Origin of the sequence: Streptomyces sp. NPDC050546 (assembly GCF_044457425.1) — a bacterium.
Lineage (GTDB): Bacteria > Actinomycetota > Actinomycetes > Streptomycetales > Streptomycetaceae > Streptomyces.
Window position 1 is genome coordinate 1 of the sequence record NZ_JBITGX010000009.1, and the last position, 225,762, is coordinate 225,762.

194 protein-coding genes, 1 tRNA gene and 6 pseudogenes (1 of these 201 only partly in view) are annotated in these 225,762 nt (G+C 71.9%); 89 read left to right on the forward strand and 112 right to left on the reverse strand.

Annotation, left to right across the window (positions count from 1 at the left end):
* Positions 1-103: 103 nt before the first annotated feature.
* The 3 genes from ACIBK5_RS22545 to ACIBK5_RS22555 form a co-directional block, all read right to left on the reverse strand.
* Positions 104-784: a response regulator gene (locus ACIBK5_RS22545; protein WP_399021763.1), complete on the reverse strand. Its 681-nt coding sequence runs from the start codon at positions 782-784 to the stop codon at positions 104-106.
* On the reverse strand, positions 781-2,016 hold the full coding sequence (locus tag ACIBK5_RS22550) for a sensor histidine kinase (protein ID WP_399021765.1): 1,236 nt from the start codon (positions 2,014-2,016) through the stop codon (positions 781-783). Before ACIBK5_RS22550 ends, ACIBK5_RS22545 begins: the two co-directional genes overlap by 4 nt.
* Before the next feature lie 107 nt (positions 2,017-2,123).
* On the reverse strand, positions 2,124-4,334 hold the full coding sequence (locus tag ACIBK5_RS22555) for an MMPL family transporter (RefSeq protein WP_399021767.1): 2,211 nt from the start codon (positions 4,332-4,334) through the stop codon (positions 2,124-2,126).
* Between the two features lie 350 nt (positions 4,335-4,684).
* Here ACIBK5_RS22555 and ACIBK5_RS22560 point away from each other — a divergent pair, with 350 nt between their 5' ends.
* Both ACIBK5_RS22560 and ACIBK5_RS22565 read left to right on the forward strand, forming a co-directional pair.
* Complete coding sequence (locus ACIBK5_RS22560; protein ID WP_003991681.1) at positions 4,685-4,888, forward strand: cold-shock protein; 204 nt, start codon at positions 4,685-4,687, stop codon at positions 4,886-4,888.
* Between the two features lie 162 nt (positions 4,889-5,050).
* Positions 5,051-6,487 (forward strand): DEAD/DEAH box helicase, encoded by a 1,437-nt coding sequence (locus ACIBK5_RS22565; RefSeq protein ID WP_399021769.1) that lies wholly within the window; start codon positions 5,051-5,053, stop codon positions 6,485-6,487.
* A gap of 9 nt (positions 6,488-6,496) precedes the next feature.
* On the opposite strand, the gene ACIBK5_RS22570 is transcribed toward ACIBK5_RS22565, so the two are convergent.
* From ACIBK5_RS22570 to ACIBK5_RS22580, 3 genes are read right to left on the reverse strand one after another with little or no spacing between them, the layout of a single operon-like run.
* Positions 6,497-8,104 carry an SMP-30/gluconolactonase/LRE family protein gene (locus tag ACIBK5_RS22570; protein ID WP_399021771.1) on the reverse strand — a complete coding sequence of 536 codons (1,608 nt, stop codon included), beginning with the start codon at positions 8,102-8,104 and terminating at the stop codon, positions 6,497-6,499.
* Positions 8,101-9,906 carry a flavin-containing monooxygenase gene (locus tag ACIBK5_RS22575; protein ID WP_399021773.1) on the reverse strand — a complete coding sequence of 602 codons (1,806 nt, stop codon included), beginning with the start codon at positions 9,904-9,906 and terminating at the stop codon, positions 8,101-8,103. Before ACIBK5_RS22575 ends, ACIBK5_RS22570 begins: the two co-directional genes overlap by 4 nt.
* Before the next feature lie 45 nt (positions 9,907-9,951).
* Positions 9,952-10,722 (reverse strand): SDR family NAD(P)-dependent oxidoreductase, encoded by a 771-nt coding sequence (locus tag ACIBK5_RS22580; RefSeq protein WP_399021775.1) that lies wholly within the window; start codon positions 10,720-10,722, stop codon positions 9,952-9,954.
* Between the two features lie 152 nt (positions 10,723-10,874).
* Here ACIBK5_RS22580 and ACIBK5_RS22585 point away from each other — a divergent pair, with 152 nt between their 5' ends.
* Positions 10,875-11,495: a TetR/AcrR family transcriptional regulator gene (locus ACIBK5_RS22585; RefSeq protein WP_399021777.1), complete on the forward strand. Its 621-nt coding sequence runs from the start codon at positions 10,875-10,877 to the stop codon at positions 11,493-11,495.
* A gap of 18 nt (positions 11,496-11,513) precedes the next feature.
* On the opposite strand, the gene ACIBK5_RS22590 is transcribed toward ACIBK5_RS22585, so the two are convergent.
* The 5 genes from ACIBK5_RS22590 to ACIBK5_RS22610 are packed head-to-tail and all read right to left on the reverse strand — an operon-like array spanning position 11,514 to position 16,733.
* Complete coding sequence (locus tag ACIBK5_RS22590; RefSeq protein ID WP_399021779.1) at positions 11,514-13,022, reverse strand: FAD-dependent monooxygenase; 1,509 nt, start codon at positions 13,020-13,022, stop codon at positions 11,514-11,516.
* Complete coding sequence (locus ACIBK5_RS22595) at positions 12,965-13,957, reverse strand: DUF6895 family protein (RefSeq protein WP_399021781.1); 993 nt, start codon at positions 13,955-13,957, stop codon at positions 12,965-12,967. Before ACIBK5_RS22595 ends, ACIBK5_RS22590 begins: the two co-directional genes overlap by 58 nt.
* Positions 13,954-14,247 (reverse strand): actinodefensin-associated protein B, encoded by a 294-nt coding sequence (adfB, locus tag ACIBK5_RS22600; protein WP_399021783.1) that lies wholly within the window; start codon positions 14,245-14,247, stop codon positions 13,954-13,956. The genes ACIBK5_RS22595 and adfB overlap by 4 nt, the downstream gene beginning before the upstream one ends.
* The gene (locus ACIBK5_RS22605; RefSeq protein WP_399021785.1) at positions 14,240-16,183 is read right to left on the reverse strand and encodes an asparagine synthase-related protein; all 1,944 of its coding nucleotides are present in this window, start codon (positions 16,181-16,183) and stop codon (positions 14,240-14,242) included. The genes adfB and ACIBK5_RS22605 overlap by 8 nt, the downstream gene beginning before the upstream one ends.
* A 1-nt stretch (position 16,184) precedes the next feature.
* Entirely contained in the window at positions 16,185-16,733 is a 549-nt protein-coding gene (locus ACIBK5_RS22610) for a lasso peptide biosynthesis protein (protein ID WP_399021786.1), read from the reverse strand.
* Positions 16,734-17,247: 514 nt separating this feature from the next.
* Here ACIBK5_RS22610 and ACIBK5_RS22615 point away from each other — a divergent pair.
* Genes ACIBK5_RS22615 through ACIBK5_RS22625 form a run of 3 tightly spaced genes read left to right on the forward strand, consistent with a single transcriptional unit; the run spans position 17,248 to position 19,963 of the window.
* Positions 17,248-18,135, forward strand: a complete 888-nt coding sequence (locus ACIBK5_RS22615) for a phytanoyl-CoA dioxygenase family protein (protein WP_399021788.1) — start codon at positions 17,248-17,250, stop codon at positions 18,133-18,135.
* Positions 18,132-19,100 (forward strand): ATP-binding cassette domain-containing protein, encoded by a 969-nt coding sequence (locus tag ACIBK5_RS22620; RefSeq protein ID WP_399021790.1) that lies wholly within the window; start codon positions 18,132-18,134, stop codon positions 19,098-19,100. Before ACIBK5_RS22615 ends, ACIBK5_RS22620 begins: the two co-directional genes overlap by 4 nt.
* Positions 19,097-19,963 carry an ABC transporter permease gene (locus ACIBK5_RS22625; protein ID WP_399021792.1) on the forward strand — a complete coding sequence of 289 codons (867 nt, stop codon included), beginning with the start codon at positions 19,097-19,099 and terminating at the stop codon, positions 19,961-19,963. Before ACIBK5_RS22620 ends, ACIBK5_RS22625 begins: the two co-directional genes overlap by 4 nt.
* A gap of 51 nt (positions 19,964-20,014) precedes the next feature.
* On the opposite strand, the pseudogene ACIBK5_RS22630 reads toward ACIBK5_RS22625, so the two are convergent.
* Positions 20,015-20,623 (reverse strand): annotated as a pseudogene (locus ACIBK5_RS22630) (LuxR C-terminal-related transcriptional regulator); the annotation flags it as partial.
* Positions 20,599-22,761: an AAA family ATPase gene (locus ACIBK5_RS22635; protein WP_399021794.1), complete on the reverse strand. Its 2,163-nt coding sequence runs from the start codon at positions 22,759-22,761 to the stop codon at positions 20,599-20,601. The pseudogene ACIBK5_RS22630 and the gene ACIBK5_RS22635, both read right to left, overlap by 25 nt.
* Before the next feature lie 285 nt (positions 22,762-23,046).
* Here ACIBK5_RS22635 and ACIBK5_RS22640 point away from each other — a divergent pair, with 285 nt between their 5' ends.
* Positions 23,047-23,235 (forward strand): response regulator transcription factor, encoded by a 189-nt coding sequence (locus ACIBK5_RS22640; protein ID WP_020271300.1) that lies wholly within the window; start codon positions 23,047-23,049, stop codon positions 23,233-23,235.
* A 58-nt stretch (positions 23,236-23,293) separates the two neighbouring features.
* On the opposite strand, the gene ACIBK5_RS22645 is transcribed toward ACIBK5_RS22640, so the two are convergent.
* Positions 23,294-24,430, reverse strand: coding sequence for a glycosyltransferase family 4 protein (locus ACIBK5_RS22645; protein WP_399021797.1), 1,137 nt, complete (start codon positions 24,428-24,430; stop codon positions 23,294-23,296).
* 5 nt (positions 24,431-24,435) lie between these two features.
* Positions 24,436-26,559: an FkbM family methyltransferase gene (locus tag ACIBK5_RS22650; RefSeq protein ID WP_399021799.1), complete on the reverse strand. Its 2,124-nt coding sequence runs from the start codon at positions 26,557-26,559 to the stop codon at positions 24,436-24,438.
* A 360-nt stretch (positions 26,560-26,919) separates the two neighbouring features.
* Between ACIBK5_RS22650 and ACIBK5_RS22655 the strand changes: the two genes are divergently transcribed.
* Both ACIBK5_RS22655 and ACIBK5_RS22660 read left to right on the forward strand, forming a co-directional pair.
* Positions 26,920-28,164, forward strand: coding sequence for a sensor histidine kinase (locus tag ACIBK5_RS22655; protein ID WP_399021801.1), 1,245 nt, complete (start codon positions 26,920-26,922; stop codon positions 28,162-28,164).
* Positions 28,161-28,838 carry a response regulator gene (locus tag ACIBK5_RS22660; RefSeq protein WP_399021803.1) on the forward strand — a complete coding sequence of 226 codons (678 nt, stop codon included), beginning with the start codon at positions 28,161-28,163 and terminating at the stop codon, positions 28,836-28,838. The genes ACIBK5_RS22655 and ACIBK5_RS22660 overlap by 4 nt, the downstream gene beginning before the upstream one ends.
* Before the next feature lie 95 nt (positions 28,839-28,933).
* On the opposite strand, the gene ACIBK5_RS22665 is transcribed toward ACIBK5_RS22660, so the two are convergent.
* The gene (locus ACIBK5_RS22665) at positions 28,934-30,421 is read right to left on the reverse strand and encodes a cytochrome P450 (RefSeq protein ID WP_399021805.1); all 1,488 of its coding nucleotides are present in this window, start codon (positions 30,419-30,421) and stop codon (positions 28,934-28,936) included.
* On the reverse strand, positions 30,418-31,377 hold the full coding sequence (locus tag ACIBK5_RS22670) for an SDR family NAD(P)-dependent oxidoreductase (RefSeq protein WP_399021807.1): 960 nt from the start codon (positions 31,375-31,377) through the stop codon (positions 30,418-30,420). The genes ACIBK5_RS22665 and ACIBK5_RS22670 overlap by 4 nt, the downstream gene beginning before the upstream one ends.
* A gap of 39 nt (positions 31,378-31,416) precedes the next feature.
* Between ACIBK5_RS22670 and ACIBK5_RS22675 the strand changes: the two genes are divergently transcribed.
* The gene (locus ACIBK5_RS22675) at positions 31,417-31,896 is read left to right on the forward strand and encodes a nuclear transport factor 2 family protein (protein ID WP_399021809.1); all 480 of its coding nucleotides are present in this window, start codon (positions 31,417-31,419) and stop codon (positions 31,894-31,896) included.
* 60 nt (positions 31,897-31,956) lie between these two features.
* Here ACIBK5_RS22675 and ACIBK5_RS22680 read toward each other — a convergent pair whose 3' ends face one another.
* The 10 genes from ACIBK5_RS22680 to ACIBK5_RS22725 form a co-directional block, all read right to left on the reverse strand.
* Positions 31,957-32,376, reverse strand: coding sequence for an ester cyclase (locus tag ACIBK5_RS22680; protein WP_382491709.1), 420 nt, complete (start codon positions 32,374-32,376; stop codon positions 31,957-31,959).
* 27 nt (positions 32,377-32,403) lie between these two features.
* Complete coding sequence (locus ACIBK5_RS22685; RefSeq protein WP_399021811.1) at positions 32,404-34,842, reverse strand: KR domain-containing protein; 2,439 nt, start codon at positions 34,840-34,842, stop codon at positions 32,404-32,406.
* Between the two features lie 29 nt (positions 34,843-34,871).
* On the reverse strand, positions 34,872-40,733 hold the full coding sequence (locus ACIBK5_RS22690; RefSeq protein ID WP_399021813.1) for an SDR family oxidoreductase: 5,862 nt from the start codon (positions 40,731-40,733) through the stop codon (positions 34,872-34,874).
* A gap of 62 nt (positions 40,734-40,795) precedes the next feature.
* Positions 40,796-42,307: an acyltransferase domain-containing protein gene (locus tag ACIBK5_RS22695; protein ID WP_399021815.1), complete on the reverse strand. Its 1,512-nt coding sequence runs from the start codon at positions 42,305-42,307 to the stop codon at positions 40,796-40,798.
* A gap of 63 nt (positions 42,308-42,370) precedes the next feature.
* Positions 42,371-43,765, reverse strand: a complete 1,395-nt coding sequence (locus ACIBK5_RS22700; RefSeq protein ID WP_399021817.1) for an NAD(P)/FAD-dependent oxidoreductase — start codon at positions 43,763-43,765, stop codon at positions 42,371-42,373.
* 60 nt (positions 43,766-43,825) lie between these two features.
* A complete protein-coding gene (locus ACIBK5_RS22705) occupies positions 43,826-45,262 on the reverse strand; it encodes an MFS transporter (RefSeq protein ID WP_399022437.1) in 1,437 nt (478 codons plus the stop codon).
* Positions 45,263-45,386: 124 nt separating this feature from the next.
* Positions 45,387-46,670: a wax ester/triacylglycerol synthase domain-containing protein gene (locus ACIBK5_RS22710; protein WP_399021819.1), complete on the reverse strand. Its 1,284-nt coding sequence runs from the start codon at positions 46,668-46,670 to the stop codon at positions 45,387-45,389.
* 50 nt (positions 46,671-46,720) lie between these two features.
* Positions 46,721-48,358 carry an acyl-CoA carboxylase subunit beta gene (locus ACIBK5_RS22715; protein WP_399021821.1) on the reverse strand — a complete coding sequence of 546 codons (1,638 nt, stop codon included), beginning with the start codon at positions 48,356-48,358 and terminating at the stop codon, positions 46,721-46,723.
* 354 nt (positions 48,359-48,712) lie between these two features.
* Positions 48,713-49,540: an IclR family transcriptional regulator gene (locus ACIBK5_RS22720; protein ID WP_382491731.1), complete on the reverse strand. Its 828-nt coding sequence runs from the start codon at positions 49,538-49,540 to the stop codon at positions 48,713-48,715.
* A gap of 342 nt (positions 49,541-49,882) precedes the next feature.
* Positions 49,883-51,940, reverse strand: coding sequence for a glycoside hydrolase (locus tag ACIBK5_RS22725; protein WP_399021823.1), 2,058 nt, complete (start codon positions 51,938-51,940; stop codon positions 49,883-49,885).
* A 289-nt stretch (positions 51,941-52,229) separates the two neighbouring features.
* Here ACIBK5_RS22725 and ACIBK5_RS22730 point away from each other — a divergent pair, with 289 nt between their 5' ends.
* A complete protein-coding gene (locus ACIBK5_RS22730) occupies positions 52,230-53,240 on the forward strand; it encodes a LacI family DNA-binding transcriptional regulator (protein ID WP_399021825.1) in 1,011 nt (336 codons plus the stop codon).
* 15 nt (positions 53,241-53,255) lie between these two features.
* Here ACIBK5_RS22730 and ACIBK5_RS22735 read toward each other — a convergent pair.
* A pseudogene (locus ACIBK5_RS22735) lies at positions 53,256-53,402 on the reverse strand (VOC family protein); the annotation flags it as partial.
* 224 nt (positions 53,403-53,626) lie between these two features.
* On the opposite strand from ACIBK5_RS22735, the gene ACIBK5_RS22740 reads away from it, so the two are divergent.
* Positions 53,627-54,175, forward strand: a complete 549-nt coding sequence (locus ACIBK5_RS22740; RefSeq protein ID WP_399021827.1) for a DUF1062 domain-containing protein — start codon at positions 53,627-53,629, stop codon at positions 54,173-54,175.
* Between the two features lie 76 nt (positions 54,176-54,251).
* On the opposite strand, the gene ACIBK5_RS22745 is transcribed toward ACIBK5_RS22740, so the two are convergent.
* Positions 54,252-54,761, reverse strand: coding sequence for a hypothetical protein (locus ACIBK5_RS22745; protein ID WP_399021829.1), 510 nt, complete (start codon positions 54,759-54,761; stop codon positions 54,252-54,254).
* Positions 54,762-54,899: 138 nt separating this feature from the next.
* On the opposite strand from ACIBK5_RS22745, the gene ACIBK5_RS22750 reads away from it, so the two are divergent.
* On the forward strand, positions 54,900-55,607 hold the full coding sequence (locus tag ACIBK5_RS22750; RefSeq protein ID WP_399021831.1) for an AAA family ATPase: 708 nt from the start codon (positions 54,900-54,902) through the stop codon (positions 55,605-55,607).
* Here ACIBK5_RS22750 and ACIBK5_RS22755 read toward each other — a convergent pair.
* Complete coding sequence (locus tag ACIBK5_RS22755; RefSeq protein WP_399021833.1) at positions 55,597-56,769, reverse strand: epoxide hydrolase family protein; 1,173 nt, start codon at positions 56,767-56,769, stop codon at positions 55,597-55,599. The genes ACIBK5_RS22750 and ACIBK5_RS22755 overlap by 11 nt on opposite strands.
* Positions 56,770-56,852: 83 nt before the next feature.
* Between ACIBK5_RS22755 and ACIBK5_RS22760 the strand changes: the two genes are divergently transcribed.
* Complete coding sequence (locus tag ACIBK5_RS22760) at positions 56,853-57,413, forward strand: CGNR zinc finger domain-containing protein (RefSeq protein ID WP_399021835.1); 561 nt, start codon at positions 56,853-56,855, stop codon at positions 57,411-57,413.
* Between the two features lie 2 nt (positions 57,414-57,415).
* Positions 57,416-58,759 carry a BTAD domain-containing putative transcriptional regulator gene (locus ACIBK5_RS22765; protein WP_399021837.1) on the forward strand — a complete coding sequence of 448 codons (1,344 nt, stop codon included), beginning with the start codon at positions 57,416-57,418 and terminating at the stop codon, positions 58,757-58,759.
* Between the two features lie 12 nt (positions 58,760-58,771).
* On the opposite strand, the gene pip is transcribed toward ACIBK5_RS22765, so the two are convergent.
* The gene (gene pip, locus ACIBK5_RS22770) at positions 58,772-59,752 is read right to left on the reverse strand and encodes a prolyl aminopeptidase (RefSeq protein ID WP_399021838.1); all 981 of its coding nucleotides are present in this window, start codon (positions 59,750-59,752) and stop codon (positions 58,772-58,774) included.
* 135 nt (positions 59,753-59,887) lie between these two features.
* A complete protein-coding gene (locus ACIBK5_RS22775) occupies positions 59,888-61,234 on the reverse strand; it encodes a hypothetical protein (RefSeq protein ID WP_399021840.1) in 1,347 nt (448 codons plus the stop codon).
* Between the two features lie 268 nt (positions 61,235-61,502).
* Here ACIBK5_RS22775 and ACIBK5_RS22780 point away from each other — a divergent pair, with 268 nt between their 5' ends.
* The 4 genes and pseudogenes from ACIBK5_RS22780 to ACIBK5_RS22795 all read left to right on the forward strand — a co-directional run bounded on the left by ACIBK5_RS22780 (position 61,503) and on the right by ACIBK5_RS22795 (position 64,025).
* Positions 61,503-61,892 carry an ATP-binding protein gene (locus ACIBK5_RS22780; RefSeq protein WP_399021842.1) on the forward strand — a complete coding sequence of 130 codons (390 nt, stop codon included), beginning with the start codon at positions 61,503-61,505 and terminating at the stop codon, positions 61,890-61,892.
* Between the two features lie 37 nt (positions 61,893-61,929).
* Positions 61,930-62,224, forward strand: a pseudogene (locus ACIBK5_RS22785) (DUF6879 family protein); the annotation flags it as partial.
* A gap of 38 nt (positions 62,225-62,262) precedes the next feature.
* Entirely contained in the window at positions 62,263-63,477 is a 1,215-nt protein-coding gene (locus ACIBK5_RS22790) for a helix-turn-helix domain-containing protein (protein ID WP_399021843.1), read from the forward strand.
* Positions 63,478-63,602: 125 nt separating this feature from the next.
* On the forward strand, positions 63,603-64,025 hold the full coding sequence (locus ACIBK5_RS22795) for an ATP-binding protein (RefSeq protein WP_399021845.1): 423 nt from the start codon (positions 63,603-63,605) through the stop codon (positions 64,023-64,025).
* Between the two features lie 269 nt (positions 64,026-64,294).
* Here the strand turns inward: ACIBK5_RS22795 and ACIBK5_RS22800 are convergent, their stop codons facing one another.
* Positions 64,295-64,615 carry a hypothetical protein gene (locus ACIBK5_RS22800; RefSeq protein ID WP_399021847.1) on the reverse strand — a complete coding sequence of 107 codons (321 nt, stop codon included), beginning with the start codon at positions 64,613-64,615 and terminating at the stop codon, positions 64,295-64,297.
* Between the two features lie 90 nt (positions 64,616-64,705).
* Here ACIBK5_RS22800 and ACIBK5_RS22805 point away from each other — a divergent pair, with 90 nt between their 5' ends.
* The 7 genes from ACIBK5_RS22805 (at position 64,706) to ACIBK5_RS22835 (ending at position 74,177) form a co-directional block, all read left to right on the forward strand.
* On the forward strand, positions 64,706-64,891 hold the full coding sequence (locus tag ACIBK5_RS22805) for a hypothetical protein (RefSeq protein ID WP_399021849.1): 186 nt from the start codon (positions 64,706-64,708) through the stop codon (positions 64,889-64,891).
* A 96-nt stretch (positions 64,892-64,987) separates the two neighbouring features.
* On the forward strand, positions 64,988-65,884 hold the full coding sequence (locus tag ACIBK5_RS22810) for an amidohydrolase family protein (protein ID WP_399021851.1): 897 nt from the start codon (positions 64,988-64,990) through the stop codon (positions 65,882-65,884).
* Between the two features lie 190 nt (positions 65,885-66,074).
* The gene (locus ACIBK5_RS22815) at positions 66,075-67,772 is read left to right on the forward strand and encodes an alpha/beta hydrolase (RefSeq protein WP_399021853.1); all 1,698 of its coding nucleotides are present in this window, start codon (positions 66,075-66,077) and stop codon (positions 67,770-67,772) included.
* Between the two features lie 194 nt (positions 67,773-67,966).
* Positions 67,967-69,916: a glycoside hydrolase family 97 catalytic domain-containing protein gene (locus tag ACIBK5_RS22820; RefSeq protein ID WP_399021855.1), complete on the forward strand. Its 1,950-nt coding sequence runs from the start codon at positions 67,967-67,969 to the stop codon at positions 69,914-69,916.
* A gap of 111 nt (positions 69,917-70,027) precedes the next feature.
* Positions 70,028-72,334 carry an MMPL family transporter gene (locus ACIBK5_RS22825; protein ID WP_399021857.1) on the forward strand — a complete coding sequence of 769 codons (2,307 nt, stop codon included), beginning with the start codon at positions 70,028-70,030 and terminating at the stop codon, positions 72,332-72,334.
* A 5-nt stretch (positions 72,335-72,339) separates the two neighbouring features.
* Positions 72,340-73,542, forward strand: a complete 1,203-nt coding sequence (locus tag ACIBK5_RS22830) for a sensor histidine kinase (RefSeq protein WP_399021858.1) — start codon at positions 72,340-72,342, stop codon at positions 73,540-73,542.
* Positions 73,539-74,177 carry a response regulator gene (locus ACIBK5_RS22835; protein WP_399021860.1) on the forward strand — a complete coding sequence of 213 codons (639 nt, stop codon included), beginning with the start codon at positions 73,539-73,541 and terminating at the stop codon, positions 74,175-74,177. Before ACIBK5_RS22830 ends, ACIBK5_RS22835 begins: the two co-directional genes overlap by 4 nt.
* 4 nt (positions 74,178-74,181) lie before the next feature.
* Here ACIBK5_RS22835 and ACIBK5_RS22840 read toward each other — a convergent pair whose 3' ends face one another.
* The 4 genes from ACIBK5_RS22840 to ACIBK5_RS22855 form a co-directional block, all read right to left on the reverse strand.
* Complete coding sequence (locus tag ACIBK5_RS22840; protein ID WP_399021861.1) at positions 74,182-75,450, reverse strand: VWA-like domain-containing protein; 1,269 nt, start codon at positions 75,448-75,450, stop codon at positions 74,182-74,184.
* A complete protein-coding gene (locus ACIBK5_RS22845) occupies positions 75,447-76,676 on the reverse strand; it encodes an AAA family ATPase (protein WP_399021863.1) in 1,230 nt (409 codons plus the stop codon). The genes ACIBK5_RS22840 and ACIBK5_RS22845 overlap by 4 nt, the downstream gene beginning before the upstream one ends.
* 95 nt (positions 76,677-76,771) lie before the next feature.
* On the reverse strand, positions 76,772-78,118 hold the full coding sequence (locus ACIBK5_RS22850) for a hypothetical protein (protein ID WP_399021865.1): 1,347 nt from the start codon (positions 78,116-78,118) through the stop codon (positions 76,772-76,774).
* Between the two features lie 109 nt (positions 78,119-78,227).
* Complete coding sequence (locus ACIBK5_RS22855) at positions 78,228-79,403, reverse strand: NAD(P)/FAD-dependent oxidoreductase (protein ID WP_399021867.1); 1,176 nt, start codon at positions 79,401-79,403, stop codon at positions 78,228-78,230.
* A 194-nt stretch (positions 79,404-79,597) separates the two neighbouring features.
* Here ACIBK5_RS22855 and ACIBK5_RS22860 point away from each other — a divergent pair, with 194 nt between their 5' ends.
* From ACIBK5_RS22860 to ACIBK5_RS22875, 4 genes are read left to right on the forward strand one after another with little or no spacing between them, the layout of a single operon-like run.
* The gene (locus tag ACIBK5_RS22860; RefSeq protein WP_399021869.1) at positions 79,598-79,996 is read left to right on the forward strand and encodes a sortase-dependent protein; all 399 of its coding nucleotides are present in this window, start codon (positions 79,598-79,600) and stop codon (positions 79,994-79,996) included.
* The gene (locus ACIBK5_RS22865) at positions 79,993-80,691 is read left to right on the forward strand and encodes a class F sortase (RefSeq protein ID WP_399021871.1); all 699 of its coding nucleotides are present in this window, start codon (positions 79,993-79,995) and stop codon (positions 80,689-80,691) included. Before ACIBK5_RS22860 ends, ACIBK5_RS22865 begins: the two co-directional genes overlap by 4 nt.
* On the forward strand, positions 80,688-81,179 hold the full coding sequence (locus ACIBK5_RS22870) for an RNA polymerase sigma factor (RefSeq protein WP_031113208.1): 492 nt from the start codon (positions 80,688-80,690) through the stop codon (positions 81,177-81,179). Before ACIBK5_RS22865 ends, ACIBK5_RS22870 begins: the two co-directional genes overlap by 4 nt.
* Positions 81,163-81,672 (forward strand): hypothetical protein, encoded by a 510-nt coding sequence (locus ACIBK5_RS22875; RefSeq protein ID WP_399021873.1) that lies wholly within the window; start codon positions 81,163-81,165, stop codon positions 81,670-81,672. The genes ACIBK5_RS22870 and ACIBK5_RS22875 overlap by 17 nt, the downstream gene beginning before the upstream one ends.
* Here the strand turns inward: ACIBK5_RS22875 and ACIBK5_RS22880 are convergent.
* Positions 81,645-81,920 (reverse strand): annotated as a pseudogene (locus ACIBK5_RS22880) (SAM-dependent methyltransferase); the annotation flags it as partial. The gene ACIBK5_RS22875 and the pseudogene ACIBK5_RS22880 overlap by 28 nt on opposite strands.
* A 23-nt stretch (positions 81,921-81,943) precedes the next feature.
* On the opposite strand from ACIBK5_RS22880, the gene ACIBK5_RS22885 reads away from it, so the two are divergent.
* The gene (locus ACIBK5_RS22885) at positions 81,944-82,180 is read left to right on the forward strand and encodes a hypothetical protein (protein ID WP_399021875.1); all 237 of its coding nucleotides are present in this window, start codon (positions 81,944-81,946) and stop codon (positions 82,178-82,180) included.
* Positions 82,181-82,349: 169 nt separating this feature from the next.
* A complete protein-coding gene (locus ACIBK5_RS22890; protein ID WP_399021877.1) occupies positions 82,350-83,780 on the forward strand; it encodes an alpha/beta hydrolase in 1,431 nt (476 codons plus the stop codon).
* On the opposite strand, the gene ACIBK5_RS22895 is transcribed toward ACIBK5_RS22890, so the two are convergent.
* The 4 genes from ACIBK5_RS22895 to ACIBK5_RS22910 form a co-directional block, all read right to left on the reverse strand.
* The gene (locus tag ACIBK5_RS22895) at positions 83,777-84,454 is read right to left on the reverse strand and encodes a DUF4328 domain-containing protein (protein WP_399021879.1); all 678 of its coding nucleotides are present in this window, start codon (positions 84,452-84,454) and stop codon (positions 83,777-83,779) included. The genes ACIBK5_RS22890 and ACIBK5_RS22895 overlap by 4 nt on opposite strands.
* A gap of 65 nt (positions 84,455-84,519) precedes the next feature.
* A complete protein-coding gene (locus ACIBK5_RS22900; RefSeq protein WP_399021881.1) occupies positions 84,520-84,882 on the reverse strand; it encodes a DUF952 domain-containing protein in 363 nt (120 codons plus the stop codon).
* Positions 84,883-84,938: 56 nt separating this feature from the next.
* Positions 84,939-85,904, reverse strand: a complete 966-nt coding sequence (gene bla, locus ACIBK5_RS22905) for a class A beta-lactamase (RefSeq protein WP_399021883.1) — start codon at positions 85,902-85,904, stop codon at positions 84,939-84,941.
* A 14-nt stretch (positions 85,905-85,918) separates the two neighbouring features.
* Positions 85,919-87,556, reverse strand: a complete 1,638-nt coding sequence (locus ACIBK5_RS22910; RefSeq protein ID WP_399021885.1) for a penicillin-binding transpeptidase domain-containing protein — start codon at positions 87,554-87,556, stop codon at positions 85,919-85,921.
* Positions 87,557-87,641: 85 nt separating this feature from the next.
* On the opposite strand from ACIBK5_RS22910, the gene ACIBK5_RS22915 reads away from it, so the two are divergent.
* Both ACIBK5_RS22915 and ACIBK5_RS22920 read left to right on the forward strand, forming a co-directional pair.
* Positions 87,642-88,643, forward strand: coding sequence for a LysR substrate-binding domain-containing protein (locus ACIBK5_RS22915; RefSeq protein WP_399021886.1), 1,002 nt, complete (start codon positions 87,642-87,644; stop codon positions 88,641-88,643).
* Complete coding sequence (locus ACIBK5_RS22920; protein WP_399021888.1) at positions 88,640-89,524, forward strand: serine hydrolase; 885 nt, start codon at positions 88,640-88,642, stop codon at positions 89,522-89,524. Before ACIBK5_RS22915 ends, ACIBK5_RS22920 begins: the two co-directional genes overlap by 4 nt.
* 235 nt (positions 89,525-89,759) lie before the next feature.
* Here the strand turns inward: ACIBK5_RS22920 and ACIBK5_RS22925 are convergent, their stop codons facing one another.
* The 3 genes from ACIBK5_RS22925 to ACIBK5_RS22935 form a co-directional block, all read right to left on the reverse strand.
* On the reverse strand, positions 89,760-90,326 hold the full coding sequence (locus ACIBK5_RS22925) for a tellurite resistance TerB family protein (RefSeq protein ID WP_399021890.1): 567 nt from the start codon (positions 90,324-90,326) through the stop codon (positions 89,760-89,762).
* A gap of 219 nt (positions 90,327-90,545) precedes the next feature.
* Positions 90,546-92,450, reverse strand: coding sequence for a hypothetical protein (locus ACIBK5_RS22930; RefSeq protein ID WP_399021892.1), 1,905 nt, complete (start codon positions 92,448-92,450; stop codon positions 90,546-90,548).
* A gap of 108 nt (positions 92,451-92,558) precedes the next feature.
* A complete protein-coding gene (locus ACIBK5_RS22935) occupies positions 92,559-94,394 on the reverse strand; it encodes an ABC transporter ATP-binding protein (RefSeq protein WP_399021894.1) in 1,836 nt (611 codons plus the stop codon).
* A 74-nt stretch (positions 94,395-94,468) separates the two neighbouring features.
* Here ACIBK5_RS22935 and ACIBK5_RS22940 point away from each other — a divergent pair, with 74 nt between their 5' ends.
* From ACIBK5_RS22940 to ACIBK5_RS22950, 3 genes are all read left to right on the forward strand, one after another.
* Entirely contained in the window at positions 94,469-95,044 is a 576-nt protein-coding gene (locus ACIBK5_RS22940; protein ID WP_399021896.1) for a TetR/AcrR family transcriptional regulator, read from the forward strand.
* Between the two features lie 162 nt (positions 95,045-95,206).
* Complete coding sequence (locus tag ACIBK5_RS22945) at positions 95,207-96,604, forward strand: glycoside hydrolase family 43 protein (RefSeq protein ID WP_399021898.1); 1,398 nt, start codon at positions 95,207-95,209, stop codon at positions 96,602-96,604.
* Between the two features lie 291 nt (positions 96,605-96,895).
* Complete coding sequence (locus ACIBK5_RS22950; RefSeq protein ID WP_399021900.1) at positions 96,896-97,258, forward strand: DUF1304 domain-containing protein; 363 nt, start codon at positions 96,896-96,898, stop codon at positions 97,256-97,258.
* Between the two features lie 31 nt (positions 97,259-97,289).
* Here the strand turns inward: ACIBK5_RS22950 and ACIBK5_RS22955 are convergent, their stop codons facing one another.
* Both ACIBK5_RS22955 and ACIBK5_RS22960 read right to left on the reverse strand, forming a co-directional pair.
* The gene (locus ACIBK5_RS22955) at positions 97,290-97,703 is read right to left on the reverse strand and encodes a DUF5994 family protein (RefSeq protein ID WP_399021902.1); all 414 of its coding nucleotides are present in this window, start codon (positions 97,701-97,703) and stop codon (positions 97,290-97,292) included.
* A 148-nt stretch (positions 97,704-97,851) separates the two neighbouring features.
* Positions 97,852-98,703, reverse strand: coding sequence for a hypothetical protein (locus ACIBK5_RS22960; RefSeq protein ID WP_399021904.1), 852 nt, complete (start codon positions 98,701-98,703; stop codon positions 97,852-97,854).
* Positions 98,704-98,831: 128 nt separating this feature from the next.
* On the opposite strand from ACIBK5_RS22960, the gene ACIBK5_RS22965 reads away from it, so the two are divergent.
* Complete coding sequence (locus ACIBK5_RS22965; RefSeq protein ID WP_399021906.1) at positions 98,832-99,206, forward strand: DUF6479 family protein; 375 nt, start codon at positions 98,832-98,834, stop codon at positions 99,204-99,206.
* A 1-nt stretch (position 99,207) separates the two neighbouring features.
* Complete coding sequence (locus ACIBK5_RS22970) at positions 99,208-99,699, forward strand: hypothetical protein (protein ID WP_399021908.1); 492 nt, start codon at positions 99,208-99,210, stop codon at positions 99,697-99,699.
* On the opposite strand, the gene ACIBK5_RS22975 is transcribed toward ACIBK5_RS22970, so the two are convergent.
* Positions 99,693-100,424: a carboxypeptidase regulatory-like domain-containing protein gene (locus ACIBK5_RS22975; RefSeq protein ID WP_399021910.1), complete on the reverse strand. Its 732-nt coding sequence runs from the start codon at positions 100,422-100,424 to the stop codon at positions 99,693-99,695. The two genes, ACIBK5_RS22970 and ACIBK5_RS22975, sit on opposite strands and share 7 nt — an antisense overlap.
* A 268-nt stretch (positions 100,425-100,692) precedes the next feature.
* Complete coding sequence (locus ACIBK5_RS22980) at positions 100,693-102,357, reverse strand: alpha-amylase family glycosyl hydrolase (RefSeq protein WP_399021912.1); 1,665 nt, start codon at positions 102,355-102,357, stop codon at positions 100,693-100,695.
* Positions 102,358-102,663: 306 nt separating this feature from the next.
* Here ACIBK5_RS22980 and ACIBK5_RS22985 point away from each other — a divergent pair, with 306 nt between their 5' ends.
* Positions 102,664-103,611: an LAETG motif-containing sortase-dependent surface protein gene (locus ACIBK5_RS22985; protein ID WP_399021914.1), complete on the forward strand. Its 948-nt coding sequence runs from the start codon at positions 102,664-102,666 to the stop codon at positions 103,609-103,611.
* Positions 103,612-103,719: 108 nt separating this feature from the next.
* On the opposite strand, the gene ACIBK5_RS22990 is transcribed toward ACIBK5_RS22985, so the two are convergent.
* On the reverse strand, positions 103,720-104,217 hold the full coding sequence (locus ACIBK5_RS22990) for a DUF2975 domain-containing protein (RefSeq protein ID WP_399021916.1): 498 nt from the start codon (positions 104,215-104,217) through the stop codon (positions 103,720-103,722).
* 59 nt (positions 104,218-104,276) lie between these two features.
* Positions 104,277-105,233: a nucleoside hydrolase gene (locus ACIBK5_RS22995; protein WP_399021918.1), complete on the reverse strand. Its 957-nt coding sequence runs from the start codon at positions 105,231-105,233 to the stop codon at positions 104,277-104,279.
* Positions 105,234-105,420: 187 nt separating this feature from the next.
* Between ACIBK5_RS22995 and ACIBK5_RS23000 the strand changes: the two genes are divergently transcribed.
* Entirely contained in the window at positions 105,421-105,978 is a 558-nt protein-coding gene (locus tag ACIBK5_RS23000) for a pyridoxamine 5'-phosphate oxidase family protein (protein ID WP_399021919.1), read from the forward strand.
* Between the two features lie 10 nt (positions 105,979-105,988).
* Here the strand turns inward: ACIBK5_RS23000 and thrS are convergent, their stop codons facing one another.
* The gene (gene thrS / locus ACIBK5_RS23005; protein WP_399021921.1) at positions 105,989-107,209 is read right to left on the reverse strand and encodes a threonine--tRNA ligase; all 1,221 of its coding nucleotides are present in this window, start codon (positions 107,207-107,209) and stop codon (positions 105,989-105,991) included.
* Positions 107,210-107,604: 395 nt separating this feature from the next.
* On the opposite strand from thrS, the gene ACIBK5_RS23010 reads away from it, so the two are divergent.
* The gene (locus ACIBK5_RS23010) at positions 107,605-108,390 is read left to right on the forward strand and encodes a hypothetical protein (RefSeq protein ID WP_399021924.1); all 786 of its coding nucleotides are present in this window, start codon (positions 107,605-107,607) and stop codon (positions 108,388-108,390) included.
* Positions 108,391-108,512: 122 nt separating this feature from the next.
* Here the strand turns inward: ACIBK5_RS23010 and ACIBK5_RS23015 are convergent, their stop codons facing one another.
* The 4 genes from ACIBK5_RS23015 to ACIBK5_RS23030 form a co-directional block, all read right to left on the reverse strand.
* Positions 108,513-109,289, reverse strand: coding sequence for a GAF and ANTAR domain-containing protein (locus ACIBK5_RS23015; RefSeq protein WP_399022439.1), 777 nt, complete (start codon positions 109,287-109,289; stop codon positions 108,513-108,515).
* Positions 109,290-109,414: 125 nt separating this feature from the next.
* Positions 109,415-110,257, reverse strand: coding sequence for a TIGR03943 family putative permease subunit (locus tag ACIBK5_RS23020; RefSeq protein WP_399022441.1), 843 nt, complete (start codon positions 110,255-110,257; stop codon positions 109,415-109,417).
* Positions 110,254-111,264, reverse strand: a complete 1,011-nt coding sequence (locus ACIBK5_RS23025) for a permease (RefSeq protein WP_399021926.1) — start codon at positions 111,262-111,264, stop codon at positions 110,254-110,256. The genes ACIBK5_RS23020 and ACIBK5_RS23025 overlap by 4 nt, the downstream gene beginning before the upstream one ends.
* Positions 111,265-111,398: 134 nt before the next feature.
* Entirely contained in the window at positions 111,399-112,748 is a 1,350-nt protein-coding gene (locus tag ACIBK5_RS23030) for a helix-turn-helix domain-containing protein (protein WP_399021928.1), read from the reverse strand.
* A gap of 128 nt (positions 112,749-112,876) precedes the next feature.
* Between ACIBK5_RS23030 and ACIBK5_RS23035 the strand changes: the two genes are divergently transcribed.
* Both ACIBK5_RS23035 and ACIBK5_RS23040 read left to right on the forward strand, forming a co-directional pair.
* Positions 112,877-113,029: a hypothetical protein gene (locus ACIBK5_RS23035; RefSeq protein WP_391113877.1), complete on the forward strand. Its 153-nt coding sequence runs from the start codon at positions 112,877-112,879 to the stop codon at positions 113,027-113,029.
* Between the two features lie 130 nt (positions 113,030-113,159).
* Positions 113,160-114,191: pseudogene (locus ACIBK5_RS23040) on the forward strand (YncE family protein); the annotation flags it as partial.
* On the opposite strand, the gene ACIBK5_RS23045 reads toward ACIBK5_RS23040, so the two are convergent.
* Entirely contained in the window at positions 114,155-114,358 is a 204-nt protein-coding gene (locus tag ACIBK5_RS23045) for a DUF397 domain-containing protein (protein ID WP_399021930.1), read from the reverse strand. The pseudogene ACIBK5_RS23040 and the gene ACIBK5_RS23045 sit on opposite strands and share 37 nt — an antisense overlap.
* Positions 114,318-115,166 carry a Scr1 family TA system antitoxin-like transcriptional regulator gene (locus tag ACIBK5_RS23050; RefSeq protein WP_399021932.1) on the reverse strand — a complete coding sequence of 283 codons (849 nt, stop codon included), beginning with the start codon at positions 115,164-115,166 and terminating at the stop codon, positions 114,318-114,320. Before ACIBK5_RS23050 ends, ACIBK5_RS23045 begins: the two co-directional genes overlap by 41 nt.
* A gap of 86 nt (positions 115,167-115,252) precedes the next feature.
* Between ACIBK5_RS23050 and ACIBK5_RS23055 the strand changes: the two genes are divergently transcribed.
* Positions 115,253-115,705 (forward strand): ATP-binding protein, encoded by a 453-nt coding sequence (locus ACIBK5_RS23055; protein WP_399021933.1) that lies wholly within the window; start codon positions 115,253-115,255, stop codon positions 115,703-115,705.
* A 199-nt stretch (positions 115,706-115,904) separates the two neighbouring features.
* Here the strand turns inward: ACIBK5_RS23055 and ACIBK5_RS23060 are convergent, their stop codons facing one another.
* The 5 genes from ACIBK5_RS23060 to ACIBK5_RS23080 all read right to left on the reverse strand — a co-directional run bounded on the left by ACIBK5_RS23060 (position 115,905) and on the right by ACIBK5_RS23080 (position 122,045).
* Positions 115,905-116,390, reverse strand: a complete 486-nt coding sequence (locus ACIBK5_RS23060; protein WP_399021935.1) for a hypothetical protein — start codon at positions 116,388-116,390, stop codon at positions 115,905-115,907.
* Between the two features lie 105 nt (positions 116,391-116,495).
* Complete coding sequence (locus ACIBK5_RS23065) at positions 116,496-117,896, reverse strand: extracellular solute-binding protein (protein WP_399021937.1); 1,401 nt, start codon at positions 117,894-117,896, stop codon at positions 116,496-116,498.
* 43 nt (positions 117,897-117,939) lie between these two features.
* The gene (locus ACIBK5_RS23070) at positions 117,940-120,519 is read right to left on the reverse strand and encodes a substrate-binding domain-containing protein (protein WP_399021938.1); all 2,580 of its coding nucleotides are present in this window, start codon (positions 120,517-120,519) and stop codon (positions 117,940-117,942) included.
* A gap of 4 nt (positions 120,520-120,523) precedes the next feature.
* On the reverse strand, positions 120,524-120,877 hold the full coding sequence (locus ACIBK5_RS23075) for a hypothetical protein (RefSeq protein ID WP_399021940.1): 354 nt from the start codon (positions 120,875-120,877) through the stop codon (positions 120,524-120,526).
* 106 nt (positions 120,878-120,983) lie between these two features.
* Positions 120,984-122,045, reverse strand: coding sequence for a hypothetical protein (locus ACIBK5_RS23080; RefSeq protein ID WP_399021941.1), 1,062 nt, complete (start codon positions 122,043-122,045; stop codon positions 120,984-120,986).
* Between the two features lie 174 nt (positions 122,046-122,219).
* Here ACIBK5_RS23080 and ACIBK5_RS23085 point away from each other — a divergent pair, with 174 nt between their 5' ends.
* Both ACIBK5_RS23085 and ACIBK5_RS23090 read left to right on the forward strand, forming a co-directional pair.
* On the forward strand, positions 122,220-122,669 hold the full coding sequence (locus ACIBK5_RS23085) for a hypothetical protein (protein WP_399021943.1): 450 nt from the start codon (positions 122,220-122,222) through the stop codon (positions 122,667-122,669).
* A 103-nt stretch (positions 122,670-122,772) separates the two neighbouring features.
* On the forward strand, positions 122,773-123,732 hold the full coding sequence (locus ACIBK5_RS23090; RefSeq protein WP_399021945.1) for a hypothetical protein: 960 nt from the start codon (positions 122,773-122,775) through the stop codon (positions 123,730-123,732).
* On the opposite strand, the gene ACIBK5_RS23095 is transcribed toward ACIBK5_RS23090, so the two are convergent.
* Positions 123,638-124,993 (reverse strand): PLP-dependent aminotransferase family protein, encoded by a 1,356-nt coding sequence (locus ACIBK5_RS23095; RefSeq protein WP_399021947.1) that lies wholly within the window; start codon positions 124,991-124,993, stop codon positions 123,638-123,640. The genes ACIBK5_RS23090 and ACIBK5_RS23095 overlap by 95 nt on opposite strands.
* A 79-nt stretch (positions 124,994-125,072) precedes the next feature.
* On the opposite strand from ACIBK5_RS23095, the gene ACIBK5_RS23100 reads away from it, so the two are divergent.
* Together ACIBK5_RS23100 and ACIBK5_RS23105 are read left to right on the forward strand one after the other, a co-directional pair.
* Positions 125,073-125,900, forward strand: coding sequence for an alpha/beta fold hydrolase (locus ACIBK5_RS23100; protein WP_399021949.1), 828 nt, complete (start codon positions 125,073-125,075; stop codon positions 125,898-125,900).
* Positions 125,901-125,943: 43 nt separating this feature from the next.
* Positions 125,944-126,969: an endonuclease/exonuclease/phosphatase family protein gene (locus ACIBK5_RS23105; protein ID WP_399021951.1), complete on the forward strand. Its 1,026-nt coding sequence runs from the start codon at positions 125,944-125,946 to the stop codon at positions 126,967-126,969.
* Here the strand turns inward: ACIBK5_RS23105 and snpA are convergent.
* Positions 126,966-127,625, reverse strand: coding sequence for a snapalysin (snpA, locus tag ACIBK5_RS23110; RefSeq protein ID WP_399021953.1), 660 nt, complete (start codon positions 127,623-127,625; stop codon positions 126,966-126,968). The two genes, ACIBK5_RS23105 and snpA, sit on opposite strands and share 4 nt — an antisense overlap.
* A gap of 171 nt (positions 127,626-127,796) precedes the next feature.
* On the opposite strand from snpA, the gene ACIBK5_RS23115 reads away from it, so the two are divergent.
* Positions 127,797-128,771 (forward strand): LysR family transcriptional regulator, encoded by a 975-nt coding sequence (locus ACIBK5_RS23115; RefSeq protein ID WP_399021955.1) that lies wholly within the window; start codon positions 127,797-127,799, stop codon positions 128,769-128,771.
* 21 nt (positions 128,772-128,792) lie between these two features.
* Here ACIBK5_RS23115 and ACIBK5_RS23120 read toward each other — a convergent pair whose 3' ends face one another.
* Entirely contained in the window at positions 128,793-130,883 is a 2,091-nt protein-coding gene (locus tag ACIBK5_RS23120) for a PhoX family protein (protein ID WP_399021957.1), read from the reverse strand.
* Between the two features lie 280 nt (positions 130,884-131,163).
* Here ACIBK5_RS23120 and ACIBK5_RS23125 point away from each other — a divergent pair, with 280 nt between their 5' ends.
* The 5 genes from ACIBK5_RS23125 (at position 131,164) to ACIBK5_RS23145 (ending at position 136,758) form a co-directional block, all read left to right on the forward strand.
* Entirely contained in the window at positions 131,164-133,122 is a 1,959-nt protein-coding gene (locus ACIBK5_RS23125; protein WP_399021959.1) for a VWA domain-containing protein, read from the forward strand.
* A 109-nt stretch (positions 133,123-133,231) separates the two neighbouring features.
* Entirely contained in the window at positions 133,232-134,848 is a 1,617-nt protein-coding gene (gene metG, locus ACIBK5_RS23130; protein WP_399021961.1) for a methionine--tRNA ligase, read from the forward strand.
* A gap of 138 nt (positions 134,849-134,986) precedes the next feature.
* Complete coding sequence (locus ACIBK5_RS23135; protein ID WP_399021963.1) at positions 134,987-135,916, forward strand: hypothetical protein; 930 nt, start codon at positions 134,987-134,989, stop codon at positions 135,914-135,916.
* A 13-nt stretch (positions 135,917-135,929) separates the two neighbouring features.
* Positions 135,930-136,370 carry a hypothetical protein gene (locus ACIBK5_RS23140; RefSeq protein ID WP_399021965.1) on the forward strand — a complete coding sequence of 147 codons (441 nt, stop codon included), beginning with the start codon at positions 135,930-135,932 and terminating at the stop codon, positions 136,368-136,370.
* A gap of 22 nt (positions 136,371-136,392) precedes the next feature.
* Complete coding sequence (locus ACIBK5_RS23145; RefSeq protein ID WP_399021967.1) at positions 136,393-136,758, forward strand: PH domain-containing protein; 366 nt, start codon at positions 136,393-136,395, stop codon at positions 136,756-136,758.
* Here the strand turns inward: ACIBK5_RS23145 and ACIBK5_RS23150 are convergent.
* The gene (locus ACIBK5_RS23150; protein ID WP_399021969.1) at positions 136,755-136,955 is read right to left on the reverse strand and encodes a DUF397 domain-containing protein; all 201 of its coding nucleotides are present in this window, start codon (positions 136,953-136,955) and stop codon (positions 136,755-136,757) included. The genes ACIBK5_RS23145 and ACIBK5_RS23150 overlap by 4 nt on opposite strands.
* Complete coding sequence (locus ACIBK5_RS23155; RefSeq protein WP_399021970.1) at positions 136,952-137,827, reverse strand: helix-turn-helix domain-containing protein; 876 nt, start codon at positions 137,825-137,827, stop codon at positions 136,952-136,954. Before ACIBK5_RS23155 ends, ACIBK5_RS23150 begins: the two co-directional genes overlap by 4 nt.
* A gap of 154 nt (positions 137,828-137,981) precedes the next feature.
* On the opposite strand from ACIBK5_RS23155, the gene ACIBK5_RS23160 reads away from it, so the two are divergent.
* From ACIBK5_RS23160 to ACIBK5_RS23180, 5 genes are all read left to right on the forward strand, one after another.
* Positions 137,982-138,413 carry an ATP-binding protein gene (locus tag ACIBK5_RS23160; RefSeq protein WP_399021972.1) on the forward strand — a complete coding sequence of 144 codons (432 nt, stop codon included), beginning with the start codon at positions 137,982-137,984 and terminating at the stop codon, positions 138,411-138,413.
* A gap of 291 nt (positions 138,414-138,704) precedes the next feature.
* Positions 138,705-139,616: a helix-turn-helix domain-containing protein gene (locus tag ACIBK5_RS23165; protein WP_399021974.1), complete on the forward strand. Its 912-nt coding sequence runs from the start codon at positions 138,705-138,707 to the stop codon at positions 139,614-139,616.
* 79 nt (positions 139,617-139,695) lie between these two features.
* Complete coding sequence (locus ACIBK5_RS23170; protein ID WP_399021976.1) at positions 139,696-140,592, forward strand: hypothetical protein; 897 nt, start codon at positions 139,696-139,698, stop codon at positions 140,590-140,592.
* A 143-nt stretch (positions 140,593-140,735) separates the two neighbouring features.
* Entirely contained in the window at positions 140,736-141,239 is a 504-nt protein-coding gene (locus tag ACIBK5_RS23175) for a hypothetical protein (protein ID WP_399021978.1), read from the forward strand.
* 9 nt (positions 141,240-141,248) lie between these two features.
* The gene (locus tag ACIBK5_RS23180; protein WP_399021979.1) at positions 141,249-143,936 is read left to right on the forward strand and encodes an ATP-binding protein; all 2,688 of its coding nucleotides are present in this window, start codon (positions 141,249-141,251) and stop codon (positions 143,934-143,936) included.
* A gap of 191 nt (positions 143,937-144,127) precedes the next feature.
* Here ACIBK5_RS23180 and ACIBK5_RS23185 read toward each other — a convergent pair whose 3' ends face one another.
* From ACIBK5_RS23185 to aspS, 3 genes are all read right to left on the reverse strand, one after another.
* On the reverse strand, positions 144,128-145,471 hold the full coding sequence (locus ACIBK5_RS23185; protein WP_399021981.1) for an MFS transporter: 1,344 nt from the start codon (positions 145,469-145,471) through the stop codon (positions 144,128-144,130).
* 161 nt (positions 145,472-145,632) lie between these two features.
* Positions 145,633-146,610 carry an intradiol ring-cleavage dioxygenase gene (locus ACIBK5_RS23190; RefSeq protein ID WP_399021983.1) on the reverse strand — a complete coding sequence of 326 codons (978 nt, stop codon included), beginning with the start codon at positions 146,608-146,610 and terminating at the stop codon, positions 145,633-145,635.
* Between the two features lie 122 nt (positions 146,611-146,732).
* On the reverse strand, positions 146,733-148,496 hold the full coding sequence (gene aspS, locus ACIBK5_RS23195) for an aspartate--tRNA ligase (protein ID WP_399021985.1): 1,764 nt from the start codon (positions 148,494-148,496) through the stop codon (positions 146,733-146,735).
* 177 nt (positions 148,497-148,673) lie between these two features.
* On the opposite strand from aspS, the gene ACIBK5_RS23200 reads away from it, so the two are divergent.
* Positions 148,674-150,812 (forward strand): SpoIIE family protein phosphatase, encoded by a 2,139-nt coding sequence (locus tag ACIBK5_RS23200; RefSeq protein ID WP_399021987.1) that lies wholly within the window; start codon positions 148,674-148,676, stop codon positions 150,810-150,812.
* Here ACIBK5_RS23200 and ACIBK5_RS23205 read toward each other — a convergent pair.
* From ACIBK5_RS23205 to ACIBK5_RS23215, 3 genes are all read right to left on the reverse strand, one after another.
* On the reverse strand, positions 150,767-151,861 hold the full coding sequence (locus tag ACIBK5_RS23205) for an AI-2E family transporter (RefSeq protein ID WP_399021989.1): 1,095 nt from the start codon (positions 151,859-151,861) through the stop codon (positions 150,767-150,769). The genes ACIBK5_RS23200 and ACIBK5_RS23205 overlap by 46 nt on opposite strands.
* A 165-nt stretch (positions 151,862-152,026) precedes the next feature.
* Positions 152,027-153,004 (reverse strand): pirin family protein, encoded by a 978-nt coding sequence (locus ACIBK5_RS23210; protein WP_399021991.1) that lies wholly within the window; start codon positions 153,002-153,004, stop codon positions 152,027-152,029.
* Positions 153,005-153,174: 170 nt separating this feature from the next.
* The gene (locus tag ACIBK5_RS23215; RefSeq protein WP_399021993.1) at positions 153,175-154,683 is read right to left on the reverse strand and encodes an MFS transporter; all 1,509 of its coding nucleotides are present in this window, start codon (positions 154,681-154,683) and stop codon (positions 153,175-153,177) included.
* A 144-nt stretch (positions 154,684-154,827) separates the two neighbouring features.
* Here ACIBK5_RS23215 and ACIBK5_RS23220 point away from each other — a divergent pair, with 144 nt between their 5' ends.
* Positions 154,828-155,568, forward strand: a complete 741-nt coding sequence (locus ACIBK5_RS23220; RefSeq protein WP_399021995.1) for a TetR/AcrR family transcriptional regulator C-terminal domain-containing protein — start codon at positions 154,828-154,830, stop codon at positions 155,566-155,568.
* Between the two features lie 5 nt (positions 155,569-155,573).
* On the opposite strand, the gene ACIBK5_RS23225 is transcribed toward ACIBK5_RS23220, so the two are convergent.
* On the reverse strand, positions 155,574-156,041 hold the full coding sequence (locus ACIBK5_RS23225; RefSeq protein WP_189727101.1) for an SseB family protein: 468 nt from the start codon (positions 156,039-156,041) through the stop codon (positions 155,574-155,576).
* Positions 156,042-156,173: 132 nt separating this feature from the next.
* Here ACIBK5_RS23225 and ACIBK5_RS23230 point away from each other — a divergent pair, with 132 nt between their 5' ends.
* The 4 genes from ACIBK5_RS23230 to ACIBK5_RS23245 all read left to right on the forward strand — a co-directional run bounded on the left by ACIBK5_RS23230 (position 156,174) and on the right by ACIBK5_RS23245 (position 160,649).
* Positions 156,174-156,974 (forward strand): intradiol ring-cleavage dioxygenase, encoded by an 801-nt coding sequence (locus tag ACIBK5_RS23230; RefSeq protein WP_399021997.1) that lies wholly within the window; start codon positions 156,174-156,176, stop codon positions 156,972-156,974.
* 135 nt (positions 156,975-157,109) lie between these two features.
* A complete protein-coding gene (locus ACIBK5_RS23235; RefSeq protein WP_399021999.1) occupies positions 157,110-158,936 on the forward strand; it encodes an acyl-CoA dehydrogenase in 1,827 nt (608 codons plus the stop codon).
* A gap of 74 nt (positions 158,937-159,010) precedes the next feature.
* Positions 159,011-160,309 carry a M18 family aminopeptidase gene (locus ACIBK5_RS23240; RefSeq protein WP_399022001.1) on the forward strand — a complete coding sequence of 433 codons (1,299 nt, stop codon included), beginning with the start codon at positions 159,011-159,013 and terminating at the stop codon, positions 160,307-160,309.
* 91 nt (positions 160,310-160,400) lie between these two features.
* Positions 160,401-160,649: a DUF6458 family protein gene (locus ACIBK5_RS23245; protein ID WP_399022003.1), complete on the forward strand. Its 249-nt coding sequence runs from the start codon at positions 160,401-160,403 to the stop codon at positions 160,647-160,649.
* Positions 160,650-160,670: 21 nt separating this feature from the next.
* On the opposite strand, the gene ACIBK5_RS23250 is transcribed toward ACIBK5_RS23245, so the two are convergent.
* From ACIBK5_RS23250 to ACIBK5_RS23260, 3 genes are all read right to left on the reverse strand, one after another.
* Positions 160,671-162,476: an NHL domain-containing thioredoxin family protein gene (locus tag ACIBK5_RS23250; protein ID WP_399022005.1), complete on the reverse strand. Its 1,806-nt coding sequence runs from the start codon at positions 162,474-162,476 to the stop codon at positions 160,671-160,673.
* Positions 162,477-162,559: 83 nt separating this feature from the next.
* A complete protein-coding gene (locus ACIBK5_RS23255) occupies positions 162,560-163,027 on the reverse strand; it encodes a GNAT family N-acetyltransferase (RefSeq protein ID WP_399022007.1) in 468 nt (155 codons plus the stop codon).
* Between the two features lie 111 nt (positions 163,028-163,138).
* Positions 163,139-163,531, reverse strand: coding sequence for a cupin domain-containing protein (locus ACIBK5_RS23260; RefSeq protein ID WP_399022443.1), 393 nt, complete (start codon positions 163,529-163,531; stop codon positions 163,139-163,141).
* 94 nt (positions 163,532-163,625) lie between these two features.
* Here ACIBK5_RS23260 and ACIBK5_RS23265 point away from each other — a divergent pair, with 94 nt between their 5' ends.
* Together ACIBK5_RS23265 and ACIBK5_RS23270 are read left to right on the forward strand one after the other, a co-directional pair.
* Positions 163,626-164,639, forward strand: coding sequence for a GlxA family transcriptional regulator (locus ACIBK5_RS23265; RefSeq protein ID WP_399022009.1), 1,014 nt, complete (start codon positions 163,626-163,628; stop codon positions 164,637-164,639).
* Entirely contained in the window at positions 164,636-165,127 is a 492-nt protein-coding gene (locus ACIBK5_RS23270; protein WP_189727106.1) for an LURP-one-related/scramblase family protein, read from the forward strand. The genes ACIBK5_RS23265 and ACIBK5_RS23270 overlap by 4 nt, the downstream gene beginning before the upstream one ends.
* Before the next feature lie 32 nt (positions 165,128-165,159).
* On the opposite strand, the gene ACIBK5_RS23275 is transcribed toward ACIBK5_RS23270, so the two are convergent.
* Positions 165,160-165,957, reverse strand: a complete 798-nt coding sequence (locus ACIBK5_RS23275) for a carbon-nitrogen family hydrolase (protein WP_399022011.1) — start codon at positions 165,955-165,957, stop codon at positions 165,160-165,162.
* A gap of 193 nt (positions 165,958-166,150) precedes the next feature.
* Here ACIBK5_RS23275 and ACIBK5_RS23280 point away from each other — a divergent pair, with 193 nt between their 5' ends.
* Positions 166,151-166,975 (forward strand): maleylpyruvate isomerase family mycothiol-dependent enzyme, encoded by an 825-nt coding sequence (locus tag ACIBK5_RS23280; protein WP_399022013.1) that lies wholly within the window; start codon positions 166,151-166,153, stop codon positions 166,973-166,975.
* Positions 166,976-167,235: 260 nt separating this feature from the next.
* A pseudogene (locus tag ACIBK5_RS23285) lies at positions 167,236-167,508 on the forward strand (SAM-dependent methyltransferase); the annotation flags it as partial.
* A gap of 28 nt (positions 167,509-167,536) precedes the next feature.
* On the opposite strand, the gene ACIBK5_RS23290 reads toward ACIBK5_RS23285, so the two are convergent.
* Positions 167,537-168,832: a nitrate/nitrite transporter gene (locus tag ACIBK5_RS23290; protein ID WP_399022015.1), complete on the reverse strand. Its 1,296-nt coding sequence runs from the start codon at positions 168,830-168,832 to the stop codon at positions 167,537-167,539.
* Positions 168,829-169,479: a GntR family transcriptional regulator gene (locus ACIBK5_RS23295; RefSeq protein ID WP_399022017.1), complete on the reverse strand. Its 651-nt coding sequence runs from the start codon at positions 169,477-169,479 to the stop codon at positions 168,829-168,831. Before ACIBK5_RS23295 ends, ACIBK5_RS23290 begins: the two co-directional genes overlap by 4 nt.
* A gap of 219 nt (positions 169,480-169,698) precedes the next feature.
* Between ACIBK5_RS23295 and ACIBK5_RS23300 the strand changes: the two genes are divergently transcribed.
* Positions 169,699-170,598 carry a D-alanyl-D-alanine carboxypeptidase family protein gene (locus ACIBK5_RS23300; RefSeq protein WP_399022019.1) on the forward strand — a complete coding sequence of 300 codons (900 nt, stop codon included), beginning with the start codon at positions 169,699-169,701 and terminating at the stop codon, positions 170,596-170,598.
* Between the two features lie 68 nt (positions 170,599-170,666).
* Here the strand turns inward: ACIBK5_RS23300 and ACIBK5_RS23305 are convergent, their stop codons facing one another.
* The 6 genes from ACIBK5_RS23305 to ACIBK5_RS23330 form a co-directional block, all read right to left on the reverse strand.
* Positions 170,667-171,461 carry a hypothetical protein gene (locus tag ACIBK5_RS23305; protein WP_399022445.1) on the reverse strand — a complete coding sequence of 265 codons (795 nt, stop codon included), beginning with the start codon at positions 171,459-171,461 and terminating at the stop codon, positions 170,667-170,669.
* A 50-nt stretch (positions 171,462-171,511) separates the two neighbouring features.
* Positions 171,512-173,746, reverse strand: a complete 2,235-nt coding sequence (locus ACIBK5_RS23310) for a glycoside hydrolase domain-containing protein (RefSeq protein ID WP_399022021.1) — start codon at positions 173,744-173,746, stop codon at positions 171,512-171,514.
* Between the two features lie 151 nt (positions 173,747-173,897).
* Positions 173,898-175,340 carry a dihydrolipoamide acetyltransferase family protein gene (locus tag ACIBK5_RS23315; RefSeq protein WP_399022023.1) on the reverse strand — a complete coding sequence of 481 codons (1,443 nt, stop codon included), beginning with the start codon at positions 175,338-175,340 and terminating at the stop codon, positions 173,898-173,900.
* Positions 175,341-175,350: 10 nt separating this feature from the next.
* The gene (locus ACIBK5_RS23320) at positions 175,351-176,328 is read right to left on the reverse strand and encodes an alpha-ketoacid dehydrogenase subunit beta (RefSeq protein ID WP_399022025.1); all 978 of its coding nucleotides are present in this window, start codon (positions 176,326-176,328) and stop codon (positions 175,351-175,353) included.
* 1 nt (position 176,329) lies between these two features.
* Positions 176,330-177,553: a pyruvate dehydrogenase (acetyl-transferring) E1 component subunit alpha gene (gene pdhA / locus ACIBK5_RS23325; RefSeq protein ID WP_399022027.1), complete on the reverse strand. Its 1,224-nt coding sequence runs from the start codon at positions 177,551-177,553 to the stop codon at positions 176,330-176,332.
* A 422-nt stretch (positions 177,554-177,975) separates the two neighbouring features.
* The gene (locus ACIBK5_RS23330) at positions 177,976-179,559 is read right to left on the reverse strand and encodes a protein kinase (protein WP_399022029.1); all 1,584 of its coding nucleotides are present in this window, start codon (positions 179,557-179,559) and stop codon (positions 177,976-177,978) included.
* A gap of 356 nt (positions 179,560-179,915) precedes the next feature.
* On the opposite strand from ACIBK5_RS23330, the gene ACIBK5_RS23335 reads away from it, so the two are divergent.
* Positions 179,916-181,562, forward strand: coding sequence for a protein kinase (locus ACIBK5_RS23335; protein WP_399022031.1), 1,647 nt, complete (start codon positions 179,916-179,918; stop codon positions 181,560-181,562).
* Positions 181,563-181,695: 133 nt separating this feature from the next.
* Here the strand turns inward: ACIBK5_RS23335 and ACIBK5_RS23340 are convergent, their stop codons facing one another.
* A complete protein-coding gene (locus ACIBK5_RS23340; RefSeq protein ID WP_399022034.1) occupies positions 181,696-182,238 on the reverse strand; it encodes a bacterial proteasome activator family protein in 543 nt (180 codons plus the stop codon).
* Positions 182,239-182,518: 280 nt separating this feature from the next.
* On the opposite strand from ACIBK5_RS23340, the gene ACIBK5_RS23345 reads away from it, so the two are divergent.
* Entirely contained in the window at positions 182,519-183,049 is a 531-nt protein-coding gene (locus tag ACIBK5_RS23345; RefSeq protein ID WP_399022036.1) for a hypothetical protein, read from the forward strand.
* Positions 183,050-183,113: 64 nt separating this feature from the next.
* Here the strand turns inward: ACIBK5_RS23345 and ACIBK5_RS23350 are convergent, their stop codons facing one another.
* Positions 183,114-184,103: an NAD(P)H-quinone oxidoreductase gene (locus ACIBK5_RS23350; protein ID WP_399022038.1), complete on the reverse strand. Its 990-nt coding sequence runs from the start codon at positions 184,101-184,103 to the stop codon at positions 183,114-183,116.
* 204 nt (positions 184,104-184,307) lie between these two features.
* Here ACIBK5_RS23350 and ACIBK5_RS23355 point away from each other — a divergent pair, with 204 nt between their 5' ends.
* Entirely contained in the window at positions 184,308-185,339 is a 1,032-nt protein-coding gene (locus tag ACIBK5_RS23355) for an ATP-binding cassette domain-containing protein (protein WP_399022040.1), read from the forward strand.
* Positions 185,336-186,184, forward strand: a complete 849-nt coding sequence (locus tag ACIBK5_RS23360) for an ABC transporter permease (protein ID WP_399022042.1) — start codon at positions 185,336-185,338, stop codon at positions 186,182-186,184. The genes ACIBK5_RS23355 and ACIBK5_RS23360 overlap by 4 nt, the downstream gene beginning before the upstream one ends.
* Before the next feature lie 18 nt (positions 186,185-186,202).
* Here ACIBK5_RS23360 and ACIBK5_RS23365 read toward each other — a convergent pair whose 3' ends face one another.
* The 6 genes from ACIBK5_RS23365 to pdhA (ACIBK5_RS23390) form a co-directional block, all read right to left on the reverse strand.
* A complete protein-coding gene (locus tag ACIBK5_RS23365) occupies positions 186,203-187,309 on the reverse strand; it encodes a potassium channel family protein (RefSeq protein WP_399022044.1) in 1,107 nt (368 codons plus the stop codon).
* The gene (locus ACIBK5_RS23370; RefSeq protein WP_399022046.1) at positions 187,306-188,676 is read right to left on the reverse strand and encodes a molybdopterin molybdotransferase MoeA; all 1,371 of its coding nucleotides are present in this window, start codon (positions 188,674-188,676) and stop codon (positions 187,306-187,308) included. The genes ACIBK5_RS23365 and ACIBK5_RS23370 overlap by 4 nt, the downstream gene beginning before the upstream one ends.
* Positions 188,673-189,653, reverse strand: a complete 981-nt coding sequence (locus tag ACIBK5_RS23375) for an NTP transferase domain-containing protein (RefSeq protein ID WP_399022048.1) — start codon at positions 189,651-189,653, stop codon at positions 188,673-188,675. Before ACIBK5_RS23375 ends, ACIBK5_RS23370 begins: the two co-directional genes overlap by 4 nt.
* A gap of 85 nt (positions 189,654-189,738) precedes the next feature.
* The gene (locus ACIBK5_RS23380; protein ID WP_399022050.1) at positions 189,739-191,049 is read right to left on the reverse strand and encodes a dihydrolipoamide acetyltransferase family protein; all 1,311 of its coding nucleotides are present in this window, start codon (positions 191,047-191,049) and stop codon (positions 189,739-189,741) included.
* Complete coding sequence (locus ACIBK5_RS23385) at positions 191,049-192,053, reverse strand: alpha-ketoacid dehydrogenase subunit beta (protein WP_399022052.1); 1,005 nt, start codon at positions 192,051-192,053, stop codon at positions 191,049-191,051. Before ACIBK5_RS23385 ends, ACIBK5_RS23380 begins: the two co-directional genes overlap by 1 nt.
* Entirely contained in the window at positions 192,053-193,189 is a 1,137-nt protein-coding gene (pdhA, locus tag ACIBK5_RS23390) for a pyruvate dehydrogenase (acetyl-transferring) E1 component subunit alpha (RefSeq protein ID WP_399022054.1), read from the reverse strand. Before pdhA (ACIBK5_RS23390) ends, ACIBK5_RS23385 begins: the two co-directional genes overlap by 1 nt.
* Positions 193,190-193,379: 190 nt before the next feature.
* On the opposite strand from pdhA (ACIBK5_RS23390), the gene ACIBK5_RS23395 reads away from it, so the two are divergent.
* Positions 193,380-193,865 (forward strand): Lrp/AsnC family transcriptional regulator, encoded by a 486-nt coding sequence (locus tag ACIBK5_RS23395; RefSeq protein WP_399022447.1) that lies wholly within the window; start codon positions 193,380-193,382, stop codon positions 193,863-193,865.
* A 3-nt stretch (positions 193,866-193,868) separates the two neighbouring features.
* Here ACIBK5_RS23395 and ACIBK5_RS23400 read toward each other — a convergent pair whose 3' ends face one another.
* A complete protein-coding gene (locus tag ACIBK5_RS23400) occupies positions 193,869-194,459 on the reverse strand; it encodes a TetR/AcrR family transcriptional regulator (protein WP_399022056.1) in 591 nt (196 codons plus the stop codon).
* Positions 194,456-195,973 carry a 3-hydroxyacyl-CoA dehydrogenase gene (locus ACIBK5_RS23405; protein WP_399022058.1) on the reverse strand — a complete coding sequence of 506 codons (1,518 nt, stop codon included), beginning with the start codon at positions 195,971-195,973 and terminating at the stop codon, positions 194,456-194,458. Before ACIBK5_RS23405 ends, ACIBK5_RS23400 begins: the two co-directional genes overlap by 4 nt.
* Before the next feature lie 160 nt (positions 195,974-196,133).
* Between ACIBK5_RS23405 and paaN the strand changes: the two genes are divergently transcribed.
* On the forward strand, positions 196,134-197,825 hold the full coding sequence (gene paaN / locus ACIBK5_RS23410; RefSeq protein WP_399022060.1) for a phenylacetic acid degradation protein PaaN: 1,692 nt from the start codon (positions 196,134-196,136) through the stop codon (positions 197,823-197,825).
* On the opposite strand, the gene ACIBK5_RS23415 is transcribed toward paaN, so the two are convergent.
* Genes ACIBK5_RS23415 through ACIBK5_RS23425 form a run of 3 tightly spaced genes read right to left on the reverse strand, consistent with a single transcriptional unit; the run spans position 197,822 to position 200,528 of the window.
* Positions 197,822-198,562, reverse strand: coding sequence for a TrmH family RNA methyltransferase (locus ACIBK5_RS23415; protein ID WP_399022062.1), 741 nt, complete (start codon positions 198,560-198,562; stop codon positions 197,822-197,824). The genes paaN and ACIBK5_RS23415 overlap by 4 nt on opposite strands.
* Positions 198,559-199,776, reverse strand: a complete 1,218-nt coding sequence (locus ACIBK5_RS23420; RefSeq protein ID WP_399022064.1) for an HTTM domain-containing protein — start codon at positions 199,774-199,776, stop codon at positions 198,559-198,561. The genes ACIBK5_RS23415 and ACIBK5_RS23420 overlap by 4 nt, the downstream gene beginning before the upstream one ends.
* A complete protein-coding gene (locus tag ACIBK5_RS23425) occupies positions 199,773-200,528 on the reverse strand; it encodes a DUF5819 family protein (protein ID WP_399022450.1) in 756 nt (251 codons plus the stop codon). The genes ACIBK5_RS23420 and ACIBK5_RS23425 overlap by 4 nt, the downstream gene beginning before the upstream one ends.
* A 304-nt stretch (positions 200,529-200,832) precedes the next feature.
* On the opposite strand from ACIBK5_RS23425, the gene ACIBK5_RS23430 reads away from it, so the two are divergent.
* Positions 200,833-201,966, forward strand: coding sequence for an acyl-CoA dehydrogenase family protein (locus ACIBK5_RS23430; protein WP_399022066.1), 1,134 nt, complete (start codon positions 200,833-200,835; stop codon positions 201,964-201,966).
* Positions 201,967-201,985: 19 nt separating this feature from the next.
* On the opposite strand, the gene ACIBK5_RS23435 is transcribed toward ACIBK5_RS23430, so the two are convergent.
* From ACIBK5_RS23435 to ACIBK5_RS23450, 4 genes are all read right to left on the reverse strand, one after another.
* Positions 201,986-202,315, reverse strand: a complete 330-nt coding sequence (locus ACIBK5_RS23435) for a rhodanese-like domain-containing protein (RefSeq protein ID WP_399022452.1) — start codon at positions 202,313-202,315, stop codon at positions 201,986-201,988.
* A 149-nt stretch (positions 202,316-202,464) separates the two neighbouring features.
* Complete coding sequence (locus ACIBK5_RS23440) at positions 202,465-203,334, reverse strand: hypothetical protein (RefSeq protein WP_399022068.1); 870 nt, start codon at positions 203,332-203,334, stop codon at positions 202,465-202,467.
* A 141-nt stretch (positions 203,335-203,475) separates the two neighbouring features.
* Positions 203,476-204,909, reverse strand: a complete 1,434-nt coding sequence (locus ACIBK5_RS23445; RefSeq protein ID WP_399022070.1) for a DUF2252 domain-containing protein — start codon at positions 204,907-204,909, stop codon at positions 203,476-203,478.
* A 125-nt stretch (positions 204,910-205,034) separates the two neighbouring features.
* The gene (locus tag ACIBK5_RS23450; protein ID WP_399022072.1) at positions 205,035-205,700 is read right to left on the reverse strand and encodes a ScbR family autoregulator-binding transcription factor; all 666 of its coding nucleotides are present in this window, start codon (positions 205,698-205,700) and stop codon (positions 205,035-205,037) included.
* Between the two features lie 170 nt (positions 205,701-205,870).
* On the opposite strand from ACIBK5_RS23450, the gene ACIBK5_RS23455 reads away from it, so the two are divergent.
* Positions 205,871-206,977: a ScbA/BarX family gamma-butyrolactone biosynthesis protein gene (locus ACIBK5_RS23455; protein WP_399022073.1), complete on the forward strand. Its 1,107-nt coding sequence runs from the start codon at positions 205,871-205,873 to the stop codon at positions 206,975-206,977.
* On the forward strand, positions 206,974-207,897 hold the full coding sequence (locus tag ACIBK5_RS23460; RefSeq protein ID WP_399022075.1) for an NAD-dependent epimerase/dehydratase family protein: 924 nt from the start codon (positions 206,974-206,976) through the stop codon (positions 207,895-207,897). Before ACIBK5_RS23455 ends, ACIBK5_RS23460 begins: the two co-directional genes overlap by 4 nt.
* Here ACIBK5_RS23460 and ACIBK5_RS23465 read toward each other — a convergent pair.
* From ACIBK5_RS23465 to ACIBK5_RS23485, 5 genes are all read right to left on the reverse strand, one after another.
* A complete protein-coding gene (locus ACIBK5_RS23465) occupies positions 207,875-209,158 on the reverse strand; it encodes a cytochrome P450 (RefSeq protein WP_399022077.1) in 1,284 nt (427 codons plus the stop codon). The two genes, ACIBK5_RS23460 and ACIBK5_RS23465, sit on opposite strands and share 23 nt — an antisense overlap.
* Before the next feature lie 91 nt (positions 209,159-209,249).
* Complete coding sequence (locus tag ACIBK5_RS23470) at positions 209,250-209,663, reverse strand: hypothetical protein (protein WP_399022079.1); 414 nt, start codon at positions 209,661-209,663, stop codon at positions 209,250-209,252.
* Positions 209,664-209,669: 6 nt separating this feature from the next.
* Positions 209,670-209,915, reverse strand: coding sequence for a TetR family transcriptional regulator (locus ACIBK5_RS23475; protein WP_399022081.1), 246 nt, complete (start codon positions 209,913-209,915; stop codon positions 209,670-209,672).
* A gap of 115 nt (positions 209,916-210,030) precedes the next feature.
* The gene (locus tag ACIBK5_RS23480) at positions 210,031-210,690 is read right to left on the reverse strand and encodes a response regulator (protein ID WP_399022454.1); all 660 of its coding nucleotides are present in this window, start codon (positions 210,688-210,690) and stop codon (positions 210,031-210,033) included.
* A gap of 12 nt (positions 210,691-210,702) precedes the next feature.
* Complete coding sequence (locus tag ACIBK5_RS23485) at positions 210,703-211,974, reverse strand: sensor histidine kinase (RefSeq protein WP_399022083.1); 1,272 nt, start codon at positions 211,972-211,974, stop codon at positions 210,703-210,705.
* Between the two features lie 160 nt (positions 211,975-212,134).
* Here ACIBK5_RS23485 and ACIBK5_RS23490 point away from each other — a divergent pair, with 160 nt between their 5' ends.
* The 3 genes from ACIBK5_RS23490 to ACIBK5_RS23500 all read left to right on the forward strand — a co-directional run bounded on the left by ACIBK5_RS23490 (position 212,135) and on the right by ACIBK5_RS23500 (position 216,201).
* Complete coding sequence (locus tag ACIBK5_RS23490) at positions 212,135-212,857, forward strand: ABC transporter ATP-binding protein (RefSeq protein WP_399022084.1); 723 nt, start codon at positions 212,135-212,137, stop codon at positions 212,855-212,857.
* A 277-nt stretch (positions 212,858-213,134) separates the two neighbouring features.
* Positions 213,135-215,609 (forward strand): FtsX-like permease family protein, encoded by a 2,475-nt coding sequence (locus ACIBK5_RS23495; RefSeq protein WP_399022086.1) that lies wholly within the window; start codon positions 213,135-213,137, stop codon positions 215,607-215,609.
* 64 nt (positions 215,610-215,673) lie between these two features.
* On the forward strand, positions 215,674-216,201 hold the full coding sequence (locus tag ACIBK5_RS23500) for a winged helix-turn-helix transcriptional regulator (RefSeq protein ID WP_399022088.1): 528 nt from the start codon (positions 215,674-215,676) through the stop codon (positions 216,199-216,201).
* 192 nt (positions 216,202-216,393) lie between these two features.
* Here the strand turns inward: ACIBK5_RS23500 and ACIBK5_RS23505 are convergent, their stop codons facing one another.
* From ACIBK5_RS23505 to ACIBK5_RS23515, 3 genes are all read right to left on the reverse strand, one after another.
* Entirely contained in the window at positions 216,394-216,624 is a 231-nt protein-coding gene (locus ACIBK5_RS23505) for a hypothetical protein (RefSeq protein ID WP_399022090.1), read from the reverse strand.
* Between the two features lie 7 nt (positions 216,625-216,631).
* Complete coding sequence (locus tag ACIBK5_RS23510) at positions 216,632-217,096, reverse strand: hypothetical protein (RefSeq protein WP_399022092.1); 465 nt, start codon at positions 217,094-217,096, stop codon at positions 216,632-216,634.
* 424 nt (positions 217,097-217,520) lie between these two features.
* Positions 217,521-217,604: transfer RNA gene (locus ACIBK5_RS23515), tRNA-Leu, on the reverse strand.
* A gap of 475 nt (positions 217,605-218,079) precedes the next feature.
* Here ACIBK5_RS23515 and ACIBK5_RS23520 point away from each other — a divergent pair.
* From ACIBK5_RS23520 to pknB, 6 genes are all read left to right on the forward strand, one after another.
* Positions 218,080-218,958: an FhaA domain-containing protein gene (locus ACIBK5_RS23520; RefSeq protein WP_399022093.1), complete on the forward strand. Its 879-nt coding sequence runs from the start codon at positions 218,080-218,082 to the stop codon at positions 218,956-218,958.
* A 10-nt stretch (positions 218,959-218,968) separates the two neighbouring features.
* Positions 218,969-219,481, forward strand: coding sequence for an FHA domain-containing protein (locus ACIBK5_RS23525; protein ID WP_215120271.1), 513 nt, complete (start codon positions 218,969-218,971; stop codon positions 219,479-219,481).
* A gap of 138 nt (positions 219,482-219,619) precedes the next feature.
* Positions 219,620-221,173 carry a Stp1/IreP family PP2C-type Ser/Thr phosphatase gene (locus ACIBK5_RS23530; RefSeq protein ID WP_399022096.1) on the forward strand — a complete coding sequence of 518 codons (1,554 nt, stop codon included), beginning with the start codon at positions 219,620-219,622 and terminating at the stop codon, positions 221,171-221,173.
* A gap of 27 nt (positions 221,174-221,200) precedes the next feature.
* Positions 221,201-222,658, forward strand: a complete 1,458-nt coding sequence (locus ACIBK5_RS23535) for an FtsW/RodA/SpoVE family cell cycle protein (RefSeq protein ID WP_399022098.1) — start codon at positions 221,201-221,203, stop codon at positions 222,656-222,658.
* Positions 222,655-224,133, forward strand: coding sequence for a peptidoglycan D,D-transpeptidase FtsI family protein (locus ACIBK5_RS23540; RefSeq protein ID WP_399022100.1), 1,479 nt, complete (start codon positions 222,655-222,657; stop codon positions 224,131-224,133). The genes ACIBK5_RS23535 and ACIBK5_RS23540 overlap by 4 nt, the downstream gene beginning before the upstream one ends.
* Positions 224,134-224,302: 169 nt before the next feature.
* Positions 224,303-225,762, forward strand: the 5' portion of a protein-coding gene (gene pknB, locus ACIBK5_RS23545; protein ID WP_399022101.1) for a Stk1 family PASTA domain-containing Ser/Thr kinase. Its footprint extends 553 nt past the window's final position; 1,460 of the gene's 2,013 nt are visible here — the first part of the coding sequence; the start codon lies at positions 224,303-224,305; its stop codon lies beyond the right edge, outside the window.

The window sequence follows — 225,762 nt, forward strand, 5'->3', positions numbered from 1 at the left end:
GTGCGGTGCAGTCCTAGACAGCTCCACCACACCGGAGGTCTTCGCCATGATCAAGCCCGGCCAGCGTTAACAACGCTCGTGATCAATACACCTAGCCCCCCCCTCACCCGGCGGGCGGAGTCGCCCGTACCAGGCCCGTCTGGTAGGCGATGACCACCAGTTGGGCGCGGTCGCGGGCGTTCAGCTTGGTCATGGCCCGGTGGATGTGGGTGCGCACGGTCAGCGGGCTGAGGGTCAGGTCCTCGGCGATCTCGGTGTTGGACCGGCCCTCCGCGGCCAGGGCCATCACCTCGCGTTCGCGGACCGTGAGGTCGGCGAGGCGTTCCGGCGGGGCGAGATGGGTGCCGGGGGCGGGGGCCAGCAGGAAGCGGGTGATGAGGGAGCGGGTCGCGGACGGGGAGAGGAGGGACTCGCCGGAGGCCACCGTGCGCAGACCGGTCAGCAGGGTGTCGGCGGTGACGTCCTTGCCGAGGAAGCCGCTGGCACCGGCGCGCAGGGCCTCGGCGACGTAGTCCTCGGTCTCGAAGGTGGTCAGGATGAGGACACGGGTGGCGGACAGCTCCGGGTCGGCGCACAGGGTCGCGGTGGCGGTGAGGCCGTCGGTGCCGGGCATGCGGATGTCCATGAGGACGATGTCGGGGCGGTGGGCGCGGGTCAGCTCCACCGCCTCCGCGCCGTCGGAGGCCTCGGCGACCACCTCCATGTCCGCGCAGGAGTCGATGAGGATCCGGAACGTGGCCCGCAGCAGGGCCTGGTCGTCGGCCAGCAGCACCCTGATGGTCATGGCGTGGTTCCTTCCGCGAGATCGGTGGAGGGCTGCAGCGGCAGCGCGGTGGTGACCTCGAAACCGCCCTGGGGGCGGGGGCCCGCGCACAGCTCGCCGCCGATGGAGTGGGCGCGTTCGCGCATGCCCATGACGCCGAAGCCGCGTCCCTGTGCGGGCTCCGGTTTGCTGGGGCCCTCGTTGAGGACCGTGATCAGCAGGCGGGAGTGGGTGTACTCGAGGCGGACGTGGGCGGCATCGGCGGTGGCGTGCTTGGTGACGTTGGTGAGGGCCTCCTGCACGATCCGGAAGGCCGTCAGATCCACGCCCGGTGAGAGCGGCTTCGGCTCCCCCTCCGTCGCGACGGTGACCTCCAGGCCCGCCGACTCGCACGCCGCGACCAGCTCGGGCAGCCGGGCCAGGCCCGGGGACGGTTCCAGCCCGGGAGAGCCGAGGGTGTCGTCGTTGTGACGCAGCAGGCCCAGCGTGGCCTTCAGCTCCCGCAGCGCGGAGGACGTGGTGCCGGTCAGGTCGGTGAGGATCCTCTGGGTCTGCTCGGGGTTGGTGAGGGCGAGATGCGCCGCCGTGCCGGCCTGGGCGTTGGCCAGGGCCATGTGGTGGGCGACGACGTCGTGCAGCTCCCGGGCGATCCGCATCCGCTCCTCGGTGACCCGCAGCCGGGCCTCCTCCTCCCGGGTCCGCTCGGCGTGCTCGGCCCGGGCCTGCACGGCCTGGAGGTAGGCGCGCCGCAGCCGCGTCATGTTCCCGGCGGCGAGGGGCAGCAGCAGCCAGAAGAACGGGCCGATCGTTCTCAGCAGCAGCGAGATGTGGTTCATGGAGTCGGAGAGCACGGCCGCGACCGTCACCGCCGCCAGGATGGTGAGGCCGTAGACGCGGGTGGTTCTGCGGTCGGTGAGCGAGGCCAGCCAGTAGAGCGCCGCCATGATCGGCGCCAGCAGCAGGGGGGTGAGCAGATAGCCCATGGCCACCGCCGTCACGGTGCAGGCCGAGGTGACGGTGACAGCGGTACGCGGGTGGGTGCGGTGCTTGAGCAGGGGGAGGCAGGCCGCGAGCATCAGGACGCTGCCGGTCTTGTCCTGGTCGGGTGGGTCCGCGCTGGGCAGTGTGAGCGAGCTGCCGAGGGCCGCGCAGCCCATCAGCCCCAGGACCATCGCCAGATCGACGAGGAAGGGGTGCTGCTCGGCGAATTCCTCCAGGCGATCCGCATAGCGTCGTTCCGGGGGGATGCTCATCGGGCTCTCCGGTCGGTGGGGTCGGGACCATCGTGGTCGACTTCGGGCGGAAACGCCCGAGGGGCCGCCCGTGTCCTTCGCCACGGGCGGCCCTGGTCAGCGGTGCGTCAGGTGCGGGCCGGTTCCAGATCCGGCGCGGCGTCCGGGGCCGGTTCCGTCCCGGTCCCGCGGCTGAGCGCCTCGCCCTCCACGTCCACCCGGGGCAGCACCCGGTCCAGCCACTTCGGCAGCCACCACGCCTTGTCGCCGAGCAGGGCGAGCACGGCGGGCACGATCGCCATCCGTACGACGAAGGCGTCGAAGAGGACGGCGGAGGCGAGCCCGAAGCCGATCATCTTGATCATGGAGTCGCTCTCGCCGATGAACCCGGCGAACACCGCGATCATGATCAGGGCCGCCGCCGCGACCACGCGGGCGCTGTGCCGGAAGCCGGACGTGACCGCCTGGGCGGGCGACTCGCCGTGGACGTAGGCCTCCCGCATCCGGGAGACCAGGAACACCTCGTAGTCCATCGCGAGGCCGAAGACGATGCCCACCAGGAAGATCGGCATCAGGCTCATGATCGGGCCGGTCTGCTCCACACCGAGGAGCTCCGCGCCGTGGCCCTGCTGGAAGACCACGACGACCGCGCCGAGCGAGGCCAGCACCGACAGCAGGAAGCCGAGGGCCGCCTTGAGCGGGACGAGCAGCGAACGGAACACCACCAGCAGCAGCACGATCGCCAGACCGACCACCACGATCAGATACGGGATCAGCGCGGCCTGCACCTTCTCGGAGATGTCGATGTTCAGCGCGGTCGTGCCGGTCACCTCGTAGCTCGCGCCGGTGCCGGACACGATGCCGGGCCGCTCGTCCCGGATGGTCGTCACCAGGTTCTTGGTCTTCTCGTCGGTCGGCGCCGTGGAGGGCACGACGGAGAAGACGGCGGTGTCGCCGGCGTCGTTGAAGCGCGCCGGGGAGACCGAGACGACGCCCTTCGTGCCGCCGATCTCCTTGGCGATCGAGTCCGCGGCCCCCTTGGGGTCGGCGGCGCCCTTGCCGTCCACGACGATGGTCAGCGGCCCGTTGAAGCCCGGCCCGAAGCCCTCGGCGAGCGCGTCGTAGGCGCGGCGCTCGGTGGTGGAGGTGGGCTTGGCCTCGTCGCCGGGCATGCCCAGCTGGAGGTCGGCCGCGGGCAGGGCGAGGGCGCCGAGGCCGACGACGCCGAGCAGCAGGACGGGTATGGGACGGCGCAGCACGAACCGGGCCCAGCGGGTTCCGCCGTTGGTCTGGGTGTCCTCCTCGATCCGGCCGCTCTTGCGGGCCTTGCGCGGGAGCACCGCGTTCGGCCAGAAGCCGAGGAACGCCGGGACGAGCGTCAGTGCGATCAGTACGGCCACGACGACCGCGCCCGCGGCGGCCAGGCCCATCTTGGTGAGCATCGGGATACCGACCACGGCGAGCCCGGCCAGCGCGATCACGACGGTGAGCCCCGCGAACACCACCGCCGACCCCGCCGTGCCCACGGCCATGCCGACCGCCTCCTGCGGCGTACTGCCCTTGGCGCGCTCCTCCCGGTAGCGGGACACCACGAACAGGGCGTAGTCGATGCCCACGGCGAGGCCCAGCATCATCGCCAGGGTGCCGGTGGTGGTGGACAGGCCGAGGGCGCTGGACAGGGCGAGGATCGTGGCCATGCTGACGCCGACGCCGATGACGGCGGTCAGCAGGGGCAGCCCGGCGGCGGCCAGGGAGCCGAAGGTGACGAGGAGGACGACGGCGGCGATCGCGACGCCGATCACCTCGGCCATGCCGCCCGGCCCGCCTTCCTCGGCCAGCGCGGTGCCGCCCGCCTCGACCGTCAGCCCGGCGTCCCGGGCCGACTCGATGGTGTGCTCCAGCTGGGTCCGGCTGGCGTCGGTGAGGTCGTTGGCCGCGACCTTGTAGGTGACGGTCGCGAAGGCGGTCGAGCCGTCCTTGCTGATCGTCTTCGCCTGGAACGGGTCGACGGCGCCCGCGACCTGCGTGCCGTCGCCCAGGCCGGAGACGGCCTTCTCGATGGCCTCCTTGTTCTCGGCGGCGGTCACCTTCTCGCCGCCCGGCGCGATGAAGACGACCCTGGCGGTCGCCCCGTCGGCCGTGGCGCCCGGGAAGCGCTGTTCCATGAGGTCGAACGCCTTCTGGGACTCGATGCCGGGCATCGAGAACTCCTCGTCGACGGCCCCCGGCGCCTTGAGTGCGCCGAGCCCGACGGCGGCCAGGACGGCCGCCCAGACCAGGGCGACGTACCAGCGTCGCCGGAAGGCCAGACGGCCCACTCGATACAGGAAAGTTGCCACGGCAGCAGGTCTCCACATCCGGTGTCGATCGTCCGCCAAGCGTGTCCGTGACAAGGCCCCCGCGTCGTCGTGCGGCTGCCGACAATCCGGACTACTGAGAACGCAGTACGACCGGGCCGACGGGTCCGCCTCGGGTACGAGATTCCCGGGCCTCCCGAGTCGACCTGTGCTACCTTGGCTGGCGTTGCAGTTTTGGTTCCCAGAGACTTCGAGTGCTCTATCGACCTTCGTCGACGAGCACTCTTTTTAGTTTCCGAGGGTTCTCGGATCTCTCCGAGGGTGATCATTTCGGCGACCCCGAATCCGTAAAGTGCGGATCTCGGGTACTGCCCCTCACTAGGGAGATTCTTATGGCTACCGGCACCGTGAAGTGGTTCAACTCGGAAAAGGGCTTCGGCTTCATCGAGCAGGAGGGTGGCGGCCCGGACGTCTTCGCCCACTACTCGAACATCGCCACCTCTGGCTTCCGTGAGCTCCAGGAAGGCCAGAAGGTCACCTTCGACGTCACGCAGGGCCAGAAGGGCCCGCAGGCCGAGAACATCGTTCCCGCCTGACGCTGACGCGTCCGACGTGATCGGGGCCCGCACCCATGTGGTGCGGGCCCCCGCACGTTTCATTCCCTACCCGGCTCATTCTTGCGAATCCTGGTGCGGCCCCCAGAGGCTGTCTGACCTCCCGGAATTCCCCGATACGTGCCGCATCGAGGAAGGATCCCCTTGGATCGCACCGCTCGCAAGAACAACGGCTCGTCCCACTCCCGCAGGGCAGGGGGCGGCCGGAACAACTCCTCCCGTACCGGAGGCGCGGGACGCGGCACCCCCCGGCGTCGCACGGCGCCCGGCGGCGAGTTCGCACCGCCCGCCACCATCACCCCGGCACTGCCCGCCGTCGAGGCGTTCGCCGACCTCGACCTGCCCGATCGGCTGCTGACCGCGCTGAAGAGCGAGGGCGTGGTGGAGCCGTTCCCGATCCAGGCGGCGACGCTGCCGAACTCGCTGGCCGGCCGGGACGTCCTGGGCCGCGGGCGCACGGGGTCGGGCAAGACCCTCGCCTTCGGCCTCGCCGTGCTGGCCCGTATCGACGGGCAGCGGGCCGAGCCCAAGCAGCCGGTGGCGCTCGTCCTCACGCCCACCAGGGAACTGGCCCAGCAGGTCACCGACGCGCTCACCCCCTACGCCCGCGCGCTGCGCCTGCGGCTCGCGACGGTGGTCGGCGGGATGTCGATCGGCCGCCAGGCGAGCGCGCTGCGCGCCGGTGCCGAGGTCGTCGTCGCGACGCCCGGCCGGCTCAAGGACCTCATAGACCGCGGCGACTGCCGGCTGGACCGGGTCTCGGTCACCGTCCTGGACGAGGCCGACCAGATGACCGACATGGGCTTCATGCCGCAGGTGACGGCCCTGCTCGACCAGGTGCAGCCCGGCGGCCAGCGGCTGCTGTTCTCGGCCACGCTGGACCGCAACGTCGACCGTCTTGTGCGTACGTACCTCCACGACCCGGTGGTCCACTCGGTCGACCCGTCCGCGGGCGCGGTCACCACGATGGAGCATCACCTGCTGCACGTGGAGGACGACGACAAGCACGCCACCACGACGGAGATCGCCGCCCGCGACGGACGCGTGATCATGTTCCTGGACACCAAGCACGCCGCCGACCGGCTGGCCAAGAAGCTGCTGGCCGTCGGGGTGCGCGCCTCGGCCCTGCACGGCGGGAAGTCCCAGTCCCAGCGGACCCGGACCCTGGCGCGGTTCAAGGACGGCGAGGTCACGGTCCTGGTGGCCACCAACGTCGCCGCCCGCGGCATCCACGTCGACAACCTCGACCTCGTCGTCAACGTGGACCCGCCCGGCGACCACAAGGACTATCTGCACCGGGGCGGCCGTACCGCCCGGGCCGGCGAGTCCGGCACCGTCGTCACGCTGGTCCTGCCGCACCAGCGGCGCGAGACGGCCCGGCTGATGGCCGACGCCGGCATCACACCGCGGATCACCCGGGTCCGCTCGGGCGAGGCGGAGCTGAACCGCATCACCGGCGCCCAGGCGCCCTCGGGCGTGCCCGTCGTCCTCGCCCCGCCGCCCGCCGAGAACCGCCCGGCCCGCACGGGTGCCGCCCCGCGCAACCGGCGCTCCAGGCCCTCCCGGGGCCGCCGCCGCTGAACCACTCCCCTACGCCTGCCCCCCGGCCGGCGACAGCCGCACCACCGTGCCCTCCCCGTTCGCGGAGAGCAGCAGGGAGCCGTCCGGGGCCGCGGTGAGGCCCGCGAACCGTTGGGCCAGGCCGGGGACCTGGTGGGTGAAGAGCGCGGGAGCCGGGCGGGGGCCGGTGCCCGGGGGGACGCCGACCGCAAGGGACTCGGCCTCCACACGGGTGGCGCCCGTCGCCGGGGAGACCGCCCACAGCCGGCGGTGCTCGGTGTCCACGGTGAAGAGTTCGTCGCCGTGGGCGGCGAGGCCCTGCGGGGCGCCGAGGCCCTCCGCGACCGGCACCGTCCCGCCGGCGTCGATGCGCAGGATCGCCCCGCGCCGGTCGTCGCTGACGTAACAGCGCTGCTCGGCGTCGAAGGCCACGTCCACGGGGTGGTCGAGGCCCTCGGCGAGGACGGTCACCGTGTCGGTCCCGTCGATGGCGACGACCCGGCCGGCGCCCGTCTCGGCGACGACCAGGGCGCCGTCGGCCCGGGTCGCGATGCCCAGGGGCTGGTTCAGGCCGTTCGCCCTCAGCCGGGTCGTCCCGGTGGCGGGGTCGTAGGTCTGGACGGTGCCGAACTGTGAGGTGGTGTGCAGGAGTCCGCCGTCGGCGGTGATGCCGTGGAAGAAGGGCTGGAGGATCTCCGTCACGACGTCGCCCGACCCGCCCTCGTCGGGTTGTTCCGGGCGGGCCAGCCGGTAGTGGTCGGCCGCGTACACCGTGCCGCCGAGGTCGATCGTCACGCCGTAGGGGCCGTCCAGGCCTCGGGGCACGATCGCGCGGGTGCGGCCGTCGGGACGCAGTTCGGTGATGCCGCCGCTGGCGAAGCTGGAGACGAACATACGGTTCTCCGCGTCGAACGCGGCGTTGTCCAGGCCCGTGACCCCGCTGGTGACCAGCGTGCGCGCACCCGTGCCGTGCAGGTCGACGCGGGTGACGATGCCCTCGGGGCCGCGTGACAGGACGTGGAGGACGCCGCCCAGGTCGAAGCGGACCGCGACCGGGTCGTGCACGTCCTCGGCGACCACCTCGGGCAGCCCGCCGTCGGGCGGGATGCGCCAGACCTGCCTGCTGATCATGTGCGGGTAGTAGAGGCAGCCGTCCGGTCCCAGCTGCATCGCGTTGCCGAAGGCCAGCCCGTCGGTGAGGACGACCGGGTCGCCGCCCTCGGGGAAGAGCTCCAGCAGCCGCCCGTCCATCTTCATCTCGTTGACGAAGAGCCGGTCGCCGACACAGGTGATGCCGTTGGGGACCTTCACCTCCTCGGAGACCAGGGAGTACTCGCCCTGCGGGCCGCGGCGCCACACCCGGCCGGGGACCAGGTCGGCGATGTACATCGAGCCGTCCGCCCCGAAGGCCAGGTCGTCGGGCGACTCGACGGGGCTGTCCATCGGGACGACCACCTCGACGTCCCCGGTGGCCGGGTCCACGGCGCTGATCTTCCCGGCGAGGAACTGGGCGACGTACAGCCGCCCGTCCGGGCCGAAGGCCACGCCGTTGGAACCCCAAAGGGGGTTGGGGGAGTTCAGGCGCCGGGCCTGCCTGTGGGTGCTGCGCACCTCACCCCCGGTGTACCTGCTCGTCATGATCCCAGCACCTCGTCCATGCCGCCCTCCGCGCGCCAGCGTCTGATCAGCTCGTAGAACGCGACCGGGCCGTCGCCGTAGGACTCGCTGCGGGGGCGGGGCATGCCCTCTGCGTTGTAGTAGCCGGGGGTGCACTCGGACTGGAACGTGTACAGGTCCGCCGACTTCTGGCGGATCGTGTCGCCCCAGGCGGCCTCCGCCCCGGCCGTCGGCTCGACGCACGGGACCTGGCGCCTGACCGCCTCCGCGATCACCTCGGCGACATGGGTGGCCTGTTCGTCCAGGACATGCACGTAGTTCACCGAGCTGGCGCTCTGCACGGAGCCGAGCATGAACAGGTTGGGGAAACCCCGGCTGTAGAAGCCGTGCAGGGTCCTCGGGCCGGTCTTGCGCCAGGAGTCCAGCAGGGCGGTGCCGTCCCTGCCGTACGCGGGGAGCTGCCCGGACAGCAGCCCGGAGACGCCGACCTCGAAGCCGGTGCCGAAGACGACGCAGTCCACCTCGTACTCCACCCCGCCGACCACGACGGCGTGCTCGGTGACGCGCTCGACGCCTCCGTGGTCGGCCGTGTCGACGAGGGTGACGTTCGGCCGGTTGAAGGTCTCCAGGTACAGGTCGCTGAAGGTGGGCCGCTTGCACATGTAGCGGTACCAGGGCTTGAGCTTCTCGGCCGTCTCCGGGTCCTCGACGATCTCCGCCACCCGGGCCCGCAGCTCGTTCATCTTCTGGAAGTCGGCGATCTCCTCCAGGCGTTCGCGCTCCTCGGGGGTGAGGGCGTCGTAGTTGTTGGTCGGGATGAGCTTCTGCTGGAGGCGGGCACTGCTGGTCCAGCCGTCGGCGACCAGGTCCTGCTCGGCCCGGCCGCCCGTGACGACCGCGAGGAAGTTGTCCCTGCGCTCCCGGGCCCAGCCGGGCTTCAGCGAGCCCGCCCACTCGGGGTCCGTGGGGCGCTGTCCGCGCACGTCCACGGAGGACGGGGTGCGCTGGAACACGTACAGGTGCCGGGCGCCTTGGCCGAGGTGCGGGACGACCTGGATGGCCGTGGCGCCCGTGCCGATGAGGGCCACACGCTTGTCGGCGAGTCCCGTGAGGCCGCCGTTCGCGTCACCGCCGGTGTAGTCGTAGTCCCAGCGACTGGTGTGGAACATGTGCCCCTTGAAGGTCTCGATGCCTTCGATCCCGGGCAGTTTCGGCTGGCTGAGCAGACCGGTCGCCACGACAACGTGCCGGGCGGTCATCCGGTCGCCGCGGTCGGTGCCGATGACCCACACGGACTCGGCGTCGTCCCAGCGCAGTTCGCTCACCTGGGTCCGGAGGCAGGCGTCGCGGTAGAGGTCGAAGTGCCGTGCGATCGCCTCGGCGTGCTCCCGGATCTCCTCGCCCGGCGCGTACTTCCACCTGGGGACGTAGCCGAGCTCCTCCAGCAGGGGCAGATACACGTACGACTCGATGTCGCAGTGGATCCCGGGGTACCGGTTCCAGTACCAGGTGCCGCCGAAGTCGGCGCCCTTCTCGATGATCCGGACGTCCCGCAGGCCCGCCTGGCGCAGCCGGGCGGCGGCGAGCAGGCCGCCGAAGCCGCCGCCGACGACCGCCACCTCGACATGGTCGTGCAGGGGCTCCCGGGTGAAGCCGGGCTCGGCGTGCGGGTCCTGGTCGAAGTGGCCGAACTCGCCCGCGGTACGGCGGTACTGGCGGTTGCCGTCCGGGCGGATCCGCCGGTCGCGCTCGGCGCGGTAGCGCTCGCGCAGGGCGTCCGGGTCGAAGCCCAGGTCTGACACGGGGGTGTGGGGGGTGGACATGCGTGTCCTCTCGTTCAACTCGGGAAAGTCGAGGGGGATGGCCGGTCAGACGGCGGCCCAGGCGTTGTCCACCGGCAGGATGACGCCGTTGACACCGCTCGCCGCGTCGGAGGCGAGATACACGATGGCGGCGGCCTGCTCCTCCGGTTCGCAGATGCGGCCCATGTTGACGAAGTGCCTGCCGACGACGGACGGGCCGTGGGCCTCCCGGTCGATGTGGACATCGGCCGTGATGTCGGTGGCCGTGCCGCCCGGGGCTATGGCGTTGGCGCGGATGCCCTGGTCCCGGTACATCACCGCGAGGGAGCGGGTGAGGCCGAGGACCCCGTGCTTGGAGACGGTGTACGCCGTCCCGGCCGCGCTGCCCCGCAGCGACGCCTCGGACGCGGTGTTGACGATGGCTCCGCCGCCCGCGGCGATCATGTGCGGCAGGGCGGCCCGGGTCAGCAGGAACGGCGCGGTGAGATTGATCCGCAGCGTCCGCTCCCACTCGGCGTCGGTGACGTCCGCCGTGGCGGACATGCTGTCCATGACGCCGGCGTTGTTGACCAGGACGTCGATGCCGCCGAAGGTGCCGGTCGCGGCGGTGACGACCGCGTCGGCCACCGCGGGGTCGCTCAGGTCGCCCGTGACGGCGAGGGCCGTTCCGCCCGCGGACTCGATGGCTTCGACGACGCTCTTGGCGCCCTCCCCGTTCAGGTCGGCGACCACGACCTTCGCTCCTTCTTCGGCGAACCGCAGGGCGGTGGCGCGGCCGATGCCGGAGGCAGCTCCGGTGACGATGACGCTCTTGCCTGACAGACCGGTGGCTCCCATGCGGCTCCCTCTGTTCGTGGTGTGGCGTCAGGCACAGTACTGGTTTTTGTCTCAGTGCGACATAAAGACGTGGCGTGCCAGTAGGTCGTCTCACGCCAGTAAGACATGTCACGACGTAAAATAGGGTGAGCACGGCAAGTCGAGGAGGGCGCATGGCCGGACGAGCAGGTGGTGCCACGGGGCGGCCACCGCTGACGGAGCGGCGGCGCGCCGAGACGCGTATGGAGATCGCCGAGGAGGCGGTCCGGCTCTTCGCCGCCAAGGGCGTGGCTGCGGTGACCGCGGAGGACATCGCCTCCGCTTCGGGGGTGTCGACGCGCACGCTGTGGCGGTACTTCCGCTCCAAGGAGGAGTGCGTACGCCCCCTGCTCACCACGGGCCTCGAGCTGCTGACGGAGCATCTGCGGGAGGACCGGGGCGAACCCGGCTCACTCGCCGAGGCGATCCTGAGCGTCCGGTACGACGACGACACCACAACCCGCCTGCGGACCCTGGGCGACCTGCTGCTGCTGTGCCGTGAGGAGCCGGGGCTGCGCGCGGTGTGGCTGGAGGCGCACTACGACGCGGAGGCGACGTTCGCCGCGGTGATCGCCGACCGTACTGGCCGGCCGGTCGGCGATCTCGCGGTGCGGGTGGAGGCGGGCGTGCTGAACACCGCGATGCGCATCGCGGTGGAGGACTGGGCGCTGCGGTCCGACACGACGGCGGGACCTTCCCTGGCGGAGACCGTCAGGCGCGCGTTGCGGATGGTCGAGGCCGTGGAGAAGCGCTGACCGGGCGGCCCGGGCCGCTCAGGCGCCGGCCCGCGGCTCCCCGAACCAGCGGTGCAGCGCGCTGAGGAGGGTGGTCTCCGGCGCCGCCTCGGGGGTCCAGGCGACATAGCCGTCGGGGCGTACGAGCAGCGGAGTGGGTATGTCCGGCTCGACCCGCTCGGCGGCCAGTACGGCGACACGGTCGTCCCATGCCCGGGCCTGCGACGCGAGTGCGGCCTGGCCGGCGGTGTGGATCAGGACCGCCCGGCCCTCCTGCTGGAGCGTGGCCAGGCGGACCGTGCCGCCGCCGTCCCGCCGCGGGCGTTCCAGGAGCAGATCGGGGCAGGCACGGCCGAGGAGACCGGCCGGCCCGGAGCCCTCGGGGCCCATCGGGTGGACCAGGTCCTTCATGGCGTACACGTCGTGCAGACGCCGCTTGACCGCGGGGTCGGTCATCAGCTCCTTGAAGAACAGTTCGTAGGGGGCCGTGTTGTCCGGGCCCGGGTGCAGCAGCCTGGTGGCCGCCTCCGAGTTGCGCAGCACCCGGGCGGCGACCGGCCTGCGCTCGCTCTCGTAGCTGTCGAGCAGGCCCTCGGGGGCGTCGCCGCGTACGGTGGCGGCGAGTTTCCAGCCCAGGTTGACGGCGTCCTGGAGGCCGAGGTTGAGGCCCTGCCCGCCGAACGGGGGGTGGACGTGGGCGGCGTCGCCGGCGAGCAGCACCCGGCCCTGCCGGTAGCGGTCGGCCAGCCGGCAGGTGCCGGTGAACCGGGCGAGGGAGACCGGGTCGCGCAGGGTGACCTCGACACCGCTGGTGCGGCGCAGACTGGCCTCGACCTCGGCCAGGGTCACCTCGCTGCGGCGGTCGACGGGCGGGGTGTCGAACTCGACGCTGACGATCCGGCTGGGGCCGTGCGCGTAGGCCGCGATGCCCCGGGGAGTGCGGCGCCAGGTCCGCTCCAGGGCGCCCTCCGGCTCGACGGTCACCACGGCCTGATATCCCGTCACGCTCGGCCCGCCCCCGGGGAATCCGATGCCGAGCGCCTTGCGGACGGCGCTGCGCCCGCCGTCGCAGCCGACGACGTGGGCGGCGCGGAAGGTGTGGCCGGTGCCCTGGCCGTCGGTGGCGGTGACGGCGACGAGGCCGTCCGTCGCCTCGCTCAGGCCGGTCACGGCCAGACCTCGCCGCACCCTGCCGCCGAGCCCCGAGAGGTGGTCGTACAGCACCTCTTCGAGGATCCCGGCGCGGACCGGGAGCATCTCGGGCGCCCGGCCGTCCTGGTCGCGCTCGGTGCGGTAGGCCGGTTCGGCCTCCGCCGTCGCCTTCATCAGCTGGTCCAGGACACCGCGCCGGTCCAGGGCCTGGATGCTGCGCGCGGTGATGCCCGGGGCGCGCAGCCGCCGGTCGAAGTCCGCCGCCCGCTCCAGGACGAGCACGCCGGTCCCCGCGACGGCCAGCTCGCAGGCCAGCATCAGGCCCACCGGACCGGCTCCTACGACGATGACGTCCGCGTCAGGGGCGGCCGTTGCCGGTGCGGGGGCTTCGGGCATGGCGAGGGGTCTCCTTGCGTCTCGGTCGTCTGGCGGGTTCCCGGCACCGACAGGGACTGGAGCAGCAGGTCGGCCAGGGTCGCGTGGTAGCAGGAACGGAAGAGCGCGGCGTCGTCGGGGCGCGGCCGCGTCCGGGCCAGCCGGCCCGCGGCGGTTTCGTCCAGCGGGGTGCCGCCGTGGCAGTGGACGGCCAGCGTCTCGCGCCGCGCCGCCCACGCCTCCTCGGCGGCCGGGTACGCGGCCCCGAGGCCGCGCAGCGCGATGAGCGTCTCGACCAGCAGGTCCCAGCGTCCGGCGCGCTCGGCGTGTCCGCGCAGCCGGTGCAGCAGCGCGGCGAGCCGGTCCCGCTCGGCGGCGGACAGGGCCGGTGGTGTGCCGCCCATGTCCGTGGCGTAGAAGACCGCGTGGGTGACGCGGTAGGCGTCCCGGATCAGCTCCTGGTCGCTCCGGTCCCGGCCCAGGACCGCCGTACGGCACAGCCCGGCCCAGTCCTGGCCGGCGCGCAGCAGACCGGCGGCCTCCAGGGCGTGCAGGACGCCGGGTGAGCCGGGCCGCACCCCGGCTCGCGCCCGGTCGCGCAGGACCTGCTCGCACTCGTCCACGACGTGCCCGGCGGCCCGGAGCCACAGATACGGCTGTAGCAGATAGAGGGCGTCGGCCTCTCGCGCAGCGGCCGCCCGGGCCGCGAGCCCGGCGCCGCACGCCTCGACGAGGAAGTCCCGCCAGACACGGAGCTCCCTGGTTTCCGCACCGAGCCGGCCTGCCAGCCAGTGGTGGGCCAGGGCGAGTTCACTCAGCGGCTTGAGCCGGTCGCGCGGCGCGGCCGGGTCGGGCGGCGGCAGGAACGCGGGCAGCCGGTCGCCGACCCAGGTCAGGGCGCGGGTCAGGGCTCGGGGCAGCGGCACCCCGGCGGGTTCCGCCGGACGGGAGCTCACCCGTGCTCCCCCGGCACCTTCCCGGCAGGGACCCGGTGCACCATGCCGCTCGCCTCGAGACGGTCGAGCAGCTGCCGTCTGAGCCCCTCCGCCGTCTCCTCGTCGCCGTCGGGGAGCAGCGGAGCGTACGGGCCGGGGGCGCCGGGGTCGAGCGCGGTCCGCAGGACGTGGCCGGCGCGCCGGGACAGCCGGTGCACGGTGAACCGCCGGGTGTCCAGCAGCACTCCGCAGAACGGGAGTTCCTGGAAGACGATGTGGTCGGCGAGCCTGACGGATGTCTCTTCACGCATCGTCCAGTCCTTCCAGCCAGCGCTCGATGACGCAGAGTCGGGCGATCTCCTCGCCGTTGCGGTGCACCCGGGCGGGTGTCAGACCGTCGATGAAGGTCCGGCTCAGCACGCCCGTGCGGCACAGCAGCGAGTCGGGGGTGAGCAGCGAACGGCACACCTCGTAGTTCTGGTTGACGAACATCGCGGAGATCGAGTCGATGCGGGCCTGCTGCATGCGGTGGCCGATCCCGGCGGGCACCGCGCGGTCGGCGTAGGCGAGCCGCAGCGCGAACTTGTCGACGGTGAGGCCGTGTCCGAAGCCGATGCGGTGCCGGGCGGGCAGCGCGAGGGCGTACTCCACGACGTCCCGGTCCGCGAAGGGCGTGCTGATCAGCCGGTGTTTGGGCAGGGCGTAGTTGATCCAGGCCGCCTGGAGGTTGGCGGTGCTCAGGGACTGGCCGAGCATGAACAGCGAGGTGATGCCCTGCGGCAGCCCGCGGCGCGACCAGCCGCCGCGTTCCATCGTCGAGTGGAGGCTGTCACGGGCCCGGTCGGCGGCCTCGCGCAGGGCGAGGGTGACGCGGGCACCGGCGTCCTCGGTGAAGCCGACGGGGTGCACGATGGCGTCGCGGTCCGGCAGCGCGGTGGTGGGGTCGCCGCTGAGCAGACGGTAGAGATAGCGGGCCGTGGCCAGTGCCTTGCCGCCCGGCCGTGCGGTGCCCTGCCCGGCCGTCGCCGGGGCGCCGCCCGAGAACGACGTCTTGGCCGCCGCCGCGAGCGTCTGCCAGACCGGTTCGCCCGCCACCCGGGGGTCGAGGATCGCCGGGCCGGCCACGGAGAACAGGCCGCGTTGCAGGTCGTGGGCGAGGATCTGGTCGGCGAGCAGCCCGGACAGGACGAACCGGGCGCCGGCCGCCTCCGCGAGGTCCACGGCCGCGGCGATGCCCCGCAGCGGCACATGGGTCTGCGGCAGCGCGCCGGTGGCCGGGATGTCGATGTAGTCGCCGCCGGCCCGGGTGTGCTTGGACATGTCGTACGGCATCCAGGACAGCCCGCAGGCGCGGGCCACCGACTCCGCCGCCTCCCGGTCGGAGTCGAAGCCGGGGAAGCCCTCCAGGGTGAAGTGCAGTCCCATGGCCCGGCCGGGTCCGGAGCCGATCTCGTGGGCGACGGCGGCCGAGTCGATGCCGCCGCTGAGCATGAGGACCGCGTCCGGCTCGTGCGCGAGCATCCGGCCGCAGGCCCTGGCCAGGCGCTCGCGCAGCCCTTCGGCGGCCTCGTCGATGGTGCGGGGCGGGTTCTCGTGCGGGCGGAACTCGTCGAAGGTCTCGACCCGGGGCCGCCGGCCGGACTCCAGCACCAGCGCGCTGCCGGGCGGGAGTCTGCGGACGCCGGTGAACCAGGAGCGGTCGTCGGGCATGCCGCGTTCGGCGATGAGCATGGGCAGGACGTCGGTGTCGACGTCGGACAGCCGGGGCGGGCGGTCGCCCAGCAGCCGGGCCGGGTCGGCGGCCCACAGCAGGCTCTCGCCGTCCTGGGTCCAGAACAGCGGGGTGAGGGCGTTCACCGCCCGGTACAGCGTCAGCCGCCCGCCGTCGGGCGCCACATGGGCGAGCACGAAGTCGCCGCGCAGCCGGCGCACCGCCTCGGCACCCCGCAGATCGAGCAGGCGCTGCAACGCGGTGAGGGCGGCGCCGGGCTCGCGGCCGGTGTCGAGAAGCAGGAACTCGGGCACCCCGGACAGGTCGATCCAGCCGGTGAACTGCAGCCGGCCGGCCCGCTCCACCCGGTCGGCGCCCAGCGCGGCGCCGTTCTCGTAGACCGGCCCCTGCGACACCGAGGGACGTCCGGCCCTGGGGGAAGCCGTGCCGGTGGCGTCGTATGCCGTGGCCGTGTCCAGGAGCGCGCCGCCGGGGACATGGGCCCGGCCCGCCATGCCGAAAGCGGTGAGCAGCATCTCAGGCCTCCTGCGGATAGCGGAGCAACTCGACGTAGCCGAGAGGGCGTTCGCCGCCGCGGCCGACCAGGGGGAGGTCGCCGAGGGCGGGCCAGGCGTGCAGCTCCTCGCTGCCGTCCGAGTGCTCGATGACGGGGTAGCCGATGACGACCTCGGCGTCGAAGCCCAGGCCGCGCAGGGCCGCGCAGACGCCGAGGGACTCGTGCAGACACAGATGCGCGCCCGCGACGGTGCGGGCGAGCCCCTGGATCTGCCAGGCGGCCGCGCGGGCGCAGAACGCGGTCGCCTCGTCCCGCAGGGCGCGCCGCGGCCGGCCCGGATCGACCGCGGGCAGCAGCGGCAGGGCGGCGGCCAGGCCGCCGGTGCGGAAGGCGCGGCCGACGCGCAGATAGTCCGCGACCGCCCGGGGCAGCTCACGGCCGCGCACCGGGACCTCCGCGGGCACCCGTACGCCGGCGAGGGCGGAACGGACCAGGCGGCGCCGCAGCTCGCGCGGGGTCTCGCGGGGAGATCCGGCGGCCGGCCGGAGAGCTGATGGGGCGGGAGACACGTTCTCCTCTTTCCTGCTCGAAGAACTGCTTTCCTGCTGCGTTTCCTGCTGTTTTTCTTGCTTCTTTTCCTGCACGGGCGAATGCCGGTCAAGGAGCCGGGCGTGGCCCTCCCGAAGGAAAGCCACGCCCGGGTGTGTCACCGGGAGGGAATCAATTCCGCTCCCCGGAGGACAAGGACACTCACGGAGTCCAGTCGCCGTCGAACGTGTCGTCGGTCGGGCCGCTCCAGCCCATGGTGACCTCGTCCAGCTCGCCGACGAACTCGAAGTCGTCGACCGCGATCTCGATCTTCTCCATCTGGCACCTCCTATATATGTGGGTGAACCCATCCGGTCCGAACCCCTGGGGGCTCGTCCCATGGCCATAACTCTGGCCCACGGCGAGCGGCGGCACCATTCCGACGAATCACCGAGTTGATTTCCCCTGCTGCATTTCCCGCAGGGGAAATCACCTACAGCTGAATACACGCCGGCGCGGTTACGGTGAGCCATATAGAGCGGCCAGGAGGCGGATATGCGTATCACGGACGAGTACCTGGAAAAATTCCAGCGCGACGGCTATGTCCTGGTGGACAGATTCCTCGACGGCGAGGACCTCGAAAAGGCGCGTGCGGCGACCCTGCGCTATTTCCCGGAGAGTTCCGAGCGGCTGCGTACGCCGGAGCGGTACGCCGCCCTGAGAAGGTCGGCGGGATTCCCCTACGAGCCGGTCGAGCTCAGCCGGCTGTCGCTGCACCCGGAGCTGATCTCGTTCGCGGAGCGGGCGACCGGCACCCGGGACGTCCGGCTGGGCGACTCGATCCTCCAGGCCAAGTACGGCAGCCGGATCGCGCCGGCCAACGACCAGCGGCTGCACAACGAGGCCTGGGGCCGCAACACCCTCGTACCGCCCCGCGGGGACGGTGTGTTCCAGCGCGTCGTGGCGCTCGTCTACCTCTCGGACGTCACCGAGGACCTCGGGCCCACCTGTGTGGTGCCCCGGAAGCACACGGCCGGCGTACCCCTGCTGTCCTCGGGATACTCCGCCTACAGCCGGGACGAGTACCCGTGGCTCTACGAACTCCAGGAGCCGGTGCCCGCCCGGGCCGGCTCGGTGCTGCTGCTGGCGGGGACGACCGTGCACCGCTGCTCCCCGCTGCGGGACGCGACCGGCCACCGCTTCGCCCTCCATCTCACCTTCCACGCCGCCGACTCGGTCTGGCTGGACAAGCAGACCTGGGTGGGCTCCCCGGCCTCGGCGAACGGCCCGGCCGCGACCCGGTTCGTCGTCGAGGCCTCACCGCGGCAGCGGGAACTGCTCGGCTTCCCGCCGGCCGGCTCGCCCTACTGGAACCGGGAGACCGTGGCCGGACTGGCCGAGCTGTACCCGGGCATGGACGTCACGCCGTACTCCGCCGCATGACGGCGCCCATGATCGAGGCCCGCCGGGTCGGGCGGACGTTCGGCCGGGTACGGGCCCTGCACGACGTCAGCCTCACGGTCGGCGCCGGCTCCGTACTGGGCCTGCTGGGCCACAACGGCGCCGGCAAGACGACCCTGGTCGACATCCTCACCACCGTGCTGCCGCCCACCTCGGGCTCCGCCACGGTCGCCGGGCACGACGTGGCCGGGCAGGGGCATCAGGTGCGCCGCCGCATCGGGCTGACGGGGCAGTTCGCCGCCGTCGACGACCGGCTGACCGGGTACGCGAACCTGCTGCTGGTGGCCCGGCTGCTGGGGGCGAACCCACGGCAGGCGCGCAGGCGCGGCGAGGAACTCCTCGCCCTGTTCGGCCTGGAGCACGCGGCCCGGCGTCCGGCCCGGACCTACTCGGGCGGCATGCGGCGCCGTCTGGACCTGGCGATCGGCCTGGTCGGGCGGCCCGACGTGCTGTTCCTGGACGAGCCGACCACCGGACTCGACCCGGAGAGCCGGATGCGGCTGTGGGAGATCGTCGAGCGACTGGCGGCGGACGGGGTGGCGGCGCTGCTGACGACGCAGTACCTGGAGGAGGCCGACCGGCTCGCCGACACCATCGTGCTGCTCGACTCCGGCACGGTCGCCGCGACCGGCACGGCCCGTGAACTCAAGGCCCGGGTGGGCACGCTCACCGTGCAGCTGTCCTTCGCCGGGCCCGGGGAGCGGGCCGCCGCGACGGACGCGCTGCGCCGCTCGGGCCTGCGCCCGGGCCCCGGCACGGACGACCTGGGCGTCGGAGTGCCCGTGGAGTCGTCCGCCGAGGTCCCGGCGGTGGTCCGGGCCCTGGACCGGGCCGGTGTCGTGGTGACCGGACTCGAACTGAGCTCGCCGACGCTCGACGACGTGTATCTCGCCCTCACCCGGAGCGGGCAGCGCGCCCCGGCCGCGGCGGGGAAGGAGCAGCCATGACGGCTACCGCGGACGGTACGGCCGCGCCGGTCACCGCCCAGGACGGCCCGGCGGTCCGGGGCGGCGCCCGGGAGAGCTGGCAGGGCAGCGGCCGGGTCACCCAGGTCCTCGTCCTGACCCGGCGGGCGCTGTGGTCCCAGTTCGCGGACCGACGGGTGCTGGTGATCAAACTCGTCCAGCCGCTGCTGCTGCTGGTGGTGCTCGGTCAGCTCTTCGGCAGCATGGTCGACCCCGGGCTGCTGCCGAGCGGAGTGCCGTACATGGAGTTCCTGCTGCCGGCGCTGCTGGTGACGAGCGGCATCGGCTCGGCCGCGGCCTCGGGCGCGATTCTCAGCCGGGACATGGAGAACGGCATGACGGCCCGGCTGCGTTCGCTGCCCATCGCCCTGTCCTCGGTGCTCTTCGCCCGCTGCTGCGCCGATGTGGCGCGGTGCTGCGTCCAGATGGTCATCATGGTGGTCTGCGCCTGGGCGCTGTTCGGCTACAGCCCGCCCGGCGGCGTCCCGGGCACCGCCGCCGCCCTGGCGCTGGCCGCGTTCGTGATCTGGGCACTGACGTGGGTCTTCCTCGCGCTGAGCTGCTGGCTGCGCAGCCTGGACGCCATGCAGAGCATCGCCGGTGTGGCCACCTTTCCCCTGATGTTCGGCTCAAGCGCATTCGCCCCGGTGGACGGCATGCCGTTCTGGCTCCAGCTGATCGCCCGTGCCAACCCGCTCAGTTACGCCGTCGACGCCGCGCGCGGTCTGTGCCTGGGGACGCCCGACGCGGCCGGGCTGCTGGGCGCGCTGGCGGCGAGCACCGGCGTCGCGACGGTCGGGATCCTGCTGGCCGTGCGTGGCTTCCGCCGTCCGCTGGTGGGCTGAAGCGCCGTCGGGCCGCCCCGCCGAGCGGGCCGGTGCCGGGGCCAGTTCACGGCGGGAGCGGACCCCGAGCTTGCGGTACACATGGCTCAGGTGCCACTCGACGGTCTTCACGGAGACGTACAGGCCCCGCGCGATCTCCCGGTTGGACAGCCCGGTGCTCGCCAGCTCGGCGACGCGCCGCTCGCTGGGTGTCAGCCGGTCGTTCCCGCCGCGCGCGGCCCGCGAGCCGAGGACCCGCAGCTCCGTGTCGGCCAGGTCCGCCAGGACACCCGCCCCGCGCTCCCGGGCGATCTCCCGCCCCCGGCACAGGGACCGCCGGGCCGCCGCGCGCTGCCCCGACCGGCGCTCGGCCGAGCCCAACTGCACGAGACCGGCCGCCAGTTCCAGCGGCTGCTCCGCCGACTGCAACAGTGTGACGGCCCGCTGGAGTTCCTCGACACCCCGGCTGCCGCCGCGCAGGGCCCCGTTCACCCGGTGGGCCAGCGCCAGCGGCACCGCCGCGCCGAACTCCTCGGCCGTCTCCGTCTCCAGCCGCAGCACGGGTGCCGCCTCGTCCTCGCGGCCCGCCACGATCAGCGCCAGGGCGACGTGGTGCCATCCGCCGGTCACCCGCAGGCCCAGCCGCCCTTCCGACGTCAGCCGGCGGGCGTGCCGCCACACCTCCAGGGCCTCGTCGAGACGCCCCGACTCGGCGCAGAGCCGGGCCCGGGCCTCCAGCGTCGGGCTGAAGAGCAGATGGCCGGGCAGCTTCCCCGGCGGCACACCGTCGCGCAGGACCCGCTCCGCGGCCTCCGACTCGCCCCGGTCCAGCAGGACATGGCCCAGCACGGCCGCCGCCACCGCCACGCCCATGCCGGGCGGCCAGCCCCGGGCCCGTAACGCCAGCACCGCACGGGCCTGGCGCTCCGCCTCGTCCAGCCGCCCCAGGCCGTACGACAGCATGGCGTGCAGCGCCACGGAGTCGGGCTGGTGTTCCGCGGCGCGGATGTCGGTGCTGTGGGCAGGGTGTCCAGGAGCAGCCCGCGCGCCTCGGAGAGCCGGCCGGTGGCGGCCAGCACACACACCACGAGGTGGACGGAGGGCAGCCCGGTCAGCCCGTCGACGGGGAACTGGGTGATCCGCAGCATGCTGCCGACCTGCCGCACGAGGGTCCTCGCGGTGGCCCCGTTGTCCCGGTCGACGACCAGGCGCAGCGCCCGCAGCAGGGTCGCGTCCGGCCCGGCCGCGCTGCGCGCGGGGTAGCGGGAGTGGACGATGGCACGTGCACCGGCCCGGGTCTCCACCTGCCCCAGGGACAGCAGCGCGGTGACGGCGTCGAGCCGGGTGCGCAGCCGCTCGTCCCCGCCGGGCAGCGCGGCCGCCAGCTCGCCGAGCAGGGACAGCGCGGCCGGATGCCGGTGCTCCCTGGCCAGGGCGTGCGCGTAGTGCAGACCGGTGGCCACCCGGGTCGCGGGGGAGGGCGCCTTCTCCAGGGCCTGGCGCAGATGCGCGAGCGCCTCGGGGCTGCCGGCGGCCAGCGCCGCGGCCCCGAGCTCGGCGAGCAGGTCGTACTCCCGGGTGGCGGGGGCCTGTTCGCGCAGGGCGCGCCGCAGCAGCAGGACCGACCGGTCCGCACGGCCCTCCGTCACGGCCTGCCGTGCCGCGCCGCGCAGGACGGACTCGGCCCACGGGTCGCCCGCGGGCGGGGTGTGCAGCAGATGCTCGCCGACCGCGGGCAGGGGCGCGTTGCGGGCCGCGAGGGCCCGGGCGGCGGCGCCGTGGGCGCGCTCCCGCACTGCCTGTGGGGTCAGGGCCAGCACGGCGGTCCGCAGCAGGGGCTGGGCGAGCCTGAGGTGCTCCTCGTCCCGCAGCAGCCCGGCGGCGACGGCCTCCGCGGCGGCCGCGTGGGCCGCGTCCGGCGGCAGGTCGGCGGCCCGGGCCGCCTCGTCGACGGTGGCTCCGGTGTCGCCGAACACCGCGAGTGCCTCGGCCAGTCGCGCCGCCTCCCGGCTCAGACCGGCCAGCCGCAGCCGGGTCCGCCGTACCACCCCGCGCGGCAGGGTCGTACGGAGCCGGCCGAGGTGGGCCGGGTCCGGTTCGAGGCCGTCGCCGACGGCCTCAGCGCACAGCTCGCGCAGCAACAGCGGGTTGCCGCCGGTCAGTTCGTGGCACTCCGCGGCGAACCGCTCCCGCGGCGGCTCGGGCCAGTGCCCGCGCACCACGGTCTCGGTCCCCTCCGGGGTCAGCGGCGCCAGCCACAGCGAGGCGGTGGGCGCCAGCCGGGCCAGCAGGTCCGCCGCCCGTGCGGCCGGGCCACCGGTGTGCGGTGCGCTCATGGCGACGGCCAGCAGCACGGGCCGGTCGTCCAGGCGGTTGGCCAGGTGGGTCAGGAACCGCAGGGACGGCTCGTCGGCCCACTGCAGGTCGTCCACCACCAGGGCGAGCGGTGACCGGGCGGCGAGCCGCAGCGTGAGCCGGTGGAGCTCTCGCACCAGGGCGTCCACCTCGGCCTCCGTCGGTCTCCCCGCCGGTTCGAGCAGGGCCCGCACCCGCTCGGCCGTTCGGCCCCCGGGCGGCTCCTCCTCCAGCAGCGCCTCGAAGAGCTGGAGGCAGACCCCGTAGGGCACTTGGCGTTCCTCGGTGCTGCCGCGCGCGGTGAGGACGAGCAGCCCGGCGCCGCGCGCGCTCTCCCGTACGACGCCGAGGACGGCGGTCCGGCCGGAGCCCGGGTCGCCTTCGACGAGCAGCGCCCGTCCGCGCCCCGCCGACACGTCCGCGAGGGCGTCCTCGATCCGTTCCGTTTCGCGTTCTCTCTCCACAAGGACGGTCCCACCACTTTGCACATGCTCCCCCGTTCCGAACAGAACAACTCTTGATCATTTCGTGTACGCGCGCCGACGAAAAGACCCTGGGATCGCCACAAAACGGTCCCCCGCAGCCCGGGTGCCCCGGGGATGCCTCCGGCGCGCAACGGCCGAACACACGTCAGGATCTTGTGCGGCCGCAAGTTCGCATTGCCTGTCACCCCCACGACATCGGAGAGGCAGAACACGTTGAGCACGCCAGCTACGCAGCACGGTGGAGCCGCCCGGCACAAAGACGCCATGCGGCTCAGCAGACGTCAGGCCGAGATCGTCGCCCTCATAGCCGAGGGCTACTCCGGAAAGGAGATCGCCCGCATCCTCCGGATGTCGCCCAAGACCGTGGAATCCCACATGCAGCGTCTCTTCGACCGCTACGGCGTCCGCTCCCGCGCGGCCATCGTCGCCAAGTGGCTGACGAACTGCGCGTAAGGACGACCGGCTTCGGCGGGGCGGGCCCTGCGCCCGGCCCGTCGGCCACGGCCCGGCCTCAGCCCACCCCCAGCAGGGACGTCAGCCGCTCATGGGCCCCGTCCCACCCCCATTGCTCCCGCACCCATGCGCGGCCCTTGCGGCCCATGTCCCCGGCCAGTTCCGGATCGCCCAGCAGCAGCGCGAGCCGGTCGGCGAGTGCCGGGACGTCGCGGCCGTCGGCCAGGAAGCCGGTCTCCCCGTCGCGGACCGTGTCCGGGGCCCCGCCCGAGTCGCCGACGACGACCGGCAGTCCGGCCGCCGCCGCCTCCAGGAACACGATCCCGAGGCCCTCCACCTCCATGCCCGCCCGGCGGGTCCGGCAGGGCATGGCGAACACCTGCGCGGCGGCGTAGAACCCGGGCATGTCCTCGTGCGGGTGGCCCCCCGCGAAGACCACCGCCCCGGCCAGCCCCTCCTCGGCGGCGAGCCGGCGCAGGGCCCGGGCGTGCGGGCCGTCCCCGACCAGCAGCAGGACCGCGTCGGGCACGGTGCGGCGCACCAGGCGCAACGCCCGTATGAGCGTGTCCTGCCCCTTGCGCGGGACGAGCCGCGCCGCACAGAGCACGACCGGCCGGTCGCCCAGGCCGTACCGTTCCCGCACCCGGGCCGCGGCGGCCCCGGAGCCCTGGAAGACCTCGGCGTCGACGCCCGGCGCCAGCCGCCGCATACGGGCCGCGGCCTCCGGGCCGACGGCGGCGGCGATCCGCGCCCGGGTGTACGAACCGAGATACGTGACGCTGTCCACCCCGGCACCGACGCGCCGCAGCAGCGCGCGGGCGCCGGGCGTGCGCGCCCACCACACCTCGTGCCCGTGCGTGGTGGCGACCAGCCGCTCCACCTCCGTACGGCGGCGCAGTTCGCCGGCCATCAGCCCGAGCGGGGCGGCGGCCCCGAACCAGACGCTGTCGCAGTCGAACCGGCGGACCAGCTCCGCCGCCCGGGCGGTGACCCGCCGGGTCGGCAGCAGCATGTGGGCGCGGTCGCGCACCACGGGGAACGGCAGCCGGGCGTCGTAGGCCCGGTCGCCCGGTGTGCCGGAGGTGTAGACGGCGACCCGGCCGGGCGGGAAGCGGACCGTCATCGCGTGGACGAAGGTCTCTATGCCGCCCTGGCGGGGCGGGAAGTCGTTGGTGACGACGAGCGTGCGCGGCATGTCGGTCAGTCCTCCAGCGGCTTCACGGTGAACAGGTAGTTGCGGTGCGCCCCGGTGACCCGGTCCACGCGACACCACCGGCCCTCCCGCCACCGGAACATCGAGTAGCCCGCGTCCAGCAGCTCCCCGACGAGCCGGCCGGCCCGCGCCCCGTACTTGGCCAGGTGCCGTTCCTCGATCTCCAGCAGCAGCGTGGGCCGGTCCCGCAGCAGCGTCCCGGCCGCCCCGGCCAGCACCAGAGGCTCCGCGCCCTCGACGTCCGCCTTGACGAAGTCGACGCGCGGCAGCCCGGCCGCCGCCACGACCTCGTCCACGGTGCCGACCCGCACGACGGGCCGCCGCTCGCCCGCGAACTCCTCGTTGGGCCCGAGTCCTCGCGCCCCGTCGGTGAGGAACGCCCGCCCGTGGACGGGCAGTCCGCGGCGGTACGGCAGGCTCATCACCGCCGCGTCCCGGGGCCGGTCGCCGAGGGCCAGCCGGTGCGCGTGGGCCCGGCCGCCGCACAGCAACCGCACTCCCGCGCCGAGGACGCGGTACGGCCCGGGCAGCGGCTCGAAGCCGTGCACACACCCCTTGGGTCCGGCCACGTACGACAGCGCGTACGTGTACACCCCGTACTCGGCCCCGATGTCGAGGCAGACGTCCCCGTCCCGCACCACGTGCCGCAGCCCGTCGATCTCGTCCTCCACGAAGGAGAAGCGGCGGCTGAGCGCGCACAGCGCGGAGTACGTCCAGCGCAGGGGGCGCCCGGTCTCCGGGGACGGGGTGGTCCGGGACGGGGTGGTTCGGGTGGGCATGAAGCGCCTGGGCACGAGCCGTGCGGGCATGAGCCGTGCGGGCATGAGTCGCGTGGGCATGAGTCGCGTGGGCATGGCAGCTCCTGGCCGGGCCGGGCGGCGGCCGGCCGGCACGAGCCGGAACCAGCCGAACAGCACCAGTGGGTAGACGACGTATCCGAAGCGGGTGGCGGGGATCAGGCACATGGCGATCCCGAGGCCCAGCGCGAGCCGGTCGGCGGCGGCGACGGTGGTGCGCGGCGGGCGCGTCACGAGGGACACGGCCATCGCGACCGCGCTCAGCGCCAGCGCCGCCACCGCGAGGGCGAAGCCCCCCGGCACGTACGTCGCCAGGAGATGGCCCGGCAGCGGGCTGGTGGCCGGGGACCCGGTGCCCCCCTCGCCGAGCGGGAAGAGCAGCACATGCTCGGCGAACGCCCCCGGGCCGGCGAGCACGGCCGGCAGCACGGCCAGCACGGCGAGCGCGACGGCCGCCGCACCGGCCCGTACGGCGGCCCGGCGGCCGGCGGTCACGGCGAGCAGCGCGAGCCCGACGGGCAGCAGCGGCCAGGCCGTCCACTTCAACGCCGCGGCGGCACCGAGCGCGAGCCCGGCGGCGACAGCACGGCCCCGGCCCGCGAGGGCGAGCGCGAGACACATCAGAGCGATGACCGGCAGATCGACCCCACCGACGGCGAGGGGCAGGGCGACGGCGGGGGTCGCGGCGAGCCAGAGCAGACTCCGGGAGGCGCCGCGCCGAGCCGGGCGGGAGACCGTGCGCGGCAAGGGGGATCCGGGCCCCGCCGGCCGGGAACCCCCGCTCACCAGGGCGGCGAGCCCCATCGCCCCGAGTGACACCAGGGCGAACCAGAGACGGGCGTCCGCGAGAGGGACGTCGCCGAGGGTGGCGTGGGGCAGGCCGAAGAGTGCCATGCCGGGCAAGTACGGGTTGTAGTCGCGCAGTTCAGCCGGGTCGGGTACGTACGGGGAGCCGGAGTCCAGCAGCAGCGAGCCGGAGCGCTCGACGACCGTGACCTCCATCTGCCGGGCCCCGTCGGCGACCAGGAACACCAACGGCACCAGCACCGACCCGACGGCGGCCACCGCCGCGCTCGCCCGGCCCCAGGGCCGCGCGGAGAAGTGGGCGACGAGCGCGGCGAGTCCGTATCCGGCGGCGGCGCAGGCGCCCCACACCTGGTGCGGGGCGATGGTCGTGCGCAGACAGAGCAGCAGCGCGAACACCGCGCAGCCGCTCCAGCAGAGGACCTCCCAGGGGCGGCGGGCGGAACGGCGCCCGGCCCTCGGGAGGGAGACGGGAAGGGCCACCGCACCCACGGGCGCAACCGCACCCACCGGCGGTACCGTCCGCACCGGCAAGGCGGTCCCCACCGGCGGTGCCGTCCGCACCGGCAAGGCGGTCCCCACCGGCGGTGCCGTCCGCACCGGCAAGGCGGTCCGCACCGGCGATGCCGTCCGCACGGATACCGCTGACGGCACCAGCGAGTCGAACAGCCCTCTCGAAGCGCCCCGCATCCCGCTCCCCCTGTCCCCTGCCGATCGGCGTCGGTCCACTGCCGGCCAGTCTTCGCAAGGGGCGGTCGAGAAGCGTCACACCGGATTCCGATCCTGGGCGTCAACCCGTGGTACTCGCCCGGCGCCCGGGTCAACCCGTACGGTGACGCGGGCCGGCAGGCCCTGGCCGACAATGTGGGGATGCGTCAGAAGCCGTCCCTGCGCCCCACCGCCTGGCCGCGCTCCCCCCGCTACCCGTACGTCACCGGCGTCCTGCTGATCCTCGTGGCCGCCGCCGAGGTGCTGCACGCGCGCATCACCTCGACGACGGTGCTGGCGACCCTGCCCTTCGTGGTGCTCCCGCTGCTGTGGCGGCAGCGCGAACCCCGGCTCGGACTCCTGGTGGTACCGGCGGCGCTGCTGAACTTCCTCTTCCGGCCCGAGCTGCTGATGGCGGTCGCGGTGGCCGGGGTCATGGGCCTCTACACGCTCGCGCGCCACCGCGTACTGCATCCGGCGCTGCTCAGCGCCGCGGCGATCACGGGCTCGCTCCTCGTCAACGCGGGCCATGTGGTGACGGGCGTGTACGACCTCGGCGGCCGGTCACCCGCCCTCGGCGCCGACGGCTCGCTGTCGTACTTCACGGAGTCGTTCGTCCTGGCCGTGGGCGTCGTGGCGACGGTCGGCATCGCGGACGCCTTCCGCAGCCGCGAGGAGTCCCGGCAGGCGCGCGACGCGGCTCAGCGGGAGCTGATCGCCATGGAGCGCAGACATGCCGCGGCCCAGGAACGAGCGGCCATAGCACGGGAGTTGCACGACATCGTGGCGCACTCGGTGTCGGTGATCGCGGTCCAGGCGGAGAGCGCCACGTACACCACGCCCGACCTGTCGCCGCCCGCGCGCGACGGCTTCCAGCAGATCGCCTCGTCCGCCCGCTCGGCCCTGACCGAACTGCGCCAGCTCCTCAGCGTGCTGCACGCGGACGACGCCGGGACCGGGGACCCGGCACCGGTACTGCCGCAGCCCACGCTCGACTCCCTGGATGCCCTGCTGGAGGCCCACCGGTCGGGCGGCGGAGAGGTCGCCCTGCGCACCGAGGGCACCCGGCCCGCCGTGCTCCCGCCCTCCCTCGAACTCACGGCCTACCGCATCGTCCAGGAGGCCCTGACGAACGCCCGCCGCCACGCGAGGGGCGCTGCGGTCGACATACTCCTCACCTACCAGGAGGACGAGCTCCGGCTCCGGATCGCCGACGACGGCCCGGGCCCGCAGATCCCTCAACTCGACTCGGGAGGCCACGGGTTGAGCGGCATGCGGGAGCGTGCGACGCTACTCGGCGGACGTCTGACCTGCGGGCCGGCCGGTCCCGGGGGCGGCTTCCTGGTCGAGGCCGGGCTCCCGGTGCGGGCGGGCGCGAAGAGCTTCGCGGAGGGTGTGTACGAGTGACGGCGGGGGAACCGATCCGCGCGATCGTGGCGGACGACCAGGCGGTGGTGAGAACCGGCTTCGTGAACCTGCTGTCCACCCAGGACGACATCGACGTCGTCGGCGAGGCCGAGGACGGCGAACAGGCCGTCGCACTCGCGCTGGCCCACCGGCCCGACGTGGCGCTGCTGGACATCAGGATGCCCAGGCTGGACGGCATCCAGGCGGCGCGCACGATCCTGAGGGAGACCGAGGGCGCCACGAAGGCGCTGATGCTCACCACCTTCGACCTCGACCAGTACGTCTTCGACGCCCTCGCGGCCGGAGCCAGCGGCTTCCTCCTCAAGGACGCCACCTTCCCCGAACTCCTGCACGCCGTACGCGTGGTGGCCGCTGGCGACGCCATGCTGGCCCCCGGCATCACCCGCCGTCTCATCTCCGAGTTCGCCCCCCGCCGCCCGGTCACCACCCCGGGGCCCCTCCTGGACCGCCTCACGGCCCGCGAGATCGAGGTCCTCCTCCTCATCGCTCAGGGCCACTCCAACGCGGACATCGCCGACCACCTCACCATCACCGACCACACGGTCAAGACCCACATCAACCGCCTCTTCACCAAACTGGAGGTCCGCGACCGGGCCCAGGCGGTGATCGTGGCGTACGAGGCGGGCCTGGTGACGCCGGGGGAAGGCGGCTGACGCCGGAGGAGGCCGGGTGAGGCGGCACGACACCATGGGGCCACGCGCGCGGCACCGGGCACTGAGGCGCCGGCCGCCCCGGGCGGGTTCGGCGGCTAGGGCCTGTCGTTGGCGCCCCCCGCGCCGTAGGGGCACGTCGAGCCCCCGGTGGGTGACGCGGGGGTGGCGTCGGACGTCACCGGGGTCACGGTGTGCGGCTTGTGCTCGCGTGAGCGCAGACGGACCGTCACGTCCCGCAGGGGCCGCAGGGAGATGACGGGAGAGCCGTAGTTCAGGGCGGCGCCGGGCACGAGGTTGAGCTTGAAGCGCTGGTTGATCATCGCCACGATGATCCGCAGTTCGAGCAGCGCCATGGCGTTGCCGACGCACTGCCGCGGGCCCGCCCCGAAGGGGAAGTACGCCATGCGCGGGCGCTCCCGCACGGCCTGCTGGGTGAAGCGGTAGGGGTCGAAGGCCACCGGGTTGTCCCAGTGGCGCGGGTTGTGGTGCGAGGCGAGCGGCGAGAGCAGGATCGACGAGCCGGCCTCGATGTCGTAGCCGTCGAGGGTGTCGGCTCCGACGGCGGCGCGCGGGAAGATCCAGATCGGCGGGTACATCCGCAGGCTCTCGTCCACCACCATCCGCGTGTACGTCAGCCCGGCCGCGCTGTCCGCGTCGGGGGTGGCGCCGCCCAGCTCGCGGCCGATCTCCTCGTCCAGCTCCTCCTGCACCTGCGGATGGTTGGCGATCGACAGCAGCGTCCAGCACAGGGAGACGGCCGTGGTCTCGTGGCCCGCCAGATAGATGGTGAGCAGTTCGTCCCGCAGCTGCCGGTCGGTCCACGGCTCCCCGGTCGCCGGGTCCTCGGCCTGCTCCATCAGGGCGATCAGCGGGCCCTCGCCGGTCCGCGCGTAGTTCTCCCGGACGTCCGCGACGACCTTGTCGAAGACCTGGTGGATGTTCGCGATCTTGCGGTTGCGCGCGGTCGGCAGCCAGGACGGCAGCATCTCGGACGGGGTGCCCCGCCGGAACATCACCTCCACCACGTCGTCGACGATCCGCTTCAGCGCGGGCGCGTCGGGCTTGATGTCGTAGGCGAACAGCGAGCGGCTGAGGGTGACCAGGGTGAGCCGCAGCATCTCGGCCATCAGGTCCACCGGCTCGTCGCGCGCGGCCCTCGCCTCCCACTCGTCGAGCATCTCGGTCGTCGCCTCGACGATGTTGGGGACGATGTCGGTGACCGCGTTCTTCAGGAACACCGGCTGCACCGCCCGGCGGTGCCCGCGCCAGAACTCGCCGTCCGTGGTCAGCAGGCCCTTGCCCATGACCACGCCGAACTGCTCGTACAGCGGCCCGCGCACATAGTTGGCGTTGTTCTCCACCAGCACCCTGCGGACCGCGTCGGGGCTGGTGGCCTGGTGGACCGTCATCGGCCCGAGCCGCATCCGGACCAGCTCGCCGTGGTCGCGCTGGAGGCCGAGCAGGAACTCGGCGGTGTTGCGGCGCCACGGGCCGAGGCTGCCGAGGACGGGAGCGCCCTTCGGGCCGGGGGCGGTGCGGGGGGCCGTGGGAGCAGGGGTGGCGGTGAGGGTGTTCGTGTTCATCGAAAGTCCTTACCTGCGGGAGCGGTTCGGGTCAGGGGCGCCGTCCGCCGGGGGCGGCCGCGCGGCACCGGGAACGCGCGCCGTACGAAGAGGTGGTCGAAGACCACGTCCGGGGCCAGGCGGCGCAGCGCGATGGTGCTCCGGGCGAGGAAGCCGACGGTGTAGCGGGCACGGGGGCGCCGGGTGCGGGCCGCGCGGGTCACGACGCGGGCGACGTCGTCGGCCTGGACGGCGAAGGTGCCCGCCAGGGTGCGGCGGCTGCCGGTGTAGATGGCCTCGAAGTACTCGGCGGTGCGCTGCCGGAACTCGTCGTACACCGCGCTGACGGAGGGGAGGTTGTCCACGTACGTCGCGCCGAAGTTGGTGGTGCGCACCGGCCCCGGCTCGATGACGACCACCTTGACGCCAAAGCCGGCCGTCTCCAGCCGCAGCGCGTCGCTCAGCGCCTCGACGGCGTGCTTGGACGCCTGGTAGAAGCCGCCGCCGGGGACCGCGTAGCGGCCGAAGATCGAGGAGATGTTGACGACGGTGCCCCGCCCGGCGGCCCGCATCCCGGGCAGGACCAGCTGGCTGAGACGGGCCAGCCCGAACACGTTCGTCTCGAACTGCCGCCGCATCTCGGCCAGTCCGATCTCCTCCACGACTCCGGAGGCGGCGAACCCCGCGCTGTTCACCAGCGTGCCCACCGACCCGTGCTCGGCCTCGACGGCGTCGACGGCCGCGCGCATGCTGTCCTCGTCGGTGACGTCGAGCCGCAGGGTGCGGATGCCCTCGTCGGCCAGTCGGGAGAGGGTCTCGGGCCTGCGTGCGGTGGCGTACACGGTCATTCCCGCGCGGTGCATCCTGAGCGCGCAGGCACGGCCGATTCCGGATGAGCAGCCCGTGATCAGTACCGGGCCCGGTTCGGTTGGCAAGATCTCGGTGGGCAAGGTCTCGGTGGGCAAGGTCTCCCTCATCTTCCGTTTCGGGCGGGGCATTTCGGAAAGGAGGCGGATATGTATCACCGGATCGTGGCAGCGAAGCTGCGCAAGGCGTTTTCCGACATCAACTCCGGCAATTGGCAGTCCATGGTGGACACGCTCGCACCGGAATTCACTTATGTTTTCTACGGGGAGCACGCGCTCTCCGGTGAGCGGCATACCGTCGAATCCATGAGCCTGTGGTGGCAGCGGGTCTTCCGCCTCATTCCCGACGCGGAGTTCGAGCCACTGGAGATCATCATTTCCGGCGGCCCCTGGCTGACGAAGGTCGCCACCCGCGTCCGGATCGGCGGCCCGCTGCCGGACGGCTCCCGCTACGACAACGTGATGACGCAGTTCATGTATCTCAAGTGGGGGCGCATCACCGAGATCCACACCTTGGAGGACACCGTCGTCCTGCAGCGGGCCCTGGACCGCATCGCCGCCTCCGGCAACGCCGAGGCCCATGCCGAGCCCATCACGGACGCGTCCGCGCGGGCGGCCCGTACCGCGTGACGACGGCCCCGGCCGGCCCCCGGCGCCCCCCGCCCGGGGCGCCGGGGGCCGCCGCCGTGGTCAGCCGAAGGCGCCCAGCTGCTTCGCGAGGTCGAACGCGTCGAGCGAGAACCAGCTCTCCACGATCACCCCGTCCCGGAACGCGTCGATGACGATTCCCGGAACGGCGAATTCACGACCCTGCGCCGGAATCCCCTCGTACGGCTCCCCGGTATGGGTTCCCCGCGCGGTGAACCGGCTGACGACCTTGTCGCCCTCCAGGATCCAGTCGTCCACCGTGACATGCAGATCGGGGAAGGAAGCGCGCTGGATCCGCACCCATTCCTTCAGGTGCTCCACGCCCTCCTCGCTGTTCGGGGCGGTGCCGTGACTGATGTGGTCGGGGGCCGCGCCCTCGTAGATGACGTCGAGGTTCCCCTTGTTGAGGCACTCCTCGTAGTAGCGCTCCAGAACGGCCTTGTTCTTCAGGGTGTCGGACATTTTCTCGCGCTCCTTTTCTGCGGGAATTCAGCCGGCCGGGACCGGGCCCTCGAATCCGGTCAGCGTCATGACACGGGCACCGGTCGAGGCGTTCTTCACTTTCCAGGTGCCGAGGACGGGGTCCCCCTCGATGAGGGAGTCGCCGTCCTCGGGGTCGTGCGGGGTGACGCGGCCGACGGTCAGCGGGTCCACCGCGACCGAGAGCCCCGGCCCCTGCCGCGCGCACAGCCGCACCACGTTCTCCAGCGCGGACACCGCGAGGGCGGTGCGCGGGGCGGCGGGTGTCGCCCACAGGTCGCCGGGCGCGCAGGGGCGTACCCGGCCCTCCCAGCGGCCCCGCTCGCCCCTGGTCCAGCGCGCGCTGGGCACCACCGAGGACCGCCAGCGCAACCGCGCGGGCCCCGAACGCCAGGTCGTCATCGGGGTGATGCCGCTGCGCGGCGGGGCGGGCGAGCGGGTCTCCCCGGGCCCGGGCGTGTAACGGAGGCGGACCCTCGCCTCGGCGCCCGGGGCTTCCGGTTCGCCCGGCCGCCGGAAGCGGACCTCCACGGTCCAGGAACGCCCTTCGTAGACGCCCCGGACCTCACGCTCCAGGACCGCCGCCGGGCCGTGGAGCTTCAGCAGGTCGAGAGGGACGACGATGTCCTCCAGACACTCGGCCTCCAGCTCCGGGAAGTCCGGGGGCACGATCCACTCCGCGCCCCGCAGCGCGTTCTCCAGGAGCAGGCTCACCGGGACCGCCTCCGCGCCGTCCACCAGGAAGTCCGTCAGGACCGGTGTGGTGTCCCGGTCGAACCGGACCCGCGACACCAGGCGGGTGTGCGGCTCGTAGGAGGTCACCTCCCCGAGGTGGTGGATCTTCGGATAGACCTCGGAGTGTCCCGGCAGATCGGGCACGACCGGATAGCCGGTGGCCTGCCCGGGGTCGATCGCGTCGCCGAGCGGCCCGACGAAGGTGATCTCACCGGTGGAGCCGGCCAGCAGCTCGTCCTGCCACTTGGCGAGTCCGTCGGCCACGCCGAGCGGGGCCATGTAGCGGCGGGTCGCCGCGAAGTTGGCGATGAGGCCGATGCGGTCCCAGGTCGGCCAGGCGAGCGTCATCACCGGGAAGTCCGCGCGGCGCTCCGCCCACCGGCCGAGCCGGGCCAGGCCCTCGTTCGCCGCGGCGTACTCCAGCTGGCCGACCATGCCGCCGAGGCGCCCGGTGAGCGAGCCCACGTTGCAGAAGAACTTGAGCCTGCTGCCCTCGAGTTCGCCGAAGAGATGGAGGAAGCTGCCGATCTTCGTCCCCACCGTCCGCAGGATGTCGTCGTCGGACTTCTTGGGCAGCCGGGCCGCGTGGTCCACGCCCGCGTTGTGCACGACGCCGGTGAGGGCGTCGCCCTCCCGCCGCACCAGGTCCCGCACCTGCTCCGGGTCGGTGAAGTCGCAGCGCACGTACTCGATGCGCAGTCCGCGCTTCTGTGCGGCGGTGACGTTGCGGGCGAGTTCCCACAGGCGGCGGGTGCGGGCGATGTCGCGGCGGATCTCGGGGAGCGGGCGGCCCCGGCCGCTGCCCGACCACAGCCGCTTCTCGTACTCCTTCAGCTCCGCCTCGTCCACGCCGAACCAGGGTTCGCCCTCGGAGGGGAACGGCTCCCGGCCGGTCACCAGGACCCGCGTGCCGTGCCGTTCGGCGAGCGTACGGGCCAGTTCCCAGCCGATGCCCCGACCGCCGCCCGAGATCAGGACGCAGTCGCCCTCGCCCAGGTCCAGCGCGGGCGGGCCGACGGGCCGGGCGGCGGGCGACAGGGTCAGCCGCCGCCCCTCGCGGTGGCCGACCTCGATCTCCCCCGGCCGGCCCAGCTCGCTCGCGACGATGTCGGGCAGATCGTCGACGGAGGACGGCCCGACGTCGACGACCCGGGCGTTGCAGTTGGGGAACTCCCGGTGCAGCGTCTTGGCCAGACCCGCCCAGATACCGCCCAGCGGCTGCGCCAGGTCGTCGTCGGGGTGGTGACCCATACCGCCCCCGAGACAGGTGACGGCCAGATAGAACAGCCGCCGGGCGGAGGTCTCGCCCGACCAGTCGTCGTACTGCCCCCGCAACGCGGCGACGGTCCGCAACAGGGGCTCACGCCAGACACGGTCCAGATCGGCCACACCGTGCCTGTGCGAGACGCCGGTCACCGTGAGATCGACGATCGCGTCCACGGGCCCGTCACCGCCGGAGTCCGGTGCGGATGCGCCGGGGGCCGGTGTGCGGGTGGTGGGGGTGTGGCGGTGTACGTGGGCGCCGTGTGCGGTCAGTTCGTGTGCGACCCGGTCGGCGGTCGTGTCGTCGCAGGCGAGCAGGAGGACCCGCATGCCGGACAGGCCGGGTGCCACCCCGGTGAGGGGTGGCAGGGCGGCCGGGCGCCACACCATCCGGGTTGTCGGCTGCACCGACGGGTCCTCGGGCTCCGCCCCGGGCGGTGACGTCTGCATGGGTGCGTGTTCCTTCCTGGTCGGGCCGGTCATGCCGGGTCGGCGTCGACGTAGCCGATCAGGGCCGCGCGCAGGTCCTTCATCTGCAGGACCATCCGGCCGTCCGGCCGGGCCGCGACGAACCGGTTCTCGACCCGTTCGGCGGCCAGGCCGAACCCGGGAGGTGTGGCGTACAGGCCGATGGGGTCGGGGCCGGTGGACAGGGTGTGGTCGTTCGCCTCCTCGTAGAGGTCGATACGGCGGATCGACAGGGGCGCGGCGACCGGCATCCGCCGGTCGTCCAGCAGGTCCAGCACCCCGACCCGGGCCAGTCCGTCCAGCAGGACGCACGGCACGGAGAACCCCTGCCAGTGCGGTTCGTCCGAGGGGAGGGAGAGGTCGTAGCGGGCCCTCTTGCCCCGGGGGTGGACGGCCGTGCCGCTCGTCGAGACGAACGGTCCGCTCAGCCGGACCGGGGAGACCGGCTGGTGGTACGGGTCGGGGACGGGAGTGTCGTCCGCGTGGTCCCAGGCGTCCCAGCGCGGGGCGTGCGGATACGCGTCCGCCAGGAGCACACGGGCCGTGAAGTGCGGCCTGTCCTTGACGAGTACGACGCCACTGGGCGCCACCACGTCCTCCAGGACCCGGACCTGGACGACCGTGGTCTCGCCCCCCTCGCGCCCCTCGTCCTCGACGACCTCGGCCGTGATGCGCTTCGGTGCCGTGGGGACGTCGCGGTAGACCCGCAGGAAGTGCTCGAACGTCACGTCCTCGAAGGCCACCACCCGCCGGCCCGGCACGAGGCGACGGGCCGCCTCGGCCGCCAGCTCGGTCACGAACGTGCCGGGCAGCGTGGGTTCGCCGCGCACGGTGTGGTGTTCCAGATAGCCGTCCGTGCGCAGGTCGAAGAGGCACTCGAACTCCGCCGACCGGCCGTCCGAGGACACCTCGCGCCGCAGGAAGAACCCCCCGGGCTCCCCGGGCCGCTCCGCCGGCGCCTGCGCGAGATAGCCGGGGTAGAACTTCTCCACCGTGGCCTTTTCCGCTTCGCCGAGGTGCACGACCGAGGGGCGCCGGACGGGCGCGTGCAGTTCCTGCACGAAGTGGTGGACGCCCTCGGGCACCGGCATGCTGCTGTAGGAGCCGGCCCGTTCGTAGTACGCCTTCGTCAACTCCCCGGCGCCCATGCCGACGCCCGCCCACAGCGTCCAGCCGATGGTGACCTCCGGGTGGTCCGAGGTGGCCGTCGCATGACCGGCCGCCGTGCCCAGGAAGTCGTTGGCGGCGGCGTAGTCCGCCTCGCCGAGCTGCCCGAACCAGCCCAGCAGCGAACCGAAGTTGCACCACAGCCGCGGCGGGGCGTCGCGGAGCGCGTACTTCAGGTTCCGGTACGACGCCACCTTCAGATCCCGGATGGCGGTGAACTCCGCGAAGTCCTTGTCCTTGATGAGCGCCGAACGCTGGAGCCCGGCGGCGTTAACGAGCAGGTCGACCCGTCCCTCCGTCCGGAGGATCTCGCCGAGGGCCTTCTCGACCTCGGCTCCGTCGCGCATGTCGCAGGCGCGGTAGGTGACGCGCTCGGTGCCGCTGTGCTCCGCCATCTCGCGCAGATTCGCGCGGGACTCGCGGGCGTTGAGCATCCGGTCGAAGTCCTTGGTGATGCTCGCGACGCTACGGCCGCCGCCCTTGCCGAGTTCGGCGGTGATGTACTTCGCCCGGCCGGCGGCGAACTCCTCGTCGGTGCCCTCGAAGACGGACGCCGGGTAGGCGTCGAGGTCGTTGCTGCCGAGGACGTGGATGCGCGGGCCGAACTCCCTGGCGAGGGACTTGGCCACCTCCGCGGTGATGCCCCGGGTCCCCCCGGCCACCACGATCACGGAGTCCCGGTCCAGCGCGGCCTGCGTCGCCTCCTCCAGCTCGACCGGTTCCTCGCGCAGCCGAGGGGTGAGGCGTGCTCCGCCGCTCTCCACGACCACGGGGAAGTCCCGCTCGGCCCGGCTCTCCTCCTCGACGCCGTGGACCGCCGCCGTCACGTCCGTCCCGGAGGTGAGGAACGCGAGGCTGCCGCCCTCGGCCAGCTCCAGGCCCGCGCTCTTCAGCAGGCCGGTGAACAGGCCCGAGCAGGGGTGCGGGGTGCCGTCCCGTACGGCGCCGAGCAGCAGCATCGTCAGATCGGCACCGGGCCGGGCCAGATCGTCGTAGGTCTGCTGGACGGCCAGGTACACGGCGTCGTGCAGGGCCGTCAGGGGCGGTGCGGTGTCCGAGGCGAGGGCGTCCGCGTCCGGCGGTACGGCGCGGGCGAGGTCGCTCAGCACCCGCAGGTGCGTGACCGGCCCGGGCGCGCTTCCCGAGAGTGCCTCGCGGACCGTTTCCGGAGTGACCCGGGGCAGATGGTGCCAGCCGGGGCGGCCCCGGTCGTCGAGCGGCGTGGTGGACAGCACCGTGAGCCGGGTCTCCGGACCGGCGGCCCGGGCCACCAGATCGGGGGCGTCGGTGACGACCACGGCCCCGTCCGGCAGGAACGGCACCTTCTCCCGCACCGGCTTCGCGAGCGTCTCCTCCAGCGCCGGCACGAAGCGGCGGACGCACAGCGGGTCGCCGGCCTCGGTGTGGGTGGTGGAGCGGAAGGGCGCGCGCAGCAGGGCGGACGGGGTGCCGGGGGTGACGTCCGTCGGGCCGGGGATCGTCAGGTGGACGCTCGCTCCCGGCCTGCCGGCGTCGCTGCCGGACACGGTCGCCCGGCCCGCCGGTCCGTGCAGGGCACGCAGGACGGCCAGGCCGCCGGCCGCGCCCAGGTAGCGGGCGTTCTCCGGGGCGTCGGGGCCGCACAGGACGGGTTCACACGCGGGCGTCTCCCGCTCGGTCTCGTCGACGGTCTCGTCGACGTAGGCGAGCACGGTCAGGCCCGCGCTCCGGGCCCGCTCCTCGGTCGTCAGGGCGAACAGGAAGGCACCCTCGGCGAGTTCCGCCCGGTCGTCCGGGAGCAGGTCGCCGATGAGGGAGCGGTACTCGGGGAGGCTGTTGCCGTTGATGCCGCCGGCCAGGGCGAAGTCCAGTTCCCCGGTGCGCAGATAGCGGCTCGCCAGGGTGAGGGACGACAGGGCGGAGGCGAAGCCCGAGTCCACGGTCATGTTCGCGCCGTTGAGGTCGAAGTAGTTCGCGACCCGGGCGGAGATGATGTTGGGCATCTGGCCGGGGAAGGAGTCCTCGTTGGACTCCGGGATCATCGACCGCACCTGCTCGCGCAGCCGGTCCAGCACGCGCGGGACCTCGGCGGACCCGGCCGGGGGCGAGGCGGCGAGGGCCTCTCCGACGTCGTCCAGGTAGCAGCGGTTGGCGTAGTGCATCGCGGCCCTCGTCGGCCCCATGTGCCCGACGAACACCCCGGTCTTCGCGGCCTGTCCGCTCCAGAAGTCCGGCATCCGGTCGCGCAGTTCGTGCGCGCACTCCAGGATCATCAGCTGGCACCGGTCCAGCGCGCGGATCGTCTTCGGGGGCAGCCGGACGCGGTTGAACGGCGGTACCGGATAGTCCGCCCCGAAGCTGTCGAGCGGCCCGTCGCCGCCCTCCAGCCAGCGCGTCACGTCCTCCCGTCCCTCCAGTCCGGGCAGATGCGCCGACCAGCCCACGAGGGCCACCCGGCTGTCGGCCGCCGGTGCCTTGGTCGTGGGGGGCCGCACCTGTTCCGGTTCGGCGGCGCGGTCCTCGGAGACGATGAGATGGGCGTTCGTACCGCCGAAGCCGAACCCGGACACCGCCGCCAGCCGGGGCCGCTCCCCGTCGGCCGTCCAGGGCCTCGGCCGCGAGGTGACCTCCAGGCCGGTGTCGTCCAGCCGGAAGTCGGCCCGGGGCGTGTCGAGGCGGTACTGCCCCGGAATGGTGTCGTGCTCCAGGCCCTTCAGGTTCTCGATGAGCGAGACGACGCCCGCGGCCCAGCCGGTGTGGCCGAGCAGCGACTTGTTGGAGGTGACGGCCGTCGGCGTGGAGGTGCCGAAGTGCTCCCGCAGCGTGGTGAACTCCTCCAGGTCACCGGCGGGCGTACCGGTCGCGTGCGCGTTGATCCACCGCACGTCGGCGCTGTCGACCTCGCCGCCCTCCAGGGCCCGCTGCACGGCGAGGCCCTGCCCGGCGGCGTTCGGGGCGTAGATCGCCTTGCCCTTTCCGTCGGAGGAGGAGCCGAAGGCCCGCAGCACCCCGAGCACCCGGTCGCCGTCCTTGCGGGCCCTGCTCAGTCGCTTGAGGACGACCAGGGCCGCACCGTCCGCGAAGATCACGCCGTCGGCGCTCTCGTCGAGGGCGTGGACGGTGCCCCGCTTCGACAGGCCCTGGAGCTTGGAGAACAGCACCGTGCCGCGCGGCGCCAGCGCGAACGCCCCGCCGCACACGGCGATGTCCTGCTTGCCCATGAGCAGGCCCTTGGCCGCGATGTCGACGGCGTACAGGGACGAGGAGCACGCCGTGTCGACCATGTGGAGCTCGGTGGACGCCGGCAGGACACCGTCCATGGCCACCTCGCCGACCCGGTGGGGCAGGAAGCGGGATGGGGAGCCGGCGCCGCGCCGGTACCGCTCGGCGAGGGTCCGGTCGATGCCGTCGCGCAGCCTGTCCCGCTCCTCGTCGGGCAGGCCGAGGTCGTCGACGATGCCGTGCGTCAGGCGGGTCGCGCTCTGCAGGACGCCGGCCTCTTCCAGGTGCTGGCTGCCGTCCGGGGTGTAGCCGATCACGAAGGAGCACCGGTCGTCGTCCCGGCGGCTGACGCCGTCGAGCGCCTGCACCAGGCTGTGGCGCAGCCACTGGGTGGTCAGTTCCTGCTCACCGGGGCCGCCGGGCATGCCCGCGAGGGCGCCGTCGGCGGCCTCGAAGTCCGTGATGAACACGCACTGTTCGGCGTACGCCTTGTCCTCGGCGGACAGGTCCGCCGAGTGGAAGCTGTCGTGCCGCCAGCGGTCCCGGGGGACCTTGACGAACAGCTCGTCCCCGGTCGTACGCAGCTTCCAGAACTCGTCGGGGCTGTTGGCACCGGCGACGGCCATGCCCATGCCGACGACGGCGATGGCGTCGTCCCCGGACTCGGCGGATTCCTCCGGCTGTACGGATTCCACGGGCTCCGCCATGGGCTGCTCCGCGGGTGGCCGCGGCGGCGAGAGCAGCGCCGCGCCCAGTGTGAGGCCGCCGTCCGCCAGGACGACCTGCCCCGTGATCCAGCGGGCGTCGTCGGAGGCCAGGAAGGAGACGAGCGCGGCGAACTCCTCGGGGCTGCCGAGCCGCCCCCAGGGCGTGGCCCGTTCGATGACGTCCTGCATCGGTCCGGCGTCGGGGAACTTGTCCGCCACCTCGCTGCTCAGCATGGCGGCGGAGGCGATGTTGACGCGGATGCCCAACGGCGCCAGCTCCACCGCGAGATACCGGGAGGCGGCCTCCGCGGCGGCCTTCGCCGGGGCGCACGCCGAGTAGTTGGCCATCACCATCTGGGAGCCGCCGAGCGCGGAGACGGTGACGATGGAGCCGCCGCCGCCACGCGCCATGAGGGGCGCGGCGGCCCGGGCACAGCGCAGCCCGCCCTTGTAGTTGGTCTCGATCGCCTTGTCCAGGTGCGTCTCGGTGACCTCGTCCGGCGGCAGCAGGGCGCCGTTCGCCGCGTTGTTGACGAGGATGTCGAGCCGTCCGTGCAGCTCGTCGATCTCCTGGAACATCCGGTCGACCTGTTCCTGCCGGGCCACCGAGGCCCGTACGAGGTCGACGCGGGCGCCTTCGGCGACGAGCTCGTCGCGGGTCTGCTTGGCCTGGTCGTGCGAGTGGAAGTAGTTGAGGACGATGTCGGCGCCGCGCGCGGCGAGATCCCGCGCGATGGCCTTTCCGATCCCCCTCGACCCGCCGGTTACCAGCGCCACCTTGCCGGTGAGGTCGCTCATGAAATACGTGTCCTTCTTCCAGAGGTGCGTCAGGCGGTGACCGGGACCGTCGCCGGTCCGGTTCAGCCGACCGGCTGGGGCTCGGCGCGCCGGTCCAGCTCCGCGATCACGAAGTCGGCGATGGTGTCGAGCGTGTTGTAGGGGTCCAGGCGGAAGTCCGCCTCGCGCGGCGGCAGCCCGTAGCGCTGCGACACCCGCGACAGCAGCTCCACCTGCTTGACGGAGTCGACGCCGAGTTCCGCCTCCAGCTGCACCCCGGCCTCGAAGACCTCCTCCGGGTACTCCAGCGCCTGCGCGTACAGGGTCCGCAGCTCGGCGAACACCTCGTCCCGGTCGAGAGCGGCGTTCGCGGGCGCGGAGGCCGCCGGGGCCGGGGCCCGCTCAGGCTCGGGCTCGGGCTTCCCGGCCTGCTCCGGCTCCCGCTGCGGCTCCGGCTTCTCCTGCCCGTCCCCGAAGGCCCGCAGATCCGTCCGGATCCGCTCCCTGACCTCGTGCCCGTGCGCCTTCCAGTACGCGTCGAAGAGCTCGGACGGCACGGACGGGGCGAGCAGTTCGGCGAGGCCCGAGCCCTCCGGGCCCGGGTCGGCCAGGCCCGCCGCGCGCAGTTCGCGGAGCGTGGTGTCCAGGGCGAGCCGATCGCCGTCGTCGAGGGCGAGGGTCGCCAGGGAGCGGACGTCCGAGCCGCGCGTCAGCCGGGTCACCAGCTTGGCCAGCGCGGGGCGTCCGCCCGCCTCGACGAACGTGGTGACACCGTCGCCGTGCAGCCGGCGCACCGCCGCCGCGAACCGCACGGGCTGGACGAAGTGGTCCGCGAGCCGGCCCGCGAGCGGTTCGCCGGGCTCGTAGTGGCGCTGGAGGATCGGCGAGTACACGCGCCCGCGCAGCGGGTGCTGCTCCAGCGTGCGGACATACGCCTCGAACTCGGGCGCGGCGGGGGCGAGGGCCGGGGTGTGGAAGGGGAAGGGCGCGTCGATCTCGATGGCGCCGATGCCGAGCTGCGCGGCGATGGCCGTCACCTGGTCCAGGACGGCGTCGGGTCCGCTGACCACGGTCTGCTCGTCGTGGTTCTCGGTGGCGACCGCCAGCAGGGGCTCGTCCAGCAGTCCCAGCAGCATCCGCACCCGGTCCGCCCCGGCGGACAGGGCCACCATGCGGCCGTCGATCCCGTCGTGGCGTTCGATGACCGCGACGCGCTGCGCGACGATCCGCACCCCGTCCTCCACCGAGAAGGCACCTGCCGCGACGAGGGCGGTGATCTCGCCGAGGCTGTGTCCGGCGAGCACGTCCGGGCGGACGCCGTGGTCGGTGAGGATCTCGTGGGCGGCGAGGCCGGCGCCGTAGATGGCGACCTGGGACATCCAGGAGTCGCGGGCGAGCAGGTCGCGCAGACCGGCCTCGCCCGGGGCGAGGACGAGGTCGCTGATACGGCGGGAGAACAGCTTCTCGGTCTCGGCGTCGAGGCGTTCGAAGACCCGCCGGACCTGGGGGTGGGTGGCGTCGGCCCGGCGCAGCGCGGCGCCGTCGAAGCCGCCCTGGCCGGGCAGGAGGAAGGCGGTGGAGGTGTTTTCGGGCATGGCGAACTTTCCTTTCTCGCGCGTGTGTTGAAGAACGTGGCGGGTCGGCCGCCACGGGCCCCGCTATACGGGCGCGGGCCCGGCCGGCCGCTGCCGGGTGCTGTCCAGCAGGTACTGGCCCATGGAGCCCAGGTTCCCGGCGATCAGCCGGTCGCCGGCCCGGCGGGCCGGGGGGATGTGCCGTGGTGCTCCACGCACCAGCCAGCGCACCATGCGCACCTTCCAGCTGGTGTCCGGGCCGGGGGCCACGTGGTCCAGCAGGGCGTGCATGTTGGCCGCGGAGTAGAACCGCGCGGGGTCCACGATGGTGGCGAAGACACCGACCATGTCGCGGCCGTGTGTGGCGCTGCGGCTCATCGCCTCGATGAACTCGACCTCCTCGGGGCTGTGATCGGCGATGGCCGCGTGGTCGCAGGTGTACCGGTAGTGGCCCCTGACCAGGTCGTCCCGCCGCCTGCCGTAGCGGGCGAGCGCCTCGGGCAGTCCGGCGCCGCCCTGCCGCGACCACGCGGTGTCGACGGCGTCCGCCAGGAGTTCGGCGCTGCGCAGGCTGTCGCTGATGCCGGCGGCGGTGATGGGGTCGCGGGTGTAGCCGGCGTCGCCGACCAGAGCCCAGCCCGGGCCGTGGGAGCGGCGCAGGAAGTTGGGCACGGATCCGGTCATCCAGCGGCCGGTGCGCCGGGTGTCGCGCAGGGCGGCGGCCCACTCGGGGTCGACGGCCTCGAAGGCGTCGATGACCGTCCGGTCGCGTTCCTCCTGAGCGCCGGCCTTGAAGTCCCCGGTGGGCTGGGCGACTCCGACGATCGTCAGGCCGTCGTGGGTGGGCCAGGTGAAGGTGTGCTTGCGGGCGTGCCGGTGGGTGCGGACCCGGCCGTCGTGCGGCAGGCCCTCCCAGTACGCCCAGTGGCTCTTGTTGAGGACGGGCCGGGCGCCGTACTTCTCGGCGCCGGTCAGCCGGGCGACGGTGGAGTTGGAGCCGTCGCCGCCCACCACGAGCCGGGCGTGCTCGGTCACCGCGGTGCCGTCCTCGGTCTCTCCCCGGACGCCGGTGACGGTGCCGGCCTCGTCGGTGCACAGGTCCCGCACGGAGAAACCCTCGCGGAACTCCGCGCCGGACGCGATCGCGGCGTCCAGCAGGATCCGGTCCAGGGCGGCCCGGTCCGGGGAGTACGCCTCGTCGACCTCGTCGGCCGCGGGCAGCGGGGCCATCAGCCGGGCCCGGCCGCTCTGCAGGCCGTACTCGCGGATCGGCGGGCAGCCCGTGGCCTTCAGCTGCTCCAGGAGCCCCCAGCGCTTGAGCCGGAGGATGCCGGGCGGGTGCACCAGGTTGGTCGCGGCGGCCTTCCCGCCGGGGAAGACGGCGCGGTCGAGGAGGAGGACCTTGTGTCCGGCCCTCGACAGGAGCATGGCCGTGGCGGCACCGCTGATGCGTGCCCCGACCACGATGACGTCGTACATCTCAGGTCCCCCAGTCGCCGTGTCGTCCGAATCGCCCGGATCGGCCGATTCGCTCGTACGTCATCGCCGCCGCGCGGCGCTGCCGGCCCCGCTCTTCTCCCGCTCGGGAGACCCGCCGGCCTCGGCAGACGCGCTCGCGTCGGCTTCGCGGGCGGAGGAGCCCCGGGCCGTCTCGACCGTCCGGCTCTGCTTGGAGCGGCGCGGCGCGGTGAGCATCGCCAGCACGCCGAGCGCGGCGAATCCGGCCCCGGCCCAGGTGGCGGGCACCAGCCCGTCGACGAACTGCTGCGGGGTGCCGTAGCCGCCGTAGGAGGTGAAGATCGAGGTGAGGACCGCGACGCCGAGGACACCGCCGAGTTCGCGGAAGGTGTTGTTGGCGCCGGAGGCGATGCCCTGCTCGCGCGGCTTGACGACGTTCATCGCCATCTCGGCGGTCGGCGCGAAGAACAGTCCGAGCCCGATGCCGCCCAGCACCAGGCCGGGCACCTGGTCGGTGTACTCGGTGTGCACCTCGGTCACCGAGGCGAGCCAGCCGAGCGCGACGGCCTCGGCCAGCAGCCCCAGCGCCACCACGAGCCGGTTGCCGATCCAGGCGGTCAGGAAGGACGCGAGCGGGGCGATCACCACGGGCATCGCCGTCCACGCGAGCATCCGCACACCCGCCTCCAGCGGCGAGAAGCCCTGGATGTTCTGCATGAACTGGGTGAGCAGGAAGACCAGTCCGAACATGGCCGCGAACATCAGCATGCTGGTGACGTTGACGGCGCTGAAGGCCCGGTTGGCGAACAGCCGCATCGGCAGCATCGGCGTCCGGGCGCGCAGTTCCCACAGCACGAACGCCACCAGCAGCACGAGCCCGGCGATCAGGGAGCCGAGCACCTTGCCGCTGGTCCAGCCGTCGTTGGTGGTGCTCACCAGCGCGAAGACCACACCGAGCATGCCGAGGCTGACCAGGACGGTGCCGACGATGTCGAGCCGGGCTCCGGCCTGCTTGCTCTCGGCGAGCTGCCACACGCCGAGCAGCAGCACGGCGGCGCCGATCGGCACATTGACCCAGAAGATCCACTCCCAGGAGATCTTCTCCACGACGGCCCCGCCGATCAGCGGGCCGAGCGCCACGGCCAGTCCGCTGAGCGCGCCCCACACTCCGAGGGCGATGCCGCGCCGCCGCTCGGAGACGGCCTCGGTCAGCAGCGTCAGGGTCAGCGGCATGACGATGGCCGCGCCGAAGCCCTGCACGGCCCGGGCGGCGATCAGCTCCCCGGGCGAGCCGGCCAGCGCACAGCCCGCCGAGGCGGCCGTGAACACCGTGAGACCGATCAGGAACATCCGCCGGCGTCCGAAGCGGTCGCCCGCGGCGGAGCCGCCCATCAGGAAGACGGCGAAGGACAGGGTGTAGGCGTTCACCGTCCATTCCAGTTCCTGGAGATCGGTTCCCAGGGACTTCTGGATGGCGGGCAGCGCGGTGATCACCACGAGGTTGTCCAACGCGGCCATGAACACCGCGAGGGCGCTCACGATCAGCGTCGACACTGCGTTTCCACGGGAAGGGGGCCAACCGAGCACAGGAGATCCTTCGTCGGGCGTACGGGACTGAATTTCGGGGGACGGGGGGGGACGGTCAGGCGGAGACGGACAGGGTGTCCAGCGCCTCGCGCCACAGGCCGGCCAGCCGCCCTGCGTCGGGCAGGGCGCGGTCGTACAGGAAGCCGACCCGGACCCGCTGCCCGTAGGAGAGCAGCGTCACTGACAGGGCGTTGCCCGGCAGCAGGACGCCGATCGGGGTCGCGTCGACGGCGGGGGCGCCGCCGAAGGACAGCGCCGTGGGCAGGCTGAAGTTGGAGGCGTACAGCGGTGAGGCGTGCGGGCTGAGCAGCCGCCGTACCGTCCACCGGGTCACCGGCGCGGGCAGGATCCCGACCAGGACCCTGCTGGCCGGCCGCAGGCCGTGGGCGCGCATCCGCCGGGTCCGCTCGGCGAGTTGCCCGAAGGCCACGTCGAACGGCGTGCCCCTCTCGGGCAGGTTGACGACCGCGGTGGTGAGGTGGTTGCCGACGAGGGCGTCCTCGCCGGGCACACGGGTGCTGAGCGGCATCCGGACCGGAACCGGTGCCGTGCGAAAGCGCGCCCGGATCTCCTCGTCGCCGTCGGCCGCCCAGTCGTCGACGGCCTTCCACAGGGTCATCAGGAACGCGTCGTTGAGGGTGGCGCCGAACCGGTGGCTCAGCTCTCGCAGTTCGTTCCAGGTCGCACCTGCCGTGGCCACGCCGAGGCGTTCGGCGCAGGGCCTCGGCACCCTCGGCCAGGGCTGGGCGGGCAGCAGGGCGCGGGCGAGTCCGGTGCCCACGCTCACCGTGCCCCGGGCCAGTTCGCCGGCGGAACCGCTGACGAGCGGCCGCACACCCGCCGAACGCCGTTTGCCGTCCTCCAGGCCGGGGTCGCCGAACAGCGAGGAGACGATGTGGGAGGCGCCCATGCCGTCCTCGGCGCTGTGGTGGACCCGGAAGCAGACCGCGAACTCGTCGTCGGCCCAGCCGTGCACGAGGTGCATCGACCACAGCGGGGCGCCGTCCGGCAGCGGCTCACGGGCCAGGGCGGTCAGGACGGTGTCGAGGGGCGTCCCCGGCGGGAACTCCTCCTCGCGCAGATGCGCCGCCGGATCGAAGCCCGGGTCCGGCTCGCGCCGGGGGCCTCCGGGGCCCGGTGTCATGCGGTGGGTCAGTCCCGGGAGCACGGGCAACCGCTGCTTCAGGAGGTCGTACAGGTCGCTCAGGGGCGGCGGGCTCCCCCGGAACCGGAGGAACTGTCCGTGGGTCAGGCCGGCTTCCCGCGCCACGGATCCCCGGGATCCCCTGGATCCCATGGCGAGGAAGACCTCGTCGATCGGGTTGAGTCGGTGATTCATGCGCTCGGCTCCCCTGCCGGTCGCGGCGTACATCGTCCCCGGGTGGCTGGTCAGGTGGGTGGGTTGCCGTGCTTGCGGGACGGCAGGTCGGCGTGTTTGGCCCGCAGCGCGCGCAGCGTCTCGATCAGCGTGGCGCGGGTCTCCGCCGGGTCGATGACGTCGTCGACGAGGCCCCGCTCTGCGGCGTGGTAGGGATGCATCAGCTCGGCCTTGTACTCCTTGACGAGCCGCTCGCGGGTCGCCTCGGGATCGTCGGACGCGGCGATCTCCCGCCGGAAGACGACACCCGCGGCGCCCTCCGCGCCCATCACCGCGATCTCGTTGGTGGGCCAGGCGTAGGCGGCGTCGGCGCCGATGGACCGGGAGTCCATGACGATGTACGCGCCCCCGTACGCCTTGCGCAGCACCACCGAGACCCTCGGCACGGTGGCGTTGCAGTACGCGTACAGCAGCTTGGCGCCGTGCCGGATGATGCCGCCGTGCTCCTGGTCGACCCCCGGCAGGAAACCCGGCACGTCGACCAGGGTGACCAGGGGGATGCTGAAGGCGTCGCAGACGGAGATGAAGCGGGCGGCCTTCTCGGAGGCATGGATGTCCAGCACGCCCGCGAGGCTGGTCGGCTGGCTGGCGACGACGCCGACGGTCTGCCCGTCCAGCCGGGCCAGTCCGCACAGCACGCTGGTCGCCCAGCCCGCGTGCGTCTCCAGCCAGTCGCCCTCGTCGACCACCTCCTCGATCACGGCGCGCATGTCGTAGGGGCGGTTGCCGTCGGCCGGCACCAGGTCGGCGAGCGCCTCGCCGGCGCGTCCGGCGGGGTCGGCGCAGTCGTAGGACGGCGGCGTCTCACGGTTGTTGGACGGCAGCAGGGAGAGCAGGTGGCGGACCTCCTCCAGACACTCGGTCTCGTCGTCGTGGACGAAGCCGGCGACGCCGGACACCGCGCCGTGGACATCGGCGCCGCCCAGTCCCTCGTGGGAGATCTCCTCGCCCGTCACCGACTGCACCACATCGGGACCGGTGATGAACATCTGGGAGGTGCCGCGCACCATGAAGACGAAGTCGTTGAGAGCCGGAGAATAGGCGGCCCCGCCCGCGCACGGGCCGAGCATCACCGCGATCTGCGGTATCACCCCGGACGCTTTGGTATTGCGCTGGAATATGCCCCCGTATCCGGCGAGCGCCGATACTCCCTCCTGGATACGGGCGCCCGCTCCGTCGTTGAGGGAGACCAGGGGCGCTCCCGCCGAAAGGGCCATGTCCATGATCTTGTGGATCTTGGCGGCGTGCGCCTCGCCCAGGGATCCGCCGAAGATGCGGAAGTCATGGGCGTAGGCGAAGACGGTGCGGCCGTGCACGGTGCCCCAGCCGGTGACGACGCCGTCGGTGTGGGGCCTGCGGTGCTCCAGTCCGAAGCCGGTGGCCCGGTGCCGCCGCAGCCGCTCCACCTCGTGGAAGGAGCCGTCGTCGAAGAGCAGGTCAAGCCGTTCCCGCGCGGTCAGTTTGCCGCGGGCGTGCTGTTGTTCGGTGGCGCGCTCGCTCGGCCCTTGCTCCGCTTCGCGCCGGGTGGCGTGCAGGAGGGCGACGCTGTCGCGCAGGGCGGAGTGCTTGTCGGTGGGGGCGTCGGCGTGGGCTGCTAAGCCTGATGCCGGGGCGGGGCTCTCGACCGGAGCCGCGGATCGGACCGTCATCCTCGGGTCTCTCTCCGTCTGTTGGAGGCGGGCTCCTCTCCTTTGAGGCTCCCCCTTTCACTTCGATTATTCGAGGGTCGCCGTACCGCATGTCAAGCGAAATCGGGACTCTCCCGCAGGGCGGGATATTCGGGAATCCAGGAATCCCGTCTCGCGAGAAGCGGGAGATCCGGTGAATGCGACTGCCCCGCGCGGGCACTTTCAATTAACCGCGAACTCACAGCGAACTCACCGGTAACTCGCCGGTAACCGGTCGGACCCGGAATTGCCGTGGAAGGCGGCGGCCGGCGCGTGCGCGCCGAAGCCCCCCCCGGCCGGGAACGGCCGGGGGGCTTCGGCATCCTTCGGCAGCGCTCAGTACGACCCAGGGGCCTCCTCGGACCACGGGCCGTGATCATCGTCGCCGGGCGTGAAGCAGGACGCCGCCCGCCGTACCGCCCGCACCGCGGACACCGAGCAGGCCGACATGTCGTGACCGGGCTTCAGCACCGCCACGGACCCCATGATCAGCCCGTCCCAGCGCACGGGCGCCGCGCAGCCGACCCAGCCCTCCGCCCACTCCTCGACGTCGAGCGCGAGCCCTTCCTTGCGGACGGATTCCAGGGAGGCGAGCAGCCGTGCGTCGTCGCGGAACGCCCCCGGCCCGGCGCCGTCGGGCACGGGCTCGGCCAGCACACCGTCCTGGATCACCTTCGGCAGGAACGCGAGGATGGCCCGCCCCGCCGCCCCCGTCCGCAGCGACCGGCACAGCTCCACCAGCGCCCGGGGGGAGACGCCGAGCTCGGACAGGTCCGACGCGCCGACAGCCATGTCCAGGCACTGTTTCCCGGCACCCCCGAAGGGCGCCAGGGCGAAGAGGAACGCCAGTCCGCCGTCGGTCGCCGTGTGCAGATCCTCCAGAACGGCGTGCGCGACGCGGGCGTTGGGCGCGTGGGCGAGGGATTTCAGCCCCAGCCGCGCGGCCCCCGCCCCCAGCCGGTACAGACCGTGCCCTTCCCGGGCGAAGATGCCGTCGTACACACCGGACTGGAGGATCCGGTGCACGGTCGAGTCGTCCAGCCCTGTCGCTTCGGCCAACTCGCCGGGCCCGTGCATCTGGCCTTCGACCTCGGTGAAGGCCCGCTGGACCCGGAAGACCCGGTCCGCGTGCGCACTGCCGCCGAGAGTGCTGCGCTTGCTCATTGCCTGCTCCCCGTTGCTCCCCGTTGCTCCCCGTTCAGGTGGCGTCGCCCCGCCCGGGGTGTGACAGCCTGTCCCTTACCCACCACGGTAGTTGCCCCTACCGACCGTGACCGGGACGGGCACACGGCGAGGGAGCGGGCCGCGGCAGGCTCAAAGGAGTGCGGTTGGGCCGGATCCGCGACGTACGGCCTGCCCGTATCCGGCAACAGCCCGCCCGGCCGCTCCACAACCGCTGCGGTCGGTCTGCTGAAGGCTCCGCCCCTGGCAGCACGACGCCCCCGACCCGGCCACCAGGGCGGTGGCGGCGGGCGGGGGCGTCGTGGGCGGATGCGCGAGGCGGGGCTAGTCGGTCGTCACATCCGTCAGCTTCCAGCGCTGGTTGGACCCGGAGTTCGGCTGCCACAGGCCGACGGACGCGCCGTCGTTCGTGGACTGGCCCGAGACGTCCGGGAGTTGCCCCGTGGCGGCGTTGACGAGGGTCCACGTGCCGTCGCCGGTGGTGGACATGATCCACTCGGTGGCCTTGTCACGGCGGCCCTCGTCCGGCTCGGCCACCAGTGCGCCGTCACGGACGGCCAGGCGCTTGTCCTCGCTCGCCTCGGTGAGGACGTACCGCTTGCGGTTGTCGCTCCCGCGGATCTGCTCCACCTTCCACTCCTGACCGCTCGGGTCGGAAGCGTTCGCGCTCCGGATGACCAGGCCCGTGCCGTTGTCGGCCAGGGTGAGGTCCTTGCCGCTCTGGACGCCGGTCAGGCGGTAGGTGTGGCCCTTGCGGAGCTCCGCCGCGTCCTTCGCCGTGCCGGAGACACCCTTGACGAGGAAGGACGTCACGGACTGGGCGGGCACGGTGAGCGTGGCCTGCTTGCCGTTGACGCGGACGGCCTTCTGCTTGTCGAGCTTGCCGTCGGCGCTGGTCACCACGGGTGTGACGGTGGCGCGGGAGGAGATCCGGCCGAACTTGGACAGGTCGAGGGTGACCTCACGGGCCTCGGCCGTGCTGTTGACGTGGACGACCGTCGCCGCGTCGCCCTTGCGGGAGACCGCCGCCGTGCTGGACGTGTCGTTCGTCTTGATCAGCCGGTCGCCGGGCTTGATGTAGTGCGTGAAGTTACGGGCCGTGTCGAACTTGGTGTTCGTGTAGATCGGGCAGGACTTCAGCGTGTCCGTCTTGGTGCAGCTGAACGGCAGCTGGATCTCGCCCCAGTTGCCGCCCTTCGCGGACTCGCCGCCCGGCTTCATGTTGTCGTAGTCCTCGACGGGCTGCCAGAACACCCAGGCCTTGGGCTCCAGTTCGCGCAGGTCGTCGACCATGCGCTGGGCGAGGCCGAGGCCGGGCCGCATGTCCGTGAAGCTCTGGCCGTCGCCCCAGTCGCCCTCGACCTCGCTCATCCACAGCGGCTTGTCGGCCGCCTTGGCCAGGTCGCGGACGGTCGTACGCTGCCCGGTGCCGTAGGTGTGGACGTTCATCTGGTCGACGAGGTCACGCACCTCCTGCGGGTAGGAGTTCCAGTTCGTGGCGAACGTGCCCGGGTTGGTCTCGTCCATCGCGGATATCTCCGCGCGCGATCTGGACTTCTCCAGGACCGGGGCCAGCGCCCGGATCACCTTCTGCTGCATCTCGGGGCCGATGTGGGCGCCCTCCTGGCGGCCGCCGGTCGGCTCGCCGTCCGGGCCGAGCTTGGTGCCCCAGTAGTCGGTGTTCGGCTCGTTGAAGGGGTCGAGGGTGTCGACCTTGATGCCGTGCGCCTTCTCAAGACGCTCGGTCGCCCCCACCAGGTACTTGGCGAAGTCCTCCACGGACTCCGGCTTGAGCTGGTCCTTGCCCGCGTCGAAGTTGCCGGAGACGTAGCCGCTCTCGGTCATGAACCAGGGCGGGGAGTTGCTGAAGGTCTCCCAGTGGGTGATGTCCTTCTTGATGCGGTCGACCCACCAGCGCTGCGTCTTGTCGGCGTTCTTGTTCCAGTCGCCGGGGTTCTCGGCGTCCCACCAGTCGACGTCCTCGCGGGTCGTGCCCGCCGGCGCCTTCCACCAGCCCTCGACGGCCCCGCCGGCCCGCAGGTAGTCCTTGACGTCCGGGGCGTTGCCGCCGCCGATGTTGTAGCGGGCGATGTTCAGCGCGAGGCCCTCGTCGCCGAAGAGGAGCTTGTAGAGCTTCTCGCGGACCGCGGGCGGGTAGTCGCCGGTGGCGTTGGCGAACCAGACCAGGCTGGTGCCCCAGCCCTCGAACTTCTCCCCCGAGTAGGAGGGATCGGGCCGGACGGTGACCCCGGCCGCGGCGGCCCGAGACGTCGTCTCGGCGTGCGCGGCGGGCAGGGTGGTCGCGGCCAGGACGGTTCCGGTCGCCAGGGCGGTGACGCCGATGGCGCCGAGGAGCCTTCTCTTACGGGTGCGGTGTGCCATCTCGAGTACTCCAGGGCTCTGGTGCGGTGTGGCGCCTTCTCGTACGACTTCGACTGTTTTCTACTGTTTCTGCTCGGCAATGTTTACGTAAACATCCACTGGCGGGATGTCTACACTGTCCGAATCTCAGGGGTCAAGGAGTCGTTCCGGACCTAATTTTTCGCGCCGGTCGCGCGGCGAGGAGAGCGAGGGGCAGGTGGGCGCAGTGGACGGCGAGAGCGAACCCGGGAGCACCGGCGGCACGAGTCGTACGAGAAGGCGTGCGGCCCGTCCCCGCCAGGGCGCGTCCATGGCCGACGTCGCCCAGCTCGCCGGTGTCTCCTCCCAGACCGTCTCCCGTGTCTCCAACGGCTTCCCGGGCGTCACCGAGGACACCCGCCGGCAGGTCCTGGACGCCATGCGGGAGCTGGGCTACCGCCCCAACAGCGCGGCCCGGGCGCTGCGCCGGGGCGAGTTCCGCACCCTCGGCGTGATCACCTTCTCCCTCTCCACGATGGGCAACATCCGCACCCTGGAGGCCATCGCCACCTCCGCGGCCCAGCACGGCTACGCCGTCACCCTGCTGCCCGTCGCCGTCCCCACCCAGGACGAGGTGAACGGCGCCTTCTCCCGCCTCGGCGAACTCGCCGTGGACGCCGTCATCGTCATCATGGAGATCCACCTCCTGGACGCGGCGACGGTCTCGCTCCCGCCCGGCGTGCAGGTCGTGGTGGCCGACTCGGACGCCGGAGACCGCTACACCGTCGTCGACACCGACCAGGCGGGCGGCGCGCGTGACGCCGTACGGCATCTCCTGGGCCTCGGCCACGACACGGTCTGGCACCTGGCAGGACCCGAGGGCTCCTTCGCCGCCCAGCGCCGCGCCAACGCCTGGGGCGAAACGCTGAGGGCCGCGGGCCGGGCGACGCCACCCCTGGTCCGCGGCGACTGGTCGGCCGAATCCGGCTACCGGGCCGGTCTGCGACTGGCCGACGAGCCGGACTGCACGGCGGTGTTCGCGGCCAACGACCAAATGGCCCTGGGCCTGCTGCGCGCCCTGCACGAACGCGGCCGCCGGGTCCCCGACGACATCAGTGTCATCGGCTTCGACGACATCCCCGAGTCCGCGTCCTTCCTCCCGCCCCTCACCACCATCCACCAGGACTTCGCGGAGGTGGGGCGGCTGTGTGTGGAGGGGGTGCTGGACAAGATGCGGCAGGACGGAGCGGAGCACGGGACGACGCTGGTGCCTACGCGGCTGGTGCGGCGGGAGAGCACGGGGGTCCGGCGGCGGCAGGGCGGGGCGTCAGCGGGCGGGTGAGGTGAACTCGGGCGAGAAGTCCACCAACGCCGCCAAGTCGGTCGTGGGGATCGTGACGAAGGCGGGCATCCCGTAGATGCCACGGAAGGGCTCCGGCGGAACCGTGTCCGGGCCGGGGGCGGGCACGGGGCTCATCTCGAACGCGTCGTAGTGGTCGCTCATGCGCACCACCCTCCGGCCTCACGCGACGTGAGGGTCAAGCCGGACGAAAACCAGTGGAGCGGCGCCGCTGTGCGCCATTACCGTGCTGCCGACCCGAGTCGTCTGAGCCAGGACGTGCCGTTGTACACCGTGTGAGACCTCCCGAGAGCTGATCTGTCGCGCGTCGCGCATCTGCGCCGCGCTGATTTTTGCTGCGGATTTCTCACTGAAACCGGTGTACTTCTGTGCTCGAAAACTGGGTGGTCATGCCCACCTGTCTGCCGCTCGTCCTCCGCCGTTGCCACACCTGCGCGTCCGAACGCTTCCGGGCGGACGGCAAGTTCCGCGTCAACGCCCACCACAAGCTGCTCGACGCCTGGCTCCTCGTGCTCTGCACCGCTTGCGGGGAGACGGCGAAGCTCACGGTCCTGGAGCGGATGAATGTGCGCTCCGTACGACCCGAGCTGCTGGACCGGCTGCACGACAACGACCCCGCCCTGGCGGCCGAACTGCTCCAGGATCCGGTCGTGCGGCGACGCAATCGCATCGCCCTCGACTGGGACGACGCCTGGCGCCTCGACACCGGCGGCTCGGATCACCTGGACCGTGAGGTGATCGACGTATCGGTCCGCTTCGCGGCGCGGATCCCGGTCCGGCCGGTGCGGCTGATCGCTGAAGGGTGCGGTCTTTCCCGGGCCGAGGTCGAAAGGCTGATCGAGGAGGGGAAGGTCGTCTCGGCGGTCCGGCTGAGCGGCAAGCGCTCCGGCGACTTCACCTTCACGCTCAAGCGCTGAGCCTCCGGGGCGGGGGCCTGTCCGACAAGATCCAGCACGATCCGCCGGACAGGCCCCCGCCCCGTGGTCCCCCGCGTCAGTCGATACGGGCGCACAGGTCGTCCGTGGTCCCCCGGACGAGATGTACGGCCTTGTATCCGGTGGCGCTGACGTCCATCGTGTAGACGCCGTCGACGATGTACAGGCCGCGCGGCAGGGTGCCCTGGCCCTCCCCGACGCCGACGAACACCGGCCCGTGCACGGCCCAGAGTTGTGAGCCGTCGGGCCGGTACTCGACGACGGCCGAGCCGCTCGCGTCGGCGTCGTACGCGGCGCCGGTCTCGGTGTTCGTGACGCGGATGACCAGGTCGCCCTTGTAGGCGACCCGGCGCGCGGAACCGTCGGGGTGGGTGCTCAGGACGAGTCGCACCACCTCGTCGACGACGGGCTCGCCGTGCACGGGGAAGTCGCAGCGCACGCCGGCGGCGACGTCCCACGGTGTGGAGGGCGCCGGTTCCCAGCCCCCTGCTTCTGCCGCGGCCGTCGCGGGCTGCGTCCCCAGGAGCGCGGCGGCGAGGGTGAGTGTCGCGAGGGCGGTTCGGCGCATGGTTCTCCCTGGTCAGAGGGGTGGAAAAGGGCTCGCCGCAAGGGCGTGCGCCAGTCTGGCCCCGGCCTCTGACCAAAGCCTCACCATCCTCGGCGTGGGCACGGCGCCGCCTTCCGTGTCCTGGGCGACACTGGTCGGGTGATTGTCGAACGCGCGTACGCCCATCTCTCCTCGTACGACGAGGACACCTGGCCCTGGTCGGTGCCCTGTGTCCGGCAGCTGCTCGACGAGGGGCTGCGCTTCACCGCCCCGGTGACCTTCCTGGTCGGCGAGAACGGCTCGGGGAAGTCGACACTGGTCGAGGCGCTGGCGGAGGGGTTCGGCCTGGACTCCTACGGCGGCTCCCACGACTGGCGCTACGCCTCCCCGCGCGGCAAGTCGGCGCTCGGCGAGCGGATCAGGTTCGACGCGGCCTCGCGCGGGCGCCGCATGGTCACCAGCTGGTCGGCCCGCAAGGGCTTCTTCCTGCGGGCCGAGACCGCGCTGGACGCGCTGAACAGGGAGGGCTTCGCGCCGGACTCGGTCAGCCATGGCGAGGGCTTTCTCGCGGCGTTCCGCGGGAAGTTCCTGCACGCCGGGCTCTACGTCCTGGACGAGCCGGAGGCGGCGCTCTCCTTCTCCTCCTGCCTGGAACTGATCGGGCACATCGACCGGTTGGCCAAGGAGGGCGGCCAGGTCATCTGCGCCACGCACTCCCCGATCCTGACCGCCCTGCCGGGCGCGGACATCGTCGAGGTCGGCGAGCACGGCCTGCGGAGAGTCGCCTGGCGGGAGCTCGGCGTCGTGGACCACTGGCGCCGCTATCTCGCCGACCCGCACGCCTATCTGCGGCACATCACCGACTAGCGTCCAGCACTGCCGCGAGGCCCTCCCGCAGATCCCTGACGAAGAACTCGGGAACCTCCAGCGACGGGAAATGCCCCCCTTTCTCGGGCGTCCTCCAGCGGACGATGTGCCGGTACCGCTCCTGCGCCCAGGGGCGCGGGCACTTCTCGACGTCGCGGGGATACATGGTGAGTGCTGACGGGACGTCGACCCGGAGTCCGGGATCCAGCGAGTTGTGGCTCTCGTAGTAGATGCGGGCCGCCGACGCGCCGGTCCGTGTCAGCCAGTACAGGGTGACGTCGTCGAGCACGCGGTCCATGGAGATCGTCTCGAACGGGCTGTCCTCGGTGTCCGACCACTCGGCGAACTTGTCGAGGATCCAGGCGAGAAGCCCGACCGGTGAGTCGACGAGCGAGTAGCCGATGGTCTGCGGCCGGGTCGCCTGCTGCTTCGCGTACGCCGCGCGACGGCTCCAGAAGTCGCGGGTCTCCTCGGCCCACTGGCGCTCGACCGCCGTCAGCCCGTCCGTCGTCAATCCGGGCGGCCCCTCCGCGAACGTGGTGTGGATGCCGAGAACGTGCTCCGGGAACCTGCCGCCGAGGACGGTGGTGATGTTGCCTCCCCAGTCTCCGCCGTGGGCCGCGAACCTGCCGTAGCCGAGCCTTCCCATCAGTTCCACCCATGCGGCCGCGATCTTCTCGGTTCCCCACCCGGTGGTGGCCGGCTTGTCGCTGTATCCGAAGCCGGGCAGCGACGGCACCACGACGTGGAACGCCGGCGCGTCCGCGTCCTTCGGATCCGCCAGCTCGTCCACTACGTCGACGAACCGGGCGATGCTGTCCGGCCACCCGTGCGTCAGGAGCAGAGGAGTGGCATCCGCGCGCGCGGACCGGCGGTGCAGGAAGTGGATTCCCAGCTCGTCGATGGTCGTGCGGAACTGGCCGATGCGGTTGAGGTGGTCCTCGAACGACCGCCAGTCGTACCCGGTGCGCCAGTAGTTCACGACATCGACGAGGTCGGCGAGCGGAACGCCCTGTTCCCATCGGCGAGGGCCGGGCGCGGCGCGATGGACCGTCTCGGCCTCCGGCAGTCGCGCCGCGGCCAGTCGCGCGCGCAGCTCGTCGAGGTCGGCGTCAGTCGCGTGGGCTTCGAATGCGTGCACATCGCTCGTAGGGCGGGGCATGAGACCTCCTGGCCATCGCGGAACCGGCTAAGACGGTTCTAGCAGCCCTCCGAGCCGGGCCGCAACCGGCTAAGGTGGTTCCCATGTCTGCTGGACTCCCTGACTTCCGCCTCGGCAGCGTGTTGGCGACCAGCTTCACGGGGACTCTCTCGGAGCGTCATGGCGACGCCGTGGAGCGCATTCCCACGCCGCAGCGACTCGTCGACTGGCTGGCGGTGTACGGCCTCGCCGTGGACTCCTGCACCCCTGCCCAGCTCGAACTCGCCCGGGAACTGAGGGAGTCGATCCACGCCGCCGCGACAGCGGCCGCGCTCCAGGAGGCTCTCCCCGGGTCCGCTGTCCAGGTCATCAATGACCGCAGCGTCCAGGGCCGGGCCGCGGCGGTCCTGACGCCCGAGGGCGAGCGACGATGGCGGCTCAGCTCGGCTTCCCGCGTCGAGGACGCCCTCGGCGTGATCGCCGCCGACGCGATCAGCATCATCGCGGGCGAACGAGACGGAAAACTGGCCTTGTGCGCGTCACCGACCTGTCTGGCCGCCTTCTTCGACACCAGCCAGAGCCGCACCCGCAAATGGTGCGACATGAACACGTGCGGGAATCGTCAGAAGAAGGCGCGCTTCCATGCCAGGCAGGCTGCCCGGTAGCCATGGACTTCCAGCTGCTCGGTCCGTTCGCCGTCCGTCACGAGGGACGGCCGGTGCCGGTGGGCGGGCGCCGCCAGGAGCGGTGCCTGCTGGCGGTCCTGCTGCTGCACGCAGGCCGTGTCGTCTCGACCGAACGCCTCATCGACCTGCTGTGGGACGGCGACCCGCCCGCCTCCGCGCGCGCCACCGTCCACACCTACGTCGGCCGGCTGCGCGCCGCGCTGAGACCGTACGGGGTGCCCGTCGAGACCCGCCACGACGGTTACGCCGTAGAGCAGGGCCAACACCGCGTCGACGCACAGGAGTTCACGGCCCTCGTCGGGCAGGCGGCCGCCGCCGGGAACCCGGCCGAGCGGATCCGCCGCTACGACGATGCCCTCGGGCTGTGGCGGGGCGAGCCGCTCGCGGACGTGGCCGGTGAGCGGCTGCGGACGCGGCTGGGCGGCAGGCTCACCGAACTGCGGCTGTCCGCCGTGGAACAGCGGGCCGAGGCCCAGCTCGCCATGGGGCTGCACGACCGGGTCGCGGCGGACCTGACACCGCTGCTCGACGAGCACCCGACGCGTGAACGGCTGGTCGCCGCCCGGATGACCGCCCTGTACCGGGCCGGCCGCCAAGCCGAAGCGCTCCGGCTGTACGACGGCACGCGCACCCTGCTGGCGGCCGACCTCGGCATCGAACCGAACCATGAACTGCGCACCCTGCACGAACGCATGCTGCGCGGCGACCCCCGGCTTGACCGGCCCCCCGGGCCCGTCTACGCCGTACGGGTCGGCGACCAGTGGCTGCCGTGGAGTACGAGCGGACACCCGGCGCTGGAGTTCTGCAACACCTACGCCGGGTGGGGCGGGGATCCGCTGCCCGGGTCGGACTGGCTGCGGGGCTATGCCGCGCTCGCCGTATGGGCCGGGCATCTGGACCTGGTCGAGGAGCGGACGGTCGCCCGACTGCGGGAGCAGGCCGTACGCGAGCCCGCCGAGGCCGCCGCCGCGCTCGACGAGGCACGGCGGTTCCGTACGGACCTGTACGCCTGCCTGACCGATCCGCAGGACGGCCGGGCCTTCAAGGCGGTGGCCAGGGTGGTGGAGGACGCCGCGCGGCTCTCGGTCTTCACCCGGGGCGAGGACGGCCTGGGACGCTGGCGGCCGTCCCCCTCCGCCGGTCTGCGCCTGCCCCTGGTCGCGGTGGCGCGCAGCGCGGCCGAACTGCTCGCCGACCCCCGCCGCCTCACCGTCCGCGGCTGCCCCAGCCCGGACTGCGGCTGGCTGTTCCTCGACGAGAGCGGGCGGCGGAGGTGGTGCAGCCTGGCGACGTGCGGGGCCCAGCGGGTCTCGGGAGCCCGGTGACAACGGCCCGCATCAGACGCGGTGTGTGTTCCCGAGGGGCCGGAACCGGTCCGTAGCCGCCACCACGGCATCCGTCGTGGCGTCCCCGGACAGTCCGTGCCCCTCCCCGCCGATCAGCACCAGCTCCGCGTCCGGCCACACCCGGGCCAGTCGCCACGCGATGTCCGGAGGCCCGCTTATGTCCATCCGCCCGTGGACCATCACCCCCGGGACACCGGCCAGCTTCCCGGCGTCGCGCAGCAGGACCCCGTCCTCCAGGAAGCCCGCGTGCCGCCAGTAGTGCGTGACGAGGCGGGCGAAGCGCAGCCGGAAGCGCGGGTCCTCGTAGCGGGGGTCGGGCTTGTGCCCGGGGTGGGTGGACACATGCACGTCCTCCCAGCGGCACCACTCCCGCGCGGCCCGCTCCCGTACGGCCGGATCGGGGTTGGCGAGCATCCGGGCGTACGCCTCCACCAGGCTGCCGTCGCGCTCCCCCTCGGGGACGACGTCCCGGAACCGGGCCCACTCCTCGGGGAAGATCCGCCCCATGTCCCGAGTGACCCACTCCACCTCGCGGCGGGTGGTGCTGGTGACGCTGAAGAGGACCAGTTCGGAGACTTGGCCCGGGTGCCGCTCGGCGTAGGCCAGCGCGAGGGTCACACCCCAGGAGCCGCCGAGGACCAGCCACTCCTCGATGCCGAGGTACCGCCGCAACCGCTCGATGTCGGCGATCAGATGGTGGGTGGTGTTGGCGGCGAGCGAGGTCCGCGGATCGGCGGCGTCGGGCGTGCTCCGCCCGCACCCGCGCTGGTCGAGGAGCACGATGCGGTACGCCGCCGGGTCGAACAGCCGACGCCAGAACGGCCCCGCCCCGGATCCCGGCCCCCCGTGCAGCACGAGGGCGGGCTTGCCCGCGGGATTCCCGCAGGTCTCCCAGTAGACGCGGTTGCCGTCGCCGACGTCGAGCATGCCGTGCTCGTACGGCTCGATGCCCGCCGGATAGAGCCCGGCCATATGAGACGTCCTCTCCGGTCTGCTCGCCTGTCCGCTTCGGATACAGCAGGCGATGCTGGGAGGCATGCCCGTGCGGCCCGCACCCCGCACGGCGTCCTGCTCATGGAGGTGCCTCCCGTGGTCCTGGTGCTCGAGTCAGGCCGCTTTGAGGCGAGCGGCCTCGCGCGCTCGCTCGGACAGTGCCTGCACCGCCGGGAGCGTCTTGTGCGCGGGCAGGCTCTTGCGAAGCGTCCTCAAGTGCTCGTCGCCGCGCGCTGAGCTGATCGTCACGTACTCGTCGAGGAACTGGCCCCACGTGTCGCAGGCAGCTTCCACGTGCCGCATGCGGAACTGCCGCTCGGCGATCACTCCAAGGCAGTGCAAGCGGCCCTGGCGCTCCAGAGGGGAGCGCGCTGCGTTGGACCGGCGCAGGGCCTTGATGGCCCCCTCACGGTCCTTCAGGTGCCACCTGACATGGGCTTCGTGGAAGTAGTAGGCAGCCTGGTCGTAGCCGCCCACGGCGTCACGCCGGTTGTCGGCCTGCGCCAGCGCCGTCTCGGTCTCCGTGAGCCGGGTCAGGGCGGTGTGCCGGTCGCCGGTCATCGCCGCGGCGGCGGCTTGCTGGCCCCTCAGGAACGCCACCAGGCGCGGCCCCGAGTTCGGGGCGGCCTCCGCCGCCGAGTCGGCGAGTTCAAGCGCGAGCGGCCCGTAGCCCAGGTGGCTCGCTTGCAGACTCATTCCGCGCAGCGTGCGGCAGTAGGTGACGTGGTCCTCAGCGGCGCCCGCGAGATCGAGCGCGCGCAGATAGTAGCGCTGTCCAAGTCCCTGCGCGTTCTCGTACATCGCCATCCACCCCGTGAGGTACACGAAGTCCGCGGCGGCGGCCCGCATGTCGCGCTTCACACGCTCGGTGCCCGATGCCCGCAGATAGGTCCCGACGGTGTTGGCCAGGAAGGCGGCAGCCATCGGGCGGGCGTGGCCGGCCCCGATCTGGTCCAGGATGTCCGCGACCTTGTCCGTCATCGTGCGCACGGTCTCGACATCGGACCGGCCGATGTGCACCGTCCTCCCGGCCGTGGCGTGTTCAATCCGCTCGGCGGTATCGGAGACGTCCTCATACGACGGCACAGCAAGCGTCGCCGCGTACATCCCCACCCGCAACACGCTGCGGCGGGACGGGTCCATGTCTGCTCGACCCAGGTCGATCACCCCTGCTACCGGATCACGTACGTCGGCCGGTCCGGTGTCGGGCCAGCCGATCTCAGCGCACGTCACGGGGCGGCCGAGCAGCCGGGAGAGCGCTTCGAGGACGGCAGGTCGGGCGGGTGGCCTGGGTACCGATCCGGCGAGCCAGTGAGACACGCTCGTCTTGTCGTAGTGCAGCGTGACGCCGAGTTCGCGACCAGCCGCGTTCACCCGCCGCGCCAGCTGCGCGTTCCCGATCCCTCCCGCTTGCATGAGGCCCGCAAGGGCGGTGTTCGGTGTGCGTGGTTGCCGTGGCATGTGAACCCCCGAGTCGTGTTCAACCAGTTCAACCGCTCCTCCACTGTCCTCCCTTACCCACAGAGGCGCACCGGGGTTGGGTGATTACGAGCCGTTCGCACCTTCAGCGGGCGGCAGTTGACGGCCTGGTGTCTCTCCCGCCCCGGAGGGGAATGCCAGGCACCGACACGGACGAAGAGGCCGCATGGCGACGATCACAGCAAGACCTCCCGCACGACCGCCGTTCCCCCCGCTGACGCCTCGTCCCACCGGCCATCCGGGCTACAGCATGACCCTGGAACGCACGGAGGAGTCCGCGGCCGTCGCCAGGCGCGCGACGCGCACGACGATGCAGTGCTGGGGCCTGCCCGAGGAGACGACGGATGCGGCCGTGGCGATCGTCTCGGAGCTGGCGACGAACGTGATCCTCCACGCGCGTACCGGCGGCATGCGGCTGATCTGGGAACTCCCCGCCCGTGACCGTGTCCTCATCGCTGTAGTGGACCGAGACGCCCACCGGCTCCCGAGGATCCGCACCCCGGACCCCGAGGCGGATCAAACGGGCCGAGGGCTGGCCTTGGTCGACGCGCTGAGCGACCGGTGGGGGTACGACCGGATGGGTTCGAAGCCGTGGGGGAAACGTGTCTGGGCCGAGTTGCGAGCGGACGGCGAAGAGTGAGCGCCCAGCCGGCACCAGCAAGGGAATCGAGACCCGATCGGAACCGGTCAGCGAGTACACCCGGTTCCTGCACAGCTTCACCTTCACCAACGTCGCCGCCGGGGAGCTGGTGCGCTGGCTTCCGCGAGCGCAGGGCCTCCGATCTCGCGCTGCCCGGCAACGACTTCTGGCTGTTCGACGACGACACGGTCTACTGGAACCACTTCACCGGCGACGGTGTATCCGCCGGTGGTGAGGTCTCCGAAGACTCGGCGGCAGTGAAGCTGTGCGCCGAGGCCTTCGAGGCGGTGTGGTCACGCGCAGTCCCGCACGACCAGTACGAGATCCACTGACCCGCCCGGAGGGCAGGGGCGCGGCGTACGGTGGCAGCGTGGCAAACGAAGACCTGGGACGTACCCTGCGCCGCTTGCGTCGTCTGGCCTCTTTGACGCAAGAAGAACTGGCCGAGCGCTCCGGCGTGTCCGTCGACGTGATCCGTCAGCTCGAACAGGGACGGAAGCACTCGGCACGACTGCCCACGCTGCACGCCCTGGCCAACGGCCTCGGTGTGGAGCTGACCACGCTGCTGGGAGATCCGCCTGCGGTCTCCTCCACAGGTGAGAACGACGGGCCGCGCTTCGTCGCCGTGCGCCGCGCCATCATGCCCGTGCTCTGGGGACCGGAGCCGGAACCACCAGCTCCCGGATTCTCGCTGGAGCGTCTGCGCGAGCAGATCGCGGACGGCTGGACGCAGTACCACGCGGCCGAGTTCGACACAGTGATGAAGGCCTTGCCGGACCTGATCTCGGACGCGCGTGCCGTCACCGCTTCGGACGGCGACGACGATCGCAAGGCCGGTTTCGCCGCCCTGGGCAAGGCACTTCAGCTCGCCGGCCATGTCGCCGTGCGGATGGGCAAGACGGACCTCGCTCTGACGAGCTTGGAGCGTGCCATAGAGGCCGCGGGGCAGTCCTCCGATCCATTGCTCGTGCCGATGATCGTCAACTCCACGGCGTGGACCTACCAGCGGCAAGGACGTCTGGAAGACGCGTTGAGCATCGCGCTCCGTGCCGCCGCCGACGTGGCAGATGCCGGGCTGGCCGAGACGACCGACGGGCTGAAGGTGTGGGGCGCGCTGACCATGAGCGCCGCCACGTCCGCCGCGCGAAGCGGCGACTATGAGCGCGCGGCGGCGATGATGGAGAGGGCGGAGAAGGAAGCCGGACGGGTCTCCAAGCTTCCGGAGGGTGGCGACAACCGCATGGTCAGCGTTTTCAGCCCGTCTTCGGTCCGTATCGAGCGCGTGCGTCTGGCCGTTCAGTACGGACGCCCGCACGACGCTCTGTCGCTGGCCAAGGGGATGCGGCTGAGCGGGGACACCCCACCGTCCTGGCGGACATGGCTGTTGCTGGACGTGGCCCGCGCCCACACGGACATCGGGGACGCGGCCGGGGCGGTGAAGACCCTGGAGTCCCTGCGCCGGGTGGCGCCGACGTGGATGCAGCACCACACGTTGGCCGTGGCCATCGTGCGCGACCTGTGGGCGCTTCCCAACCACCCCGTGGGACTGCGTCCGTTGGCGGAGTTTCTGGGGGTCGTCGCCTAGCGTGGTGAAAGTGGGACGTTACGCCCCTGTCAGCGTCCCCGGCATGTCGCTTTCATGAGCGGACAGTGCCCCGGCGACCGCGCGAACGGTCCCGGGGCTCGGCCGATCTGAGAGAGCAGACCGACATGCCGCGACCTACGACGCGGGCGCTTCCTACCGGCTGCCCCGGGTACTGCGAGACGCTGCCGCGCAGGCCCGAGAGCGTGGGTGCGGCCCGGCGCCTGGTGCGCGTCGCCCTGGCCGCCTGGAGCCTGGACGACCTTGCCGATGACGGTGAGCTGATCGTTTCCGAGTTGGTGTCGAACGCAGTCCAGCACGCCCGGTGCCGTTCCATCCGTGTCACTGTCACCCGGCCCGAGACAGTGCGGGTGCGCATCGGCGTCGTGGACAAGTCCAAGCGGTTACCGGAGGTCAAGGAACCACGTGACGGAGACGAGAACGGGCGGGGCCTCGCGCTCGTGGGAGCGCTGGCGAAGGACTGGGGCACCGATCGACTGCCGTGGGGCAAGCGGGTGTGGGCAGAACTGCACGGGGAGGAACACGCATGACCGGCGAGCGAAAGCCCTGGGTGGGCGACCTGATCCTCGACGAGGCCGCCGACCGGTGTGGCGTCGTCACGGATGTGCGCGGCGGCGCTGTCTGGGTGCTGCGGCCGGAATGCGGGCCGGGGCAGTGGACTTCGCGGCAGCCGGAGCGCCTGATCATGGTGACACCCCGCGAAGAGAGAGGGCCGCAGCCCCATGCGCGTGGAGGAGCGGATCAGCCTCGGAATCGCCCGGCCGCCCCTGGCAGCAGTGGATGAGCCGCTCGGAGACCGTCACTCACCCGGAGGCTCCACGCGCATATCGAGATGCCTGTCGATGAAGCCGTTCATGAACTCCACCCCGAAGGCATGGGTCTCCGGAGAGACGTCAGAGGGCGGCTCGCCGAACCACAGGACGGTCTCCGGCTTGCGCTCCGCCTCAGTGAGCCACGAACGAAGCCTGTCGACCCTGCCTCCGCTCAGCCGGACCAGGGCCTGGTGCACCCGTTCTCGGTCCACGCCCGTATACAGATCAATCAGTGCCAGCGCACTCGCGGTCTTGTCGCGCGAGAACGTGGCTTCGCACAGCTGCCGTGTTGCCGAGGACACCGCCACACCCGTCATCCTGCCTATCGCCGACATCGGCGACAACAGCTGGCATCGGCCCGGAACAACAAGGACCGGCGACACGACTGAGGAGCAGGCATGCCCAAAAAGACCCCGCAGGACTGGGAGAGCCTGGAGCAGGAGCTCTACTCGGCGGGTGTGGATCCCGGCGAAGTGAAAGCTGGTTCGCGCCGCCTGCTGGCAGAAGCCCGCATGACGGGACACGGCTGCTGCACACGCGCCAGGACCCCGAACTCCGGGTCCCACACCAAGCGCCATCAGTGAACAAGGGCCGCCGCGAGCCCCGAGTGACGGATCCCTCACACCCCCTTCGCGCAAGCCCCTGGCCCCGCCACCCCGCCCGCCCCGATCGTGGGCACCATGAACGATCACGGTGACGGGCCCCTCAAGCGCGACGAGATCCGCCGTTTCTGGGGCCGGCTCGGGCTCCCCGGTCTCGTGGACGTGCACACGCACTTCATGCCCGAGCGGGTCCTGCGCAAGGTCTGGGAGTACTTCGACGGGTTGGGACCGCTCACCGGTGGGCTGGAGTGGCCGATCACCTATCGGGAGGAGGAGGCCGAACGGGCGCGGATACTGCGGGAGTTCGGCGTGCGCGCCTTCACCGCGATGCTCTATCCGCACAAGCCCGGCATGGCCCCCTGGCTGAACGGCTGGGCGGTGGACTTCGCGCGTCGTACGCCCGACTGCCTGCACACCGCGACCCTCTTCCCCGAGCCGGGGGTCGAGGCGTATGTCCGGGAGGCCATCGAGGCGGGGGCGCGGGTCTTCAAGGCGCATGTGCAGGTGGGGGCGTACGACCCGGCCGACGAACTGCTGCAACCGGCGTGGGGAGTGCTGGCCGAGGCCGGTATCCCCGTGGTGATCCACTGCGGCTCCGGGCCCGCGCCCGGCAAGCACACCGGGCCCGAGCCGATCGCCCGGGTGCTGGCGAACCACCCCCGGCTGCGGCTGATCGTCGCGCACATGGGGATGCCCGAGTACGAGGAGTTCCTCGACCTCGCCGAGCGGTACGGGGAGGTTCGGCTGGACACGACGATGGCGTTCACCGACTTCAGCGAGCGGTTCGCGCCGTTCCCCGGCCGTGCCCTGACCCGGCTGGCCGGGCTCGGCGACCGGATCCTGCTCGGCTCCGACTTTCCCAACATTCCCTATCCGTACGTGCACCAGCTCCAGGCTCTGGAGCGGCTGGGACTCGGGGACGAGTGGCTGCGGGCCGTGTGCCACGACAACGGGGCGAAGCTCTTCAACCTGTGAGGCCCGGATCTCGGGTGAACAACGCCGCAACTACCGCCGGGTATTGGAGAGATCGCGTAAGAAGACACCCACAAGGGGGCCCGCGAGGTCACTCCCGCTCCCTTTCCCCTCCCGAGTGAGCTAGAAACTTCAACGAACCGGGCCGTACCAAGGGGCGCGGCCCGGCACTCGTGCCCGAGGGGAACACACAGTGACCACACCAGCTCACGGATCCGGCCGGTCCGCCTCCGGCTCCGGCTCCGGCTCCGGCACCGGCTCCGGCACCGGCACCCGCGCACGCAGACGCCTCCCGCGTCTGAGGATCGCCCTCGCCGCGGCCGTCTCCTTCGCCGTCGCCGGGACCGCCGCCCAGGTGATGGCGGCCCAGCCGGACGAGACCGGCAAGCCGGCCGTGCCGGCCCTCGCCTGGTCCGACTGCCAGGACGGCTTCGAGTGCGCGAACGCCGACGTGCCGCTGGACTACGGCGATCCGCAGGGCAGGACCATCACCCTCGCGGTCATCCGCAAGAAGGCCCCGGACCAGGCCAAGAAGAAGGGCACCCTCTTCCTCCAGCCCGGCGGGCCCGGCAACTCCGGCGTGGACTTCGTGCGCGGGAACTACGCCGAGCTGCCGGCCTCCCTGCGCGACTCCTTCGACGTCTTCGGGTACGACGTACGCGGCGTCGGGCGCAGTTCACAGGTCCAGTGCTGGGACGACCCGACGTACACCAAGGCCATCACCGCGGCCAAGGGCGTCCCCGGCCCGGACGCCTACGAGCCCGCCGTGCGCCAGGCCGCCGAGTTCGACCAGGCCTGCCAGGACAACGCCGGCGACCTGCTGCCGTACGTCGGCACCGAGTACGTCGCCCGCGACATCGACCTGCTGCGCCAGGCCCTCGGTGAGGATCAACTGACGTACTACGGGCGGTCGTTCGGCTCCTACATAGGTACCGTCTACGCCGCCCTGTTCCCCGACCGGGTGCGCGCCCTCGCGCTGGACGGCGCCTACGACCCCGAGCACTACGCGAACCAGCCGTACGCCTACGACCGGCCCCAGTACCTGGCCCTGGACGGCGCGATGAGCCGCTTCCTCGACTGGTGCAAGGCGGACCAGGCCACCTGCGGGTTCGGCGACGGCGACCCCCGGGCCGCGTTCGAGAAGCTCAAGGCCGACCTCGACGCCGACCCCGTACCGACCGCGAACGGCGGGCAGGCCAACGGCTACACCCTCGTCTACCGCATCCTGTTCAACATCAACGAGGGCAAGGTCATCTGGCCCTCCCTCGGCGAGGCCCTGCACAAGGCCCAGCAGCGCGACAACACCTCGTTCCTGCTCCGGCCGCCGTCCGCGGCCAGCTACGACTTCCTCAACCCGAACGTCGTCGTCGAGTGCGTCGACAAGGCCTACCCGCGTGACCCGGCGCTGCTGAAGCGGAAGGTGACCTCCTTCGCCAAAGCCGCGCCGCTGCTCGGCCCGGCCCTCGCCTACGGCCCGCCGCTCTACGACCACCAGCACGCCACCGCCTGCGCCCAGTGGCAGGGCGAGCAGGTCAGCCGCTACGACGGTTCCTTCCGCGCGAAGGGCTCCGCGCCGATCCTGGTCGTCGGCAACACCGGCGACCCGGACACCCCGTACCAGGACGCGGTGGCCCTGTCCCGGGAGCTGGACAACGGCCGGCTGCTCACCTTCGAGGCCGAGGGGCACACCGCGTTCGGGCGCAGCGCCTGCGCGACGGACGCCGTCACGAGCTACCTGGTGGACCTGAAGGTCCCGGCGCGCGGCACGACCTGCGCGGACGAGACCCAGCCGCCGTCCTCCACACCGAAGGTGGCCCCGCCCGGCACGACCCTCGGCGAACTCCGCAACGGCGTCAACGACCGGCTCGACCGCCTCGGCGTCCTGCGCTGACCGCTGACCGCTGACCGCCGACCGACCGCTCCACGGCACCCCGGGTGCCGGGCCGTACCAGGCCCGGCACCCGGGGTGTTCGCGTATCCGGTGGTCCCGGACTCTTGACCCGCCCGCGCGGCGGCGCGTACAACTGCACTCGCCAGTGACAGAAAACGGTTACTACCTTATTACTGCAAGGGGAAGGTCCCTCCATGAGAGCTTCGGGAGAACGGGCCCGCCGGGAGGTGCTCAAGGGCGCGGCCGCCGGTGCCGGGCTGGCCGTGGCGGGCGTCGCCACCGCGCGCCCCGCACACGCCACCGGCAGCCGACCGGACCGCCCGGAGAGCGTGACCGCCCGCATGGGCAGCACCTCCATCACCCTGTCGGTCAGCACCCACGGGGTCCTCCAGTGGTCCGCCCGGCGCGACGGCCGGACAGTGATCGGCACCTCCGCCCTCGGCATCAGGCTCGGCGACGGCACCGTCCTGGGCAGTGACGTCAGGGTGACCGGAAGGCGGTACCGCACCCGCCGCTCCACCTGGACCCCGGTCTACGGACGCGACGCGAGCGTCACCGACCACTACCAGGAGCACCGCTGGGACTTGAAGGACAAGGGCACGGGCAGCCGCTTCGCCGTCGAGGTCCGTGCCTACCGGACCGGCGTCGCTCTGCGCTACCTCCTCCTCGACCACGGCACCGCTACCACCGCCACCATCACCGACGAGCTGACGACCTTCGTCTTCCCGGACGGCACCACCGTCTACAGCGCCCGTGACGAGAACGCCTACGAGCCGGTGGCCCCGGGTTCCATACCCGTCACCGGCACCGCCACGACGGACAACGGTCCGCTCACCGACCTCCCCCTGACCGCCACGCTCCCGGGCGGTCTCATCGCGTGCGTCTGCGAGTCGGCGCGGGTCGACTACCCCCGGCTCATGCTCAGTTCGGTCGACGGTGAGCCGAACACCCTCTCCGCCTTCCTCATGGAGCACACCGCCCGGGGCACCGGCCCGGTGGAGACGGCCTCCACCGTGGCCACGCCCTTCGCCACGCCGTGGCGGGCCGTCGTCATCGGCGCCACCCACGCCGAACTCGTCGACAACGCCGAGCTGGTGCTGAACCTGGCTCCGCCGAACGCCCTCCCCGACCCCTCCTGGATCAAGCCCGGGAAGGTCTTCCGCTGCGAACTCACCACCGCGGCCGGACTCGCGGGCGTCGACTTCGCCGTGGCCCGAGAACTGGAGTACATCGAGTACGACGCCGGCTGGTACGGCCCGGAGTTCACCACGCCCGACGCGACCACCCCGATCCCCGCCATCGACCTGCCGTCGGTCATCTCGTACGCCACGAGCAAGGGCATCGGAGTCTTCCTCTACGTCAACCGGCTGGCGCTGACCGACGCGGACTCCCTCTTCGGCCTCTACAGGAGCTGGGGCGTGCGGGGCATCAAGCTCGGGTTCATCAACGACGGCACCCAGTCGATGACCGGCCAGATCATCGACTGGGCGAAGACGGCCGCGAGATACGAGCTGCTGATCGACATGCACGACGACGTCCGGCCCTTCGGCTACGAGCGGACGTACCCGAACTGGATCAGCCTGGAGGGCGTGCGCGGCAACGAGCAGTTCCCGACCGCCACGCACAATGTGACGCTGCCGTTCGCCCGCAACGTCGGCGGCCCGATGGACTACACGATCTGCTACGGCCAGTCCCGCGACAAGACCACCAACGCCCACCAGATGGCCATGGCCGCCGTCTACTACCAGCCGCTCAACTTCCTCTTCTGGTACGACAAGCCGTCCAAGTACGGCAACCCGGCGAACTGGCCGGGCCTGCCCTGGTTCAACGCCGTCCCCACGACCTGGGACGAGAGCCGCACGCTGGCCGGCTCGATCGGCGAGTACGTCGCCGTCGCCCGGCGCGACGGCTCCACCTGGTACCTGGGCGCGATGACGAACGAGTCGTCCAGGACGCTGTCCCTGCCGCTGTCCTTCCTCGGGCGCGGTACGTACACGGCGACGGTCTACGCCGACGGCACCCCGGGCGCGAGCCCGTACCAGACCGCGGTCGTGGTCGGCACCCGGACCGTGACCCGGGCCGACACCCTCGACGTGGCGATGGCACCGGCGGGCGGCCAGGCGGTCGTGTTGAGGGCCGTCTGAGGCCGAGGGGCGTGGGGTTTTCCCCAGGGGCCGGGTCCACCGACCGGTGGACGGCAGGTTCAACCGAGTACCTCTGTCCGGCAACTGCCCTGTTCAGCAACGCTTTTGGGCATGAATTCATTGACTGTGCGCGTGGCGCGCTGGAGTGCGCGGCACCCCTGGCGGGCGATCGTCGGCTGGCTGGTGTTCGTGGCGCTGTGTCTGGGCGTCGGCGGTGCCGTCGGCACGAACAGTGCGAAGACGGCGGACTACCGGGTCGGTGAGGCCGGGCGGGCCGAGGCCCTCGCCGCCGAGGCCCAGCTGGAGCGCAGGGCCGCCGAGCAGGTGCTGATCTCCTCCCGTTCGGGCGGTGCCCTCGACCAGGGCGCCGCCCGGGACGCCGCGGAGGATCTCACCGAGCGGATGCGGCGACTGCCGGAAGTGGCGGGCGTGGCCGACCCGTTGTGGTCCGGTGATCGCCGGATCCTGATGGTCGAGGTGGCGCTGAAGGGCGAGGAGCGGGACGCCAAGGACAAGGTCGACGCGCTCGTGGCGCAGACCGACGCGGTGCGCGAGGGCCACCCCGGACTGCTGCTGGAGCAGACCGGGAGTCCGTCCGTCAGCAAGGGAGTCGACCAGCAGCGCAGTGACGATCTGGCGCTGTCCGAGGCGATCACCCTGCCCGTCACCCTCCTCACACTGCTGGTCGTGTTCGGGTCGGTGACCATGGCCGGGGTGCCGTTGTTGCTGGCGCTGTCGTCGATCGCGGCGGCGGTGGGCCTGTCGATGGTCGTCTCACATGTGTCGCCCGACGCCGGGATCGGGACGAACGTCATCCTGATGATCGGCCTGGCGGTCGGCGTCGACTACACGCTCTTCTATCTCAAGCGCGAGCGGGAGGAACGGGCCCGCTCCGGCGGGCGGCTCTCCTCCGAGGCACTGGTGGAGCTGGCCGCCGCGACCTCGGGCCGGGCGGTGGTGGTCTCCGGGATGGCGGTGATCGCCTCCACGGCGACGCTGTATCTCGCCTCCGACGTGATCTTCTCGTCCCTCGCGACCGGCACGATCGTGGTCGTCCTGGTGGCGGTGGCGAGTTCGCTGACGGCCCTGCCCGCGCTGCTCGTCAAGCTCGGGAAGCGGGCGGAGCGCCGGGCGCGGCGGCGGGCCGAGCGCGGAAAGGCCGTACGCCGGGTGCGGGATGAGCGGGGCGGCGGCCGGGTGTGGAGCGCCCTGCTGCGTCCCGCGGCCCGGCATCCCCTGACCACCCTGTGCGTCTCGGTCCTCGCCCTGCTCGCCCTCGTCGTACCGCTGGCAGGGTTGAAGATCACCGAGATGAGCCGGGACACGCACTCCCGCGACATCCCGGCGATGCGGGTGTACGACCGGCTCAACGAGGCGTTCCCGGAGCAGCGGGTCACCCATCAGGTCGTCGTGCGGGCCGCTGCCGCGCGGTCGGCGGAGGTCGTCGCCGCGCTGGAGGAGGTGGCCGGGCGCGCGGAGGAGGACCGGCTGTTCACCGGGGCGTCGCGGATCCGGACCTCGGCCGACGACCGCACCAGCACCAGCACCAGCACCAGCACCAGCACCAGCACCAGCACCAGCACCCTCGAACTGAAGGTGCCGTACCTCGGCAACTCCGAGGAGGCGTACGACTCCCTCGACCGGCTCCGGGACGACTTCCTGCCCGCGACCGTGGGCCGGATCGGCGGCGCCGAGTACGGCGTGAGCGGGGACGTCGCCCGCTACGCCGACTATCCCGCCCACCAGAACGGCAAACTGCCTCTGGTCCTGGGCGCGTTGCTGCTGGTGACGTTCGCGATGACCGTGTACGCCTTCCGCTCGGTCGTGCTCGGGCTGCTCGGCGTCGTCCTGAACCTGCTGTCCGCGGCGGCGGCCCTGGGGCTGCTGGTGCTGGTCTTCCAGGGGACATGGGCGGAGGGCCCGCTGGACTTCACCTCCACCGGCTCGATCGGCTCACGCGTCCCGCTGTTCCTCTTCGTGATCCTCTTCGGACTGTCGATGGACTACCAGGTGTTCGTCGTCAGCCGGATCAGGGAGGCGGCGCTCGCGGGCGTGCCCACGCGGCAGGCGGTGCTGGACGGGATCCGTTCCTCGGCGAGCGTGGTGACCAGTGCCGCGGTCGTGATGACGACGGTGTTCGCCAGCTTCGTCTTCCTGCACATCATCGAGATGAAGCAGATCGGCTTCGTGCTGGCGGCGGCCGTGCTGATCGACGCGTTCGTGGTCCGGGTGATGATCCTGCCGGCGGCGATGCTGCTGCTGGGCGAGTCGAGCTGGTGGCCCTCGCGCGCGGTGCGGCGGGCGCTCGCCGTCGCGGAGAGCGGCCCGGGGAACGTGCCGCAGGACGTGTCGCAGAACGCGGCGGAGAACGTCCCGGAGAAAAGGTCCTCCTCCCGTCCGGGGGTCGACGTACGTTGATCGGCATGACCGCATCCGCCGGCTCCACCGCCGACGCCTTCTGGACCACGACGCTGCGCCGCTGGAACGCGGTGTGCTGGGTGCTGTTCGCCGTGATGGCCGTCGGTCTCGCCGCCATCGACCGGCCCGGTGGGAGCAAGTACGCGGCGCTGCTCCTGCTGGGCGCGGTGGTGGTGTCCTACGCGGTCCTGTACCGCTTCCCGGCCAATCCCGTCGTACGGCCGCACGTGTATCTGTCGGTGCTGGTGGTCGCACTGGGCGGGCTGGCCTATCTGCGGAACAACTACGCGGCCCTGTTCATGGTGACGCTGCCGCACTACTGGCTGTTCGGGCGGACGCCGAGGGCCTCGGTGGTGTTCCTGGGGCTCGCCACGGCCGCGACCCTGGCCGCGAGCGTGCTGCGGCACGGCTGGACGGTGGAGTTCTTCACCGAGATCCTCGTCTCCACGGTGCTCGTGGTCGCCGTGGGTGGGCTGATCGGGCTGTGGGCGCACTCGGTGGTCGGGCAGAGCGCCGAGCGGGCCCGGCTCATCACCGAACTGGAGGAGACCCAGGCCCGGTTGGCCGAGGCGCATCAGCGGCAGGGTGCGGCGGACGAGCGGGAGCGGCTGGCGCGGGACATCCACGACACCCTCGCCCAGGGCTTCGCCTCGATCATCGTGCTCGCCGAGGCGGCCCGGGCCGGGCTCGGTTCCGAACCGGCCCGCAGCGCCCAGCAGTTGCGGTCGATCGAGTCCACCGCCCGGGAGAACCTCGCCGAGGCACGGGAGCTGGTCGGCTCGCCCCAGCGCCCCGGCCAGGTGGCGGCGGGTTCGGTGGCCCAGACCCTGCGCCGCACCCTGGACCGCTTCGCCGAGGACACCGGCCTCACCGTCGACGCCGAGCTGGCGGACCTGGAGTGCGACCAGCAGACCCGGATCGCGCTGCTGCGCTGCACCCAGGAATCGCTGGCCAACGTACGCAAGCACGCCCGCGCCTCCACGGTCGGCGTGGTGCTGGCCCGGCAGCCGGACGGGGTGGAGCTCGAGATCACCGATGACGGGGGCGGGTTCGTGGTGGCGGAGTCGTCGGGGTTTGGACTGGATGGCATGCGGAAGCGGCTGGCGGAGTTGGGCGGGAGGCTGACGGTGACGAGTTCGGTGGGGGACGGGACGCGGGTGCTGGCGCTGATGCCCCTGACGGCCGAAGCGGGAGAGGCCTCCGCATGACCGACGGACCGCTGCGCATCATCGTGGTCGACGACCACACCGTCATGCGGGCCGGAGTGGTGGCCCTGCTCGCCTCCGAGTCCGGCATCGAGATCGTCGGCGAGGCGGGCGACGGCCGCGCGGCCCTCGGCCTCGTCGAGCGCCACGCGCCCGATGTCGCCCTGGTCGACCTGCGGATGCCCGTGCTGGACGGCGTGGCGACCACGACCGAGATCGTGACGCGCTTCCCCCGCACCCGGGTGCTGATCCTGACGACGTACGACACGGACGCGGAGATCGAGCGCGCGGTGGAGGCCGGGGCGATCGGCTACCTCCTCAAGGACACCACGCGTGAGCAGCTGGCCGACGCGATCCACGCGGCGGCGCGCGGCGAGACCGTCCTGGCCCCCCGCGTCGCCGAGCGCCTCGTCGCCCGTATGCGCCGGCCCGCCCAGATCCCCCTTACGGCCCGCGAGGCGGACGTCCTGAACGCGGTCGCGGACGGACTGACCAACGCCGAGATCGGCCGTCGGCTCGTCATCGCCGAGGCCACGGTGAAGACGCATCTGCTACGGCTGTTCGCCAAGCTCGACGTCAGCGACCGGACGAGGGCGGTGGTGGTGGCGATGGAACGGGGGCTGCTGCACCGGCCCTGAGCCGTCACGAGCCGATGTCCACGACCCGGGCCCAGTCCGGTGGCGCGTCCGGGACGTACTCCGGGTTGGACTCGCCGTGGTGCTGGTCGTCGTAGGACTGGGCCTCGTAGCGGCGTGGGAAGAGGCCCACGACCGTGCGGCACGGAGGCCGGGTGCTCGGCCAGGGCGTCTGGCCGTCGGTGAGGGCCACGATGACGTCCGGGGCCGGGCGGGAGCGCAGGGCGCGGGTGAAGCCGGCGCGGAGGTCCGTGCCGCCGCCGCCCGTCAGCGGGATGCCCTCGGCGCGGCAGAGGCGGCGGGCGAGACCGGCCGAGGCGTCGCAGGGGACGACGGTGACAAGGTCGCGGCGTCCGCCCACGGCCCGGGCGATCTCGGCGACCTCCAGGAGCGCGCTGCCGAGTTCGGCGTCGCTGACCGAGCCGGAGGTGTCGATGATGACGGAGACCCGGGGCGGGCGGCGGCGGAGACTGGGCAGGACGATGCCGGGGATCGCGGTCGAGCGCCGGGCGGGCCGGCCGTAGGTGTAGTCCTCGCCCGCGCCGGGGCCGGACGCGGCCGAGCGCACCGCCGCGCCCAGCAACTCCCGCCAGGGCTGGGGTGGGTGGAAGGCCTCCTCGGCCCAGCGCCGCCAGCCCTGCGGGGCGCTGCCCGGGCGGCCGGTGATGCCCTGCGCCACCCGGAAGCGGACCGCGTCCCGCTCCTGCTCGCTCAGGCCGTGCGCGCCGTCCGGGCCGAACTCCCACTCCCGGCCCCGGCCGTCGGCGCCGCTGCCGCAGTCCAGCCAGGCCAGGTCCTGCATGCGCGGGCCGATGCTGAACTGGCGCAGGTACTCCTCCATCAACTCGCCCTCCGCCAGGCCCAGATCACCCGGCTCGACGGCTCCCTCGGGGCGGGCCAGACCGTCGCCGTAGACGTCGTCGTTGATCTCGAAGTCCGCGGCGATGTTCATCCGCAACCGCTCCCCCGGCCCGCTCAGCCCTCGTTCCCGGGCGACCCGGTCGCTGCGGCCGTGGTGGTCGCGCAGCAGGTGCGACACCTCGTGCACCCATACTCCGGCCAGTTCCTCGACGGGCGTACGGTCCACGAACACCGGCGAGACGTAGCACCGCCAGTGCCGGTCGACGCCCATCGTGGGCACCCGGCGCGACTCCACGACATGCAGGGCGAACAGGGCCGTAGCGAGGTAGGGGCGGACGCGGGCGGCGTGCAGGCGGGCCGTGAAGAGCTTGTCCCGGTCGAGGGTGCCGGTCGCGCCGGCGAGGTCCGTCGTCATCGGCCCGCCTTCGACGCCGCCTTGGCCCGGTCCGCCCTCCGCGACAGCGTCACCACCCCTGCCAGGCGCTCGATCGCCGCCGGTACGTCCCAGTCCTCCCGGCGCAGTGCGGCGAGCGTGGTCGCGGGGACGACCACGACGTCCGGGGGCCCGCTCTCCACCGCCTTGACCAGCAGGGCCCACGCCGCGTCCCAGCGGGGCCGCTCCGGGCGGCCGCGGACCGCGGCCACGACGGCGTCCAGCGCGGCCTGGCGCAGATCGCCCCGCTCGGGCAGGACCGCTCCGGCCGGGTCGGCCAGCAGGGTCTCGGGGTCCGGGAGGTCCATCCGGTCCAGGCTCGCCAGCAGTTCGAGTCCCGGCCCGTCCCCTACGGTGCCCCGCACCAGCAGAGACAGCACGTCACGGGAGGAGCCGGCCGCGGTGGCGAAGGCGATGAGGTGCAGCGTCATCTCCCAGCTGCGGGGCGACGGCCAGGCCCCGCCCCTGCGGGTCTCTCCGCTGGGCAGCCGGTGCACGAGCCCGGGGCGTGCGGTGAGCAGCTCGCACACGGCACGGCGGGCGAAGGCCACGGCCTCCGGCAGCTTCCCCGGGTCGAGCCGGGGCAGGGTCGCCCGGGGCCAGGTCCCGCCGAGGCCCCGGACGACGACGTCGGTGTCGTGCGCCCACTGGAGGTGGACGAAGCGGTTGGCGAGCGGCGGGCTCAGTTCCCAGCCGTCGGCGGCCGAGGAACGCGGGTTGGCGGCGGCCACGATCCGCACTCCGGGCGGCAGCCGCAGCGCGCCGATCCGCCGCTCCAGCACGAGCCGGAGCAGGGCGGCCTGGACGGCGGGCGGCGCGGTGGAGAGTTCGTCGAGGAACAGCAGTCCCCGGCCGGCCCGCACCAGGCGTACGGCCCAGTCCGGCGGGGCCAGGGGCACGCCCTGTTCCGCGGGGTCGTCGCCGACGATCGGCAGCCCCGAGAAGTCGGACGGCTCGTGCACGCTCGCGATCACCGTGGTCAGCGGCAGGTCCAGGGCGTCGGCGAGCTGGTTCAGGGCGGCCGTCTTGCCGATGCCCGGCTCTCCCCACAGCAGCACGGGCAGATCCGCGGCCACGGCCAGGGTCAGGGCTTCCAGTTGGGTGTCGGGGCGGGGTTCGGTGGTGGCGTCGCGCAGGAGGGTCAGCAGGTCGGCGGCGACGTCGAGTCGGGCGGTGGTGTCGGCCAGGGGCGTGCTGCGTGTGGGCATGTGTGATCACCTGTGGGTCTGGAGGGTCCTGAAGGGCGGGCGGGGCGAGGTCACATATGGCGAGGTCACATGTGGCGAGGTCACATGTGGGGAGGTCACATGTGGCGGGGGCGCGGGCCGTGGTCGCGGGAGCGGCGGCGGTCCCAGGGGCGCAGGCTGCCGGGCGAGGGCCCGTCCAGGCCCGTCCGGAACAGCCCGTAGTCGATCCGCCGCCGCGCCGCCGTCTCCAGCGCGTCCCGCAGCGGGCCGTCGCGCAGCACCGCTTCGGGGCCCAGCAGGCTCTCCACGGCGGCCAGTGCCCCGGTGACGTCGCCGTGCCGGAGGCGTTCCCGCACGCCGGTGAGGCAGTCGGGGCGGCGGTGTGCGCGGTCGATGGCCTGGAGACAGGGCAGGGGTGGTCCGCCCAGGGCGGCCAGCAGTTCCTCGCGCCGGATCTCGTCCGGGTCGTGGTCCAGTGCGGCCAGGGAGCCGTCGACCAGGCCGATGGTGTGGCGGGCGCCCCTGCACTCCACCTGCCGTGGATCACCCGTCTCGTCCGGCGCCCCGAAGGTGCCGGTCCGCTCCGCCCCCAGCGCCGAGGCGACCAGCGGATGCAGCCGCCCGGGATCGATCGCCCCGGCCCGGAGCAGCTCCAGGTCGGGCAGCACCCAGGTCGCCGCGTCGGGCAGGACGGGCAGTGCGGGGTCCGGGGCGTGCGACGTCACCACCGGGGTGCCGTCGGACACGTCCAGGACGAGCCGGTCGCGCGCCCCGAGCCGGACACCGACCCTGCCGGCCGGCCGCCCCTCGGCACGCAGCAGGATCTCCGCCTCGGCCGCCCACCGGTCGACGGCGCAGCGATGGCCGTACGGCAGCGGCCCGGGCGCCGGACGACCGTCCGTGGCGGGAGGATCCGCCCCCGCCCGCACCCGCAGCTCGCCCACCCGGCGCGCATCCCACAGATGCCGGTGCAGGTCGAGACGGAACCGTCTGCTGGGGCGGGGATGCGGATGGCGCCGGTCGGCCGTGTCCGACGCGTCCCACAGGGCGAGGCTGAGCCGCTGACCGGCGTCGGCCCAGGCCGGTGGGGTCCGCACCACGAGCTGCTGCGGTGCGGGGCCTGTGGTGTCGTACCGGGCCAGCCCGATCGTCAGCCCCGGCCGCAGCAGCCCGTCGGGGGCGATCCTCGGCAGGTGCCAGCGCAGCAGGTCGGGCGCCAGGTGACGGAGGTCGGCGCGGAGCCGGGCGGCGAGTTCTCTGCCGTGGGCCCGGGCCACGGCGCGTGGCTGGAGGTCTACGTCGATACCGGCGGCGGCGCACGCACCCGCCCAGTCGCCGGCCTGCCGCCGGGCGGTCGCGGTCTCGATCATGGAGGGCGGCACGGCGAACTCGCGCACGCGCGGCCAGAAGGAAAGCGGGCTTGAGGAAAGCGGGGAGTCCCCGTTCGCGAGGTCGGTGAGCATCAGCACTCACCTGGCGCGGACGGGACCCCCGATCTGTTCTCGGAGTGAGTCGTCATCGCGACGGATGCTAACGGCCCTTGCCCGCCCGCGCGACGGAATATCCCACGCCTCACACCACGTGCGACTCGGGCCGGATCCCCGCCCCCGTCCGGAAGCGGTCGGCGCTGAGCGGGCCCACGTCGACGCAGGGCGTCCGGTCCAGGTACAGGTCGCGCACGATCTCCCCGACCGCCGGGGCCTGGAGGAAGCCGTGGCCGGAGAAGCCGGTGGCGTAGAGGAAGTTGGCGATCTCGCCGGAGCGGCCGATGAGCGCGTTGTGGTCGGGGGTGACCTCGTAGAGCCCGGCCCAGCCGCCCGCCGTCTCCATGCCGGCGAGGCCGGGGGCTCGGTGGCGTACGACGTCGCGGAAGAGCTCCAGCCACCCGGGGGTCCAGGTGGTGTCGAAGCCGTCCGGCTCGGCGGGGTCGGCCAGGCCGAACAGCAGCCCGTCGTCGCTGTTGTGGAAGTACGCCGAGGACGAGAAGTCGATGGTGAAGGGGATGCGCGGGGCGGGGGGTGTGAGCGGGACGGTGAAGGCCAGTTGGCGGCGGACCGGCCGGACGGGGAGGTGAACGCCGGCCAGGTCGCCGATCCGTGCCGACCAGGCGCCGGCGGCGCAGACGACCGTGGCGCAGTCGATCCGCCCGCGGTCGGTGTGGACGGCCGTGACCCGGTCGCCGCGGGTGTCGAGGCCGGTGACGGCGGTGTGGGTCGCGAGGACGGCGCCGGCCCGGGCCGCCGCACGCGCGTAGCCCTGGACGACCAGGGCGGGCCGGGCATGACCGTCGGCGGGTGAGTGGGCGGCGGCCACCAGCCCGTCGGTGCTGACGTAGGGGCACAGGCGGCGGGCCTCGTCGGGGTCGGTCATGCGGCTGGGGAGGCCGAGGGAGTTCTGCAGCCGGACGGCGGCCTCGAAGTCGGCGGCCTGCCGTTCGGTGGTGAGCAGGAAGAGATAGCCGACGGTCTCGAGGCGGATGTCGGCGCCGGGGCGGTCGGGGAAGTCCCGGAAGGCGCGCAGGCTCCGGTCGCCCAGTTCGATGTTGAGCGGGTCGGAGAAGTGCGCCCGTACGCCGCCGATCGGTTTGCCCGAGCTGCCGCGGCCCAGCTCGCCGCGCTCCACGACGACGATGTTCCGCACTCCTGCCTCGGCCAGGTGGAAGGCGATGCTCGTGCCCATCACACCGCCGCCGATGATCACGACGTCGGCGGTGCGGGGGACGATGGGGAGGACGGATGAGGAGGTCAACGGGCCATCCCTTCGCAGTCGTTCCAGTCCACTACGCGGCACCTTCCAGGTCAACCACCCGCCCCCTCGCACACCCTCGGCGGACTTTGCCATCTCTTTACAACCCGCCCCGCGGCTGCCTCGTCTCTCCGCACGACCCGTCACCCACCCCGCCGACCGACCATCGGGCGGGACCGACGAAGGAGAGCGATTCCATGCGCCGAACCGTCCTGAGCGCCCTGGCCCTCGCGGGCACCGCCGTACTGCTGGGCACCGGGCCCGCGTTCGCCGACGGCGGGAGCACCCCGAGCCCGGTCCCGTCAGCCACCCCGCCCAGCAGCGCCCGGCCCGCCCCGTCCGAGGCGACGGACAGCGCCGAACCGACCCGGGCACCTGAAGCCACCCCTCCGGCCCCGAAGCCGGAACCGACCCGGGCACCGGCCGAGGACCAGGTCTCGGTCCGGCCGAGCGGCGCGCCCGACACCGGTGTGACGCCGGCGTCCTCGTCCTCCGGGAGCGACGGCACGGTGATCGGCGCGGGTGCCGCAGCGGCCTTCGCGCTGGGCGGCGGAACGGTCTTCGTCGTACGCCGCCGCCGGGCGACCGGGGCATGACCGCGTTCTCCAGGCGCGCGTTCACGACCGCGGCACTGGCGTCGCTGCTGACGGCCTGCGGGGGCCACCAGACGCCCGAACGGCGGCCGGAGCCGCGGGCGGTTCCCGCCGAGGGGACGGTTCCCGCCGAGGGGACGGTTCCCGCCGAGGGGACGGTTCCCGCCGAGGGGGCGGTTCCGGCCGAGGGGACGGTTCCGGCCAAGGGGGCGCGTCCCCTGGCCCGTTCCGCTCCGGTCCGGCTGCTGATCCCGGCCATCGGCGTCGACACGCCGGTCATCCGGCTGGGCCTGGCACCGGACGGCACGGTCGAGGTCCCGCCCGTCACGGCGGACGACCGGGCCGGCTGGTACCGGCACTCGCCGGCCCCCGGCCGGACCGGGCCGTCGGTGATCCTCGGTCATGTCACGGTCGGGAAGTACGGCGACGGCGTCTTCCGCCGTCTCGACCGGCTGCGCCGGGGCGACCGGATCGTGGCGCGCCTGGAGAACGGCACGGCGGCGGAGTTCGCCGTCACGGACGTACGGACCACCCCGAAAACCGACTTCCCTGCGGACGACGTCTACGGGAACGTGAACCGCCCGGAGCTGCGGCTGATCACGTGCGGCGGAGCGCGCACCGGCGACGGATACGCGGACAACGTGATCGTCTTCGCCGCGCTGAGCGGCGCCGAGTCCCCGACCCCTGGAGAGCGTTGAAACGGTCCCGCGAGAAGGCCGCGTCCGAACTGTTCGCCGCCCTCTACCCGCGCCTCGCCGGCTGGTGCCGCCGGCTCGTCGACGACGACGGGACGGCCCACGAGATCGCCTCGGAGGCGTTCACCCGGCTCTGGGCCCGCTGGACGTCCGTGGAGGAGCCCCGCGGCTTCCTCTACGTCACCGCGGCCAACCTCGTCCGGGACCACTGGCGCAAACTGGAGCGCGAGCGCCGGGCCATGCACCGCGTCACCTCGGAAGCCGCCGTACGGCCCCACCCCGAGCAGGCCGACCCCTCGGTACGGCTGCTCGTCCAGTCGCTCCCGGAGCGACTGCGCGTGCCGATCCTCCTCCACTACTACGCTGACATGCCGATCCGGGAGGTGTCCGCACTGACCGGGCGCAAGGAAGGAACCGTCAAGGCCGACCTGCACGCGGCCCGGGAACTGCTCCGCGTCCACCTGAGGAGAAGCCTTGACCACACGCCTTGACGACGTCCCGGGCGACCCGGAGTACGGCTCCGACGACCCGCTCGCCGTGATCCTGCGTCCCTCCTCCCCGGACTACCTGGGCGCACCGCCCGGCCAGTACGAGGCGATCCGCCGCAGGGCGACCCGGCGCCGCCTCCTGCGCACCGCGGCCGGAGCCGGCGTGTGCTGTGCCGTGGCGGCCCTCATCGCACTCCCCCTGCGCTTCGCTGCTCCGGACCGCCCCGCCTCCCCGACGGTCCCGATGGCCCCGCCGCCCGCGACGACGCCCCTTCCCACTCCTCCGCCCTCCTCTCCCTCCCCATCCCCCTCGGCGCCGTCCTCCGCCTTCGAAGCGCCGACCCCCACCTCGACCGGCCCGCGCACGGACAACCCCCGCGACACCACGCGCCCGACGGCCGTGCCCCGCACCCCGTCGGCCACACCGACCCCGGCGCGGGACGTCCCCTCGGCCCGGCCGAGCACGGTTCAGAGGTCGGCCACCAGCAGCCGGTAACCCACGTCGAAGGCATCGCGCGTGAGCAGCCCGGCGTGCCGGGTCCGCCAACGGCCGCTCGCCAGGTCGTCCGCGAGCCGGGCAAGCCCGGGGGCGAGGACATCGTCGCCGGGCTGCGCGAGCATGGAGATCCCCGCGCGCACCCGGGGGTCGAGGTAGGCGTGAGGGCGGCGCCAGTAGGCGGCGGCGAAGCCGTCCGTGCAGTCGTGGGGAACCGGGACCGGCTCCTGTCGCGCCCCGCCGAGCACGGGACGGCGCGGTCGACGCCGCCATGGCCGTGCTGACCGTGCACCACTGGTCCGACCCGGCGGCCGGCATCAGGGAACTGTGCCGGGTGGCCCGTCGCCGCGTGGTCGACCTGCCGGAGGCCGCCGCCTTCGACGACACCCGCGCCGTCCCCGTGGACCGGCTGGCCCGCCTCGGGGCCGGACCGGTGCGGCGAGACGTCTCCGAAGCAGTAGGGGGCAACCCCGAGGCCTTGTCCGTGCGTTCCCCGGTCCGTCCCTGATCCGGGCCGGGGAGCGTTGTGGTGCCGTCGGACCGGCTGCCACGCTCGTCGCGGGAGTGGCCACTCCTGTTTCCGTGCTCGCATGGCCGACAGGAGGAACTCCGTGCGTTCGTTGTCGAGAGGGTTGGCCGGAGCGCTCTTAGCGGGGGCGCTGTTGTCGGGGGGAGGTGTGGCGGAGGCCGATACCCGCACGAACTCGCCGACGGTGATCGACTGGAAGCCGTGCCCCGATCACGACACGGCCGAGTGCGGGACGCTGCGGCTGCCGGTGGACCGGTCCCGGCCGGAGGGCGAGACGTTCGATCTGGCGGTGGCCCGCCGCAAGGCGACCGACCCGGACCGCAGAGTCGGCGTCCTCCTGGTCAACCCGGGAGGTCCGGGCGACTCCGGCGTCAACTACACGCTGACGCGGGCCGAGGCCCAGCTCAGTGCCGAACTGCGGTCCAGGTTCGACATCGTCGGCTTCGATCCGCGGGGCGTGGGCGGCAGCCGGCCGGTGATGTGCTCGAAGAAGCTGCTGGACGCGGGGCCGTCCGTGTATCCGCGCGACCAGCGGGAGTTCGAGCGGCTGGCGGCCTACAACCGCGAGCTGCGCGAGGACTGCCGCCGCCACACCGGCCCGCTCTTCGACCACGCCGACACGCTGGCCGTCGTCCATGACATGGAGGCCCTGCGCAAGGCGCTGGGCGAGCGGAGGATCAGCTTCTTCGGCCACTCCTACGGCACGCTGATCGGCGAGCAGTACGCGGAGCTGTACTGCGACCGGATCCGTGCCATGTCCCTCACCGCGAACATCGACCACAGCATCACCGGCGCCCGGGAGTTCCTCGTCTCCTCGGCGACGTCCGCCGAGGACTCCTGGCACCGGTTCGTGAAGTGGTGCGACCGTGCGCGCTCGTGCGCCCTGCACGGGCGCGACGTCCCGGCCGTCTGGGACGGACTGCTGGAGCGGGCCGACCGGGGCGGGATACGGGACCCGGAGCAGCCGGGCCGGACTCTCGACGCGAACGGGATCGCTCTGCGCGTCTTCAGGATGTTCTACGGACCGGACTGGGCCGAGGCGGCGACGTTCGTGGCGCGGCTCGACGCGCAGCGGCCGGAGGCACGGCACGCGGCGGCCGTCCCGGCCGAGGCGCCGGAAGCCGATGAGCCACTCGAGGCGCAGCCCCTCTTCGCGGTGTTCTGCCAGGACTGGCGGTTCCGGCCGCGCGACCACCGGGAGTTCGCGCGCCTGACCGCGGCCGAGCGTCAGGCGGCACCGCACATGCGAGGCTCGCCCCGCGTGCACGCCGCACTGGCCGGATGTGTCGGCTGGCCGGAGCGGGTGAACAACCCGCAGCACGATCTGCGCCTCACCAAGGCCCCGAAGCTGCTGCTGATGCACTCCCGGCACGACCCGGCCAACCCCCTCTCCTGGGCGGCCGAGGTACGCCGGCAGACCCGGGGCAGGGCCGTCCTGCTGACGTACGAGGGCGCGGGACACCGCGTCTACGACCGCAGCGACTGCACCCGCGACGCGATGGACGGCTACCTCGTCGCCCTGAAGGTCCCGCGCGACGGCGGCACCTGCGCCGCGGCCGACCCGGCCACCGGAGACTAGGAGTCGGTCCGCGCGGCCTCGTCGACGCGCTCCTGCTGCGCCGCGGTGAGGGTGCGGACCATGAGGGCGGCGGTCCCGGCCGCGGCCACGATCACCAGGTCGGCGGCGAGCAGGGGCCAGACGCCGGTGTAGGCGCGGGCGATGACCTCGTCGGTGGAGTCGGCGTAGATCAGGCCGACTCCGCCGGCCAGGCCGGCCAGCCACAGGCCCCACCACCAGTTCACGACGGCGGGCAGCCGACGGTCGGGGAAGACCGACCGGTGGACGTCCGCGACCATGCCCCTGGGTATCCACAGGTTCGCGATGGGCACGATCCAGCCCAGGAAGAGCCAGAGGTAGTGGTAGCGCGGCTCCGCGCCCGAGAGGGCCCGGGCGTTGTCCCGTACGCGGTCCAGCCAGAGCAGGAACACGAGCGCGCAGCCCACCGTGACGGCGCTGCCGGCGGAGTCGACCAAGTGGTAGGAGTTCTCCAGGGCGTTCAGGGGGCGGTGTACGCCGTCGCCCTGGTCGGGCGGGCCGGACGCCGGCTGGCCGGCCATGGCGAGCCGGATGTGCCAGAGGGCCCGGACCGCCCAGGCCAGTCCGGCGAGGGCGAGAGCGACGACGGCGAGGTTGGCCGCGCCTTGGACCGGGCGCAGGGCGGAGGGCGGGAGGGTGGATTCCTTTCCGTTCACCCGGTCATCCTGTCGTACTGGATCACTCGGGCAGCCGGGATATCTGTCCCACTCAGTCCGCCAACTCAGTCCCGTCGGCTCAGTCCCGCTGCCCGGCCCTCCTCGTCCCACCGCACCTCGAGGACGTGGTCGACGGCGTCCCGGTCGAGCGGGCCGAACACGTGCGGGAACAGGACGTCTCCGGCGACCCCGGGCGGCGGGGCGGGTGCCGCCGCCTCGAACGCCACCCGCGCGGTGAGGCGCGCCTCGTCGAGGGCGAGCACCAGCAGCGGCCTGGGCGCGTCCCGGTAGAAGGCGTTGACGACGGCCAGCGTGGCCGGCTCGTCCGGGGAGCAGTGCACGAAGCCCTCGTCGGCGAGGGAGTCGGGCGCGTACGTCGGGCCGGGGGCGGTGTTCCAGACGGTGAGCGGTACGACGTGATAGATCATGGCCCCCGTTATAGCCCTTCAGGGTTTCAGGTCCGCGATGGTCCGTTGTAGACCCCTCAGGGTTTCAGGGCGGCGACGGTCCTCCGGGTCGCCTCGGCGATGAGGGCGTCCGAGGGCTCGGCCGTGTAGCCGGGCCGGTCGGTCATGACGGCCAGGACGAGCGGATCGGTGCGGGGCGGCCGGACGATCGCGATGTCGTTGGCCCTGCCGTAGTTGCCCGTGCCGGTCTTGTCGGCCACCTCCCAGCCCTTGGGGAGCCCGGCCCGGATGCGCCGGGCGCCGACCTCGGTGGCGTTGCGCGAGAGCCAGTCCGTGAGCAGGGCGCGTTCGCCGGCGGGCAGGGCGGTGCCCAGGAGCAGCGCGCGGAAGTCGGTGGCGATCGCCCGGGGGGTGGTGGTGTCGCTGGGGTCGTCGGGTCGTACGTCGTGCAGTTCGGGCTCGTAGTGGTCCATGCGGCTGACCCGGTCGCCGAGTCCGCGCAGATAGGCGGTGAGCTTCGCCGGGCCGCCGAGGTCGCGCATCAGCAGGTTCCCGGCGGTGCCGTCGCTGTACCGGACGGCGGCGTCGCAGAGTTGGCGGAGGGTCATGCCGGTCGCTACGTGCTTCCCGGTGATCGGCGACGTGGACTTGAGGTCGGCCCGTGTGTAGGTGATGCGCCGGTCCAGGCCCTTCAGGGAGCCGTGGTGCAGGACCGCCGCCGCGGCCAGTGCCTTGAAGGTCGAGCAGAAGGCGAAGCGCTCGTCGGCGCGGTGGATCACGGTGGCGCCGGTGCCGGTGTCGAGGGCGTAGACACCGACGCGGGCGCCGAACTCGCGCTCCAGATCCGCCAGTCGGGGACGGTGGACGGGAGGTGCGGGGGCGGGCGGGGCGGTCGTGGACGTGCTGCCGGCCCGGCCTGTGTCCCGGCCTGTGTCCCGGCCACCCGCCCGGTCGTCGTCCGTGCCGCAGCCGGCCAGGGGGAGGAGGGCCGCGGCGGCCAGGAAGGCGCGGCGGGTCGACGGGGAAGGTCCATGCGCGGACATGCGGGGTTCTCCTGTCACTCGGGGTCGTCGGAGGCGGCGGCCAGCAGGCTGTGGACGATCGGCCCGGCGGAGCCGCCGCCGGTGACGCCCTCCTCCACGACGCAGGCCACGGCGACGTTGCCGCGGTGGGCGACGAGCCAGCCGTTGTTGTCCTGCGCGTCGGAGACCTCGGCGGTGCCGGTCTTGGCGCCGATCTCACCGGGCAGATCGGAGAGGACCTTCGCGGTGCCGCCGGTGACGGTCGCCCGCAGCATCGCGCGCAGCTCGGTGACGACATCCCGTGGGAGCGGGGTCGTGGTGGTCTTGTCCTCGTTGCCGTCGGTGAGCGAGGGCTGGTGGAAGGTGCCGGACACCGCCGTCGCGGTCACGGACGCCATGAGCAGCGGATTGGCCTGCACCCGGCCCTGCCCGATCATCGAGGCGGCCTTCTCCGTGTCGTCCTTCGGCGCCGGCACCGAGCCGTCGTACGTGGGTGCCCCGACGTGCCATTCCTGGCCCACGCCGAAGTACTTACGGGCGACATCCCCGAGTTCCCCGTCGTAGAGCCGGTCGCGCAGGCTGATGAAGGCGGTGTTGCACGACTCGGTGAAGTCCTTGCGGAAGGTGGCGCCCGGGTGCTGGGAGAGCTCCACGTTCTGGAACCGCTTCCCCACCGTGAGGTACTTGGGGCACTCGACCACGTCGTCCGGCTTGACGGCGTCCTTGAGCAGCAGGGCGCTGGTGGTGACGATCTTCCAGGTGGAGCCGGGCGCGTAGGTGCCGGAGAGGGCGCGGTTGAAGCCGGAGGCCGGGGAGTTCGCCACGGCCAGGATCTCGCCGTCGTCGATGCGCAGGGCGACGAGCGCGGCGTTCTTGCCCTCGGCGTGGGTGGCGAGGGCCTGCTCGGCGGCGGACTGCCAGCCGGCGTGCAGGGTCGTGCGGACGGGGCCCTTGTCCCGGACCGTGCGCGCGCCGAACACGGCCTCCGTGCGCTCTACGTCCCCGGTGGCCCGGTCGACCAGGTGGATCGCGCCGCGCGCGCCGGAGTCCGTGCCGTTTTTGCCGAGGCGGGTCATGAGGGGTGCGAGGGAGGGGAGTTCGTCACCGGACAGGGCCGTCCCCTGGCGGTCGACGGCCTCGGGGGGCTTCGTCTCCTCCCGTTCGAGGCGGAACTTCTCGGTGCCGCTCAGCCGCGGGTGGACGACGGACAGCGTCCAGTGCACCCTCCAGGTGCCGTCGCTCCGCTGACGCAGCGGCAGCTTCGACTCGTAGCTCCACGTGCCCAGGCCGGTGACGGGCATCCGTGCGGTGAACGGGACGGTGACCGTGCCGTCCTCCGCCTCGGTCGCGGCCCCGGCTCTGAGCGCGGGCTCGGTGATCTCCAGTCCGGCGGTGAAGCTGTCCAGCACGCGCTGTGCCGGACCGGGGCTGGTGGTGCGGGCGGCCGCGCTCGGCAGCCGGCCGGCGGCCCAGTCGGCGAGGAACGCGCGGGCCTGTTTCCCGGCGGCGGGGTCGGGGCCGGTGTCTCGTGCGAAGGGACCGAGACCGGCCGCGTACGCCCCGCCCGCGGCGACGGCCAGCACCACCGCTCCCGCGGTGACGGCCCGGACGGCGTTGCGGCGCCGTCTGCGGTCCCGGTGGGAGCGGCTGGTGTATTCGGCAAGGGAGTCCATGCGCCGAGAACAGCAGCGCCGTGGGCAACCTGTCCAAGACCTTTATCGATCTCGCATCGATCAATACCGGATATGGTTACTGTTCGTGGACCTGGTGCGGCACCTGGAGTGCTTCGTGGCTGTTGCCGAAGAGTCACACTTCGGCCGTGCCGCGGCCCGCCTGGGCATGGCCCAGCCACCGCTCTCGCAGCGCGTCCAGCGGCTGGAGAGACATCTGGGCGTCCGGCTCTTCGAACGCACGAGCCGGCAGGTGACCATCACCGAGGCCGGGGCTCTGCTGCTGCCCGAGGCACGGGAACTGCTCGCCCGCTCCGAGGCGCTCATGGCCACCGCACGCCGTATCCGCGACGGCGAGACCGGCCTGCTGCGGGCCGCGCTGCCGCCCGACATATCCGGCGACACCGTCGCCGCGCTGCTGGCGGGCTTCGCCGGCGCCGGTAGCGCCGGTGTGGAACTGGAGCTGCACGAGCTGCCCACCGCTCAGCAACTGGAGCGGTTCGCCGCGCACGAGCTGGACGTCGGGCTCATCCACCACCCCTGTGACGTCTCCGGCCTTGAGCTGGGCCCGGTGCTCCGCCGCGAACTGGGCGTACTGCTGCCCCGCGACGCGGCGGCGGCCGGGCTCGACGAGGTCCCCCTCGCCTCCCTCACCGGCTACGACCTGATCCTCTTCCCCCGCACGGGCGCCCCCGCGGTCTACGACGACCTGCTGACCACCTGCGCCCGCAACGGCTACACCCCACCCGCCGTACGGCACGCCCAGGGCGCCAGCTTCGTCCGCGGACTGGTCCTGTCGGCGGAGGCGGTGTCCTTCAGCCCCCGGGACGCGCACGGCCCCGGGGAGAGCGGCGCGGACCCTGACGAGGGCCGTCGCGGAGGACCGGCCGCGGGTGTCGTCTGGCGTCCGCTCACCGGGGCGCCGCTGGCCCTGCGGCACTCCGTCGCCTGGCCCGGCGGACGCGGTGACGCCGCCGTGGCCGCCTTCGCCGAGGCCGCCACGCGCGCACTGCGCACCACCGCCGGCGCGACGCCCGACCTGCCCTCCCGCCCGCTCCATCTGCGCCCGGCCTCGGAGTACTGGCTGTGAACCCTCCCCCCGACCCCCTCGCCCGCATCCAGGCCGCCTTCGCCGACGCCGGGGTCACCGGCCGGCTGCACGCCGTCGACATCGACTCCGGTGCCCAGCTCGACGCCGGGGCGGACCAGCCGGTCTGCACCGCCAGCGTCCACAAGCTGTGTGTGCTCGTCACGCTCCACGAGCAGGCCGCGGCGGGGATCCTGGACCTCACCGAACAGGTCGAGTGCCCGCCGGAGGGCCGCACCACCGGGCCGACGGGGCTCGCCGCGATGCTCGACGGCGCCCGGCTGTCCCTGCGGGACCTCGCCTATCTGATGATGTCCGTGAGCGACAACGCCGCCGCCGATCTGCTGCTGGAGCGCGTGGGTCTCGACGCCGTCAACCGCACCACGGCCCGGCTGGGCCTCACCCGCACCCATGCCGTGCACTCCTTCGGCGAGCTCCTCGCCACCATCAAGGAGGACGCCGGCCCCGGGGGCGCGCGGGCGCTGGCCGACCCGCTCGTCGTCACCCGGCTGCGGGCGCTCGACCCGGCCCGCACCAACCGCAGCACCCCGCGCGACATGACACGCCTGCTCGGCGCGGTCTGGCGCGACGAGGCGTGCACGCCCGAGCACGGCGCGGCCGTCCGCCGCGTCCTCGCGCTTCAGGTGTGGCCGCACAGGATGGCCTCCGGCTTCCCCTTCGACGACGTCCATGTGGCGGGCAAGACGGGGAGCCTGCCGACCGTGCGCAACGAGGTGGGCGTCGTCGAGTACCCCGACGGGGGGCGCTACGCCGTCGCCGTCTTCACACGCACGGCCCGCACCTCCGCGCTGCTGCCCGCGGCCGACGCCGTCATCGGCACGGCGGCCCGCCTGGCCGTGGACGCGCTGCGCGCTGCCAGGTAGCCGACGGGGCCGCCATGCCGGTTCGCCTCATCGCCCGGTTCGCCTCATCGCCCGGTTTGCCGGGCGTCGGTACACCGGGCCGCCGGTACGCCGGGGTCACCAGTACGCCGGTGCACCGGGTCGCCAGCACCCGCGCCGCCGGTAGGCCGGGCCGCCGTACGCCAGTCCGGCCGGTCGGCCCCTCGGCCCGTCGGCCCCTCGGCCCGTCGGCCCGTCGGTCAGAGCCGGAACTCCGTCAGAGCTGGAACTCGGCCGGAGACACCCCCAGCGCCGCGCAGGCCTCGCGCAGGACCGTCGCCTCGGCCTGGGAGAAGTGGCCGTCGGCCCCGGCGATGACCATGCCGGTCTGGATCACGGCCCGGGCCTCGGTGGGCTTCTTGGCGGCCTTGGCGATCTCCTGCATCGCCTCGGTCTTGCCGTGCTGGAAGTTCATCGTCAGCTGGTCGACATGCTTGTTGAAGCGCTGGCGCAGCTGCTCCGGCGGGAAGTTCTGCAGCACGTCGTTGCTGAGGATCATCGACTCGACCTGCTGCCGCTCGGACGGGTCCACCTGCCCGTCGGCCGCCGCGACCAGGGCACACATCGCCATGCTCGCGTCCCGGTACGCACCGCTCTTCAGCTCGTTCTTCAGCGACCCGAGCTGCGTCTTGAACAGCCCGACCAGCTGGGCCTTGCTGCCACCGCCGGACCGCGAGCCGGAGCTGTGCCCGCCGGTCGCGCCGTGGCCACCGGTCGAACCGTGCCCGCTCTGGTTCTGCTGGAAGGCCTTGGCCTGGTCCTTGAGCTTGTCCCACACTGCCATTGAGTCACCTCGGTATTAGTCGGAGTCATCTCACGAACCCGCTCCCGCGCGCTCACCGGGTCAACGCCCGACCCGCGGGCAAAGGTTCCGCAAAACGCCCCTTCCCTCATCCGCCACTTCTCTCACGCCCGAAACGGCGACCGCCCGCACCCCGTGATGGGATGCGGGCAGTCGTGACGGCCAGGTGCCGGGCTCAGTCGTGACGGCCTGGTGCCGGGCTCAGTCGCGCGAGCGGAGCTTCAGCCGCGGGGCGAGCCGGAACGCCGCGAAGCCTGCCGTGGCCAGGGCCGCGGCCGCCGCGAGCAGGAGGCCGATGCCGCCCGCCCCGGTCGACGCGAGGCTGCCGCCGTCGAGGTTCGTCGAGGTGCCGCCGCCCGTGGTCGTGCCGCTGCCACCGGTCGTCCCGGACTCGCTCGCGCTGGGCGAGGGGCTCGGGTCGGCCGAGGGACTCGGGTCGGCCGTCGGGCTCGGGTCGGTCGTCGGGCTCGGGGAGGGCGAGCCGGTCCCGTCACCGGCGACGACCTCGACCGCGAACTGGGTCATGGCGTCACCGACCGACGCGGCGACGGTGTACGTGCCCGTGCCCTCGCCGGCGGTCAGGTCCGGGGCCGCGGCCCGGCCCGAGTCGTCGGTCTTGACGCGGACGACCTGGTCCTCGCCGCCGAAGCGGGGAGCGTCCTCGCTGCCGTCCTCGACCCGGAACTCCACCTCCGTGCCGGCGCCCACGAACTTGCCCGACTTGACCACCCTGGCGCGCAGCGCCTCGGCGAAGTCCTGGCCCTGTTCGGCCCGCTGGTCGTCGCCGTCGGCGACGCTCACGACGTACGGCGACTCCTTGACCCGCACGGTGAAGGCCGTCGACACACCCTGGGTCTTCGCCCGGACGGTGAACTCGCCCTCCTTGGTGGTGCCCAGCCCGAGGATCGGGGACTGCGCCCGGCCCTGGGCGTCGGTCGGCACGACGGTCTCGTCGTCGTCCGGGCCGCCCGTGAGGTGGAAGAGGGGCTTCAGACCGTCCGGGTCCTCGATCGTGAAGGTCACCGAGGTGTCGGCGACCGGCTTGCCGTCCTTGCCCCGGGCCACCACGGCCAGCGGGTCGACGCCGCCGCCCGGCTGGGCCGTCTGGCCGGTGCCGGAGACCTGCGTCAGCCGGTCGACCGTGGGGACCGACTGCCACTGGAGGACGATCCGGCCGGGACCGCCGGGGGCGTTGGCGCCGCCCGCGGCCACTCCGGAGTTGACCGGGTCGTCGGAGGGAGCCCAGAACGGGTCGGCCTTCTCCGGCGGCTTGACGCCGGTGCCGACGACCAGGCGGGCGTCGTCCACCCGGGCCGGTTCGGCGTAGCTGGAGCCGCCGCCACCGCTGCCGGTGGTGCCGTCGTTGCCGGTGGACGAGCCTGTCTCGGCGCCCGTGCCACCGCCACCGCCCGCGTAGCCGGCACCGCCGCCGCCACCGCCGTACCGGCCCGCGCCGCCGGCACCACCGGCACCGCCCTTGGCCTGGTCGGCGCCCGCCGCGCCGTTCCCGGTGCCCGCGCCGCCCTTGGCGCCGGTGGCGCCCTTGCCGCCGCGGCCCTTCTCGGAGGCGTCCTGGCCCGACTCGCCGCCGGCGACACCCGCCTGCGCGTAGGCCATGTCGCCACCACCACCGCCACCGCCGCCCGCGACGACCAGCGGCGCGCCCGCGCTCGTGCGGACGGCGCTGCTGTTCCCGCCGCGCTCGGCGCCGGTGGCACCCGCCTTCCCGCCGAGGGAGTCACCGAAGCGCGGCCCGGCGACAGCGAGGCTCAGTGCCTCCCCGGGCGTGACCTTCAGGGTGCCGCCGACGAAGCCGCCCGCACCGCCGCTCGCCATGGAGTTGCCGGTACCGCCCTCGCCCCAGACCCGCACGTTCAGCTGTGTCACACCCGACGGCACCTTGAACTCCTGCGCGCCCTCCGTCGGGACGAACAGGCGGCAACCGGAGAAGCTCCCGGTCGGCGCGCACGCCTTCCCGGCGGGGACGGCGGCACCTGCGGCCGAAACCCCCGTCAGAGCCGTTCCGCCGGTCACCGCCAGCAGGGTCAACGCGGCCGCGCCGCGCCGGAATCCGGCGCGGCGCAGCGCGGCGGGATCGTGATGCATCAAGAGAACTCCCCGACTTGTCACAAGCTCCCCCCCTGGGAGCCATGAAATGCTCGATCAAAATCGAACAAGACCAGTGAGACAGCTGATCAAACCTGGGGCTACTGGTCAACCGAGAATGGTCGGTTCCGGACAGTCGGCGGGGGCCGCGATGCGCAGGGCCTCCACCAGCTCCCGGTACAGCGCGTCCGTGGCGAGCAGTTCCCCGTGGCCGCCCCGGGCGCGGACCCGGCCCGCCTCCATCACCACGATGGTGTCCGCGTCGATGACGGTCGACAGCCGGTGGGCGATCGTGACCACGGCACCCGTGGCCGCGCGGGCGCGGACGCAGCTCTGGACGGCGGCCTCGGTCAGCCCGTCGAGCTGGGCCGTCGCCTCGTCCAGGAGCAGCACGTCCGGTGTGCGCAACAGGGCCCGGGCCAGGGCGATGCGCTGCCGCTCGCCGCCCGAGACGGCCGCGCCGGACAGGGGCGTGTCGAGTCCGTCGTCCAGGGCGTCGACCTTCTCGGCCAGCCGTACCTCGTGCAGGACGTGCCGTAGTTGCGCGTCCGTCGCGTCGGGGCGGGAGAGCAGCAGGTTGTCGCGGATCGTGCCGGGCACGACCGGGGTGTCCTGCTCGACGTACGCCAGGCGCGACCGGATCGTGTCGTGGCTGTGGTCGCGGTAGGGGCGGCCGTCCAGGAGCAGTTCGCCGCCGGTCGGCTCCAGGAAGCGCAGCACGAGGGAGAAGAGGGTCGTCTTGCCCGCGCCCGAGGGCCCGACGATCGCGGTGTGTCCGCGCCGCGGGATGACCAGGTCGACGCCGCGCACGGCCGGTTTCGCGTCCGGGCCGTAGGCCGCGGTGACACCCCTCAGTTCCAGTACGGGGGTGTCGTGGACGGTCGCCTTGCCCGCGACGGCCTCCCGCACCGGACCCTCATGAACCGGGCCCTCATGAACCGGGTCCTCATGAACCGCCCGCTCCTCCGACTCCAGGTCGTCCGTCTCCCGGATCCGCTCCGCCGCGGCGATCCCCGACTGGAGCGCGGTGACGTTCTGGCTGAGTTCGCTGATCGGGTCCATCAGCCCGAACGCGTAGAGCAGGAACGCGATGAGGCTGGAGACTCCGAGGTCTCCCTCGGCGACCCGCCAGGCACCCACGCCCAGGACCAGGATGATCGCCAGCTGGATGCCGGCCAGCGCGATCGTCCAGGCCAGGGCCTCGCGGCGATTCGCGCGGACGCCGTGCTCGGCGGAGACCCGCGCGTCGGCCATGATGCGCTCGGCCGTGCGGTCCTCGGCCCGGCCGGCCTTCACCGTGCGGATCGCGCGCAGCGCGCCCTCCAGATTGCCGCCGAGCCGTCCGAGGTGGTCCTGGGCGCGCTGCTGCGCGGTCGCGATCCCGGGCATGAGGAGGCCGAACAGGACGGCGACCACGGCTACCGCCGCCGCGACCGTGCCCAGCAGCACCAGGTCGAGGACGCCCATGAGGACCAGGGTCCCGAAGAGCATGACCACGGCGTTGATCAGGCCGACCGGGGCGCCGGTGGCGGCCTGGTGCAGCAGGACCGTGTCGGAGGTGACGCGGGTGACGAGTTCGCCGGGCGGGCGCCGGGTGACGGCGGGGACGGTGGCCCGCAGGAAACGCCGCACCATCGACTCACGGGCCCGGAGCACCACCCGCTCGCCCAGCGCGCCGAGCAGCGTCCACTGCCAGTACATGACGGCACTGCCGACCACCAGCAGGACCAGCAGGGCCACCAGCGGCCCCCGCAGCGAGTCCGAGCCGCCGAGCGCGTCGAGCACACCCTTCGTGACCATCGGCGTGGCCAGCCCCATCCCGGACCCCACCAGGGCGAGGACGAGGGCCAGGGCCAGGGAGCGCTGGTGCGGCCGGGCGAACGACCAGAGGATCCGCAGCCGCGGGACGGACACCTTGCGAGACGAACCTTCCGGGACAGTCATGACGCCGAGTGGAACATTCATGTTCCATAACGGTCAAGCGATTTTCATCATGGAAGACGCGCTACCGTATGCGCATGGTTGAGGAGCGGAGCGGGGCGGCCGAGAGTGGAACCCGGGCACGCACGCGGCGCGCCATCATCGACGCCGCCATCGGCCTGCTGGCCGGCGACTCGACCGCGTCACTCGGCGACGTCGCCGCGGCGGCGGGTGTGGGACGTACGACGGTCCACCGCTACTTCCCCGAGCGCTCCGACCTGCTCGCGGCCATCGGCACGGACGTCCTGGAGAAGGTCGCGGTGGCGACCGGGCGCGCCCGGCTCGACGACGGCCCGGCCGCCAAGGCCCTGGAGCGGCTCTGCCAGGAGTACTTCGAGCTCGGCGACGGCCTCACGCTGATGTTCGAGACGCCGCAGCTGGCGACCTGGTCGGGCTGGGACGAGGAGACCGCCGCCGACCAGCACTTCCTGCTCACGGTCCGGCGCGGGCACACGGACGGCAGCATCGACACCGAGCTGGACGACGAGTGGGTCCGCAACCTGGTCTGGTCGCTGCTGTACTCGGCCTGGGCGCACACCCGCACCGCGGGCGCCTCGAAGCACTCCGCCATGACGCTGTGCCTGCACACCCTGCGCAAGGCCATCGCCCCGTAGATCCGGCCCTGTCGGGGTTTTCTTCGTCGCGTCCGACTCATTGACGGCACACGGCCCCCAGCCCTACCGTCTGGCCGAATTGCCGAACTTGGTTCGCGATTTCGAACGAGCCGCGAGCCGACCCGCTGCACTCCGTACCCCCCGACGGAAGGCCGAGCCCCCATGACCTCCATCCCCCGCAGACCCTCCCGCCGCCATGTCCTCGGCATGGCCGCGACCGTGCCGCTCGCCCTCACTACCGACCTGGCCCTGGGCGCCGGTGGGGCCCAGGCGGCGACGGGGCCCGCGTACGTGATGGCCTCCTTCACCGAGTCCCCGAACGGGATCGGCACCGACTACGGCCTGCATCTCGCCGTCAGCCTCGACGGCCTGGAGTGGACACCGCTGAACCAGAACAGGCCGGTGGTCACGCCCACCCAGGGCGCCGGCGGCCTGCGCGACCCGTTCGTGCTGCGCAAGCAGGACGGCACGTTCGCCGTACTGGCCACCGACATCAAGGGCACCGACTGGAGCCGCAACAGCCAGTACATCCACGTCTGGGACTCCGCCGACCTGCGCTCCCTCACCGGCTACCGCCTGCTGAAGCTGCACGACATGACCACCCACAGCTGGGCCCCGGAGGCCTTCTGGGACGCCTCGCGCGGGCAGTACGGGATCGTCTACTCGTCGGTCAACGGCAGCGGCCACAACGTGCTGATGGTCAACTACACGACCGACTTCCGTACGGTGTCCGCCCCGCAGGTCTTCTTCGACCCCGGCTACGACGTGATCGACGGCAGCTTCGCCCTCGGCGTCGGCGGCACGAACTACATGTACTTCAAGGACAGTTCGAAGCAGACCCTGGTCGGCGCCCGGTCCGCGACCCTCGCCCCGGGCAGCTGGCAGGTCTTCAGCACGCCGGTGGCCCACGGCGGCACCGAGGCGCCGATCCTCGTACGGTCGCAGCAGACCGGCACCTGGTACCTCTGGGGCGACACCTACACGCCCAACGGTGTCTTCTACGCCTGGCAGACCACCGACCTGGCCTCCGGCACCTGGACGCCGGCCGACCAGCGCCGCTACACCCAGCCGGTGAACTCCAAGCACGGCAGCATCGCGCCGCTCACGGGCACGCAGTACGACAACCTCCTCGCGCGCTGGGGAGCCCCGGCCTGGAACCGGCTGAAGTCGTACAACCACCCGGACCGCTACGTCCGTCACGCCGGTTTCGCGGGCCGCATCGACCCCTACCCCTTCGACCCGTACACCGACTCCCAGTGGAAGCTCGTCCCCGGCCTCGCCGACGCGTCAGGCGTGTCCTTCCAGTCGGTCAACTACCCGGAGCGGTATCTGCGGCACTACGACTACGCGCTGCGGCTCGACGTCAACGACGGCACCTCGACGTTCGCCGGGGACGCCACCTTCCACAAGGTCGCCGGGCTCGCGGACGCCGGCTGGGCGTCGTTCCGCTCGTACAACAACCCGACGCGCTACATCCGCCACTCCGGCTACGCCCTGCGCGTCGACCCCGTCTCCACGGCCACGGACCGCGCCGACGCGACGTTCCGCGTCGGCTACTGACACCCGGTCGGGCGGGAAGGCGGAAAGCCGGGCCGGGCTCCCGAGCGGCACACGCGGGGACGCGTCGGCCCGGACCGGCCTTCCACTGCCCGCAATCTGCCACCCGCCCCCGCCCGCCGCCTCCCGGGGAGACCCGAACGAGGACGGCGGGGCGGGGCACGGCGAGGGGCGAGGACGGCGGGGCGGGGGACGGCGGAGTGAGGGGCCCAGGCGAGGACGGCGGAGCGGGGCACGGCGAGGGACGAGGACGGCGGGGCGAGGACTCCGGATCGCGCCTGGGATGATGCGTGCATGTCGACCCTCGCCACCCTCGCGGTGCTGGCTCTCGCCGCCCTCCACGCCTACATCCTGGTGCTGGAGATGTTCCTGTGGACCACTCCACGGGCCCGCGCCGCCTTCGGCACCACCGCCGAGTTCGCGGCGGAGACGAAGGCCCTGGCCGCCAACCAGGGCCTGTACAACGGCTTCCTCGCGGCGGGCCTGCTGTGGGGCGCGGTGGCGTCCGACCCGGTGGGCTTCCAGGTCTCGGTGTTCTTCCTGGTGTGCGTGGCGGTCGCGGGCGCCTACGGCGCGGCCACCGCCAGCCGGAAGATCCTCTTCGTGCAGACCGTCCCGGCGCTGATCGCCCTCGCTCTGGTACTGCTCGCGCACTGAGCGGCGGGTCCGGGCGTCACGCGACCCGGCCTCACGCGCCCTGCGTGACGGCCCGCTCCATGAGCAGGTCCGCCTCCGCCCGGGCCGTCGCGGGCGGCACCACCAGCAGGTCGTAGCGGCCCCGGCCGAGCGCGAGCAGACAGACGGTGGGAGGGGCGGTGGGCGAGTCGGTGCGACCCACGTGCACCGTGCACCCGGCGACGACCATCCGCTCCGGGCAGTCCTGCCAGGTGTCCCCGTGGACCAGGACGCTGCTGATCCGCCCCCAGGCGCGCGGCAGCACACCCAGCAGTCCGGTCAGCTCCTGCGCCAGGTCGTCCGTGCGGGGCCACCACGCCCCGTCGATCCGGCGTGCCGTACGGCCGAAACGCGACGGCTCGGCGAGCCGCAGCCGGACGTCCCGCGGTGCGGGGAGCGGCGGCGGGGACGAGGAGGCGGAGGTCATCGGGGCTCCTGCTGCGAACGGGGGAACGGCGGGTATCGGGGCCAGGAGACCGTTCAGCCACCGGTTGCGGCATACCCCCGGTTCCTCCACCGTACGCCGCGGGGCGGTGCGAGGGCCGGGGCCGCCCGCACCACCCGCCGGGTTCCGGTCAGAGACCGTAGCGGTTCTTCAGATGGCGCCAGAAGTCACGCGCCATCCACTTGTCGAACTCGGTGATCTGCGTGGCGCTGCCCGCCTTCATCAGGAAGCAGCACTGGCCGGTCGGCGACCAGTCGTAGAAGTCGTCGAGGCCGAAGGTGTGGCCGACCTCGTGCAGGTAGATGTGGATGTTCTCCTGGTTCAGGGCGCCGGTGAAGTACTCCTGGCCCATGCGCTGGCCCCAGTCGCCGCCCGCGCCGCCGCCGAAGCCCTTGGTCAGCCACAGCGACTGGTCGTAGTGGCGGGCGGCCCCGCCGGGACACTTCGAGTAGTTGCCGTCCTGGTGGAAGAAGCGGCCGCAGTCCGGGGCGCACTGCGGGGCGCCGCCGCCGTCGAGGTTGCCGGCGTAGATGTCCACGGAGTTGTCGGTCCACTGGAGGGTGGAGCGGTTCTTCACCGCCCAGCCGACGATGTTGACCGGGACGTTGGTGTACGGCCAGGCGTTGTGCCCCTTGCCGTTCTCGGTCATGGCCGCCATCCACTTGCCGAACTGCTTCTTCAGTGCCGCGTGGATCCGGTCGCGCAGGGCGGCGCTGACCGGGGCGTCGGACTCCCAGCGGACGCAGTAGTTGACGCTGCCCCGGTTGGCCATGACCTGGTCCCAGCCGTAGTTCCGGAAGCCGTACAGGTTCGGGTAGGTCGTCTCGACGTGCCGCCAGACCTCGTTCAGGGGCTGGACGAGGTTCGCGGGCGGGCTCCACTCGTCGGCGGCCTGCGCCTTGCCGTTCGCCATGCCGGGGGTGGCGAAGACCGCGGCTAACACGGCGAGCACGGTGATCAGGCGCGCGAGCTGTCTGCGCATGGTGATCTCCCTCGTGTGGGGGACGGGGTATCACCGTCAGGTCGTCACCGGAGGCGCAGAGGTTGCCCAGCTATTTGCCGACGGACATTCCGGGCGCTTTATGGCAATCCGTCGGCGATACTCGGAGTATGAAAACGGCCACGTATGAACTGCTGGCGGCGTCGTCGGATCACGCGATCGCCGTGACCATCGCCTTCGTCTGCGGGCTGATCGTGGCCTGCGCGCTGATCTGGGGCGTTCGGGTCGGGATGCGGGTCATGGACAAGGACACCCATCACCCCGGTCCGGAGGAACAGCCACATGTCCCGGACGGCGGGCCGGTCCACGAGATGCGCGAGCGGCGGGAGCCCGACGACGTGCCGATCATGACGCCGGACGGCAAGCGGCTCCTGCCCCATGAGCTCCACCACGCGAGCACCAGGACGGGCAAGGACCAGAAACCGCGCCGTTGGTCGCCCGGATCGAGCGGGTCCTTCGGCGGCGGCGGCCTCGGACGTACGTGACATGACCGCCCGCCATCGGACGCGCTGGGCGACGGGCGGGGCGGCGCTGGCGCTCGCCCTGGCCGCCGCGCTCACCGGCTGCAACGGCGGCTACGACAGCCCCACGGACACCGCGAGCAAGGCGGAGTCGGCGGTCGGGTCGATCGCCTCGGGGGCCTCCGAGGCGGTCGAGTCGGCCACGGCGGAGGCCCAGCGCCGGCTGGACGACATCCAGGACGGCATCGACGTCAAGGGCGACGCGAAGGTCGGCACACCCACCGTCGGCTCCGACGGCCGGGCGCGTGCCGAGGTCACCGTGCGCAACACCGACGACTCGGCCCGGTCCTTCGCGGTCCAGGTGAACTTCACCGACGCCGGGGGCGGGCTGGTGGACACGGTCATCGTCACGGTGGACAACGTGCAGGCGGGCCACTCCGCCACGGCCACCGCCCGCGGTACGCACGACGTGTCCGGCGACGTCCGGGCCGAGGTGGCCCGGGCCGTGCGCTACTGACCCGCGCCGGACTCCCGCACCGCGATGTCGATCTGCTCGCTCATCGCGCTCACCCCGTTCAGGGTGGCGACCGCCTGGAGCCGGTTGGCGCCCCCCGGAAGGGCCGGGGCCGGGGTGCACGCCCAGGTGCCGTCGCGGGCGGCGGTGGTCGCGCAGGCCTCTCGTTCGTCCTTGTCACGGACGGTGACCTTGGCGCCCGGGTGCGCCTTGCCGGCGATCTCCGGCCGGGCGGGCAGCGGTACGCCGGACAGCGGACGGGTCAGCGTCGGCCCGGCCAGGCCCACGGTGACCGCACACCGGCCGGCTGCCCGCCGCACCCCGCGCGCGTCGGTGACCCGCAGTTCACAGCCCCGCAGCCGCGTGCCGGGCACGGCGTCCGCGGGCACCGCCAGCACGAAGGGAAAGCTACGCCCCCGCCACGCCTGCCCCGCCGCGTCACCGGTGACGGTGTACGTCCCGCTACGACCGTCCGCCGCGACCGCCCCGCGGTACCCGGACGCACCCAACGGCACACCCGTCACTCGAACCCCCCGCGGCGCAACCAACGTCAACGCGGCACCCGCCCCCTGATAACCCGCAACCTCGACAATGCCCTCCCGCCCGGGCGGAATGACGGCCACACCCCACAGGACACCGCCCTCGGCGACCGCGGTCGGCCCCGGCACCACGAGCACCCCCAGGACGACGGCCGTCGCCACGGCTGCGGTCTTCCTGTAGCTGGTCATCGCGGGCGAGGCTCCTGTCCGGCACACGGGCTGTCGAAGACACTCCGCCGACGATTCTCGCGACCGTTCCCACAGCCGGCACCCGCTGCTGGGCCGCACGGGTAGCCCCGCACCCCAAGGGGCGCGGGGAACTGCGCAACCAGCCACAACACAGCCGCAGCCAAACCACAACGGGACCACCCCCAAAGGGGCGCGGGGAACTGCGCGACCAGCCACAACGCAGCCGCAGACGAACCACGACCCACCCCGGCCCCACCCAGCGGAGCGCTCAGCGGCCGAGCCACACCGTCGTGTCCGGCCCGAGCCACCCACCGTCCTCAAGCGGCGCACTGCTCAGCAGCACCTCACCCGCCGGCAACGGCACCCCAGCACCCGACAGATTGGCCACACACCGCCACCCCTCACTCCGGTCGAACCGCAGCACACCGTCCGGCGCGTCCACCGCCCACGTCAGCTCCTCACCGGCGAGCAACTTGCGACGCAGACGCAGCGCCCTCCGGTACAGCTCCAGGGTGGAACCCTCCACCCCGTCCTGCGCCGAGACGGCATACGCGGCGAACCCCTCCGGCTGCGGCAGCCACGCACCCCCCGGCCCGAAGCCGTACGACGGCCCGTCCGCCGTCCACGGCAACGGCACCCGGCAGCCGTCGCGCCCCTTGCGGACATGCCCCGTCTGCTCCCAGATCGGATCCTGGAGCACCTCCGTGGGCAGGCCGGCGACCTCGGGCAGCCCGAGTTCCTCGCCCTGGTAGACGTACGCCGAGCCGGGCAGCGCCAGCATCAGCAGGGTGGCCGCCCGAGCCCGGCGCAGCCCGGCCGCCTCGTCGACGGCCGGGGCGTGACCGCCGGACAGGAGCCAGGCGTTGAGGTCGGTGCCGGGCGGCAGCATCAGCCGGGACGCGTGGCGCACGACGTCGTGGTTGGAGAGCACCCAGGTGGCCGAGGCCCCGGCGGCCCGGGCGGTCTCGAGCGAGTCGGAGATGACCTGCCGCAGCTCTTCGGCGTCCCAGCCGGCCTCCAGGTACTCGAAGTTGAAGGCCTGGCCCAGCTCGTCCGGACGGGCGTACAGCGCACGCCGGGCCCCCGGCACCCACGCCTCGGCGACGGCCATCCGCGGCGGACGGTAGGCGTCGAGGATCTTGCGCCAGTCGCGGTAGATCTCGTGCACGTCGTCACGGTCGTAGAGGGGGTGCGTGCCGGGCGGCAGTCCGGTGAGCGCCTCCTCGCCACCCGCCGCGTGCGCGCCGAGGTCGCGCAGGGGTTCGCTCAGGTCCTTGACGAGGGCGTGGGCGACGTCGATACGGAAGCCGTCGACCCCGCGGTCGGACCAGAAGCGCAGGGTGGTGCGGTAGTCGGCGCGGACCTCCTGGTTCTCCCAGTTGAGGTCGGGCTGCTCGGGGGCGAACAGGTGCAGGTACCACTGCCCGTCGGGGACGCGCTTCCAGGCGCTGCCGCCGAAGACGGACTGCCAGTCGCTGGGCGGGAGTTCGCCGTGCTCACCGCGGCCGTCGCGGAAGACGTAGCGGTCGCGGGCCGCCGAGCCGGGCCCGGCGGCGAGGGCCTCCTGGAACCACACGTGCCGGTGCGAGGAGTGGTTGGGCACGATGTCGACGATGACCTTCAGACCGAGGCGATGGGCCTCGGCGACCAGGGCGCCGAAGTCGTCGAGGGTGCCCAGGCGCGGGTCGACGTCCCGGGGGTCGGCGACGTCGTAGCCGCCGTCGGCGAGCTCGGACGGGTAGAAGGGGCTGAGCCACAGGGCGTCCACGCCCAGTGCGGCGAGATGGCCGAGGCGGCGGGTGATGCCGCGCAGGTCTCCGAGTCCGTCGCCGTCGGCGTCGGCGAAGCTGCGGGGATAGACCTGGTAGACGACGGCCTGCCGCCACCAGTCGGGATCCCGGGACGACAGGTCGAGAGTGGAGCGATCGGTCACGCGGTCTCCTTCGCAGGGCATACGGGCGACAGCATTGAATCTGTCCAGAATGCCGGAAAAAGGAAACATCGGGATGGTCGGAGTGATCCATTCCCGCTGTGATGAAAGTGTGATGAGGGAGTAACTCCCTTTACATACCCGCAGGTTGACAGCGTGCTGCGGCGCCGCCACGATGAGGTCGCACCGTGGCGCATGTGACCAATGAGCCCAGTGTTTCTCAGACCACTCACCCCGGTACGGCCGGCCGCCGCGTGCTGCCCTGCTGCCGTCACCCGGGTTCCGGCATACGCCAAGAAATGGGATCGCATGTCCATAGCGAGACGTGTCATCGCGCGACGCCTGCTGGGGACGGGCGCCGCGACCCTCGCCCTCTGCGCCGCCTCCGCCACCACCGCGTTCGCGCACGGGACGCCCGGTGGCGACGGCTGGTCGTCCGGCGGCAGCTACAAGCCCGGGACGGGCGCGGGGACGGAGACCGGCACCGACCGCTGCCAGTTCTCGCTCGACGGCACGAACTTCTACGACTCGGTGAAGGTCGACGACCAGAACCTGAAGCCCACCGACGACGGCAAGGTCCACATCAAGGTCCGCACCGCCGGTGACGCGGCGACCTGCACCGCCTCCCTCGCCTCCTACCTCGCCCACGGCGCGACCTTCGGCACCTCGGGCGAGCAGGTGTTCGTCGACTTCGACACGGTGACGGTCAAGCCGGGCGCCACCGAATCGCTCGACATCGCCATCCCGGACAAGGGCTGCTTCGGGCAGATCGACCTCTACCGGGGCGCGGTGAAGTTCGACGGCGAGCTGGACGCGAAGGACGGCTTCGAACACGGCGAGCTGCCCAAGGGCCCGGACCGCCCGGTCATCAAGGACAAGCTGATCGCGGCCTGGAACGGCGGCACGGAGGACTGCACGAAGACGCCCCCGCCGGCGGAGACCCAGCCCCCGTCCAGCCCGCCCGCGAGCCCCTCGGAGCCGCCGGCCGAGCAGTCGACGCCCCCGGCGTCCCCGTCCGAGCCCGCGGAGCCCTCGACCCCGCCGTCCTCCGACACGGACACGCCCACCCCGTCCGCCTCCGAGTCGACGCCCACCGCCCCCAAGCCGAACGGCGGTGGCGGCGACCTCGCCGAGACCGGCGCGAACAGCAGCACCGGCCCGATCGCCTTCGGCGCGGCGGCCCTGCTGGCGGGCGGCGCGGCCATGATGGTCGTCACCCGCCGCCGCACGGCCAAGCGCAACGCCTCCGGCGCCTGAGCCGGACGACCCCCACGCGCCTGAGCCAGGGCTCCCGCACCTGAGCCAGGCCCCCGCTCCCCGCCCTGCCGTCACCCCTCCAAGCCTGCGGCAGGGCGGGGTTCGTCGTCAGACGACCTCTGCCATCTCGCTCTGCAGACTGGTCGCCTTGCGCAGCAGACTCCGCATGACGACCATCAGCATCGCGAACGCCGCCCCCACGGCGACACCCGCCGTCGCGGCGGCCAGGGCGCTCTCGACGTCCATGCCGTCGTCGGGAGAGGGGATCTCGGCGACGGCCAGATGACCGGCGACCCCGAGCGCCAGGACGGTCGCCACGACCGAGGCGCCGATGATGACGTCGACCCAGCGGAAGGCCCGCGGCGTGAAGATCGCGTCCCGCTGCACCATCGTGAGCAGCATCCACACGGCGACGAGCGCGACCTGCACACAGACGACCCCCGCGATCGCCACGGCCGAGTAGGGCGTGGCGAACGGGGCGTAGGGCGGGAACCGGTCGACCTCGTCGGCCGCGGTCGTCGGTATGACCACGAACTGCCCGAAGAGCCCGACCAGGACGGCGAAGGCGACACCGGCCCGGAGTGCGACGATGAGGAAGCCATTCATTTATCGATTCTCGATCGGTATCGATCGAAAGTCAATCGATTCTTCTATGGCTTCCCGCTCTACAGCGTCTCCAGGTACAGGTTGACGTACCGCTCCACGTCCACATCCAACGCCACGTCCACCAGGGGCTGTTCGCGCACGCCCTCGTGGATCTCGGACTCGCCGGGGCGCGGACGGCGGTCGACGATCGTCTGGCCGCGGGAGGGACCCGGGGCGAGGACGACCTCGACGGGAAGGGCCTCGGTGGTGATGCCCTTCGGGTCGACGACCGCGCAGATCGCGCCCGCGTCGCCGAGGCCGCCCATGGGGGTGGGGTCACCGGAGGTGGCAGGGTCGCGGTGGGCGAGCAGCTCGCCGGCCAGCCGCAGACTCGGTTCCGCGCTGGTGCGCAGCCGCTGCACCTCCCCGGCGGGCACCAGGACCCGCTTGAACACGTCCAAGCCGTACATCGTGATCGGCACCCCCGCGGTGAGCAGGACCGCGGCGGCCTCCGGGTCGTGCCACACGTTGAACTCCGCGACCGGCGTGGCGTTCCCGGTCGCCACCGCGCCGCCCATGAACACGATCCGCTCGATGTTGCGGGTCACCTCGGGGTGCGTCCGCAGCAGCAGCGCGATGTTCGTCAGGGGCGCGGTGGGGATGAGCGTGACCGGTCGCGGCGAGGCGAGGATCTCGCGGCGCAGCAGCGTCACCGCGTCCACGTCGACCGGCACCCGGGTCGGCGCGGGCAGTCCCAGATCCCCCATGCCGTCCTGCCCGTGCACATGCCGCGCCGTCCGCACCGGCTCGATCAGCGGCCGCTCGGCACCCCGGGCCACGGGAATGTCCCCGGCACCGGCCACCTCCAGCACGGTCAGCGTGTTGCGGACGACCCCGTCCACGTCCGTGTTCCCGGCCACGCAGGTGATCGCGCGCACGTCGAGCGCCGGGTGCCGTACGGCGAACAGCAGGGCTAGGGCGTCGTCGACGCCGGTGTCACAGTCGATGATCACCGGGATGGGCTGACCGTCCGTCACGGCGAGGGCTCCTTCCACTGGTCCCGGGCTGGGCTCCGTACCAGCGACCCTACGCGCCCCTCGAACGGGCGAACCGACGCCGGGGCGCACACGGGAAGGACGTAGGGAGACCGCAGGGAAGACGACAGCTGAAGCAGCAGATGCAGCCGAAGCGGCAGAGACAGCAGAGGACGACAGGAGAGACGCCATGCCGGCACCGGGTCCCGCGCAGCAGCCCACCACCGAGCTCGACCCCCGTTACAGCTCCGCGCTCAACCCCCGCCCGGGTGCCTCGGGCGTCACCGCCACCGAGTGGGACGAGGCGCAGCGGCGGCTGGGGGCCGCCGAGATCTTCTGGGTGTCCACGGTCCGGCCCGACGGCAGGCTGCACGTCACGCCCGTCATCGCCGCCTGGCACCAAGGGGTGCTGTACTTCTCCACCGGCCGCCAGGAGCAGAAGGCGAAGAACCTCGCGCGGGACGCGCACTGCGCGCTGACCACCGGGGCGAACTCCCTCACCGAGGGCTTCGACCTGGTGGTCGAGGGCAGGGCGCGGCCGGTCACCGACCCGGCGCTGCTGGAGGAGGTGATCGCGGCGTACGAGGAGCAGTACGGGCCGCACATCACCTCCCCCGAGGGCACGTTCCACGGCATCGGGGACGCGTTCCGCAGCGGCGACGACATCGTGTACGCGGTCGCCCCGGACACGGCGTACGGCTTCGGGCGGGACAACGGCGTCTACTCCCATACGCGTTGGTCGTTCTGAGCCCGCCCTCCTACGACCGGTCCCACAGCTCGGTGCCGCGGGCGGCCACCCGCTCGGCGATCCGCCGCGGCAGTTCGGCGGCGGGGAGGGCGGGAGGCCGGCGTCCGTCCCGCAGGCGCGGGGCCACGAGGTCCGCCGCTGCCTCCCGCTGACCGATCACCGCCTGGTACGGGACCAGCCGGGCCGCCCGGACACGAGCGCCGAGGGTGCCCTGCTCGGGGCCCGCCACCTCGGCGCGCAGACCGAGTTCGCGGGCCCGGCGGGCGAGGGCGTGGGCGGCGTCCGCCTGCTCCTCCGCGACCGGCAGGACGACCAGCTGCACCGGCGCCAGCCACGCCGGGAACGCGCCCCCGTGGGTCTCCAGGAGGTGCGCCACCGCGCGTTCCACGCTGCCGATGATGCTGCGGTGCACCATGACCGGGCGGTGCTTCGCCCCGTCCGCGCCGATGTAGTGCAGATCGAAGCGCTCGGGCTGGTGGAAGTCGATCTGGACGGTGGACAGGGTGGACTCGCGGCCCGCCGGGTCGGTGATCTGCACGTCGATCTTGGGGCCGTAGAACGCCGCCTCGCCCTCGGCGGCCTCGTAGGGGACGCCGGAGCCGTCCAGGACCTCCCGGAGCAGGGCGGTGGCCCGCCGCCACAGCTCCGGATCGGCCACGTACTTGCCGCCCTCGCCGGGCAGCGAGAGACGGTGGCGGGAGGCGCGGATGCCCAGATCCTCGTAGGCACGGCCGATCAGCTCCAGCGCGGCCCGCGCCTCCTCGACGGCCTGCTCCAGGGTGCAGAAGATGTGCGCGTCGTTGAGGGTGATGGCCCGCACCCGGGTCAGCCCGCCGAGGACGCCGGACAGCTCCGAGCGGTACATGCCGCCCAACTCGGCCATGCGGAGGGGGAGTTCTCGGTAACTGTGGGAGCGGGAACGGTAGATGAGGGCGTGGTGGGGGCAGAGGCTGGGGCGCAGCAGGACCTGTTCCGCGCCCAGCTCCATCGGCGGGAACATGTCGTCGCCGTAGTGGTCCCAGTGGCCGGAGATCTCGTACAGCTCGCGTTTGCCGAGGGCGGGCGAGTACACGTGCCGGTAGCCGGCCCGCCGCTCCGCGTCCCGGATGTACTCCTCCAGGGTGTGCCGCACGATCGCCCCGTCGGGCAGCCAGTAGGGCAGCCCCGCGCCCATCAGCGGGTCGGTGTCGAAGAGGTCCAGTTCGCGGCCGAGGCGGCGGTGGTCGTGCATGGTGGTCTCCCTCGGGATCTTCGGGGTCTTCGGGGTCTTCGGGATCCGGGGCGAGCACCGCGCGACGAAGCCCCGGGGCACTCGCCCCGGGGCTTCGGACATCTGGGTCAGCTGTCAGCGCGCCGGGACACTCTCCGGCGTCGTCGTGAGAGACGGGAACGGCTGGGCGCGCTGCATGGGCGTGACGGTAACAGGGCGCCGGTGCCCGGGCGACGGATTTTCCGCCCCGGCGCCCCCGGCCCGGCACCAGCACCACCCGTCCTCACCCGAACAGCCCGTCGCACTGGTGTGCCGACCGTCGCGGTGGTGCCGTAGCCGTAGAGCAGAGACCCGATCTCGGAGAGCCCGCCCGCCAGAAGGCGCCTCCGCATCAGCCCCGTGCAGGAGGCCCCCCGATGACGCACCTTCCGGCCACCGTCCGTGCCCTCCTCGCCTCCGCGCTGTCCGTGACCGGACTGCTGGCCACGGCCGCCTGTTCCGTGGAGGAGCCGCGGCCCCGGTGGTTCTCGGCCTCCGCCCCCGCCACGGCCGTCTCGCCCGCCGGCGAGCAGCCCGCGGGCTCCGGGGCCGTGCTCACCGAGGCCCTGGTCCAGGCGGCGCTGATCACCGAGGCCGACCTGGGCGAGCCGTGGGGGCCGACCCGAGGTGCCAGGACCTGGCGGGACGGGCTGCTCAAGGCGACCACGGAGAAGCGGGACTGCCAGCGGCTGCTCGACGCCCTCTACGCCGAGGACCTCTTCGGCACCCCGAAGGGCGCGCACGCGGTGTCCGCGCTCGACGACGCCGACACCGACGCCCAGTTGCGCTACCAGGTCGCCGCCCACCGCCCGGCGGACGTCGACCGCGCCCTCGGCTGGATGAAGTCGCTGCCGCGCCTGTGCGGCCAGTTCGCGGCCGCGACCACACGCGGCGGCGTCCAGACCGTCGAGGTCAGCAAGATGCCGCTGCCTCCGGTGGGCGACGCCCGCCAGGCGCTGCGGGTGACGCTGGCCGGCGAGACGGAGGAGGGGGAGCTGACGTACCTGACCATGGATCTCGCCGCCGCGCGCGTCGGCGAGGAGGCCATCACCGTCACCAACGCCGGCCTGGACGAGGTGCACGCGGAGGTCACGCAGCAGACCGTGCAGCTCGGAGTGCAGCGGCTGACCGATCTCCGGAAGCAGGGCCGGGCGCAGATCTGACCGGCTCACCGGCCGGTCCACCGGCCGGTCCACCGGTCCACTGGTCGGTCCACCGTCCGGTCACCGGTCACCGGCCGGTCCTTGGTCGCTCCCTGGCCGGTCCCTGGCCGGTCCCTGGGGTCTCAGTCCCGTTCGAAGCGCGTGCGGTGGGCCAGCACGTCGCGTGCCACGTCGAGAGCGGTGCGCCCGCGCGCGAAGGCGTCCGCCCGCAGCCGCGCGAGCGCGTCGTCCGCGCCTACGCCGAGCTGCGCCATGATCATGCCGACGGCCTGGTAGACCTCGTCGTGGTCCGCGGCCAGCCCGCTCAGCCAGGCCTCCCCGTCCCGCGCCTCGGGCTCGTCCCCGCGCGCCAGCGCCGTCAGGGCCGCCGTCATGACACCGGCCACGAGCCGGGCCACCCGCAGCTGGCGGACGGTGAGCCCGCCCGGGCTGTCGCGGTACAGGTCGAGGGTGCCCACGTACACCGCCTCGCTGCCCAGCGGCACCGCGTACACCGCGCGCACCCCGGCCGCCGTCGCCTCCTGGGCGAAGACCGGCCAGCGTCCGGCGTCGCGGCCCGCCGCCAGGTCGCAGGCGAGCACGGGCGCGCCGGTCTCCACAGCGCTCCGGCAGGGGCCGTCGCCCAGCGTCGCCTGGAGCTGCGCCAGATGCGCGGCGCGCGCGTTGCTGGCACTGAGCTGCACGGGCATGCCGTCGCTGCGCAGCGACACGCTCGCGCCGGCCACCGGCAGCAGCTCGACCGCGACCTCGCACAGCCGCCCCGGAACCTCACCGGGCTCGGCACCGCGCACCCCCTTGGCGATCACGTCGGCGGCGTGGATCCCGTCCAGGTCCAGGTCACCACCGGTGCGACGAGGGTCGGGATCGCCGCCGGGGTCGTCCCTGGACCGCACGACAATCGCCTCCTCCTTCGATCACCCCGGCGGCCGGCACCCGCACGCTCCGAAGTCCTCCCGGACCTCCCGGAATCGACCTCCCGGAATGGTGCCCCGACTACCCGGCACAGATAGGGCGAAACACCCGCTCAGCGCTTCTCGTACGGGTTGTCCGGCTGCGTCACCCGCCGTACGGAGGTGACGTCGAGGACCGGCGGCCAGGCGGAGTCCGTGCCCAGCTCGCCTCTGGGATGCCAGGTGCCGGTGACCGTGACCCAGGTGTCGACGGGCGGGGCGTCGGCGCCGCGCACCTCGGCCTTGCCGGTCGTGGCGTCGGCGGCGCAGCAGGAGACGAGGAGTCGGGTGACGTACCAGGCGCCGTCGCCGTCGCCGTCGCGGGTGACGAAGCCGGTGAGCCGGACCGTGCGGCCCTTCAGCGAGCGGCTGCTGTCGTAGACCGCCCGGGAGCCGAACTCTCCGAGGGTGAGGTCGACGGGGTTCCCGGCCGGCAGCGCGGGGAAGCCGCCGACGCCCTGGGCCGCTCGCTGAGCCGCCTCGCGCTCCGCGCTGTAGGAACCGAGGGCGGGCGGCGGGAACAGCAGCAGGGCCAGGGCGGGCAGCGCGAGGAGCCATGCGACTCGGGGCCCGGCGGGGCCGTGGGCATGCCCGCCGTGCTCCTCGTGACCGCCGCACTCCTCGTGACCGCCGCACTCCTCATGGCCGCCGCACTCCTCATGGCCGCCGTGCTCCTCATGGCCGCCGTGCTCCTCATGGCCGCCGCACTCCTCGGACAGCTCCTCGCCCTGCTCTCCCGCGGTCCGCGTCACCACCCCCACCACCGCACCGAGCAGCACGAGCGCGACCCCCGACACCACCAGATACGGCCGCAACCCCGCCTGGACGTACCGCAGGTACAGCTCGCTGAAGAGCGACACCCGCAGGATCGCCGCGCCGACGAGGGCGAGCAGCACGGCCGGTCCGTAACGCCTCACAGCAGCCACCACCCCACCAGCACGCTGCTCGCCACGGCCACCACCCACGTCACGGACGAGAACCGCACCGCGAACGCCCGCCCGAACGTGCCCGTCTGGAGGGCGATCAGCTTCAGGTCCACCATCGGCCCGACCACCATGAAGGCCAGCCGCGCGGTGGGCGAGAAGCCGCTCAGCGACGCCGCCACGAACGCGTCGGCCTCACTGCACACGCACAGCACGACCGCCAGCACGGCGAGCAGCAGCACCGACAGCCAGGCCGACCCCGTGAACACCTCCAGCAGCGACCTCGGCACGACGATGTTGAAGGTCGCCGCGGCCGCCGCCCCGAGCACCAGGAAACCGCCCGCGTGCAGGAAGTCGTGCTGGAGCCCGGAGACGAAGGCGCGCGGACCGCTGCCCGGCGCATGACCACCGCCACTCCGCTTCGGCGGCCGCAGCCACTCCTCCCGCCCGAACCGCGCCCACAGCCAGCCCATCACCACGGCCGTGGTGAGCGAGGCGACCAGCCGCCCGAGGACCATCTCCGGCTGCCCGGGGAAGGCGATCGAGGTCGCCACCAGCACGACGGGGTTGATCGCGGGCGCCGACAGCAGGAAGGCGAGCGCGGCGGCCGGGGCGACGCCCCGCCGCATCAGGCTGCCCGCCACCGGCACGGACGCGCACTCACAGCCGGGCAGTACCACCCCCGCCGCCCCCGCGACCGGCACGGCGAGCGCCGTACGGCGGGGCAGCAGCCGCTGGAACACCCGCTCGGGCACGAACGCGCCGATGGCCGCCGACACGACCGTGCCCAGCAGCAGGAAGGGCACGCCCTGGACGGCGATCGCGGTGAACACCGTCCACCAGGCCGCGACCGGCGGGGTGTAGAGATCGAGGGCGAGCAGGGGCCCGAGCACGGACGCCACCGTCACGATGGCGATCAGCGCGGCGCCGCCGAGGACGGTGTACACGAGGGCGCGCAGGCCCACCTGTAGCCCATAGACCACAGTCCGCTGATTCGCCACGTGCCCCGCCCCGGTCGCTCACATCCCGGAAGGAGGCTAACCCGCACGACTGTGCGAAGTCCGTGTTTCCTCACAGCGGAGGCTGTGCGAGGTGGGGGCTCCTCACAGCGGAGGCTGGGCGGGGTGGGGGCTCCTCAGAGCGGAGGCTGGGCGGGCGCGGGTCCGAGGGTGGTCGTACCGGGGGCCGTACGGTGACCGAGCCCGGTCCGGTACGCGTCCAGCGCCGCCTCCACCCGCCCGGTCCGCCGCAGCAGATCGCCCAGCAGACGGCACAGGTCGGCCAGGTCACCGGCCGCACCGGCCCGCTCCAGCAGGCTCAAGGCCCGGACATAGTGCTCCTCGGCGTCCTCGGCCCGGCGGGAGTCCTCGGCGATGATGCCGAGCAGCCGGTGCGCGGCGGCGGAGTGGACGGCGCCACGCTCGGAGGACAGGTCGTCGAGGACCCCGTGCAGCAGGGCGGCGGCCTCGTCGGACTTGCCGCGCCGATGGAGCACATCGGCCAGTTCGACGGCGACCTGGCTGCTGTAGAGGGCGGCACGCTTGGCCGACAGCATGCCGAGGGCCTCCCTCAACTCACCCTCCGCCCGCTCGAGTTGCCCGTCCTGGGCGTACACATAGCCGCGCATCCAGTGGCAGTTGGCGAGTTCGGTGCGGATCTGCAGGCCCCGGTACAGCTCGGCGGCCTTGGCCAGCGAGGCGTCGGCCTCGGCGAGGCGGCCCTCGGCGACCAGGGTGCGGGCGACGGACCGGTGCATACGGGCGACCAGGGCCGGATCGCCGGACTGCGGGGCGAGCGCGAGCGCGAACTCGGCCGCCTGCGCGGCGCGGGCATGCGCGCCCATGTCCATATAGGGCCCGATGGCGCTGGCGTAGAGCAGCAGCAGGGCGTCTGGATCGTGCAGTCCGCCGCGGTTCAGCTCGTCGAGGGCGGACTCCAGCAGATAGACGGCGTACCGCAGCTCACCGGCGAGATAGTGCGCGACGGCCCGGCCGCGCAGGGCCGGTACCCGGGCGGGCAGCGGAGCCCCGGCGAGACAGGCCTCGGCCCGCTCGAAGTACTGCCGCCCGGCCACCAGCTCGCCCGTCTCCACCGCACACTCGCCGAGCCCGAGCAACGCGGCGGCCTGTTCCGCGGCCAGCCCGTGCGTCTCGGCCTCCGCGAGCAGCCCGGCGTACTGCTCCGCCACCGCCGCCGCCTCGGCCTCGCCGACGGCGAAGGTCCGCTGGGCCTCGGTCAGCCGCAGCCGCAGCTCGGTCACGAGCCGCGCCGAACGCCCGGTGGCCAGCTCGTCGAAGGCGACGCCCAGCCGCTCGGCGAGATGCCGCAGAGCGTCGTCGGAGGGCCGCACCCGGCCCGACTCCAGAGTGGAGACATATGCGGGCGTGTACACAGGTTCCGCCAATTGCCGCTGTGTCATTCCCCGTTCGACACGCAACCGCTGCACCCGGCGCCCGATCGTCCCCGGATCATCACGCTCCCCCACGCCAACTCCCCCTGACCCTCTTGCCGTTCGCCCTGAACAGCCCCTAGGTTAAACGGAGTGTTAAGCCGATTTGTCGAACATGCTTAATACGCCGCCACCGTAGCCACCGCCCCCGTTGCGAGGTCGCCGTGCTGAGCCGCACACGCACCGCCGAGCGCTACACCAGAGGCCTCACCGCGGCCGTCATCGCCGTCGCGACACTGCTGCTCGCGGCGAACGCGGGGCCGGCGAGAGCGGACGAACCCCGGCAGGACCAGCGGACCGTCGCCGACGCCCGCTGACGTCCCACCGCACTCACCTCTCGCACGGCACTTTCGCGCCACCGTCCTGCTTCCCGGCCCACGTCTGTCAGTGGGGTGTTCTAGCCTGCGCGGGCTGATCACTTCTTTCGTTCCGGGAGGTTCGAATACCGTGCACAGACGTACTCTCACGGTCGCGACGGCGCTCGCGGTCCTCTTATGCGCCGGGTCGGCGGCGGCAGCGGACTCCAGCGCGATCCTGCCCCTGAAGTCGACCGGCGACATGGTCGTCGACGGGGTCCACCAGCGCGTCTTCGTCAGCGATCCGACGGCCGGCCAGGTCGTCGTCACGGACTACGCGGGCACGGTCGTCGGCACCGTGGGCTCGCTGCCCGGCGTCCGCGGCCTGGAGCTGTCGCCCGACTCCGGAACCCTGTACGCGGCCGTGCACGACGCCGACGCCGTCGTGGCGATCGACACGGCGACCGCGACCGAGTCCCGCCGCTACTCCACGGGCGCGGGCGCCGGCCCGGCCCACGTCGCCCTGGCCGGCGGCAAGCTGTGGTTCAGCTACGGCTCCTCCGGCGACGGCAACGTCGGCTCGCTCGACCCGAGCGCCACCGACCCGGGCGTCACCCTGGGCCAGGACACGCACCGCACCTTCTACGAGGCCCCGATCCTGGACGCCTCCGCGAGCGCCCCGGGCACGCTCGTCGCGGGCGCGCCGGGGCAGAGCCCGGTCGAACTCGCCGTGTACGACGTCTCCTCCGGCACGGCGAGCCGTACGGCGTACGCCTTCGACCCGGGCGCCACCGGCGGCGGCAACCTCCAGGATCTCGCGGTCACCCCGGACGGCCAGGACGTCGTCACGGCCAGCGGCGCCCCGTACTACCAGGCGGTCTACAAGGTCACGGACCTGTCCGCGAACGGCAGGTACGACACCAACACCTACCCGAACGCGGTGGACATCGCCCCGAACGGCGACGTCGCGGCGGGCACGGACTCCTCGCACGACCCGGACGTGCACGTCTTCGAGCAGGGCGTCTCGACACCGGTGCGGCAGTACGAGCTCTCCGGCGACGACTCCGGCCTCCTGGCACCGGCGGGCCTCGCCTGGGCACCGGACGCGAGCAGGCTGTTCGCGATCTCGGAGAACGACAGCGACGTCTACACGCTGCGCGTCTTCGACGCCGCGACGAAGGCGGAGTAGACCTCCGGAGAGACGGTGAGCATGCCGGCCTCGGGGTTCTTGGAGTCACGAACACCGACGCCGGGCCCGAGGTCGGCGACCTCCACGCACTCGCCGCCGCTGCTCCCGCTGTACGACGACCTACGCCATTGCGCGCGCGTCAGATCCAGGCTGCTCCCCATAGCGTTCCTCCATCACGCGAGCGATCAGGGCCGCCGATTCCCTCTCCGAGAGGGCGTCGGCCTGAAGGCGAGCGTAACCGACCGAACGCTCCCTGATTACGTCAGGATTGGCCGTCATATGGCCCTGGTCGTAGCTCTCGCTGTAGTGGATTTCCGGGTCGTCATCGAACCGGAGGAGCGTGAACGAGCCCATCATCCCCGCATGCTGGCCGGCCAAGAACGGCAGGATCTGGAGATGGGTCCACGGTTGCCCGAAGAGGCCCAACAGATGGTCGAGTTGGTCTCGCATGACCTCGCGGCCGCCGATCTGCCGGTACAGGGCAGCCTCGTCCAGCACCGTCCACAGCACCGGGGGCCGATCACGCCCCAGGGCGTGCTGGCGCTCCATGCGGGCCGCCACCATGTCGTCCAGCTTGTCCGTCTGGTCGATACCGAGAACGGCCCGCGCGTATGCCTCCGTCTGAAGAAGCCCGTACACCAACTGGCACTGATACGTGGAGATGTACGACGCCCGCGCTTCCAACTCCGCGAACTGTTGGAACCACGTCGGCAACTGGCTCCGCAACACCAACCCCACGAGCCTCGAAAAGCACCCGTCCGTCATCAGTGCCGCATCCGCCCGCTCCGCGAACTCCCTGGTCGGGACCTTGTGGGCTGTCTCGATCTGGCCGACAAGGGAGCCCGTGCAGAAGATGCAGTCGCCGAGCTCCTTCTGGGAGAGCCCCGCGCTCTCGCGGTAGCGGCGGAGTTCGGAGCCGAAGTAGTCCAGCGGTGAGGCGGTGGGGTCGAGGCGGCGGATGTTGGGCATAGAGTGGTCACCCCCAGGTCAGAACGCGGCGCGGCGTTCATTTCGGTCCGTTGCCGAGCGTAGTCACTCGACTCCAACCTGGAGGTATGGATCACGCAACCCATCAGCCCTGGCCAGGACTTGGCTCCCCGGGTTCCCGGTACGGCACCGACTTCACCCTGGGTGAGCACAGCGCGCGGCATCTGCGCCGGATCCTCAGGGTGTATCTCAACGCCTGGGAGATGGCCGAACTCTGCGACCCGGCCGGCCTCGCTCTCACCGAACTCGTCGCCAACGTCGTACGCCACACGCCCGACCGGCGCGCCGCGGTGCTGATGACGCGGTGGCCGGACGGGCGTGGGGTGCGTGTGGAGGTGACGGACACCTGCCCGCGACCGCCGGTGTCCCCGGCCGTGGACGAACTCGCCGAGGGCGGACGCGGCGTGCTGATCGTCGACGCGGTCACGGACCGGTGGGGGTGGGATCCACTGCCCGACCGGCCCGGAAAAACCGTGTGGTTCGAATGTGATGTGAAGCCGGAGAAAGAACAGCGCGACTAGCGGGAATTCTCGCGGGCGCGAGAATCACGGATAAAGCGCCAACCGAAATAGAAAATCCCGAGAGCCCCTGCCGCCGCTCCGACGCCGCACATCACCGTCGCCCACACGGCCATGTCCCGTGTGAACCACAACAGGCTCACCACGACCAGGGCTACGGAGAACAGCAGGCGTTCTCCATGGCCCGGGCCGCGGCGGCCGGTCAGTCCCCGGTCGCCGTGCACTTGTAGGTCACACCCTTCATCCTGATGTCGCGGTACCCCACCTTCACGGTCGGGTTGGTGGGAGCGACATCCGTTCCGCCGCCACCGCCGGTGTTCTTCTTGCGGCAGTAGTAGCCGAGTGCGTCGAGCTTCTTGATGTCGCTCATGGCCTGGTACTTCTTGTAGGACTTGATCATGGCCGCTCGCTTCTCCGCGGGGGTGGCCTCCTTCGCCTTCGTGTAGGCGTAGCACCCGATGCTGGCGCCGATCCCGACCCACGAGGCACCCTTGGCCAGGGCCTTGGTGAGGCCCCCCGCGCCGCTGCCGATCCCCAGGACCGCGCAGATCTCGTCCGCTCCGGCGCGAAGTTCCGGCTGGGCCGGAGCCGCTTGTGCCGTCTGCGCTCCGGCGGCACACAGCGCGCCGGTCATGGCGAAGGCTATGACGGAAGAAATTCCCTTGCTTCGTACGCTCACGAAGTCCATCCCCGTTCCCCGTTTACTTCAATTGCATGGTCAGTGCGAAATTGAGGCTACCCACGGGGACACACGTAAGCAATGGAGGAGTTGTGAACATCATTGGGAGGAGATTCAACCGGGTAAAACTTCCCTCAACGCCTCGTCAAGGCTTTTCGCTATCTCCGCGTCACTCGGCGGACTTTGCCCCGCGCCCGGCGGAGGGTCGTACAACGCGTCGAGTTCGGTGATGAGCGTGCGGTTCACCGCGCCGTACAGCGGCGTGACCGGTCGGTGCACGGCCTCGCGGAGGGCCGGGTACAGGATGTCGCGTGAGTAGCTGGTGCCGTCGGTGAACCGGTCGGGGGGCGTGCGGACCGTGCTCTCGCCGGTGGGGGACGCCGAGGGCGACTCGGCGTACGCGGGGGCGTGCCGGCAGTCGGGGGCGGTGCCGGGGTCCTGGTAGGCGGAGGCGCGGGTCGCGGCGAACCCGGCGCGCAGCAGGCAGCGTTCGCTGTCCGGGTCGGTCAGGAACGCGATGAGTTCCTCGGCCTTCGCGGCCCGTTGCCCGGACATGGACGAGGTGACGGCGAGATTCTGGCCGCCGAGCACCGCCTTGCCGGGCAGCCGGGTCACACCGAGCTTGCCCTTGAAGGTCTCGTAGAGGGTGGGATAGACGTACGGCCAGTGCCGCAGGAAGGTGGTGCGGCCCTCCGCGAAGGCGCTCAGCGACTCGGCCTCGCGGGACTGGGAGGCCTCCTTGAGCGTGTAGGGCTTCGCCGTACGCTCGCGCAGTTCGCTCACGCCCGCCGTCAACTGCTGCTCGGTCGCGACGTACTCGCCGTCGCGGTCGGTCAGGTCGAAGTCCGGTACGGCCGAGGCGAACGCCTCGATCGCGTTGACGGTCCGGCCCTCGTACGCGGCGAGCTGGGTGGTCCACCCCGCGTTCCCGTCCTCGGGGTCGACGGCGTCGATCAGATTCCGCAGTTCGTCCCAGGTGACGCCGTCGCTGAGCTCGGTCCGGGAGGCACCGGCCTTTTGCAGGTGGTCCTTGCGGTAGTAGAGCAGACCCGTATCGCTGTTGAAGGGGACCGCGTACCGCTCGCCGTCCCAGTGGGAGGTGCTGTCCACGGAGGGGATGAGGTCCCTGGGAGCTTCCACGGCCGCGTCCGTCAGCGGGCGGATCATGCCGGACTCGGCGAACTCGGGGATCCAGGTCACGTCGAGGTTCACCACGTCGTAGTCGGCGCTGCCGGACTGGAGGGCGCCGAGCAGCTGGCTGCGCTGCTGGTCGGCGGAACCGGGCAGTTCCACCAGACGGGCCTGGTAGCCGTGCCTGCCCTCCTTGGTGTTCCAGGCGTCGATGAGCTGCCGGCGTATGCCGTTCTTGCCGGTGACGTCCTGGCCGCTGGCCACCACGATCCGGGTGGAGGCGTCGGCGCCCTGCGGCTGTTCCCGCCCCTCACCGCCGGTGCAGGAGGCGAGGGCGAGCAGCGACAGCACGGACAGCACGGCGGCGGGCAGGCGGCGGGCCATCAATCCTCCCGTTCCGAGCATCAATCCTCTCCCGTTCCGAGCATCATTCCTCTCCCGTTCCGATGCGGGCGACCTCGTCGTGCAGGGCGGGGACCAGGTCGTCCCCGGCGTCCAGGCAGCGGCCCCGGCCGGCCTCGGCGATGAGGGTGCCGGGGCGGTCGCTGCCGCAGGCGCCGCTGTTCAGGGTCACCATCGCTACGGGTACGCCCGCGGCCCCGGCCCGCTCGATCACCTGGTCAAGCCGGTCGCCGGTCAGTCGGGTGTCGTCCTCGCCGTCGGTGAGGTACACGATCAACTGCGGCCTCTCGTCGCCTTCGCCGCGCTCCCGCATGAACGTCAGGGCGGCCGGCAGGGCGGCGGACGGATCGGCCTCCGCGTCCCGCACCCTGGTTTTGCCGAGGTCCTGCTCGGCGTCCTCGCGGGCGTGTGTGCCGAAGGGCAGCACCTCGGTGTGCGTACGGCCCTCCAGCCCGTGCACGGCCCAGATCCCGTACTCGTCCTCCCCGCCGAGCCCGGGCAGGGTCTGCTTCAGGATGCCGGGGGCGCCGCTGGGGCCGTCCCACAGACCGGCCATCGAGCCGGAGCTGTCGAGCAGGAAGAGGACCCGGCCGGGCCCGTGCGCGTTGCCGTACCGCTCCAGCGCCGTGTCCAGCCGGGCCGCGTCGGCGGAGTCCGCCGGGCGGACGGTGCCGGTCAGCCCGGCGGGGGCCGACTCGGCGTCGAGCAGCGCGCGGTCACCGCGCGCGGACCTGAAGCCCTGCTCGCCGAGCACCGCCCGGCCCTCCGCACCGGTCAGCCAGGTGCGGAAGCGGTTCGCCTCGTCGTCGCGGGCGTTCGCGTCCAGGTCGCCGTGATCCCAGCGCACCCGCACGAACGTCGGTTCCAGACCGGGCACGTCGTCGGGGTAGGCGGCGGTGCGCGGGACGCGGGTGGCCGGGTGGCAGCCGACCCCGCTCCTGAGCAGGAACTCCGGGACCAGGGCCGCGCCGCGGTCGTCCACGGCGTCGTCGTCGGGCAGCGTGCAGAGCAGTGAGACGGCCGAGGGCTCGGGCCGCCCGGGCCGGGTGATGAGCCGCTCGGCACCGCGCACGTCGTCCCCGTCGCCGTACAGGCCCACGGTCGCCAGCAGGGCCGAGCCGCTGAAGCCGGGGTCGGGGCGGTGCACTTCGGCGGCGCCGGGCAGTCCTTCCAGCGCGTCGACCAGCTCCGGCAGCGACCGCCCGGTGGGCTTCCCGAGCGGGCCGGCGAGGCCCTGCGGCACGGCCAGCACGACCGGCGAGTACGCGAACGGCTCGGCTTCCGGCTCCAGCCGGGCGAAGACCCGGTCCTCCTGCGCGGCGGTGACGCGGCCGACGTCGGCGCCGGTCGCGGGGATCCACACGTCCGGCTGGGGGCCGATGTCCCGCTGCGGGTTGTCGTCCTCGCGCGGCTGCTGCCAGGCGTCGGTCCGTTCGCCCAGCGCGCTCACCACGGCGGCGGCACCGGCGCTGTAGACGGTGACGCCGCCGCGCCGGCAGCCGTCGTCCGTGGTGTTCGTGTCCGAGGCGAAGTAGGCGTCCGCGGCGGCCTGCATCGCCGGTTCCAGATCGGGGTCGGTCAGCACGCGCAGCTCCAGGGACGGTGCGCAGGTCCCGGAATCCCCGATGAGGGCGAGGATCCCGAAGCCGCCGGCACCGGTGGCGAGCAGGGCCAGCAGGACGGTGAGCAGGGTCCTGCCGAGCCGGTCGGCGACGGCCCGGACCATGTCGGCCGCCGCCCGCCTGAGCTGCCGTAACCGGCTCGGGCGGACCGGGGGGCCGGGCCTGGGCGGCGGGGGAGGTGGCGGCGGATCCGGAGGCCCGGGCATCGGGGCGGGCGAAGGCACCGGGCGCGCCGCCAGCAGGATGTCCGCGTCCGGGTCCCACGGCGGGGCCAGTGCCTGCGGTATCTGCGGGTCGTCCTCCTCCGCCCGGTAACCCGCCTCGTCCATCCGCTGCTTCAGCGTGGGATACAGCTCGGAGAGCCACACCTCCCCGTCCTCGTCGAGGACTTGCGCCAGCTCGCGGGTGAACGGCGTCGCGACGCCGGCGTCCCCGCCCAGGATGCAGCGGTTGGGCTGGACGCTCATCAGGAGGAGGACCTTCTCCTTGTTCCCCTCCGGATCGCCGAAGCGGTGCCAGATCCCCGCGGCGTGGCCCGCGTAGCAGCAGTCCAGGATCACCAGCACCTTCTCGGCGCGGCTCTCCGCGACGCAGATCTCGCCGAGCACCTGGGCGAAACTCACCGCCCCGGGCAGCTCGCCCGCGACCACCTGCGCGGTGCGCATCTGGAGGTGCAGCTCGCCGCCGGACGTGTTCACGACGGCATGCCCGGCGAAGTAGAGCAGCAGCAGGCCCTCGGCCTCGCGCACGGCGCCGCGCAGCTCGCCTCTGAAGTCCTCCTCGGACGGGGAGGCCAGCACCCTGACCTCACCCGCGCCGAACACCCCGCTCCGGTTCAGGGCGTGCTGAAGTGTCTTCCGGTTGTGTCGCACGGCGGGGAGCTGGCCGGTCACGCCCTGCGGATCCGGCGCTGTGTGGTCGTACTCGGACACGCCGACGAGCAGCGCCCGGTTCACTCGGCCGCGCGGGTCGAAGCGGCTCACCGGGCTACTCCCCGTCGGGGCCCAGCGGACGGATCTCCGAATCGGGTTCGCCGCCCTGGAGCCTGCGGCGGTTGTTCTTCCAGGTCTTCACCGCGCGGTTGGTGTACTCGGTCAGCGCCACGACCGTCGCGACGTCACCGAGCAGTTGGAGGACGAGCTCGATGTCGGGCCCCAGACGCCCCTTGGGCGCGTCCGTGCTGGTCCGTTCCTCGATCCGCAGCTGCCCGGCGGAGAGCAACTGCTCCAGCGGCTCGTCCCGTTCCAGCCATGCCCGCAGGGCTCTGACATCGTCCCCGGTCGCGCCGACACCCAGCCGGACGCGTACGCCTAAGACAGCCACTTCGTCCCCCTCTGTCATACCCGACATCATGACACCGGGTCAGGCCGGCGGGCAGACCTTTGACGCGAACCGTGCATGCGATCGCACGCCCTTTTCACGCCACGCGCACCCGGCGCGCGGGTACTCAGCCCTGGGTCTGGAGCTGGCGCAGCTGCCGCTGGACGTGGTCGAGCGCCCCCTCGCGCCGCCCGGGCACCCGCCCCCGCAACGCGGCGAGTCCGGCCCCCAGGTCGCGTGCCTGCGCGGAGTCGGCTATCTGGCCCCACTGGTGGTGGGCCCGGTCGACGGCCGACTCGACGGCGGGCGCGTCCACCGCCTGCCCGGCGTTCAGCCGGGCGGTGGCCACCGCCAGCCAGGTGCGGCAGCTGCGGGCCGCGTCCCCGGCGAACATCGCCAGGTCGGCCCGGACCTCGGCCCAGTGCAGGGCCTCTTCGGAGGCGGGTCCGTGCGCGGCCACGGCGGCCTGCTCGTGCCGGGCGGCGAGCGCGTCGGCGTCCTGGTGCCGGCCGGCCTGGACGGCGGCGGTGATGGCGGTGTGCGGGTCGCCGCTCACCGGCCCCCGCGCGCTGAGCACGATGTCCCGGCCGGCGCTCTCCTGCGCGATCCGGGCCAGCGCCTGCTGGTGGAGCTGCTCCGGCGGCGGGCGGAACCCGCTGCGCAGGATCGTCGCCACGGCCTTCATGTACGCCGGTGCCGCGACCGTGCGCCGGGACGGCGGTGGTGCGATGCGCCCGTGGACGGCGGTGCCGCGGCCCGAGTCCAGGGGGGTGCCGCGCAGCAGTTCCCAGGTCTCGGCGTCCGCGTGCAGGTCGAGCACGAGCGTGGTCGCCCCGGCGGGTCTGAGCCGCAGTTCCTCCCGGAACCAGTGCCAGGGGAAGGCCGTGTAGCGCACGGTCGGGGCGGTGGTGCGGGCCAGCGCGAGATGCGGCAGGCGCTGCTTGCGGTCGAGCTGGAGCTGCCCGGTGACGTACACGGTGAGCGGGCCGGGGGCCGTGGCGGCGGCGCGGAGCCGGGTGAGGACGGCCTGCGGATCCAGCGGGTCGGCGAGTTCGACGACGTTCGCGGTGTCCGTGCCGGACAGCACGGCGGGCGGCACGGCGGCGAGGACGGGGAGCACGGAGGCGGCGTCCACCAGGCGCCCCTTGCCCAGCGGCGAGGCCGCCAGCAGCAGCACGGTTCCGGGCATCTCTTCCCCTCCCCCGGTCGATCAGGTACGGCAGCACCGTAACCTCTGCGGCTGCAAACGGGGCCCTGAGCGCCGTAAACCTCCGCTTTCGAGGGGCTTCGCCCGCCGACTTGCCAGCGGCTGCCCGGCGGTGTGCCCTGGTAGGCAGGGGCAGGGAGAGAGAGGAGCACTCTCATGGCTCACGCGGCACCCGCCTCACGCAAGGTGGCCAGGGAACTCACGCAGCGTCGTACACCCGACGTCTTCAGCGCGCGGACCCACGCGATGGCCAAGATCTGGGTCCCCGTCGCCCTCGGGCTCGTCTACGGCTACTGGGCCGCCGCCAACCGGCGCTACGGCGGGCCCATCACCGGCTGGAACCTGCTGTTCGGCTTTGTCACCGCGCTCGTGTTCGCCGTGCTGCTGGCCGCCGTGTGGCAACTCGGCCCGAGGCTGCGACGCGAACAGCACGCGGCGCTCTGGTTCGTCTTCACGGGCTGCGCGACCGGCTTCCTCATCAGCCAGTCCGGCCTGTCCGTGCTGTGGTCCATGTGGCTGGGCATGGCGGTCGGGGCGGGCGTCCTGCTGATCATGTTCTACCGCTACTACACGCACGAGGACGCCACGGGCCATCGCATCGGCTGACCGGGTCCGGGCGGCCCGTGGGTGCGCTCGTTCGGCTTGACATGTGAGGCCGATTGCAGTCACACCGCGCGCGGAGCGGGCCGGTGGCGGCTTGCCTGGAGGAGTGCCCGAGCGCGACCGGGCGCCCCTACCCGAGAAGGCGCCCCCACGACTGCGGAACGCCCTGTCGGCCGTTCTGCTGGCCCTCGCGTGCCTGCTCGTGCCGTTCGGGGCGCTCGCGTCCTGGGCGGCGCACGGGCTGACCGACACCGGCCGCTACGTCGCCACGATGGCGCCGCTCGCCGCCGACCCGGACGTGCAGCGCGCGGTCGCGGACGCCGTCGGGGACGGCATCATGCGGGAGGCCGGGCACGAGCTCGACACCGGCTCCCTGCGCGGCGCGGTCGGGCCCTTCGTGCACGACGCGGCGCGTTCCTTCACCCGTACCGAGGCGTTCCGCGCCGCCTGGGACGCGGCGAACCAGGCCCTGCACGCCGCCGTGCTGCACGCCCTGCGCGACGACGGGACGCACGCGGCCGCCGTCACCGTCGACCTCGCCCCGGTCGTCGCCCGGGTCAAACGCCAACTCGCCGACGACAACGTGTCGTTCGCCCACCGCATCCCGGTCACCCACGCCCGGGTCCCGGTGCTCCCGGCCGGGGACGTGGACCGACTGCGCAGGGGATACGACGTGCTGGACACCGCCGCCTTCTGGCTGCCGCTCACCGCCGCCGTCCTGGCCGTCGCCGGGATCGCCGTCGCCGCCTGCCGCCGCCGTGCGGTCACCGCCCTCGGCCTCGGCACGGCCCTGGGCGGCGGGCTGCTGGTCCTCGCCGTGGCGATCGGCCGCCGCCTCACCCTCGCCGACCTGCCCGACGCGCTCCACCGCCCGGCGGCGGGCGCGGTCTACGACGCCCTCACGACCACCCTGCGCACCGTGTCCTGGCTGCTGCTCGCCCTCGGCCTGACGGTGGCCCTCGCCTCCTGGCTCACCGGCCGCTGCCTCGCCGCGCGGCGACGCGAGCCAGCGTCCGCAACGCCCGCCGCAGATCCCCCTCCGGAGCCGACGCGAGCCCGAGTCTGACGGCGTCGGGGGTGTGGCCGGGGGCCACGGCGAAGGCGGGGCCGGGTGTGACGGCGATGCCGTGCGCCGCTGCGGCCGCCGTGAAGGTGTCGGCGCGCCACGGGGCGGGCAGCTCCCACCAGGCGAAGTAGGCGCGCGGGTCGGACCGTACGGCGAAGCCGGCGAGTTCCTCGGCGAGGATCCGCTGCCGCCGCGCCGCGTCCGCACGCTTGGCCTCCACCAGCCGCGCCACCGTCCCCTCCGCGGCCCAGCGCACCGCCGCCTCCAGCGCGAACCGCGCCGCGCTCCAGCCCCCCGACCGCACGGCGTCGGCCACGGCTGAGACCCGCTGCGGCGGCACGACGAGGAACCCGACGGTGAGCCCGGGGGCGACCCGCTTGGAGAGCCCGTCGACGACATGGGCCAGGGCCGGGGCATGGGCGGCGAGGGGATCACCGGCCCCGTGCCGCTCGTCCGGCCCGTGCAGGAAGGACCAGATGCGGTCCTCCACGATCGGGAGGTTCAAGTGGTGGATCAGCTGGGCGAGTTGCAGCCGCCGTGTCCGGCTCGTCGTCCGGGACGTCGGATTGTGCAGCGTCGGCTGCACGTACAGCGCGGACAGCGGTGCCGTGCGGTGCGCGGCCGCGACGGCCTCCGGGAGCAGCCCGGCCGGGTCACCGGCCAGCGGCACCAGGGTGATGCCCAGCCGGGCCGCGATCTCCTTGACCAGCGGATATGTCAGCTGCTCCACGCCCACCCGGCCGCCCGGCCGGACCAGGGAGGCCAGCACGGCGGCGATGGCCTGGCGGGCGTTCCCGGTGAACAGCAGCCGGTCCGGGGCAGGGCGCCAGCCGGGCGTGGTGAGGAGGGCGGCCGCGGCCTCCCGGGCTTCCGGGGTGCCGGTGGCGGCGGCCGGCAGCAGGGCCTCGGCCAGCACGTCCGGGCGCAGCAGCGGCGCGAGGACGGGGGCGAGCAGCTCCGGCTGGCCGGGCGCGCTGGGGTAGTTGAGCTCCAGGTTGACGGGGACGCCGGCCGGCCCGGGCTCGGCGAGCGCCTGCCCCACCGGTCCCGTCGGCCCGGCCCGTACGAAGGTGCCGCGCCCCACCTCTCCGACGACCAGCCCGCGCCGGACGAGTTCGCTGTACACCCGGCCGGCCGTCGACGGCGCGATCCCGCGGCGCCGCGCGAACGCCCGCTGCGGCGGCAGCCGTTGGCCGGGCCGGAGCCGTCCGGTGGCGATGTCGTCGGCGATCCTGTCGGCGATTCGCCGGTAGTCACCCATCGGTCGGCCTCCCCCTTGGATTGCACCGAGAGCAAAGATCTTATTGCACCGAGTAATGGGGCGGCCTAGGGTCGTCCCCATGGCACCCTTCCTCGCATACGAGGACAAAGGCCCCGCGATCGCCCGGCAGCCGCTTGTCCCCAAGGTTCCCCTGGTTCTCGTCCACGGCCACCCCTTCGACCGCACGATGTGGGCACCGCAGCTCGAGACGTTCTCGGCGGACCGCCGGGTCATCGCCCCCGACCTGCGCGGCTACGGCGCCTCTCCGGTCACCCCCGCCCTCACGGACTTCTCCGGATTCGCCCGGGACATCGAGGCCCTGCTGGACGAGCTGAAGGTGGAGTCGTTCGTCCTGGCGGGCCTGTCGATGGGCGGCCAGATCGCGATGGACTGCTACCGCCTGTTCCCGGAGCGGGTCAGCGGCCTGGTCCTCGCGGACACCTTCCCCTCGGCGGAGACCCCGGAGGGGGTCCGCACCCGCGACGCCATGGCGGACCGTCTCCTGGCGGAGGGCATGCGCGGCTACGCCGACGAGGTCCTGGAGCGGATGGTCGCCCCCTACGCCCCCGACGGGGTCAAGGCCCACGTCCACCGGATGATGACCGCCACCGCCCCCGAGGGCGCCGCCGCCGCCCTGCGTGCCCGCGCCCGGCGCCCCGGCTACGACGACCTGCTGCCCCGTGTCTCCGTCCCGGCCCTGGTCGTCGTGGGAGCGGACGATTCCTTCACACCGGTCTCCGACGCCCTGGCCATGCACACGGCCCTCCCGGACTCGGCGCTGCACATCATCGACGGCGCGGCCCACATGCCGAACCTGGAACGCCCGGACGTGTTCGACCGGGCGCTGGGGGAATTCCTGGCCCGCGTCGACGCTCGGCAACCTTCCTCCGCCGCACCCCGTCCTTGAGAGAGGATGCGGGCGTACCACCGCGCGAACGGAAGGCCGGCCTGTGAACACCGCCGCTGCCGAGTGGACCGACACGGACGACGGGCCTGAGGACCGCCCGCCCGGGCGGGGGTTCGGCGCGGGGTTCGCCTTCCTGCTGCTCGCGGGTGTGAGCGTGGTCGTGGGCTTCCGGACCGCCGACAGCGACGGCATCACACCCGTCCCGCAGCTGCTCGCCTTCCTCCCCTGGCTGCTCGCGCCCACCGGCCTGGCGCTGCTGCTCACCCTGCGCTCCCGCTGGTGGCTGGGAACGGTCTGGGGAGTCGCCGTGCTCGGCCTGCTGGCCTGGTTCATCGAGCCGTACGGCAAGGTCGACGACCCCGCGGGCCCTCCGGTCGCCGAACTGCGTGTGCTGACCTCGAACGTCGAGTTCGGGCAGGGCACCGGCTCCCTGGTCGCCGCCGTCCGCCGCGAGAAACCGGACGTCATCTTCGTCCAGGAGTGCGACTACGAGTGTGACGCACGGCTGAAGAAGGACCTCTCCCAGGACTACCCGCACCGCAGTGCCGTCGAGGGCGGCGGCTCCGAGGGCTCCGTCATCCTCAGCCGCTTCACACTCCGGCCCACCGACGGGGTCCCCGGCACCATGGGCATGCCCGGGGCGGTCGCCGACGTCGACGGGCACGCCGTACGGCTCCAGCTCGCCCACCCCATGCCCCCGCTGCCCAGGCAGGTGGACCTCTGGAAGCGGGAGCTCGGGGCCGTACGCGCCGCCGCCGTCACCGACCGCGGCACCCCGCTCGTCCTGGCCGGCGACTTCAACGCCTCCCAGGACCACGCCGCGTTCCGCCGCATCCTCGACACCGGCCTGCGCGACGCCTCCCGCCTGGACGGCGCCGACCGCACGGCCACCTGGCCGGCCCTGACCGCCCCGACGCTCGGCGCCCAGATCGACCATGTGCTGGTGTCGCGGGACTTCGCGGCCCGCGACACCCGCGTCCTTGACCTGGCCGGCACGGACCACCGGTCGGTGGTCACCGACCTGACGCTGCACCAGCGCCCCGGGTCCGATGAGCCCGGTGAGTCCTAACGTCCGGACTTCTCCAGGGCCTTGTCCATCGCCGCCGCGAAGCCGTTGGCCCACAGCTGGTTCACCCGGGCCCGCTCACGGGCGTCCGGGTTGGCGTTGGTGCAGGACGTGCCGGGCCCGCCACCGGACATCAGCTCGCTGCACGGGCCCGAGTAGTGGTCGGGCAGACCGAGGACGTGACCGGTCTCGTGGGCGGTGACCCGCGTGGAGTCGTACTGCTGGTTCTGCCGGTAGTCGAGGAAGATGTACCCGCTGCCGTGGCCGTCGGTGGAGGCGTACGAGCCACGGGAGTCATTGCCCTCCCGATAGCTGAAGTCGGCGGAGGACGCGGACCCCGACTGGAGTCTCACGTTCGACACCGAGCTGTTCCATATCTGGGTGCTGCGCGCTATCTGGGAGCTGAACGTCGGCGCGCGGGACGCGTCGTAGACGACGGTGACGGCCGCGGTGGCACTCGGGTTGGCGGCACGCTTCTCGGCGACGGACTTCAGCACGGCCTGGAAGAAGGCCTTACTGGCGTCCGAGTCGGCCGACTTCGCGAGATACCCGGCGTGGGTGGTCTCGACGGGGGCAGCAGCGGCGGGAACGGTGGTACCGAAGCCGACCGTCGCGAGGCCGAGGCCGAGAACCGCCAGGGCGGACATGGACTTTCGCATGGAGACTCCTTGGTGGGGGTGAGTCGTCACCGGTGAGTCTCGATGCCTGTGCGGCGCCTGTGATGATGGCAACCGGGGATAGGACAGGGTTATTGGCTGCCCAATTCACCTGCTTTAGCGGTGAATTATGTGGCTGGTTATAGCGGCGGTTCCGCCTTAGCCTCACAGAGCATGGAGCTCGAGGTGAGGCACCTCCGCGCGCTGTGCGCCATAGCCGACACCGGCAGTCTGCACCGCGCCGCCCGGCACCTGGGCGTTGCCCAGCCGTCGTTGAGCACACAACTGCGCCGCATCGAGCAGGAGCTGGGCGGTCCGCTGTTCCTGCGCGCCCACACCGGCTGCCGCCCCACCCCGCTCGGCCGGCTGGTCCTGAGCCGCGCCCGTCCGCTGCTGACCGAGATGCATCTGCTGGTGGTCGAGGCGAGGGCGGCGGCGGCCGGCGGCACCGAGCTCCGCGTCGGCTCGACGGCGAGCAAGGCCCTGGCGGGCTGGCTGCGCCGGCTGCGCGCCCACGGCCAGAACCCCACCCTCCATATGAACGTCTCCGCGAACGCCCTGCTCCGCATGGTCGTGGACGGCCAGCTCGACGTCGCCTTCGTGCACGAGGTGGAGGGCTGCCCGCTGCGGATCCCCGCCGAACTCCGGCTGCGCGTCCTGGTCGAACGCGAGCCGCAGTGCGTGTCACTGCCCGTCGACCATCCGGCGGCCGGAAAGCCCGAGGTCGACCTGCGCGACCTGGCCGGCGACCGCTGGATGATCGACCCGACGGTCGACGGCGAATGGGACGCCGTCCAGCGGATGTTCCGGGCCGCCGACGTCAGCCCCCACGTGCTGCACGGCGACTACCACACGGCCGACGCCCTGGTCGCGACCGGCGAGGTGGTCACCGTGTGCCAGCCGACCCGCACCCCCCGCCCCGACATGGCGGTACGCCGCATCAAGGGCGACCCCCTCGGCGTACGGCTGCTCGTCGCGGCTCGTACGGAGACGGCCCTGGCCGGCGTCTGCCCCGCGCTGGAGGAGGCGTACGGGGAGGTGGCGCGGCAGGCACCGGCGTACCGGGAATGGCGGGACCGGGAGTGGCGGGACGAGAGGCGGGCGGAACCCGACGGCCCTCACAGACCGCCGAGCCCGGCCCTGCCCTGATGCTCTCGAACGTACGGCGGCTCAGACGCCGATGTCGCAGCCGTCCGCGCGCCACACGGCCACGACCGCCGGCCGGACGTACTTCCCGGGCCCGTCGGGCCAGGTGCTGGCCGGCTTCTCCACGCTCGCCCCGTCGATCTCGCCCGGGTGCTGCACGGCGACGAGGACGCGCCGGTCCTGGATGATCGGCCCGCAGGTCTCGGCGCCCTTCGGCACGGTCAGGAACTGCTTCAGCTCACCGCGCCGCTCACCCCGGGTCGCCACACCGAACAGGCCGTCGTGCGAGCCGAGCTGGGCGCCGTCGGTGGACAGCCACAGGTTGCCGTAGGGGTCGAAGGCGACGTTGTCCGGGCAGGAGATGGGGCTGACGCCGTCCTTCGGGAACCCGGCGAAGTACGTCGCCGGGTCGTCCGGGTCACCGGCGACCAGGAACAGCGACCAGGCGAACTTCGTGCTCTCCGGCCGGTTCCAGCGCTCGGTGAGCTCCAGCACGTGCCCGTGCTTGTTGGCGTGGCGCGGGTTGGCCTCGTCCGCCTTGGCGTTGGAGCCGACCCCGCGGTTGGAGTTGTTCGTCAGGGCGACGTACACCTTGCCGGTCACCGGGTTGGGCTCGATGTCCTCGGGCCGGTCCATCTTGGTGGCGCCCACCTTGTCACCGGCGAGCCGTGTGAAGACGAACACCTCCTCCGCGGTCATCCCGTCCACGTGCGAGACGGCGCCCTTCGCGGTGGCGGTGGCCAGCGGGATCCACCGCCCGCTCCCGTCGAACTCCCCGTCGTTCGGCAGCTTGCCCGTGCCGTCGATCTCGATGGCGGGGGAGTCACCGGTGAGCTTGGCGACGTACAGCGTCCCCTCGTCGAGCAGCGAGAGGTTGTGCTCACGGACAGCCCGGGAGGTGCCGTGCCTCATCCGCTTGCTGCCGACGAACTTGTAGAAGTAGTCGAACCGCTCGTCGTCACCGGTGTAGACGACGGGCCGCCCGTCCTGCGTGAGCCGCACGGTCGCGGCCTCGTGCTTGAACCGCCCGAGCGCGGTGTGCTTGCGGGGCGTCGACTCCGGGTCGTACGGGTCGAACTCGACGACATACCCGAACCGGTGCACCTCGTTGGGCTCCTGGGCGACATCGAACCGCTTGTCGAACCGCTCCCACTTCCGCTCGCTGGCCCCGGTCCCGATCCCGTACCGCTTGTCGGTGTCCCGGCTCGCGTTGGCGAAGTACTGGTTGAAGTTCTCCTCGCCGTGCAGGGTCGTGCCCCACGGGGTGACACCGCCCGAGCAGTTGTTGAGGGTGCCGAACACCTTGGTGCCGGCCGGGTCCGCGGAGGTCCGCACGAGCTTCGACCCGGCGACGGGCCCGGTCAGCCGGAACTCGGTGGTGGCGGTGACGCGCCGGTTGAGCTGATGCCGGGACACGGCGGTCAGCTTGCCCGTCCTCCGGTCCCCCTCCACGACCACGGCGGACAGCCCGTGCGCGGCCCAGGCGATCTCGGCCTGCTCACGGGTGGGGTTGGCGGCGTCGTACCCCCGGAACATCAGAATCTCATCGGTGTACTCATGATTGGCGACGAGCAGCTGCCGGTTCCGCTCCCCGGGCAGCGGCAGCAGGGCGAGGAAGTCGCAGTTGTACCCGAACTGCCCGGCCTGCGCCTTGGCGGTCTGCTTCTCCGGGTCGAAGGCGGGCGCCCCGCGCAGGATGGGCTCGCCCCAGCGGATCACGACGTTCTGCCCGTACCCCTCCGGCACGGTCACGGCGTCGGTGGTGTTGGGCGCGACGGGCGCGAAGCGCAGCCCGCGCGCGCCCTTGTGTTTACGCCGGGCGGCCGCGGCGGCGTCCGCCGCGGACACCGATGCCGGTGCCGCACCGGCGGGCTGCGCCTGCCCGACCCCCACGGCCCCCGCACCCGCGGCGGCCACGGTCACCACGGCCGCGGCCCGCATCATCGACCGGCGGCTGAGGGCGCCCGCGATCACATCACCGACGTACTCGTTGGAGCTGGTGTTGGGCACCTCGTGGAAGCAGGCGTCACCACACCGGAAACGACAGGTCATGGCGGACCGGCCGCCAGGGTGCGAACCGGACGGCGTTCCGATCAACGGCAGCAGCTTTCGCACTTTGCTCTCTCCTTGGATGCCCTTGGTGTCAGCGTGACCGTAGGAGCACATATGTGCGGGAGCCGGGCGCCTGGATGAACGGGGGGTGAACCTGTGGCAGCCGTACGGCAGTTGTGGTGATTCAGCAGGGCGTCATGTCGGCAGGCCGGATGTTCCCCTTGACAGAGGGGGCCTCGCACACCCGACCCTGCCCAAGATCACACAGGCGGGCCGCTAACCTTACGTGTCCGTCCTGGCCAGGGATTGACGGGCTTCAACTCACGCGAAGGGTTGCGCGCACATGGGCATTCTCACTCTCTTGCGGAACGCGTTCGGACGGTCACGCAAGTCACGGACCGCCGAGGCGGAGGGTGCGGCGCGGCCGACGACGACCACGGAGGAACCGACGGCAACGCCGTCGCACGACACCTCGACCCCCCAGGTCCAGGTCCCCGCCCAGGAGCCCCCCACCGCTTCCGGCGAACGCCACACCCCCTCCCCCACGGCAAACGTCCCCGAACCCCGCACGTCCTCCCCGGACGAACACGACCTGGTCTCAGCGGCCTTCGACAACGTCGCAGCGGTCCCCCGCCCGACCCGCTCCACGGAGACGGACGAGCCGGAAACGGCGGGGGTCGCCGAGGAGCCGACGGTCGCTGTCGAGGAGCCGACGGCGGTCGCCGAGAAGTCGACGACGGCTGTCGAGGAGCCGGCGGGGGTCGTCGAAGAGCCGACCACGGCTGTCGAGGAGCCGACGGTCGCGGAGAAGGCCGGGGTCGTGGAGGCACCGGCGGCCGCGGAGGAGCTGGCGGTTACGGAGGAGCCCGAGGTCGCCGGGGAGCCGGCGGTGGCCGAGGAGCCGGCGGTCGCGGAGAAGGCGGCTGTCGTCGAGGAGGCGGCGGTCGCGGAGGAGCCCGAGGTCGCCGAGGAGACGGTCGCTGCGGAGGCCGAGGCGAAGACGACGGTCGTCGAGGAGACGGCAGTCGTCGAGGAGCCCGAGGGCACCGAGAAGCCGGTCGCCGCGGAGGACCCGGCTGCTGCCGATGAGGCGGGAGCCGCAGCGCCGGCCACTGCCGAGACGCCGGCCGCTGCCGAGCCCGAGACGACGGCCCCGGAAGAGGCGAAGCCGGAGGCGAGCGAAGAGGCCGAGACCGTTACCGACGAGGCCGAGGCCATTACCGAGGCCAAGCCCGAGACCGACGCCGACACCCAGGTCGCCGTCGAGCCCGAGGCGGTGTCCGACGCGAAGACGGAGGACAAGCCCGAGCCTGCCACGGCACAGCCGGAGCCGGAACTGAAGCCGGAGCCGGAAGCGGAGCCGAAGCCGGAGGCGGAAACGGAGCCGAAGGCGGAAGCGGAGGCGCCCGCACAGCCGAAGGCGGAAGCGGAGGCGACCGCACAGCCGGAGGCCGACGCACCCGCAGCCGCACCCGCCGACGGCGAATCCGCCCCACAGGGGCCACCCGCACCCGACAACGAGAGCCGCACGGGTGGTGCGGGTGGGAACAACACGGCCGAAGGCGAAACCGAGACCGAGGCCGAGACCGAGGCCGAGACCGAGACCGAGGACAAGGCCGACACCCCCAAGCCCGCCCTCACCCTCACCCAGCTGAAGACCCACGCCCCCACCCTGGCCACCGCCTACAAGGCCGCCACCACCACCCTCAAGGCGAACAACCTCACCGGCACCCGCGCCAAGGTCTACCTCGTCCTCGACCGCTCCGCCTCCATGCGCCCGTACTACAAGGACGGCTCCGCCCAGGCCCTCGCCGAGCAGACCCTCGCCCTCGCCGCCCACCTCGACCCCGAGGCCACGGTCCAGGTCGTCTTCTTCTCCACCGAACTCGACGGAACCGGCGAGATCACCCTCACCGACCACGAGAACAAGATCGACACCCTGCACGCCGGCCTCGGCCGCATGGGCCGCACCAGCTACCACGCCGCAGTCGAAGCAGTCCTCGCCCACCACGGCAAGGAAGCGACGGCAACCGCAACCGACACCCCGGCCCTGGTGATCTTCCAGACGGACGGCGCCCCCGACGCCAAGACCCCCGCCACCCAGTCCCTCACCGACGCGGCCAAGTCCCACCCCACCGTCTTCTTCTCCTTCGTCGCCTTCGGCGACCCGGAGAACAAGGCCTTCGACTACCTCCGCAAGCTCAAGACCCCCAACACGTCCCACTTCCTCGCCGGCGAAACCCCCCGCGAGCTCACGGACAAGGAGCTCTACGAGGGCGTCCTGGCGAACTGGCGCCCGTAGCCGCGGCGCGACACAGCATGCCCCTCGGGGGGTGGACAGGAAGGAAGCCCCTGTCCACCCCCCGAAACACGTGTGAGTCGATCTTCGACGGACCAGTAGGATTTCGACCATGGCGGCCACTGGATCCGAGAAGCAGGGGGCGAAGGCGTACTACGTCTCGACCCCCATTTACTACGTCAACGACGCTCCTCACCTGGGCCACGCCTACACGACCGTCGCAGGCGACGTGCTCACCCGCTGGCACCGTCAGCGCGGCGAGAAGGTGTGGTACCTCACCGGCACGGACGAGCACGGTCAGAAGATCATGCGCACCGCGGAGGCGAACGACGTCAGCCCGCAGCAGTGGGCGGACAAGCTGGTCGAGGAGGCGTGGAAGCCTCTCTGGGAGCACCTGGAGATCGCGAACGACGACTTCATCCGCACCACGCAGAAGCGGCACACGGACCGCGTCCAGGAGTTCGTCCAGGACCTGTACGACAAGGACGAGATCTACAAGGGCGGCTACGAAGGCCCGTACTGCGTGGGCTGCGAGGAGTACAAGCTCCCCGGCGAGCTCCTCGACGGCGAGGGCGAATACGCAGGTCAGAAGCTCTGCCCGATCCACAAGAAGCCCGTGGAGAGCCTCAGCGAGGAGAACTACTTCTTCAAGCTGAGCGAGTACGGCGACAAGCTCCTCGCCCACTACGAGGCGAACCCCGGCTTCATCCAGCCCGAGTCCGCGCGCAACGAGGTCGTGAACTTCGTACGCCAGGGCCTGCAGGACCTCTCGATCTCCCGTTCCACGTTCGACTGGGGCGTCCCGGTCCCGTGGGACGACAAGCACGTGATCTACGTGTGGGTCGACGCCCTGCTGAACTACGCCACGGCGGTCGGCTACAACGAGAACCAGAAGAAGTTCGAGGAGACGTTCCCGGCCGACGTCCACCTGGTCGGCAAGGACATCCTCCGCTTCCACGCGGTGATCTGGCCGGCGATGCTGATGGCACAGGGACTCCCCCTGCCCGGCAAGATCGCGGCCAACGGCTGGCTGATGGTCGGCGGCGAGAAGATGTCGAAGTCGAACCTGACCGGCATCAAGCCGCAGGACCTGACCTCGCACTTCGGTGTGGACGCGTACCGCTGGTACTTCCTGCGCGCGATCGCGTTCGGCCAGGACGGCTCCTTCTCGTGGGAGGACTTCTCCGCCCGCTACACCAGCGAGCTGGCGAACGACTACGGCAACCTGGCGTCCCGCGTAGCGGCGATGGTCGGCAAGTACTTCGGCGGCGTACTGCCGGAGTCCACGGCCGACGGCGAGGCGGAGAAGGCGGTCCACGAGGGCCTGGCGAAGGCGGTCACGGAGGCGGACCGCCGGATCGGCGAGGACCTGGACTTCCAGGGCGGCATCCTGGCGATCTTCGACTTCGTCAAGCAGGTCAACGGCTACATCACGGAGCAGGAGCCGTGGAAGGTGGCCAAGGACACGTCGGACGAGGGCAAGGCCCGCCTGGCCACCATCCTCTACACCGCCGCCGAGTCCCTCCGAGCCATCGCGGTCCTGCTCAACCCGGTCATGCCCGAGACGTCGCAGAAGCTCTGGGACTCGCTCGGCGCGGAGGCCTCCCTCGGTGCCCTCGCCGACCAGACGATCGGCGAGACCGGCGAGTGGGGCAGGCTCCCGGCCGGCACGACGGTCACGAAGGGCGCGGTGCTCTTCCCGCGCCTGGAGGAGAAGCCGACGGCGTAACCCTCGACCCGATACGGCAACGCGCCCCGCCCCCGGTTCTCACCGGGAGCGGGGCGCGAACGTTTCTCCGGCCCTCGAAGGAGTGAACGCCTTCCATCCGCCGGAAATACGGCCTCTTGCCCCTCTTACATAGCCCACATGGTCACATCAGCCCATGAAGGCATGCACCGGATCTTCCAGGAGCGGCCTGAGATCCTTTCCCCGGTCTTCGGGGTGCTGGGCATCGCGTTCCCCGAGAAGGCAGCCGTCTACGCGATCGGCACCGACGTGACGGAAGCCAAACCCCTGGCGCGCCACATCGACACCGTGTTGCGCATCGGCCCGTCCGACGGGGAGGACTTCCTACTCGCTGTCGAGGCACAGCAGAGAAGGGACACCAAGAAGGAATCGAGCTGGCCCTACTACATCTCCTACCTCCAGGCGAAGTACGGCCTGCCGGTTCTCCTCCTCGTCGTCTGCCGCGACCGGGCCACGACCAAGTGGGCGACCGGTCCCTTCTCCTGTGGCACGCGTGGCTGGACCGCCCAGATGACGTACCCCTTGGTCGTCGGACCGGACAACCTCCCAGTGATCACCGATCCGAGAACCGCGGCGGAGAAGCCGGCCATGGCCGTGTTCTCCGCTCTGGCTCACGCCAACAGCCCCCACATCGACGCCATACTGGACGCACTGGGCCGTGCCCTCGCAGGGATGGACTGGAACGCCGCCAGCTACTTCTTTCAGTTTCTCGACTCGGCGTTGGGGGACACCCCCGCCGGAGACAAATGGAGGGACATCGTGACGTTCGTCAACTACTTCCCCGGCCGGGGCACGGTGATGGAGAAGGCCTACCTCGAGGGCGAAGCCGAGGGCGAAGCCAAGGGGGAAGCCAGAGGCGAAGCCAAGGCCATCCTCCGCTTCCTCGAAGCACGGGGCGTCTCCGTCCCCCAGGAGGCCCGGGACCGCATCGCCGGCTGCACCGACCTCGACGTCCTCAACCGCTGGCTGGACCGGACACCCCACGTGGAGAGCGTCGACGAACTCTTCGTCGAGGACGCGGGGCCCGCGGCGGACCGGACCGAGACCTGACCACGGGGCGATCATGATCGACGATTCGGACACCACACCCGAACTACACGACTTGCTCCGGTTCACCCTGACGTCCATGGGCTTGGGCATCCCGCCGGAGCGAGTGGTCGGCGACTTCCGTTCCGGGCTGGAGAAACTGAGACAGCAAGGCTCTATCTCGCTCCAGGACATGGCCCGCATCCGGGCCAGGGTGGACAAGCGGCCCGATGATGAACACGAGGACGAGGAATGGGTCAGGGGGTACGCCGCCGGATACACGGCGGCGTGGGCCGCAGCAGTCTTGCGGCTCCTGGAGATGCGTGACATCGCGGCACCCAAGGAGGTCTTCCGCCCCCTCCACCTGTGTCCGGACCCGGACACCCTCACTCGCTGTCTCGACCGCGCCATCATGGTGAACACACCGGAGGAACTGTTCACCCCGGAGCCCGACCACACCCAGCCGACCGCTCCCTGAGCGGCACACGAGGGAGAGACCGATGGCACTGTTCGGCAACGCGCACACCGTGGACCCGCAATCCGCCCAGCAGGACTACGCCCGCCTCCTCGGCCACGGCGAGCAGGTCCACGCCGCGTTCCTGCTGATCCGCGACACCATCCTCTTCACCGACCGCCGCCTGATCCTGATCGACAAGCAGGGCATCACCGGCAAGAAGGTCGAATACCACTCCGTCCCCTACCGCAGCATCACCCACTTCGCGGTCGAGACGGCCGGCACGTTCGACCTGGACGCCGAACTGAAGATCTGGATCTCCGGCACCCCGGCCCCCATCGAGAAGACCTTCACAAAGGGCGTCGACATCTACGAGGTCCAGGCGATCCTGACTCAGTTCGTGGCGCGCTAACGGCTTTCCGCGGCGTAGGGCACGAAGTCCGCCCACGCCTTGGGCGTGAGCGCCAACCGGGGGCCCTCGACACTCTTGGAGTCGCGGACATGCATGGTGCCGGGGGTGACGGCAAGCTCCACGCAGGAGTTGCCGTCGTTTCCGCTGCTGTAGCTGCTCTTGAACCACGCCAGCTCGGCAGTGCTTTTGCGGATCATGTCTCTCCCAGCAGTTGCTCGATGAAGGCCAGCGACTCCCGTGGCGAGAGCGCCTGAGCCCGGATGGTGCCATACCGCAGCTCAAGGATGCGCAGGTGTTTGGGATCGGAGGTGGGCCGCCCGTTGAACGCACCATCGGAGCGTCCCACAGCGGAACCGTCCACGAACTTCAGCAGTTCGATCTTGCCGTCCATACCGGAGTGGGTCTCGCAGTTCAACGGCATCACCTGAAGAACGGCATTGTGCAGCCCGCCCACCTCCAACAGACGTTCGAGCTGCTGACGCCACACCATTGTGCCCCCGATGGGACGGCGCAGAGCCGCCTCTTCCAGGACGAAGCTGAGCGCAGGGGCGGGGGTACGTTCGTAAATCGACGCGCGAGCCACGCGCGCGGCCACCATGCGCTCCACCTCGTCAGGTGAGTAAGGAGGTTGCATGGCCTCGAACAGCGCCCTCGCATGGCCTGCGACCTGCAAGAGACCGTTGATGCCGTTGCTTTCGTAGATGCCGACCTCTACTGCCTGCGACTCCAACTTGGCCAGTTCCCGAACCTTCTTCGGATACCGGACCTTATTCACGTCCTCCCAAGCCGCCGCTACGAGCCCACCCGCTCCCAACACCTCGTCGGACTTGTCCAGGTACTCCTGGCGGGGAATCCGCTTCCCGCCCTCGACCTTGTAGACGAGGTCCTCCCCGTACCCGACCGCCACCGCGAAGTCGGCGACCCGCAGCCCCACCGCCTCCCGCCGCAGCCTCAACTGCCGCCCTACCGTCGCGAGAACGGCCACGCCCCACTCGTCGTCCGGGTCCACCTCCCACCCCGGCTCGTCCGCCTCGGTCCGGAGCCGTACCGCCTCGCCGTCCACCGACATACCGCACCCCTCTGCCGTACCGCCGTGCCGTAACGCCCCTACCCGTAGGCCTGTCTCCGACGGTCCGGACAACGGCCGACAAGCCTCGGACAGTCACCCTACGTATCAGCACTGTCACTGTTCACAGTAAGCACGCGCCGTCACGCTCAGTGACGTGAACCAGGAAAAGTCCACCCAACTTCTCTCGCCCACCGACCACTTCAGCGTTCTGCTGTCGTCCACGCCACGCGGCGCCCGACTCGCCCGGCTCCTCGCCACGGACTGGATGCGCACCCGCGGCCTGCCTCACCGCGTCGCCGAGGCCGCCGAGCACCTCGTCGCCGAACTCGCCGCGAACGCCGCCACCCACGGACGCCTCCCCGGACGCGACTTCCGCCTCGTGCTCCTGAGCGCCCCGGCGACCCTCCGCATCGAGGTCACGGACACCCGCGCTGACGACCTCCCCCGCAACCGCCCGCCAACCCCCGACGCAGAGTCCGGACGCGGCCTCCTCCTCGTCGAGGCCCTCGCCGATCGCTGGGGCGTGCAGCTCGGGCCGGTACCCCGCAAAACCGTATGGGCAGTACTCGACCTACCGCGCACCTGACCAGCGGAAACAACACACGCACCGGAACCTCACCGCCTGCGCTCCGGTGCCACGGGCGATCACCCCCAAGAAACACGAGAGGGAAAGAAACCGCACCAAGCCCCACCTCTCCCGCCCACGGCACACGCTCACTCGCCCGAGTGAACATCACCAACTGAGCTGGATTCGCGGCAGGTTGCCTGCCCTACGCTCAGCTCAGCTCAGCACAACACCCCGAAAACGCAACGGCCCTCGCAGGGACTGGCATCCCAGTGCGAGGGCCTGACCACCAAGGAAGCAGCAACCTTCCCGATGGACACCCAAAACCCTAGCGTGCGCCCGCACACCCAGTCCCGAAACAGCGGGAAAAACCACCCCTCCAGGCCCGCCCGCGCGAAGGGGCACCCCGGCGGGGTCATCCACGACAACACCCGCCACACCACCCGCTTCACGGTGGTCGGCAACCACCTCACCCAGCACCCGGACCTGTCGCTGCTGGCGATCGGACTGGCCTGCCACATCCAGTCGCTGCCCACCGGCGCAGCCATCGACATCAAGACCCTCGCCGCCCGCTTCCCCGAGGGCACGAACCGGATCTCCGCCGCCCTGCGGGAGCTGGAGAGCCACGGCTACCTGCGCCGCACCCGGCAGCGCACACCGGCCGGACGGATCGTCACACGCACCGTCTCGTGCAACCAGCCGGGCAGCCGACGCGACGCCACATCCGAAACGATCGAGGCAGCGCCCCGGCCCACGGCCCGCCGAGCGGCCACCGCCCCGCAGCGGGAACCGGCACGCCGCCGCACCCTGCCCCCCGTGCCGAAACCCGCATACGCCTCCCCCGCCCTGCTCCTGACAGCCACCGAGATCCTGGCCGGCCTCCGCCGCACGGACCCCCGCCTGCTGCTCTCCGCCACCGACGCCGAACACCTCGCCCCCGGTGTGGTCGCCTGGCTGGAACGGGACCTGACCCCCACCGCCGTACGCCGCGCCCTGACCACCGACCTGCCACCGGAGCCCCTGCGCCGCCCCGCCGCCCTCCTGGCCCACCGCCTCACCGCCGAGCTCCCGCCCCTGCCGCCGTTCCGCACCCCCGAGCCACCCCCGCCCGTCCGGCACCCACTCCGCAACTGCGACACCTGCGACCGCGGCTATCGCGGCCCCGACCCCCGCACCTGCCGGGACTGCGGCGAACTCCGGCAACCGAAGCCCACGGCCGCCTGACGAGTCGGCCACGACCCGGCGCCGCTGAAGATCGGCGCCCTTTCCCTTCCTTGTCACCTCCCCCTTCAGAGGACTCCGCATGGTCAGCTCGCCCCACGAGGCGATGCACCGCATCTTCCAGCAGTATCCGGGCCTCTTCTCCGGGGTGTCCGAGGTCCTCGGCATCGATGTCCCCCCGCCCACCTCGGTCACCGTCCTACCCAACGACCTCACCGAGGCCAGCCCCGTCGAACGCCGCGTGGACACTCTCCTGCGGCTGGACACGGAGGACGGTGAACCGCTGCTCCTCGCGATCGAGGCCCAGGGCGGGAAGGACCCCGACAAGCCCGCCAACTGGGCGTACTACGCCTCGTACCTGCTCACGAAGTACCGGCTGCAGCCACTGCTGCTGGTCGTCTGCCAGGACCGCGCCACGGCGGAATGGGCCGCGCGCGAGGTCAGCTTCGGCCCTCGCCAGTGGCCCCTGCTGACCCTGCGGCCACTCGTCGCCGGACCGCACAACATGCCGGTGATCACCGACCCGGCCCAAGTCCGCAAGGACCTCGCCCTCGCCACGCTGTGCGCGATCACCCACGCCAGGCATCCGGACGCCGGGGTCATACTGAAATCGATGACGACCGTTCTGCGGGACACACCGCGGAGCATCGCCGACCCGATCATCGAACTCATCGCACAAGGCCTGGGCAAGCACCCGGCCGCACGACTGTGGAGGAAACTGGTGGCCGTGGACCTCTCCTTTTACAAGTCACCCCTCTCCGAGGAAATCCGCGACGAGGGCCGAGCAGAGGGCCGAGCCGAAGGCGTGGCCCGACGCGCCGCCGAGGACGTCCTGGACATCCTGGACGTGCGCGGCATCGACGTCCCCGACGCAGTCCGGGACCGCATCACCGGCTGCGGCGACCCCGAGATCCTGCGCCACTGGCACCGGCGTGCCGTGACAGCCCCGGCGGCCGAAGAGATCTTCCTCGACGAGTAGCCCGTGGTCACTCCCCCGTGCTCCCGTCCGCGGCCGCTGCCGCGGCTGTCGCGGCAGCCGGCCATGTCCGGCTGACCCGATTACCGGGTGGGCGAACGGGTTTGGGGTATACCTTCGCTGACGGCGAGTCAGGCGGGGGGGCGATGAGAGAGCCGGGGGAACCGGGGGAACCGGGGGAAGAGCAGCCGGAAACGGTCGCCGTCCGCAACGAGTTCGCGCTGGAACGCTACCGGTACGTGCTGCAGCAGATTCATGCCGTGAACGAGAACGCCCACCGGTTCCTCGCCATCTATCAGACCCTCGCCACAGCCCTCGTCACCGCGGCGCTCGCCCTCTTCGTCGGCTACCGCAAGTGGGACTTGGGGGCGGCCACCGCCCGAGGCGGAGTGATCGGCCTGCTGACGCTGGTCACCATGGTCGCCGCCTTCACCGGCACACTGATCGTGGTGGGGGCACTCGCCTGGCTCGACTACCGCAACGAGGAGTGCGACATCACCGACGAGGTCGTCGGGCCCGGCTTTCGTAAGCGCCCTCGCCCCGGCAACTTCCTGCGCTGGTACGAGACATACGTCCTGCTCTTCATTCTCGTGTCGGTGATCACCATGTGGGTGCTCGCCGCGTCCTTCCTCCTGCCCTCGATGAGGTGATCTCGCCCGGTGCCCGAGCTCGACTACACCAGCACGACTCTCTGGCGGAGCACCCTTGCCGGGCGCCCGGGCCACGACGCCCACTCCGAGCAGCGGGAACGACTGCGCACGTCCTACGCGGAGCTACGCAAGAAGGCGGCCGTTCTGCTCGAGGAGAACGGCCGCAGCATGCCCGACTTCACCGTGCACGACATCAGCCACGTGGACGCGCTGTGGGAGACAGCCGATCTGATCTGCGGCACCGAGGTGGCACTGAATCCCGCCGAGGCGTATGTGCTGGGCTGTGCCTTCGTGCTGCACGACGCGGCGATGGGAGAGGCCGCGTACGGGACGACCGTGCCCGAGGCGCTCGGAGAGAGGCGGTGGCGCGATCTCGTGTCGGTGGCCTACTACCACCGGGAGGGCTGCTGGCCGGACCGGGAGGAGCTGGACGCTCCCCCCGCCGAGATCGCCGAAGCCTGCGTGGCGACCGCGATTCGCGACACACACGCGGAGCAGGCGAAGCGTCTGGTTGACCAGCCGTGGCGGTCGAGTACCGGCAACGAGATCTTCCTCATCGAGGGGGTGCAGCTGCGGGAGGTGTACGGCCCGCTGATCGGGGAGCTGGCGGCCAGCCACTGGTGGCCCGTGGACCGGCTCTCCGAGGAGTTCCGCCACCCGATCGGTTCGCTGCCCTGGCAGCCCAGCGAGTGGATCATCGAGCCGCTCAAGCTGGCCTGCATCCTGCGGCTTGCGGACGCCACCCAGGTCGACAGCCGGCGTGCTCCCGGCTTCCTGTTCTCCCTGCGCGGACCGCAGGGCATCTCCCGCGAGCACTGGCGGTTCCAGGAACACATCAGCCGCCCCTATCTGAAAGGCGACCGGGTCACCTACAGCTCGCTGCGGCCCTTCCCTCCGCAGGATGCCACCGCATGGTGGCTGGCCCTGGAATACCTGCGCGGTATCGACCGGGAGCTGAAAGCCGTCGACGCCCTGCTGCACGACCTCGGCCGGAGCCGGCTCGCGGCCCGGGCGGTCGCCGGCGTCGACTCCCCGGAGCGCTTCGCGGAACTCTTCCGTGTGCAGAACTGGCGCCCCATCGACGCGACCGTCAAGGTCTCCGACATCCCCGCCCTGGTCGGGACGCTCGGCGGACAGCAGCTGTACGGGAACGTGCCCGAGGTCGCCGTACGGGAACTGATCCAGAACGCCCAGGACGCGGTGCTGGCCCGGCAGACACTGCAGCCCGACTTTCCGCTCGGGCGAGTGGAGATCCGTCTGACCGAGACCGACGGCGACTGGTACCTGGAGGTCCGCGACTACGGCACCGGCATGGATGAGGAGACCCTTGTCCACGGGCTGCTCGACTTCGGCACCAGCGGCTGGAGCTCCGCCAGCGTCCGCAACCGGCTTCCCGGCCTCGCCGACGGCGGATTCCAGCCCAGCGGCCGCTTCGGCATCGGCTTCTTCTCCGTCTTCCTCCTCGGCGACCAGGTGGAACTGATCACCCGCCGCTACGACGCCTCCCTCGCGGACGCCCGCCGCCTCACCTTCGACGGCCCCTCCAGCCGCCCCCTGCTCACGCCCCACGCAGGACAGGGCTGGGTACCGGAGGGCACGACCGTACGCGTGAAACTCAGGACGAGCCCCTACGAACTCCAGGGTCTGTTCAGTCGGACCGACGACGAACGGCTCGCCCAGCTCGCCCAGCGCCTGGTCCTGGAGAACGCGGTGCCAGTCCACACCTGGGAGCCGGGGGCGGCCGACCCCGAGATCCTTCCACCGTTCTCCCTGGCCACCGGGTCGCCGGACGAGGTGTTCGACCGCCTGTACCCGCCCCAGGCGGCGAAGTGGCGTGCCGGAGAGGAGAAGCTGCGCCTCCAGATGCGCGACGACTTCATCAGCAGGGCCACCGAGCTGCTGGACGACAAGGGACGGCGCATCGGGCTCGCCATGCTCTGGAACAGCATGCACTTCCAGAGCCGGCGCGCCTTCTGGGGCACCGTCACCGTCAACGGCTTCCTCGCCGACACGTCGGTCTCCTTCGCCGGCTACCTCGCCGGCCGGCCCAGCCGGGCCTCACGGGACAAAGCCGAGCTGGTCGCCACCCAGGACCAGATGCGGCACTGGATGCGCACCCAGGAACAACGGCTCCGGGACACGGGCCTCTTCGAGGACCCGCTCCAACTCGAACTGGCCTACACCCTGCATAACGCCTTCAACGCGCTCCCCGACGACATCGCCTTCGCACTGACAGGTCAGGGCGTGCTGCGCTTGGCCGACGTGCTCGAATGGGCCGCAGCGCGCAGCGAGATCTTCCTCGCCTTCGGCTGGCCCGTCACCTGGCGGACCCGTCCGCCGGAGCTCTACCACCACCTGTCGGGGAAACGGGTCGAGATCCCCGACAACTGGATCTTCATCTGCCAGATCATCCCCAACCCACCCCTGTCACAGGTCTTCCCGGCCGCGGCCCATCGTGACACCACGTACGAGTTCGCCCGCGACCACACCACGCCGACCTGGCAGAAGCAGTGGTGGCGGACGTCGGGCGATCTGCACGGCCTCTTCATTCGTTACCTGTGCGAGGCCTGGTCCTGCACCGTCGAGTCCCTGCTGGCACCAGTCGAACAACGCAACTGGTCGGACACCTACGTCCTGGACGACGAAACCCTCGGCTCCGTCTCCGGCTATCTCCTCCAGCGGCCGTCAACCACATGACGTGAACGTGTCTGCCGCTCTCGAAGGAGTGGGCGAGGCAGAAGGCAAAGCCGAAGCCTCCTCCGGCCGCTCCCTGACGGCCACGTCGGCTGAGGAACTGTTCGCCGGCGGAGCGGCCGATCCGGACTGACAGTCAGAGACACATACAGGCGCCCGGGGTGACCGCACCCCGGGCGCCTGTATGTCCGTGCTCAGCTCACTGCCGCCTCGCCCTTCACCCCCGTACGACCGCCCGAGCCCGCCTGCGCCCCCCGGTTGGTGTGCCGTACGAACGCCACCCCCACCACCGCCAGGATCGACGCCGCCGACAGCGTGTACAGCCCCCCGTTCGTGCTGCCCGTCGTGTCCTTGAGGTAGCCGAAGAGCGTCGGGGAGACGAAACCGCCCAGGTTGCCGATCGAGTTGACCAGGGCCAGCCCCGGCGCGGCGATCTTCAGGTCGAGGCCCGACTGGGCCATCGGCCAGAACAGCGTGGCCGCGCACTTGCCGCCGACCGCGGCCAGCGTGAGGGCGACGAGGCCGAACCAGGGCGAGCCGAGGGTGGCGAGGAACGTGCCGATGGCGGACAGCACCAGGGCGATCGCCAGGTAGGGGCGGCGGTCCGGGGCGCGGTCGGTGAAGTGGCTCATCGTGTACATCGCGATGACGGCGCAGACCCAGGGGATCGCCGACAGCAGGCCGATCTGGAAGGGCGAAAGACCGCCGATCTCCTCCACCAGGCTCGGCAGCCAGAACGTGATCGCGTAGCCGGTGAGGGCCATCGCGAAGAAGACCGCGGTCAGGACCGCCACCTGCGGGTGGAAGAGCAGCTTCCAGCGCGACACCGACGGCGCGCGGTCACGCGACTCCTTGTCCCGGGCCACCGCCTCGCTCAGCGCGTCCTTCTCCTCCTGCGTGAGCCACTTGGCGTCCTGGATCCGGGAGACCAGGAAGAACCCGGCGATGAAGCCGACCAGGATGGAGAAGGCTCCCTCGAGGGCGAACATCCAGCGCCAGCCGGCGATGCCGCCCGCGCCGTGCAGTTCCAGCAGCGCGCCCGTGATCGGGCCGGTCACGATGTACGCCGTCGCCGAGCCGCCCAGGAAGATCGCACTGGCCCGGCCCCGGCTGGAGTCCGGCAGCCACTGGGTGAAGTACAGGAGCACACCGGGGAAGAAGCCGGCCTCCGCGACACCGAGCAGGAAGCGCAGGCCGTAGAACATCCACACGTTGTGGATGAAGCACATCGCCACGATCACCGCACCCCACGTGATCATGATCCGGGTCAGCCAGACCCGCGCGCCGAACCGTTCCAGCCACATGTTGCTGGGCACCTCGAACAGCGCGTAGCCGATGAAGAACAGGCCCGCGCCGAGCCCGTACGCCGTGGCGCTGACCCCGACGTCGGCCCGCAACTCGTCCTGGACGAAGCCCACGTTCGTCCGGTCCATCTGGTTGACCAGCAGCATCAGGACCAGGATCGGCAGCATGCGGCGCAGGAACTTGCTCACCGCTCGCTGCTCGGCCTCAGGTATGGCGGTCGCGGCTTCTGACATCGTTGTCTCCCTTGCTGTGCACATACGTGAACAGCAATCACGTACGCGTTCTCGAAGGGACCTTATGGAGGCCCGCCTTCCGGGTCAACGGATTGAGCAGAAGTACATGTATGTGAATAGAGGGCGGGCGTCTCGTAGACGACCGCCCTCTATCCCCTCCGTCAGCTCGCGGACGCCGACTCCGACGCCCCCGGCTGGACCGCGTCATCCGTGCCGTCGTGCGCAGCCTCGGGGTCGACACCCATGGTGAGGGTGGCCACGACGCCCTTGGCGATGGCGTTCTTCCGGTACTTGAGCTTCAGCAGCCCGCCCTCGGTCCCGTTGCCCGGGTAGATGGTGTCCTCGTCGAGGGTGGTGCGGGCCGCGGCGTTGGTGGAGTACGGCTCGACCTCGGCAGAGGCCAGCACGGACTCCTCGTCGAAGAAGAGCTGGCCGGTGTGGCAGGTGGTGCCGCCCTCGTAACCGGCCTTGGTCCAGGTGCCGTTGACATGCACCTTGGTGTGGATGTGCACACAGCGGCCCTGGTACCAGCCGGGGAAGACCGTACGGAACTCGACGAAGCCCCGCTTGTCCGTCCGCCAGGTGCCGCGCAGATAGCGCTCGTCGTCGGTGGGCTCCTGGTGGCCCCCGCCCCCGCCGCCGCCACCGTCCGGAGGCGGACCCGTGGGCGTGCCGGTCGGCGTACCGGAGGGCGTACCGGAAGGCGGCGTACCGCCCCCGCCGCCCCCGCCACCACTGCCCATGTCCTCGTAGCCCGAGTACACGCCCAGCGCGTTGCAGTGCCAGATGTCGACGGCCGCGTTCGCGAGGGGCTTGCAGCTCTCGGAGTCGATCACCTTGAGGCGCAGGGTGAGCGGGATGCCCTCCTGGTCCTCGGTGACGTCCCGGCGGAGCTTGTCCGCGTCGATGTAGTAGGGGCCCTCGGTGGTCTCGGAGGTCAGCTTGTAGCAGGCCTCGCCGGCACTCGCGGTAGCCTTCGTCCCCTTGGCGGCCTTCGGCTCCTCCCCGGCGAACGCGCCCGCCGCGAACGTACCGCCGACGCCCGCCGCCACCACCGCGCCGGCGCCTGCGGCGACGACCTTGCGGCGTGTCAGATCCCGTTTGTGTTTCGGCCCTTGGGCCGTTTCCTGTCCCGTCATGGGAAGGGAAGCTAGGGAGCGCGTCTGTCAGGAGCCTGGGTAAGAGCTGGGTAAATGCCCTGGACGCGAAAGTGGCTCGGAACCGGCGTCGGTTCCGAGCCACCTACGGGTGAACCAGAGGCCTACTTCGGCTGCGGCTTGCGCACCGACAGGTGCAGCTCCCTCAGCCGCGTCTCCTCCAGCTCCGTCGGCGCGCCCATCATCAGGTCCTGGGCGTTGCCGTTGAGCGGGAAGGAGATGGTCTCGCGGATGTTGGGCTCGTCGGCGAGCAGCATGACGATGCGGTCGACGCCGGGGGCGATGCCGCCGTGCGGCGGGGCACCGAAGCGGAACGCGCGCAGCATGCCGGCGAACTTCTCCTCGACGGTCTCGCGGTCGTAGCCGGCGATCTCGAAGGCCTTGAGCATGATCTCGGGCTCGTGGTTCCGGATCGCGCCGGAGGACAGCTCGACGCCGTTGCAGACGATGTCGTACTGCCAGCCCAGGATGTCCAGCGGGTCCTGGGTCTCCAGGGCCTCAAGACCGCCCTGCGGCATGGAGAAGGGGTTGTGCGAGAAGTCGATCGCGCCGGTCTCCTCGTCCTTCTCGTACATCGGGAAGTCGACGATCCAGCAGAACCGGAAGACGCCCTCCTCGAAGTGCCCGGCACGCTTGGCGGCCTCGACCCGCACCGCGCCCATGATCTTCGAGACCTCGTCGAACTCGCCCGCGCCGAAGAACACGGCGTGACCGGCCTCCAGGCCGAGGCGCTCGGTGAGGACCTTGACGTTCTCCTCGGTGAGGAACTTGGCGATCGGGCCGGTCAGCGAGCCGTCCTCGGCGACGCGGACCCAGGCCAGGCCCTTGGCGCCCTGCGAGACGGCGTAGTCACCGAGCTGGTCGAAGAACTTGCGGGGCTGCGCCGAGACGTCCGGCACGGGCAGGGCGCGCACGTGCTTGCCGGCGAACGCCTTGAACTCCGAGCCCTCGAACACGTCGGTGATGTCGACGAGCTCCAGCTGGGCGCGCAGGTCCGGCTTGTCGGAGCCGTACTTGAGCATCGCCTCGCGGAACGGGATCCGCGGGAACGGCGAGGTGACGTGGCGTCCGCCGCCGAACTCCTCGAACAGCTCCGTCATCAGCTTCTCTACCGGCTGGAAGACGTCCTCCTGCTCGACGAAGCTCATCTCGACGTCGAGCTGGTAGAACTCGCCGGGCGAGCGGTCGGCACGCGCGTCCTCGTCACGGAAGCAGGGCGCGATCTGGAAGTAGCGGTCGAAACCGGAGATCATCAGCAGCTGCTTGAACTGCTGGGGCGCCTGGGGCAGGGCGTAGAACTTGCCCGGGTGCAGACGGGACGGGACGACGAAGTCGCGGGCACCCTCGGGGGAGGTCGCGGACAGGATCGGCGTCGCCATCTCGTTGAAGCCCAGCGCCGTCATCTTGTGCCGGATCGCCGAGATGACGGCCGTGCGCAGCATGATGTTGCGGTGCATGCGCTCGCGGCGCAGGTCCAGGAAGCGGTACTCCAGGCGCCGCTCCTCGTTGACCCCGTCCTCGGCGTTGATGGTGAAGGGCAGCGGGGCGGCCGCGCCGAGCAGCTCGACGTCGCCGACCTCGACCTCGATCTCACCGGTCGGCAGCTCGGGGTTGATGTTCTCGGCGCCGCGGGAGACGACCTTGCCGTCGATGCGGACGGTCGACTCCTTGGAGAGCTTGTCGAGAGCCTCGTAGGAGGGGGTGCCGGGACGGGCGACGAGCTGCGTGATGCCGTAGTGGTCACGCAGATCGATGAAGAGGATGCCGCCCAGGTCGCGCCGATTGTGCAGCCAGCCACTCAGCCGGACGTCGGTGCCGACGTCAGAGGAGCGGAGCTCGCCGCAGGTGTGGGACCTGTACCGATGCATCGTCGTTCATCCAGTCTTCGCTGATCGGGGTCTGTGTTTCACGTGAAACTGGTCCCCAGCGTACCGGGCACGGCAAGATCGGCTCTCCAGAGTTCTCCAGAGTCCTTCACAGTTAACGATCGAGCACACTTCGCCCTTCGGTGGCAGTGTGCGATCCCCTCTTCTTAAAGTAGGGCAATGCGCACTGGCGAGCCCCTGCCCGCCGTGGGGGAGGCCCTCGCCGCCCTCGCGACCGGCCTCTGGCACTGGGACACCGCTACCGGGCTGGTCACGGTCGACGCCGAGGCGGCACGGCTGCTCGGGCTGCCCGCCGAGCAGGTCAGCCTCACCGAGGCGCAGGCCCGGGCCCGGCTGCACCCGGTCGACTGGAACGAGATCACCGGCGTGGTCCAGCTCGCCGTCGCCGAGGGCACCCTCGCCGAGGTGCGGATCCGCGTCATGGACGAGCAGGGCCGGATCGTCCGGATCGTCCGCAGCCGCTCCAAGCCGTCCTTCGACCGGGTCCACAAGGCGTACCGGCTGATCGGCACCCTCCAGGAGGTCACCGAGCCCACGCCGGGCACCCCGGCCGGGCGCAGCGCGGTCACCGGCGACTGGCGGCGCTCGCGGGAGGCGTTCCTGCTGGACGCGGGCCGGGCACTGGCCGAGGCGCGCTCCACGCAGGAGGTGCTGCGGGTCACGGCCAATCTGTCGATGCCGGGGTTCTCGCCGGACGGGCTCGCGGTCTTCGGCGTGGCGGGCGACCGGCTGACGATCATCGGCCACCACGGGCAACAGCAGGGCGCCGAGAGCCCGTTCTCGGAGATGCCGCTGGACACGGACTATCCGGCCGCCGAGGCGGCGCGCACCGGCCGGGCCGTGTATCTGTCCTCCCCCGAGCAGTACAAGGCGCGCTATCCGCTGACCTGGCCGCTCGCCGAGCGCTTCGGCCGCCGGTCCTGGGCCTTCCTGCCGCTGACCGTGGCCGGCCGCACGATGGGCGCGTGGATGGCCGCCTTCACCTATCCGGTCGCCTTCACACCGGACGAGCGGTCCGTGCTGGCGACGGTCGCGCGGATGCTGGCGCAGGCCCTGGCCCGGGCGGGCGTGGCAGAGAGCGAACGGGCGCTGACCGACGGGCTCCAGCGCACCATGCTGCCGAGGCTCGGTTCGCAGCGCATCCCGGGCATGAGCCTTGCCGCCCGCTACGTCCCCACCGGCGGCGGACTCCAGGTCGGCGGCGACTGGTACGACGTGATCCCGCTGCCGAGCGGGCGGTTCGCGCTGGTCATCGGCGATGTCCAGGGGCATGACGTACAGGCAGCGGGCCTGATGGGCCAGCTGCGGATCGCCCTGCGGGCCTACGCCTCGGAGGGGCACCGGCCGGACGCGGTGCTGTCCCGCGCCGCCCGCTTCCTGCACGGCATCAGCGACGAGGACCCGTCCGACCCGCGCTTCGCGACCTGCGTGTACGTCGAGGTCGACCCGGCGACGGGGGTGCTGGACATCGCGCGTGCCGGGCACCCGGACCCGGCGTTCCGGATGGCCGACGGCACGGTGCTGACGCGGCCGACGTCGGGGGGCCTGCCGCTGGGCATCGACCCGGACGCCGACTACCCCACGACCCGGCTGGCGCTGGAGCCCGGCGAGACGATGCTGATCTGCACGGACGGCCTGATCGAGACCGGCGGCCACGACCTGGACACCGGCTGGCGGCGGCTGCGCGTGATCCTGGAAGAGCACAAGGGCGATCTGGAGGAACTCGCCGACACCCTGGTGCAGGCCGTGCACGGGCCGTCCTCGCACCACACCACCGGCCCGCTGGCCGACCGCCGCGAGGACGACATCGCCATGCTGCTGCTCAGCCGGGAGGGCGAGGGCTGCGGGTGCGGCGACACCATGACCGCGGCGCGCCCGGTGCGGCGCACGGTGCTGACGGTCGCGCAGGCCGAGCCCGAGCGGGTCGGGGCGGCCCGGCAGCAGCTGCGCGAGCTGCTGCACGACTGGGCCTCGCCGGACCAGCTCGACTCGGCGGTGCTGCTGCTGTCCGAGCTGCTGACGAACGTCCTCGTGCACACCGACTCCGACGCGCTGCTCGTCGCCGAGATCACCGGTGCGGTGGGGGAGCGGCGGCTGCGGATCGAGGTCACCGACGGCGGTGACGACCTGCCCCACAAGCGCAGACCCGGGGAGCTGGCGTCCTCCGGCCGCGGCCTGGTGCTGATCGAACTGCTCGCGCACGCCTGGGGGGTGGACCCGCGAGGCGAGGGCAAGAGCATCTGGTTCGAGCTCTACGAGTCCGTGGACGGCTCGGGCGACGGCTCCTGGTCGCCGTAGCGGGTGCGCAGCTCCTGGAGGACGCCGAAGGCGGCGGCGGTGAGCGGCACGGCGAGCAGCATGCCGAGCACCCCGGCGACGGACGCCCCGGCCGTGATCGCCACCATCACCACCGCCGGGTGCATCTGCACGGTCCGGCTCTGGATCACCGGCTGGAGCACATGTCCCTCCAGCACCTGCACCGCGAGTACGACCCCCAGCACCCACAGCGCGATGACGAACCCCCGGTCGGCGAGCGCGACCAGCACGGCCACGGCGCCCGAGATGAAGGCGCCCAGGTAGGGGATGTACGCCCCGACGAAGACCAGCGCGCCCAGTCCCGCCGCGCCCGGCACGTCCAGGACGAGCAGCCCCACGGTGATGCAGAGAGCGTCGATGAGCGCGATGAAGGTGGTGCCGCGCATGAATCCCTCGACGGCGCGGAAGGCCCGCCGCGCCATGGCCTCCAGGGTGTCGGCCGAACCCCGGGGCGCCAGGGCCCGCAGGGTTCCGGTGGCCTTGTCGGAGTCGCGCAGGAAGAAGAAGACGAGCAGCAGCGCGAGCACGGCGATGGCGAGGGACTCGCCGACGACACTGACCCCGCTGATCACACCGGAGGCCGCGGTACCGCCGAACTTGCCCAGCAGCTCCCGCGCGTTGGAGGCGAGGTCGTCCAGCGAGGTCCCGGCGGCCCCGAAGTGCTCGGAGACTCCGCGGGCGGCCTGTCTGAGCGAGGCGACGATCTCGTCCCCGGTGTCGATCAGCGCGGCGACCACGATGTACACGGCCCCGCCCACCACGGCGACCACGGCCACACAGGTGAGCCCGGCCGCGACCGACCGCTGCACCCCGGCCTTCACGAGCCGCCGGTGCAACGGCCCGAGCAGCGCCGTCCCCAGCAGCGCGAGCAGCACGGGCACGACAGCGGTCCGGAACTCGTCACACAGCCGGATCCCGACGTAGACGACCCCGGAGACGAGCAGAATCAGCGCGCACCAGGCGGCCAGGCGCCGCAGGGGGCCCGGGAGAAGCGTCCCGGGCCCGGCCGTGTTCGGATCGGAGTCCTGCACCCCTCCACCCGACCACGCCGGGCGGGGACCGTCCCGTGGGAACGGCCCGCCCGGGTGACGGGGCGTCAGCGCGGTGACCGGATCACCGTTCGCCGCTTGCCGTTCGCCGCTTGCCGTTCGCCGACGGGGGCGTCGCGCGTGCGGCGCCCCCGGCGGTGACCGGTGTCAGTCCTGCGGGCCGCTCGCGGTCATCCCGTGCACCGCCGGCACCGTGCCCAGCCGGCCCTTCTGAAAGTCCTCGAACGCCTGCTGGAGTTCCTCACGGGTGTTCATCACGAACGGGCCGTAGTGGGCCATGGGTTCGCGGATCGGCTGTCCGCCGAGCAGGACGACCTCCATGTCCGGCGTGTTCGAGTCCTGCTTCTCGTCCGCGCGGACGGTCAGCGAGGAGCCCGCGCCGAAGACGGCCGTCTGGCCCGTGTGGACCGGGCGGCGGTCGACGCCGACGCTGCCCCGGCCGGCCAGGACGTACGCCAGCCCGTTGAAGTCCTCGCGCCACGGCAGCGTGAGCTCCGCGCCCGGCGCCAGCGTCGCGTGGACCATCGTGATCGGGGTGTGCGTGATGCCGGGGCCCGCGTGCCCGTCGAGCTCACCGGCGATGACCCGCAGCAGCGCGCCACCGTCGGGGGTGGAGAGCAGCTGGACCGAGCCGCCGCGGATGTCCTGGTAGCGCGGGGCCATCATCTTGTCCTTGGCCGGGAGGTTCACCCACAGCTGGAGGCCGTGGAAGAGCCCGCCGGACATGACGAGATGCTCCGGTGGGGCCTCGATGTGCAGCAGACCCGAGCCCGCGGTCATCCACTGGGTGTCGCCGTTGGTGATGGTGCCGCCGCCACCCTGGCTGTCCTGGTGGTCGAAGATCCCGTCGATGATGTACGTGACGGTCTCGAAGCCGCGGTGCGGGTGCCAGGGCGTGCCCTTCGGCTCACCCGGCGCGTACTCCACCTCGCCCATCTGGTCCATCATGATGAACGGGTCGAGATGACGGTAGTTGATCCCCGCGAAAGCCCGGCGCACCGGGAAGCCCTCGCCCTCGAAACCGCTCGGAGCGGTCGTGACGGCGAGCACGGGACGTGCCACGGCGTCGGTCGGCGCGGTCACGCGGGGCAGCGTCAACGGGTTCTCGACGGTCACTGCAGGCATGTCGGTTCCTCCTCGTGTACGCCCAGTTTAGTTGAGCGTTGAACTTTCTGCTACCCCAAACAGAGAAAACCGGGAGGGCATTCCCAGCGGAGGGCGGCCCGAACCCCGGAAGGCCGACATGCCTGAGGGCCGGCACCCCGATTGGGGATGCCGGCCCTCATACGCCCAGGTCAGGCGACCAGCCGGTGCTCCTCGGCCTCGACGCCCCCGGTCTCGGGCCGCTCGGCCTTGCGGTCCCGCATCACCAGCGTGGCCACCACGGCCGCCGCCAGGACACCGACCGCGCTGATCGTGAAGGTCGTCGACATCGAGGCGGTGAAGGCCTCGCGGGCCGCCCGGACCAGGCCCGTGTCGCCGCCGGCGACGGCCAGGGCCCCGCCGATGGACTCCTTCGCCTGCCCGGGAGCGCCGGCCGGCATCGCGTCGGCGTAGCCGCTGGAGAGCAGGGAGCCGAGGATCGCGATGCCCAGGGCGGTGCCGGACTGCTGGATGGTGTCGTTGAGGGCCGAGCCGACGCCCGCCTTGTCCTCGGGGATGGTGCCCATCAGCGCGGCCACCGCGGCCGGCATCGCCAGACCCGCACCCAGGCCCAGGATCCCCAGCGCCACGGCCGGGACCGTGAACCCGCTGTCGGCGTCGAGCGTGGCCAGCAGCCCGAAGGAGGCGGCCATCAGCAGCATCCCGGCGAGGATGACGATCCGGTTCCCGGCCTTCACGGCGAGCTGGGCCCCGGCGGCGTTGCCGGCCAGCGCGGCGACGGCCAGCGGCAGGAAGGCGAGGCCCGCCTTGACTGCGGAGTAGCCGAGCACGAACTGGAGGTACTGGGTCAGGACGAGCAGCAGCCCGGCGTTGCCGATCTGGACGAGCGAGAGGGAGAGCGAGCCACCGCTGAAGTTGCGGTTCCTGAAGAGGACCAGCGGGACCATCGGCGAGGCGGTGACGTTCTCCCAGACCACGAAGCCGGCCAGGGCGACCACCGCGACGGCCAGGACGAGCAGGGAACGGCCTTCGAAGGCGCCGTGCTGCGGGATCTCGATGATCCACCACACCAGGGCCGTCATGCCCACCGCCGACAGCACCGCGCCCAGCGGGTCCGGCTTCTGCCACGGCGCCTTGGACTCCGGCATCAGCAGCACACCGGCCAGCAGCGCCGCTCCGACGATCGGCACGTTGATCAGGAAGATCGCCTGCCAGGCGAAGTGGTCGATCAGCACACCGCCGAGGACCGGGCTGCCGACGAGCCCCAGCATCGACACCGAGCCCCATGCCGCCATCGCCTTGGGCCGCTCGTCCTCCTCGAAGACGGTGATCAGGATGGACAGCGTCGACGGCATGATCAGCGCCCCGCCGACCCCCATGACGATCCGCACCGCGATCAGCTCACCCGGCGTGGAGCAGAACATCGCCCCCAGCGAGGCCGCCCCGAAGAGCGTCAGGCCGATCAGCATCACCTTCCGGCGCCCGAACCTGTCCCCCAGGCTTCCCGAGGTCAGCAGCAGTCCGGCGAAGACCAGGATGTAGGAGTCGAGGATCCACTGCATGCTCTGGGCGCTCGCCCCGATGTCCTCGGTCAGCGTGGGCACCGCCACCGTCAGCGCCATGTTGTCGACGACCAGCACGAGCGTGCTGAGGCAGAGCACCACCAGGATCCACCAGCGGCGTGGATTACGAGCGTCCATGTCAGTTTCCCCTCCCGCAAACACCGTTCCTTCGATGCGAACACTGTACGCACAGCGGAACAGTGTGCGCAACCCTTGAGTTCTGTACGCTGAATGCGCACGCTGTTCGCACACGGCCGGAGCCGAGCGCCAGGAGGAGAGTCGATGCCCAAGAGCACGAAGACGACGGAGAAGAACCCGATCCCGTCCGTATGGACCCGTGAGCAGCGCCGCCCCGACCAGCCGGCACTCAGCAGGGACGCGATCGTGCGGGAGGCGATCGCGATGCTCGACGCCGACGGCATCGAGGCGCTCAGCATGCGCAAGCTCGGCGCCCGTCTGAACGCGGGCGCGACATCGCTGTACCGGCACGTCGCCACGAAGGACGAGCTGATGGAGCTCGCGGTGGACGAGGTCGCCGCCGAGATCCACGTCCCGCCGGCCGGCGGCCCCGACTGGCGCGCGGCGGTGACCGAGGCGGCGGGATCCTTCCGTACGACCGCGCTACGGCACCCCTGGCTGACCCTGGTCCTGGGCCAGGCCGGGCTCGCCTACCTCGGGCCCAACTACATGACGTTCTCCGAGCGGCTCGCGGCGCTGTTCACCGCGGCGGGGTTCCCCGAGCCGAGCCGGGCGATCGACGCGGTCTTCTCGTACGTCATCGGCATGTCCACCACGGAGGCCGCCTGGCTCACCACGGTCGCCCGCTCGGGCGAGACGGAGCCGGAGTTCGTCGCGCGGCTGCTGCCCGCGGCCCGCGAGGCCTCGGCCGGCTACGACCACCTGGCGGCCGCCGACGCACGGACCGCTGACCAGCCCGTCGACCCCGCCCGGATCCGGGACGACAAGTTCACCTACGGCCTGGAGGTCGTCCTGGACGGCCTGGCCCTGCGCCTGCCGAAATAGGCAGGTCAGCCGCCATACATCCGGCGCATCGCGAACTCGACCATCTGCTCGACGGCCTTCGCGTCGAACACCATCCGGTGCTCGCCCTCCATGTCGAGGACGAACCCGTAGCCGGTCGGCAGCAGGTCCAGCACCTCGGAACCGGTGATCACGAAGTACTTGGACTCCTTGCCCGCGTACCGGCGCAGCTCCTTGAGCGTGCTGAACATCGGGATCACCGGCTGCTGGGTGTTGTGCAGCGCGAGGAAGCCGGGGTTGTCCCCGCGCGGGCAGTAGACCTTCGACGTAGCGAAGGCCTGCTGGAAGTCCTCGGCCGCCATCTGCCCGGTCGTGAACGCGCGCACCGCGTCCGTGAGGGAGGGCGGGGACGGCTCGGGGTACAGCGGCGGCTGTTGCCCGTATCCGCCGGACATCGGCTGCTGCGGAGGGGCGTACTGCGCTTGCGGGCCCGCTGTCTGGTCGTAGCCGTACATGAGCGCAAGGGTACCGAGAGCGGCGGGGCGGACGGGCGGGTACGGCCGGTCTGCCCGGTACGGAAAACCGACAGCGAGTCGACAGCGGCAGCACGGTGGATCGCGGGGGCCGGTGCTCCTAGCGTCGACGGTATGAACGCACGCGACGCCGAGGGTCCGCACGAGCACGACAGAGGCCTCTCCTACGACCTCCCCGTCCTCGCCCGCCGCCGGATGATCCGGCTGATGGCGGGCGCGGGCCTGATTCCGCTGGTGGGCTGCACCTCGGAGGAGAAGACCCCGGCGGCCTCCTCGTCCGCCGGCTGCGCGGAGATCCCCGAGGAGACGGCCGGTCCCTTCCCGGGCGACGGCTCCAACGGTGTGAACGTCCTGAAGGAGAGCGGGGTCGTCCGCAGTGACATCACCCGGAGCTTCGGCGACTCAGCGGGCGGCACGGCCGAGGGGACACCCCTGACGATCACGCTGACCGTGGTGGACGCGGCCTCCGGCTGCGACGCCCCGAAGCGGGGCGCCGCCGTCTACCTGTGGCAGTGCGACCGGGACGGCGCCTACTCCCTGTACTCGGAGGGCGTCACCGAGGAGAACTACCTGCGCGGCGTCCAGGAGACCGACGGCGCGGGCCGCGTCACCTTCAGGAGCGTCTTCCCCGGCTGCTACCCGGGCCGCTGGCCGCACCTCCACTTCGAGGTGTACGGCAGCCTGGCCGACGCCACGGAGGCCACGTCGATCACGAACACCTCGCAGCTCGCCTTCCCCAAGGACGTCTGCGACGCGGTGTACGCCACGGAGGGCTACGGCGAGAGCGTGCGGAACCTGAGCGGCCTCTCCCTGGAGAGCGACGGCGTCTTCAGCGACGGTCACGACCGTCAGCTGGCCACGATGAGGGGCAGTACCGGGGACGGCTACACCGCGGAACTGACCGTTCCGGTGTGACCTGTCACAGATGACAGGTTCGGGGTTGCTTCTTATTACCGACGGGTAGCATCATCGTAGCTACTTGTTGGTACGTGAACTAGCGCGAGGATCCAGTGCCTCGCCGATCTCTCTACGGAGCCGGGAGCCGTCGCCATGGGGCACTACAAGTCGAATCTCCGCGACATCGAGTTCAACCTCTTCGAAGTACTCGGGCGGGACAAGCTGTACGGCACCGGTCCGTTCGAGGAGATGGACGTCGAGACCGCGAAGAGCATCCTGGAGGAGCTGACCCGCCTCTCGGAGAACGAGCTGGCCGAGTCCTTCATCGACGCCGACCGCAACCCGCCGGTCTTCGACCCGGAGACCAACACCGCGCCCGTCCCGGCGTCCTTCAAGAAGAGCTACCAGGCCTTCATGGACTCCGAGTACTGGCGGCTCGGCCTGCCCGAGGAGATCGGCGGCACCACCTCGCCCCGCTCCCTGATCTGGGCGTACGCCGAGCTGATCCTGGGCGCCAACCCGGCCGTGTGGATGTACTCCTCGGGCCCGGCGTTCGCCGGCATCCTCTTCGAGGAGGGCAACGAGGTCCAGAAGCACATAGCCAAGGTCGCCACGGAGAAGCAGTGGGGCTCCACGATGGTGCTCACCGAGCCCGACGCGGGCTCCGACGTGGGCGCCGGCCGCACCAAGGCCGTGCAGCAGGAGGACGGCTCCTGGCACATCGAGGGCGTGAAGCGCTTCATCACGTCCGGTGAGCACGACATGTCGGAGAACATCCTCCACTACGTGCTGGCCCGCCCCGAGGGCGCCGGCCCCGGCACCAAGGGCCTGTCCCTCTTCCTCGTCCCGAAGTACCTCTTCGACTTCGAGACCGGCGAGCTGGGCGAGCGCAACGGCGCCTACGCCACGAACGTCGAGCACAAGATGGGCCTGAAGGCGTCCAACACCTGCGAGATGACCTTCGGCGACCAGCACCCCGCCAAGGGCTGGCTGATCGGCGACAAGCACGACGGCATCCGCCAGATGTTCCGCATCATCGAGTTCGCCCGGATGATGGTCGGCACGAAGGCGATCTCCACGCTGTCGACGGGCTACCTGAACGCGCTGGAGTACGCCAAGGAGCGCGTCCAGGGCCCGGACCTCGCGAACTTCATGGACAAGACCGCGCCCAAGGTCACCGTCACCCACCACCCCGACGTGCGCCGCTCGCTGATGACGCAGAAGGCGTACGCGGAGGGCATGCGGGCGCTGGTCCTCTACACGGCTTCCGTCCAGGACGAGATCCAGGTCAAGGAGGCCACGGGCGAGGACGCCTCCGACCTGGAGGCCCTGAACGACCTGCTCCTGCCCATCGTCAAGGGCTACGGCTCCGAGAAGGGCTACGAGCAGCTCGCCCAGTCGCTCCAGACCTTCGGCGGCTCCGGCTTCCTGCAGGAGTACCCGATCGAGCAGTACATCCGGGACTCCAAGATCGACACCCTCTACGAGGGCACCACGGCGATCCAGGGCCAGGACTTCTTCTTCCGGAAGATCGTCCGCAACCAGGGCGCCGCGCTGAACTCCCTCGCCGAGGACATCAAGAAGTTCCTGGCGCTCGGCGAGGGCGGCGAGGAACTGGCCGGTGCCCGTGAGCACCTCGCGAAGGCCGCCGTCGAGCTGGAGGCGATCGTCGGCCTGATGCTGACCGACCTCGCGGCCACCGAGCAGGACGTCAAGAACATCTACAAGGTGGGCCTGAACACCACCCGCCTGCTGATGGCCTCCGGTGACGTCGTCGTCGGCTACCTGCTGCTCAAGGGCGCCGCGGTCGCCGCCGAGAAGCTGGAGACGGCCTCCGCCAAGGATGTGGCCTTCTACACCGGCAAGATCGCGGCGGCGAAGTTCTTCGCGGGCAGCGTCCTGCCGGGCGTCACCCTGGCCCGCAAGGTCGCCGAGGGCGTCGAGCTGGACCTGATGGAGCTGGACGAGGCCGCGTTCTAGATCATCACGTCCTCCGTCCGAGGGCCTGTTCCCTTCCCCGGGAACGGGCCCTCGTCCGTCGTTAAGGTGAACCCATGACCGAACGAGCCCGCTTCGACCGCGGCCACACCGACGACCTCATGACCTTCCTGGCGGCGAGCCCGTCGCCGTACCACGCCGTGGCCACGGCCGCCGAGCGACTGGAGAAGGCGGGCTTCCGGCAGGTCGCCGAGACGGACGCCTGGGACGGGACGCACGGCGGCAGGTACGTGCTGCGCGGCGGCGCGATCGTCGCCTGGTACGTGCCGGAGGGCGCCACGCCCCACACGCCGTTCCGGATCGTCGGCGCCCACACCGACTCCCCCAACCTGCGCGTCAAGCCGCTCCCCGACAGCGGGGCGCACGGCTGGCGCCAGGTGGCCGTGGAGATCTACGGCGGGCCGCTGCTCAACTCCTGGCTGGACCGCGACCTGGGCCTCGCCGGCCGCCTCACCCTGCGCGACGGCTCGACGCGCCTGGTCGACGTCGACCGGCCGCTGCTGCGCGTCCCGCAGCTCGCCATCCACCTGGACCGCTCGGTGACGGCGGACGGCCTGAAACTCGACAAGCAGCGGCACCTGCAGCCCATCTGGGGCCTGGGCAACGACGTCCGCGACGGCGACCTGATCGCCTTCCTGGAGGAGACGGCCGGCCTCCCCGCGGGCGAGGTCACCGGCTGGGACCTGATGACGCACTCCGTGGAACCGCCCGCCTACCTGGGCCGCGACCGCGAGCTGCTGGCCGGCCCCCGTATGGACAACCTCCTCTCGGTGCACGCCGGCACGGCGGCCCTGGCAGCGGTGGCCTCGTCGTCGTCGAAGCCGGCGTCCATCCCGGTCCTGGCCGCCTTCGACCACGAGGAGAACGGCTCCCAGTCCGACACCGGCGCGGACGGACCGCTGCTCGGAAACGTGCTGGAGCGCTCGGTGTTCGCCCGCGGCGGCTCCCTCGAGGACCGGGCCCGGGCCTTCGCCGGCACGGTCTGCCTGTCCTCCGACACGGGTCACGCCGTCCACCCCAACTACGCGGAGCGCCACGACCCGACGCACCACCCGCGCGTCAACGGCGGCCCGATCCTCAAGGTCAACGTCAACAACCGCTACGCCACGGACGGTTCGGGACGCGCCGAGTTCGCGGCGGCCTGCGAGCGGGCGGGCGTGCCCTTCCAGTCCTTCGTCTCCAACAACTCCATGCCCTGCGGCACCACGATCGGCCCGATCACCGCCGCCCGGCACGGCATCAGGACCGTCGACATCGGCGTGGCCATCCTGTCGATGCACAGCGCGCGTGAACTGTGCGGCGCCGACGACCCGTTCCTCCTGGCGAACGCGCTCACCGCGTTCCTGGAGAGGTAGAACAGGCCGTCACCGCATGGGTGTTCCCCACCGGGGTACCCGGTGTGCGGGCCGGAACGACCGGACCGGACCGTACAGGGAGGCGACACACATGGGCCTCGGCGGATGCATCATCCTCATCGCCGTGGGAGCCATCCTCACGTTCGCGACCGACTGGGACATGCAGGGGGTCAACCTCGACCTGGTCGGCATCATCCTGATGATCGTCGGACTGATCGGCGTCACGACGTTCAGCAGCATCGCCAGGCGCCGGCGTGTGGTGGTGCCCCCGACCACGCCGGTCGTGAACGACGGACGACCCCACACGCGCGACGGCTACAGCGACGGGTACGGGGTGTGACGCCCTGGCAGATCCCGCGGATCAGGCGTCCATCCCGGCCAGCACCAGCGGAAGCCGGTCCGTCCCAGCCTCGGTGAGGCGGACGGGGACGCCCCAGTCCTGCTGGTGGACATGACAGGCCGGGTACTCGTTGGCCGGGTCGTCGTCGCAGGAAGCCGCCATCGCGGAAACGTGCAGCACGCCCTCCGCCACGGCGGGGTCGAGTTCGAGGGCGCGGGACAGGTCTGTTCCCGCGCCCTCGCCGCTGCGCAGCAGCTCCGGCGGGGTGGACGAGACGAGCAGGCGGGTGGAAGGCCCGTAGCGGGTGTCCAGCTTCTGTCCCGCCGGAGCCTGGAAGATCACGTCCAGCCGAAGTCGCCCCGGGGCCACTTCGGTGGCTTCGCGCTGCGTGCGGTGAGCGACCTCGGCGACCTTCACGGCCTCCTCCGGCAGCCGCAGCCTGGTCAGCCGGTGCCGGGCCGACTCCACGACCACGATGTCGTCGCCGACGAGCACGGCGTCGCTGGGCTCACGCAGGTCCGTGGCGAGGGTCGTCACCTCGCCGGTCGCGGGATCGTAGCGGCGCAGGACGTGGTTGTAGGTGTCGGCGACGGCGACGGACCCGTCCGGCAGGGCCGTGACACCCAACGGGTGCTGGAGCAGGGCCTGTTCGGCGGCACCGTCCCGGTGGCCGAAGTCGAAGAGGCCGGTGCCGACGGCGGTGTGGACGGAGCCGTCGGGCTCCACCCAGCGCAGGGCCGAGGTCTCCGAGTCGGCGAGCCAGAGCCGCTCGGACGTGGCGGCGAGCCCGGACGGCTGGGCGAACCAGGACTCGGTCCCCGGCCCGTCGACGAGGCCCTCGTTGGTGGTTCCGGCCGTGACCGCGACCGTGCCGTCGGCGGGGTCGTACGCCCACAGCTGATGCACACCGGCCATGGCGATCCACACCCTGCCCTGCCACAGGGCGACGTCCCAGGGGGAGGAGAGGTCGACCTCACGGGCCGGGCCCGAGGTGGGTGAGCCCTGCCACCACTGCCGGCCCGTGCCGGCGAGGGTGGTGACCTCACCGGTGGCGAGGTCCAGCCGCCGCAGCGCGTGATTGACGGTGTCGGCGACGACCACGGAGTCATCGTCGAGAAGCGCTAGCCCCTGAGGCTCGTTGAAGGCGGCAGTGCCTTCGCCGCCGTCGGCGAACCCGCGCGCCCCGGACCCGATCCTCCGCACCACGCTCTCGCCGTCCTCGGCGAGTTCCACCAGCTGATGCCGGGTGGTGTCGCTGACCAGGAAGTTCCCCGACGGCAGCGGCACGGCCTTCCCCGGGAACCGCAACGCCGTCGGCTCCGGCTCCGGCGCCACATACGGCCCGTCGCCCCGCCGCAACGTGCCCTTCGCCGCGTGCTCGTCCTCCAGCTCCCCCACCAGCCGCTCAATGGCGTGCACATGCCCCTCACCGGCATGCTGGGCGACCACATACCCCTCGGGGTCGATCACGACGAGCGTCGGCCAGGCCCGCACGGCGTACTGCTTCCAGGTGGCCAGCTCCGGGTCGTCGAGCACCGGGTGCTCCACCCCGTACCGCTCCACGGCGTCGACGACCGCCTGATGCTCGGCCTCGTGCACGAACTTCGGCGAGTGCACCCCGATGACGACGACCGTGTCCGGGTGCTTCTCCTCGAGCTCACGGAGCTCGTCCAGGACGTGCAGGCAGTTCACGCAACAAAATGTCCAGAAATCAACAATGACGATGCGGCCGCGCAGTTTCGCAAGGCTCAGTTCCTGGTCACCTGTGTTGATCCAGCCGCCCTTGCCGATGAGCTCGGGGGCCCGGACACGTGCGCGTTTTGCCATTCCTCCAGCCAATCACACCTGCGCGGACGTGGATCCGTCGCACGATCCCGGATCAACGAACGGTGTGACGCGGTAGGCCGTGATCAGGCTGGTCGCGCAGGCGCGGCATAGCAATGCACGGTCACGGTCTCGGTCGGACTCCATTGCTGATCGACGGTGGCCAGCAAGCTCCAGCCCAGCCGTTCGTACAGAGCCGCTGCCGCGATGTCGGAGGCCACGACATCGAGCACCGGGTGCAGATCGCGTTCCCGTGCCTCCCGCACCGCCTGTGCCATCAGCAGCGCACCGATCCCTTTGCCCCTGGCCGCCGGAGCGACGAACAGGCGGCTGACCACGGCGGTCATCTCGGCACTCAGGCCCGTACGCCTGCTCCACAGGCCAGGGGCCGCGTCCCCTGACTCGCTACGGGACAGGCCGATGTGACCAAGGATCCGCCCGTCCACCTCCGCCACCCAGGCCGCGAGCAGTGACGGCTGCGACAGCCAGCCGACGGGGTGGTCCGGCCAGTTCACCGGATAGCCGTCGGCTTCGTGGACGTCAGCGAGCACCAAGACGCACTCGTCGAGGTCCGACTCACCGCGACGCCGGACAGGACGGATCAGCGGTCCGTCAGCCGCGAGGACACTCCTTCGATTCACCGCAGCATGGAAGCACAGCCGGCCCTAGGTCAGCGCGTGCCCCGTCGTGGCATCCACGTGGGCCGGGATCTCGTCGTGGTGGTCGCCGACCGTGAGGGTGCCGGTGGGTTCGAAGAGCAGGATCTCCGTGGGCACGGAGGCGTTCGGCTTGTGCTCGGTGCCGCGCGGGACCGTGAAGACGCTGCCCTTCGGCAGGACGACGGTGCGCTCGCCGGACGGTTCGCGCAGGGCGATGTGCAGCTCGCCTTCGAGGACGAGGAAGAACTCGTCGGTGTGGTCGTGGACGTGCCAGACGTGTTCGCCCTCGACCTTCGCGACGCGGACGTCGTAGTCGTTGACGGCGGTGACGATACGGGGGCTCCACTGCTCGGAGAAGGAGGCCAGGGCGTGGGCGAGGGAGACGGGTTCCTGGGTCATGGAGACGGGTTCCTGGGTCATGGAGACGGGTTCCTGGGTCATGAGGGGATCCTGCGGGGTGCCGGGCATGCCGCGCGAGTGCTAGGAATCGCACATGGCGAAAGAATCCTCGCAGCGCACATCCTCGCAGCGCCCGCACCGGGTCGCCGTGATCGTCGACGAGGGCACCAACCCGTTCGAGGTCGGGGTGGCCACCGAGCTGTTCGGGCTGCCGCGGCCCGAACTGGGGCTCCTGGGGCCGTTGTACGAGGTGACGCTGTGCGCGCCCGCGCCGGAGATCCGGATGAACCACGGCTTCTTCACGCTCACCGGAGTCGCCGGCCTGGACGCCGTGGCGGAGGCGGACACGCTGGTCGTGCCGGGCCGGCCGGACAACGTCGTCCCGCGCGTCCCCGCCGTCCTCGACGCCATCCGGCGCGCACACACGCGTGGCGCCCGGGTCGTGAGCTTCTGCACCGGCACCTTCGCCCTCGCCGAGGCCGGGCTGCTGGACGGGCGGCGGGCGGCCACGCACTGGCGCTGGGCGGACTCCTTCCGCCGGCTGCATCCCAAGGTGCTGCTGGAGCCGGACGTGCTGTTCGTCGACGAGGGCGACATCCTCACCGCCGCCGGCAGCGCCGCCGCCCTCGATCTCGGGCTGTACGTCTGGCGGCGTGACCACGGCGCCGAGATCGCCAACCACGTCTCCCGGCGGCTGGTCTTCGCCGCGCACCGCGACGGCGGGCAGCGCCAGTTCGTGGAGCGGCCCGTGCCGGAGGTGAAGGACGAGTCCCTGGCCCCTGTGCTGGAGTGGGCGCAGGAGCGGCTGGGCGAGCCGCTGACGGTGGCGGACCTGGCCGCACGCGCGCGTGTCAGCCCCGCCACGCTCCACCGCCGCTTCCGCGCACAGCTCGGGACGACGCCGCTCGTCTGGCTGACCGGGGAGCGGGTGGCGCTGGCCTGCCGGCTGATCGAGCGGGGCGAGGAGCGGCTGGACGTGGTGGCGGCCAGGAGCGGGCTCGGTACGGCCGCCAACCTGCGCACGAGCCTGCGGCGGGCGACGGGACTCAGCCCGTCGGCCTATCGGCGGCGTTTCGGAGCGGGCCGCGGGGAAGCCCTGGTCTCATGAGATTCCTCGTGTACGACCGGCTCCTCGGCTTCGGTGACGACTACTGGATCGAGGACGAGCGCGGCAGCAAGGTGTTCCTCGTCGACGGCAAGGCCCTGCGGCTGCGGGACACCTGGGAACTGAAGGACACCCAGGGGCGCGTCCTCGTCGACATCCACCAGAAGATGCTCGCCCTGCGCGACACGATGGTGCTCCAGCGGGCCGGGGAGCCGCTGGCGACGATCCGCAGGAAACGGCTGTCCCTGCTGCGCAACCACTACCGGGTGTCCCTGGCCGACGGCAACGAACTGGACGTCAGCGGCAAGATCCTCGACCGGGAGTTCGCCGTCGAGTACGACGGGGAGCTGCTCGCGGTGATCTCCCGGCGCTGGCTGACCCTGCGGGACACCTATGGCGTGGACGTGGTCCGCGAGGACGCCGATCCGGCGCTGCTGATCGCCGTGGCGGTGTGTGTCATCCACCTGGCGGAGAAGGAGCGGGAGGACTGAGCCGCCCGATACCGTGTCCTCGCCCTCAGGGCTCAGGGCCTGCGCGGGGGCTCCAGGCCCAGCAGCCGGTCCTTCAGCGCCGGGAACTGCTCCCGTGTCGTCGCGACCTTCCCCGGCTCGAACTCCACCGTGAGGACCTCCTCGCCGGCGCCCGCCTCGGCCAGCACCTCGCCCCACGGGTCGACCACGATCGAGTGACCGGCCTGGGGAACTCCGGCATGCGTCCCGGCCGTTCCACACGCGACGACGAACGACTGGTTCTCGACGGCCCGTGCCTGGGCCAGCAGCGTCCAGTGGGACCGGCGGCGCTCCGGCCAGCCCGCCGACACCACGAGCGTCTCGGCACCGGCGTCGACGAGCCCGCGGAAGAGTTCGGGGAAACGGAGGTCGTAGCAGGTGCTCAGCCCCAGGACGGTCCCCGGCAGACGCACCGTCACCAGCTCGGCGCCCGCGCCCATCAGCACGGCCTCGCCCTTGTCGAAGCCGAACCGGTGGATCTTGCGGTAGGCGGCGGCCAGGTCGCCGGAGGGAGAGAAGACGAGGGAGGTGTTGTAGAGGGGGCCGTCAGGGTCACGCTCGGGAATCGAACCGGCGTGCAGCCACACGCCCGCGTCGCTCGCGGCCTTCGCCATCGCCTCGTAGGTCGGCCCTTCGAGCGGCTCGGCCTCGCGCCCGAACTCCTCGTAGGCGAACGCACCCGTGGTCCACAGCTCCGGCAGGACGACCAGATCGGCCCCGGCCTGCTCGCGCACCAGCGAGGCGACTCGCCTCCGACGCGATTCGACCGATTCGCCCCCGTCTACGGCGATCTGGATCACAGAGGCGCGCACACTACCACCGTCCTGGCATTCGACCCGTCCACATGGGCTTCCCCCCGGGCCTACGATCGTCACACGAAAGCACTGCCGGGGTGCCTCACAGCAGCGTAACTTAGCTGCCAAGACACCCGCCGACAGCCGCCACCTCCCACTGGCAACGCCGCCACCACCTGCCCGTGCACCGACCGCCGAGGGGTCCCGTTCCGTGAGTCTGCATCCCACCCTCCAGCCCTACGCCGACGCCTGGACCCACTCCATCGATGCGATATCCGAGCTGCTCCAGCCGCTCGCGGAGGCCGAGTGGAACCGGCGGACGCCGTGCCCCGGGTGGTCGGTGCGGGACGTGGTCTCCCATGTCATCGGCCTGGACTGCGAGATGCTCGGCGACCCGCGCCCCATCCACACGCTGCCGCGTGACCTCTTCCACGTGACGAACGACCACCAGCGCTACATGGAGATGCAGGTCGACGTCCGCCGTCACCACACGGCCCCGGAGATGACCTCCGAGCTGGAGTACGTGATCATCCGCCGCAACCGCCAGCTGCGGAACGAGTCGCGTGACCCGGGCACGAAGGTGCGCGGCCCGCTCGGCACGGAGCTGACCCTCGAGGAGTCCATGCGCCGGCACGCCTTCGACGTGTGGACGCACGAGCAGGACCTGCGCACGGCCCTCGGCCGGCCCGGCAACCTCGACTCCCCCGGCGCGCACGTCGCCCGTGACGTGCTGCTCTCCGAACTTCCGCGTGTGGTCGCCGAGAACGCCCAGGCGCCGCGCAGCTCGGCCGTCGTCCTCGACGTGCACGGGCCCCTCGAGTTCCTGCGCACGATCCGCGTCGACATCCAGGGCCGAGGCACCCTCGAAACGGCCCCCGCTCTCGGCCCCGCCGCGACCCTCACCCTCGACTGGGAGACCTACGTCCGCCTGGCCTGCGGCCGCGTGACCCCCGAGTCGGTCTCCGACCGCCTCAAGACCGAGGGCGACCCGGACCTGACCTCGGCAATCCTCCACAACTTCACGGTGACCCAGTAGAAGCCCCAGCCGCGGGCACACCGCCGCCCAACCGCGGGCACACCGCCGCCCAACCGCGGCCACGCCGCCACCCAGCCGCAGCCACGCCGCCACCCAACTGCGGCCACGCCGCCCCCAGCCGTAGCCATGCCGCCGCCCAACTGCGGCCACGCCCCCCAGCTGCGGGCATGCGTGCCGCTAGGGGCGGCACGGGTGGGCGCGGCGGCACCCCGCTCCGCCGGGCTGCGCACCCACCCGGCCCCGGCACCAACCCCCAGGACGCCGCCGTCACCGACCACCACGACCTCGCGACCCTCCTGGACCTGGCGATCGAGGCCGGGTTCAGGCCGGAGTGGACGGAGACCGCGAGCCTCGACGAGTGGGAGGAGTTCGAGTCGGCGTACCTGGCGGACGTCGAGGTGTGGCTCGCCGCGCACCCCGGGCACCCGCTCGCGGCCGAGACCAGGGAGCGCGCGGACCGGCACCGTGCCCGGTGGCTGACGTACCGCGGTGTCCTGGGGCTGGCCTACCTCACCCTCGTACCGACCGCCTGAGACACTCGTACCGACCGCCGGAGCCGCGTCATGCCGGGACGTGCACCGTCTCGACCCGGCTCGCCACCAGGCGTTCCCGCTCGCGCCGGATGGCACGCCTGCGCAGGCGCAGGATCTGGGTGACCCCGAGGGCCTGGAGCACGAACACCGCCGAGAAGGCCACGGTGTAGTCGCCGCCGGTGGCGTCCAGCAGGACCCCGACGGCGAACAGGGTGGTCATGGAGGCCACGAAGCCGCCCATGTTGGTGATGCCGGAGGCGGTGCCCTGCCGCTCGGGCGGGTTCGCCGGGCGGGCGAAGTCGAAGCCGATCATCGACGCGGGCCCGCACGCCCCGAGGACCGTGCACAGCGCGATCAGCAGCCACATCGGGGCGTGTTCGCCGGGGTAGGCCAGTGTCGCCGCCCACAGGGCCGCCGTCGTGCCGACCGTGCCGAGCGCGATGGGCAGCCGCGCCTCGTGGTGCCGGGCGACGATCTGGCCGTAGACCATGCCGACGCCCATGTTCGACAGCACGACGAGGGTGAGGAGTTCACCGGCGGTGGCCCGGGACAGCCCCTGCGCCTCGACCAGGAACGGCATGCCCCACAGCAGCAGGAACACCATCGCGGGGAACTGGGTCGTGAAGTGCACCCACAGCCCGAGCCGGGTCCCCGGCTCCCGCCAGGAGGCGGCGATCTGGCGTCGTACGTAGGCCGCGCCCTGGTGCGGGAGCGGCTCCGGCTCGTGGCCCTCCGGGTGGTCCTTCAGGAACAGCAGCACCAGCACGAGCACCACGGCCCCGGCGACCGCGCTGCCCGCGAACGCGGCGGTCCAGCCGATGCCGTGCAGCAGCCGGGCCACGACGAGCGTGGAGACGAGGTTGCCCGCCATGCCCACCAGGCCCGCGAACTGGGCGACGAGCGGTCCGCGCCGGGCCGGGAACCAACGGGTGCCCAGCCGCAGCACGCTGATGAAGGTCAGCGCGTCACCGCAGCCGAGCAGCGCCCGGGAGGCGAGCGCCATGCCGTACGACGGGGAGAACGCGAAGCCCAGCTGCCCGGCCGTGAACAGCACCGCCCCCAGCGCCAGCACCTTCTTGGTGCCGAGCCGGTCCACGAGCAGGCCGACGGGTATCTGCATACCGGCGTAGACCAGCAGCTGGAGGATGGAGAAGGTGGCCAGGGCCGAGGCGTTGACGTGGAAGCGGTCGGCGGCGTCGAGGCCGGCCACTCCCAGGGACGTGCGGAAGATGACCGCGACGAAGTAGACCGAGACGCCCGTGCCCCAGACGGCCAGGGCCCGCCGGCCTCCCGGTGGATCGCCCGGCAGTATGCCGGCGCTCATCGGACCTCCCCCCGCGCCAGGTGCGAGAACCAGCCGACGTGGCGGTGGACGAGCCCGACGGCCGCCTCGGCGTCCCCGGAGCGCAGCGCTTCGAGGATCTCCTCGTGTTCGGTGAGGGTCTTGGCGATCCGGTCGGGGTGGGAGTGCAGAACGGCGACACCCATGCGCAGCTGGCGGTCGCGCAGCTGGTCGTAGAGGCGGGAGAGGATCTCGTTGCCTCCACTGCGGACGATCTCGGCGTGGAAGCAGCGGTCGGTGACGGCGGCCGCTGCCAGGTCTCCGGCGGCGGCCTGCTCCTTCTGGCGGGCGAGAAGCGCTTCGAGGCGCTCGATGAGCCCGGGGGGCGCGGGCACGGCCTTGCGCGCCGCGTGTTCCTCGACGAGCAGCCGGGTCTCCACGACGTCGGCGATCTCCTGCGCGGAGACGGGCAGGACGAGGGCTCCCTTTTTCGGGTAGAGCCTGATCAGTCCCTCGACCTCCAGCCGGAGCAGCGCCTCGCGCACCGGCGTGCGGGAGACGCCCACGGCCTCGGCGAGTTCGCCCTCGGTGAGCAGGGTCCCGCCCTCGTAGCGGCGCTCCAGGACGCCCTGCTTGACGTGGGTGTACACACGGTCGGCGGCGGGAGGGTGCTTCACGGCCAGGGTCATGCCGACAGCATAGATACATCAGGTACGCATGGATGTATCCGTCCAGGATGCGGACTCACGCGACCTCAAATGTCACACGTCTGTGGCAAAGGGCGGGTCCCCCTCGGCAACGGCACAACCAACTGTGCTAGTTACGAGTCAGACACGTGCGGCCCCCCTTCCCCTCGTCCTCAATTCGGCCGCACGCCTGGGGCATTCAACGCAATCGGGGTACTTCACTTGATAACCGGCATTAAGGGCACCCGTCTCCGTAGAGCCGCGGCCGTCGCCGTCACCACCGGCGCCATGCTCGCGACCGGAGCCCTCACCGTTGCGCCGGCGCAGGCCGCCACGGCGCCCACGATCGCCGCCAAGGGCGGCTACGTGATGAACAACGCGACCGGCAAGTCGCTCTACACCAAGGCTGCCGACACGCGTCGCTCCACCGGCTCGACCACCAAGATCATGACGGCCCTGGTGGTGCTGAAGCAGTCGAACCTCAACCTGGACAGCAAGGTCACGATCCAGAAGGCGTACAGCGACTACATCGTCGACAACAACTGGGCGTCGAACGCCAAGTTGATCGTCGGCGACAAGGTCACCGTCCGCCAGCTGCTGTACGGGCTGATGCTGCCGTCCGGCTGCGACGCGGCGTACGCGCTCGCCGACAAGTTCGGCTCGGGCTCGACACGGGCGGCGCGCGTGAAGTCGTTCATCGGCAAGATGAACACCACGGCCAAGAACCTGGGTCTGAAGAACACCCACTTCGACTCGTTCGACGGCATCGGCAAGGGCAACAACTACTCCACGCCGCGCGACCTGACGAAGATCGCCAGCAGCGCCATGAAGAACTCCACGTTCCGCACGGTCGTCAAGACGAAGAAGTACACGGCGAAGACGACCACGAAGTCCGGCGGTACGCGGACGATGGCCGCGTGGGAGAACACCAACCCGCTGCTCGCGAGCTACACCGGCGCGATCGGCGTGAAGACCGGTTCCGGCCCGGAGGCCAAGTACTGCCTGGTCTTCGCGGCCACGCGGAACGGCAAGACGGTCATCGGCACGGTCCTGACCTCGACCAACTTGACCACGCGCAAGACGGACGCGACGAAGCTGCTCAACTACGGCTTCGCCCAGTAGGACAGGCACCACGGAAAGGGGGGCTCACCGCCGACGGCGGTGAGCCCCCCTTCGTGTGTCCTCGCGCATCAGGCAGCCGGCCGCTGGCGTCGCTCCAGCTCCCGGGCCGCCTTGCGCCGCCCGCCGGCCAGCACGTTCACGGACGCGCCCGCCCCGGCTCCCGGCTCCAGCCGCCAGCCGCGGATCCGGGCCGCGACCCGGACCAGCCGCTGGTCGCCGGGCCGTACGTCGACGGAGAACAGCGACTCGTCGGGCGTACGGTCGTCGCCGCCCCAGCGGACGACGCCGTCGAGCTCGGCGAGGATGTCGCGGATCACGACCTCCTGCCCCGGGAAGAAGCCGCCCCGGGCTCCGCGCGGGTAGAAGCCCGGCCGGATCCGTACCGCCGTGCCCGACGCCAGGTTGGACTCCGGCCGGCCCCCGCCGACCTCGGCCGGGTCGTGCCAGCCGACGACGTCGCCCCGGCGCAGGGCGTCCACCTCGTAGTGGAACCGGCGCACCAGGTGGACAAGGACGGTCTCCACGTCGCCCATCCGCACGGCGACGCCCTTCAGCGGGGTGCCGGGGACGGGCCGGGTGTAGACGGTGCCGCCGTCGTCGGCGACGTTCTCCATCTCCCAGCCGTTGTGGGAGCGCGCACCGGCAAGCACGCGCCGGGTCCGGTCCTGCGCGCTGCGCAGGGCGTCCCGTACGCGGGCCGGAACGGGGTTGTGCGCGTCGGCGTATGCCTGGGACAGGAACTGCGAGACGGGCAGGGCGGCGACGCCCACGGCACCGCCGACGGCGGCGATACGGCCGAGCAGGGCACGGCGGGACAGTCCGCGGCGGTGCCCGGCGGCCGGGCGGGGCCCTCTGCGGGTGATGCGGGGGATGTGGGGGAGGTTGAGCTTCAACGGTCTCTCATTCCGGCGGTTCACGCGTGGCGAGCGATGCTGTTGTACTTCTCGAAGATCTGGTAGACGGCCAGGCTCCGGTGCGTCTGGGCCTCGACGTCGGGGTCCCAGGCCCGGTAACGGCGCAGGAGTTCGGTGATCTCGAACTCGGCGAGGTCCAGGCGCATGGACCTCGGGGTGGTGACGCGGTCACCGGGCGGCAGCTGACCGCCGGGCCTGCCCCGGGTGCCCCACAGATGGATCAGGGCCGCGGTGCGCACGCTGAACGCGTTGTCCTTGTTCAGCCGCTGCCACACCGCCCAGAGATCGGCGTCCTTGCCCGGGTCGCGGTGGTCGCCGGTGGTCCAGCCCCAGCCGATGCAGTGGTTCCAGGCCTGGATGGCGTCGCCCGCGCCGATCTCGCCGATGCCGGTGGGCGAGTCCTTGACGGAGCCGGAGCCGGTGAGGTGGTGGTCGGCCACCTGCTGGCCGGTGGCCTGGTCGGCGAGGCTGTAGTCGCGCATGGCCCAGTAGACGACCGTCTGGATCAGCGCCTTGCGCATCGAGTAGGTGTGCGACAGCTCGGTGATCAGCTCGTCCTGGTCCTGGATCGCCTCGACCGACTGGGCGTTGGTGTAGAGCCGCGCCTCGCTCCCGACACCGCCCAGGTCCGGCCGCCCGATCGACCGCATGTACCGCGAGAGGTCGGCCCGCAGCGCGGGGATTCGGCGGGTGTCGAAGGCGACGTCCGGGACGGCGGGCCGCGGCCGGTCGAACGCGCCCTGTCCGGTGTCCCGTCCGGAGGCGATGTCGACGTCCACCTCCAGCTGCCCGTCGCCCGAGCCGAGGGTGCGGATGACGAACTGGTCGTAGGCCCAGTCGCCGGGCAGCGGGCGCCCGGCGTTGCCGTCGAAGCCCGGGGACATGTCGGCCACGAAGCTCGCGGTCGAGCAGCCGGCCGCCCCGACCCGCGCACAGACGTTGCGGGAGCCGTAGACGCCGATCTCGTACGGGTGGCCGGAGTCCGCCATCGCCTCCTTGACGCCCTTGAAGTGGGGCAGGACGTTCGCGGTGATCTCGGCGTCGACGGCGTCGAAGTCGACCGCGAAGAAGATCCGGGTGCCCTTTCTGAAGCCGTGGTCCAGGGCGGCGTTGACCGCCGCGTACCCGGCCGTCCGCCCGGCGACGTAGTCGAAGTCCGAGGCGTCGTTGTTCACGGTCTGGTAGATCGGGAAGCAGCGCAGGCCGTGCCGGGCGATGGTGGCGAGCTCGCCGGGCTGGATGGCCTTCTCCGGCAGGGAGGTGGCGCTCGGGTTGGTGAGATAGCGGCCGACGTACGCGACGCCGGCCGCCCTGAGCGTCGCCGCGCGCTCCGGGGTGATCTTCGCGATCGTGTCGCAGGCCTTCCCCTGCCGCGACTGGTCGCCGTAGGACGTCAGCAGGGAGGCGAAGGTGGCGAAGTCGCCGTCGCCCGTGACCGGGAGCGCGACGAAGTTCTGGAACGCCCGGACGGCGGCGGCCAGATAGGAGTCGAAGCTGTCGGTGAGGGCGACGGGCCGCCGGTTGACGACCATCCCGGCGGAGAACAACCGGACGTAGACGCCCTGGTCGCCCTGGCGCACGGTGTGCGACCTCAGGGCCGACTGGGTCCCGGGGCCGAAGTTGCCGTTGGCGGTGCCGTCCGCCATGCCGAGCTCGTACTGCACACCGAGGACCAGCGCCCTGGCCGTGTCCCTGGACACGCGCCCGTCACAGGCGACGGCGAAGAAGTCCTGCCGGCCGAGACAGCGGCCGTTGAGCCATTGCTGCACCTCGCGGACCTGCCGGGTGCCGGAGCCGCCGAGGACGTACGAGTCCATCGTCAGCAGCGCCTTGAACACCTTGGGCGTCAAGGCGGCACCGGGCAGGGCCCGTTCGACGCCCATGTCCGTCTTCAGCTTGGTGACGGCCGCCCGGGTCCGCGCGCCGTACGTGCCGTCCAGGTCGCTGCCGTCGTACCCCTTGCAGTACAGACCGGCCTGGATGACGCGGCAGAAGTCGGGCGAGGGGACCGTGTCCGCGTCCAGCTCGGGGTACTTGGCGGTCAGCGTGGCCAGCGTCGTGGGGCCGAAGTTGTCGGACAGCGCCGTGATGCCCAGCTCGTACTGCAGGGCGCGGGTCAGGGCGTACATGGTCGCCCAGTCGGCCTCGCCGGTCTCCTCCACGGTCGTGCCGATGCGGCTGCCGTAGACGGAGTTCACGAATCTCTGGGCCTTGAGCACCATGGCGTTGCGCATGGAGAGTGATCGTATGTCCGGCTAAACCGCTTACTGTGCGGTATTTGGGCGGGCTCTGGGGAGCTTCGTACGCGCCTCGGCATACGGCCGGCCAACGCTCCGGAAACGCCGGCGGCCCCCCGCCCGGGGGCAGGGGGCCGCCGTGGCCGGCTCACGCCCAGGTGATCAGGCGCTTCGGCTGCTCCAGGATCGCCGCCACGTCCGCCAGGACCTTCGAGCCCAGCTCGCCGTCGACCAGACGGTGGTCGAAGGACAGGGCCAGGGTGGTGACCTGGCGGGGCTTCACCTTGCCCTTGTGGACCCACGGCTGGAGCTTGATCGCTCCGACCGCGAGGATCGCGGACTCGCCGGGGTTGAGGATCGGCGTGCCCGTGTCGACGCCGAAGACGCCGACGTTGGTGATCGTCACCGTGCCGCCCTGCATCGCCGCCGGGGACGTCTTGCCGTCCCTGGCCGTCGACACCAACTCGCCCAGCGACTCGGCCAGCTGCGGCAGCGTCTTGGCGTGGGCGTCCTTGATGTTCGGGACGATCAGACCGCGCGGGGTCGCGGCCGCGATGCCCAGGTTCACGTAGTGCTTGACCACGATCTCCTGGGCGGCCTCGTCCCACGACGCGTTGACGTCGGGGTTGCGCCGGATCGCGACGAGCAGGGCCTTGGAGATCAGCAGGAGGGGGTTCACGCGCAGGCCCGCGAACTCCTTGTCCTCCTTCAGCTCCTCGACCAGCTTCATCGTGCGCGTCACGTCGACCGTCACGAACTCCGTGACATGCGGCGCCGTGAACGCCGAGCCGACCATCGCCGCCGCCGTCGCCTTGCGGACGCCCTTGACCGGGATACGGGTCTCGCGGGTCGTGTCGTACGAGACGACCGCCGGCGCGGGTGCCGGGGCGGCGGGCGCGGGGACCGCGGGGACCGCCGGCTGCGGTGCCTGGGGCCGGGCCACCGCCGCGTGCACGTCCTCGCGGGTGATGACGCCGTCCGGGCCGGTCGGGACGATCGTCGTCAGGTCGACGCCCAGGTCCTTGGCCAGCTTGCGGACCGGGGGCTTGGCCAGCGGGCGTTCCTTGACGGCAGGGGCGGCGGGGGAGGCGGCCGAGGGCGCCCCTCCATGGCCGTTCAGCTCCGTCTGGATCGCTGTCGAGGCCTGCTGGACCGGGACCTCCGGGCCCTTGCGGGGGCGACGGCGGGTGGACGAGGCCGCCACCCCGTAGCCGACCAGGACCGGCTGGCGGCCCGAGCCCTCCGCCTTCGGCTCCTCGGCGGGCTGAGCAGCCGCGGGCGGTGACACCGCGGGCTGCTCGGCGGCGGGCGCGGGCTCGGGCGCGGCCCCGCCGCTCACGTCGACCGCGATGATCGATGTGCCCACGTCGACCGTGGTGCCCTCGGGGAAGTGCAGATCCCGGACCACACCGTCGTACGGGATGGGCAGCTCGACGGCCGCCTTCGCCGTCTCGACCTCGCACACCACCTGGCCGTCGGTGACCGTGTCGCCGGGCTGGACGAACCACTTGAGGATCTCGGCCTCGGTGAGCCCCTCACCCACGTCCGGCATCTTGAACTCGCGTACGGACGCTTCCGTCATCGTCGTCACGACCCTCTCCTCAGTACGCCAGCGAGCGGTCGACGGCATCCAGCACCCGGTCCAGGTTCGGCAGGTACTCCTCCTCCAGGCGGGCCGGCGGGTACGGCGCGTGGTAGCCGCCGACCCGGAGCACCGGGGCTTCCAGGTGGTAGAAGCAGCGCTCCGTGATCCGCGCGGCGATCTCCGCGCCCGAGCCGAAGAACACCGGGGCCTCGTGGACGACGACCAGGCGGCGGGTCTTCTCCACCGACGTCTGGATCGAGTCGAAGTCGAGCGGGGAGACCGAGCGCAGGTCCAGGACCTCCAGCTTCTTGCCCTCCTCGGCGGCCGCGGCCGCGACCTCCTGGCAGAGCTTCACCATCGGGCCGTAGGCGGCGAGGGTGAGGTCGGTGCCCTCGCGGACCACCTGGGCCTTGTGCAGCGGGCCCGGGATCGCCTCCGTGTTGACCTCGGCCTTGTCCCAGTAGCGGCGCTTGGGCTCGAAGAAGATCACCGGGTCGTCGCTCTGGATGGCCTGCTGCATCATCCAGTACGCGTCCGAGGAGTTGGACGGGCTGACGATCTTCAGGCCCGAGACGTGCGCGAAGAGCGCCTCGGGGGACTCCGAGTGGTGCTCCACCGCGCCGATGCCGCCGCCGTAGGGGATGCGCACGACGACCGGGAGCTTGACCTTGCCCAGGGAGCGGGCGTGCATCTTCGCGAGCTGCGTGACGATCTGGTCGTACGCCGGGAAGACGAAGCCGTCGAACTGGATCTCCACCACCGGGCGGTAGCCGCGCAGGGCCAGGCCGATCGCCGTGCCGACGATGCCCGACTCGGCGAGCGGGGTGTCGATGACGCGGCTCTCGCCGAAGTCCTTCTGCAGGCCGTCCGTCACCCGGAAGACGCCGCCGAGCTTGCCGACGTCCTCGCCCATGATCAGGACCTTGGGGTCGGCCTCCAGGGCGTGGCGCAGCGACTCGTTGATCGCTTTGGCGAGTGCCATCTTGTCGGCCATGTCAGTTGCCCCCCTCGTCGGCGAACGACGCCTGGTACGCGGCGAACTGGGCGCGCTCCTCGTCGACGAGCGCGTGTCCGTCCGCGTAGACGTTCTCGAAGATCGCGAAGTGGTCCGGGTCCGGCATGGCACGGACCGCCTCGCGCACTCGTTTGCCCAACGCCTCGGACTCGGTCTCCAGTTCCTCGAAGAATCCCTCGTCCGCGTGGTTTGAGGTCTCCAGGAACCGGCGAAGGCGCAGGATCGGGTCCTTGGCCTCCCAGGCCTGGCGCTCCTCGTCGCCCCGGTAGCGGGTCGGGTCGTCGGAGGTGGTGTGGGCGCCCATGCGGTAGGTGAACGCCTCGACGAGGGTCGGGCCCTCACCGGCGCGGGCCCGCTCCAGGGCCCAGCGGGTGACCGCGAGGCAGGCGAGCACGTCGTTGCCGTCCACCCGTACGCCCGGGAAGCCGAAGCCCTGCGCGCGCTGGTAGATCGGGACGCGGGACTGCTTCTCGGTCGGCTCGGAGATGGCCCACTGGTTGTTCTGGCAGAAGAACACGACCGGGGCGTTGTAGACCGCGGAGAAGGTGAACGACTCGGCCACGTCGCCCTGGCTGGAGGCGCCGTCGCCGAAGTAGGCGATCACCGCGCTGTCGGCGCCGTCCTTGGCCACGCCCATCGCGTAGCCGGTGGCGTGCAGCGTCTGGGAGCCGATGACGATCGTGTAGAGCTGGAAGTTGTTGCTGTTCGGGTCCCAGCCGCCGTTGTTCACACCCCGGAACATGCCGAGCAGGTTGGTCGGGTCCACCCCGCGGCACCAGGCGACGCCGTGCTCGCGATAGGTGGGGAAGACGTAGTCGTCGTCGCGCAGGGCCCGGCCCGAGCCGATCTGGGCGGCCTCCTGGCCGAGCAGCGAGGCCCACAGGCCCAGCTCGCCCTGGCGCTGCAGGGAGGTGGCCTCGGCGTCGAAGCGGCGGGTGAGCACCATGTCGCGGTACAGGCCGCGGAGCTCTTCCGGGGTGACACCGGCGACGTACTTGTCGTACTCGGCGTTCTTGACGCGCTTGCCCTCGGGCGTCAGCAGCTGCACGAGCTGAGGCTCGGCTGCCTTCTTCGCGGCTGCGGGCTTCTTCGCGGCCGCGGCCTTCTTGGCAGGCGTGCGGGTGGTGCCCTTGGTGCCGGTGGTGCCGGCCTTGCTTCCGGCGCTGCGTCGCGATGTGCGCGCGGCAGTGCTCTCCACGGTCACGTGTGCTCCTCCGTCGGTCCGGCCCCCGGGGTTGCCGGTAGGCCAGTGCGGCTCACCTGTTCTCGACCACCGGGCACGGGGTGGGTGCCACTCGGCCGGAACAGGCGTGACAGGTGCCCCGGCGAGCGCCCTGCAACAAGCACGTTACCCAGTGCTCCACATTTCTGTGAAACCCCATCTGACCTGCGATTTTGCTTGGATTTCCAAGTAAATCGGGAAGCCGGGGAAGGGGCCCTGGTCACAGCCTTGCAGGAGGCCGGAGCTACCGCACGTTAACCCGGTGACCCAGGTCACGGGAAGAGTCAACTTGCGGGCGCGCCGAAATCACCACGCGCGCGTGGGTCCCGTTTCCGGGTCCCACGCGCGCGTGGCTCGTGCGTTTCTCGTTGTCCGGGTCAGCCTTCCGGGTCGGCTTGTCCAGGTCAGCCTTCCGGGCCGCCGACGACGCCGCTCGTGGTGCCGGCGTCCGTGCCGCCCGTGTCGTCCGGCGGGGTCTCCGGGTCCGAGGGCTCCTCGCCCGTCGGCTCACCGGTCGGCTCACCGGTCGGCTCCGCGGTGGTCGGCTGGTCCGTCGGCGTCTCGGGAGTGGTCGGGGACGGCGTGTAGGACGGGGTGTACGACGGGGTCCAACCGCCGCCGCCGGAGCTCGTGCCGGTGCCGTCGTCCGTCGACGTGTCGGTCGGAGCGTCGTCGGTGGCCTCGTCGCTCGGCGTCTCGCTCGGAGTCTTCTTCTCCTCCGTCTGCGAGGTGGTCGGCGACTGCTTGTCGGCGGGGTCCTTCTTGTCGCCGCCGGTGTTCTGCAGCGCCAGGGCGACACCCGCCGCCACGGCGATCACCGCGAGCACGGCGAGGATCCACAGCTTGCCGCGGCCGCTGCCCCTGTTGCCGCGGCCCTCGAAGCCGCCGTCGTCCCCGCCGCCGTAGCCGGCGGGAAGTATCGGCGAAGGGATCTGAGCGGTGCCGGAGACATCGCCGGGGTGGCCCATCACGGCCGTGTGGGCGAAGCCGCCCGACGGGGTGTGCCGGCCCTCGTGCATGTCGACCGGGCCGGTGTTCCAGGTGCCGGTGTGGCCGCCCTGGTCGTAGAGCATCTGGAGTGCGTACTGGACCAGCCCGCGCATCTCCTCGGCCGTCTGGAAGCGGTCGTCGGGCTCCTTGGCGAGGGAGCGCATGACCAGGCCGTCCAGCTCCGGCGGGCAGACGTCGGAAGCCTCGGACGGCGGCGTCGGGATGTCCTGGACGTGCTGGTAGACCACCGACAGCGGGGTCTCGCCGGTGAACGGCGGGCGCAGCGAGAGGAGTTCGTAGAGCAGGCAGCCCGTGGCGTACAGGTCGGAGCGGTGGTCGACGGCCTTGCCGAGCGCCTGCTCCGGGGACAGGTACTGCGGGGTGCCCATGACCATGCCGGTCTGCGTCATCGTGGACTGCGCGCCGTGCAGGGCGCGGGCGATGCCGAAGTCCATCACCTTCACGGCGCCGTTGTGCGTGATGATGACGTTGGCGGGCTTGATGTCGCGGTGCACGATGCCGTGCTGGTGCGAGTAGGCGAGCGCCTCCAGGACGCCCGAGACGATGATCAGGGCCTGCTCGGGGCCCGGCGCCTCGGCGTTCAGCAGCAGATCGCGGATGGTGCGGCCCTCGACCAGCTCCATCACGATGTAGGGGAGCGGCTGGCCGCCGACGATGTCCTCGCCGGAGTCGTACACGGCGACGATCGCGTGGTGGTTGAGGCCCGCCACCGACTGGGCCTCGCGTGTGAAGCGCGCCTTGGACACCGGGTCCTCGGCGAGGTCGGACCGGAGCAGCTTGACAGCGACGGTGCGTCCGAGACGGACGTCCTCGGCCGCGAAAACCTCGGCCATGCCACCCCGGCCGAGTCTGCGGGTCAGCCGGTACCGGCCGTCCCCGACCAAACCGCCGTTACCCCAGGCCTCCGGCGCCTCCGACATGCCGCCGCCACTCGCCTCGGGTTCGGACGGGCCCTGAGCGCGCTGCTGCTGTGCCATCAGTCCTCGCCGTCGTTTCTGCCCGCGGTGCGCGCGGTGTTGTTACGGTCTCCGTCGGCCACGCTACAGCCTCCGCGCAAGCCGCCGGTCCGAGACGGGTGCCAGGACCGGCACGGGACGGACGCGCCATGAAACCTTTACTCAGCACTCTCGTGCAAATTCTGTGTACCGACCGCACGTCCCCGGTAACGCTTCCGCGACGCTTCTTTCGCGTACGGTCACGGAACGGGCACCGAGCTTGACGTGTCCGTGCCCTGGGGCAGACTTGGCCGGGAATGGCGGTTTGGATCAACGACGAATCAGACGGATCAGCGGCAGTCGGCAGCTCCTCGGGGAGCCACGGGGGACACGGAAACATGAGCCAGGACGGCGCACAGGGGCAGTACACGGGGCGGGCGCTCGCCAGTGGCCGCTATCAGCTGCGTGACCTCCTCGGCCAGGGCGGCATGGCCTCGGTGCACCTCGCGTACGACAGCGTGCTCGACCGACAGGTCGCGATCAAGACACTTCACACGGAGCTCGGCCGGGAGCAGGCCTTCCGCGAGCGGTTCCGCCGCGAGGCCCAGTCCGTGGCCAAGCTCACGCACACCAACATCGTCTCGGTCTTCGACACCGGCGAGGACGCCCTCGACGGCATGACGACGCCGTACATCGTCATGGAGTACGTCGAGGGCCGCCCGCTCGGCTCGGTCCTCGACGAGGACGTACGGCAGCAGGGCGCGATGCCCGCCGACAAGGCGCTGAAGATCACGGCGGATGTGCTGGCCGCGCTGGAGATCAGCCACGAGATGGGTCTGGTCCACCGCGACATCAAGCCGGGCAACGTGATGATGACCAAGCGCGGTGTGGTCAAGGTCATGGACTTCGGCATCGCCCGTGCCATGCAGTCCGGTGTGACGTCGATGACGCAGACCGGCATGGTCGTCGGCACCCCGCAGTACCTCTCGCCCGAACAGGCCCTCGGCCGCGGTGTGGACGCCCGCTCCGACCTGTACTCGGTCGGCATCATGCTGTTCCAACTGGTCACCGGGCGGCTGCCGTTCGAGGCGGACTCGCCGCTGGCCATCGCTTATGCACACGTCCAGGAGGAGCCGCCGGTTCCGTCCACGATCAACCGCGCGCTGCCGCCGGCCGTGGACGCGCTGATCGCCCGGGCGCTGAAGAAGAATCCGAACGAGCGTTTCCCCAGCTCCGAGACCATGCGCGACGAGTGCCTGCGGGTGGCGGCGTCTTTCCAGGCCGCCCCGCCGAGCATCGTCCCGGGCACGCAGGCGCCGAGCGGCGCGGGCGTCGGCTCGGCCGTGTTCCCGCCGGTCGACCAGGCGCCCCCGGCCGCCTCGGGCCCGGTCCAGACGCCGTACCAGCCGACCCCGCCGCCGAACCCGTACGGCACGCCCGCCCCGTCGGCGCCGTCCCCGGCCTACGGCTATCCGCAGCAGGGCGGCTACCAGACGCCGCACCCGGGCGCGTACTCCCCGCAGCCGGGCCCGTCGACCCCGCCGCCGTACAACCTCACGCCCCAGACCGCGCCCGCCTCGCAGGGCGGCGGCAAGAGCAACAAGCCGGTGATCATCGGCTCGGTCATCGTGTCCGTGGTCGCGGTCGGCGGACTGGTCGCGGCCCTGCTGATGAACGGCGGCGGCGAGGACGACAAGGGCGGCGGGGGCAGCAGCGCGAGCGCCTCGGCCTCGGCTTCCAAGAAGCCCGGTTACCGCGGGCCGGACACGACGAGGACGATCGACTCCGAGGAGTGCACGGAGCCGGAGGAGTCGTACAACGACCCCGACAAGATCCAGATCCCGGACTTCAAGTTCATGAACATCACATCGGTCAAGTCCTGTGCCCAGGCGGCCGGCTGGCAGGTCAGCACGAAGAACGTGGACGAGAACACCTACGGCCAGGGCACGGTCATGAACCAGTTCCCGTCCAAGGGCACCGATGTCGATCCGGACGACATGCCGGTCATCGAGCTCAACGTCTCGACGGGCAACCCGCCGTCCTGACGCTCCGGACAGGACCCTCCGGACGAGACGTTCCGGACAAGAGGAAGGGCCCGGCGGCTTCGGCCGCGGGGCCCTTTTTCTGGGGCTGAGTCGGAGTTTGGGGCTGAGTCGGACCCTGGGGGCTGTGCCGGACCTACAGGTACGGTCCGCCGGTACGGGTTCCCGGGTGCTGGTCGTCGAGGCCCTCGTGGCCGACGCCCGGCGGGAGGGCACGGCGCATCTGCTCCAACTGGGCGCGGGCCGCCATCTGCTGGGCGAACAGCGTCGTCTGGATCCCGTGGAAGAGCCCCTCGAGCCAGCCGACGAGCTGGGCCTGCGCGATGCGCAGTTCCGCGTCGCTGGGGGTCGCCTCGTCCGTGAACGGCAGGGAGAGCCGCTCCAGCTCCTCCACCAGCTCGGGCGCCAGACCGTCCTCCAGCTCCTTCACCGAGCTGGCGTGGATGTCCTTGAGCCGGACCCGGCTGGCCTCGTCCAGGGGCGCCACGCGCACTTCTTCGAGCAGCTGCTTGATCATGCTGCCGATCCGCATGACCTTGGCGGGCTGCTCCACCTGTTCCGTGACCGGGGTCTCGCGGGAGTCCTCGTCTCCGCTGCCGCCACCGAGCGCCATGCCGTCCTGGCCCACGACCAGGATCTGCGGGCTCTCCGGCGACCGTTCGTTTCTCGGCATCTCCATGTCGCCATTCTCTCGCACGCCTGCACCTCACCTCCGTGGTGCCCCCAGGGGAGGCTGATCCACCCTGTTTCGACAGACGTTTCGGTCGGGGCGCGGGTTGCTCCCCGGAGGGTGGTTCCACCTCACGGGTGACACCCGGCGGCCGGGCCTCGCAGGGGCCGGCCCTCCGTCGGCCGAACCCGGAATGCCGGATGTCGGGGGGAATGTGAGGCTGATTGCCTTGAAATGACCGAACTTGCCGGCAATGCCCTACCGGGCACGGCGGGAGGGGGTCACCAACGTGACTCCATGGCTACGCGCACTGCGGGCGACCGTACTGGTGGTCGTCTTGGGGGCGGGTGCGGTCGTCTCACCTTGCGGAGCTGTTCAGGCCTACGGTTCCGTCCTCGCGTACGACGCGGAGGCCGGGTCCGTCGCGGCCCCCTCCGCCCCCTCCGCCCCCTCCGCCCCCTCCGCGCCGTCCGCGCCGTCGGCGCCATCCGTGCTCGGCGAGCCCGGCGAGCACGGCGAGCCCTCGCGGGCCGGGACCCGGGCCGGTGAGGGGCGGGAGCGGCCGGGGCGGCCGGAGGAGGCCGAGGAGGAGCGGCAAGCCCGTGAGGCCCGTGAGGCCACCGCCGTGCCCGAGGCGTCCCGGGAGGGGGCCGTCCCCCTGCCCTCCGCACCTACGGAGCCGCCCGTACGGGAGGCCGCGGCACACGGCGACCGGCCTGTCGGGCCCGTGCTGCGGATCCTGCCGCTGGGCAGCGGGCTGGTGCTGATCGGACTCGGCCTGGGCCTGGCGTTCGTCGGCCTCCGGCTCAGACGCGCGTAGGGGACGAGGCGGGCCCCGTGCGGGGCCTCTTCAGGCACCCTGCGATCCCCGCCCCAGGCCCGATTCAGCTGGCCTGCGGTGCGATCAGCAGTACCTTGCCGATGTGGCCGCTGTCCTCCACGACCTGGTGGGCCGTGGTGGCGTCGTGCATGGGGAGTTCGCGGTCGATGACCGGGCGCAGGTGGCCGCCGGAGAACAGGGGCCAGACGTGTTCGCGTACGGCCGCGACGATGGCCGCCTTCTCCTCCAGCGGCCGGGCCCGCAGGGACGTCGCGCTGATCGCGGCGCGCTTGGCGAGCAGCGCGCCGATGTTCAGCTCGCCCTTGACACCGCCCTGCATGCCGATGATCGCGAGCCGGCCGTTGACGGCGAGGGCCTTGACGTTGCGCTCCAGGTACTTGGCGCCCATGTTGTCGAGGATGACGTCCGCACCGGCGCCGTCGGTGGCCTTCCTGACCTCTTCGACGAAGTCCTGCTCGCGGTAGTTGACCAGGATGTCGGCGCCCAGTTCGGCGCACCGGTCCAGCTTCTCCCTGGTGCCCGCCGTGACGGCGACCCTGGCACCGACGGCCTTGGCGAGCTGGATCGCCATGGTGCCGATGCCGCTGGAGCCGCCGTGCACGAGGAGCGTCTCGCCGGGGCGCAGATGGGCGATCATGAAGACGTTCGACCAGACGGTGCAGGCCACCTCGGGCAGTGCCGCGGCCTGCCGCAGCCCGACACCCTCGGGCACCGGCAGCAGCTGTCCGGCCGGGACCACCACCTTCTCGGCGTAACCGCCACCGGAGAGCAGCGCGCACACCTCGTCGCCCACGTTCCAGCCGGAGACACCGGGGCCGATCCCGGCGATCCGCCCGGAGCACTCCAGGCCGGGGTAGGGGGACGTGCCGGGCGGCGGGTCGTAGAAGCCCTGGCGCTGCAGGATGTCGGCCCGGTTGACGGCACCGGCCGTCACCTCGACCAGGACCTCGCCCTCGCCGGGCACGGGATCGGGGACCTCGTCCCAGACCAGCGCCTCGGGCCCACCAGGTTCGGGAATCGTGATCGCATACATGGCTGGGACGGTACTCCTCGGTAGTCCTCGGTCGCCGGACGGAGTCCGCTCCGTCCCCCTCCTCCTCCTTCTCCTCCTTCCCGGGTCGGGCCCCCCTACGTCATTGGTCCGGTTCTGGCGAAAATCCATATGCGGGACCGATGAGTTTGCGCGACCGTAAAGGTCTCCCCATGCGTAGCCCACGTACTCGGAAGGACCCGAAGCATGAGCACGCAGACGTCCGGCCTGGCGATCGAGACCGCGGGCCTGGTGAAGACGTTCGGCGAGACCAGGGCCGTCGACGGAGTCGACCTGTCCGTGCCCGCGGGCACGGTCTACGGCGTCCTCGGCCCGAACGGCGCCGGCAAGACCACCACCGTGAAGATGCTCGCCACACTCCTGCGGCCGGACGGCGGCGAAGCGCATGTCTTCGGCCACGACATCGTCCGTGAGGCGGACGAGGTGCGCGCCCGGGTGAGCCTCACCGGCCAGTACGCGTCGGTCGACGAGGACCTCACCGGCACCGAGAACCTGGTCCTGCTGGGCCGGCTGCTCGGTCACCACAAGAAGGCCGCCAGGGACCGCGCCGCCCAGCTCCTGGAGGCCTTCGGTCTCACGGAAGCCGCGGCGAAGCAGGTCAAGCACTACTCGGGCGGTATGCGGCGCCGGATCGACATCGCCGCGTCCATCCTCAGCACGCCCGACCTGCTGTTCCTCGACGAGCCCACCACCGGCCTCGATCCGCGCAGCCGCAACCAGGTGTGGGACATCGTGCGGGCCGTGGTCGCCCAGGGCACCACCGTGCTGCTGACCACGCAGTATCTGGACGAGGCCGACCAGCTGGCGTCCCGGATCGCCGTCATCGACCGCGGCCGGGTGATCGCCGAGGGCACCAAGGGCGAGCTGAAGTCGTCCGTCGGCGCCGGATCGGTCCATCTACGGCTGAGAGATCCGGATCAACGGCTCGTCGCGGCCGAGCTGCTGCGCCGGACCCTCGACGCGAAGGTGCAGCTGGAACACGACCCGGTGGCCCTGACCGCCCGTCTCGGTACGGCGGCGAGCGACGACAGCGCGGCCCAGCAGGCGTCCCGCGCGCTGAGCGAGCTGGCCACGGCCGGGATCACCGTGGACAACTTCTCGCTGGGGCAGCCCAGCCTGGACGAGGTCTTCCTCGCCCTCACCGGGCACGACACGCACGCCCCGGACCGCAAGGCCGGCTCCCCCTCCCACGACCCGAAGGACGAGGTGGCGGCATGAGCACCACGACGACCACCGAGGCCAAGGAACTCGCCCCGGTCAGCACCGAGTCCCTCGCGGCCCTGCTCATCGCCAAGGAGCGGCCCGCGCGCCCCAGCGCCTGGTCGGCCTCGATGACCTTCGGCTGGCGGGCGATCCTGAAGATCAAGCACGTGCCGGAGCAGCTCTTCGACGTCACGGCGTTCCCGATCATGATGGTGCTGATGTACACGTACCTGTTCGGCGGGGCGCTGGCCGGCTCGCCGAAGGAGTACATCCAGTTCCTGCTGCCGGGCATCCTCGTGATGTCGGTCGTGATGATCACGATGTACACGGGTGTCTCGGTCAACACGGACATCGAGAAGGGCGTCTTCGACCGGTTCCGCACGCTGCCGATCTGGCGGCCGTCGACCATGGTCGGCTATCTGCTCGGCGACGCCCTGCGGTACACGATCGCGTCGATCGTGATGCTCACCGTCGGCATCATCCTGGGCTACCGGCCGGACGGCGGGATCGCCGGTGTGCTCGCCGGGATCGCCCTGCTGGTGCTCTTCTCGTTCGCCTTCTCGTGGATCTGGACGATGTTCGGGCTGATGCTGCGCACCGAGAAGTCGGTGATGGGCGTCAGCATGATGGTGATCTTCCCGCTCACCTTCCTGTCCAACGTGTTCGTGGACCCGACCACCATGCCGGGCTGGCTCCAGGCGTTCGTGAACAACAGCCCCATCACCCATCTGGCGTCGGCGGTGCGCGGCCTGATGGGCGGGGACTGGCCGGCCGACGAGGTCGCCTGGTCGCTGGGCTGGGCCGGACTGTTCGTGCTGGTCTTCGGGCCGGTCACGATGCGGCTGTACAACCGGAAGTAGCCCGGCCCACCCGGCTCGTCACTTGCGGGGCATCGGCGGCATCGGACGGATGTCGGGGGCGACCTGCGTCGCCGGTGTCTTCCGCACGATCGTGATGAGCCGGTCGGTCAGCTCCAGGGTCCCGATGGCCGGATCGTCGTAGCCGAGCACCCGGTGGCCGCGTATGACACTGACCACCAGGTCGGCGACCTCGCGCGGCTTCTTGCCCACCTCGGCCTTGACGACCGGCCGTTCGACGAGGTCGAGCCCGCTGCCCTGCTGGATGAGGTCCTCCATCACCATGCCGGCGGAGGGGCTGAGCACGGACAGACCCAGCAGACGCCCGGCGGCACTGGCGCTGGTGATGACCGCGTCGGCGCCGGACTGCTTGAGCAGCGGCGCGTTCTCCTCCTCCCGCACCGTGGCCACGATCTTCGCCCCGCGGTTGAGCTGCCGGGCCGTCAGTGTCACCAGGACCGCGGTGTCGTCGCGCTGGGTCGCGATGATGATCTGACGCGCCTTGTGCACCTCGGCCCGCTTGAGCACCTCGCTGCGGGTCGCGTCCCCGACGATGCCCGCGTAGCCCTCCGCGGTCGCGGCGTCGACGACCTTGGAACTGGGGTCGACCACGACGACCTGTTCCTTCTTCAGGCCCGTCGCGCAGACGGTCCGGATCGCCGACCTGCCCTTGGTGCCAAAGCCGATGACGACGGTGTGATCGCGCAACGTGGACCTCCAGCGGGTCAGTCGCCACTCCTCCCGGGTGCGTTCGGTGAGGGCTTCGAGGGTGGTGCCGACCAGGATGATCAGGAACAGCACGCGTAGGGGCGTGATGACGAGGATGTTCGTGAGCCGGGCGGCGTCGCTTGCGGGGGTGATGTCGCCGTAGCCCGTGGTGGAGAGGGTGACGGTGGCGTAGTAGAAGGAGTCGAGAAGGTCGACGCCGCCGCCCGCGTTGTCGTTGTAGCCGTCACGGTCGGCGTAGACGACCAGCGCGGTGATGACGAGCACCAGCAGTGCCACCGACAGTCGCTTGGCGACCTGGCGGAACGGGTGCTCCACCACCTTCCTCGGGAGTTTCACCCGTTGGGTCACGAGCTGTTCGTCCGCCTGGCGGGCGATCGCGTCCTGGCCCGGAAGTTTCACGTGAAACACACCCCGATTCCCGCGGACGCCCAGGGCAGGTCGAGCAGTTCCGCCTCCTGCCCCGGACGGGCGCCGCCCGGGGGCACGACGGCCAGCGCGTCGGCCGCCGCGACACCGCGCAGCATGGCCGGGCCGTTGTAGTGCAGCGGCACGGCCTGGTCGCCGCGCAGGACGACGGGCACGAGCCGGGTGTCGTGCGGGTGCCCGTGCACGGCGTCCCTGAGCGGCAGCGTGTACGGCTCCGGGGCCGGGCGGGCCGCGAGGGTCCGCAGCAGCGGCTCGGCGAGCGTCAGCAGTCCGGAGACGGCGGCGAGCGGGTTACCCGGCAGCCCGACGAGGTGCTGGGTCTCCGTGATGCGGGCCAGCAGCATGGGGTGGCCGGGGCGCACCTTGACGCCGTCCACGAGGAGTTCGGCCCCGATACGGCGCAGGGTGGGGTGGACGTGGTCGACCGGGCCCGCGGCGGTGCCACCGGTGGTGACGATGACGTCGGCGTCGGACGCGGTCACCGCCTTGCGCAGTGCGTAGGCGTCGTCGCGGACTCGTCGTACGACGGTGACCTCGGCGCCGAGCGCGCGCAGCCAGGGCGGCAGCATCGGGCCGAGCGCGTCCCGGATCAGACCGTCGTGCGGCAGTCCCTCGGTGAGCAACTCGTCGCCGAGGACCAGGACTTCCACGCGGGCGCGGGGGACGGCGGTGACGGTGTCGTATCCGGCCGCCGCGGCGAGCCCGAGGACGGCCGGGGTGACGAAGGTGCCGACGGGCAGGAGCTGGTCGCCGGTGCGGCATTCCTGGCCCCGGGGCCGGATGTCCTGGCCGGGGGCGACGCCCCTGGTCGCGTGCAGACGGCCCTTGTCGTCGGTACGGCCGTGTTCGCTGCGCAGGACAGCCGTGGTGTCCGCCGGGATACGGGCGCCGGTGGCGATCCGGACGGCCTCGCCGTCGGTCAGGGGCGTCTGCGCGGCGTGCCCGGCCAGGACGCCCTCCTCCCGTACGTCCCAGGGGGCGGGTCCGGCGACCGCCCAGCCGTCCATCGCGGAGGTGTCGAAGGAGGGGAGGTCGGTGAGGGCGTTGAGGGGGGTGGCCAGGGTGAGGCCGAGGGCGGCGTCGAGCGGTACGGAGACGGGCTCGCGGCGGGCGGCCCGGCCGGCGCTCCGGGCGGCACGTTCGGCGATGTCCCGGGCCTCCGGCCAGGGGGTGGCCCGGTGCCGGCTGTCCGGCTTCCGGGGTGTGCCGGTGCTGTCCTGTTCACCTCGTGCGGCGGGGTCGGGCAGGTGGGTGCCGTTGCTGTTGTTCACGAGGGCGAGCACCTCCTCGACGTCGAGGTCTTCGGCGTCCTCACCGGTGCGGGCGGAGCGCGGGGTCATCCGGCGTCCGGGCGGGTGTCGGGCGTCGCGTCGGGGGCGACGTCCGGGTGATCCCCTGGGGCCTTCGGGGCCGCCGAGGCTTCCGGGGTGCTCTCCTCCGCCCAGCGGGCGGCGAGGGCCACGGCCTTGCGGGCGGCCTCGCTGACCGCCTCGGGTCCCCCGCCGGCCCGCGCGGCCGCATAGCCGACGAGGAAGGTGGTCAGTGGCGCGGCGGGCCTGGCCACACCATGGGCGGCGTCGCGGGCGAGGTCGAGCAGCTCTTTCACATCGACGTCGAGGTCGATCCCCAGCTCGTCCTTGACCGCGGAAATCCATTCATCCAACACGTTCCCATGCTCCCTGATGCGTGCCCTGGCGGAGGCGATGTCGTCCCAGGTGTCGCAGTCGAAGGACGCGACGGGGTCGGAGACGCGGGTGAGGTTCAGCTCGGCGGTGAGGCGCCGCAGGGGAAGACCGTGCGGACCGCCGTGCCGGTCGGCGAGGAGGGCGAGCGTCTCGCGCAGCCGCCGGGTGCGGTACGCGGCGACGAGCGGCTGGTCGCGGCCGTCGGGGTCGGTCAGCAGCACGCCGTCGGCGGCGCTCTGCCGCAGTGTGTCCAGCAGTCGGCCGACGGTCCGCTCCTGGAGGAACGGCAGGTCGGCGGAGAGCACCACGACGTGCTCCGCCGTGGTGTGCCGGAGCCCGGCGTCGAGCGCGGCGAGCGGTCCGCCGCCGGGCGGGTCCTCGCGGGCCCAGGTCACGGGCCGTGCCGTCGGCCGGGTCGCGGCCACGACGACGGTGGTGCGGGCGCCGCCGCACGCGGCGAGCACCCGGTCGAGCAGGGCCCGCCCGCCGACGCGCACGCCGGGTTTGTCAGCGCCCCCGAGGCGCCGGGCGGCGCCGCCCGCGAGCACGACGGCGTCGTAGGCGGCGGGGTCCGTCCCCTGCGCGGGGCGGGGGCCGACGCCGGGTTCACCGGGAGGCTCGTTCGCGGTCACCCCCCGAGTATGCGTGCCCCCGCGATCACATGGAACGCGGGGGAACCGACGCGATCACCGGGAACGGCCGCGCGCCGGAGAGGAATCACAGCGTCCGCAGCAGCACCGCCGGCTGTTCCACGCAGTCCGCCACATAGCGCAGGAAGCCGCCCGCCGTGCCGCCGTCGCACACCCGGTGGTCGAAGGTGAGCGAGAGCTGGACGACCTGCCGCACGGCCAGCTCGCCCTCGTGCACCCAGGGCTTGGGGACGATACGGCCGACGCCGAGCATGGCGGCCTCGGGGTGGTTGATGATCGGTGTGGAGCCGTCGACGCCGAAGACTCCGTAGTTGTTCAACGTGAAGGTCCCGCCGGTGAGTTCGCCGGGCGTCAGCTTCCCCGTCCGGCCCGCCTCGGTCAGCCGGGCGAACTCCGCGGTCAGCGACTCCGCGTCCCGCGCGTGCGCGCCCCTGACCACCGGGACGACGAGCCCCCGGTCGGTCTGCGCCGCGAAGCCCAGATGCACGTGGTCGAACTGGACGACCTCCCTGGCCTGCGCGTCCACGGTGGAGTTGAGCTCGGGGAAGCGGGCGAGGGCCGCGGTGCAGATCCGGGCCAGCAGGGCCAGGAGGGAGATCTTCGGCCCGCCTGCCGTGTTCATGGCCGTCCGTGCCCGCATGAGCTCGGTGGCGTCGGCGTCGACCCAGCAGGTCGCGTCGGGGATCTCGCGGCGGCTGCGGGACAGCTTGTCGGCGACGGCTCCGCGCATGCCCTTGAGGGGCGTACGGATCTCGCCCGGGGCGGCTGTCGTGGTGGGCCGGGGTGCGGGGGCCGCTGTCTCGGCGGGGCGGGGCGCGGCGCGCAGGGCGTACTCCACGTCCGCCCGCAGGATCAGCCCCTCGGGCCCGGAGCCGGTCAGCTCCCGCAGGTCGAGGCCGTTCTGCCGGGCCAGCCTTCGGACCAGGGGCGAGATCACGGGGAGGGGGCCGTCCTCGGCCTCGGGGACACCCGCCCGCCCGTTCACCGCCGGGGCGGGGGCGTCCCTCCGCTCCTGCCGCACCCTGCGTCGCCGCGCGGGTGCCTCGGAGGTGCCGTACCCGACGAGGACGTTGCCCGAGCCCTCGGCCGCGGAGCCCTCGACGGCGGAGCCCTCGGAGCCGGACGGCGCCCGTTCCCCCACCGCCACCGTGATCAGCGGCGCCCCGACGGGCAGTTCCGTGCCCTCCTCGCCGAAGCGGGCCGTGACCACACCGCCGTAGGGGCAGGGCACCTCGACCATCGCCTTGGCCGTCTCGACCTCGACGACGGGCTGGTCGATGGCGACCACGTCGCCGATCTCGACCAGCCAGCGCACGATCTCCGCCTCGGTGAGCCCCTCACCGAGGTCGGGCAGCTTGAACTCAAGCACCTGTGCCATCAGCTCTCGGCCTCCCACTGCAGGCGCCCCACGGCGTCCAGGATCCGGTCCACACCGGGCAGGTGATGGCGCTCCAGCATCGGCGGCGGATACGGGACGTCGAACCCGGCGACGCGCAGCACCGGCGCCTCCAGGTGGTGGAAGCAGCGCTCCGTGACCCGGGCCGCGATCTCCCCGCCCGGGCCCCCGAAGGAACCCGACTCGTGGACGACGACCGCGCGTCCCGTCCGCCGCACCGAGGCGCACACCGTCTCGTCGTCGAACGGCACCAGGGAGCGCAGGTCGACGACTTCGAGGTCCCAGCCCTCGGCCCGGGCCGCCTCGGCCGCCTCCATGCAGACGGGTACGGACGGCCCGTACGTGATGAGCGTGGCGCTCCGGCCCGAGCGCCGCACCACCGCGCGGCCTATCGGTTCAACGGGCGCCGGCTCCTCGGGGTTCCAGGAGTCCTTCGACCAGTACAGCCGCTTCGGCTCCAGGACGACGACCGGGTCGTCGGAGGCGATGGCGGCACGCAGCAGGCCGTAGGCGTCGGCGACGGTGGCGGGCGTGACCACATGGAGCCCCGGAGTCGCCATGTAGTACGCCTCGGAGGAGTCGCTGTGGTGCTCCACGCCGCCGATGCCGCCGCCGTAGGGGACGCGGATCGTGATCGGCAGGGCCACCCTGCCGCGGGTGCGGTTGCGCATCCGGGCCACGTGCGAGATGAGCTGTTCGAACGCCGGGTAGGCGAACGCGTCGAACTGCATCTCCACGACCGGCCTGAGGCCGTACATCGCCATGCCGACGGCGGTGCCGAGGATGCCCGCCTCGGCGAGCGGGGTGTCCGTGCAGCGGTCCTCGCCGAACTCCTTCGCGAGTCCGTCGGTGACGCGGAAGACACCGCCGAGGGTGCCGACGTCCTCGCCCATGACGTGCACGGCGGGGTCGGCGGCCATGGCGTCGCGCAGCGCGCGCGTGAGGGCCTGCGCCATGGTGGCCGGTTTGACGGCGACGGTGGTCATCAGTGGGAGCCCCCCTCGGCCTCGGCCGCCAGCTCGGCCCGCAGCTGCTCCCGCTGCTCGCGCAGTTGCGGGGTGGGCTCGGCGTAGACGTGGGTGAACAGGTCCATCGGGTCGAGTGCCGGGTCCTGGTTCATATGCGCGCGCAGGTCGGCGGCCATCGCCTCGGCGGCGTCCCGCGCGGTCTGCTTGCCGGCCTCGTCGAGCAGGCCGCGCTCGGTCAGCTCCCGCTCCAGGAGCTGGATCGGGTCGTGCTCGCGCCAGGTCTCGACCTCGGCGTCACCGCGGTAACGGGTGGCGTCGTCGGCGTTGGTGTGGGCGTCCACGCGGTAGGTGATCGCCTCGACCAGGGTGGGACCGCCGCCGGCGCGCGCGTGCCGTACGGCGTCGGAGAGCACCTCGTGCACGGCCGCGGCGTCGTTGCCGTCGACCAGGCGGCCGGGCATACCGTAGCCGACGGCCTTGTGGGCCAGCGACGGGGCCGCGGTCTGCTTGGCGAGCGGGACGGAGATCGCGAAGCCGTTGTTCTGCACCAGGAAGACGACCGGGGCCTGCCAGACGGCGGCGAAGTTCAGCGCCTCGTGGAAGTCGCCCTCGCTGGTGCCGCCGTCGCCGACCATGGCCAGCGCGACCACGTCGTCGCCCTTGAGCCGGGCGGCGTGCGCGAGGCCCACGGCGTGCGGCAGCTGGGTGGCGAGGGGGGTACACAGCGGGGCGACCCGGTGCTCGTACGGGTCGTAGCCGGTGTGCCAGTCGCCGCGCAGCAGCGTGAGCGCCTCGACGGGGTCCACCCCGCGGGCCACCACGGCGAGGGTGTCGCGGTAGCTCGGGAAGAGCCAGTCCCGCTCCTCCAGCACCAGCGCGGCGGCGATCTCGCAGGCTTCCTGCCCTGTGGTGGAGGGGTAGACGGCGAGGCGTCCCTGCTTGGTGAGAGCGGTGGCCTGCGCGTTGTAGCGGCGGCCTCGGACCAGCTGCGCGTACAGCGTCCGCAGCAGTTCCGGGTCGGCCTTCGCTGCGGCGTCGGTGCCGAGGACGCGGTACGGCTCGGCGTCGGGCAGCAGCGGCGCGGGATCCATGCGGGGCTGCCAGGCGGGCGGCGGGGTCGGCCGGTACGCGCCCCGCTGCTCCATGACCGTCATGACGGCACCTCCTCGTGGGAGCGGCTACGGGAGGCGGGTCGGCTGTGACCCGCCTCACCTACCGATTGTTCGGTCGACGGCACAATTTGGCTATGGGTGCCCCCAGGCTGTGGACAAACGGTTCTCCACAGCCTGAGATGGACGCAGTACGTCCATGGTAGGGAGGTCGGCGCAGGTGGCATCTGAACAAATGGCCGAAGGGCAGGACGCCGGCGCCGCGCTGCCGCCGCCGCGGCCCCTGGACGCCATAGATCAGGACATCCTGCGCATGCTCCAGGCGGACGGCCGCGCCTCGATACGTTCGGTCGCCGAACGGGTCCATGTCTCGCGCGCCAACGCCTACGCCCGCATCAACCGGCTCGTCGAGGACGGCGTCATCCGCGGCTTCGGCGCCCGCGTCGACCATCAGCGGGCCGGTCAGGGGACGTCCGCGTACATCACGCTGAAGATCGTGCAGAACTCGTGGCGCACGGTGCGCGAGGAGCTCAGACAGCTGCCGGGCGCCTCCCACATCGCCCTGGTGGGCGGGGACTTCGACGTGCTGCTGCTGGTGCACGTCTCCGACAACCGGTCCCTGCGCGAACTGGTGCTGACCCGCCTCCAGGCGATTCCGCAGGTGCTCAGCACCCGCACGCTGCTGGTGTTCGAGGAGGAGGACCTGGAGCCGCAGAGCTGAAGCTCAGGCGTCGCTCCGGAGTCCCCCGAACGCCAGCCGCACCACCGCGTCGGCCACCTCGCGCTCGTTCATGCCCCGCCCGTCCGGCCGGTACCACTCCACGATCGAGTTGATCATTCCGAAGACCAGCCTGGTCACCAGCCGGACCTCTATGTCGCCGCGCACGTCCCCGTCCGCGGCCGCCGCCTTGATCAGGTCGGCCACCCGGTGGTCGAAGTCGCGGCGCCGCTCCAGCGCCCACCGCTCGGTGTCCGTGTTGCCGCGCACCCGCAGCAGCAGGGTCACGTAGGGCAGCTCGGCTATGAGCACCTCGACCATGCGCCGGACGACGTACTCCAGGCGCTCGGCGGACCGCCCCACGCGCGCGTGCTCCTCGTCGAGGATCCCGAAGAGGCCGTCCAGGGCCCGGCTCACGGCACGGCGCAGCAGCTCCTCCTTGCCGGTGACGTGGTGGTATATCGACGACTTGGAGATACCGGCCGCCTTGGAGAGGTGCTCCATGGAGGTGCCGTCGTAGCCGCGCTCGTTGAACACCTGGACGGCGACGGACAGCAGGGTGTCCGGGGTGTACGTGTCGCGTTTGGCGGTGGTCATGATGCTGTGCCCTCCCGCTTGTCGGAGGCGTGGGCGTGACGGTACAGCGCGAGGGACGGTGTGTAGCGCCCCGAGGGGTCGCGCAGGTGGAGGTCGTCCAGGAGCGCGTAGGCCCAGTAGCGGCCGAGTTTCCGGCTCCACTCGAAGGGGCCCAGGGGGTAGTTGACGCCGAGGCGCATCGCGGTGTCGATGTCCTCCTCGGTGGCCACGCCCTTGGCGACCGCGTCGTGCGCCAGGTCGATGATCCGCGCGACCGTGCGGGCGACGATCATGCCCGGGACGTCGCCGATGAGGCTGACCCGTTTGCCCAGCGCCTGGAAGAGGCCGATGGCCTCGGCGAGGGTTCCCGGGGAGGTGTCCTGGGAGGCGGACAGGGCGATCCGGGTGGCCTTGCGGTAGTCGAGGGCGAGGTCGAAGTAGACGACGTCCCGGAACTCCACGGAGGTCTGCCCGTCGGCGAGGGCGAGCTGGCCGCCGCTGGGCAGCACCATGCGGGTGCCGTTGTCGTCGTCCTCGTCGCGGACCGGGATGCCCGCCTCACGGATCAGCGGGAGCAGGTCGGACGCCGGTCCCAGGTCGCCCTCGGCGACGACGTACGCGGGCGGCTGCCGCTTCTCCGCGGTGTCCGGCTCCGGGCGCTCGGCGCCGTCCTCGTGGTCGTACCAGCCCTGGCCGGTCTTGCGGCCCAGCCGGCCGGACTCGACCAGGCGCCGCTGGGCGAGGGACGGGGTGAAGCGCACGTCCTGGAAGAAGGACTGCCAGACGGAGTGCGTGACGGACTCGTTGACGTCCTGGCCGATCAGGTCGGTCAGCTCGAACGCGCCCATCCTGAAGCCGCCCGACTCGCGCAGCACGGCGTCGATGGTGGCCGGGTCGGCGCCCTGTGCCTCGTACACCGCGAAGGCCTCGGCGTAGAAGGGCCGGGCGATGCGGTTGACGATGAAGCCGGGGGTGTCCGCGCAGGCGACCGGCGTCTTGCCCCAGGCGCGGGCGGTCTCGTACGCGCGCGTGGCCGACGAGACGTCGGTAGCGAACCCGGAGACGACCTCGACCAGCGGCAGCAGCGGCGCCGGGTTGAAGAAGTGCAGCCCGACGAAACGGCCGGGGGAGCGCAGGGCGCCGCCGATCGCGGTGACGGACAGGGACGAGGTGTTGGTGGCGAGCAGGCAGTCGTCGGCGACGATGCCCTCCAGCTCGCGGAACAGGTCCTGCTTGACGTCAAGGCGCTCCAGGACCGCCTCGACGACCAGGGCGCAGTCCGCGAGCTCGGCGAGGGCCTCGGCGGGCAGCAGCCGGGCGCGCGCGGCGTCCCGGTCGGCGCCGGTGAGCCGCTCCTTCTCGACGAGCCGGTCCAGGCGCGCGCCGATCTCGTCGGCGGCCTCCCGGGCCCGCCCGGGAACGGTGTCGTACAGCCGTACGGGATGGCCCGCGACCAGCGCGACCTGGGCGATGCCCTGGCCCATGGTGCCGGTGCCGACGACGGCCACGGGGCTGCTGAGGTCGAGTGCTGTCATGTGCGCGATCCTCCCGCACGGGGTTTTCCACAGATGCGGCGGACCCCCTTGAGCCGACCGATCGTTCGGTTACTCTAGCTGTGTCCGAGTGTTCCTGCCCAGGTTTCTGCCCAGGTCATGAACTCGACGAAGAGTTCTTGAGACGAGGAGTTGGTCACCCATGACCGCCGCACTCTCGGCGCACGAGCTGATCGCCCGGCACCGGTCCACCCTCGACCAGGCGCTGGAAGCGATCCGCACGCGCGCGTACTGGTCCCCGCACCCCGAGCACCCCAAGGCCTACGGGGAGCACGGCAGCCTGGACGCGGCGGCGGGCAAGGCCGCCTTCGACGCCCTGCTCGGCTCCCGACTCGACCTGGGCCAGCCCGGCACCGACGACTGGGTGGGCGGCGAGACGTCCCCGTACGGCGTCGACCTGGGCGTGACGTACCCGCACGCGGACCTCGACGTGCTGCTGCCCGCCATGAAGGCGGGACAGCGGGCCTGGCGGGACGCGGGCGCTGAGCAGCGCGCGGTGGTCTGCCTGGAGATCCTCAAGCGCGTCAGCGACCGGACCCACGAGTTCGCGCACGCGGTCATGCACACCTCCGGCCAGGCGTTCATGATGGCGTTCCAGGCGGGCGGGCCGCACGCCCAGGACCGCGGCATGGAGGCGGTGGCGTACGCGTACGTGGAGCAGGTGCGCACGCCCGACAACGCGGAGTGGACCAAGCCGCAGGGCAAGCGCGACCCGCTGGCGATGAACAAGCAGTTCACGCCGGTCCCGCGCGGCATCGCCCTGATGATCGGCTGCAACACCTTCCCGACGTGGAACGGCTACCCGGGCCTGTTCGCCTCCCTCGCCACGGGCAACGCGGTCCTGGTCAAGCCCCACCCGCGCGCGGTGCTGCCGCTCGCCCTCACCGTGCAGGTCGCGCGCGAGGTGCTCGCCGAGACGGGCTTCGACCCGAACCTGGTAGCGCTGGCCGCCGAGCGCCCCGGCGAGGGCATCGCCAAGACCCTGGCGACACGCCCCGAGATCCGGATCATCGACTACACGGGCTCGACCGAGTTCGGCGACTGGCTGGAGGCCAACGCCCGCCAGGCGCAGGTCTACACGGAGAAGGCCGGCGTCAACACCGTCGTCGTCCACTCCACGGCCGACTACAAGGGCATGCTCTCCAACCTGGCGTTCTCGCTGTCCCTGTACAGCGGCCAGATGTGCACGACCCCGCAGAACCTGCTCGTCCCCCGGGAGGGCATCTCCACGGACCAGGGCCCCAAGTCCTACGACGAGGTGGTCGCCGACCTCGCCAGGTCGGTCGACGGCCTGCTCGGCGACGACGCCCGGGCGAACGCGCTGCTCGGTGCGATCGTCACCCCGGACGTGAAGGCGCGTCTTGAGGCCGCGGCGGGTCTCGGCGAGGTCGCCCTGGCGTCCCGTGAGATCACCAACCCCGACTTCCCGGCTGCGGTCGTGCGGACGCCGGTGATCGTGAAGCTGGACGGGGCCAAGCCGGACGACGAGGCCGCGTACATGAGCGAGTGCTTCGGGCCGGTGTCCTTCGCCGTCGCCGTCGACTCGGCCTCGGACGCGGTGGAGTTGCTGCGGCGGACCGTCCGCGAGAAGGGCGCGATGACCGTCGGGGCGTACACGACCGACCCGGAGGTCGAGCAGGACGTGCGGGAGGCCTGTCTGGAGGAGGCGGCGCAGTTGTCGCTGAATCTGACGGGCGGGGTGTATGTGAACCAGACGGCCGCGTTCTCCGACTTCCATGGGTCGGGAGGGAACCCGGCTGCCAGTGCGGCGCTGTGTGACGGGGCGTTCGTCGCCAACCGGTTCCGGGTGGTGGAGGTGCGGCGGGAGGCCTAGAAACTTCCGCAGCTCCAGTGGTACAGCGTCATCGCCACACTCGTCGCCAAGTTGTAGCTGCTGACCTGCGGACGCATCGGCAGGGACAGCAGGTGGTCCGCACGCGCGCGTAGTTCCGTCGACAGGCCCGTGCGTTCCGAGCCGAACGCGAGGACGGCGTCGTCCGGGAGCTTGACGCCCCGGATGTCGTCGCCCTCGGGGTCGAGGGCGAACAGCGGGCCGGGCGGCAGGTCGGGGACCTCCAGCCGTTCCACCGCCGTCGCGAAGTGCAGGCCCGCCCCGCCGCGTACGACCGTCGGATGCCAGGGGTCGACCGTCCCGGTCGTCACCACACCCGTCGCGCCGAAGCCGGCGGCCAGGCGGATCACCGCCCCGGCGTTGCCCAGGTTGCGCGGATTGTCGAGAACCACGACCGGGGTGGTGCGGGGCGTGCGCGCAAGCCGCGCGAGGTTGGACTCACGAGAGGGGCGCACGGCGAGCGCTGCCACGGCGGTGGGGTGCGGGCGCGGCACGAACGACGCGTACGTCTCGTACGGCACCTCCGTGAGCAGCGTGCCCAGCGCGTCCCGCACGTCCGGGGCCAGCTCGTCGGCGAGGGCGAGTGCGGCCGCCCGGTCGGCGGTGACCGCCACCGGCACCTCGGCGCCGAACCGCACCGCGTGCTTGAGAGCGTGGAAGCCGTCGAGCAGGACGGTGCCACCGGCGAGCCGGTGCCAGACGGTGACGGGGTCGGTCATGCCCCGAAGCCTACGTGCGTGACCCGGGAGCCCTCGGGGTCGTGCTGCTCGGGCACCGGCACGCGCCCGCCGCGCCGGCGAAGCAGCCGGTCACGCGCGCGTGCCGACCAGCCGCCCAGGCGGCGCAGGAAGGACGTCGGCAGGAACACCGCGTCCGCCGCGATCATCGCCAGCGAGAAGAACGGCAGCCCCAGAACGACCGCGATCACGGCGTGCTCGGTGATCATGAGCGCCAGCAGGACGTTCTTCACCCGCCGGTTGAACAGGGTGAACGGGAAGGCGACCTGCACGAGGACCGTCCCGTAGGTCACGAGCATCACCATCGTGCCGCTGGAGGACAGCAGGTCGGCGAGGGATGGCCAGGGCGAGAAGTACTCCAGGTGGAGCGGGTAGTAGACGGCGGTGCCGTCCTGCCAGCGGGAGCCCTGGATCTTGTACCAGCCGGCCGTCGCGTAGATCAGGCACGCCTCGGCCATGATCACGAGCAGGGCGCCGTTGTGCACGATGTTGGCGACGACGTCGAGCAGGATCCGCGGTTCGCCGGACTTTACGCGGCGCCCGGCCAGCCACCACAGGGCCTGCGCCGCCCACACGGTCCACAGCAGCACGGGTATCAGCAGGTCGTCGCCGTCCATCCGGCCGGCCAGGGTCGCCGCGAGCAGCACGGCCCCGAGTACGCCCCACAAGGCCGGGCCGGTCCGGTCAGTGACCCGCTCGCCGCGCGCCCGGACGTCCCGGGCGCGCGAGGCCCGCCGGGCGTCCAGCGACCACACCTGGGCGCAGCGCGTGAAGACCAGGTAGATCGACATCAGGTGCAGCACGTTGTCGCCGCCGTCGCCCATGAAGACGCTGCGGTTCTGCAGCGACAGCACACCGACCATGAACAGCACCGACATGGTGCGGGTGCGCCAGCCCAGCAGCAGCAGGGCGCTGGACAGGATCGCGAGCGCGTAGACGAACTCGAACCAGAGCCCGCCGTCCGACCACATCAGGGTGGTGAAGGCCTTGTTGGTCCCGATCAGCTGCTCGGCGAGACCCCAGCTCCAGGGCCCGTCGGGACCGTAGAGCTCATGGCGGTGGGGCAGCTCGCGCAGCAGGAACAGCAGCCAGGTCGCGCTGAAGCCGATACGGATCACGGCCGTCTGGTACGGGCCGAGGGCGGCCTCGGTGACCCGGGCGATGCCACGCGAGACGGCCAGCGAGAAGCCGTTCACCGCACGCCTCCCCGGGCCTCGTCGCGCGGCACCGGCCACCAGGGCAGCTCCCGGTAGGACGGCGTCGTGGACACCTTCTCCCGGCTCCACTCCGGCGGGGGCACGTTGGTGGTGCGGGAACGGACCTGGACGCGCTCGATCACACCGCCGTCCCCGGCCGAGGCGCCCGCCGCGTCGTCGCGGTGGAGGCGCAGCACCACGATCCGGCGCAGATACGACTCGGAGAGCGAGCCGCGCAGGCCGACCGGGCGGCTCTCGCTGTCGTGCGTGGCGGTGAAGAAGTCCCAGGCGCGGCGCAGCTCGTTCTGCTGTGTGTGGCTGGGCAGCAGATTGCCGTCGATGGCCCGGCCGTCCTCCGCGGACAGGTCGTACCAGCCGGTGCTCAGCTGCTCGCCGTCCGCCCCGCGGACCTCGGCCCTGGCCTGGATCGAGATGTCCTGCTGGAGCGGGTTCGGGGCGAAGAGCTTCCAGTTCTGCTCGAACTCCGGGTAGATCCAGTCGTCCACGGCCCTGCCGTGCTCCTTGGTGACCGTATTCGCCGGCGCCACGTGCAGGAACGTCATCGCGATATGCACACAGACGCCGATCGCGACGACCGCGAGCGCCACCGCGACACCGATCTGATACGGGAGGGAGAGCGCGGCGATGCCGGAGCGGGACGGGTCGGGCGGACCCGGCTCGGCGAGCCCGGACGGGCCGGGCGGGCCGTCCGGCCCGCGCCGGGCGTTCGAGCCCTCGTCGTACGCGTCCAATTCCGCCCCGTTCCAGATCCCGGTCCGTCGAACCGCCCGCATGCCACCATCGCCACCGCGCGGCGTCGGCACGGGCACGGTACTCAGGCCACCCACCCCGGCACAGCCCCTGTCCGCCGGTCCCGGCCGTGGCCGTCGCCACACCGCGGAAGCCGACCGCACGGAAGGCGACCCGCGGAAGCCGACCGTACGGCAGGAGTGACACCCTACGGCGCCCGCCCGTACACCCATTCCCTTCTTCTAGAACCTGTTCTATCTTGACGCCCCGTCAGCTCAACGGGATCGGCCCGGAAGGACAGGCACCGTGGACTTCACCTTCACCGAGGAGCAGCAGGCGGCGGCCGAGGCGGCGAAGGGCGTGTTCGCCGGGGTCGCCCCGGACGCCGTGCCCAGCCCCGCGCTCACCCCCGGCGCCGTCGCCGACACCCACGACCGCGCCCTGTGGGCCCGGCTAGCCGACGCGGATCTGCTGAGCCTGCTGCTCGACGAGCGGTACGGCGGGGCCGGCCTGGACGCCGTCGCGCTGTGTCTGGTGCTGCGGGAGTCGGCCCAGGTGCTGGCCAGGGTGCCGCTGCTGGAGAACAGCGCGGCGGCGGCGGCCGTCCAGGCCTTCGCCGGCGACGAGGCGAAGTCCGCCCTGCTCGCCCGGGCCGGGCGGGGCGAGATCGTGCTGACCGTCGCCGCGCACGGCCGCACCGGCCACGACCCGGCCGAGCTGGCCGTGACCGCACGGCAGGACGGCGAGGCCTGGGTGCTGGACGGGGTGCAGACGGCCGTGCCATGGGCCTACGACGCGGACGTCACGGTCGTACCCGCCCACACCGCGACCGGCCGGACCGTCCTGGCCCTGGTGCCCCGCGAGCACCCCGGGGCCGTCCTCGCCGAGCAGTTCTCCACCAGCGGTGAGCGGCTCGGCGAGCTCCGGCTGGAGTCGGCCCGGCTCACCGCCCGGGACGTGATCGACGCCGACGGGGCGTGGGAGTGGCTGCGGAACCTGCTGGCCACCGGGACGTGCGCGCTGGCGCTCGGGCTCGGGGAGCGCGTGCTGCGGATGACCGGGGAGTACACGAGCGAACGGGAACAGTTCGGGTTCCCGATCGCCACCTTCCAGGCCGTCGCCGTACAGGCCGCCGACCGCTACATCGATCTGCGCGCGATGGAGGTCACGCTGTGGCAGGCCGCGTGGCGGATCGCCACGGGGTCACCCGGCGCGCTTCCCCCCGCCGGTGACGTCGCCGTCGCCAAGATCTGGGCGGCGGAGGGCGTACGCCGGGTCGTGCAGACCGCGCAGCATCTGCACGGCGGGTTCGGCGCCGACGTCGACTACCCCCTGCACCGCTACCACGCCTGGGCCAAGCACCTGGAGCTGTCGCTCGGCCCGGCCGCGGCACACGAGGAGGCCCTGGGCGACCTGCTGGCGGCACACCCGCTGGCCTGAACGCCCGAAACGGGACGCGCTACAGGACGAATCCCTGCTGCCCGTCGTCCGTCACCACGGGACGGCCCGCCGCCTCCCACACCTGCATGCCGCCGTCGACGTTCACGGCGTCGACGCCCTGCTGGGCCAGGTACATCGTGACCTGGGCGGAACGGCCGCCGGAGCGGCAGATCACATGGACGCGGCCGTCCTGGGGGGCGGCCTCGGTCAGCTCGCCGTACCGCGCGACGAACTCGCTGATGGGGATGTGCAGCGCCCCTTCGGCGTGACCGGCCTTCCACTCGTCGTCCTCCCGGACGTCCAGCAGGAAGTCGCCGTCCTTGAGGTTCCCGACCTCGACCGTGGGCACACCAGCTCCAAAACTCATGCCTCCGACGCTACCCGACCCGCCCCACGGGCCGGACGGGACGCGGCTCAGTCCCAGCGGCTCAGTCCCAGCGGCCAAGCCCCAGCGGCCGAGCCCTCGCCGCTCAGCCCTCGCGGCCCGGCCACCACGCCTCAGCCCTCGCCGAGCAGCGTGGCCAGCTCCGTCTCCCGCTCGGTGACCTGGGTGCGCAGCTGCTGTCCGATCTCGTCCAGAAGCCGGTCCGGGTCGTCCGGGGCCAGCTGGAGCATATGGCCGATCGCGCTCTCCTCCAGCTCCTTGGCGAGCAGGGCGAGCAGTTCCTTGCGCTGGGCGAGCCACTCCAGGCGGTTGTAGAGCTCCTCGGCGCGGCTCGGGCCCCGCTTCAGCTCGGGCCCCTTGGCCCACTCCTCGGCGAGTTCGCGCAGCTCCGCGGCGTCACCGCGGGCGTAGGCGGCGTTGACCCGGGTGATGAACTCCTCGCGCCGCTCGCGCTCCTTCTCCTCCTGGGCCAGGTCCGGGTGCGCCTTGCGGGCCAGGTCCCGGTAGAGCTTGCGGGCCTCCTCGCTGGGCCGGACCCGCTGCGGGGGCCGCACCGCCTGGTCCGTGAGCATCGCCACGGCCTCCGGGAACAGGCCGCTGTCGTCCATCCAGCCGTGCAGCAGCTCCTCGACGCCCGGGATCGGCGCCAGCCTCGACCTGGCCTCCTCCGCGCGCCTCAGGTCGTCGGGGTCACCGCTGCGAGCGGCCCTGGCCTCGAGGATCCGGGCGTCGAGGTCCTCGAGCCGGGCGTACAGCGGTCCGAGCTTCTGTTCGTGCAGCCGGGAGAAGTTCTCGACCTCCACGCGGAAGGTCTCCACCGCGATCTCGTACTCGATCAACGCCTGCTCGGCGGCTCGCACGGCCCGCTCGAGCCGCTCCTCGGGCCGCGCCGCGTCACCTTCGGCACGGGCCGCGTCGCCCTCGGGCGTCACCCGTTCCTCATCGGCGCCGCCACCGCCCTGCTCAGCTTCCGGGGTCGTCACCCGACCAGCCTAGGCCACACCGCGCCCGCCCCCGCGCCCCGGACGGCCACATGCCAGAAGCACCTCAAGGGCCTCAAGGGCCTCAAGGGCCTCAGGGGTCACAGGGGACACAGGGACAGGGGGCACAGGGACAACAGCGGGTCACACTCCCGTCTCCGCGGCGATCTTCCCCGCCCGCACCCCCGCCACCAGATCCGCGTGATCCGCCTCGGTGCGGTCCGCGTAGGCCACGGCGAATCCCGCCATCGCCTCGTCCAGTTCCTCGCCCTTGCCGCAGTACCCGGCGATGAGGCGAGGATCGGCGCTGTGGGCGTGCGCCCGGGCCAGGAGCGCGCCGGTCATCCGGCCGTAGTCGTCCATCTGGTCGGCGGCCAGCGCGGCCGGATCGACGCTGCCCTTGCGGTTGCGGAACTGGCGGACCTGGAAGGGGAACCCGTCGACCGTCGTCCAGCCCAGCAGGATGTCGCTGACGACCTGCATCCGCTTCTGGCCCAGCACGACCCGCCGGCCCTCGTGCACCGGCTCCGGCGCCTCGAAACCGGCCGTCACCAGATGCGGCACCAGCGCCGAGGCACGCGCCTCCTTCACCTGGAGCACCAGCGGCTCGCCCCGGTGGTCCAGGAGCAGCACGACGTAGGACCGGGTACCGACGCTGCCGGTGCCGACGACGCGGAACGCCACGTCGTGCACCGCGTGCCGGGCGAGCAGCGGGCGGCGGTCCTCCGGCAGGGTCCCGGCGTACTCCTCCAGGGACGCGGCCACCGCCGCGGCCTCCGCGTCCGGGACGCGCCGCAGCACCGGCGGGGCGTCGACGAACCGGCGTCCTCCGCTCTCCGTGGCCTCCGTCGACTTGGCCGCGAAACGGCCGCTCGTGTTGTGGCGGGCCTTCTCGGAGACCCGCTCCAGCGTGCCGACCAGGTCATGGGCGTCCGTGTGGGAGACGAGCTCCTCGTCCGCGATCGCGTTCCACGCGTCCAGCACCGGGAGCTTGGCCAGCAGCCGCATGGTGCGGCGGTAGGCGCCCACCGCGTCGTACGCCGCCTTGCGGCACCGGTCCTCGTCCGCTCCCGCCTCCCGGCCCGCGAGCACCAGGGAGGCCGCGAGGCGCTTGAGGTCCCACTCCCAGGGGCCGTGCACCGTTTCGTCGAAGTCGTTCAGATCGATGACGAGGCCGCCGCGCGCGTCTGCGTACAGGCCGAAATTGGCCGCGTGGGCGTCACCGCAGATCTGGGCCCGGATCCGGGTCATGGGGGTGCGCGCCAGGTCGTAGGCCATGAGGCCCGCCGCGCCGCGCAGGAACGCGAACGGGGTGGCGGCCATGCGGCCGACCCGGATCGGCGTGAGTTCGGGGAGCCGGCCGCGGCCGGACTCCTCGACCGCGCTCACCGCGTCGGGCCGGGCCGCGTCCAGGTCGAGCAGGGAGTGCGCGCCGCGCGGGATCCGCTTGCGCAGAGCCTTGCCCTCGTCCTTGGGCGAGCCCTCGGCCGGCCAGTCGGCGAAGCCGCGCACCCGGGGCAGCCGACGGTCCGTCCCGCCCGCCGCCATACCCTCGGCCCCCACATCAGCCTTGGTCATCCCAACCGCCTCCCCCGCACGCGCTCGAACATCAACTCGTTCCCGACCGTACATCCGGGCGGCTGAAACGCGGCAGGCCCTGTGGACAACTCCCCGGCTGTGGACAACCTCCGGCTCTGGAGACCTCACGCGGGAGCGGGCAGCACCCGCCCTTCCGCCACCTCCGCGCCCTCGGCCAGCACCCGCTCCGCCCGCTCCACCGAGACGTCGAGCCGGGCCAGTACCGCGGGCACGCAGATGCTCGGCAGGAAGTGTTCGAACATCACCACGACCCGGCGTTCCAGATCCCGCCGCTGGCAGCGCAGCTGGGAGAGCAGCTGCACCCCCGAGAAGCTGCCGACCAGCAGCTCGGCCGTCTCCGCCACGTCGACGTGCTGCAGCAGTTCGCCCTGCGTCTTGGCCTCGGCCAGCCGCTGCACGTTCTGGTCGAACCACATCCCGAAGGCCTGGGTGCGGTCGAGGTCCATGGCCCCCTGGTCGAGGGCGAGCCCCACACTGGCCCGCACCAGCGGCTCGGACCGCAGCCGGCGGGCCAGCACCAGACCGGAGTCGACGAGTTCCTGGAGTTTGCTGGACTGCGGCGGAAGGGTGATCGCGAGCTGTTCCTCGAACACCCCGATCGCGAGCTCCTCCTTGGAGCCGAAATGGAAGTACAGCGCGCCCTTGGTGACGCCCGCCCGGTCCAGGATCTCTCCGATGGTCGCCGAGGTGTAGCCGCGTTCGTCGAAGACGGCCGCCGCCGCCTCCAGGATGGTCCGCCGGGTGCGGATCGCGCGCTCCTGTCGCGCCATCGGGTGCCTCCTGATCTCCGTCGATCCCTGTGAAGTCACTGTGCAGCGGGGGCTCGAGGGCCTGTCCCGGCGGCTTGGCTCACCCTTTGAAAAAAACCGGCTCGTCCGTATCTTAGTCAAACGTCCAAGTCAAACAGACCGCAGCCAGGCAGCCGATCCTGGGGGTTCTCATGCCGCAGACAGGGCCTTTAAGCGCACCCAAGGACGATCAGACCGGACGCGAGGCCCGTCCGGCAAACAGAACCGTTGCGGCCGTCGAGAACGCGCCACAAGCCGGGCGCGGGCCCCACACCACCGTCACCCCCGACCTCGCCCAGCACACCGCCGTCACCCCCGACCTCGCCCCACACACCACCGTCACCCCCGACCTCGCCCCACACACCACCGTCACCACCCACCTCGCCCACCGCACCACCGCCGCCGACGTCTTCCCCACCCGGTGGCGCCGGATATCCGACGGCCGCTTCCGTTTCACCGCGCACTGGCCGGCCGCCCACCCCTTCTTCGGCCCCGTGGACGACCGCCACCAGGACACGATGGTCGTCGGCGAAACGTTGCGGCAGGCCTCGATGGTGCTCGCCCACGCCGAGTACGGCGCCCCGGCCGACACCCACTTCGTGATGTGGGACCTGACGGTCCGGGCCGACCCGTCCGCGCTCCCGCTGTCGGACGCCGCCGAACCGGTCGACATCGACGTCGTGTGCTCCGAGGTACGCCGCCGCGGTCGCGGCCTGAGCAGCATGCGGACCACGATGGAGTTCCGCCGCGCGGGACGCTTCGTCGCCCGCGGCACCGGCAGCACCGGCTGCACCTCGCCGCTCGCCTACCGCCGTCTGCGCGAGCGGCAGTTGGCCGCCCTGGAGACTCCGGTGCCGCTGCTGGAGGGCATCGCGCCCGAGCTCGCCGGCCGCTCCCGCGCCGAGGACGTGGTCCTCGCCCCCGGCGACCGCCCCGGTGTCTGGCTGCTGCGCGTGGACACCCGCCACCCGGTCCTCTTCCCCCGCCCCAACGACCATGTGCCGGGCATGACCCTGTTCGAGGCGGCCCGCCAGGCCGCGACCGCCGCGACCGGCCGGCACCCGTTCCTGCCCAGCTCGATGACGGCCACCTTCGCCCGGTACGCCGAGCTGCACAGCCCCTGCCGGCTGGAGACCGAGGTGCTCGGCACGGACTCGGCGGAGGTGACCGTGCGGGTCTCGGGGCGGCAGGACGGCAAGTCCGTCTTCACCGCAACGCTGACCTCCGCACGGCCCGCCCGGGTACGGTCGCTGTCGTGACGGCCGACCTTCTGATCACGGGCGCGAGCGGCTTCGTCGGCAGCCAGGTGGCCGCAGTCGCACATCGGCAACCCGGTGTGCGCGTACGGCGGTTGTCCCGGCCGATCCCGACCGGCCCCGAATCCGTCCACGGCGACCTCGCCGACCCGGCCTCCCTGCGCGGCGTCTGCGCGGGCGCCGACGTCCTGGTGCACTGCGCCACCCGGATCAGCGGCGACGCCGAGACCGTCGAGGCCGTCAACGACCTGGGCACGCGGGCCCTGGTCGAGGACGCCGTGCGCTCCGGGGTGGGCCGGATCGTGTACGTGAGCACGGCCGCCGTGTACGGCCGGGGCCCCTTCCGCGGCGTACGCCCCGGGGAGGTGCCGATCGCGCCCGCGTCGGCCACCAGCCGCACCCGGGCCGCCGCCGAACGGCACGTCCTCGACGCGGGCGGCCTGGTACTGCGGCCGCACCTCGTCTACGGCGAGGGCGACCGCTGGGTCGTCCCCGGACTGGTGTGGCTGCTCGGCGAGTTGTCGGCGACCCTGACCAGCTGCGCGGCGCTCCAGTCGATGATCGACGTCGGCACCCTGGGCCGTGCGGTGGTGGCCGCGGCCCTGTCCCCGGCGCACGGCGGCGGTGTGCACCACGTCAACCACCCCGAGCCGGTCGCGGTCGCGGACCTGCTCGGAGCCGTGAGCTCCCAGTTGGAGGTGCCCGGCGCCGGTGCCTCGGTGGATGTCGCCACCGCCTTGGACCGGGCCGCCGGGACACCGCTCGCCCTCCATCACCTCGGCATGCTCACGGTCGACCACTGGTTCGTGGACGACGCCTTCTGGAAGGACCTCGACTGCTCGCCCGGCGAGGGCTTCGCGGCGACCTTCACGCGGGCGGCGCCCTGGTACCGCTCCTATCTCAGAGACCGGCCGGCTTCCTGACCGTCTCCCCTTCTTCGGGACGGGGGCCGTGCAGCAGTACGGGCAGTTCCTCGTGCCCCGTCGAGATGATGGAGCGCAGCCGCTTCGGCGGGCGGGACGGATCGGCCAGGGCCAGTCGCGGGAAACGGCCGAACAGGGACGTCAGGGCCGCCGTCGCCTCGGCCATGGCCAGCGGCCGGCCCAGGCAGTGGTGCACTCCGTGGCCGAAGGACACATGGTCGCGGCTGGTGGCGCGGGTGAGGTCGAACCGTCCGGCGTCCGGGCCATGCCGCTCGGGGTCGCGTCCGGCACCGGCGAAGGAGACCACGAGCGGATCGCCCTTCGGGATCGTCAGACCCGGCTCGATCTCGATGTCCTCGACGGCGTAGCGCAGCCCTGACATGGCGCCCGGCGCTTCGAGGCGCAGCGACTCCTCGAGGGCGTCCTCCCAGGTCGCCCGCCCGGAGCGGACCAGTTCGAGCTGGTCGGGGTGGGCGAGCAGGCTGTGCACGGTGTTGTCGATGAGGTTGACGGTGGTCTCGAAGCCCGCGGTGAGCAGCAGGATCAGGTTGTCCATCAACTCCTGTTCGCTGAGGCTTCCTTCGTCGCGGGCGGCGATGAGGGCCGTCGTCAGGTCGTCGGCCGGGTGCTCGCGCTTGTCCTGGAGGAACGCGGTGAGTGTGCCGTAGAGCTCGACCCCGTTGGCCTGGGCGTCCTCCAGGGAGATCGCCGTGTCGAAGAAGCGGCCGATGATGCGGTGGAGGGCCCCGCGCGGACCGTCCTCACCGGCCGGTACGCCGAAGAGTTCGCACACCACCTCGTGCGGCACCGATGCCGCGAACGCCGCCCGCAGGTCGACGACTTCGCCCTCCGGGATCCGCTCCAGGTCGTCCAGTGCCCGGTCGACGATCTCCTGGACGCGTGGGAGCAGCGCCTCGACGCGCCGCTTGGTGAAGGCGGCGGCCATCGGCTTGCGCAACCGGCTGTGGTCGGTGCCGTAGGCGGTGACCATGTTGCGCACCGAGACCCAGATCGCGAGCGGCCAGGTGCGGGAGATGTCCCCGTTGATCCAGGCGGGCCAGTGCTGGAAGGCGTCCTTGCTCGTCTCGGGGCCGGCCAGGAGCCGCTTGTTCAGCTCCAGGCCGTTGATCCACCACGCCCGTACACCGCCGGGGAGTTCCACTTCGACGGCCGGGCCCTGGTCACGGATCCGGGCTATCTCGCCGTAGAGGTCCTGGCCTGACGGGTCGATCGTCAGGAAGGGGCAGGCCTGCTGTGCCATGACACTTCGCTCCTTGGTCCAGGGGCTGGGGAACCATGGTGCGATCCGGCCACCGAAAAAACTTGGCGTCCGGTTTGTTTTGGCCACTGCTTCACAGAATGTTGGCCACGGACAGACACGTCTCCACGTGGCCGGGATCCACGAGGTCCGGACAGGTCCCCGCCGGATCCAGCGCGCCGGCCAGGTGCGGCGCGGCCACACAGGGCAGGAGCAGCCGCCACAGGTCGGTCAGCGAGGGGCGGGTGAGCCGGCCGTGGTCCTCGCGGGCCAGCACCTCGATGCCGGTCGTGGCGGCGAGGACGACGGCGCCGGTGCGGTGCGGCGGCACACCTGCGGCGAGTTCGCCCCTGCGCTCCGCCTCGGCGAGCAGGTCGTCCACGCACTCCCGCCACTCCTGGCGCAGATCCCGCACCCGCCCGGCGGCCGCCTCGGAGTTCAGCCGCAACCCCGCCCGCGCCACGCTGTCGGCGCACACCAGCCGGCCGACCTGGTGCGTGACGTCCACGAGGCGCTACAGGGCGCAGCCGTCGCGGGCCCGGGCCGCCGCCCGGCGCAGGGCACGGGCCGCCACATGCTCGACGGCCTCGGCGACAGCGGCCTTATTCGCGAAGTGGAAGTGCAGCGCTCCCGAGCTGACCCCGGCCCCCGCGCTGATCTCCGCCAGGTTGGCCTGGACGTATCCCCGTGCCTCGAACTGCCCGGCCGCCGACCGGATCAGCGCGAGACGGGTCCGGACGGCCCGGTCCTGTTTGGTCACCGGTGGCTCCCCTGGAGGGCTCGATGGCGGCGCCATGAAACCAACTCGCTGGTTTTATACAACGCGCGTACGGCACACGGGCCTTGGGGCCTCCCGCCGACCTGTCGGGGCCGCCCTAGGCCCGCAGATACGCCAGCACCGCCAGCACCCGGCGGTGGGTCTCGTCCGCCGGGGGCAGGTCGAGCTTCATGAGGATGCCGGAGATGTGTTTGCCCACGGCCGCTTCGGAGACGACCAGTTCGCGGGCGATCGCGCTGTTGGACCTGCCCTGCGCGATCAGGGCCAGCACCTCACGCTCGCGCGGGGTGAGCCGCTCCAGCGGGTCGCGGCGGCGGCGCAGCAACTGCCGTACGACCTCGGGGTCGACGACCGTGCCGCCGTCGGCCACCTCGCCGAGCGCCTCGACGAACTCCTCGACCTGGCCCACACGGTCCTTGAGCAGATAGCCGACCCCCGTGCCGTCGCCGGAGTCCAGCAGCTCGGCGGCGTACCGGCGCTGCACGTACTGGCTGAGGACCAGGACGGGCAGCGTGGGCCGCTCCTGGCGCAGCCGCACGGCCGCGTGCAGGCCCTCGTCCTGGAAGCCGGGCGGCATCCGTACGTCCGTCACGACCACGTCGGGCGCGTGCTCCCCGACCGCCGCGACCAGCGCCTCGGCGTCCCCCACGGCGGCGACCACCTGGTGTCCGCAACGGCCGAGCAGCCCGACGAGCCCGTCCCGCAACAGCACGCTGTCCTCGGCCAGGACCACACGCAGCGGCCGTTCGGCTCGCAGCGTCACGGCCGGTCAACTCTCAGGGTCACAGGGGATCTCCACACGCAGCAGGGTCGGTCCGCCGGGCGGGCTGGACAGGGAGAGTCTGCCATCGAGCACCGACACCCGGTCGGCGAGTCCGGTCAGCCCGCTGCCCGCACCGGCCCGCGCACCCCCGCACCCGTCGTCGCGGACCAGGAGGAACAGCCGGCCGTCGCGGTGCCCGCCGCTCACCTCCGCCCGGCTCGCGCCGCTGTGCCGGCCCACGTTGGCGAGCGCCTCGCACACCACGAAGTACGCGGCGGCCTCGACCGCCTGGGAGAGCCGCCCGGGCAGCTCCAGATCGACGTCCACGGGCACGGCCGAGCGGTCGGCGGCGTCGGCGACGGCGGCCTCCAGGCCGTAGTCGGCGAGGACCTTGGGGTGGATGCCCTGGATGAGCTCGCGCAGTTCCGCGAGGGCCGTGCCCGCCTCCTCGTGGGCCTTGGCGAGCTGGTCGGCCAGCGGGCCGGGCGGGACGTCGAGCCGGGCCAGGCCGAGCGTCATCGTCAGGGCGACCAGCCGCTGCTGTGCCCCGTCGTGCAGATCGCGCTCGATACGCCGCCGTTCCGCCTCGAAGGCGTCCACCAACCGCACCCGGGACCGGGCCAGTTCGACCACCCTGGCGCCCAGACCGTCCTCGCGCGGCGCGATCAGCAGCCGCGTCAGCCCGGCCCGGGCCCCGGCCACGACGCCCAGCAGATAGGCGCCCAGAACGAGGAGCACCAGCCCGAGGAGGGCGAACCCGAAAGCGGCCGGCCAGGTGGTGACGAGCCACACCTTGAGCACCTTCGCCTCATCGAAGGCCGCCAGGAACACCGGCGTGGCCACCACCGTCAAGGGGCACAGCAGGCCGACGGCGAGCGCGAGGGCGTCGACCGGCCACAGCAGCCCCGCGAACAGCAGGGCGTGGCCGAACTCCCGCCAGGTGGCCCGTTCCCGCAGCCGGGTCGTCAGCCAGGCCCGCAGGCCCGGGTCACCGGGCGGCTCGTGCGGGTCGGGCGCGGGCTCCGGGTCGACCAGCCGCAGCCGGAGCCGCTCCAGCGCCGCCACCGGTATCCCCGCCAGGACCGTGCACAGGAGCAGCGGCAGCCCCACCAGCGCGAGCGCGAGCACCCCGCCCGCGACCGCCGACAGCACGATGCCCACGAGTACTACGACTCCGGTCACCGTGCCGGTGAGCAGATACCCGGCGGACCGCCAGGGCCACGCCGACAGCGCATAGCCGGGGCGGGACAGGGCCTGCCACACGTTCCGAGAGTGCATGGGGATCACCGTAGAAGCCGGTCGGGGGCCCTGCCATGGGCTCAGACGGAGGCCGGGGGGTATGCCTGGCCCTACCCCAGGTCTAGGCCCCGCCGCACTGCGCCGGACCGCCTCCGCGCGATGTCCTTGGAGCCCGGTCAATCGACGTGAGGCAGAGACATTGAACGCCATCCAGCTGGACTCGGTCACCAGGACGTACGGAGCCGTCACCGCACTCGACGGGGTGTCGCTCTCGTTCCCCTACGGGACCTTCACCGCCGTCATGGGCCCCTCCGGCTCCGGCAAGTCCACCCTGCTCCAGTGCGCCGCGGGCCTGGACCGGCCCACCTCCGGCTCGGTCACCCTCGGCGGCACGGAACTGACCGGCCTGAGCGAACGGCGGCTGACCCTGCTGCGCCGCGAGCGCGTCGGGTTCGTCTTCCAGGCGTTCAACCTGCTGCCCTCGCTGACCGCCGAGCAGAACGTGGCCCTGCCCCTGCGCCTGGCCGGCCGCCGCGTCCCGAAGGCCCGGGTGCGCCAGGCGCTCCAGCAGGTCGGCCTCGCCGACCGGGCCCGGCACCGACCCTCGCAGCTCTCCGGCGGCCAGCAGCAACGCGTCGCCCTGGCCCGGGCGTTGATCACCCGCCCCGAGGTGCTGTTCGGCGACGAACCGACCGGGGCCCTGGACACCCGGACCGGCCGTGAGGTGCTGGAGCTGCTGCGCGGCATCGTCGACCGCGAGGGCCAGACGGTCGTCATGGTCACGCACGACCCGGTCGCCGCCGCGTACGCCGACCGCGTGCTCTTCCTCGTCGACGGCCGCGTCCACGGCGAACTGACCGACCCGGACGCCGAGTCCGTCGCGGCCCGCATGACCCGCCTGGAGGCCGCGCCGTGCGCATGACCCGCCCGAAAACCACCGGAACGCACAGACCCCGCCGGAAGCCCACCCCCAACAGACCCCGCCGGAAGCCCACCCCCACCCGCACCCGCACCCGCACCCGCACAACCCTCCCCGAAACCACAGCCGCGTCCCCGCCCCGCTCGAAAGCCACCGCCGTGCTCACCACCCACCCCGAGACCACTGCCGCACACACACCCCACCCGAAGCCCACCGCCGCGCCCCCGCCGCACCCGAAGCCCACCGCCACCCACACACCAACCCACCCCGAGGCCCTGCCATGCTGAGCGTCACCCTCCGCACCCTGCGCACCCGTTGGGTCACCTTCACCGGCAGCTTCGTCGCGCTCTCGCTGGGCGTGGCCCTGCTCACGGTGATGGGCCTGGCCCTGGCCTCCTCGGCCGCCGCCCCGGAGCGCGGCCCCGAACGCTTCGCCGCCGCCCCGGTCGTCGTCAAGGGCCAGGACACCCTGCGCGTACCGACCCCGAACGGCGAGCGCACGTCCCGGCTCGCCCACCCGCGCCCGGTACCCGCCGCAACGGTCGAGGCGTTGCGGAAGCTGGGCCCCGCCGTCGCGGACCGCTCCTTCCCCGTACGCACCGCGGACGCCCCCGCCGACCTCGTCGGCCACCCCTGGTCCACCGCCACGTTCGCCCCCTACGACCTCGCCACCGGCCGCGCGCCCCGCACCGCCGACGAGGCAGCCGTCACCGGCGACTGGGCCCGCCCCGGCCAACGGCTCCGCACCGACCGGGGCACCGTACGCGTCGTCGGCACCCTGACCTCCCGCGGTTTCGAGAACGCCGTGTTCTTCACCGACGCCCGCGCCGCCGAACTGTCCCCTCCGGTCCACCAGCTGGCGGTCACGGCGGACCCGGTGGCCGTACGGCAGGCCGTGGGCGACAGCGCCCAGGTCCTCACCGGGAACGCGCGCCGCCTCGCCGACGCCGATCCCGACCGGGACAGCGAGGCGCTCACCGCGATGAACTCCCTCTTCGGCACCGCGGGCGGCGTCACCGCCTTCGTGTCGGTCTTCGTCGTGGCGTCGACCTTCGCCTTCGCGGTCGCCCAGCGGCGCCGGGAGTTCGCCCTGCTGCGGACCGCCGGGGCGACCCCGGGCCAGCTCCGCCGGACCGTCCTCGCCGAGGCCCTGGCCGTCGGCGCCCTCGCCTCGGCCGCCGGCTGCGCCCTCGGCTCCTACGGGGCACCGCTGCTGGCCGACTTGGTGGCCGCCGAGGGCCTCGCCCCGGCCTGGTTCACCATCGGCGACCACACCTGGCCGTACCACGCGGCCTTCTGGACCGGCCTGTCCGTGGCCCTGTGCGGAGCGACCGCGGCCTCCTGGCGGGCCGGCCGCACCGGCCCCACCGAAGCCCTGCGCGACTCATCGGCGGACAGCGGGACCCTGACGCCCGGCCGCCTGCTCTTCGGTACGGCCCTCCTCCTGACGTCCGCCGTGACCCTGGCCCTCGCCCTGACCGGCAACCCCGGCGATCTCCTCCAGCGCAAGACGTACATCAGCCGCCCGATGCTGCTGATCACCGCGACCGCCCTGCTGGCACCACTCGTCCTGCGCCCCCTGACGCGGCTGCTGACCTGGCTGCCCGCCCTCCTGCCCGGTGCCGGCGGCCTGCTGGTCCGCGAGAACACCGCCGCCGGGGTACGCCGCACCGCCGCGCTCGCGGCCCCCGTGCTGGTCACGGTCGCCCTCGCGGGTTCCCTGCTCGGCGCCACGGCGACTCTCAACGGGGCGAAGTCCACCGAGGCGAGGGAGCGCACCACCGCTGCCTTCGTCGTCACCCCGGCGGCCGGGACGGCCTTCGACGCCGCCACCCTGCGCAGACTGCGGGCGGTACCGGGAGCCGAGGTGTCACCGACGTCCACGACGGCCGTGCACGTCCTGGAGGACGGCGTGGCCCTCGTCCGCGCCGAGGCCCGCGCCGCGACCCCCGGCCTCCTCGCGGCCACCGCCCGCCTGCCACTCACGGCCGGAAAGCTCTCGGACCTCGACGACGACTCGATCATCGTCAACGAGGAGTGGCAGCGGCACCGGGTCGGCGAGCGGGTCCGGGTGTGGCTCGGCGACGGCACACCGCGGACCCTGCGGATCGCCGCGGTGATGGCCACCGGCACCGGCGACAACGGCGTCTACGTCACCCCGCGCAACGCCCCGGGCGCCACGGCCGACCGCGTCGACGTGGCGCTGGCCGACGGCGCGGACCCGGGCGCCGTCGCCACCGCCCTGCGCCAGGCGGCCGGCCACGGCAACGACCACGACAACGGCAACGACAACGGGCAGGTCCTCACCCGGCAGGAATGGCTCAGCGCCACCGCCCCCGGCACCAACCGCACCACCCGCCTCGGCCTCCTGCTCGTCCTCGGCATCGCCCTCCTCTACACGGGCATCTCCGTGGCCAACACCACCGTCATGGCCACCTCCGACCGGATCCGCGACCTGGCCGTACTGCGGCTGACCGGCGCCACCCGGTGGCAGGTCCTGCGCCTGACAGCCGCCGAGGCCCTGACGGTGATGGCGGCCGGCACACTCCTCGGCCTCCTGGCCGCAGTCCTCAACCTGGCCGGCATGTGGAGCGCCCTCGCGCTGCTGTCGGTCCGGCCCGCTCTCACCCTCCCGTGGCAGGCCCTCGGCACGACGGCGGCCGCCTGCGCGCTCCTGGCCGTCCTCTCCGCGACCCTCCCCGCTGCCGTCGCCCTGCGCCGCCGCCCGGTGGAGCTGGCAGGCGTACGGGAGTGAGGCGGTGAGCGCCGGTGGATCTCATCATGAGACCAATAACTCCGGGGCCAATAAAATGCGGACCATGCGACGGACCTCGTTCGGCACCTGGCCCTGCTCGATCGCCCGCACCGCCGACATCCTGGGCGACGCCTGGACCCTGCTGGTGCTGCGCGAGGTCTTCTACGGCGAGTCACGCTTCGACGGCTTCATCGGCTCGCTCGGCATCGCCCGCAACACCCTCACCGACCGGCTGCGCCGTCTGGAGTCCGAGGGCCTCCTGCGGCGGCGCGCCTACCAGACCGACCCGGTGCGCCACGAGTACCTGCTGACGGACAAGGGCCGCGACTTCTTCGGTGTCCTCGCCGCGATCAACGCCTGGGGCGACCGCTGGCTGGCCGGCGAGGAGGGCGCCCCGGTGGTCCTGCGCCACACGTCCTGCGACCACGACACCGAGGCCAAGGTTGTCTGCTCCTCCTGCGGCGAGCCCCTGCACCACCAGGACCTCACCGCCCGCACCGGCCCCGGCTACCCACCCCGCCTCCTCGACGACCCCGCCATCCGGGAGCGCTTCGCCCCCGGCCGGACCCTGGGGGACGGCGGCCGGGCCTAGTGAGCCCTTCCTGCCTCGCCCTCGACCGGTCCGCGGAAGCGCTGCGGTGTCCGACTCCGAAGCCAGGAGCGCGGCCCGCCCTCGGCCCTGGGACCGGAGGCGACTCTTCTGGCCTTGGGCGTCCCACACCCACAAGACGTCCGCCCCCGGTAGCCGCAGAGTGCCACTCGGCGGCCCGCGTCGCTCCCGGACTCACGTGTTCTCCCCGCCTCTCTTTCCCATCCAGGACCGGCAGACCCATCGGGCAAGGGCTCCCACCAGGACAGCGACGACGATCGCCCCCCAGTCGATGACGTGCGGAAGCCCGGGGAAGAAGGCGAAGAAGGCGAATGTCACGACGAGACCCGCCACGAAGGCGGCGATCTCAGCCGACCGCCGTCGCGCCTCCCGTCGCCGGTCCCGCCCCTGTTGTTGATCAGTCATGAACCGCTCACTTCGTGATGTGGTGACACTGGCTCACTCGGCGCACCCCGTTGACGTGGAGATGCGCGCATGCCTTTCCATAACGAGGCAAGGTCTGCGGAGAGTTGTTCCGCATCGGATCGATCTTGCACTCGGGGTGCGTTCGCCCCCGAGAGGTCCTGTACGTCCTGTTATTGGTGTTCGCGTACGTGAAGTCGATCCGCCAGTTGCAGAAGCCGGTGCCGAGCGCGGCGACAAAAGCGCAGTCGACGCCGGCGTTCTGATAGGTGATCCTCTTCCCGCCACCTCGGATGACGTGTGTGAACATGCAGCCGGTCGGAACCTTCATCGCCATGCCGCCAACGCTGTACTCGAAGGTTCGGACAGGAGTCGATCCCGCAGCGCCGGCCTGCGCCACCGAGGAACTCGTCAGGACCAGAGCGCACGCTGCGGCAAGAGCCACGAAGAGCCCGGATCGATGAGTCGCGGCCATGAACAATCCCCTTCCGGCGGAGAACCTCTCCGACCGGAAAAACTCCGACCCTGCGATCATGTTTCTGGCCGATGGAATGGTTCACCGACTTGAGTGATGGCAGCACGGGTGCCGAACCCCTGGCGCCGGTCGAGACACCGCGGCCGCCCGGCCCACGCCCCTCCGGCCCCACAACAGCATCGAGGACATCAGCCGATCGGCACCTGAGCACCCAAGGGCCGCATCACCCAGCCCTGAGACCTTCCTCACAGGCAGCAGCCCCGAGAGCCCACAACAGAAGATCCAGAACACAGGCCGGACCACCGAAGGCCACCCAACGCTCGACGGCCCGCTCCGTCATCCCTGGAGACAAGCATCACAGCACGCAGAAACAGGAACGGGCGGCATCGTGATCACGATGCCGCCCGTTCCTGCGGTGCTTCTGTGCGCGAGGGGGGAGTTGAACCCCCACGCCCTTGCGGGCACTGGAACCTGAATCCAGCGCGTCTGCCTATTCCGCCACCCGCGCATTTGGGTGTGTCCTGGGCTCCTGCCCCTTGCGGGCCTGGCGCCTTCCGACACCCAGAACATTAGCACGCAGGACGGGGTGGGTTCACATCCCTTCTCCCCGCAGGCAGACCCGCCTCCGAACCTTCGATGCCCTGGCCACGTATCAACACGCACTGCTTCACGTATCAACCTCGTACCGGTACCCCTTGTCTCCCCAGGAGGCGGTCCGGCTCCACAGCCGGGTGCGGGACACTGGTCCATGGCCGCCTCTACGATCCTTGGCAGGGGTACGCGAGGCGGTGACGCGCAGCAGTGCCACCGGAGGAGTTCGAAGACGAGCTCCACAGGGAACTTCGTCATGCGTCGACACCCGTCGGCCTGGCCGACAGGGGGAACCAGCCGATCGACCGGCGCGTGGATACGATCAGTAAGCAGTACCAGGCAAGTGGCCCGCAGGGCAGTACACAGGACGGCAGCCGAGGAGGAGGTGCCCCATGGGAGTCCTGAAGAAGTTCGAGCAACGTCTCGAAGGTCTGGTCAACGGCACCTTTGCCAAGGTGTTCAAGTCCGAGGTCCAGCCCGTGGAGATCGCGGGAGCGCTCCAGCGCGAGTGCGACAACAACGCCACCATCTGGAACCGCGACCGGACGGTCGTGCCCAACGACTTCATCGTCGAGCTGAGCACGCCGGACTTCGAGCGGCTCAGCCCCTACTCCGGCCAGCTCGGCGACGAGCTCGCCGGCATGGTGCGCGACTACGCCAAGCAGCAGCGCTACACCTTCATGGGCCCGATCAAGGTCCATCTGGAGAAGGCGGACGACCTCGACACCGGCCTGTACCGGGTGCGCAGCCGTACGCTCGCCTCCTCCAGCAGCCAGCAGGACGGCCCGGGAGGCGGCGCCGCGGCGCCCGCCGCCCCGCAGGGCGGACGCGGCGGCGGTGGCTACGGCTACCCGCCGGCCGCCGGTGCGCCCGCGGGCGCACCGCCCATGCCGTCCGCGCCACCGCCCGGCGGCCGCCCCGGCGGCGGGTACGGCTACCCGCAGCCCGCGAGCGGCCAGCGGCCTCCCGCCGCCCCGGCCTCCGGCGGACGCACCCGCCACTGGATCGAGATCAACGGCACCCGCCACCAGATCTCCCGCGCCACGCTGGTGATGGGCCGCAGCACCGAAGCCGACGTGCGGATCGACGACCCCGGCGTCTCCCGTCGGCACTGCGAGATCCGGACCGGAACGCCCTCGACGATCCAGGATCTCGGATCCACCAACGGCATCGTGGTGGACGGGCAGCACACCACCCGCGCTACGCTCCGCGACGGCTCGCGGATCGTCGTGGGCAGCACCACCATCATTTACCGGCAAGCCGAAGGGTGAAGCGGGGGCAATGTCAGAGCTGACCCTCACGGTCATGCGGCTGGGTTTCCTGGCCGTACTGTGGCTGTTCGTGATCGTGGCCGTGCAGGTCATCCGCAGCGATCTGTTCGGTACGCGTGTCACGCAGCGCGGATCGCGCCGCGAGGCAGGCCGGCAGCAGCAGGCCGCCGCCCGCCAGGCGCCGCCGCAGCAGCGCCAGCAGTCCGCCGGCGGACGGCGCGGCCGTAACGCCCCCACCAAGCTGGTCGTGACCGAGGGCACCCTCACCGGCACGACGGTCGCGCTCCAGGGCCAGACCATCAGCCTGGGCCGGGCGCACGACTCGACGATCGTGCTGGACGACGACTACGCGTCCAGCCGTCATGCCAGGATCTACCCGGACCGCGACGGCCAGTGGATCGTCGAGGACCTCGGCTCCACCAACGGCACGTACCTGGACCGGAACCGGCTGACGACTCCCACACCGATTGCGCTGGGCGCGCCGATCCGCATCGGCAAGACCGTCATCGAGCTGCGGAAGTAGTGCTACACCAATGAATGAGCGCGAGCGGAGCGAGCACGCGGTGGCGGGCCCCCCTGGCCCCCGCGCGCTCCCGACCGGAGGGTGGGCAGTGTGGCTCGACACGACCGGCTGTACCCGGAGCCGACAGGCGAGGTGCGCATGAGTCTGTCACTGCGCTTCGCCGCCGGATCGCACAAGGGGATGATCCGGGAGGGCAACGAGGACTCCGGGTACGCCGGCCCGCGCCTGCTCGCCATCGCCGACGGCATGGGCGGCGCCGCGGCCGGTGAGGTCGCCTCCTCCGAGGCGATCTCCACCATCGTCGCGCTCGACGACGACGTCCCCGGCTCCGACGTCCTCACCTCGCTCGGCACCGCCGTACAGCGCGCCAACGACCAGCTGCGCTCCATGGTCGAGGAGGACCCCCAGCTGGAGGGCATGGGGACCACCCTGACCGCCCTGCTCTGGACGGGCCAGCGCCTCGGCCTCGTGCACGTCGGCGACTCCCGCGCCTACCTCCTGCGCGACGGCGTCCTGACACAGATCACGCAGGACCACACCTGGGTGCAGCGCCTGGTCGACGAGGGCCGCATCACCGAGGAAGAGGCGACGACCCACCCGCAGCGCTCACTGCTGATGCGGGCGCTCGGCTCCGGCGACCACGTCGAGCCGGACCTGTCCATCCGCGAGGTCCGCGCCGGCGACCGCTACCTGATCTGCTCCGACGGCCTGTCCGGGGTGGTGTCCCACCAGACCCTGGAGGACACCCTCGCCAGCTACCAGGGACCGCAGGACACCGTCCAGAACCTGATCGAGCTGGCGCTGCGCGGCGGCGGCCCGGACAACATCACGGTGATCGTCGCCGACGTCCTCGACCTCGACACCGGCGACACCCTCGCGGGCCAGCTCTCCGACACCCCGGTCGTGGTCGGCGCCGTCGCCGAGAACCAGCACCAGCTGCACGACAACGGCATCATGCAGACCCCCGCCGGCCGCGCCTCCGGCCTCGGCCGCCAGGGGCACGGGCAGGGCGGCGGAGGCGAGTTCGGCCCGCCCGGCTCCGGCGACACCACCGGCTACATCCCGGCGACCGGCCTCGACTACGGCGACGACGACTTCGTCAAGCCGCGCCGCAAGGGCCGGTGGCTGAAGAGATCCTTCTACGGCGCGCTCGCGCTGGCCGTCATCGGCGGCGGTCTGTACGGCGGCTGGCGCTGGACCCAGACGCAGTACTACGTCGGCGCCGAGGACGAGCACGTCGCGCTGTACCGGGGCATCAGCCAGGATCTGGCCTGGGTGTCGCTGTCGGAGGTCGAGAAGGACCACCCCGAGATCGAACTCAAGTACCTGCCGCCCTACCAGCAGAAGCTGGTCAAGGCGACCATCGCCGAGGGCGGTCTGAAGAACGCCCAGTCGAAGATCCAGGAACTGTCGGTGCAGGCCTCCGCGTGCAAGAAGGAGGCGCAGCGGCGCGACGCCGAGAGCCGGAACAACGCCAAGACCGGCGAAGGCGAGGCCGGGGGCACCACGGGAACCACTCCCGCCTCCTTCACGTCCAAGGCCACACCGACGCCGAACCCGTCGAACCCGTCGGGCTCACCGTCGGCGCCTGAGAAGTCCACGCCCCCGTCCACGACCGCACCTACTCCCAGCCCCGGCCCCAGCCTCTCGGAGGAAGAGCAGAAGGTCGTCTCGCTGTGCGGTAAGCAGTAGGCAAGCCGTGAGAGGCCCTGTCACACGATGAGCAGTACGAATACGTCGAACTCGCCGACGCACCACACGTCCACGATCGGCGCGATCGGTGCGCCGAGCCGGCGCAACACCGAACTCGCGCTGCTGGTGTTCGCCGTCGTCATCCCGGTCTTCGCCTACCTCAACGTCGGCCTGGCCATCAACGACGAGGTACCCGCAGGCCTGCTGAGCTACGGGCTGGGGCTCGGCCTGCTGGCCGGTGTCGGGCATCTCGTCATCCGGAAGTTCGCGCCGTACGCGGACCCGCTGATGCTGCCACTGGCCACGCTGCTGAACGGCATCGGCCTGGTCGTCATCTGGCGGCTGGACCAGTCGGAGAAGCTGCAGGCGTCCAAAGCGTTCGTCGAGGCGGCTCCCCGCCAGCTGCTGTACTCCGCGATGGGCGTCGCCCTGCTGGCGGTCGTGGTGATCTTCCTCAAGGACCACCGGGTCCTGCAGCGCTACACGTACATCTCCATGGCCGGAGCGCTGTTCCTGCTGGTCCTTCCGCTCGTGCCCGGCCTCGGCGCGAACGTCTACGGCGCCAAGATCTGGATCAAGATCCCCGGCCTCGGCACGCTCCAGCCCGGTGAGTTCGCGAAGATCGCCCTCGCGGTCTTCTTCGCCGGCTATCTCATGGTCAAGCGGGACGCCCTGGCCCTGGCCAGCCGCCGCTTCATGGGCCTGTACCTGCCGCGTGGCCGCGACCTGGGCCCGATCCTGGTCGTCTGGGTGATGTCGATCCTCATCCTGGTCTTCGAGACCGACCTCGGTACATCCCTGCTGTTCTTCGGGATGTTCGTCATCATGCTGTACGTCGCCACCGAGCGGACCAGCTGGATCGTCTTCGGTCTGCTGATGTCCGCGGTCGGCGCCGTCGGTGTGGCGAGCTTCGAACCGCACATCCAGACCCGTGTGCAGGCCTGGCTCAACCCCATGCGCGAGTTCGAGCTCAGCCGGGCCGGCGTCCAGGACGGCATCGTCCACTCCGAGCAGGCCATGCAGGCCCTGTGGGCCTTCGGCTCCGGCGGCACCCTCGGCACCGGCCTCGGGCAGGGCAACTCCGACCTCATCGGCTTCGCCGCCAACTCCGACTTCATCCTCGCGACCTTCGGCGAGGAGCTGGGTCTCGCGGGTGTCATGGCGATCCTGCTGCTCTACGGCCTGATCATCGAGCGGGGCGTGCGCACCTCACTCGCGGCACGCGACCCGTTCGGCAAGCTGCTGGCCATCGGCCTGTCCGGCGCCTTCGGCCTCCAGGTCTTCGTCGTGGCCGGCGGTGTCATGGGCCTCATCCCGCTCACCGGTATGACGCTGCCGTTCGTCGCCTACGGCGGATCCTCCGTGATCGCCAACTGGGCCCTGATCGGCATCCTGCTCCGCATCAGCGACACCGCACGCCGCCCGGCCCCCGCCCCGGCAAGCAACCCCGACGCCGAGATGACCCAGGTGGTCCGCCCGTCATGAACAAGCCCCTGCGCCGGATCGCGATCTTCTGCGGTCTCCTCGTCCTCGCGCTCCTCGTCCGCGACAACTGGATCCAGTACGTCATGGCCGACGAGCTCCGCACCAACAAGCAGAACCGCCGCGTCACGATCGAGCGCTACGCCTCCCCGCGCGGCGACATCATCGTCGACGGCAAGCCGATCACGGGCTCCAAGGAGACCTCGGGCAGCGACTTCAAGTTCAAGCGCACCTACAAGGACGGCGCGATGTGGGCGCCGGTCACCGGCTACGCCTCGCAGGCCTTCGGTGCCACCCAGCTGGAGAACCTCGAGGACGGCATCCTCACCGGCAACGACGACCGGCTGTTCTTCCGCAACACCCTCGACATGCTCACGGGCAAGAAGCAGCAGGGCGGCAACGTCGTCACGACCCTGAACGCCGCCGCGCAGAAGGCCGCGTACAACGGCCTGAAGAAGCAGGGCGGCAAGGGCTCGGTGGTGGCGCTGGAGCCGTCCACCGGCAAGATCCTGGCGCTGGCCTCGTTCCCCTCGTACGACCCGTCGTCCTTCGCGGGCAACTCCACGACCACGGACACCAAGGCCTGGCAGAAGCTGGAGAAGAAGAACAACCCCGACGACCCGACGCTCAACCGGGCCCTGCGCGAGACCTACCCGCCCGGTTCCACCTTCAAGGTGCTCACCGCGGCCGCCGCGCTCGAGGACGGGCTGTACTCGGAGGCGGACCAGAACACCAAGACGCCGCTGCCGTGGACCATGCCGGGGACCACGACCCCGCTGAAGAACGAGGGCAACATCCCCTGCAAGAACGCCACTCTGCGCGTGGCGCTCCAGTACTCCTGCAACACCGTCTTCGGCAAGATCGGCTCCGACCTCGGCAACGAGAAGATGCTGGCGATGGCGAAGAAGTTCGGCTTCGCCGAGGAGCAGTTCACCCCGGTCCGCGCCAACGCCTCGGTCTTCTCCGACGACATGAACCCGTCGCAGGTCGCCCTGTCCTCCATCGGCCAGTTCAACACCGCCGCGACCCCGCTGCAGATGGCCATGGTCGCCTCGGCCGTCGCCAACGACGGCAAGCTCATGAAGCCGTACATGGTGGACAAGCTCCAGGCGCCGAGCCTCGACACCGTCGAGCAGACGGAGCCCGAGGAGTACAGCCAGCCGATGTCCTCGGAGAACGCCCAGATCCTCCAGTCGATGATGGAGACGGTCGTCGACAAGGGCACGGGCTCGAACGCCAAGATCGACGGCGTCAAGGTGGGCGGCAAGACCGGTACCGCCCAGCACGGTGTCGACAACAGCGAGAACCCCTACGCGTGGTTCATCTCCTACGCGAAGGACAGCGACGGCGGCGCACCGGTGGCCGTGGCAGTCGTGATCGAGGACGACAACGCCGTCCGTGACGACATCTCCGGTGGCGGCCTCGCGGCGCCGATCGCGAGGAACGTGATGGAGGCGGTCATCGACAGCAAGAAGTGACCCCACTCACGTCTGCTTCACATCGGTGCACGTTGCGATACCGGTCCTGTATCGGCTGACGGGCTTGGCCAGGTCACACAAAGCGAGCCGGGTACGGTAGGCCCGGACGGCAGCCTCCGACCGTACAAGATTTCCGGTCGGGACCGACGGAGAGGGCTGGTAGGTAGCTATGGAAGAGCCGCGTCGCCTCGGCGGCCGGTACGAACTGGGCCAGGTGCTCGGGCGTGGTGGCATGGCGGAGGTCTACCTCGCGCATGACACCCGCCTCGGCCGCACCGTGGCGGTGAAGACGCTGCGCGCTGATCTCGCGCGCGACCCTTCCTTCCAGGCCCGGTTCCGCCGGGAGGCCCAGTCGGCCGCCTCGCTCAACCATCCCGCGATCGTCGCGGTCTACGACACGGGCGAGGACTACATCGACAACGTGTCGATCCCGTACATCGTCATGGAGTACGTGGACGGCTCGACGCTCCGAGAGCTTCTGCACTCCGGCCGCAAGCTGCTGCCGGAGCGGACGCTGGAGATGACCATCGGCATCCTCCAGGCCCTGGAGTACTCGCACAGAGCCGGCATCGTCCACCGCGACATCAAGCCGGCCAACGTCATGCTGACGCGCAACGGCCAGGTCAAGGTCATGGACTTCGGCATCGCCCGCGCCATGGGCGACTCCGGCATGACGATGACCCAGACCTCTGCCGTCATCGGCACCGCCCAGTACCTCTCCCCGGAGCAGGCGAAGGGCGAGCAGGTCGACGCGCGCTCCGACCTCTACTCGACCGGCTGTCTGCTCTACGAGCTGCTGACGGTCCGTCCGCCGTTCGTGGGCGACTCCCCGGTCGCCGTCGCGTACCAGCACGTACGGGAAGAGCCCCAGTCCCCGTCGGTCTTCGATCCCGAGATCACGCCCGAGATGGACGCGATCGTGCTGAAGGCCCTCGTCAAGGACCCCGACTACCGCTACCAGTCGGCCGACGAGATGCGCGCCGACATCGAGGCCTGCCTCGACGGCCAGCCGGTCGCGGCCACGGCGGCGATGGGCTCGGTGGGCTACGGCGGTTACCCGGACGACCAGCCGACGACGGCCCTGCGCGCGGACTCCGGCGCGGGCGCCACGTCGATGATGCCCCCTGTGGGCCCGGACGACGGCTACGGCTACGACGACCGCCCCGACCGGCGCCGGGGGCAGCAGCGCAAGTCCAACACCTCCACGATCCTGCTGGTGGCGGCGGGCATCCTGGTGCTGGTGGGCGCGATCCTGATCGGGCGATGGGCCTTCAGCGGCAACGGGGTCGGCAACGACACGGTGCCCACTCCGAACTTCGTCGGCGAGACGGTGAACGACGCCAAGAGACTGGCGAAGAACAGCGATCTCAAGGTGGCCACCACCAACAAGCCCTGCGAGGACCAGAGCAAGGGCAACGTCTGCGACCAGGACCCGGACGCCGGGGTGGACGTCAAGAAGGGCGACACCATCAACCTCGTGGTGTCGACCGGGGCGCCGAAGGTGGCGGTGCCGAGTGTCGTCGGCGACATCATCGACGACGCCAGGGCGACGCTGGAGGGCGACAAGTACCAGTTCCAGGTCGAGACGAAGCCGAAGGAGTCCTCCGAGGAGCCCGGCACCGTCCTCGA

Bases quoted from the DNA above. Each gene is read 5' to 3' on its own strand.
- ACIBK5_RS22545 (WP_399021763.1), bottom strand. From the start codon at position 784: ATGACCATCAGGGTGCTGCTGGCCGACGACCAGGCCCTGCTGCGGGCC.
- ACIBK5_RS22550 (WP_399021765.1), bottom strand. From the start codon at position 2,016: ATGAGCATCCCCCCGGAACGACGCTATGCGGATCGCCTGGAGGAATTC.
- ACIBK5_RS22560 (WP_003991681.1), top strand. From the start codon at position 4,685: ATGGCTACCGGCACCGTGAAGTGGTTCAACTCGGAAAAGGGCTTCGGC.
- ACIBK5_RS22570 (WP_399021771.1), bottom strand. From the start codon at position 8,104: ATGACGAGCAGGTACACCGGGGGTGAGGTGCGCAGCACCCACAGGCAG.
- ACIBK5_RS22575 (WP_399021773.1), bottom strand. From the start codon at position 9,906: ATGTCCACCCCCCACACCCCCGTGTCAGACCTGGGCTTCGACCCGGAC.
- ACIBK5_RS22580 (WP_399021775.1), bottom strand. From the start codon at position 10,722: ATGGGAGCCACCGGTCTGTCAGGCAAGAGCGTCATCGTCACCGGAGCT.
- ACIBK5_RS22585 (WP_399021777.1), top strand. From the start codon at position 10,875: ATGGCCGGACGAGCAGGTGGTGCCACGGGGCGGCCACCGCTGACGGAG.
- ACIBK5_RS22590 (WP_399021779.1), bottom strand. From the start codon at position 13,022: ATGCCCGAAGCCCCCGCACCGGCAACGGCCGCCCCTGACGCGGACGTC.
- adfB (WP_399021783.1), bottom strand. From the start codon at position 14,247: ATGCGTGAAGAGACATCCGTCAGGCTCGCCGACCACATCGTCTTCCAG.
- ACIBK5_RS22605 (WP_399021785.1), bottom strand. From the start codon at position 16,183: ATGCTGCTCACCGCTTTCGGCATGGCGGGCCGGGCCCATGTCCCCGGC.
- ACIBK5_RS22615 (WP_399021788.1), top strand. From the start codon at position 17,248: ATGCGTATCACGGACGAGTACCTGGAAAAATTCCAGCGCGACGGCTAT.
- ACIBK5_RS22620 (WP_399021790.1), top strand. From the start codon at position 18,132: ATGACGGCGCCCATGATCGAGGCCCGCCGGGTCGGGCGGACGTTCGGC.
- ACIBK5_RS22625 (WP_399021792.1), top strand. From the start codon at position 19,097: ATGACGGCTACCGCGGACGGTACGGCCGCGCCGGTCACCGCCCAGGAC.
- ACIBK5_RS22640 (WP_020271300.1), top strand. From the start codon at position 23,047: ATGCGGCTCAGCAGACGTCAGGCCGAGATCGTCGCCCTCATAGCCGAG.
- ACIBK5_RS22645 (WP_399021797.1), bottom strand. From the start codon at position 24,430: ATGCCGCGCACGCTCGTCGTCACCAACGACTTCCCGCCCCGCCAGGGC.
- ACIBK5_RS22655 (WP_399021801.1), top strand. From the start codon at position 26,920: ATGCGTCAGAAGCCGTCCCTGCGCCCCACCGCCTGGCCGCGCTCCCCC.
- ACIBK5_RS22665 (WP_399021805.1), bottom strand. From the start codon at position 30,421: ATGAACACGAACACCCTCACCGCCACCCCTGCTCCCACGGCCCCCCGC.
- ACIBK5_RS22670 (WP_399021807.1), bottom strand. From the start codon at position 31,377: ATGAGGGAGACCTTGCCCACCGAGACCTTGCCCACCGAGATCTTGCCA.
- ACIBK5_RS22675 (WP_399021809.1), top strand. From the start codon at position 31,417: ATGTATCACCGGATCGTGGCAGCGAAGCTGCGCAAGGCGTTTTCCGAC.
- ACIBK5_RS22680 (WP_382491709.1), bottom strand. From the start codon at position 32,376: ATGTCCGACACCCTGAAGAACAAGGCCGTTCTGGAGCGCTACTACGAG.
- ACIBK5_RS22685 (WP_399021811.1), bottom strand. From the start codon at position 34,842: ATGCAGACGTCACCGCCCGGGGCGGAGCCCGAGGACCCGTCGGTGCAG.
- ACIBK5_RS22690 (WP_399021813.1), bottom strand. From the start codon at position 40,733: ATGAGCGACCTCACCGGCAAGGTGGCGCTGGTAACCGGCGGGTCGAGG.
- ACIBK5_RS22695 (WP_399021815.1), bottom strand. From the start codon at position 42,307: ATGCCCGAAAACACCTCCACCGCCTTCCTCCTGCCCGGCCAGGGCGGC.
- ACIBK5_RS22700 (WP_399021817.1), bottom strand. From the start codon at position 43,765: ATGTACGACGTCATCGTGGTCGGGGCACGCATCAGCGGTGCCGCCACG.
- ACIBK5_RS22705 (WP_399022437.1), bottom strand. From the start codon at position 45,262: ATGGCCGCGTTGGACAACCTCGTGGTGATCACCGCGCTGCCCGCCATC.
- ACIBK5_RS22710 (WP_399021819.1), bottom strand. From the start codon at position 46,670: ATGAATCACCGACTCAACCCGATCGACGAGGTCTTCCTCGCCATGGGA.
- ACIBK5_RS22715 (WP_399021821.1), bottom strand. From the start codon at position 48,358: ATGACGGTCCGATCCGCGGCTCCGGTCGAGAGCCCCGCCCCGGCATCA.
- ACIBK5_RS22720 (WP_382491731.1), bottom strand. From the start codon at position 49,540: ATGAGCAAGCGCAGCACTCTCGGCGGCAGTGCGCACGCGGACCGGGTC.
- ACIBK5_RS22725 (WP_399021823.1), bottom strand. From the start codon at position 51,940: ATGGCACACCGCACCCGTAAGAGAAGGCTCCTCGGCGCCATCGGCGTC.
- ACIBK5_RS22730 (WP_399021825.1), top strand. From the start codon at position 52,230: ATGGCCGACGTCGCCCAGCTCGCCGGTGTCTCCTCCCAGACCGTCTCC.
- ACIBK5_RS22745 (WP_399021829.1), bottom strand. From the start codon at position 54,761: ATGCGCCGAACCGCCCTCGCGACACTCACCCTCGCCGCCGCGCTCCTG.
- ACIBK5_RS22755 (WP_399021833.1), bottom strand. From the start codon at position 56,769: ATGCCCCGCCCTACGAGCGATGTGCACGCATTCGAAGCCCACGCGACT.
- ACIBK5_RS22760 (WP_399021835.1), top strand. From the start codon at position 56,853: ATGTCTGCTGGACTCCCTGACTTCCGCCTCGGCAGCGTGTTGGCGACC.
- ACIBK5_RS22765 (WP_399021837.1), top strand. From the start codon at position 57,416: ATGGACTTCCAGCTGCTCGGTCCGTTCGCCGTCCGTCACGAGGGACGG.
- pip (WP_399021838.1), bottom strand. From the start codon at position 59,752: ATGGCCGGGCTCTATCCGGCGGGCATCGAGCCGTACGAGCACGGCATG.
- ACIBK5_RS22775 (WP_399021840.1), bottom strand. From the start codon at position 61,234: ATGCCACGGCAACCACGCACACCGAACACCGCCCTTGCGGGCCTCATG.
- ACIBK5_RS22780 (WP_399021842.1), top strand. From the start codon at position 61,503: ATGACCCTGGAACGCACGGAGGAGTCCGCGGCCGTCGCCAGGCGCGCG.
- ACIBK5_RS22795 (WP_399021845.1), top strand. From the start codon at position 63,603: ATGCCGCGACCTACGACGCGGGCGCTTCCTACCGGCTGCCCCGGGTAC.
- ACIBK5_RS22805 (WP_399021849.1), top strand. From the start codon at position 64,706: ATGCCCAAAAAGACCCCGCAGGACTGGGAGAGCCTGGAGCAGGAGCTC.
- ACIBK5_RS22810 (WP_399021851.1), top strand. From the start codon at position 64,988: ATGAACGATCACGGTGACGGGCCCCTCAAGCGCGACGAGATCCGCCGT.
- ACIBK5_RS22820 (WP_399021855.1), top strand. From the start codon at position 67,967: ATGAGAGCTTCGGGAGAACGGGCCCGCCGGGAGGTGCTCAAGGGCGCG.
- ACIBK5_RS22825 (WP_399021857.1), top strand. From the start codon at position 70,028: ATGAATTCATTGACTGTGCGCGTGGCGCGCTGGAGTGCGCGGCACCCC.
- ACIBK5_RS22830 (WP_399021858.1), top strand. From the start codon at position 72,340: ATGACCGCATCCGCCGGCTCCACCGCCGACGCCTTCTGGACCACGACG.
- ACIBK5_RS22835 (WP_399021860.1), top strand. From the start codon at position 73,539: ATGACCGACGGACCGCTGCGCATCATCGTGGTCGACGACCACACCGTC.
- ACIBK5_RS22840 (WP_399021861.1), bottom strand. From the start codon at position 75,450: ATGACGACGGACCTCGCCGGCGCGACCGGCACCCTCGACCGGGACAAG.
- ACIBK5_RS22845 (WP_399021863.1), bottom strand. From the start codon at position 76,676: ATGCCCACACGCAGCACGCCCCTGGCCGACACCACCGCCCGACTCGAC.
- ACIBK5_RS22850 (WP_399021865.1), bottom strand. From the start codon at position 78,118: ATGCTCACCGACCTCGCGAACGGGGACTCCCCGCTTTCCTCAAGCCCG.
- ACIBK5_RS22860 (WP_399021869.1), top strand. From the start codon at position 79,598: ATGCGCCGAACCGTCCTGAGCGCCCTGGCCCTCGCGGGCACCGCCGTA.
- ACIBK5_RS22865 (WP_399021871.1), top strand. From the start codon at position 79,993: ATGACCGCGTTCTCCAGGCGCGCGTTCACGACCGCGGCACTGGCGTCG.
- ACIBK5_RS22885 (WP_399021875.1), top strand. From the start codon at position 81,944: ATGGCCGTGCTGACCGTGCACCACTGGTCCGACCCGGCGGCCGGCATC.
- ACIBK5_RS22900 (WP_399021881.1), bottom strand. From the start codon at position 84,882: ATGATCTATCACGTCGTACCGCTCACCGTCTGGAACACCGCCCCCGGC.
- bla (WP_399021883.1), bottom strand. From the start codon at position 85,904: ATGTCCGCGCATGGACCTTCCCCGTCGACCCGCCGCGCCTTCCTGGCC.
- ACIBK5_RS22910 (WP_399021885.1), bottom strand. From the start codon at position 87,556: ATGGACTCCCTTGCCGAATACACCAGCCGCTCCCACCGGGACCGCAGA.
- ACIBK5_RS22925 (WP_399021890.1), bottom strand. From the start codon at position 90,326: ATGGCAGTGTGGGACAAGCTCAAGGACCAGGCCAAGGCCTTCCAGCAG.
- ACIBK5_RS22930 (WP_399021892.1), bottom strand. From the start codon at position 92,450: ATGCATCACGATCCCGCCGCGCTGCGCCGCGCCGGATTCCGGCGCGGC.
- ACIBK5_RS22935 (WP_399021894.1), bottom strand. From the start codon at position 94,394: ATGACTGTCCCGGAAGGTTCGTCTCGCAAGGTGTCCGTCCCGCGGCTG.
- ACIBK5_RS22940 (WP_399021896.1), top strand. From the start codon at position 94,469: ATGGTTGAGGAGCGGAGCGGGGCGGCCGAGAGTGGAACCCGGGCACGC.
- ACIBK5_RS22945 (WP_399021898.1), top strand. From the start codon at position 95,207: ATGACCTCCATCCCCCGCAGACCCTCCCGCCGCCATGTCCTCGGCATG.
- ACIBK5_RS22950 (WP_399021900.1), top strand. From the start codon at position 96,896: ATGTCGACCCTCGCCACCCTCGCGGTGCTGGCTCTCGCCGCCCTCCAC.
- ACIBK5_RS22955 (WP_399021902.1), bottom strand. From the start codon at position 97,703: ATGACCTCCGCCTCCTCGTCCCCGCCGCCGCTCCCCGCACCGCGGGAC.
- ACIBK5_RS22960 (WP_399021904.1), bottom strand. From the start codon at position 98,703: ATGCGCAGACAGCTCGCGCGCCTGATCACCGTGCTCGCCGTGTTAGCC.
- ACIBK5_RS22965 (WP_399021906.1), top strand. From the start codon at position 98,832: ATGAAAACGGCCACGTATGAACTGCTGGCGGCGTCGTCGGATCACGCG.
- ACIBK5_RS22970 (WP_399021908.1), top strand. From the start codon at position 99,208: ATGACCGCCCGCCATCGGACGCGCTGGGCGACGGGCGGGGCGGCGCTG.
- ACIBK5_RS22975 (WP_399021910.1), bottom strand. From the start codon at position 100,424: ATGACCAGCTACAGGAAGACCGCAGCCGTGGCGACGGCCGTCGTCCTG.
- ACIBK5_RS22985 (WP_399021914.1), top strand. From the start codon at position 102,664: ATGTCCATAGCGAGACGTGTCATCGCGCGACGCCTGCTGGGGACGGGC.
- ACIBK5_RS22990 (WP_399021916.1), bottom strand. From the start codon at position 104,217: ATGAATGGCTTCCTCATCGTCGCACTCCGGGCCGGTGTCGCCTTCGCC.
- ACIBK5_RS23000 (WP_399021919.1), top strand. From the start codon at position 105,421: ATGCCGGCACCGGGTCCCGCGCAGCAGCCCACCACCGAGCTCGACCCC.
- thrS (WP_399021921.1), bottom strand. From the start codon at position 107,209: ATGCACGACCACCGCCGCCTCGGCCGCGAACTGGACCTCTTCGACACC.
- ACIBK5_RS23010 (WP_399021924.1), top strand. From the start codon at position 107,605: ATGACGCACCTTCCGGCCACCGTCCGTGCCCTCCTCGCCTCCGCGCTG.
- ACIBK5_RS23045 (WP_399021930.1), bottom strand. From the start codon at position 114,358: ATGGGGAGCAGCCTGGATCTGACGCGCGCGCAATGGCGTAGGTCGTCG.
- ACIBK5_RS23050 (WP_399021932.1), bottom strand. From the start codon at position 115,166: ATGCCCAACATCCGCCGCCTCGACCCCACCGCCTCACCGCTGGACTAC.
- ACIBK5_RS23055 (WP_399021933.1), top strand. From the start codon at position 115,253: ATGGATCACGCAACCCATCAGCCCTGGCCAGGACTTGGCTCCCCGGGT.
- ACIBK5_RS23060 (WP_399021935.1), bottom strand. From the start codon at position 116,390: ATGGACTTCGTGAGCGTACGAAGCAAGGGAATTTCTTCCGTCATAGCC.
- ACIBK5_RS23065 (WP_399021937.1), bottom strand. From the start codon at position 117,896: ATGGCCCGCCGCCTGCCCGCCGCCGTGCTGTCCGTGCTGTCGCTGCTC.
- ACIBK5_RS23075 (WP_399021940.1), bottom strand. From the start codon at position 120,877: ATGACAGAGGGGGACGAAGTGGCTGTCTTAGGCGTACGCGTCCGGCTG.
- ACIBK5_RS23080 (WP_399021941.1), bottom strand. From the start codon at position 122,045: ATGCCCGGAACCGTGCTGCTGCTGGCGGCCTCGCCGCTGGGCAAGGGG.
- ACIBK5_RS23085 (WP_399021943.1), top strand. From the start codon at position 122,220: ATGGCTCACGCGGCACCCGCCTCACGCAAGGTGGCCAGGGAACTCACG.
- ACIBK5_RS23095 (WP_399021947.1), bottom strand. From the start codon at position 124,993: ATGGGTGACTACCGGCGAATCGCCGACAGGATCGCCGACGACATCGCC.
- ACIBK5_RS23100 (WP_399021949.1), top strand. From the start codon at position 125,073: ATGGCACCCTTCCTCGCATACGAGGACAAAGGCCCCGCGATCGCCCGG.
- snpA (WP_399021953.1), bottom strand. From the start codon at position 127,625: ATGCGAAAGTCCATGTCCGCCCTGGCGGTTCTCGGCCTCGGCCTCGCG.
- ACIBK5_RS23115 (WP_399021955.1), top strand. From the start codon at position 127,797: ATGGAGCTCGAGGTGAGGCACCTCCGCGCGCTGTGCGCCATAGCCGAC.
- ACIBK5_RS23125 (WP_399021959.1), top strand. From the start codon at position 131,164: ATGGGCATTCTCACTCTCTTGCGGAACGCGTTCGGACGGTCACGCAAG.
- metG (WP_399021961.1), top strand. From the start codon at position 133,232: ATGGCGGCCACTGGATCCGAGAAGCAGGGGGCGAAGGCGTACTACGTC.
- ACIBK5_RS23135 (WP_399021963.1), top strand. From the start codon at position 134,987: ATGGTCACATCAGCCCATGAAGGCATGCACCGGATCTTCCAGGAGCGG.
- ACIBK5_RS23140 (WP_399021965.1), top strand. From the start codon at position 135,930: ATGATCGACGATTCGGACACCACACCCGAACTACACGACTTGCTCCGG.
- ACIBK5_RS23145 (WP_399021967.1), top strand. From the start codon at position 136,393: ATGGCACTGTTCGGCAACGCGCACACCGTGGACCCGCAATCCGCCCAG.
- ACIBK5_RS23150 (WP_399021969.1), bottom strand. From the start codon at position 136,955: ATGATCCGCAAAAGCACTGCCGAGCTGGCGTGGTTCAAGAGCAGCTAC.
- ACIBK5_RS23155 (WP_399021970.1), bottom strand. From the start codon at position 137,827: ATGTCGGTGGACGGCGAGGCGGTACGGCTCCGGACCGAGGCGGACGAG.
- ACIBK5_RS23165 (WP_399021974.1), top strand. From the start codon at position 138,705: ATGGACACCCAAAACCCTAGCGTGCGCCCGCACACCCAGTCCCGAAAC.
- ACIBK5_RS23170 (WP_399021976.1), top strand. From the start codon at position 139,696: ATGGTCAGCTCGCCCCACGAGGCGATGCACCGCATCTTCCAGCAGTAT.
- ACIBK5_RS23175 (WP_399021978.1), top strand. From the start codon at position 140,736: ATGAGAGAGCCGGGGGAACCGGGGGAACCGGGGGAAGAGCAGCCGGAA.
- ACIBK5_RS23185 (WP_399021981.1), bottom strand. From the start codon at position 145,471: ATGTCAGAAGCCGCGACCGCCATACCTGAGGCCGAGCAGCGAGCGGTG.
- ACIBK5_RS23190 (WP_399021983.1), bottom strand. From the start codon at position 146,610: ATGACGGGACAGGAAACGGCCCAAGGGCCGAAACACAAACGGGATCTG.
- aspS (WP_399021985.1), bottom strand. From the start codon at position 148,496: ATGCATCGGTACAGGTCCCACACCTGCGGCGAGCTCCGCTCCTCTGAC.
- ACIBK5_RS23200 (WP_399021987.1), top strand. From the start codon at position 148,674: ATGCGCACTGGCGAGCCCCTGCCCGCCGTGGGGGAGGCCCTCGCCGCC.
- ACIBK5_RS23210 (WP_399021991.1), bottom strand. From the start codon at position 153,004: ATGCCTGCAGTGACCGTCGAGAACCCGTTGACGCTGCCCCGCGTGACC.
- ACIBK5_RS23215 (WP_399021993.1), bottom strand. From the start codon at position 154,683: ATGGACGCTCGTAATCCACGCCGCTGGTGGATCCTGGTGGTGCTCTGC.
- ACIBK5_RS23220 (WP_399021995.1), top strand. From the start codon at position 154,828: ATGCCCAAGAGCACGAAGACGACGGAGAAGAACCCGATCCCGTCCGTA.
- ACIBK5_RS23225 (WP_189727101.1), bottom strand. From the start codon at position 156,041: ATGTACGGCTACGACCAGACAGCGGGCCCGCAAGCGCAGTACGCCCCT.
- ACIBK5_RS23230 (WP_399021997.1), top strand. From the start codon at position 156,174: ATGAACGCACGCGACGCCGAGGGTCCGCACGAGCACGACAGAGGCCTC.
- ACIBK5_RS23235 (WP_399021999.1), top strand. From the start codon at position 157,110: ATGGGGCACTACAAGTCGAATCTCCGCGACATCGAGTTCAACCTCTTC.
- ACIBK5_RS23240 (WP_399022001.1), top strand. From the start codon at position 159,011: ATGACCGAACGAGCCCGCTTCGACCGCGGCCACACCGACGACCTCATG.
- ACIBK5_RS23245 (WP_399022003.1), top strand. From the start codon at position 160,401: ATGGGCCTCGGCGGATGCATCATCCTCATCGCCGTGGGAGCCATCCTC.
- ACIBK5_RS23250 (WP_399022005.1), bottom strand. From the start codon at position 162,476: ATGGCAAAACGCGCACGTGTCCGGGCCCCCGAGCTCATCGGCAAGGGC.
- ACIBK5_RS23260 (WP_399022443.1), bottom strand. From the start codon at position 163,531: ATGACCCAGGAACCCGTCTCCCTCGCCCACGCCCTGGCCTCCTTCTCC.
- ACIBK5_RS23265 (WP_399022009.1), top strand. From the start codon at position 163,626: ATGGCGAAAGAATCCTCGCAGCGCACATCCTCGCAGCGCCCGCACCGG.
- ACIBK5_RS23270 (WP_189727106.1), top strand. From the start codon at position 164,636: ATGAGATTCCTCGTGTACGACCGGCTCCTCGGCTTCGGTGACGACTAC.
- ACIBK5_RS23290 (WP_399022015.1), bottom strand. From the start codon at position 168,832: ATGAGCGCCGGCATACTGCCGGGCGATCCACCGGGAGGCCGGCGGGCC.
- ACIBK5_RS23295 (WP_399022017.1), bottom strand. From the start codon at position 169,479: ATGACCCTGGCCGTGAAGCACCCTCCCGCCGCCGACCGTGTGTACACC.
- ACIBK5_RS23310 (WP_399022021.1), bottom strand. From the start codon at position 173,746: ATGCGCAACGCCATGGTGCTCAAGGCCCAGAGATTCGTGAACTCCGTC.
- ACIBK5_RS23320 (WP_399022025.1), bottom strand. From the start codon at position 176,328: ATGGCCGACAAGATGGCACTCGCCAAAGCGATCAACGAGTCGCTGCGC.
- ACIBK5_RS23330 (WP_399022029.1), bottom strand. From the start codon at position 179,559: ATGGCACAGCAGCAGCGCGCTCAGGGCCCGTCCGAACCCGAGGCGAGT.
- ACIBK5_RS23335 (WP_399022031.1), top strand. From the start codon at position 179,916: ATGAGCCAGGACGGCGCACAGGGGCAGTACACGGGGCGGGCGCTCGCC.
- ACIBK5_RS23340 (WP_399022034.1), bottom strand. From the start codon at position 182,238: ATGGAGATGCCGAGAAACGAACGGTCGCCGGAGAGCCCGCAGATCCTG.
- ACIBK5_RS23350 (WP_399022038.1), bottom strand. From the start codon at position 184,103: ATGTATGCGATCACGATTCCCGAACCTGGTGGGCCCGAGGCGCTGGTC.
- ACIBK5_RS23355 (WP_399022040.1), top strand. From the start codon at position 184,308: ATGAGCACGCAGACGTCCGGCCTGGCGATCGAGACCGCGGGCCTGGTG.
- ACIBK5_RS23360 (WP_399022042.1), top strand. From the start codon at position 185,336: ATGAGCACCACGACGACCACCGAGGCCAAGGAACTCGCCCCGGTCAGC.
- ACIBK5_RS23370 (WP_399022046.1), bottom strand. From the start codon at position 188,676: ATGACCCCGCGCTCCGCCCGCACCGGTGAGGACGCCGAAGACCTCGAC.
- ACIBK5_RS23380 (WP_399022050.1), bottom strand. From the start codon at position 191,049: ATGGCACAGGTGCTTGAGTTCAAGCTGCCCGACCTCGGTGAGGGGCTC.
- ACIBK5_RS23385 (WP_399022052.1), bottom strand. From the start codon at position 192,053: ATGACCACCGTCGCCGTCAAACCGGCCACCATGGCGCAGGCCCTCACG.
- pdhA (WP_399022054.1), bottom strand. From the start codon at position 193,189: ATGACGGTCATGGAGCAGCGGGGCGCGTACCGGCCGACCCCGCCGCCC.
- ACIBK5_RS23395 (WP_399022447.1), top strand. From the start codon at position 193,380: ATGGCCGAAGGGCAGGACGCCGGCGCCGCGCTGCCGCCGCCGCGGCCC.
- ACIBK5_RS23400 (WP_399022056.1), bottom strand. From the start codon at position 194,459: ATGACCACCGCCAAACGCGACACGTACACCCCGGACACCCTGCTGTCC.
- ACIBK5_RS23405 (WP_399022058.1), bottom strand. From the start codon at position 195,973: ATGACAGCACTCGACCTCAGCAGCCCCGTGGCCGTCGTCGGCACCGGC.
- paaN (WP_399022060.1), top strand. From the start codon at position 196,134: ATGACCGCCGCACTCTCGGCGCACGAGCTGATCGCCCGGCACCGGTCC.
- ACIBK5_RS23415 (WP_399022062.1), bottom strand. From the start codon at position 198,562: ATGACCGACCCCGTCACCGTCTGGCACCGGCTCGCCGGTGGCACCGTC.
- ACIBK5_RS23445 (WP_399022070.1), bottom strand. From the start codon at position 204,909: ATGACCAAGGCTGATGTGGGGGCCGAGGGTATGGCGGCGGGCGGGACG.
- ACIBK5_RS23450 (WP_399022072.1), bottom strand. From the start codon at position 205,700: ATGGCGCGACAGGAGCGCGCGATCCGCACCCGGCGGACCATCCTGGAG.
- ACIBK5_RS23455 (WP_399022073.1), top strand. From the start codon at position 205,871: ATGCCGCAGACAGGGCCTTTAAGCGCACCCAAGGACGATCAGACCGGA.
- ACIBK5_RS23465 (WP_399022077.1), bottom strand. From the start codon at position 209,158: ATGGCACAGCAGGCCTGCCCCTTCCTGACGATCGACCCGTCAGGCCAG.
- ACIBK5_RS23485 (WP_399022083.1), bottom strand. From the start codon at position 211,974: ATGCACTCTCGGAACGTGTGGCAGGCCCTGTCCCGCCCCGGCTATGCG.
- ACIBK5_RS23495 (WP_399022086.1), top strand. From the start codon at position 213,135: ATGCTGAGCGTCACCCTCCGCACCCTGCGCACCCGTTGGGTCACCTTC.
- ACIBK5_RS23500 (WP_399022088.1), top strand. From the start codon at position 215,674: ATGCGACGGACCTCGTTCGGCACCTGGCCCTGCTCGATCGCCCGCACC.
- ACIBK5_RS23505 (WP_399022090.1), bottom strand. From the start codon at position 216,624: ATGACTGATCAACAACAGGGGCGGGACCGGCGACGGGAGGCGCGACGG.
- ACIBK5_RS23510 (WP_399022092.1), bottom strand. From the start codon at position 217,096: ATGGCCGCGACTCATCGATCCGGGCTCTTCGTGGCTCTTGCCGCAGCG.
- ACIBK5_RS23520 (WP_399022093.1), top strand. From the start codon at position 218,080: ATGGGAGTCCTGAAGAAGTTCGAGCAACGTCTCGAAGGTCTGGTCAAC.
- ACIBK5_RS23525 (WP_215120271.1), top strand. From the start codon at position 218,969: ATGTCAGAGCTGACCCTCACGGTCATGCGGCTGGGTTTCCTGGCCGTA.
- ACIBK5_RS23530 (WP_399022096.1), top strand. From the start codon at position 219,620: ATGAGTCTGTCACTGCGCTTCGCCGCCGGATCGCACAAGGGGATGATC.
- ACIBK5_RS23535 (WP_399022098.1), top strand. From the start codon at position 221,201: ATGAGCAGTACGAATACGTCGAACTCGCCGACGCACCACACGTCCACG.
- ACIBK5_RS23540 (WP_399022100.1), top strand. From the start codon at position 222,655: ATGAACAAGCCCCTGCGCCGGATCGCGATCTTCTGCGGTCTCCTCGTC.